Source organism: Erwinia plantamica (assembly GCF_043420595.1).
Taxonomy (GTDB): domain Bacteria; phylum Pseudomonadota; class Gammaproteobacteria; order Enterobacterales; family Enterobacteriaceae; genus Erwinia; species Erwinia aeris.
Genome location: NZ_JBGCUC010000004.1, coordinates 57334 through 288019 on the forward strand (window position 1 = coordinate 57334; position 230686 = coordinate 288019).

The 230686-nt window shown below is 55.2% G+C and carries 200 protein-coding genes, 3 pseudogenes and 1 riboswitch (2 of these 204 running past the window's edge); of the genes and pseudogenes, 97 read left to right on the forward strand and 106 right to left on the reverse strand.

Annotated features, from left to right (window positions below; all coding sequences use genetic code 11):
• The 5 genes from eptB to AB3U87_RS05010 all read left to right on the forward strand — a co-directional run.
• Positions 1-763: the 3' end of a kdo(2)-lipid A phosphoethanolamine 7''-transferase gene (eptB, locus tag AB3U87_RS04990; RefSeq protein WP_394148607.1), read on the forward strand. Its footprint begins 893 nt before the window's first position; 763 of the gene's 1656 nt are visible here — the last part of the coding sequence; the start codon falls outside the window, past its left edge; its stop codon occupies positions 761-763.
• 363 nt (positions 764-1126) lie between these two features.
• Positions 1127-2323: an enoyl-ACP reductase FabV gene (fabV, locus tag AB3U87_RS04995; protein WP_253454325.1), complete on the forward strand. Its 1197-nt coding sequence runs from the start codon at positions 1127-1129 to the stop codon at positions 2321-2323.
• 755 nt (positions 2324-3078) lie between these two features.
• Complete coding sequence (locus tag AB3U87_RS05000) at positions 3079-3774, forward strand: hypothetical protein (protein ID WP_253454324.1); 696 nt, start codon at positions 3079-3081, stop codon at positions 3772-3774.
• Positions 3775-3987: 213 nt separating this feature from the next.
• Entirely contained in the window at positions 3988-5079 is a 1092-nt protein-coding gene (locus AB3U87_RS05005; RefSeq protein WP_253454323.1) for a glycoside hydrolase family 19 protein, read from the forward strand.
• 190 nt (positions 5080-5269) lie between these two features.
• Positions 5270-5641 (forward strand): hypothetical protein, encoded by a 372-nt coding sequence (locus tag AB3U87_RS05010; RefSeq protein WP_253454322.1) that lies wholly within the window; start codon positions 5270-5272, stop codon positions 5639-5641.
• A 68-nt stretch (positions 5642-5709) separates the two neighbouring features.
• On the opposite strand, the gene AB3U87_RS05015 is transcribed toward AB3U87_RS05010, so the two are convergent.
• Together AB3U87_RS05015 and AB3U87_RS05020 are read right to left on the reverse strand one after the other, a co-directional pair.
• On the reverse strand, positions 5710-7167 hold the full coding sequence (locus AB3U87_RS05015) for a pyridoxal phosphate-dependent decarboxylase family protein (RefSeq protein WP_253454321.1): 1458 nt from the start codon (positions 7165-7167) through the stop codon (positions 5710-5712).
• 5 nt (positions 7168-7172) lie between these two features.
• Positions 7173-8564 (reverse strand): diaminobutyrate--2-oxoglutarate transaminase, encoded by a 1392-nt coding sequence (locus AB3U87_RS05020; RefSeq protein ID WP_253454320.1) that lies wholly within the window; start codon positions 8562-8564, stop codon positions 7173-7175.
• A 589-nt stretch (positions 8565-9153) separates the two neighbouring features.
• Here AB3U87_RS05020 and AB3U87_RS05025 point away from each other — a divergent pair.
• Together AB3U87_RS05025 and AB3U87_RS05030 are read left to right on the forward strand one after the other, a co-directional pair.
• On the forward strand, positions 9154-9618 hold the full coding sequence (locus AB3U87_RS05025; RefSeq protein ID WP_394148611.1) for a hypothetical protein: 465 nt from the start codon (positions 9154-9156) through the stop codon (positions 9616-9618).
• A gap of 147 nt (positions 9619-9765) precedes the next feature.
• The gene (locus AB3U87_RS05030; RefSeq protein WP_253454318.1) at positions 9766-10653 is read left to right on the forward strand and encodes a glycosyltransferase family 17 protein; all 888 of its coding nucleotides are present in this window, start codon (positions 9766-9768) and stop codon (positions 10651-10653) included.
• 27 nt (positions 10654-10680) lie between these two features.
• On the opposite strand, the gene AB3U87_RS05035 is transcribed toward AB3U87_RS05030, so the two are convergent.
• From AB3U87_RS05035 to AB3U87_RS05045, 3 genes are all read right to left on the reverse strand, one after another.
• Positions 10681-11085 (reverse strand): (R)-mandelonitrile lyase, encoded by a 405-nt coding sequence (locus AB3U87_RS05035; protein WP_253454317.1) that lies wholly within the window; start codon positions 11083-11085, stop codon positions 10681-10683.
• A gap of 630 nt (positions 11086-11715) precedes the next feature.
• Positions 11716-12123 (reverse strand): DUF2000 family protein, encoded by a 408-nt coding sequence (locus AB3U87_RS05040; RefSeq protein WP_125290061.1) that lies wholly within the window; start codon positions 12121-12123, stop codon positions 11716-11718.
• 33 nt (positions 12124-12156) lie between these two features.
• Positions 12157-13011, reverse strand: coding sequence for an AraC family transcriptional regulator (locus tag AB3U87_RS05045; protein ID WP_125290060.1), 855 nt, complete (start codon positions 13009-13011; stop codon positions 12157-12159).
• 350 nt (positions 13012-13361) lie between these two features.
• Here AB3U87_RS05045 and AB3U87_RS05050 point away from each other — a divergent pair, with 350 nt between their 5' ends.
• Entirely contained in the window at positions 13362-15428 is a 2067-nt protein-coding gene (locus tag AB3U87_RS05050) for an FUSC family protein (RefSeq protein ID WP_394148613.1), read from the forward strand.
• On the opposite strand, the gene AB3U87_RS05055 is transcribed toward AB3U87_RS05050, so the two are convergent.
• Together AB3U87_RS05055 and AB3U87_RS05060 are read right to left on the reverse strand one after the other, a co-directional pair.
• On the reverse strand, positions 15415-16737 hold the full coding sequence (locus tag AB3U87_RS05055) for a D-serine ammonia-lyase (RefSeq protein ID WP_369894783.1): 1323 nt from the start codon (positions 16735-16737) through the stop codon (positions 15415-15417). The genes AB3U87_RS05050 and AB3U87_RS05055 overlap by 14 nt on opposite strands.
• A gap of 109 nt (positions 16738-16846) precedes the next feature.
• Positions 16847-17935 carry an NADH:flavin oxidoreductase gene (locus AB3U87_RS05060; RefSeq protein WP_253454314.1) on the reverse strand — a complete coding sequence of 363 codons (1089 nt, stop codon included), beginning with the start codon at positions 17933-17935 and terminating at the stop codon, positions 16847-16849.
• Between the two features lie 102 nt (positions 17936-18037).
• Between AB3U87_RS05060 and AB3U87_RS05065 the strand changes: the two genes are divergently transcribed.
• The 3 genes from AB3U87_RS05065 to yajD all read left to right on the forward strand — a co-directional run bounded on the left by AB3U87_RS05065 (position 18038) and on the right by yajD (position 20050).
• Complete coding sequence (locus AB3U87_RS05065) at positions 18038-18910, forward strand: LysR family transcriptional regulator (RefSeq protein ID WP_370734006.1); 873 nt, start codon at positions 18038-18040, stop codon at positions 18908-18910.
• A gap of 96 nt (positions 18911-19006) precedes the next feature.
• A complete protein-coding gene (locus tag AB3U87_RS05070; RefSeq protein ID WP_253454312.1) occupies positions 19007-19567 on the forward strand; it encodes a YtfJ family protein in 561 nt (186 codons plus the stop codon).
• A gap of 135 nt (positions 19568-19702) precedes the next feature.
• The gene (gene yajD / locus AB3U87_RS05075) at positions 19703-20050 is read left to right on the forward strand and encodes an HNH nuclease YajD (RefSeq protein WP_253454311.1); all 348 of its coding nucleotides are present in this window, start codon (positions 19703-19705) and stop codon (positions 20048-20050) included.
• 191 nt (positions 20051-20241) lie between these two features.
• Here the strand turns inward: yajD and AB3U87_RS05080 are convergent, their stop codons facing one another.
• Positions 20242-20736, reverse strand: a complete 495-nt coding sequence (locus AB3U87_RS05080) for a GlcG/HbpS family heme-binding protein (RefSeq protein ID WP_253454310.1) — start codon at positions 20734-20736, stop codon at positions 20242-20244.
• A gap of 453 nt (positions 20737-21189) precedes the next feature.
• Here AB3U87_RS05080 and AB3U87_RS05085 point away from each other — a divergent pair, with 453 nt between their 5' ends.
• Positions 21190-21585 (forward strand): YgiW/YdeI family stress tolerance OB fold protein, encoded by a 396-nt coding sequence (locus AB3U87_RS05085; RefSeq protein WP_301250928.1) that lies wholly within the window; start codon positions 21190-21192, stop codon positions 21583-21585.
• Positions 21586-21846: 261 nt separating this feature from the next.
• Here the strand turns inward: AB3U87_RS05085 and AB3U87_RS05090 are convergent, their stop codons facing one another.
• The gene (locus AB3U87_RS05090; protein ID WP_394148617.1) at positions 21847-22743 is read right to left on the reverse strand and encodes a polysaccharide lyase family 7 protein; all 897 of its coding nucleotides are present in this window, start codon (positions 22741-22743) and stop codon (positions 21847-21849) included.
• 324 nt (positions 22744-23067) lie between these two features.
• Here AB3U87_RS05090 and eco point away from each other — a divergent pair, with 324 nt between their 5' ends.
• Entirely contained in the window at positions 23068-23580 is a 513-nt protein-coding gene (gene eco, locus AB3U87_RS05095; protein WP_394148619.1) for a serine protease inhibitor ecotin, read from the forward strand.
• A gap of 413 nt (positions 23581-23993) precedes the next feature.
• Here eco and AB3U87_RS05100 read toward each other — a convergent pair whose 3' ends face one another.
• Positions 23994-24920: an MBL fold metallo-hydrolase gene (locus tag AB3U87_RS05100; RefSeq protein ID WP_301250923.1), complete on the reverse strand. Its 927-nt coding sequence runs from the start codon at positions 24918-24920 to the stop codon at positions 23994-23996.
• Between the two features lie 571 nt (positions 24921-25491).
• Positions 25492-26469 carry an LLM class oxidoreductase gene (locus tag AB3U87_RS05105; RefSeq protein ID WP_394148621.1) on the reverse strand — a complete coding sequence of 326 codons (978 nt, stop codon included), beginning with the start codon at positions 26467-26469 and terminating at the stop codon, positions 25492-25494.
• A gap of 326 nt (positions 26470-26795) precedes the next feature.
• On the opposite strand from AB3U87_RS05105, the gene AB3U87_RS05110 reads away from it, so the two are divergent.
• The 3 genes from AB3U87_RS05110 to AB3U87_RS05120 all read left to right on the forward strand — a co-directional run bounded on the left by AB3U87_RS05110 (position 26796) and on the right by AB3U87_RS05120 (position 29382).
• Positions 26796-27716 carry a LysR family transcriptional regulator gene (locus AB3U87_RS05110; protein WP_301250972.1) on the forward strand — a complete coding sequence of 307 codons (921 nt, stop codon included), beginning with the start codon at positions 26796-26798 and terminating at the stop codon, positions 27714-27716.
• Between the two features lie 127 nt (positions 27717-27843).
• On the forward strand, positions 27844-28836 hold the full coding sequence (locus AB3U87_RS05115) for a zinc-dependent alcohol dehydrogenase family protein (protein WP_301250919.1): 993 nt from the start codon (positions 27844-27846) through the stop codon (positions 28834-28836).
• A gap of 306 nt (positions 28837-29142) precedes the next feature.
• Entirely contained in the window at positions 29143-29382 is a 240-nt protein-coding gene (locus tag AB3U87_RS05120; RefSeq protein WP_301729592.1) for a YdgH/BhsA/McbA-like domain containing protein, read from the forward strand.
• Between the two features lie 396 nt (positions 29383-29778).
• Here the strand turns inward: AB3U87_RS05120 and AB3U87_RS05125 are convergent, their stop codons facing one another.
• From AB3U87_RS05125 to AB3U87_RS05140, 4 genes are all read right to left on the reverse strand, one after another.
• Positions 29779-30315, reverse strand: a complete 537-nt coding sequence (locus tag AB3U87_RS05125) for a helix-turn-helix domain-containing protein (protein ID WP_394148623.1) — start codon at positions 30313-30315, stop codon at positions 29779-29781.
• A gap of 194 nt (positions 30316-30509) precedes the next feature.
• Positions 30510-31442 carry a nucleoside recognition domain-containing protein gene (locus AB3U87_RS05130; protein ID WP_394148624.1) on the reverse strand — a complete coding sequence of 311 codons (933 nt, stop codon included), beginning with the start codon at positions 31440-31442 and terminating at the stop codon, positions 30510-30512.
• 457 nt (positions 31443-31899) lie between these two features.
• A complete protein-coding gene (locus AB3U87_RS05135) occupies positions 31900-32790 on the reverse strand; it encodes an oxidoreductase (RefSeq protein WP_301729591.1) in 891 nt (296 codons plus the stop codon).
• A gap of 358 nt (positions 32791-33148) precedes the next feature.
• On the reverse strand, positions 33149-34075 hold the full coding sequence (locus AB3U87_RS05140) for a LysR family transcriptional regulator (protein ID WP_394148625.1): 927 nt from the start codon (positions 34073-34075) through the stop codon (positions 33149-33151).
• 190 nt (positions 34076-34265) lie between these two features.
• Here AB3U87_RS05140 and AB3U87_RS05145 point away from each other — a divergent pair, with 190 nt between their 5' ends.
• The 3 genes and pseudogenes from AB3U87_RS05145 to AB3U87_RS05155 form a co-directional block, all read left to right on the forward strand.
• Complete coding sequence (locus tag AB3U87_RS05145; RefSeq protein WP_394148627.1) at positions 34266-34856, forward strand: hypothetical protein; 591 nt, start codon at positions 34266-34268, stop codon at positions 34854-34856.
• On the forward strand, positions 34853-35266 hold the full coding sequence (locus AB3U87_RS05150; RefSeq protein ID WP_253454298.1) for a carboxymuconolactone decarboxylase family protein: 414 nt from the start codon (positions 34853-34855) through the stop codon (positions 35264-35266). Before AB3U87_RS05145 ends, AB3U87_RS05150 begins: the two co-directional genes overlap by 4 nt.
• A pseudogene (locus tag AB3U87_RS05155) lies at positions 35263-35520 on the forward strand (thiolase family protein); the annotation flags it as partial. The gene AB3U87_RS05150 and the pseudogene AB3U87_RS05155, both read left to right, overlap by 4 nt.
• 209 nt (positions 35521-35729) lie before the next feature.
• On the opposite strand, the gene AB3U87_RS05160 reads toward AB3U87_RS05155, so the two are convergent.
• The 3 genes from AB3U87_RS05160 to AB3U87_RS05170 all read right to left on the reverse strand — a co-directional run bounded on the left by AB3U87_RS05160 (position 35730) and on the right by AB3U87_RS05170 (position 41356).
• A complete protein-coding gene (locus tag AB3U87_RS05160; RefSeq protein ID WP_253454296.1) occupies positions 35730-36728 on the reverse strand; it encodes an aldo/keto reductase in 999 nt (332 codons plus the stop codon).
• Positions 36729-36928: 200 nt separating this feature from the next.
• Complete coding sequence (locus tag AB3U87_RS05165) at positions 36929-38194, reverse strand: MFS transporter (RefSeq protein WP_253454295.1); 1266 nt, start codon at positions 38192-38194, stop codon at positions 36929-36931.
• A gap of 54 nt (positions 38195-38248) precedes the next feature.
• Positions 38249-41356, reverse strand: a complete 3108-nt coding sequence (locus AB3U87_RS05170) for a beta-galactosidase (RefSeq protein WP_394148629.1) — start codon at positions 41354-41356, stop codon at positions 38249-38251.
• A 204-nt stretch (positions 41357-41560) separates the two neighbouring features.
• Between AB3U87_RS05170 and AB3U87_RS05175 the strand changes: the two genes are divergently transcribed.
• On the forward strand, positions 41561-42631 hold the full coding sequence (locus AB3U87_RS05175; protein ID WP_394148630.1) for a LacI family DNA-binding transcriptional regulator: 1071 nt from the start codon (positions 41561-41563) through the stop codon (positions 42629-42631).
• Between the two features lie 204 nt (positions 42632-42835).
• Here AB3U87_RS05175 and AB3U87_RS05180 read toward each other — a convergent pair whose 3' ends face one another.
• Together AB3U87_RS05180 and AB3U87_RS05185 are read right to left on the reverse strand one after the other, a co-directional pair.
• The gene (locus tag AB3U87_RS05180; protein ID WP_394148631.1) at positions 42836-43300 is read right to left on the reverse strand and encodes a hypothetical protein; all 465 of its coding nucleotides are present in this window, start codon (positions 43298-43300) and stop codon (positions 42836-42838) included.
• A 334-nt stretch (positions 43301-43634) separates the two neighbouring features.
• Positions 43635-44114, reverse strand: a complete 480-nt coding sequence (locus AB3U87_RS05185) for a glutathione peroxidase (RefSeq protein ID WP_253454291.1) — start codon at positions 44112-44114, stop codon at positions 43635-43637.
• A 422-nt stretch (positions 44115-44536) separates the two neighbouring features.
• Between AB3U87_RS05185 and AB3U87_RS05190 the strand changes: the two genes are divergently transcribed.
• Positions 44537-45796, forward strand: a complete 1260-nt coding sequence (locus AB3U87_RS05190) for a sensor domain-containing diguanylate cyclase (protein ID WP_301729586.1) — start codon at positions 44537-44539, stop codon at positions 45794-45796.
• Positions 45797-45956: 160 nt separating this feature from the next.
• Here AB3U87_RS05190 and AB3U87_RS05195 read toward each other — a convergent pair whose 3' ends face one another.
• The 3 genes from AB3U87_RS05195 to AB3U87_RS05205 all read right to left on the reverse strand — a co-directional run bounded on the left by AB3U87_RS05195 (position 45957) and on the right by AB3U87_RS05205 (position 48742).
• Positions 45957-47039 (reverse strand): mechanosensitive ion channel family protein, encoded by a 1083-nt coding sequence (locus tag AB3U87_RS05195; protein WP_253454289.1) that lies wholly within the window; start codon positions 47037-47039, stop codon positions 45957-45959.
• A 440-nt stretch (positions 47040-47479) separates the two neighbouring features.
• Complete coding sequence (locus AB3U87_RS05200) at positions 47480-47854, reverse strand: helix-turn-helix domain-containing protein (protein WP_394148632.1); 375 nt, start codon at positions 47852-47854, stop codon at positions 47480-47482.
• A 105-nt stretch (positions 47855-47959) separates the two neighbouring features.
• A complete protein-coding gene (locus AB3U87_RS05205; RefSeq protein WP_394148633.1) occupies positions 47960-48742 on the reverse strand; it encodes a MipA/OmpV family protein in 783 nt (260 codons plus the stop codon).
• A 120-nt stretch (positions 48743-48862) separates the two neighbouring features.
• Between AB3U87_RS05205 and AB3U87_RS05210 the strand changes: the two genes are divergently transcribed.
• The 4 genes from AB3U87_RS05210 (at position 48863) to AB3U87_RS05225 (ending at position 55047) form a co-directional block, all read left to right on the forward strand.
• A complete protein-coding gene (locus tag AB3U87_RS05210) occupies positions 48863-49558 on the forward strand; it encodes a response regulator (RefSeq protein WP_125290025.1) in 696 nt (231 codons plus the stop codon).
• Positions 49555-50727, forward strand: a complete 1173-nt coding sequence (locus AB3U87_RS05215) for a sensor histidine kinase (RefSeq protein WP_253454287.1) — start codon at positions 49555-49557, stop codon at positions 50725-50727. Before AB3U87_RS05210 ends, AB3U87_RS05215 begins: the two co-directional genes overlap by 4 nt.
• A 98-nt stretch (positions 50728-50825) precedes the next feature.
• Positions 50826-51989 carry an efflux RND transporter periplasmic adaptor subunit gene (locus AB3U87_RS05220; RefSeq protein WP_301729584.1) on the forward strand — a complete coding sequence of 388 codons (1164 nt, stop codon included), beginning with the start codon at positions 50826-50828 and terminating at the stop codon, positions 51987-51989.
• Positions 51973-55047 carry an efflux RND transporter permease subunit gene (locus AB3U87_RS05225; RefSeq protein WP_394148634.1) on the forward strand — a complete coding sequence of 1025 codons (3075 nt, stop codon included), beginning with the start codon at positions 51973-51975 and terminating at the stop codon, positions 55045-55047. The genes AB3U87_RS05220 and AB3U87_RS05225 overlap by 17 nt, the downstream gene beginning before the upstream one ends.
• A gap of 170 nt (positions 55048-55217) precedes the next feature.
• Here AB3U87_RS05225 and AB3U87_RS05230 read toward each other — a convergent pair whose 3' ends face one another.
• Genes AB3U87_RS05230 through AB3U87_RS05240 form a run of 3 tightly spaced genes read right to left on the reverse strand, consistent with a single transcriptional unit; the run spans position 55218 to position 58142 of the window.
• The gene (locus tag AB3U87_RS05230) at positions 55218-56687 is read right to left on the reverse strand and encodes a heavy metal sensor histidine kinase (RefSeq protein ID WP_394148635.1); all 1470 of its coding nucleotides are present in this window, start codon (positions 56685-56687) and stop codon (positions 55218-55220) included.
• Positions 56684-57358 carry a heavy metal response regulator transcription factor gene (locus AB3U87_RS05235; RefSeq protein ID WP_394148637.1) on the reverse strand — a complete coding sequence of 225 codons (675 nt, stop codon included), beginning with the start codon at positions 57356-57358 and terminating at the stop codon, positions 56684-56686. The genes AB3U87_RS05230 and AB3U87_RS05235 overlap by 4 nt, the downstream gene beginning before the upstream one ends.
• A gap of 22 nt (positions 57359-57380) precedes the next feature.
• Positions 57381-58142 (reverse strand): alpha/beta fold hydrolase, encoded by a 762-nt coding sequence (locus AB3U87_RS05240; RefSeq protein ID WP_394148639.1) that lies wholly within the window; start codon positions 58140-58142, stop codon positions 57381-57383.
• A 490-nt stretch (positions 58143-58632) separates the two neighbouring features.
• Between AB3U87_RS05240 and AB3U87_RS05245 the strand changes: the two genes are divergently transcribed.
• The 7 genes from AB3U87_RS05245 (at position 58633) to crtB (ending at position 66750) form a co-directional block, all read left to right on the forward strand.
• Complete coding sequence (locus AB3U87_RS05245) at positions 58633-59322, forward strand: hypothetical protein (protein ID WP_301250886.1); 690 nt, start codon at positions 58633-58635, stop codon at positions 59320-59322.
• Positions 59323-59914: 592 nt separating this feature from the next.
• The gene (locus AB3U87_RS05250; protein ID WP_253454280.1) at positions 59915-60826 is read left to right on the forward strand and encodes a polyprenyl synthetase family protein; all 912 of its coding nucleotides are present in this window, start codon (positions 59915-59917) and stop codon (positions 60824-60826) included.
• Positions 60827-60847: 21 nt separating this feature from the next.
• Positions 60848-61891 carry a type 2 isopentenyl-diphosphate Delta-isomerase gene (fni, locus tag AB3U87_RS05255; protein ID WP_301250884.1) on the forward strand — a complete coding sequence of 348 codons (1044 nt, stop codon included), beginning with the start codon at positions 60848-60850 and terminating at the stop codon, positions 61889-61891.
• Positions 61888-63159 carry a glycosyltransferase gene (locus AB3U87_RS05260; RefSeq protein WP_394148640.1) on the forward strand — a complete coding sequence of 424 codons (1272 nt, stop codon included), beginning with the start codon at positions 61888-61890 and terminating at the stop codon, positions 63157-63159. The genes fni and AB3U87_RS05260 overlap by 4 nt, the downstream gene beginning before the upstream one ends.
• A complete protein-coding gene (crtY, locus tag AB3U87_RS05265) occupies positions 63156-64316 on the forward strand; it encodes a lycopene beta-cyclase CrtY (protein ID WP_394148641.1) in 1161 nt (386 codons plus the stop codon). Before AB3U87_RS05260 ends, crtY begins: the two co-directional genes overlap by 4 nt.
• Positions 64316-65797: a phytoene desaturase gene (locus AB3U87_RS05270; RefSeq protein ID WP_125290013.1), complete on the forward strand. Its 1482-nt coding sequence runs from the start codon at positions 64316-64318 to the stop codon at positions 65795-65797. The genes crtY and AB3U87_RS05270 overlap by 1 nt, the downstream gene beginning before the upstream one ends.
• Complete coding sequence (crtB, locus tag AB3U87_RS05275; RefSeq protein ID WP_301729578.1) at positions 65794-66750, forward strand: 15-cis-phytoene synthase CrtB; 957 nt, start codon at positions 65794-65796, stop codon at positions 66748-66750. Before AB3U87_RS05270 ends, crtB begins: the two co-directional genes overlap by 4 nt.
• Here the strand turns inward: crtB and AB3U87_RS05280 are convergent.
• Together AB3U87_RS05280 and ptrR are read right to left on the reverse strand one after the other, a co-directional pair.
• Positions 66647-67192, reverse strand: coding sequence for a sterol desaturase family protein (locus AB3U87_RS05280; RefSeq protein ID WP_253454274.1), 546 nt, complete (start codon positions 67190-67192; stop codon positions 66647-66649). The two genes, crtB and AB3U87_RS05280, sit on opposite strands and share 104 nt — an antisense overlap.
• Before the next feature lie 47 nt (positions 67193-67239).
• On the reverse strand, positions 67240-68103 hold the full coding sequence (gene ptrR, locus AB3U87_RS05285; RefSeq protein ID WP_253454273.1) for a putrescine utilization regulator PtrR: 864 nt from the start codon (positions 68101-68103) through the stop codon (positions 67240-67242).
• 116 nt (positions 68104-68219) lie between these two features.
• On the opposite strand from ptrR, the gene AB3U87_RS05290 reads away from it, so the two are divergent.
• Positions 68220-69611 (forward strand): NAD-dependent succinate-semialdehyde dehydrogenase, encoded by a 1392-nt coding sequence (locus AB3U87_RS05290; RefSeq protein ID WP_394148645.1) that lies wholly within the window; start codon positions 68220-68222, stop codon positions 69609-69611.
• A gap of 101 nt (positions 69612-69712) precedes the next feature.
• On the opposite strand, the gene AB3U87_RS05295 is transcribed toward AB3U87_RS05290, so the two are convergent.
• Positions 69713-71482 (reverse strand): sensor domain-containing diguanylate cyclase, encoded by a 1770-nt coding sequence (locus AB3U87_RS05295; RefSeq protein ID WP_253454271.1) that lies wholly within the window; start codon positions 71480-71482, stop codon positions 69713-69715.
• Positions 71483-71592: 110 nt separating this feature from the next.
• Between AB3U87_RS05295 and AB3U87_RS05300 the strand changes: the two genes are divergently transcribed.
• The 7 genes from AB3U87_RS05300 (at position 71593) to AB3U87_RS05330 (ending at position 78066) form a co-directional block, all read left to right on the forward strand.
• Positions 71593-72021 carry a thiol-disulfide oxidoreductase DCC family protein gene (locus tag AB3U87_RS05300; protein WP_253454270.1) on the forward strand — a complete coding sequence of 143 codons (429 nt, stop codon included), beginning with the start codon at positions 71593-71595 and terminating at the stop codon, positions 72019-72021.
• Positions 72022-72093: 72 nt separating this feature from the next.
• On the forward strand, positions 72094-72807 hold the full coding sequence (locus tag AB3U87_RS05305) for a GNAT family N-acetyltransferase (RefSeq protein ID WP_301729575.1): 714 nt from the start codon (positions 72094-72096) through the stop codon (positions 72805-72807).
• Between the two features lie 117 nt (positions 72808-72924).
• Positions 72925-73350: a DUF2231 domain-containing protein gene (locus tag AB3U87_RS05310; RefSeq protein WP_253454268.1), complete on the forward strand. Its 426-nt coding sequence runs from the start codon at positions 72925-72927 to the stop codon at positions 73348-73350.
• 9 nt (positions 73351-73359) lie between these two features.
• Positions 73360-74676, forward strand: coding sequence for a PQQ-dependent sugar dehydrogenase (locus AB3U87_RS05315; RefSeq protein ID WP_394148646.1), 1317 nt, complete (start codon positions 73360-73362; stop codon positions 74674-74676).
• A 257-nt stretch (positions 74677-74933) separates the two neighbouring features.
• Complete coding sequence (locus AB3U87_RS05320) at positions 74934-75716, forward strand: siderophore-interacting protein (protein WP_253460984.1); 783 nt, start codon at positions 74934-74936, stop codon at positions 75714-75716.
• Between the two features lie 64 nt (positions 75717-75780).
• Positions 75781-76311 (forward strand): PadR family transcriptional regulator, encoded by a 531-nt coding sequence (locus AB3U87_RS05325; protein WP_253454266.1) that lies wholly within the window; start codon positions 75781-75783, stop codon positions 76309-76311.
• Positions 76312-76416: 105 nt separating this feature from the next.
• Positions 76417-78066, forward strand: a complete 1650-nt coding sequence (locus AB3U87_RS05330) for a methyl-accepting chemotaxis protein (protein WP_253454265.1) — start codon at positions 76417-76419, stop codon at positions 78064-78066.
• Between the two features lie 60 nt (positions 78067-78126).
• Here AB3U87_RS05330 and AB3U87_RS05335 read toward each other — a convergent pair whose 3' ends face one another.
• Positions 78127-79023 carry a LysR family transcriptional regulator gene (locus AB3U87_RS05335; protein WP_394148649.1) on the reverse strand — a complete coding sequence of 299 codons (897 nt, stop codon included), beginning with the start codon at positions 79021-79023 and terminating at the stop codon, positions 78127-78129.
• A gap of 999 nt (positions 79024-80022) precedes the next feature.
• Between AB3U87_RS05335 and AB3U87_RS05340 the strand changes: the two genes are divergently transcribed.
• Together AB3U87_RS05340 and AB3U87_RS05345 are read left to right on the forward strand one after the other, a co-directional pair.
• Positions 80023-81174 (forward strand): glycosyltransferase family 4 protein, encoded by a 1152-nt coding sequence (locus tag AB3U87_RS05340; protein WP_394148650.1) that lies wholly within the window; start codon positions 80023-80025, stop codon positions 81172-81174.
• 506 nt (positions 81175-81680) lie between these two features.
• Positions 81681-84053, forward strand: a complete 2373-nt coding sequence (locus AB3U87_RS05345; protein WP_301250871.1) for a membrane-bound PQQ-dependent dehydrogenase, glucose/quinate/shikimate family — start codon at positions 81681-81683, stop codon at positions 84051-84053.
• A gap of 143 nt (positions 84054-84196) precedes the next feature.
• Here the strand turns inward: AB3U87_RS05345 and AB3U87_RS05350 are convergent, their stop codons facing one another.
• From AB3U87_RS05350 to AB3U87_RS05385, 8 genes are all read right to left on the reverse strand, one after another.
• Complete coding sequence (locus tag AB3U87_RS05350; protein WP_394148651.1) at positions 84197-84907, reverse strand: hypothetical protein; 711 nt, start codon at positions 84905-84907, stop codon at positions 84197-84199.
• 354 nt (positions 84908-85261) lie between these two features.
• A complete protein-coding gene (locus AB3U87_RS05355; protein WP_301729572.1) occupies positions 85262-86896 on the reverse strand; it encodes a GMC family oxidoreductase in 1635 nt (544 codons plus the stop codon).
• Positions 86893-87402: a sugar dehydrogenase complex small subunit gene (locus tag AB3U87_RS05360; RefSeq protein WP_394148652.1), complete on the reverse strand. Its 510-nt coding sequence runs from the start codon at positions 87400-87402 to the stop codon at positions 86893-86895. The genes AB3U87_RS05355 and AB3U87_RS05360 overlap by 4 nt, the downstream gene beginning before the upstream one ends.
• A complete protein-coding gene (locus tag AB3U87_RS05365) occupies positions 87389-88747 on the reverse strand; it encodes a c-type cytochrome (RefSeq protein WP_394148695.1) in 1359 nt (452 codons plus the stop codon). Before AB3U87_RS05365 ends, AB3U87_RS05360 begins: the two co-directional genes overlap by 14 nt.
• Before the next feature lie 128 nt (positions 88748-88875).
• Positions 88876-89583 (reverse strand): hypothetical protein, encoded by a 708-nt coding sequence (locus AB3U87_RS05370; protein WP_253454255.1) that lies wholly within the window; start codon positions 89581-89583, stop codon positions 88876-88878.
• Positions 89584-89632: 49 nt separating this feature from the next.
• Positions 89633-90778 carry a lactonase family protein gene (locus AB3U87_RS05375; RefSeq protein ID WP_253454253.1) on the reverse strand — a complete coding sequence of 382 codons (1146 nt, stop codon included), beginning with the start codon at positions 90776-90778 and terminating at the stop codon, positions 89633-89635.
• 27 nt (positions 90779-90805) lie between these two features.
• A complete protein-coding gene (gene otnC / locus AB3U87_RS05380; protein ID WP_253454251.1) occupies positions 90806-91444 on the reverse strand; it encodes a 3-oxo-tetronate 4-phosphate decarboxylase in 639 nt (212 codons plus the stop codon).
• A 20-nt stretch (positions 91445-91464) separates the two neighbouring features.
• Positions 91465-92778, reverse strand: a complete 1314-nt coding sequence (locus AB3U87_RS05385; protein ID WP_301729569.1) for an MFS transporter — start codon at positions 92776-92778, stop codon at positions 91465-91467.
• 214 nt (positions 92779-92992) lie between these two features.
• On the opposite strand from AB3U87_RS05385, the gene AB3U87_RS05390 reads away from it, so the two are divergent.
• Positions 92993-94030, forward strand: a complete 1038-nt coding sequence (locus tag AB3U87_RS05390; RefSeq protein ID WP_370734030.1) for a LacI family DNA-binding transcriptional regulator — start codon at positions 92993-92995, stop codon at positions 94028-94030.
• A 112-nt stretch (positions 94031-94142) separates the two neighbouring features.
• Here the strand turns inward: AB3U87_RS05390 and AB3U87_RS05395 are convergent, their stop codons facing one another.
• A complete protein-coding gene (locus tag AB3U87_RS05395; RefSeq protein WP_301250862.1) occupies positions 94143-94838 on the reverse strand; it encodes a molybdate ABC transporter substrate-binding protein in 696 nt (231 codons plus the stop codon).
• 10 nt (positions 94839-94848) lie between these two features.
• Positions 94849-96087: an alpha-hydroxy acid oxidase gene (locus AB3U87_RS05400; RefSeq protein WP_394148653.1), complete on the reverse strand. Its 1239-nt coding sequence runs from the start codon at positions 96085-96087 to the stop codon at positions 94849-94851.
• Positions 96088-96311: 224 nt separating this feature from the next.
• Here AB3U87_RS05400 and AB3U87_RS05405 point away from each other — a divergent pair, with 224 nt between their 5' ends.
• Both AB3U87_RS05405 and otnK (AB3U87_RS05410) read left to right on the forward strand, forming a co-directional pair.
• On the forward strand, positions 96312-96977 hold the full coding sequence (locus AB3U87_RS05405) for an aspartate/glutamate racemase family protein (RefSeq protein ID WP_394148654.1): 666 nt from the start codon (positions 96312-96314) through the stop codon (positions 96975-96977).
• A gap of 3 nt (positions 96978-96980) precedes the next feature.
• Positions 96981-98249 (forward strand): 3-oxo-tetronate kinase, encoded by a 1269-nt coding sequence (otnK, locus tag AB3U87_RS05410; protein WP_253454239.1) that lies wholly within the window; start codon positions 96981-96983, stop codon positions 98247-98249.
• 152 nt (positions 98250-98401) lie between these two features.
• On the opposite strand, the gene AB3U87_RS05415 is transcribed toward otnK (AB3U87_RS05410), so the two are convergent.
• The 11 genes from AB3U87_RS05415 to AB3U87_RS05465 all read right to left on the reverse strand — a co-directional run bounded on the left by AB3U87_RS05415 (position 98402) and on the right by AB3U87_RS05465 (position 112923).
• Complete coding sequence (locus tag AB3U87_RS05415; RefSeq protein ID WP_253454237.1) at positions 98402-99295, reverse strand: SDR family oxidoreductase; 894 nt, start codon at positions 99293-99295, stop codon at positions 98402-98404.
• A 1092-nt stretch (positions 99296-100387) separates the two neighbouring features.
• Positions 100388-100621 (reverse strand): hypothetical protein, encoded by a 234-nt coding sequence (locus tag AB3U87_RS05420; RefSeq protein WP_253454235.1) that lies wholly within the window; start codon positions 100619-100621, stop codon positions 100388-100390.
• 20 nt (positions 100622-100641) lie between these two features.
• The gene (locus tag AB3U87_RS05425; RefSeq protein ID WP_394148655.1) at positions 100642-101325 is read right to left on the reverse strand and encodes an ATP-dependent Clp protease proteolytic subunit; all 684 of its coding nucleotides are present in this window, start codon (positions 101323-101325) and stop codon (positions 100642-100644) included.
• Positions 101326-101456: 131 nt separating this feature from the next.
• Positions 101457-102134: a two-component system response regulator KdpE gene (gene kdpE / locus AB3U87_RS05430; protein WP_253454232.1), complete on the reverse strand. Its 678-nt coding sequence runs from the start codon at positions 102132-102134 to the stop codon at positions 101457-101459.
• Complete coding sequence (kdpD, locus tag AB3U87_RS05435; RefSeq protein ID WP_394148656.1) at positions 102131-104794, reverse strand: two-component system sensor histidine kinase KdpD; 2664 nt, start codon at positions 104792-104794, stop codon at positions 102131-102133. Before kdpD ends, kdpE begins: the two co-directional genes overlap by 4 nt.
• 9 nt (positions 104795-104803) lie before the next feature.
• Positions 104804-105379 carry a potassium-transporting ATPase subunit KdpC gene (gene kdpC / locus AB3U87_RS05440; RefSeq protein ID WP_394148657.1) on the reverse strand — a complete coding sequence of 192 codons (576 nt, stop codon included), beginning with the start codon at positions 105377-105379 and terminating at the stop codon, positions 104804-104806.
• 10 nt (positions 105380-105389) lie between these two features.
• Positions 105390-107423: a potassium-transporting ATPase subunit KdpB gene (kdpB, locus tag AB3U87_RS05445; protein WP_253454226.1), complete on the reverse strand. Its 2034-nt coding sequence runs from the start codon at positions 107421-107423 to the stop codon at positions 105390-105392.
• Positions 107420-109102 carry a potassium-transporting ATPase subunit KdpA gene (gene kdpA, locus AB3U87_RS05450; RefSeq protein ID WP_301729563.1) on the reverse strand — a complete coding sequence of 561 codons (1683 nt, stop codon included), beginning with the start codon at positions 109100-109102 and terminating at the stop codon, positions 107420-107422. Before kdpA ends, kdpB begins: the two co-directional genes overlap by 4 nt.
• Complete coding sequence (gene kdpF / locus AB3U87_RS05455) at positions 109102-109191, reverse strand: K(+)-transporting ATPase subunit F (RefSeq protein WP_394148658.1); 90 nt, start codon at positions 109189-109191, stop codon at positions 109102-109104. The genes kdpA and kdpF overlap by 1 nt, the downstream gene beginning before the upstream one ends.
• Before the next feature lie 133 nt (positions 109192-109324).
• A complete protein-coding gene (locus AB3U87_RS05460; RefSeq protein ID WP_369894735.1) occupies positions 109325-111286 on the reverse strand; it encodes a methyl-accepting chemotaxis protein in 1962 nt (653 codons plus the stop codon).
• An 89-nt stretch (positions 111287-111375) separates the two neighbouring features.
• The gene (locus tag AB3U87_RS05465) at positions 111376-112923 is read right to left on the reverse strand and encodes a methyl-accepting chemotaxis protein (RefSeq protein WP_253454222.1); all 1548 of its coding nucleotides are present in this window, start codon (positions 112921-112923) and stop codon (positions 111376-111378) included.
• Positions 112924-113556: 633 nt separating this feature from the next.
• On the opposite strand from AB3U87_RS05465, the gene AB3U87_RS05470 reads away from it, so the two are divergent.
• The 3 genes from AB3U87_RS05470 (at position 113557) to AB3U87_RS05480 (ending at position 115717) form a co-directional block, all read left to right on the forward strand.
• On the forward strand, positions 113557-114870 hold the full coding sequence (locus AB3U87_RS05470) for a CitMHS family transporter (RefSeq protein ID WP_253454220.1): 1314 nt from the start codon (positions 113557-113559) through the stop codon (positions 114868-114870).
• 141 nt (positions 114871-115011) lie between these two features.
• Positions 115012-115221: a DUF2767 family protein gene (locus AB3U87_RS05475; RefSeq protein ID WP_125287527.1), complete on the forward strand. Its 210-nt coding sequence runs from the start codon at positions 115012-115014 to the stop codon at positions 115219-115221.
• A 100-nt stretch (positions 115222-115321) separates the two neighbouring features.
• Entirely contained in the window at positions 115322-115717 is a 396-nt protein-coding gene (locus AB3U87_RS05480; protein WP_253454219.1) for a YgiW/YdeI family stress tolerance OB fold protein, read from the forward strand.
• A 38-nt stretch (positions 115718-115755) separates the two neighbouring features.
• Here AB3U87_RS05480 and AB3U87_RS05485 read toward each other — a convergent pair whose 3' ends face one another.
• From AB3U87_RS05485 to AB3U87_RS05495, 3 genes are all read right to left on the reverse strand, one after another.
• The gene (locus AB3U87_RS05485) at positions 115756-116250 is read right to left on the reverse strand and encodes a CinA family protein (RefSeq protein WP_253454217.1); all 495 of its coding nucleotides are present in this window, start codon (positions 116248-116250) and stop codon (positions 115756-115758) included.
• Between the two features lie 50 nt (positions 116251-116300).
• Positions 116301-117515 (reverse strand): zinc-dependent alcohol dehydrogenase, encoded by a 1215-nt coding sequence (locus AB3U87_RS05490; RefSeq protein WP_394148659.1) that lies wholly within the window; start codon positions 117513-117515, stop codon positions 116301-116303.
• A gap of 93 nt (positions 117516-117608) precedes the next feature.
• Positions 117609-117953: a hypothetical protein gene (locus tag AB3U87_RS05495; protein WP_253454213.1), complete on the reverse strand. Its 345-nt coding sequence runs from the start codon at positions 117951-117953 to the stop codon at positions 117609-117611.
• A gap of 618 nt (positions 117954-118571) precedes the next feature.
• On the opposite strand from AB3U87_RS05495, the gene AB3U87_RS05500 reads away from it, so the two are divergent.
• Together AB3U87_RS05500 and AB3U87_RS05505 are read left to right on the forward strand one after the other, a co-directional pair.
• The gene (locus AB3U87_RS05500) at positions 118572-118748 is read left to right on the forward strand and encodes a con-10 family general stress protein (protein WP_125287532.1); all 177 of its coding nucleotides are present in this window, start codon (positions 118572-118574) and stop codon (positions 118746-118748) included.
• Between the two features lie 219 nt (positions 118749-118967).
• A pseudogene (locus AB3U87_RS05505) lies at positions 118968-119156 on the forward strand (hypothetical protein); the annotation flags it as partial.
• Between the two features lie 148 nt (positions 119157-119304).
• Here the strand turns inward: AB3U87_RS05505 and AB3U87_RS05510 are convergent.
• Positions 119305-121701 carry a membrane-bound PQQ-dependent dehydrogenase, glucose/quinate/shikimate family gene (locus AB3U87_RS05510; RefSeq protein WP_394148660.1) on the reverse strand — a complete coding sequence of 799 codons (2397 nt, stop codon included), beginning with the start codon at positions 121699-121701 and terminating at the stop codon, positions 119305-119307.
• Positions 121702-122251: 550 nt separating this feature from the next.
• Here AB3U87_RS05510 and AB3U87_RS05515 point away from each other — a divergent pair.
• From AB3U87_RS05515 to AB3U87_RS05525, 3 genes are read left to right on the forward strand one after another with little or no spacing between them, the layout of a single operon-like run.
• On the forward strand, positions 122252-123274 hold the full coding sequence (locus tag AB3U87_RS05515; RefSeq protein ID WP_394148661.1) for a methionine ABC transporter ATP-binding protein: 1023 nt from the start codon (positions 122252-122254) through the stop codon (positions 123272-123274).
• Positions 123267-123935, forward strand: coding sequence for a methionine ABC transporter permease (locus AB3U87_RS05520; RefSeq protein ID WP_370734038.1), 669 nt, complete (start codon positions 123267-123269; stop codon positions 123933-123935). The genes AB3U87_RS05515 and AB3U87_RS05520 overlap by 8 nt, the downstream gene beginning before the upstream one ends.
• Before the next feature lie 18 nt (positions 123936-123953).
• Complete coding sequence (locus tag AB3U87_RS05525) at positions 123954-124766, forward strand: MetQ/NlpA family ABC transporter substrate-binding protein (protein WP_253454205.1); 813 nt, start codon at positions 123954-123956, stop codon at positions 124764-124766.
• 539 nt (positions 124767-125305) lie between these two features.
• Here AB3U87_RS05525 and AB3U87_RS05530 read toward each other — a convergent pair.
• The 3 genes from AB3U87_RS05530 to AB3U87_RS05540 all read right to left on the reverse strand — a co-directional run bounded on the left by AB3U87_RS05530 (position 125306) and on the right by AB3U87_RS05540 (position 127821).
• The gene (locus tag AB3U87_RS05530) at positions 125306-125533 is read right to left on the reverse strand and encodes a hypothetical protein (RefSeq protein ID WP_394148662.1); all 228 of its coding nucleotides are present in this window, start codon (positions 125531-125533) and stop codon (positions 125306-125308) included.
• Positions 125534-125882: 349 nt separating this feature from the next.
• Complete coding sequence (locus AB3U87_RS05535) at positions 125883-126650, reverse strand: hypothetical protein (RefSeq protein ID WP_394148663.1); 768 nt, start codon at positions 126648-126650, stop codon at positions 125883-125885.
• Between the two features lie 463 nt (positions 126651-127113).
• Positions 127114-127821, reverse strand: a complete 708-nt coding sequence (locus AB3U87_RS05540) for a B3/B4 domain-containing protein (protein ID WP_394148664.1) — start codon at positions 127819-127821, stop codon at positions 127114-127116.
• 43 nt (positions 127822-127864) lie between these two features.
• On the opposite strand from AB3U87_RS05540, the gene AB3U87_RS05545 reads away from it, so the two are divergent.
• On the forward strand, positions 127865-128470 hold the full coding sequence (locus AB3U87_RS05545; RefSeq protein WP_301729554.1) for a helix-turn-helix domain-containing protein: 606 nt from the start codon (positions 127865-127867) through the stop codon (positions 128468-128470).
• 25 nt (positions 128471-128495) lie between these two features.
• Here the strand turns inward: AB3U87_RS05545 and AB3U87_RS05550 are convergent, their stop codons facing one another.
• The 4 genes from AB3U87_RS05550 to AB3U87_RS05565 are packed head-to-tail and all read right to left on the reverse strand — an operon-like array spanning position 128496 to position 131718.
• Positions 128496-129323 (reverse strand): amino acid ABC transporter ATP-binding protein, encoded by an 828-nt coding sequence (locus AB3U87_RS05550; RefSeq protein ID WP_253454190.1) that lies wholly within the window; start codon positions 129321-129323, stop codon positions 128496-128498.
• Complete coding sequence (locus AB3U87_RS05555) at positions 129307-130260, reverse strand: amino acid ABC transporter permease (protein ID WP_394148665.1); 954 nt, start codon at positions 130258-130260, stop codon at positions 129307-129309. Before AB3U87_RS05555 ends, AB3U87_RS05550 begins: the two co-directional genes overlap by 17 nt.
• A 9-nt stretch (positions 130261-130269) precedes the next feature.
• Complete coding sequence (locus AB3U87_RS05560; RefSeq protein ID WP_394148666.1) at positions 130270-130779, reverse strand: GNAT family N-acetyltransferase; 510 nt, start codon at positions 130777-130779, stop codon at positions 130270-130272.
• A gap of 15 nt (positions 130780-130794) precedes the next feature.
• Positions 130795-131718 carry an ABC transporter substrate-binding protein gene (locus tag AB3U87_RS05565; RefSeq protein ID WP_301250832.1) on the reverse strand — a complete coding sequence of 308 codons (924 nt, stop codon included), beginning with the start codon at positions 131716-131718 and terminating at the stop codon, positions 130795-130797.
• Between the two features lie 205 nt (positions 131719-131923).
• Between AB3U87_RS05565 and AB3U87_RS05570 the strand changes: the two genes are divergently transcribed.
• Positions 131924-132901: an MsnO8 family LLM class oxidoreductase gene (locus AB3U87_RS05570; protein WP_394148667.1), complete on the forward strand. Its 978-nt coding sequence runs from the start codon at positions 131924-131926 to the stop codon at positions 132899-132901.
• Positions 132902-132910: 9 nt separating this feature from the next.
• Complete coding sequence (locus AB3U87_RS05575; RefSeq protein WP_394148668.1) at positions 132911-134236, forward strand: LLM class flavin-dependent oxidoreductase; 1326 nt, start codon at positions 132911-132913, stop codon at positions 134234-134236.
• A 39-nt stretch (positions 134237-134275) separates the two neighbouring features.
• Here AB3U87_RS05575 and AB3U87_RS05580 read toward each other — a convergent pair whose 3' ends face one another.
• Complete coding sequence (locus AB3U87_RS05580) at positions 134276-135229, reverse strand: aliphatic sulfonate ABC transporter substrate-binding protein (RefSeq protein WP_253454179.1); 954 nt, start codon at positions 135227-135229, stop codon at positions 134276-134278.
• A 237-nt stretch (positions 135230-135466) separates the two neighbouring features.
• On the opposite strand from AB3U87_RS05580, the gene AB3U87_RS05585 reads away from it, so the two are divergent.
• Positions 135467-135862: an Exc2 family lipoprotein gene (locus AB3U87_RS05585; protein WP_394148669.1), complete on the forward strand. Its 396-nt coding sequence runs from the start codon at positions 135467-135469 to the stop codon at positions 135860-135862.
• A gap of 76 nt (positions 135863-135938) precedes the next feature.
• Here the strand turns inward: AB3U87_RS05585 and AB3U87_RS05590 are convergent, their stop codons facing one another.
• The 3 genes from AB3U87_RS05590 to AB3U87_RS05600 all read right to left on the reverse strand — a co-directional run bounded on the left by AB3U87_RS05590 (position 135939) and on the right by AB3U87_RS05600 (position 138644).
• A complete protein-coding gene (locus tag AB3U87_RS05590) occupies positions 135939-137759 on the reverse strand; it encodes a glycoside hydrolase family 15 protein (RefSeq protein WP_253454175.1) in 1821 nt (606 codons plus the stop codon).
• A gap of 210 nt (positions 137760-137969) precedes the next feature.
• Positions 137970-138197 (reverse strand): helix-turn-helix domain-containing protein, encoded by a 228-nt coding sequence (locus tag AB3U87_RS05595; RefSeq protein WP_253454173.1) that lies wholly within the window; start codon positions 138195-138197, stop codon positions 137970-137972.
• A 219-nt stretch (positions 138198-138416) separates the two neighbouring features.
• Positions 138417-138644 carry a hypothetical protein gene (locus tag AB3U87_RS05600; RefSeq protein ID WP_301729728.1) on the reverse strand — a complete coding sequence of 76 codons (228 nt, stop codon included), beginning with the start codon at positions 138642-138644 and terminating at the stop codon, positions 138417-138419.
• On the opposite strand from AB3U87_RS05600, the gene AB3U87_RS05605 reads away from it, so the two are divergent.
• Entirely contained in the window at positions 138577-139545 is a 969-nt protein-coding gene (locus AB3U87_RS05605) for an apurinic/apyrimidinic endonuclease family protein (protein WP_253454171.1), read from the forward strand. The genes AB3U87_RS05600 and AB3U87_RS05605 overlap by 68 nt on opposite strands.
• A gap of 49 nt (positions 139546-139594) precedes the next feature.
• Here the strand turns inward: AB3U87_RS05605 and AB3U87_RS05610 are convergent, their stop codons facing one another.
• Positions 139595-140380 (reverse strand): OBAP family protein, encoded by a 786-nt coding sequence (locus AB3U87_RS05610; protein ID WP_301250824.1) that lies wholly within the window; start codon positions 140378-140380, stop codon positions 139595-139597.
• Between the two features lie 249 nt (positions 140381-140629).
• Between AB3U87_RS05610 and AB3U87_RS05615 the strand changes: the two genes are divergently transcribed.
• Both AB3U87_RS05615 and AB3U87_RS05620 read left to right on the forward strand, forming a co-directional pair.
• A complete protein-coding gene (locus tag AB3U87_RS05615) occupies positions 140630-141022 on the forward strand; it encodes a cupin domain-containing protein (protein WP_394148670.1) in 393 nt (130 codons plus the stop codon).
• A gap of 86 nt (positions 141023-141108) precedes the next feature.
• Positions 141109-142131, forward strand: a complete 1023-nt coding sequence (locus tag AB3U87_RS05620; RefSeq protein ID WP_301250823.1) for an LLM class flavin-dependent oxidoreductase — start codon at positions 141109-141111, stop codon at positions 142129-142131.
• A 1276-nt stretch (positions 142132-143407) separates the two neighbouring features.
• Here the strand turns inward: AB3U87_RS05620 and AB3U87_RS05625 are convergent.
• Entirely contained in the window at positions 143408-143542 is a 135-nt protein-coding gene (locus tag AB3U87_RS05625) for a hypothetical protein (protein ID WP_301250822.1), read from the reverse strand.
• 566 nt (positions 143543-144108) lie between these two features.
• Here AB3U87_RS05625 and AB3U87_RS05630 point away from each other — a divergent pair.
• Both AB3U87_RS05630 and AB3U87_RS05635 read left to right on the forward strand, forming a co-directional pair.
• Positions 144109-145047, forward strand: a complete 939-nt coding sequence (locus AB3U87_RS05630) for an ABC transporter substrate-binding protein (RefSeq protein ID WP_253454164.1) — start codon at positions 144109-144111, stop codon at positions 145045-145047.
• A gap of 318 nt (positions 145048-145365) precedes the next feature.
• Complete coding sequence (locus AB3U87_RS05635; RefSeq protein WP_301250821.1) at positions 145366-145725, forward strand: DUF6404 family protein; 360 nt, start codon at positions 145366-145368, stop codon at positions 145723-145725.
• A gap of 677 nt (positions 145726-146402) precedes the next feature.
• Here the strand turns inward: AB3U87_RS05635 and AB3U87_RS05640 are convergent.
• The 7 genes from AB3U87_RS05640 to AB3U87_RS05670 all read right to left on the reverse strand — a co-directional run bounded on the left by AB3U87_RS05640 (position 146403) and on the right by AB3U87_RS05670 (position 155793).
• Positions 146403-147635 (reverse strand): MFS transporter, encoded by a 1233-nt coding sequence (locus AB3U87_RS05640; RefSeq protein ID WP_253454161.1) that lies wholly within the window; start codon positions 147633-147635, stop codon positions 146403-146405.
• 90 nt (positions 147636-147725) lie between these two features.
• Complete coding sequence (locus AB3U87_RS05645) at positions 147726-150083, reverse strand: GNAT family N-acetyltransferase (RefSeq protein WP_394148671.1); 2358 nt, start codon at positions 150081-150083, stop codon at positions 147726-147728.
• Between the two features lies 1 nt (position 150084).
• Entirely contained in the window at positions 150085-151377 is a 1293-nt protein-coding gene (locus AB3U87_RS05650; RefSeq protein WP_394148672.1) for a lysine N(6)-hydroxylase/L-ornithine N(5)-oxygenase family protein, read from the reverse strand.
• Positions 151378-151387: 10 nt separating this feature from the next.
• Positions 151388-152938 carry a pyridoxal phosphate-dependent decarboxylase family protein gene (locus tag AB3U87_RS05655; protein WP_253454155.1) on the reverse strand — a complete coding sequence of 517 codons (1551 nt, stop codon included), beginning with the start codon at positions 152936-152938 and terminating at the stop codon, positions 151388-151390.
• 538 nt (positions 152939-153476) lie between these two features.
• Positions 153477-153653, reverse strand: a complete 177-nt coding sequence (locus AB3U87_RS05660; RefSeq protein WP_253454153.1) for a DUF2256 domain-containing protein — start codon at positions 153651-153653, stop codon at positions 153477-153479.
• A 21-nt stretch (positions 153654-153674) separates the two neighbouring features.
• Entirely contained in the window at positions 153675-155456 is a 1782-nt protein-coding gene (locus AB3U87_RS05665) for an EAL domain-containing protein (RefSeq protein WP_301250818.1), read from the reverse strand.
• A 169-nt stretch (positions 155457-155625) separates the two neighbouring features.
• Complete coding sequence (locus tag AB3U87_RS05670; RefSeq protein ID WP_301250817.1) at positions 155626-155793, reverse strand: hypothetical protein; 168 nt, start codon at positions 155791-155793, stop codon at positions 155626-155628.
• 334 nt (positions 155794-156127) lie between these two features.
• On the opposite strand from AB3U87_RS05670, the gene AB3U87_RS05675 reads away from it, so the two are divergent.
• Positions 156128-156868, forward strand: coding sequence for an HPP family protein (locus AB3U87_RS05675; RefSeq protein WP_253454148.1), 741 nt, complete (start codon positions 156128-156130; stop codon positions 156866-156868).
• Between the two features lie 41 nt (positions 156869-156909).
• On the opposite strand, the gene AB3U87_RS05680 is transcribed toward AB3U87_RS05675, so the two are convergent.
• From AB3U87_RS05680 to AB3U87_RS05690, 3 genes are all read right to left on the reverse strand, one after another.
• Positions 156910-158064 carry an amidohydrolase gene (locus AB3U87_RS05680; RefSeq protein WP_253454146.1) on the reverse strand — a complete coding sequence of 385 codons (1155 nt, stop codon included), beginning with the start codon at positions 158062-158064 and terminating at the stop codon, positions 156910-156912.
• A 238-nt stretch (positions 158065-158302) separates the two neighbouring features.
• On the reverse strand, positions 158303-158620 hold the full coding sequence (locus tag AB3U87_RS05685; protein WP_253454144.1) for a YdgH/BhsA/McbA family protein: 318 nt from the start codon (positions 158618-158620) through the stop codon (positions 158303-158305).
• Positions 158621-158863: 243 nt separating this feature from the next.
• On the reverse strand, positions 158864-159787 hold the full coding sequence (locus AB3U87_RS05690) for a LysR family transcriptional regulator (protein ID WP_253454142.1): 924 nt from the start codon (positions 159785-159787) through the stop codon (positions 158864-158866).
• 299 nt (positions 159788-160086) lie between these two features.
• On the opposite strand from AB3U87_RS05690, the gene AB3U87_RS05695 reads away from it, so the two are divergent.
• Positions 160087-161052 carry an alpha/beta hydrolase gene (locus AB3U87_RS05695; RefSeq protein WP_394148673.1) on the forward strand — a complete coding sequence of 322 codons (966 nt, stop codon included), beginning with the start codon at positions 160087-160089 and terminating at the stop codon, positions 161050-161052.
• A 186-nt stretch (positions 161053-161238) separates the two neighbouring features.
• Complete coding sequence (locus AB3U87_RS05700) at positions 161239-162174, forward strand: Rpn family recombination-promoting nuclease/putative transposase (RefSeq protein ID WP_369894716.1); 936 nt, start codon at positions 161239-161241, stop codon at positions 162172-162174.
• A gap of 52 nt (positions 162175-162226) precedes the next feature.
• Here AB3U87_RS05700 and AB3U87_RS05705 read toward each other — a convergent pair whose 3' ends face one another.
• Together AB3U87_RS05705 and AB3U87_RS05710 are read right to left on the reverse strand one after the other, a co-directional pair.
• Positions 162227-162865: a LysE family transporter gene (locus AB3U87_RS05705; protein ID WP_253454136.1), complete on the reverse strand. Its 639-nt coding sequence runs from the start codon at positions 162863-162865 to the stop codon at positions 162227-162229.
• Positions 162866-162993: 128 nt separating this feature from the next.
• Positions 162994-164379 (reverse strand): aminotransferase-like domain-containing protein, encoded by a 1386-nt coding sequence (locus AB3U87_RS05710; protein ID WP_394148674.1) that lies wholly within the window; start codon positions 164377-164379, stop codon positions 162994-162996.
• Positions 164380-164500: 121 nt separating this feature from the next.
• On the opposite strand from AB3U87_RS05710, the gene AB3U87_RS05715 reads away from it, so the two are divergent.
• The gene (locus AB3U87_RS05715) at positions 164501-165361 is read left to right on the forward strand and encodes a DMT family transporter (RefSeq protein WP_253454132.1); all 861 of its coding nucleotides are present in this window, start codon (positions 164501-164503) and stop codon (positions 165359-165361) included.
• 46 nt (positions 165362-165407) lie between these two features.
• On the opposite strand, the gene AB3U87_RS05720 is transcribed toward AB3U87_RS05715, so the two are convergent.
• The 5 genes and pseudogenes from AB3U87_RS05720 to AB3U87_RS05740 all read right to left on the reverse strand — a co-directional run bounded on the left by AB3U87_RS05720 (position 165408) and on the right by AB3U87_RS05740 (position 169839).
• Positions 165408-166628 carry a diguanylate phosphodiesterase gene (locus AB3U87_RS05720; RefSeq protein WP_253454130.1) on the reverse strand — a complete coding sequence of 407 codons (1221 nt, stop codon included), beginning with the start codon at positions 166626-166628 and terminating at the stop codon, positions 165408-165410.
• Between the two features lie 114 nt (positions 166629-166742).
• Positions 166743-167674: pseudogene (locus AB3U87_RS05725) on the reverse strand (ABC transporter substrate-binding protein).
• Positions 167675-167693: 19 nt separating this feature from the next.
• Positions 167694-168440 (reverse strand): ABC transporter permease, encoded by a 747-nt coding sequence (locus tag AB3U87_RS05730; RefSeq protein WP_253454127.1) that lies wholly within the window; start codon positions 168438-168440, stop codon positions 167694-167696.
• A complete protein-coding gene (locus AB3U87_RS05735) occupies positions 168437-169156 on the reverse strand; it encodes an ABC transporter ATP-binding protein (protein WP_301250808.1) in 720 nt (239 codons plus the stop codon). The genes AB3U87_RS05730 and AB3U87_RS05735 overlap by 4 nt, the downstream gene beginning before the upstream one ends.
• The gene (locus tag AB3U87_RS05740; RefSeq protein WP_301729544.1) at positions 169153-169839 is read right to left on the reverse strand and encodes a TenA family protein; all 687 of its coding nucleotides are present in this window, start codon (positions 169837-169839) and stop codon (positions 169153-169155) included. The genes AB3U87_RS05735 and AB3U87_RS05740 overlap by 4 nt, the downstream gene beginning before the upstream one ends.
• A 45-nt stretch (positions 169840-169884) precedes the next feature.
• A riboswitch (TPP riboswitch) is annotated at positions 169885-169987 on the reverse strand.
• Positions 169988-170168: 181 nt separating this feature from the next.
• Between AB3U87_RS05740 and AB3U87_RS05745 the strand changes: the two genes are divergently transcribed.
• The 3 genes from AB3U87_RS05745 (at position 170169) to AB3U87_RS05755 (ending at position 173707) form a co-directional block, all read left to right on the forward strand.
• The gene (locus AB3U87_RS05745) at positions 170169-172490 is read left to right on the forward strand and encodes an FdhF/YdeP family oxidoreductase (protein WP_301250807.1); all 2322 of its coding nucleotides are present in this window, start codon (positions 170169-170171) and stop codon (positions 172488-172490) included.
• 321 nt (positions 172491-172811) lie between these two features.
• Complete coding sequence (gene nudI, locus AB3U87_RS05750; RefSeq protein WP_253454119.1) at positions 172812-173237, forward strand: nucleoside triphosphatase NudI; 426 nt, start codon at positions 172812-172814, stop codon at positions 173235-173237.
• A gap of 269 nt (positions 173238-173506) precedes the next feature.
• Positions 173507-173707 carry a hypothetical protein gene (locus AB3U87_RS05755; RefSeq protein WP_253454117.1) on the forward strand — a complete coding sequence of 67 codons (201 nt, stop codon included), beginning with the start codon at positions 173507-173509 and terminating at the stop codon, positions 173705-173707.
• Positions 173708-173863: 156 nt separating this feature from the next.
• Here the strand turns inward: AB3U87_RS05755 and mqo are convergent, their stop codons facing one another.
• From mqo to ygbI, 5 genes are all read right to left on the reverse strand, one after another.
• Positions 173864-175516: a malate dehydrogenase (quinone) gene (mqo, locus tag AB3U87_RS05760; protein WP_253454115.1), complete on the reverse strand. Its 1653-nt coding sequence runs from the start codon at positions 175514-175516 to the stop codon at positions 173864-173866.
• 285 nt (positions 175517-175801) lie between these two features.
• Positions 175802-178315 carry a malto-oligosyltrehalose synthase gene (treY, locus tag AB3U87_RS05765; RefSeq protein ID WP_301729542.1) on the reverse strand — a complete coding sequence of 838 codons (2514 nt, stop codon included), beginning with the start codon at positions 178313-178315 and terminating at the stop codon, positions 175802-175804.
• Positions 178312-180096 (reverse strand): malto-oligosyltrehalose trehalohydrolase, encoded by a 1785-nt coding sequence (gene treZ, locus AB3U87_RS05770; protein ID WP_394148675.1) that lies wholly within the window; start codon positions 180094-180096, stop codon positions 178312-178314. The genes treY and treZ overlap by 4 nt, the downstream gene beginning before the upstream one ends.
• Before the next feature lie 193 nt (positions 180097-180289).
• Positions 180290-180667 carry an Rpn family recombination-promoting nuclease/putative transposase gene (locus AB3U87_RS05775; RefSeq protein ID WP_394148676.1) on the reverse strand — a complete coding sequence of 126 codons (378 nt, stop codon included), beginning with the start codon at positions 180665-180667 and terminating at the stop codon, positions 180290-180292.
• A 10-nt stretch (positions 180668-180677) separates the two neighbouring features.
• A complete protein-coding gene (gene ygbI / locus AB3U87_RS05780; RefSeq protein WP_301250800.1) occupies positions 180678-181439 on the reverse strand; it encodes a DNA-binding transcriptional repressor YgbI in 762 nt (253 codons plus the stop codon).
• A 255-nt stretch (positions 181440-181694) separates the two neighbouring features.
• Between ygbI and ltnD the strand changes: the two genes are divergently transcribed.
• From ltnD to AB3U87_RS05805, 5 genes are all read left to right on the forward strand, one after another.
• Entirely contained in the window at positions 181695-182600 is a 906-nt protein-coding gene (gene ltnD, locus AB3U87_RS05785; RefSeq protein ID WP_394148677.1) for an L-threonate dehydrogenase, read from the forward strand.
• Positions 182597-183862, forward strand: coding sequence for a 3-oxo-tetronate kinase (otnK, locus tag AB3U87_RS05790; RefSeq protein WP_253454103.1), 1266 nt, complete (start codon positions 182597-182599; stop codon positions 183860-183862). Before ltnD ends, otnK (AB3U87_RS05790) begins: the two co-directional genes overlap by 4 nt.
• Positions 183859-184485: a 3-oxo-tetronate 4-phosphate decarboxylase gene (otnC, locus tag AB3U87_RS05795; RefSeq protein ID WP_253454101.1), complete on the forward strand. Its 627-nt coding sequence runs from the start codon at positions 183859-183861 to the stop codon at positions 184483-184485. The genes otnK (AB3U87_RS05790) and otnC (AB3U87_RS05795) overlap by 4 nt, the downstream gene beginning before the upstream one ends.
• Positions 184485-185270, forward strand: coding sequence for an HPr family phosphocarrier protein (locus AB3U87_RS05800; RefSeq protein ID WP_253454099.1), 786 nt, complete (start codon positions 184485-184487; stop codon positions 185268-185270). The genes otnC (AB3U87_RS05795) and AB3U87_RS05800 overlap by 1 nt, the downstream gene beginning before the upstream one ends.
• An 88-nt stretch (positions 185271-185358) precedes the next feature.
• Entirely contained in the window at positions 185359-186708 is a 1350-nt protein-coding gene (locus AB3U87_RS05805; protein WP_253454097.1) for a GntP family transporter, read from the forward strand.
• 47 nt (positions 186709-186755) lie between these two features.
• On the opposite strand, the gene AB3U87_RS05810 is transcribed toward AB3U87_RS05805, so the two are convergent.
• Complete coding sequence (locus AB3U87_RS05810; RefSeq protein WP_301729538.1) at positions 186756-189290, reverse strand: excinuclease ABC subunit UvrA; 2535 nt, start codon at positions 189288-189290, stop codon at positions 186756-186758.
• 225 nt (positions 189291-189515) lie between these two features.
• Here AB3U87_RS05810 and AB3U87_RS05815 point away from each other — a divergent pair, with 225 nt between their 5' ends.
• The 5 genes from AB3U87_RS05815 (at position 189516) to AB3U87_RS05835 (ending at position 194092) form a co-directional block, all read left to right on the forward strand.
• The gene (locus AB3U87_RS05815) at positions 189516-190079 is read left to right on the forward strand and encodes a peroxiredoxin (protein WP_253460979.1); all 564 of its coding nucleotides are present in this window, start codon (positions 189516-189518) and stop codon (positions 190077-190079) included.
• A 15-nt stretch (positions 190080-190094) separates the two neighbouring features.
• Positions 190095-191333, forward strand: coding sequence for a protein-disulfide reductase DsbD family protein (locus tag AB3U87_RS05820; protein ID WP_253454093.1), 1239 nt, complete (start codon positions 190095-190097; stop codon positions 191331-191333).
• 49 nt (positions 191334-191382) lie between these two features.
• A complete protein-coding gene (locus tag AB3U87_RS05825) occupies positions 191383-191931 on the forward strand; it encodes a sigma-70 family RNA polymerase sigma factor (RefSeq protein WP_125287580.1) in 549 nt (182 codons plus the stop codon).
• Entirely contained in the window at positions 191918-192562 is a 645-nt protein-coding gene (locus AB3U87_RS05830; protein ID WP_394148678.1) for a DUF1109 domain-containing protein, read from the forward strand. Before AB3U87_RS05825 ends, AB3U87_RS05830 begins: the two co-directional genes overlap by 14 nt.
• A 447-nt stretch (positions 192563-193009) precedes the next feature.
• Positions 193010-194092: a type I restriction endonuclease gene (locus tag AB3U87_RS05835; RefSeq protein WP_125287582.1), complete on the forward strand. Its 1083-nt coding sequence runs from the start codon at positions 193010-193012 to the stop codon at positions 194090-194092.
• A gap of 50 nt (positions 194093-194142) precedes the next feature.
• Here AB3U87_RS05835 and AB3U87_RS05840 read toward each other — a convergent pair whose 3' ends face one another.
• A complete protein-coding gene (locus AB3U87_RS05840; protein WP_369894707.1) occupies positions 194143-195330 on the reverse strand; it encodes a pyridoxal phosphate-dependent aminotransferase in 1188 nt (395 codons plus the stop codon).
• Between the two features lie 292 nt (positions 195331-195622).
• Complete coding sequence (locus AB3U87_RS05845) at positions 195623-196909, reverse strand: methyl-accepting chemotaxis protein (RefSeq protein ID WP_301250786.1); 1287 nt, start codon at positions 196907-196909, stop codon at positions 195623-195625.
• Between the two features lie 403 nt (positions 196910-197312).
• Here AB3U87_RS05845 and AB3U87_RS05850 point away from each other — a divergent pair, with 403 nt between their 5' ends.
• The 5 genes from AB3U87_RS05850 (at position 197313) to AB3U87_RS05870 (ending at position 201075) form a co-directional block, all read left to right on the forward strand.
• Positions 197313-197597: a VF530 family protein gene (locus tag AB3U87_RS05850; RefSeq protein ID WP_253454085.1), complete on the forward strand. Its 285-nt coding sequence runs from the start codon at positions 197313-197315 to the stop codon at positions 197595-197597.
• Positions 197598-197739: 142 nt separating this feature from the next.
• Positions 197740-199119, forward strand: coding sequence for a sugar porter family MFS transporter (locus tag AB3U87_RS05855; RefSeq protein WP_394148679.1), 1380 nt, complete (start codon positions 197740-197742; stop codon positions 199117-199119).
• A 109-nt stretch (positions 199120-199228) separates the two neighbouring features.
• Entirely contained in the window at positions 199229-199780 is a 552-nt protein-coding gene (locus AB3U87_RS05860) for a hypothetical protein (RefSeq protein WP_253454081.1), read from the forward strand.
• A gap of 16 nt (positions 199781-199796) precedes the next feature.
• The gene (locus AB3U87_RS05865) at positions 199797-200279 is read left to right on the forward strand and encodes a hypothetical protein (RefSeq protein ID WP_253460976.1); all 483 of its coding nucleotides are present in this window, start codon (positions 199797-199799) and stop codon (positions 200277-200279) included.
• A 442-nt stretch (positions 200280-200721) separates the two neighbouring features.
• Complete coding sequence (locus tag AB3U87_RS05870) at positions 200722-201075, forward strand: hypothetical protein (protein WP_394148680.1); 354 nt, start codon at positions 200722-200724, stop codon at positions 201073-201075.
• Positions 201076-201192: 117 nt separating this feature from the next.
• On the opposite strand, the gene AB3U87_RS05875 is transcribed toward AB3U87_RS05870, so the two are convergent.
• The 6 genes from AB3U87_RS05875 to AB3U87_RS05900 form a co-directional block, all read right to left on the reverse strand.
• A complete protein-coding gene (locus AB3U87_RS05875) occupies positions 201193-202359 on the reverse strand; it encodes a zinc-dependent alcohol dehydrogenase (protein ID WP_253454077.1) in 1167 nt (388 codons plus the stop codon).
• Positions 202360-202890 carry an SRPBCC family protein gene (locus AB3U87_RS05880; protein ID WP_394148681.1) on the reverse strand — a complete coding sequence of 177 codons (531 nt, stop codon included), beginning with the start codon at positions 202888-202890 and terminating at the stop codon, positions 202360-202362.
• A 125-nt stretch (positions 202891-203015) separates the two neighbouring features.
• The gene (locus AB3U87_RS05885; RefSeq protein WP_394148682.1) at positions 203016-203312 is read right to left on the reverse strand and encodes a hypothetical protein; all 297 of its coding nucleotides are present in this window, start codon (positions 203310-203312) and stop codon (positions 203016-203018) included.
• Between the two features lie 54 nt (positions 203313-203366).
• Positions 203367-203813 (reverse strand): NUDIX hydrolase, encoded by a 447-nt coding sequence (locus AB3U87_RS05890; RefSeq protein ID WP_301729530.1) that lies wholly within the window; start codon positions 203811-203813, stop codon positions 203367-203369.
• A gap of 2 nt (positions 203814-203815) precedes the next feature.
• The gene (locus tag AB3U87_RS05895; RefSeq protein WP_394148696.1) at positions 203816-204184 is read right to left on the reverse strand and encodes an MmcQ/YjbR family DNA-binding protein; all 369 of its coding nucleotides are present in this window, start codon (positions 204182-204184) and stop codon (positions 203816-203818) included.
• A gap of 111 nt (positions 204185-204295) precedes the next feature.
• Positions 204296-204910 carry a YbfB/YjiJ family MFS transporter gene (locus tag AB3U87_RS05900; protein ID WP_420883677.1) on the reverse strand — a complete coding sequence of 205 codons (615 nt, stop codon included), beginning with the start codon at positions 204908-204910 and terminating at the stop codon, positions 204296-204298.
• A 179-nt stretch (positions 204911-205089) separates the two neighbouring features.
• On the opposite strand from AB3U87_RS05900, the gene AB3U87_RS05905 reads away from it, so the two are divergent.
• From AB3U87_RS05905 to zinT, 5 genes are all read left to right on the forward strand, one after another.
• Positions 205090-207300 (forward strand): M23 family metallopeptidase, encoded by a 2211-nt coding sequence (locus AB3U87_RS05905; RefSeq protein ID WP_394148684.1) that lies wholly within the window; start codon positions 205090-205092, stop codon positions 207298-207300.
• Complete coding sequence (locus AB3U87_RS05910) at positions 207300-208397, forward strand: hypothetical protein (protein ID WP_394148685.1); 1098 nt, start codon at positions 207300-207302, stop codon at positions 208395-208397. The genes AB3U87_RS05905 and AB3U87_RS05910 overlap by 1 nt, the downstream gene beginning before the upstream one ends.
• Positions 208398-208680: 283 nt before the next feature.
• Complete coding sequence (locus tag AB3U87_RS05915; protein WP_253454062.1) at positions 208681-209094, forward strand: MmyB family transcriptional regulator; 414 nt, start codon at positions 208681-208683, stop codon at positions 209092-209094.
• Between the two features lie 156 nt (positions 209095-209250).
• Positions 209251-209466 (forward strand): YdgH/BhsA/McbA family protein, encoded by a 216-nt coding sequence (locus tag AB3U87_RS05920; protein WP_253454060.1) that lies wholly within the window; start codon positions 209251-209253, stop codon positions 209464-209466.
• 97 nt (positions 209467-209563) lie between these two features.
• Complete coding sequence (zinT, locus tag AB3U87_RS05925; protein WP_394148686.1) at positions 209564-210217, forward strand: metal-binding protein ZinT; 654 nt, start codon at positions 209564-209566, stop codon at positions 210215-210217.
• Positions 210218-210253: 36 nt separating this feature from the next.
• Here zinT and AB3U87_RS05930 read toward each other — a convergent pair whose 3' ends face one another.
• Complete coding sequence (locus AB3U87_RS05930; RefSeq protein WP_394148687.1) at positions 210254-211501, reverse strand: aromatic amino acid transporter; 1248 nt, start codon at positions 211499-211501, stop codon at positions 210254-210256.
• Positions 211502-211695: 194 nt separating this feature from the next.
• On the opposite strand from AB3U87_RS05930, the gene AB3U87_RS05935 reads away from it, so the two are divergent.
• Positions 211696-211950 carry a DUF2534 family protein gene (locus AB3U87_RS05935; protein ID WP_394148688.1) on the forward strand — a complete coding sequence of 85 codons (255 nt, stop codon included), beginning with the start codon at positions 211696-211698 and terminating at the stop codon, positions 211948-211950.
• A 155-nt stretch (positions 211951-212105) separates the two neighbouring features.
• Positions 212106-212897 (forward strand): SDR family NAD(P)-dependent oxidoreductase, encoded by a 792-nt coding sequence (locus tag AB3U87_RS05940; protein ID WP_301729527.1) that lies wholly within the window; start codon positions 212106-212108, stop codon positions 212895-212897.
• A 152-nt stretch (positions 212898-213049) separates the two neighbouring features.
• Here AB3U87_RS05940 and AB3U87_RS05945 read toward each other — a convergent pair whose 3' ends face one another.
• Positions 213050-213964 carry a LysR family transcriptional regulator gene (locus tag AB3U87_RS05945; RefSeq protein WP_394148689.1) on the reverse strand — a complete coding sequence of 305 codons (915 nt, stop codon included), beginning with the start codon at positions 213962-213964 and terminating at the stop codon, positions 213050-213052.
• 134 nt (positions 213965-214098) lie between these two features.
• On the opposite strand from AB3U87_RS05945, the gene AB3U87_RS05950 reads away from it, so the two are divergent.
• Positions 214099-214845 (forward strand): SDR family oxidoreductase, encoded by a 747-nt coding sequence (locus tag AB3U87_RS05950; RefSeq protein ID WP_301250767.1) that lies wholly within the window; start codon positions 214099-214101, stop codon positions 214843-214845.
• A 30-nt stretch (positions 214846-214875) separates the two neighbouring features.
• Here AB3U87_RS05950 and AB3U87_RS05955 read toward each other — a convergent pair whose 3' ends face one another.
• On the reverse strand, positions 214876-215952 hold the full coding sequence (locus tag AB3U87_RS05955) for a YncE family protein (RefSeq protein WP_394148690.1): 1077 nt from the start codon (positions 215950-215952) through the stop codon (positions 214876-214878).
• Between the two features lie 306 nt (positions 215953-216258).
• Here AB3U87_RS05955 and fhuE (AB3U87_RS05960) point away from each other — a divergent pair, with 306 nt between their 5' ends.
• On the forward strand, positions 216259-218400 hold the full coding sequence (gene fhuE / locus AB3U87_RS05960; RefSeq protein ID WP_394148691.1) for a ferric-rhodotorulic acid/ferric-coprogen receptor FhuE: 2142 nt from the start codon (positions 216259-216261) through the stop codon (positions 218398-218400).
• A gap of 72 nt (positions 218401-218472) precedes the next feature.
• Here fhuE (AB3U87_RS05960) and AB3U87_RS05965 read toward each other — a convergent pair whose 3' ends face one another.
• Together AB3U87_RS05965 and fhuE (AB3U87_RS05970) are read right to left on the reverse strand one after the other, a co-directional pair.
• On the reverse strand, positions 218473-218829 hold the full coding sequence (locus AB3U87_RS05965; RefSeq protein ID WP_301250765.1) for a cyclophilin-like fold protein: 357 nt from the start codon (positions 218827-218829) through the stop codon (positions 218473-218475).
• 244 nt (positions 218830-219073) lie between these two features.
• Positions 219074-221266: a ferric-rhodotorulic acid/ferric-coprogen receptor FhuE gene (fhuE, locus tag AB3U87_RS05970; RefSeq protein ID WP_394148697.1), complete on the reverse strand. Its 2193-nt coding sequence runs from the start codon at positions 221264-221266 to the stop codon at positions 219074-219076.
• A gap of 360 nt (positions 221267-221626) precedes the next feature.
• On the opposite strand from fhuE (AB3U87_RS05970), the gene AB3U87_RS05975 reads away from it, so the two are divergent.
• Positions 221627-222814 carry a CynX/NimT family MFS transporter gene (locus tag AB3U87_RS05975; protein WP_253454042.1) on the forward strand — a complete coding sequence of 396 codons (1188 nt, stop codon included), beginning with the start codon at positions 221627-221629 and terminating at the stop codon, positions 222812-222814.
• Positions 222815-223189: 375 nt separating this feature from the next.
• Positions 223190-223645: a hypothetical protein gene (locus AB3U87_RS05980; protein WP_253454040.1), complete on the forward strand. Its 456-nt coding sequence runs from the start codon at positions 223190-223192 to the stop codon at positions 223643-223645.
• 92 nt (positions 223646-223737) lie between these two features.
• Here AB3U87_RS05980 and ahr read toward each other — a convergent pair whose 3' ends face one another.
• A complete protein-coding gene (gene ahr, locus AB3U87_RS05985; protein WP_253454038.1) occupies positions 223738-224754 on the reverse strand; it encodes an NADPH-dependent aldehyde reductase Ahr in 1017 nt (338 codons plus the stop codon).
• A gap of 165 nt (positions 224755-224919) precedes the next feature.
• On the reverse strand, positions 224920-226236 hold the full coding sequence (locus AB3U87_RS05990; RefSeq protein WP_370734449.1) for a methyl-accepting chemotaxis protein: 1317 nt from the start codon (positions 226234-226236) through the stop codon (positions 224920-224922).
• A 278-nt stretch (positions 226237-226514) separates the two neighbouring features.
• Here AB3U87_RS05990 and AB3U87_RS05995 point away from each other — a divergent pair, with 278 nt between their 5' ends.
• Positions 226515-228017, forward strand: a complete 1503-nt coding sequence (locus AB3U87_RS05995) for an SrfA family protein (RefSeq protein ID WP_394148692.1) — start codon at positions 226515-226517, stop codon at positions 228015-228017.
• 2 nt (positions 228018-228019) lie between these two features.
• Positions 228020-230686, forward strand: partial view of a virulence factor SrfB gene (locus AB3U87_RS06000; RefSeq protein ID WP_253460964.1) — the 5' portion only. The gene runs 315 nt beyond the window's last position; the window shows 2667 of its 2982 coding nt (coding positions 1-2667); it begins with the start codon at positions 228020-228022; its stop codon lies off the right edge, out of view.

The window sequence follows — 230686 nt, forward strand, 5'->3', positions numbered from 1 at the left end:
TGTGCGCGAGGGCGGCGCGTCGGAAGCGCCAGAGCGCACATTGAAAGAGATGAACGTGTTTTCCGTGCTGAAAAAGCAGGGCTTCTCCTCCGAGCTGTTCGCCATGCAGAGCGAGGCCTGGTTTTATAACAAAGCGCTGGCGGACGACTATGCGCTGCGGGAAACCATTCAGTCCGAAAAGCGCAACGTCGGCAAGCCTATCGACGATATGGCGCTGGTCAGCGAGCTGAAGGATTCTGTCGAGCGTCATCCGCAGGGCAAACACCTGGTTATTCTGCATACCAAAGGGTCGCACTATCTTTATACCGAGCGTTATCCGCGTAGCTTTGCGCGCTATCAGCCGGAATGCCTGGGCATTGACGACGACTGCACCACGCAGCAGATGGTTAACTCTTACGATAACAGCCTGCTTTATACCGATTACGTGCTGGAGCAGGTCTTTAACCAGCTGCGCGATCGTAACGCTATTGTGTTTTATGCTTCCGATCACGGCGAGTCGATTTCGCAAAATATGCATTTCCACGGCACGCCGCGCAATCAGGCACCGATGGCGCAGCGCAGCGTGCCGATCATGGTCTGGGCATCCGACAAATTTTTACAGCACCCCGATCACGCGGCGGCCTTTAATCAGCTGAAAAAAATGGCGCAGAATAAGACGCCGGTATTCCACGAAAAGCTGTACGACAGCCTGTTAGGCTGCGCGGGCTTTACCTCGCCGGACGGCGGTATTAATCAGTTGCGTAACTGGTGTCACGTGCCCTGAGTCAGACTGTTAACAGGCAGACTCAGGACTGCCGTAAGATTGATGACAAACGCAATGGCCTGGCGGTGCACTGCCGTTTTTGGCAGCAATACCACCGCTTCATTACGGCAAAGGGCGAGCGGAAAGCAAACGCGCATGGACGCGCGCAACGAGCCGCCACGGATGGGTTCACGGCGTTTTCGTATTCCGCTGCCGCTTTTCACCCGCTCAGGCGCGAGCGGTTGTATAAAGACTGAATAAATAATATGCAAAGCGCTCGTGTTAAAAGCGTCTGTAGACGATAAGCTACTGTCAACTTTGCCTGAAACGCCACAAGCAGGTATTCTACGGGCCATATTTACTGAGACGGTTATTGAGGTCGACATGATTATTAAACCACGCATTCGTGGCTTCATCTGTGTTACCGCCCATCCGGCGGGTTGCAAAGCTAACGTTGAAAAACAAATTGATTACGTGACCCGCCAGGGCAAAATTGCCAACGGCCCTAAAAAGGTGCTGGTGATTGGCGCTTCTACGGGTTACGGCCTTGCTGCCCGCATCTCTGCCGCCTTTGGCTGCGAAGCCGATACGCTGGGCGTGTTCTTCGAGCGTCCGGGCGAAGAAAACAAACCGGCTACCGCTGGCTGGTATAACTCTGCGGCTTTTGAAGAGCTGGCGGAAGCGAAGGGCCTGTATGCAAAAAGCATCAACGGCGACGCTTACTCAGACGAAGTAAAGCAAAAGACCATTGAGCTGATTAAACAGGATCTGGGTCAGGTCGATCTGGTGGTATACAGCCTGGCTGCGCCGCGTCGTACCCATCCAAAAACCGGCGAAGTCTTTAACTCTACGCTGAAACCGGTTGGCAAAACGCTGCACACGCGCGGCTTGAACACCGATAAAGAAACCATTACCGATATCACGCTGGAACCCGCTTCTCAGGAAGAGATCGACGGCACCGTAGCGGTGATGGGCGGCGAAGACTGGCAGATGTGGATTGACGATCTGAACGCGGCCGGCGTGCTGGCTGAAGGCGCGAAAACCACCGCCTTTACCTATCTTGGCGAGCAGATCACCCACGATATCTACTGGAACGGTTCTATCGGCGAAGCCAAGAAAGACCTGGACAAGCGCGTCCTGACTATTCGCGACACGCTGGCGGAAAAGGGCGGCGACGCGCGTGTTTCCGTACTGAAAGCCGTGGTTACCCAGGCCAGCTCTGCTATTCCGGTGATGCCGCTTTACCTGTCGCTGCTGTTTAAAGTGATGAAGGAAAAGGGCACTCACGAAGGCTGCATCGAGCAGGTTTACGGCCTGTTCAAAGACAGCCTGTATAACGCCTCACCAATTCTTGACGATGTTGGCCGCCTGCGTGCCGACTACAAAGAGCTGCAGCCAGAAGTGCAGGATGAAGTGGTGAAGCTGTGGCCGACCGTCACTAACGAAAACCTGAACGAGCTGACCGACTTCGTTGGCTACAAAACAGAGTTTATGCACCTGTTCGGCTTTGGCCTGGACGGCGTTGATTACGACGCCGACGTCAACCCGGATGTGAAAATCAAAAATCTGGTGCAGATGTAAGCGTAAAGGCGTCCTGCGGGACGCCTTTTTCTTGTTTATCGCTTTTTCAAAAAACAGACTCAGCTTCGCCAGGCCTTTATCCCGTACTGTTTACGGCTTCTGTCTCACGTATTGTTTCCCCGCCCACCTCAATGTAGTGAATAAAATGCATTAATTACGCTGGTAATTAACACGTTCGTCTTATCACTTTTGCTATTAAAAAATCATCAACCCCCTGTAAATAATATGTATTTAATCCTCTGAAAAAATCATCCATCATAACTTACTAATTTATAAGGCAATAAACATAGGTGATCTTGCCGAACACGATAATTCGGCAGAAATAAAAAACATTTTTTCGCAGAAAAATTAGCAGCGAAGCGGCAAGTAACCACTAAAACTTAAAAATAACTAATGAAAGATCCCGGAAGATCAGCGTCTTATTGCAAATAATCGGCGAGATTTTTGGTTAAATTATGCTCACTGGCTAAATAATGAGCAGAATCGATCGTCAGGATCGAAAAAGCTACGTGTACAAAATTTAACCGTGATGGGTAATGTGTCATGGCAGGAGGAAAATAATTTAATAAGCGGTTATTTTCTTCTGCGCTTTTCAGATGAGCCTGAACCCGATCAGAAAAGTTTATTTTTCTGGACGTGATTTTGCGAAGTAAATAAGCGTTTATAACGATTTTACTTTCATTTAAATTAATGGAAGGAACGTTAATCTCTGTTCGACCAGAACAGATAACTCAATGATAATTTTCGGAGGATTTATGTCTGAACTCATTACTATTACCCTAATCAATAATTCCGGTACACCCAGAGACTTTTATTTTTTTCAGGAACCGGCAAAATACACTGGCGGGGCGGAAATTTATTCTAATAGTCTGCTGCACTGTCAAATAGCATCTTATTCATCTCAGGGCACAAGCTATCAGTTTCAGCTTGAATTACAATATCATGCTGGCGTGCAGTCTTTTAAAAATACGCCGGAAGTAGGTAAGCCTTCTGGATACTACTCGGCTATTCAACAAATTGATTTAACGCCAGCAGATGGGGTTGCTGCCAGCGTTGCCACCATGACCGCACAACCGCTGGGGCTGTCACTCCCGGTCATACCGGATGCCAGTCAAAATGTTCAGCCGGGGGCTTTCAGGATTGTCGTGCCTCAGTTTGATTCTTCACTGGAAACTTATTACGGTGGTTCCGCTGTCTCGTTAAGTGACGGTACCGTGGTGCTTTCTAACTTTTCAACGCTAACGCCTAACAGCTATCTTGATTGCCAGCCCGTACTGACTTTTTATGTGGCTCTGGGTAGTTATGAGTCTGGTCAGGTAATGAATTTCACCACCTCATCTTCTGCGGCCAGCGTCGGCGTTTGCGATGCTACAAAAGGCGATACTGATTTTTATATTGAATATACATCTTCCGGCAATTTTGTCAGCAGCATTAAACGACGCCCTCATTAAAAATGACGGGCGATAAAATCTTTTGTGGTTTTATATTCCTTAATTTTCATCAATACAATGCCGGCACCCGGACAACTGGGAAGAACACTGAATGATGGTTTTTTTAATAAACAGCCTCAACGTGAGGCTGTTTGCCGCTCCGCCTGCCAATAGATTATTTCCCTGTAGTGCAAAATTACCAGATCGATATTATTCAGGCTAATAAGAGGCGTTATGAACGAACTGACTGCAATCAATGTTCTCCCGGCCCTGGTTCTTTGCGGCGTGGCTGGCATGGTCGGACAGGGCATAAGGGCCGTCGTTGGGCTAAACAAGGCTGGCGATTTTCAGGCAGATAAATTTGAACATTTTCATTTTAACGCCCCATACCTTCTGGTTACATTAATGATTGGTTTTATTGCAGGCTGTATGAGCGGATTGATCATCGGTATTGAGGACTTTATCCATCAGCTGCAGATAGATAAATTATTTGCTGTCATTTCAGCAGGCTATGCAGGGGTGGATTTTATCGAAGGTAGCCTCAACCTGCTGATAAATAAAGTAGCTCCTGACAGGCAGTCCTCGTCCGTGAATGCCGGGAAAGAAGCCGAAACCAATCCGGCAATTCCTCCCTCAACAGGAAGCGCAGGCTCGTTATCTAATGAGCAGATACCTGCAAAAAAAGCTAAAGATAATGCAGACATCGATAAGTTAAGCCATGCACTTCATCAACTCAATAGCGGTATCGACGTCCAACTCTGGGCACCCATCCTGGTGCAATATTTTGCCGAGTATGATTTTACTACCAGTCGCCGTAAGGCGGCGGCGATCGGGCAGTTTATGGTTGAGGCGGGATGCGACCTCAGTCAGCTGGAAGAAAATCTGGATTACGCTTCCGCTCAACATATTATGCTGATATACGGCAAGCATTTTAAAAACGAGCAGGAAGCAAAACTCTTTTGCCACCAGCCGGAAAAGCTGGCAAACCGCGTTTACGCCAACCGGATGGGAAATGGATCAGAAGCTTCCGGAGAGGGATATCGTTATCGTGGCCGCGGATTGATTCAACTAACAGGCAAAAACCTGTATCAAAAATTCGCGCAGGAAAAAAATATCACGCTTGATAGCGTCACGACATATTGTTCCACTCAGCAGGGCGCAGCAGACTCAGCCTGCTGGTATCTGAAAAACAATGACTGTTTGTCGCTGGCGGATCGCTGGGATTTGATCGGCATTACGAGGCGGGTAAACGGTTGGGAAGCGACAGGCGAAGATAAAAGATTTGAACTAACCGAAAAGCTGTTAAATATCCTTAATGCGGACTGAGAACGGCCCTGATTTAATAACAGATTTATCAATCATACTGTAACAGGAGGTGAAAAATTTAGCCTGCGTTTGAAACGCTGGTACTTTTATTATTTACCCTTTAGCTATTTATTCTGAATACCGATATGCGGAAATAACCGCTTTATCGGCCAGACACAGAACCCCTGTCTTCTTATTGGAGAATTGCATCATGAAATTATTTAACGGTAAAAATAGCTTTGGTTTGCTTATGCTTATAAGCTTACTGGTCGTCAATAATTCCGCCTTTGCTGCCGAAACGCTTTCTTTAACTAATGGTTGTCATGAGGTTATGCCAGGTAAAAGTGATACGGGTGTGCTCTTTAAAAAATCACCAGACAATGAAAAAACAAAAATATTAAGCGCGGTAATAAAAGATGATACCAGTAAAAAACAAATTACAATTTCCAGTGCAAAATCTTCCTGCTTTTATGCAGTAAAAACAAAGCATTCCTACTGCTTAACAAGTACCGGTGACCCGAACGTTTTATCAATGGTAACCGCTGAGCCGTCAAGTAGTTCTTCTGTCAGTGCTTGTAAATAACATGATCAGATAGCTATAAAAAAGCCGGTAACGGGCGTTACCGGCTTTGATCCGTACAGAACGGATAACTATGCGAGAGAAGCCGCCGTGCGCTCTACCAGCGCCAGCAGAAGCTTGATGTCTTCCAGCGTCACGGTTGGGTTCAGCAGCGTCATCTTCAGGCAGGTTACGCCGTTGTGTTCGGTCACGCCTACGTTGGCGCGCCCGGAATCCAGCAGCGCATCGCCGATCTTCTGGTTAAGCAGGGCGATTGCCGCATCGTCGCCCTGTTGCGGACGGAAGCGGAACAGCACGCTTGCCAGCTGTGGCTCCATCACCAGCTCCAGCGCAGGCTGTTCGGCAACCCAGGCCGCAACCTGCTGCGCCAGCGTTACACCGTGATCGATGATTTCGGCATACTGCTTCTGGCCCAGCGCTTCCAGACCCATCCACATTTTCAGCGCGTCGAAACGGCGCGTGGTTTGCAGGGATTTGGAAACCAGGTTCGGCACGCCCTGAGCTTCATCGAACTCAGAGTTCAGGTAGGCCGCCTGGTAACGCATCAGCTCGTAGTGACGCGCTTCTTTCAGCAGAAACGCGCCGCAGCTGATGGTCTGGAAGAACTGCTTGTGGAAGTCCAGGGTGATGGAATCCACCAGCTCAATGCCGTCCAGATAATGACGATACTTATCAGAAAGCAGCAGCGCGCCGCCCCATGCCGCATCAACGTGCAGCCAGGTCTCGTTTTCTGCTGCGATCTGCGCGATTTCACGCAAAGGATCGATAGCGCCCGCGTCGGTAGTGCCCGCCGTTGCGACGATAGCCAGCACCTTTTCGCCGTTGGCTTTTGCCAGCGCCAGTTTGTCAGCCAAATCCGCCGTATCCATACGCGCAAAGCGATCGGTTTTCACCAGCGTCACGGAGCGGTAGCCCAGACCCATCAGCGCCATATTCTTCTGCACGGAGAAGTGGGCGTTTTCAGAGCAGAACACTTTAATCTTGCTGAGATCGCCCGGCAGACCATCCTGCTGGACAGAGTGGCCCTGACGCGCAAAGAACGCATCGCGCGCCAGCATCAGCCCCATCAGATTGCTCTGGGTGCCGCCGCTGGTAAAGACGCCCGCGTCGCCGGCCTGATAGCCGACCTGAGCGCGCAGCCATTCAATCAGCTTCATCTCAATGATGGTGGCTGAAGGGCTTTGATCCCAGGAGTCCATGCTCTGGTTGGTGGCGTTGATCAGCACTTCCGCCGCCTGGCTAATCACCAGGCTAGGGCAGTGCAGGTGCGCCACGCACTGCGGATGATGCACAGACAGACTGTCTTTCAGGAAGTACTCGATCGCACGCTCAATGGCGGCCTGGTTGCCCAGGCCCTCCGTGGTGAAATCCAGCGCGATACGCTCACGCAGCTCGGCTACGCTTTTGCCCTGATACATCTCAGGCTGTTGCAGCCACTGCACGACGGCCTGGCTGGTCTGGGCAATAGCCTGCTGGTAGGCTTCGGTGCTCTGCGCCGAAGCTGCCAGAATAGGGTTGGACCGGGACATCAACTTCACTCCGCAGAAACAGGTTTAACGCCGGCAGCAACCAGGGCGACTTCAAATTTATCCAGGAAAATACCCAGCTCTTCATTGCTGATCAGCAGCGAAGGCAGCAGGCGCAGCACGCAGCCGTGACGGCCGCCGCGCTCCAGGATCAGGCCAGCTTCAAAGCATTTCTTCTGCAACAGCGCGGAAAGCTCGCCGTCGGCTGGGTAGCAACCCATATGATCCTGCGGCTCGTTCGGCTTGACGATCTCAATACCCAGCATCAGGCCCAGGCCGCGCACGTGGCCGATGACCGGATAGCGCTTCTGCATCTCTGCCAGTTTCGCTTTCAGCCATTCGCCCTGTTCGGCAACTTTATCGGCGATATTGTTGTCTTTCAGGTGACGCAGGGTGGTCAGGCCGGTTGCCATCGCCAGCTGGTTGCCGCGGAAGGTGCCGGTGTGGTGGCCAGGTGCCCAGGCGTCGAACTGCTTTTTGATGCCCAGCACGGCCAGCGGCAGACCGCCGCCAACGGCTTTGGACATGACAATGATGTCCGGCTCGATGCCCGCGTGCTCGAAGGCGAAGAACTTACCGGTACGCGCGAAGCCAGCCTGCACTTCGTCCAGGATCAGCAGAATGCCGTGTTCCTGGGTCACTTTACGGATGCGCTGCAGCCACTCGACCGGAGCCGGGTTCACGCCGCCTTCGCCCTGAACCGCTTCCAGGATCACCGCCGCAGGTTTGCGCACGCCGCTTTCCACGTCGTTGATCAGGTTTTCAAAGTAGTAAGCCAGCGCCTGCTCGCCCGCCTTGCCGCCGATACCCAGCGGGCAGCGGTACAGATGCGGATAAGGCATAAACTGCACTTCCGGCATCATGCCGTTAACGGCTTCTTTCGGTGACAGGTTGCCCGTTACCGCCAGCGCGCCGTGGGTCATGCCGTGGTAGCCGCCGGAAAAGCTGATCACGCCGGTACGGCCGGTGTATTTTTTCGCCAGCTTCAGCGCGGCTTCAACGGCGTCAGCGCCGGAAGGGCCGGTAAACTGCAGGCAGTATTCTTTGCCCTGGCCCGGCAGTAAAGAGAGCAGGTAGGCAGAAAATTCATCTTTCAACGGCGTCGTCAAATCGAGCGTATGTAACGGCAAGCCACTGGTAATGACATTTTGGATGCTCTGCAGCATATCAGGATGGTTGTGGCCAAGCGCCAGCGTACCTGCACCGGCAAGACAATCAAGATATTGATTATTCTCAACATCTGTAATCCAGACTCCCTGTGCTTTAGCAATGGCGAACGGCAGCTTGCGCGGATAGCTCCGCACGTTCGATTCATATTCAGCCTGACGGGCTAAAAACGCTTCATTGTTTCCTGATGAATTCGCACCAAAATTATCAATACGGACTTTATCCGTCATCATATCTCTCCTACAACCAGGGTTATAAATAACGCCGTAGTTGAAAAATAAATTAAAAGTGTGAGCGCTGTAAAAAAGCGCGGCCAATATAGGACTTTTCAGCCCCCGACTCAATCATTAATTTTGTTAAGATTACTTTAAGTTTTTCCTATAGTAATCAATATGTTGTTGGTTTTCTGACCCATTATCAGCCCGATGCTTTATTAACATCTCTACAACAAAGCACAAAAAAGGCCTTTTTGAACGCTTTGTGGCGTGCAAAAGGCGAGCAAGGCGATGCTCTACCGGGGCAAAAACCGCTTTAACGGCCAACGAGCTGACATTTACCCGCGTGCTTAATAAGCGCAGCGGCAATAAAACCCGCTTACCCCTGGGCTTATTAAGCGCAGCGGCCGTAACGCGCCGCTTCGTTTATAAATGCCCTGAGGAAAGTCTTAAACAAAATAGAAGCAGACGACTTAACCTGCTGTTTTTAATTATAGAGCAAGCAAAGCCTGCGCGATAATGAAACAATTTTCTCGCTCTGAGCTAAATCATAGGCTGTACTCAAATTAAATAACGCGGGCTTACAATTTGAAACGGGAGTGCGGAAATGAGCAATCTGTTAAATATCAACGCTGAGGAGATCCTTACCCTTTTCCGCAAACATTTTCCGGATCTGCCGGAGGATATGGAGAGCAGCGTTAACGCAATTTTAGTTACCGAGCCGCCTCAGGAGGTCAATGCCGAAGTCACGCTTTCAGGGCAGGGTGAAGAGCATCTTATTCACTGTCAGATCATTGAAGGCTATAGCAACACCTGCACCGGCAAGGCCGCTCCGGCTATTTTCCCCTTGCAGCTTGCCAGCACCGGCACGCTCAGCAGCGCGGACTATGCCTTGCTGTTTCGGGATACGGCCCATTTTTACCTGGCCGCCAGCCTGGCGCTCACCGGAATTTTGTTTTATGACGCCGAAAAACAGCAGCTGCTGGGACTTTATACGGGATCGGCCATCGCTTCTGACGACAGCGTATCGTTTCTGCTGGCAGGCGGCTGGCACTCGAAAACGATGGACTGACGAACGGGGCCGTGACGGCCGGATTGTGGAAGGAGACTGTCGTACATCTGCTTACAGGTAATTACGCAAATCTGACAAAATGCTGTAGCGCCGTGTCAATTTCTGTTAATTTGTGGCACTGCTTTTTACGATACAGGCATTATTACCGTGATTTACGACTGCTTTTTATACTATGACGAAGATATGCTGCTGGAAATCCGGCTTAATACGCTCCATAAACACGTAGATAAGTTTGTCGTCGTTGAGTCGCTTTATACGTTTACGGGCAAGAAACGTGAACGTCTGCATTTTGATATCGAAAAATTTGCGGCCTTCAGGGATCAAATTATTTATGTTGTTAACGATCGCGTGCCGGTTATTTATCAGCAGGCTTTTTATTCCAACAGTTCTCTGGTCAACGCAGGGGAGACCGATCCCTGGCAAAACGAAAGCCATGCGCGTAACGCAATTATGCAAGGCCTGACGGACGCGCGGGATGACGATATCATTATCATATCCGATGTGGATGAGATCCCCCATCCTCAGGCGCTGGCGCAGTTCAGCCACAGGCACCTTTGCACCACGCTCTATCAGCATTTCTATAATTTTAAATTTAATTTGCAGGTCATGAACGAAGACGGGACGCCGCGCCTGTGCAAGCTGCCTAAAATGGTGACCTATAAAAACCTGAAAGGCTTTTTTCACGGCCAGCCCGAGCTGCTGCGCAACGTGAAGCGTAAAGGTACGCCGATTAGGGACAGCTGGCTACGCTGGAACCTGCTGAAATTTCGCACCAAAATCGTTCAGCGGGGTGGCTGGCATTTCTCCTGGGTGATGACGGATGAACGCATCAGCGAAAAGATGTCGACTATTTCTCATATTGAGCACGATCGGCCGGAATTTAATAATCCCGACCATATTCGCCGCTGCGTCGAGAACAATATCGACATCTGGAACCGCCCGCGCAAAATGAAGATAGTGCCGGTCGATAACGAGCATTTGCCGGGCTGGCTGGTGGCTAACAAAGCGCGCTTTCAGGCGTTTTTGAAAGAGTAGCGCGCTCCGTGACCACCGGCGCTCTGCCTATGCTTCGCCGCCATATTGCTCATCGGTGACTTTTTCGAGCCACTCCACAACTTTGCCATCCTGCGCTTCCTGGATCGCGATATGGGTCAGCGCGGTTTTGGCGCTGGCGCCATGCCAGTGCTTCTCAAACGGTGGGATCCATACCACGTCGCCGGGACGGATTTCACGCGCCGGTTCGCCCCAGGTCTGCACATAGCCAAAGCCTGCGGTTACGATCAGCGTCTGGCCCAGCGGGTGCGTATGCCAGGCGGTACGGGCGCCTGGTTCAAAGGTGACGCTGCCGCCGCTGGCGCGTGCGGGTTCGTTGGCAGGAAAAAGCGGATCGACGCGCACGGTGCCGGTAAACCAATCTTCAGGGCCTGCATAAGAAGCCTGAGAACCGCATTGATAGATATCAGTCATTATTTTTTCCTTGCAGATGAAAGGCCGACTGCGCCGCAGAACAAGCGAAGAGGGCGGACGAAATGAGATTAACGATAAGCGTAGCGCAAAACGAAGGCGAGAATAAGCTGACTGAACCGAATAAGCTAATGAGTGGCGCTCATGAATAGAATTAATTAATTAATTATTAAGGCTTTATTCTTGTCCTGATCTTTATCGTAAAGCCAGATGCTGATTTTTGCAGTTATTTGCCACGAGAAGTTAAAGGTAACTATGGTTTCCAACCTCAATATTATTTTTTAAAAACGCTGACGGGTGGGATAAATAAATGCTCTGAATAATCAAAATCGTTGGGCAAAGTGTTCAGCGCTACGCAGAAAATAACCTGCTACAGCGCAAGAAATGTTCCATCAGCTGAACCATTAAGAGGCTTTTTTAGTACGTTACAGCGATCTGGCCTATAGCGTTTTGTCATTACTATAGTCTGTAGGGTAAAACGTAAATTGGGATGCCATATAATCCTTTATTATGAGAGGTTTATAAGGTAACAATACCTCGCTTAAAATAAGCCAAAGCAGAAAGGCTCTTCTTAAAACAGGGCAGCATCAAGGGCGGAACAGCCTGCCCGTGCCGCCCAACAAGAAACGCCGTTTAGCTATGCATCGCAAGGCCTTTAATCGCTTTATCGACCGCTTTCTTAGGGCCGCGGATCGCCAGCCCCACTAAATTAAGATTGTCCGGGTCTTCTGCCTGAAAAGCCTGTCGGTTGGCCTCGTCGTGACCGGTCGAAAACATCGCCTGGACGTAAGGGATCAGCGTCAGCTCGCGCGCCAGTCCTTTGCAATGCGCAGCCTGTAAACCGGCGAGATCGGCGGCAAACACCAGCATCGGCTGCCCGGCCATACAACCGTAGCGCTGGCCTTTAGCGTCTATATAAGGTTCGCCCCGAATTTCCGGCGCGGCGTAAGCGATACCGCTGGCTAAAAAGGCCGTTACGTTCAGTCGCTGCCAGATGGCAAGATCCTCGCGCACAATCAGTGCGATTTTACTGTCAAACATGCTGCTCTCCGCTGAGTAAGTCAGCTTTTATCTTCAGCGGAGAGAGGACTGGCGGTATAGAACATTTGTGCACTGCTGCTGGTAAGCCGCAGGCGTAATGCGGTAAGCGCGACGGAACCAGCGGCCAAGATGACTTTGATCGGCGAAGCCCACCTGCGCGGCCGCCTGCGCCGGGTGGCATCCCTGCGCCAGCAGCGCGCGTGCGGTTTTCAGCCGTAGCCTGACCAGATAAGCGTGCGGCGACTGGCCGAACGCCTGCTTAAACTGGCGCGTCAGGCGAAAACGATCCAGGCCAACGGCAAGCGCTACATCGTCCAGTCCAATATCGCTGGTCATTGACTCATGCAGAAAATCCCTGACGCGCAGCATGCCGCACAGATCCTGCGCCGCAGAAGGGCGGCCGTGCAGATGACGCGACAGAAGATCCACCAGCCGATCGAGATTTTGATCGCGGGCGAGCCTGCCTTCGGCGCCATGAATAGTGCTGAAAGCCTGCTGGATCGTCAGGTTGAGCCGATCGTCCTGCATCAGGGTTGAGCGAAAAGCCGCTTCCAGCGCGGAAATCTCGCCCAGGCCGCGCCGCTGGAGCTGAGTATTCAGCCAGCTTTGCGGCAGATAAAGCATGCTGTAGGTAAAGCCTTCCGGATTTGGGGCGTGGCCGTCATGTACCGCGCCCGGCTCAATCAGCATAATCTGTCCCGGCGTGCTGGTATGCAGCCTGCGGTGACAGTTAAAACGCTGTACGCCCATATGCGTTACGCCGACCAGCATCTCGTCATGATCGTGCGGATCGTAGGCGTGCCCGCAAAAATGGGCGTGAACGCTTTCGATGCCGGTTTCATTATCCCGGCGCAAAGTCAGCCAGTCGCCGGTAAGAGAGTTTGACATGGATGCTTTTTCGCCTGTACACCGCTCAGCGGCTAAATAATTCAGGCGAGTAAACTAGCATCCACGCCAGCCGCGGCGCAAGGTGGCCTCAATAAGACGCAATCCTTATCGAAGCCGTTGCCGGGTGGCCGCAGAAAAAGTAAAACCGCACAAAAGGCGATAATTGATCTGGCGTAAATTTCGCCATTTCCCCGTTTTTTTCAGGTGATTTAAGCCGTTTTTGAACAGGTTTACCTGCTAAATCATTCAGTTAAGTCATTAATAATTTGTAGTACTAATTGACGGGCAGCGGCATTCGCCTTCTGGCAGGATACGCATCCACGCAATGTGCATCCGGTTCAATAATTTCCATGAAGTGGTTTACCCAAAACGCGGTACTCTTCTCCGCTAAAACCTGTCTGGCCGCCTTTCTGGCACTTTATATTTCGCTTGAACTTAATTTTGAAAAACCAGCCTGGTCGTTAACGACGGTCTTTGTGGCTTCACAGCTCTATTCCGCTGCCACCATCTCCAAGTCGATCTTTCGCCTGTTGGGCACGCTGCTGGGCGGGCTGTTTATTTTCCTGATTTACCCGGAAACCGTGCAGTATCCGCTGCTGTTCAGCCTGTGCGTCTCGCTGTGGGTCGCCGTCTGCCTCTATCTCTCGCTGCACGACCGCACGCCAAAAAGCTATATCTTTATGCTGGCAGGCTACAGCGCCGCCATTATGGGATTTCCCGGCGTGGTGTCGCCGCTCTCCATCAGCGATATCGTTATTTCGCGCATTGAGGAGATTACGCTGGCGATTATCTGTAGCAGCCTGGTGCACCAGCTGATCCTTCCGGTTTCCATGCGCAGCCTGCTGGAGCAGAGCGTCAGCGTCTGGTATCTGAACGCGCAGAAGCTGTGCCACGAGCTGATTACGGTCAGGCCAAAAGATAAGTCGCTGGAGCGGGAGGATATTCTGATCCAGATGGCAAACTATCCGACCAATGTGGAAACGCTGATTGTACATTGCGTCTATGAAGGCGATGCGGCACGCAAACTAATCCGGCTGGTCAGCGTGCAGTACCAGCACCTGTCGTACCTGATCCCTACGCTGACCGCTATCGAAGCGCGGCTGAGCATTCTGGCCGAACAGCAAATCCGCTTTCCGCAGGAGGTCAAGGACGTCTTTGCCGATTTTGTCGGCTGGCTTAATCGTGGCGAGATTGCAGAGACGGCGCAAATGCAGCAGCAGCTTGCCGCGACCCAGACGGCGCTGAAACAGCAGTGGCGGAGCGGGGCGCTCGCCACGGAGGAGAGCATTTTGCTGATGGGCCTGCTGGAACGGCTGGCGGATTTTGTACGCATCGCAGGCGCCTATCAGAGCGTCAGCGTGCTGGTCAGCGATCTCTCCGGCGACACCAGCCTGGCGAAGGAGACGCGAGCGGAGCGCCATATTGATAACGGCCTGCTGCTGCTTTCGGCCGCCACGGCTTTTCTGGCGACCTTTATTTCCAGCCTGTTCTGGATCGGCAGCGGCTGGGCCGACGGCGCGACGGCGCCGATGATGGCGGCGATTGTGGCGTCGTTCTTCGCCAGCATGGATACGCCGCTGGTGCCGATGAAAAGGTTTATCAAAGGCGTGTTTATCGCGCTGGCGATCAGCCTGTTCTACGTGGCCTTTTTGATCCCGCAGGCAACCACCTTCGAGGCGCTGCTGCTGATCCTGACGCCAGGGCTGCTGCTGCTGGGGCTGGTTATTGCCCGTCCCTCGACCAATCTGATCGGCATCAGCGTGGCGACGCAGATCCCGGCGTTTTTAGGCATGACTCACCACTTCACGCCAAATCTCACCGGCCTGATCAATACGGCCATCTCCTCGATGGTCGGCATTATCGTGGCGGTGACCATTACGGCGCTGATCCGCAACAAGCGGCCTTCATGGACCGCCAAACGCACGCTGCGCAAAGGGCTGAGCGATTTGCTGCGGCTGGTGAAAGAGATTGAGCGCAACGGATCTTCGCTGCTGGCGCGGCAGCACTTTGTGGTGCGGATGCTGGATCGGGTCAATATTATCCTGCCGCGTATGCGTCTGGATCCGCATCCCGATCTGCTTTCTGGCGGCAATCTGCTGACGGAAGCCTGGCTGGGCGCTAACTGCTATGACTACTATGCCCGCCATCGCGAGCTGCTGGAAAGCTATCGCATTGACAGCGGCCAGATGTTTCACGAGCTGGCGCTGTTTTTAAAGCGGCGCATGAAATCGTTACAGACGCAGCCGCATCAGCATTTGCTGGAGGAGCTGGATCTGCTGTTGCTGAAGCTGGAAGCGTTGGCGGGCAAAGACGAGGCCGTGTTTGCGCCGCTGTTTTATCTGTTTAACGTTCGCCTGTCGCTTTTTCCGGGTCAGCGCTGGCCCGATATCGCCTTATTGAAAACTATCCGGCGCTGAGCGCGCGTTGGCCCGCCGCCAGATAAGCCTGCATCTCTTCTTCCGGCACCATGCCGCCGCCCGTGGCCCAGACCAGATGCGTGGCGCGGGCCATCGTCTCTGCATTAAGGCGATGCTGTGCCAGATAGTGGGCGCTCAGGCGTTGCGGCCCGGCCATTCCGGCCAGCGCGGAAGGTTCAAGGCGTAGATTTTCCGTGGCGGCCAGCGCGGCCAGCAGCTGGTACATCCTCTTATCGCTGAGCGTATAGCAGCCGTCGATCAGCTGCGCCATCGCTCGGCCGACAAAACCAGAAGGACGGCCGACCGCCAGGCCATCCGCCGCCGTTTTATTATCAAGCCCGATATCCGCGACGGCGACGGCCTCGTGCAGCCCGGTGCTCATCCCCAGCAGCATGCAGGGCGAATGCGTCGGTTCGGCAAAGAAGCAGTGCACGTCATCGCCAAAGGCAAGCTTCAGGCCAAAGGCCACGCCGCCCGGCCCGCCGCCCACGCCGCAGGGCAGATAAACAAACAGCGGGTGCGCGGCATCCACCGTTCTGCCTGCTGCCTCAAGCTGCGCGCGCAGGCGCAACCCCGCCACGGCGTAGCCCAGAAACAGCGTGCGGGAATTTTCATCATCGATAAAAAAACAGTGCGGATCCTGTTCCGCCTCGCGACGTCCCTGCGCCACGGCCACGCCGTAGTCTTCCGCGTATTCCACCACTTTTACGCCGTGCGAGCGCAACTTCTCTTTTTTCCACGCGCGGGCGTCGGCAGACATATGCACCGTGACGTCAAAACCCAGCGCGGCGCTGATAATGCCGATAGAAAGTCCGAGGTTGCCGGTTGAGCCTACGGCAATACGCTGCTGGCTGAAGAATGCCCGCAGGCGCGGCGACAGCAGGATGCGGTAATCCGCCTCGGTCGTCAGCAGGCCTGCGGTTATCGCCAGCCGTTCCGCGTGGGCAAGCACTTCATAAATACCGCCGCGTGCCTTAATAGAGCCGGAAACGGGCAGGTGGCTGTCTTTTTTCAGCCACAGTGCGCCAGGGATAGCGCCGTTTTCGGCCGCCAGCCATTGCTGCATGGCGGGGATAGCGATGACCGGCGATTCGATAATGCCGCCCGCCGTAGCGGTTTCCGGAAAGGCCTGCGCTAAAAGCGGCGCAAAGCGCTGGAGCCTGGCTTCGGCCTCTTGCGCATCCTGCCTGCTCAGGCCGACCTGCTTCAGGCCTTCTTCCACGCGGGCAAGATGGGGATTAAACCAGGTGGTGGCTTCCAGCGTCTGCAGCTGGCGGACAACGGGGTGTTGCAGAAGGCTATCTGACATGGCGGCTTGTCGCTCGGCAAAAAAAGAGGGCGCGCGACAGGCCGGACTCACCGACGCGCAGGGTGTCGGTGAGTGTAGCTTTCTCTTTCCTGATGGGAAAGGGCGGCCGTTAGTATTCGTCTTCCTTGATATTGGCGACGGGCGCCAGAACCGTTTCCGCCAGCGGGCGCAGCGCCTGGCCCTGCTGGACGCGCTGCGGCCAGTCGTGGTTAGCCAGCGCGGCCTTGCCAATGGCGACAAAATCCGCATTAGCGAGCAGCTGCTCTTCAGCCCGTTCGCCGTCGTCCAGCCCGCCGTTGGCGATAATGACCGTATCCGGTGCGCCGACGCGTGCCAGCTCAACCAGCGAGCGATCGTTATTTTCAAATGCCGGCAGCCAGGCTTTGTATTCGGTGATATGGATATAATCGACGCCAGCTTCCTGCAACAGGGCAAATACTTTTAGCGCGCCCGCTTCGCCTTCCTGCCATTTGTGCTGGAAGTCGTTGACCTTACCCTGAGAAATACGCACGCCCAGCATCGCCTCGCGGCCAATTTTGTTGCGTACCGCGCGGATAACTTCCAGCGTCAGGCGCAGGCGATTTTCGATCGAACCGCCCCAGGCATCTTCACGCTGATTCTGATAGTCGGTAAAAAACTGATCGAGCAGGTAGCCGTTAGCGGCATGAATTTCCACGCCGTCGAAGCCGGCCCGCGTGATGGCACGTTCCGCGCTGTTGGCAAAGCTGGCGATGACCTCCTCAATTTGCTGGGCGGTCATCGCTTCCGGTACGGCGTAATCGCCTTTGCCGTGATAAAAAGCCAGCTGCTGGCCGCGCGGTTTGATAGCGGACGGGCCGATGGTGGTGGTGCGGTGAATATTCGCCTGGGAAAGCGCACCGCCGTGGATCAGCTGAGCGATAACCACCGAACCCGCTGCTTTTACCGCATCCGTAACCTTGCGCCATCCGGCTACCTGCTCGTCGCTGACGATGCCGGGCTGGTAAGCATAGGTCTGCGACCAGGCGCTATCGATATAGAGGCCTTCGGTGATGACGCCGCCGAAGCCGCCCTGCGCGAAGCTGGCGTAGTAGCGCTGTACAATCTCGCCGGGCACGCCCGTTTCAGAAGCGGAGATACGCGTCATCGGCGCGACGAGCGCCCGGTTTTTAAAAGCGATGCGGGCGATCTGACCCGCTTTAAACAGTAAAGGATGCATAATAGTTCCTGAAGATAAATGAATACAGGATCCAGTATAATGAACGCGATGCAACGGCAGAACCGCCGCAAACTGACTAGATGAATAACGGAAACCGTTATAATGAACCTGAAAGACGTTGAGGTTTTCTGCGCGATCGTAGCCGTGGGCAACCTGACCAGGGCCGCCCGAACGCTGGGATCGACCGCCATGACCGTTTCCCGCCGTCTGGCGCTGCTGGAAAGCGAGCTGGGCGTCAGGCTGCTGCAACGCACCACGCGCGCCGTCTCGTTGACCAGCGAGGGCGAAGAGTTTTTGCCCTATGCGCGGGCAATGGTTGAAGCAGAGCAGACGGCGAAAAATATGTTCAGCGCCGGGGCGACGGGCGCTTTCGGGCTGCTGCGCGTGACCGCGCCGTCCGGCTTTGGCAGGCGCAACGTCTTGCCACTGCTGCCTGAACTGATGGCCGCTAATCCGCAAATGAAGGTCGAGCTGAATTTAAGCGAAGATGCCGTCGATATCGTGGCGCAGGGCTATGACATCGCCATCCGCATCGCGCCGCTGCGGGATTCCCGGCTGGTGGCGCACAGGCTGGCGGATAACCCCAGAGTCCTTTGCGCCTCTCCGGCCTATTTGCAGCGTAACGGTACGCCAAAGCTGCTGGCGGATCTGAAAAACCACGCCTGCCTGCGGCTGTCCGCGCTGCCGTGGTGGCTGTTTGAAAATCAGGGCGGCGCGGTCAGCTACACGCCGGATGCCCGTTTCAGCTGTAGCAGCGTGGAAGGCGTGAGGGAAATGTGCGTGGCCGGGGCGGGCATTGCGCAGCTGACCGCGCTGGACATTCGGGAAGAAGCGGCGCGAGGCGAGCTGGTACCGCTGATGCTTGAGGATATGGCGATGCCCGCGCTGGCCGTCTGGGCGCTGCTGCCGACGCGGCGCTATACGCCGCGCAGAGTGACCGCCTTTCTGGCGGTGTTAAAACAATCGCTTGGCTGAGAACGGACTATGGTTAAGGTTCCGGATCGCAGGTCACAGAACGCAGGTGCAGGCCGTGCCGATCTGTCCCTTTATACGCTTTTTTGCGGAGAAAAAATGAAGCCAGTTCTGTTTGCTCTTTTGACGATCGTCACCGCCAGCGCATCGGCCAGCAACATAGTGATCAATCAGCGCGTTCCCGCTGCCGGCGTGGCCGTACAGGGTGAGCTAATCTGGCAGCAGCAGCAAATTTCTGCACGGCCCTGGAACAGTGCCCAGCTTGGTGGCAAAGTACGGGTGCTGCTGCATATGGCCGGAAGAATTTCGGCTAAAGATCAGAACGCCGCATTGATTGACGCGCTCAGCAAGGCGAACCTGCCGCACGATCGCTACCAGACCACCACCATTGTTAACACCGACGACGCCATTCCGGGCAGCGCGGTATTTGTCCGTGCCAGCCTGAAATCCGCAAAGGAGGCGTCGCCCTGGTCGCAGTTTATTATTGATGCTAACGGCGCGGTCAGGCGAGCCTGGCAGCTGAAAGCGGGCGGCTCGGCAGTCATGGTGCTGGACAGCGAAGGGCGGGTGCGTTTTGCCCGCGAGGGCGCACTGACGCCCGCCGAAAATCAGCAGGTGTTAGCGCTGCTGAAAAGTTTGCTGGAGCCGCAGACTTCCTGAGCCTTCTTGCCCGCTTTTGAGAGCGTTCGCGCAGAGTGAAAAACGGCCGCAACAGACAGCTTGAAGTAGCCTGTTAAGCGCGGTAGCCTGCCTGCATCGAATATAAACCTCTTTTTATGACAGGTAACATCGGCAATGGCTTTGATCCCCAAAAACTACGCGCGGCTGGAAAGCGGCTACCGCGAGAAAGCATTAAAAATCTACCCGTGGGTATGTGGACGCTGCTCGCGAGAGTTTGTTTACTCAAACCTGCGTGAACTCACCGTCCATCATATCGATCATGACCATACCAATAATCCGGCAGACGGCAGCAACTGGGAATTATTGTGCCTGTATTGTCACGATCACGAACACTCAAAATACACTGAGGCTGACCAGTACGGTACCAGCGTTGTGGCGGGGGAAGACGCGCAAGACGATGTGGGCGCCGCCACCTATAGCCCTTTCGCCGATTTAAAATCGCTGCTTAACAAGAAGAAATAGCGCCAGAAATAGCCGCTTCCTGCTCAGGGCAGCCGCTATGCGAGACGCCGGTCTGCTTTGCGCAATAAACGGATGTTGCAGTGCAGTTAAGCAGGGCAGGCCCGGCGCGCGGCCACCCGCAAGTCATCATAGCCAGCAACCACGGAAGACAGCACTTTTCCCCCGCCGTTGCTGGCTGCTCGCGCTTTACTTTATTTTTGCTGTTCGCTTTCGCCAATGACTTTGTTAATGGCTTCGGTTCCACACCGATCGTCGGACTCGGCGCCGCCGGTTCCCGCCATGCCGATAGCGCCAATCCACTGACCGCGATATTTAATCGGTACGCCGCCGCCCAGCAGCAATAGCTCGTTAACAGTATTCAGGTTAACGGTATCCGGCGAGGATTGAGCTTTACGGGTAAACTCTTTCGTTGGCGTTTTGGTAGACAGCGCCGTGAAGGCTTTGCGCCAGGCGGCCTGCGTATTATGCGGCCCCACATTATCATCTCTCATCAGCGAAACCAGGTTTCCGCCACGATCCACGACGGCCACCACGCCCTGGCGATTCATACCGTGACATACGGACAGCGCTTCTGTGGCCAGCTTACTGCTGAGTTCCTGCGTCATGTCATAGACGGCTGCTGGCCCGGTAGCCAGAGCCATGCCTGGCGTCGTAGCGAGCGCAAGGGCAATCATAAAATGTTTCATTTGTGCTCAGCTCCCCCGATACCGCTTAACGGTTTTTTACTGGCAGCGAGAGGCAGGGCAGCGACAGACCTTTTCATGTTAATTCTCCTGTATTAATCACCCTGCTGTTATACCCGCGTGGCTGTCGTCATTACCTGTCAGAAAGATGACCATATTGTCATCTGGCGCGCCGCGGCCGCCTGGTGCTGGCGCAGGCGTAAGCCCCGGCAGAAGAGAGCGCAGGGTACGCGGACACCGGCAACGCCCGCAGTTTGCCGTTAACTGAAGACGCCGTTTTAACCATTAAAAATGGGTTTGCGCATAATGCGTATATAAGTCAATCAGTTGCAGAATAAAATATCCGCGCTACAGTTGATCTTTCCCGGTTTTGCCCTTATCGCACGCTGAGCGGTGCTGATAAGCCAGATGAACTCACGTTTAAGATGAAACCATCCACCTGAATGGAGAGAACAGATGAAGAAAAAATTGATGCTCACGGCTTTGCTTGCCGCACTAAGCAGCGGCGTCGCGGCCGCTGAAGGCGGATTTAAGGCGGGAGAAAAGGCTCCGCCGCCTGAAAAGGAAGATGCGGCACAGAAAGGCACAGAGGACACGCGCGCCACAAAAGCAAACCTGATCCGTGATTTCAGACAGGGCGGCTATACAACGCTTGAGGGATATATTGTCAAGGAGCAAAGACCGGGCAGCTATCTTTTTCGTGATGCCAGCGACGAGGTTCGGCTACAGGCTTCTGCCGATGCTTTTCTCGGCAAAACCTATCAGGCTGATGACAAGGTTCGCGTCAGCGGTCGCGTTTATGGCAGAGCGGATAACGCCTTTATGAAAGTGACCCGGATCGAAAAACCCTGAACGGCGCAACAGAGCCGGCGACCCTGTTTCTTTATAGCCTCGGCATCATTTTCCTTTATAAAAGCGGGAATGTATCAAGCCAGTTATGACGCCTGCTTTTTGAGCAGGGCGCAGTCATAACGTACGAGGAGCTGCATAACCGGCAGGCACAGGGCATAACGCGCTTTTTCAGGGCTGATCGCCACGCAAGCCTGCTACGCCCTGACGCGGGCGTCTGCTTCTGGCGCAAAACAGAAGCAGCGCGCGGCCGCAGGCGGCTTTCTACTTAAGTTGGGCTTTAACGGCGGCCGTCTTGACGTTTAAGGCATAGCGGGCGTCGGCGTCTTCTACCGCTTTGATGCGGGTAGAGATATCGTTCAGCACGATCCTGGCAGCACTCAGAGCGATCGCGCCGCTCCGGTAGTCCTGCAACAGCTTGTCCAGCTCGACGTCAAGCTGTTGAGCCAGGTCAGGCTGCGCCGCATCAGGCGCTTCGCCTACATAGAACTCATAGATGCGCAGTGCGGAGCGGTCGCCGGCAGGTTCTGTGTCAGCGCCCTGGTCGATCTGATTGTACACGCCAACATGCGGAACGTGCGGGCGAGCTAATCGTCCGGCAGTGAGCGTAAACTCTTTACGGCTGGCAGATTCGCCATGTCCACAAACCACGGTGAGCTTGTTCCCTCTGATGCGGTATTCCAGCTCCAGAAGCGCCGGGGTTGTGCCGACGTTGACGAGTTTGACTTTGTCGGGGTCTTTGGTTTCGTCATAGTCCCGCACGCCTACCTTGATCTCGCCATTGTCGTAGAAGCCCTTAATGGTAGGGTCATTGCCGTCGTCACAGTGCAGTTGCAGCACTACCACGTCACCGTCGTAGTTTACGGCCAGCAGCTCGCCCTTCAGGCGGATGAGCAGTTCGGTGTAGTCCTTCAGGAAGATCGGCGCCGGGAACTTGAACTCGGTGCGAGTGCGCTTCACGGAACCGGTAGTGGCGCCAGTTGTAGGTGCGATCACGTCGAAGTAATCCGCACCGCGTCGGATCAGACCTTTGGCTTCCAGATCGGCCAGCACCGATTCGACAAGCTCAGCGGACTTGAAAGTCCGGGCGGTACTGGCGCCGGGCTTTTTCAAAGGGGTAGTCAGATCCAGTTTGAGCAGGGTATCCAGTGGTTCAGTCATGCTTACTCCGTGTTAACAAAATGCGTGAGGGATAAAAACGCTGTTTCTTATTTGGATAAATGAAATAGGTTAATTAAGCGCTTATCGGAATATAGCACCCTTTCTTCTTTTGCTCTGAGGGCAGGGATGTTTTGAGCGCAATCACCCATCGCTCGCGCCTGGGATCACGCCGTGTAAATTATTTTTTACGGGGGTTAAGCGTCTATCATTCGTCAGGAGGTGACAGTAAAGACTGGTCTTTAATAGAATGGCAGTAGTTAATGCTATTAAATTAATTTATGGTAATGAATTAATCTGGATTAAATACTACTAAGGACTTATAGAATGATCAGAACCCCTACGCTGGCTGTATGTTTGCTGATAACCGCCGGTTGCCTTTCAGCCAGCACTTTTGCTCAGCAACAGTCTTCAGATAATCTTGCCCCTTATCCCAAACCGGAAAAAGGCATCAGCCGACAAATAATACAGCTGCCAGAACGTAAACATGAAGAGTTATATAAAGTGGAACTGATGATTGGTCAGACACTGGAAGTTGACTGTAACCAGCATCTTCTCCTCGGCCAGCTGCACAGCAAGACAGTTGATGGTTGGGGCTATGATTATTATGTCTATGAGGCAGCGAAATTGCCAGACTCCGGCGCAATGCACATCTCGACCAGAATGGCCTGCCCGGCAGGTAAAAAGGAAAAGAAATTTGTGCCCGCCAACCTCGGGGCGAATGGCATGTTGAGGTATAACAGTAAACTTCCCGTCGTGGTTTATACGCCAGAGAATATTGAGGTTAAATATCGTATCTGGAAAGCCGATGATAAAATCAACGCTGCCGAAGTGAGATAATTGATTTACGGGTAAACTCTCTTGCTTGTATCTGACATTATGTGGTGATTAGCTACCACCACCGAAGCAGAGTGAGCCCGTCCTCGTCCTTCAGTTCATTACAACACTGAACCTTGATTTGCAGCACATGACCCTCCGCTTCACCTTCCACGCCAGCACATCAGGTGAGAGCTGGCAACCCGGCCGCGCAAGGGAACCGGAGGGCGCCTTGAGGATGTTGGCGTCTTTGATCTTCAGGAAGAGTAAAACAGTGTTGCACCAGCCGGATAGCTGAAGGAAACAGAGAGGATGTAAATCGCCATTTTACTGCTGCTTACTACTGTATTAACAATGAAAATTACCCTATGCAAAAAAGGGCCTCATCTCCACACAGACGGGCCCTTTGCTTAATCATCGTTGGGGCTGATAATTACTTAGCCGCGTGCGGTCAGCCAGGCATATTCACTGCCAATCCAGGTGTAACCCTCTGCGTCCTGGCGCAGACGACCGATTCCCGGAAATGCCTGGTGCGCCGCGCCGATCCAGATACCCGTTGACGACGTTTCTTTCAGAGCCCACTCTCGTGAACTCACTGCTTTTTCCGGAATAATGTCCAGATTAATCGTCGCTTCAGCATGAGACAACTGCACTGCTGGTAAGTGAGTGATGTCACCCCAGAACAAAATAGTTTCACCAGCAGATTCAATACGGAAGCCGGAATGCCCTGGCGTGTGACCCGGCAGGCCAATCACTTTCACCAGACCATTTAGCAGGTCGTCCCCATTTTCAAAAGTCTGGAAACGGCCAGCTTTGATATAGGGCGCGGTAGCGTTTTGTGCAACATCGATGAACCAGTGCTGCATTTCCGGAATTTTTGCAGTCGTTGCTGAATCCAGCCAAAATTCAGCATCAGCTTCAGGCACCCAGACAGTTGCGTTCGGATAGGTTGCATTACCATTATCATCAGAAATGCCGCCAACGTGATCCGGATGCAGATGGGTAATCAGAACCGCATCAATGTCTTCAGGAGAATAACCAGAGGCTCTGATGCTACTTTCAAGACGGCCCATGGTCGGCCCGAATTTATTACCTGAGCCCGCGTCAATCAGAACGATTTTTGAACCGGTATCAACGATAAATGCATTAACCGAAGTATCAATTTCACCGGTTACAGGGTGCAACTGACGCTGCAGGGCGGCCTGGCGTTTATCATCAGTAACGCCTGCGAATGCTTCAGGATTAATTGCTACAATGCCGTCATAAACTGCGGTAATAGTGTAATCACCCAGAATACGACGCTGAAATCCAGCCGACTGCTCAAGGGAAGAAAAATCACGCGCAGGTTTTTTAATGATACTCATAATGTCTCTCTTATTTAGGGTCGGAATGATTTCCGTGGTGAGAAATATATCCGCTTGTCCTGAATGTCAGAAGACAGGATTTTGATTATACTAAGTTATTAAATTTAATACCAATCAACCTCTGAATGGGTTTGTGCGTATCTTTTTGATTTAATTTGATTTTTTTCAGATAGGTTGGTTGGTTCCTGCCTGAAGTAAAGCTTAAAAAGCATTAGTGCTCTACGAATATTTGTCAAATAAAGGGAAGGGCCGATAAATAATAATGTTTAAGTGGTGATATTACTTTCATATCCCTTACCACATGTCATGTCGTTTATTAACTGGCGTAAATTTTTTATTTTCCTCTTGTATGATTTTTGAAGCGATTTTTCCCACAAGTGCTGAAAGAAGTTAAAAACCTGTAGAATCGTTATGTTTTCATACTCTGAGGTTCCCTGTTAAATAATGGCTTTTCAAGCGTTGCTTTGGGGCTGCAATCAGTCATAATTTTACAGTCAGGAATTTGCAGGATCTCTGTCATCTGAGAGTATGCGGCGTCAGCCCGAAAAGAGAGTTAATCAGCATGCTGTTATTAGTCATTTTTAAAGTGAGGCAGCACATATTCAGCCAGTTCCTGAAGCACTTCTTCTGCTGGCCGCTGTAATGTTTTTAGGTTAAGTGCAACGTGGTTAACACCCGCTGACTCATGCTTTTTCCACATGGCAATTAACGCATTTCTGCCCGCACGGATCCCACCCCAGTTCTGGCGAACCGGCTCATTTGCATCTTCGGACAGATCAAAAAAAGTACCATATCCATAGGGCCGGAAATATTCATCCGGACGGTTCTGATGCCATGTATTTACGATTTCAGGTAACTGGTTAAAGCTTCCGCGATGCCTTATCCATCCATCGCTATTCGCCGCCAGCCAGTCTATATCCTGCTGTGCACGACCAACAATCAGTGTAGGAATTCTTCCTGCCCGTGGGGAGGGAACAAGATTAAGCATGCCCTTTAATTTGCCGTAATGCTTCGTATCGATATGAGGGAAGCTTTCAGTCGTGACCCGATGTATGAGATTAACAGCCTCTCTGAACCTTTCAGCTCTGTTGTCAAAATCAGCGCCGAACGCCGGATATTCAGCGGGACGATCGCCGCTGGATAGCCCCAGGATTAGCCTGCCATGGCTCAATTGGTCTAATGACACTGCCTGCTTCGCTACAATCAGAGGCTCGCGCAACGGAAGGACTATGCCAGCAGTTCCTAACGCAATATTACGTGTGACAGCGGCAAGAAATCCAAGGTATACCATTGGGTCAAAAACCTGCCCGGTATCGCCGAAAGACGGATCATAGAAAGGAATATCTCGCATCCATAGCGCTGAAAATCCCAGTTTATCTGCCAGTTGAGCCATTTTCTGATGATCTTCCAGCAGCGGAAAGGGTGAGTCAGGATATCCCACAAGAGGCATGATAAAACCAAACGTGAGCTTGTCTGGCTGAAAGACCCGGCTAAACCCGGGATGTGTCTGGAGCTCAGGTTTCAATTTAAGACCGGAGACGTAATGCATTTTCATTTCCTTATCTGACAGGCTTTAAACGGAAGGTTTCCGGAGGCCAGCACCTGTTTCAGGTTTTTGAGTACCGCAGCATGGCGGCAGGAATGGCATTTTAATTCAGCAAATGAAGAGGAAAAATTACTCAAAGAGTACTTCACTTTTTCCTTAAAAATAACAATGCTGACTATGTTAAGGCCTGACAGCTTGTCGTATTAAAGCACAGGAGATCATGCCGTCTCTGACGCATGCCTTACACTACGCTCATGGAATAATCAGGTTTAAAATTCCGTGGATCAGTGAATATGACTGACGCAAGAACAACAATTTCAGGCGGTAATATGCGTTCAAAGATGATTGAATATATTAATATTTTTATGCAAGTCGTTGAGCAAGGGAGCTTCACCAAAGCGGCTGAATTTCTACAATTACATCGCCCTGCGGTGAGCAAAGCCATTCAACATCTTGAAGACGATCTTGGTGTTAAGTTAATCCACCGCACCACTCGAAAACTCAGCGTTACCGCAGAAGGCGAAGAATTCTACCATCGTTCAAAAACTATCCTTTCTGAAGTGAATGACATGATGGCCAGTTTTTCAACGACACTGCCTCCTCGTGGGCGTCTGAGGCTGGACGTGCCACTTTCATTAGCGCATGCCATCCTGATTCCGCATCTGATAAAGTTCAAAGAAAAATACCCGGATATTGAAGTCGTTTTGCTTTCCTCCGACAAGAAAACGGACCTCATTACCGAAGGGGTGGATTGTGTGGTACGGCTGGGCGAGTTACAGGATTCGAGCTTTATCTCGAAACGACTCGGAGAGATCCGCATGGTGACCTGTGCTTCTCCGGCTTACCTTGAGGCCCATGGCAACCCTGAGTCATTAGACGATCTGCAAAACCATAAGGCAGTAAATTTCTTCAGTGACCATAGCCGTGAGGTTATGGAGTGGAAATTCATCGATAAAAATATCGTCGTTTCGCAACGTTCTGCCAGCAGTATGCTTGTAGACAACTCAGACATATTACTGAGCTGTGGCCTGTCCGGCCTGGGTATCATTCAGGCGACTTATCCTGCGCTTAAACCTCATATCGATGCGGGTGAGTTGGTCGAAATACTGACTCAGTATCCACCCGTCTCCAAGCCTGTCTCAGTCATGTATCCGGACAGGGAATATCTCTCTCCGAAGGTCAGGGTCTTCATCGATTGGTTCAGCGAACTGTTTTCTCAACAGGCCAGGTCAATGGTTGATTGTTACTGATTGGATAATACTGAAGTTCCTGAATACCTATTTTTATACGTTTTATGAGCGCGTAAATTATCGGCAGATGAAACGGGCGTGCTTTACCACACATTCCTGAAGCCGCCCCCCACTCACGAGGCTGATTATGTCAAAAGTAGTAACGTTTAACCGTACAGGTGGACCGGAAGTTCTGGAAGTTGTCGATGTTCAGGTTCCGGCTCCTTCAGCCAATGAAGTCCAGATCCGCGTTAAGGCTATTGGCCTGAACCGGGCTGAGATCATGTATCGCAATGGTCAGTATGTTATCGAACCCGTGTTTCCAGCACGACTCGGTTATGAAGCAGCTGGTACCGTTGAGGCCGTAGGTGAAAATGTGAAAGACTTTGCCAAAGGCGATCCTGTCAGCGTGATCCCATCCTTTATGTTTAACGAATACGGTATGTATGGCGAGATCGTGAATGCGCCTGTTCATGCGGTTGTTAAGCACCCAGAAAATTTGTCATTTGAACAAGCCGCTGCAAGCTGGATGATGTATGTCACAGCGTTTGGCGCGCTGGTAGAATATGGCAACCTTCAGGCTGGTCAAAACGTGATCATTCGTGCTGCTTCCAGCAGCGTTGGCCTTGCAGCCATTCAGATTGCCAATATGTTGGGCGCTAAACCCATTGCACTGACCCGCACCAGCGAAAAACGCGATCTGCTTCTTAAGGCGGGCGCTGCTGCCGTCATTGCGACGGCTGAACAGGATATGGTCGCTGAGATTAATCGTGAGACAAATAACGTTGGTGCTCACATCGTCTTCGACCCCGTTGGTGGCCCGGACGTCGCTAAGCTGACCCAGGTGATGGCACCATTGGGGATGTTCTTCCAGTATGGCGCACTTGATAGCCGTGACATGCTTGTACCTGTTTTCGATATTCTGGGCAAACATCTCACCCTCCGTGGTTACGAACTCTTTGAGATCACCACAAACCCTGAAAAAATGGCTCGTGCTAAAGCATTTGTCACTGAAGGTTTGCGCTCAGGCAAACTTAAACCTGTCATCGATAAAACTTTTACTCTTGAAGATATTGCCGATGCACAGCGTTATATGGAAGCAAATGGTCAGGTAGGCAAAATTGTAGTAACTGTTAATTAACTTCCTCCATCCTGCATAAAAAAGAAGCGTATTATAACAAGTAAAGCAAGCGATAAATTGCCCGGAGACAGAAGGTCTCACGGGCTTTTTTTTAATATTAAAATCGATCAAAATTCGCGCCAGAAATCATTCAAATCAACACCAGGATATAAATAACACAATCCGTAAGAATTTTAAAATCCTATAAATGCCGTTATCCTCATTCATTGTTTCTGAAACCCATAACTATGAATTTCTTTTTTACTTGTTTATCTCATATGCATTACCTCATAAAATTATAACAACAAAAATAATTGAGGTAATACCATGAAACTCCGTAATTCAGTACTTGTATCACTGCTGGTCTCATCTGCATTTGCTACTGCTAATGCAGCAGAAAACATTAAAACTTCACCTGCTGGTCATGTATCTGCGTGGGGTACCACCCTTGATGAAATGACTGGCGCCCTTGAAACGGCAGCGACGAAAGCAGGCGCTAAGGGTCTTAAAGTCACTTCTGCATACGGCGGAAATCGTTATTATGGAACGGCGATAATTTACAAATAGCATCTCCGGCCCGGCACAACTGCCGGGCTTTTTAATAATGTAAGCGCTTTACATAATTCCGCTATATTTAGCTGGGCGAAAGTTAATGCTCCTTAACCTGCTCTTGGCAGAGTACGGGTATTTTATTAAAGTTTTATTTTATTAATCCCTCAGTAAACCACCGCAATGACTTTTTGGCAGGGCTGGTTTCCCCTGGCACGGACTTTCTGAATATCTGATGATTTATCCGCAGGATAAAAGGCTGGTAAGGGAATACCCTCAGTTGTCAATCAAAAGCAACTGACATTGCCAGGTAAAAATTAACAGGCAAAGGGACGAGTAATGGATATAAAGTCGCGCGCAGAGGGATCAGGACTGAGTAGTACAGAGGGAGTCTTTGCGACTCCCTGTTAAAATTTATTGTAAGCCCCGGAGCTTCAGTACATCCAGGTCGCTTTTGATTTCTTCAGTACAGTGATGTGCATTAGCGCGGTTCCTCAGCTCTGTTGGCGTCATACCAAATGCCGAACGTATAACACGAGACATAGCCTGCTGACTGGTATATCCATAGTCACAGGCAATATCCATTAAGCGCCCAGCGGTATACATAATAGCCTCAGCGGCCCGGACCAAACGACGGATCCTGACATGCTCTGATATAGAGCGTCCTGTTATCTCTTTAAACTGACGCTGAAAATGCCAGCGGGTGTAGCCCGAGCGATCGGCCAGCTGAACTATATGAAGGTCATTATCAAGATTGGCTTCAATCCAGTTCAGCGTATCGCAGACAACACCGCGCATTATGGCAGAGGAACGAAGGGAGTGAGAATTGGCGGTGGGCTTTAAGCCCTCTCTACCACCCGTGGTACAAAATGCGTCAGGGTCACAATACAGAAGGTCAGAACCTATGCAGGATGAGTAGTTAACAGAATGAGCTGCAGTATGTAAGGACATTTAATCACCGTCTGAAATTAGCAGTAAATCAGGTTTACCTGCCACTGTGCCTTTCTGAGCAACGGGCAGTTTGATTTTTATTCTATTGATTCAGGCGGGACAGAAATATGCCTTTAAAGGAACCACTTTATTATCATTCTGGTACCAATAAACGCCAGGGCAGGCGTACAGGTTTTCCGCCCCGGCAACAGACTTTAACTGATGCTTACATGGATCACACCACGGATCATGATGCCAATCAGTGCGCCTGGCAAGGCGTAGCGGAATAACCGCACAAACCGGCTGGCAATCCCCAGGAAAATACCGATACCCGGTAAATCAAACGTCTGGATAAGAAATCCGGCAGAAGCATTAATTTGCTGTGTGGTCATCAGCCCCTTATGGATAATGTCAGTCATTACACCGTAATACGCCGTTCCGCCAGCAAGGAATTTCGTTAGCACAGGCATAACATAAATGTCAGATATGTTGAAAAGTGCCAGTACCGGCGCTACCAGCGTAGTTAACCCTTCAATAGCACCACTTGCTTTCAGTATGCCGACGACAGTCAAAGAAAGAATAAGCATAGGTACAGAGCCCAGTGCCAATCTGATAGCATCTGATCCTGCGCTGTTAATCACGCCAATCAAACCCTGAGATGATTTTCTATGCTGAGTTTCAGCATCTTCACCTTTCACCTCCTTATCTGATAGCCTGCGGGCAGTCAGATGCCAGGTAAAGGCAGCAGCAGCAAGGCCCCCGACTACCGAAATAATCAGTGCTTGACCCCAGTGTAATCCTGCCGGGATAAGAGGATAAAATACGTTGCCCTGTCCCATAGCAAAAAGCATAGCCAGCGTGGCAGCAAGATGCCTGTCGGAAGTACCGCGTTTTTCCATGATAGCCAGGGCGGCCAGAGGGGCAGCGAAACTCACAAAGTTAAGCTGAATAAGCGCAAAGATTGCCAGCCCTGTTACACCAAATGGCTTAAGTATGGGAGTCATCAGGCGAACAATTGCGTCCAGTACTCCCTTCTGCTCCAGATACTTCATGATGATAAGCATCACCACCATGACAGGTATTAACGTATATAAAGCGACGTCAACGGAAGTTCTTCCCGCTGACATGATGATTCCGATGATGTCCATAACTGGCTCCGATAAAATAATAAAGGAACCTTACCTCAACTTACAGTGATGCATATTTCATAGTGTGCTGCGCTTTTAAAAACACCTCGATATTTTTACGTAAAATAATTATCTGGTGATTTTTATTATTAAAGGCAGGGGACTTGTCTTTTATTCATTTGTTAATAATCCCCTGAACCGATCAATGAGTAAAGAGATGAGCATTCAGAGCCATTGTCCGGTTAATAACGCTATTAAACGCGGATGGTTCAAAAGGAGGTTGTTCTGCGTGAAGTGAATGCCCTCAGGCATGCTCCAGGCCTCCCCGTATGGAAACCAACGATAGCCTGCTTTTCGAAAGCATAATTTCAGCTTGTCATAATACTGGTTCCGGGCTCCACCTCGTGCAGGAAGCACTTTAGCTCACGTCAAAGACTACCTGATATCAACAGGCGTGAAACTTGCGCTTGTTCCTGAATCAACCCGGCCCCTCACTTCCCGCTGCCAATAGCGGCACCAGCACGTCGCTGATGGGCGTAGGAATACCATGGGTGCGGCCATAGCGCATTATCACGCCGTTGCGGATTTCCCATTCCAGCGGGCGGTTAGCCTGTCGGTCCGCAAGGATTGAGGTGCCTAAATCCGCAGGAGCATGATGAAAACCGTCCACAATTTCCTGGGGAACGCTGTCGTTCAGAATAGCTCCTTCCGCGCGAGCTACCTTCAGACATTCACGCAGATAAGCCAGCGCCAGTTCGGTGATATCTTTGCGCGAGAACATCCCGGCACGACGATTAGCAAGCACCATCAGACCGGCTACCGCGTTCTGTAGCAGCTTACGCCAGGCGATGGAAATAAAATCGCTCGACAGATCAACGACGCAGCGGGTTGCGCTCAGGCTGGCCGCTACTCTTTTTGCCTGTGGGCTATCCGGCAGCGTCAGGCGCGGTTTGGCTCGCAGCCAGACGGAGAAATCCGGCTCTCGCTGGGCCGGGAACCATACTACCGCAGGCACTACGGTGGCACCGTTGACCCAGGGCTCCAGAAGGGTTTTCTGTTCCACGCCGTTTTGCAATGCGCACACCACCGTGTTTTCATCACAGAGTGCGGCCAGCCAGTCCGCACAGTCGGCTACCTGGGTAGTTTTTACCGCCACGAACACCAAATCGAACGGCTGATGGACGGAGGCGCTATCAGTTAATACCGGCCCCGGTACGACAGTTTCTCTTTCATCATCACGAAGAATTAATTGCGCATGCGCGCTGCGCCCGCAAAGTACTGGCGTGCGGTTTGCCTCATGTAGTACCGCTGCGAGGGTCGTACCGATAGCGCCAGGGCCAAGCAGGGCAATGCCAGGACGGTCAGCCATTTTATATTCTCCCTTGTTCGTCAACGATCGGCGCGCCGATTACCATCGCTACGCACGCCAGGGTTTTCTCAGCATACGCGCTTTGTCGGAAAATGGATCGCCCGAGCCAGCGCCAAACCAATAAAAGCCCGTTAAACAACACGGGCGCTTATTATCAGGCGGCGCTGTTATAGCTGGTGGAGGGGGGCAGGGTTTTACTTCCTTTTAGCGTAAACAGGGAAAGGACGGTAAAGCTTAAGGTGATTAACCCATGACTTAACCGTTATTGTTGAGTACGCAATATGAGCAGTCGCGATAAACTAAGCTTTATTTGAAATAACTTACCTGTAACTTCAATTCGGGGTGGCTGAATATTATTTCAGTCGGCAAGATTATTATCACATAGTATATCCTGGGCATTTAGTACGGTCTCCCGCTTATCGTTTAGCCGGGTTGCAGCATAAATATCGATGTTCAATTTCTGCGATTCATAGTCTGTTAGCGCGCGGTAGCAAAGCCCTTCCTGATTAAAGGTGCATTTGGACTGCGGCATCAGAGCAAACCCTTTTCCTCTTGCGATGTGAGTGAGCATAACGAGTGAATCGTCCGGCTCTTTCACTCTTTTTAATGGAGTTTTCAGTAGATCAAAATAACTTTCACATTTGTCGTAAAATGATGGGTTCGCGCTTCTTGCAAACCAGAAGAGCGGTAAATCACTGACGTCTTCGAGTGATACTTTTTGTTTCATACTGGCTGAGTGCATGGCTGGCATAGCCATCAGTAGGGGTTCACGGCAAACCCAGCGATACTGGACGGTATCTTCATGACCGATACCTTTTTCGCCCGTAAGCACGAGGTCAAGCGTATTTTTCGACAGGCACTGAAGCAGCTGCGCAGATGTCAGATTAGGCGTTTCAACGTCGTCTTTAGCATGCAGTTTAATAAGCTGCTTGCTGACGGGATCAATTAATTCAAAATTGAGCGTTCGGGTAAGGCCAATGCGCAGGCTCTCCTTCGTAGAAGGGGAATGTGTTTTCAGTTCATTAAGTTCCTGAAGGATCTTTTCTGCTTTTATTACCAATGCACGGCCAGCTTCCGTCAGGCTGACATCATGTGTACTGCGGCTGAATAGCTGCCTGTCCAGTACAGCTTCAAGGCGCTTAATCTGTCGGGTTAACGGCGGCTGGGTCATTCTGAGCCGTTCGGCAGCCCTGCGAAAGTTCAGCTCATGAGCAACAGCAAGAAAGCACTGGAGCTGTTTAACGCTGGGGAGGTTGTTGTTGATTAGGTGTCCTGCAGTGGCCATAGATTCCATCCTGTCAGTCAAAAAATTATTCTACACCCTTTTTATACAGCCAGATATAACCCGAAACTCATATCACAAAAACGCGCCTTATAGCAATACAAAAACTATATTACACATTTAACAATTCCATTTGTGTCAAAGGCTGTTAGATTCCCCTCTAAATTAATCAAACATCATCAGGGAGATAAGAATGTCATCTAACTATGTGCTGGTGTCGCGCTTTCCGTTAAAAAATAATATTTATGATGATTTTTTCTCATCATTAAAAAGCACTAAAATTACGCGCTATTTTCTTTGTGAAGAGCAGGGTGTGAATGAACTACTGGAACTCCGTTCGTTTAACGATATTAAAGAAATCTCATGGGCAGAAGAAGAAATGGAGTCAATGTTTTATCGCTTTGCTGACGTTCTTTCTGCAGATATTCGTAGGGAGCTTCTCAAGTTTGTTGAATCTCCTTTCGATAATAAAAAAGACCTCCCCGAAACAAAATATATTCAGCTGCGCCATGTTGAAGTTCCTGCGCATAATTATCAAAAATATCGGCAGTGGCGTGATGAAACCATTTTTAATGTCGTAAGGGATAATAAAGATAATTTACGGATCATTTTTCAATATCGCCATTGGTGTCGGAGCGTCTGCCGGTGCCTGGATGATATCCGCTTTTTCAATCCAGCTACTTTATATCGTAGCAGGTGCAGCTATCGGGCTTTCTGTTTTGCTCGTAGCCGCAATCCCAACGCGCGCTACGTCAGCACTAACCATCATGGAGAAACCTTATGAGTCAAATAAGTAATCTGACACATTATGGCAGAGATATTATGAACCGCCTTGAGCCCGGTCTTGCCGATAAAGTCACCGGACGACTGAATGAACTTGACGCCACCTTACCGGCTTTGATCACCGATTACGCTTTTGGCGCTGTGGTTGGCCGCCCCGGTCTGGAACTTAGAACAAGGGAAATGCTGACCGTTGCATCGCTTGTGACGCTGGGTAACGCTATGCCGCAGCTTGAGTTACACATGAGAGCCGCGCTTAACACTGGCGTCAGCCCTGAAGAGCTACTTGAAATTGTGATACAGATGGCCGTCTATGCCGGCGTACCGGCCTGTATGAACGGTTTGACGGCCTACCGCGCTGCTATGGCGGCGACAGGCCATACTTTGCCCGGCCTGAAAGAGGAAAACTCATAAGCGAAGTAGTCATTGTTTCTGCAAAACGCACGGCAACGGGCACGTTCCTGGGCTCCCTGTCGGATCATTCCGCCGCCGAGCCTGGAAGCCGCATCATTCGTGCGCTTCTTGAAGACCTGGACGTGAAAATTGGTGAAATTTCTCAGGTCATTATGGGGCAGGCCCTGACGGCTGGCTGCGGCCAGAATCCAGCACGTCAGGCCGCACTGAATGCCGGACTGCCTGTTACAACGCAATGCCTGACCATTAACAAAGAAGGTCTGTGGATCTACTGCTACGGCAAGAGGACTGCCGGTTCTGGCCTCACAGGGCGTGTTTGCTAACTCAGAAATTAAAACGGCATTTATGGTGGTGAAGGCGTAGCGCTGAGCGTTTATCGCTAAAAATATCAGCTCTACAGCAGCTGCGCTGGTTAAGAACAAAAAACCGGGATGATCCGGTTTTTTGATTATAAGGGCTGATTTCAGGCGTTAACGCCTTTCATGCCTTCCTCTGAATACCGTTCGCCTTTGATCTCAATACGCTGGTGAATATTGTTCAGCAAGGCAATATCTGAGTTGTCCAGAACGATGTCGGCCGCGAGCGCATTTTCGGTCAGATAATTGATGTGCCTGGTGCCGGGAATCGGTACCAGCTTATCGTACTGCGCGAGCAGCCAGGCTAGCGCAATCTGACCTGTGGTGCAGCTGTATTTTTCAGCAAGCGGCTGCATAACGTCAAGAAGCTGGGCGTTATGATCGAGGCTGGACTGAATAAATCGCGCATTATTTTTACGGAAATCACCTTCCGCAAAATCGCTGTTTTTACGGTATTTCCCGGTCAGAAAGCCTCTGCCCAGCGGAGAATAAGGAACCAGACCAATACCCAGCTCTTTCACTGCCGGGAGAATTTCATCTTCAATATCGCGTGTCCACAATGAATATTCCGTCTGCAGGGCTGTGAGAGGATGTACAGCATGGGCGCGGCGCAGGGTTAAAGCGGAAACCTCGCAGAGTCCAATATGGTTAATCTTACCTTCTTTGACGAGACGGCTCAGGCATTCCATGCTCTCTTCAACAGGTGTAGCCTGACTGACCCTGTGAAGATAAAACAGATCGATCCGCTCAATGCCAAGTCTTTTAAGGGATTCATTACAGCAGCGGGTAATATAATTGGGTTGATTGTTAATGGTGCGGGCATAAGATTCGTCAGGGGAGCGATCGATCCCGCACTTTGTGGCAATTTTAAACTGCTGGCGTGTGGCCTTATCGAGCCCGGCAAGAAAGTGACCAATAAGTCGTTCATTGTGGCCTCGCCCGTACAGGTTAGCGGTATCAATTAACGTAATATTCAGGTCAATAAGGTTATAGAGCAGCTGTAGAGAAGCCTTGTCATCTGTCTGACCATAAAATTCGCTCAGGCCCATGGCCCCATAGCCGACAGCGCTGACTGTAAAATCCTGGGATAAATTTCGGGTATACATAATCTCTCCTTTTTCTGAATTTTTTAATTGTTCCACCTTGATTGCGGTTAATGAATTGTTATTTTGGTTATACAAAAAAAGTATCAGGTCAGAAGAACCACATGGCGGGTTAGCCACTGCAGTTAAATTCTCATAATCTGATTCTGTCTTTATTCGGATCGACAAGTTAAAAGCCCGTTAAACAACACGGGCGTTTATTATCAGGCGGCGCTGTTATAGCTGGTGGAGGGGAGCAGGGTTTTACTTCCTTTCAGCGTAAACAGGGAAAGGACGGTAAAGCTTAAGGTGAGACAGCCCAGCACAAGGTAAGCCTGATGGAAACCAACGGTGTCATACATCCGGCCTACCCATGCCGACAGCACCACGCCCGAGAGCTGTTTCGATAAATTAAAGCCTATCAGGAACAACGTTGCCGAAAGCTTTGGGTTAAATGCGGAGGAAATATATTTAAAAGTGCCCACCAGCAGGAACGGCAGTTCAAACATATGCAGCATTTTTAAGATAACAACTTCCACGGCCGATGAAGCAAAAGACGACCCCAGAATACGTGCCGACATAATAACGCCTGCGATCAGCAGGGCATTCTTCGCGCCAATGCGGTTCACAATGGCGGGGGCGAAGAACATAATCAAGGCGTTGAGCAATTCTCCACCGGTAGTCACGAAGCCAAACACTTCGGTGCCGCGTTGTGGGCTGGAGAAAAAGCCTTTGAAAAAATTGGCGAACTGCTGGTCGAAAACGTCATAGACGCTGGCGACGCCAACCACGTAAACAATAAAACCCCAGAAGCGCGGCATCCGCAGCAGCTCGGCGGCGGTGCGCAGCGAGAAGGCCTGGCGGTTGGCGCCCAGTGCCTCGATAACCCGCTCGCTGTTACTGCCTTCCGGGCGTGACACCCAGAGCAGTACGCCAAGCACCAGGGCAAAACCGGAGGCGATCCAGAAAGTAATATTAGGATCTATGCCAAAAAGAATGCCGGTGATGGAGGCACACAGCGCCCAGCCGATACAGCCGGAAACGCGAACTTTGCCATACTCGAAACGGTTAGCGCGGCTGACGCGTTCAATATAGGCTTCTACCGCTCCGGAGCCACTGGAGAAAACGGCCCCCAAATAGATACCGCCAGCCAGCGCGCCGACGAAAATATTCATTTGCAGCAGAGGCGACAAAACAAAAATAAAGAAGGGCGCAAACAACACCAGTAAGACCGTGATTGTCCACAACAGGTGTTTACGTAACCCCAGCTTATCGGAAATCAGCCCAAATACCGGTTGGAAGACAATCGAAAACAGTGAAATAGAGGAAAAAACAATCCCCGTTTCTGTTTTGGTCAGATGGTTAACTTCCGCCAGCCAGACCGGGAAAAACGGGAAATACGCGGACATAATGAAATAGTAAAAGAAAAAGAACAGCATAAAGTAAATAAAATTATGACGTTCTCTTGGAGCGAGTGCAGAGAGTTTCATGGCGACTTTTCCATCTGGTTATACCGATAAGCCGGGGGCCTGCGCCCCCGATTATTATTGGAAATGCATCGTTAACTGGTAGTGCCATTTCGTTTCAAGCAACAGCCACTGCTGCAATACGCTGGGCGTCCAGGAGTCATCGCCGCCAACGCCCATATGCCGGCCGTCAAGGGTTATCCAGACGCCGTTTTCCGGCTGCATCCGGTGCCAGTGATCGGTCTTCATTAATTGCGCGGTGCTGTAGGGCTGTACGGAGAAGTGAAAATCGCCCGCCACATGCCAGCGCCCCCAGTCCAGGGCTTGGGTGTCGCAGCGCAGTCCGTTTTCGGTCGGGAAAATGTACGGCGTGCTCATCTCCTCCAGCGGCAGTTCCCAGCGAGAGAAGCAGGCGCTGGTACGCCGATCCGGGTAGTTCTCATGCGGGCCGAATCCCAGCCATGAAACCGGTTTATTCTGATCCGGCACCTGAAAAGTCAGCCCGACGCGCGGCAGCGGCGGCAGGGTGGCGGCACGTTCGCCGTCAATGGCCAGATGCAGCTTGCCCTGCGCATCAAAAGTCATCCGCCAATGGCTGATAATCACCACCTCGTCCCCGCTCAGGTAGTGCCAGCAGCTGTCGATCACCACCTCATGGGCCAGACGCTGCGCGTCACACTGTATGCAGCGAGCGGTGAGGTCGTACAGGCCAGCGCTCTTCCAGCGTTCAACCCAGGCGTTGGGATCGATACGCTCCACTTCGCTTACGCCAATATCGTTATCCAACGGCGCGCGCACGAACTGGTCACGCAGCGGGGTCAATAGCTGCTCCACGCCATCCATCTGCCAGTGCGTCAACAGTCCGCTTTGACGGTCAATCACCCACTGCTGTAAGCCGCTGCGCACCGTCCAGGCGCTGTCGCTGCGTTCAAGCTCTGGCGCATCGCCTGCTGGCTGAGGCGCATGCAACACCAATGGGGCGGCGAGCGCAAACTGCTGCCAGGCAACGCGATGCCCGGCAGCGGACCAGGCGGTGGCCTGCGGCTGGATAACCTCCAGCGTCAGCCAGACCTCTTCGGCCCCGGCGGGCAATGTCAGTTCCTCCTGCAGCGTCAGCTCGCTCTGGCCTTCAGGCCGCAGCGCAAGCGTTGTGCTGCCTTTGCTAATGGTTTCACCGGCTGCCTGAACCTGCCAGTGCAGCTCCTCGTTATCCGTCGGACGGAACAGATACTCGCTGACAATGCTGATGCGCAGCGGATGTTGCGACAGCAGGGCAAACTGGAAGTATTGCTGCGCGTGTTTGGCCTCAATTAATGACGGGTGAGGGCGGCGGTCAGGGAACACCAGCCCGTTCATGCAGAACTGGCGATCGTTGGGCTTATCGCCAAAATCACCGCCGTAGGCCCAGCCGATGCTGCCGTCGTCAAAGGTTTTGCTAATCGCCTGATCGGCCCAGTCCCAGACAAAGCCGCCCTGCAGGCGTGGGTAATCACGAAACGCCTGCCAGTAGTCGGCATAGTTGCCCAGGCTGTTGCCCATGGCATGAGCGTATTCACAAAGGATTAGCGGGCGCTGCTCGCCTGGCAGACCGATCCACTTTTTAATGCCCCATTTCGGCACCGCTGGAATGAGCTGATCGTTTTCCACGCGGGCGTACATCGGGCAGATAATATCGGTGGTCGTGCTGTCCGCGCCGCCGCCTTCATACTGCACCGGGCGTGACGGATCGTTACGCTTGAGCCAGTGATACATGGCTTCGTGATTGCTGCCGCCGCCGGATTCATTGCCCAGCGACCAGATAACGATCGACGGGTGGTGGCGATTGCTTTGCACCATCCGCGTGACGCGGGCGCTCCAGGCCGGCAGCCAGGCCGGATCGTCGGAAAGACGATTCATCGGCACCATGCCGTGGGTTTCGATATTGGCCTCGTCGACCACATACAGGCCATAGCGATTACAGAGTTCATACCAGCGCGGCGCGTTGGGATAGTGCGAGCAGCGAACGGCGTTAAAATTGTTCTGCTTCATCAGCAGAATGTCCTGCACCATATCCTCTTCTGTAACGACCTGGCCGCGCTGAGGGTGATGCTCGTGACGGTTAACGCCACGGATCAACAGCGGTTTACCGTTCAGCTTCAGCAGGCCATTGTCGATTTCAACCCGGCGAAAACCAATATCCCAGGCCTCGGCCTCGATCAGCTCATCGCCGTGCCACAGCGAGACGACGGCCCGATAGCAGTTCGGCGTTTCCGCGCTCCACAGGGCCGGACGCTCCACGGGAACGCGCATCATGGCGCGTTCCGCATAGTTGCCTCGCTCGTCAATGGCTGGCGAGCCGGGCTGCTGCTGCTGGCTGGCGACCCGCTGCGCGTCATGCCACAGCTCCACGTTGACCGTCAGTTTTTCAAGCAGCCGTTCCGGAGCAGCAACGGTGACATTCACCTCCAGCTCAGCGTCGCGATAAAGCGCATCAAGCTGCGGCGTAAGCTGAACATCGCTCAGGTGCAGCGACGGCTTATTCAGCAACCATACTGAACGGAAGATGCCGCTCATCCGCCACATATCCTGATCTTCAAGCCAGGTGCCCGCGCTCCAGCGCATCACCATAACGCAAAGGCGGTTCTCGCCCGGCTGAAGCGCGGCGCTGAGATCGAAGGCCGCAGGCAGGCGACTGTCTTGCGAGTAACCGATCCATTTGCCATTGCACCAAAGATGGAAGGCAGAATTTACACCGTCGAAGATAATCTGCGTTTCACCTTCGTCCCGCCAGCTCTCCTCCACTATAAACGTCAGCGAGTAGCAGCCGGTCGGGTTCTCTTCCGGCACGCGCGGCGGCGTGGTGTCGATGGGATAGCGCACGTTGGTATAGATTGGCGCGTCGTAACCCTCCATTTGCCAGTTCGAAGGCACGGGCGTAGGACGGCTCTCCGCCAGATCGCTTTCCAGCCAGCCGGCGTCCACCTCAAACGGGCTGCGCGCATAAGTGAATTGCCACTGGCCATCCAGCTGACGGCGGTGTGATGAGGTCTGATTTTCCCTTGCCGCGCGAAGATCGCGCCAGCTGGAGAAAGGCGCATGGGCCGGTAAACGGTTCAGGTGCGTAATGGTCTGGTTTTGCCAGTCTTCACGTGCAAGCACGTCATGAAACGAAACGCTGTGGGGGGCATGGCCGTCGTGATTGCGCATAGGTCTACCTGATAGCTAAAAGTAAATGTCATTCGCCAGACAAGATGGAGTGTGTTATCAGATATTTTGTTAGTAGCCGCAATATTGCTGAGATTGGAACTCATTGGCGATCACGAAACAGGATAGAAACAGCCATTTTTTGTCGTATTTTAGACAGTAAATGTTAGCGTAAGACATTCAGGGCAGAGGACAGAGGAAAAGAAGATGCAGCGGCGTATGGCAACTCTGGAAGATGTGGCTCGTGAGGCCGGTGTATCACAACAGACGGTTTCGCGCGTGCTGAACAGGCCTGATGTGGTTTCTGAACGAACCCGTGACAAAGTCATCCACGCCATGCAGGCGTTGCACTACGTGCCTAACCGTTCGGCACAGTTGCTGGCGGGGAAATCGGCGCCGTCGATCGGGTTGATTACCGCGTCGTTAACGCTGCATGCTCCTTCGCAAATCGCCGCCGCGATAAAGAGTCACGCGGGCGCGCATCAGCTGGAGGTTGCTATCGCGATGCCGGTAACGGCCGATTACGCTTCTCTTCAGGCACGGTTGCATGAGTTTCGCGCGCAGAATATCCGTGGCGCCATCATCAATCTTCCCCTGGAAAGCAGCCTGGCGGAAAAGTTGGTCAGTGAGAACCCGGATATTAGCTGTCTCTTTTTAGATATCTCGCCGGAAACCGATGTCTGCTCGGTGCGGTTTAATCATCTGGACGGCTGCGGCGCCTGCGTCAACCATCTCTGGACGCTGGGGCATCGGGAGTTCGGTCTGCTTGCCGGGCCAGAGAGTTCCGTCTCGGCGCGGATGCGGTTGAGCAGCTGGCGCGAAGCCTTGCACCGGCTTGGGGTGAGCAACGCGGTAACGGTTTTTGGCGACTGGAGTGCGGCCAGCGGCTGGCACAAAGCCTTTGAGCTGTTGCATCAGCAGCCGCGCATTAGCGCGATCGTCGTTGCGAACGATCAAATGGCGCTCGGGGTGCTGAGCGCGCTGGCACAGCTTAATCGCACCGGCAGCAAGGCGGTTTCCGTTACCGGCTATGACGATACGGCGGACAGCCTCTATTTCCAGCCGCCGTTAACAACCGTTGCGCAGGATTTCGATAAGTTAGGGAAAAAAGCCGTTGAGCTGTTAGTTCAGAAGATGGCCGCACCGCAGATGCGCATCCGTGAGCTGCTGCCGACGCGTTTGATTGTCCGGCAGTCAACCTGGCCCTGCGGCGGAGAAAACGAGGATGAGAAGGGGGCAGTGATTGCCCAATTAAAAACGCTGGTGGAAAGGTTGTGAATTTTCCGCGTCTATTCACCGTGCAGCAGGAGGCCAGGCGTATTGGCCGGTTGCGGCAGTAACAAGCGCCTGCTCAGGTTACTACCTCATATAGCGTCGTGAGTAATGTCGTGATTTTATAGATTAACGTTGCACGGCGATGCCCGCAGCCAGGCATTATTGCATAATGCTTAGTGCGCGAGGAGAGGACGTTGAAGTGATCAACTACACGGTGAATTTACGAGTCGATTTTAACTCTCGCACAACAGAATGCGGCAAGCAACGCCCATAAATTAGGGATTCGTAATCATGACCAGTATCATCAGTTATCTGACAGGTGCATTGGAAAAGTTCGCCTGAGGTGGTGTATTCATATAACTTTGCCTGTTCGGCATTAGCTATAAAGTCGATCTTTATGATAGCCTTACTTATCCAAAAGCCAGGTATTTTCTGTTTGGTTAGTAGGTTTTTGAGCATGTTGGCGTAGCGATGCACAATGTAACTTTGCAGATTATATGTGGGGGTAGTTTTAGACAGAATAAGAGGAAAAATCATTGAGGAAAGGCAATTATCCAGAGCTAACGATTTAAGCTGGCCTATAGACCAGTATCCTTTAAAGTCGTTGTTTCTGCTAACAAAGCTCCCATTAAGCGCATTCACTATACCTTTTAATTCACTTCGACGTGCCATAAGTTAATTCCTGGTTGCTGCCCATAAACATTATGTGCAACTTTAACTTTCATTAATATCTGTGCGCAAATTCTTAGGCTGATATCTCCGGGCTCCGGGGGGCTATCAGTCATTATTACCCAACGGATTTTTGTATATCCGCTTCTGCCACAAAGTGCACATCCATCATCAAACGTACAGTCAACAGTCAATTAATCCAGTCTGTTGGCACCTGCCCAAACCTTCCCATCAAGCGCAGCACACAAGTCAATAACGCAGTGCTCTCATCATTTCTATTATCGCTACGCTACCTTATAAAGGCTGCCGCACAGCCTTTATAATTTAACTGAAGCGCTTATTCCAGTGCAGCAAGGATCGCGGCTTCCATTTTCTCTGGGGTAGAGATCGGTGCAAAACGCTTAAGTGGTTTGCCGTCGCGTCCGATCAGGAACTTAGTAAAGTTCCATTTGATTCGCCCACCCAGCACGCCGGGCAATTCGGCTTTCAGGTAACGAAACACCGGGTGCGCCAGGGCGCCGTTGACCGCCACTTTCTCAAACATCGGAAAGCTCACGCCATAGTTGATGTGACAGGTCTGCGCGATGTCGTCAGCACTGCCGGGTTCCTGCTTACCAAACTGATTGCAGGGAAAACCCAGCACCACCAGCCCTTGGGCGGCGTACCGCTTATAGAGCGATTCAAGGCCCGCGTACTGTGGCGTAAAGCCACAATGGCTGGCGGTATTGACCACGAGCACCAGCTTGCCAGCGTAGTCGGCCATAGGGATCGGCTGGCCACTCAGGCTGGTGGCGGTAAGTTGGTAAAACGTGGTCATGTCGACATCCTCAGAATACTCATATTGCAGATGGCTTGTGTAAGACAGGATAGTTGCCCGTCGAGCAGAATGGCATATTTTTCACATCAGCTGCTGACGCAAAGCTGCCTGTGTCAGCAGCAAGGGCAGCGATGAGCGAGACGCGGGCATAGCTGCTCTACGTCAAGGCTGCCTTACATAACGTAACGATGCCGGGAAAAGTCGAAAATCCCTACGCATTGTATAATTCAGGCATAACGCGACAGTTGCAGGCTGTACAGCCGTTTAATCAAGCAATATTCATTAAAGGTTATGGGCGAATTAGCCGATAAACGCAGTCTACTGCTTCTGACCTTGAGTTTTGCCATAGATAATTTCCCGCTCCGGCAGGTGAAATGGCACCGTAGAAACTGCGGCATCAGCCAACAACGGACCCGACCACCATGAACACTGTGATCAAACCTACTCTTTCCGCCGTTTGGTCCACAGACGCCCAGGGCATTTGCATCACCAGTCAGGAAAGCCCTGCTGGCCTTATACCCACACTGGAAGGCGTAACGCTAAGTGCATGGCTGAGGCTCGCACAGGCTGATGATGATGCGCAGATCGCGCTGCAACTGACTGCGGCGTTGGAATGCGTCACGCCTTTTCATATCGAAGTGCCAATCCGTTGTCTGGATGGCACGACACGCTGTGTGATTGTTTCAGGCCTGCCTGACTGTCCACCCAATGTTCCTTGCCTGCAATATAGCGGCTTCATTTTTGATATAACCGGGCAGCGCAAAGCCCTGGAGGAAGCGCTGCGCACGGCGGCGGAATACCGTCTGTTAATTGAAAACAGCACTGACCTGATCGCCCATTGCGACGCAGACGGCAGGTACGTTTCAATCTCGCCTTCTTATAGCAAAATGATCGGTTGGTCAGCCGATGAGATGAAAGGTCAACCGGTGGTGGATTTCCTGCACCCCGATGACCGGGCATCCGCTACGGATGCACTGGTATTCCTTTTCAACGGTGGTGTGCGGTCGGATGTGGTCGAGGTGCGTAAGCGGCATCGCGACGGTCACTACATTACGCTTGGCACCAAGGCCTGCGGCGTCAGCGACCCTTCCACCGGCAAGAACATCGGTGCCGTGCTGGTTTCGCGGGATATTACTCATGATAAAGAGCGGATCCGCAAGCTCGAAAAACTGGCCACCCGCGACACGTTAACCGGGTTGCCTAATCGGGCCTGGATCAACGACCGGGTGAGCCACATGCTTGCGCAGGAAAAAGATCTGGCCTATACCACCGTCCTGTTTATCGATTTGAACGGGTTCAAGGCGGTCAATGATTCGATGGGGCATGCAGTAGGGGATGTTTTGCTACAGCTGGTAAGCGAGCGGCTACGACGCTGTATGCGCCCTGGCGATGCGGTGGCGCGTCTGGGCGGGGATGAGTTTGTGGTAGCCGCGAAGTGTACCAACCGCAAGGCGGCATCTGCCATCGCCCGGCGCATTATTAACAGCCTGAAAGAGCCATTTGCTATCAATAGCACAGAAGTACGCATTGGGGCGTCTGTTGGCATTAGCCTCGCACGATTCGGGGCGGCATCGGCCAACATGCTGTTTGAAAATGCCGATAAAGCGATGTACCAGGCGAAAGCACGACAGGATGGGTCATATCAGTTTTTCGAGCCTGCGGCGCAGCCGTTACGTCATTAGCATAGCGTTGGCTCTGTTCTGCGATCTCTTGTGGTGTCTGCCTGGCATAAAGCCGGCGCCTGAAAGCGAGAAGCGGAAGCACAGCTGCCCGAATGCTTGTGCCGCGCCCTGACGGGCACTGTACGTCCCACTCTCTGTTTTCAGAAAAAAACGCGATTAGTTATCGACTTCCCGGGCCGTCAAGCAGCGGATCGGCCAGTGTAGCCCTGGTTTTAGGCAGGCACTGCGGATAGTTTTGCTGAATAAACTCAATCATCTTTTCCCGCACGTGGCAGCGTAAATCAAAGGCCATGGGGGAGTTTTGTGCCGTCATCAATAATCTGATGGTCATGGTTCTGTCATCAGTATCCGTTACCTGCAGCACCTGAGTTTCCTGATCCCAGAGCTTTGTTTCACTGAGGATTTTTTCGAAATGCTGACGCAGAGGTTCTAACGGCATGGAGTAGTCAAGGTAAAGGAAAACGGTGCCTAATATTTGGGCGTTATTACGCGTCCAGTTCTGGAAGGCGTTTTCTGTAAAGTAGGTGATGGGCAGAACCAGCCGGCGCAGATCCCAGATACGCACCACCACATACGTCAGGTTTATCTCCTCAATCCAGCCCCATTCTTTTTCAACCACTACAGCATCATCAATTTTAATCGGTTGGGTGAAGGCTATCTGAATACCGGCAAACAGGTTAACGAGCGACTTTTGCAGGGCAAAGCCAATTATTATTCCGGCCACCCCGGCACCGGCCAGAATTGTGGTGCCGAATTTTCGCACGCCGGGGAAGCTGAGCAGGATCAGTGAAACACACAGCGTCACGAGCAGGACGATAGCGACCTTTTTTACATATATTATCTGCGTACGGATTTTACGGGCACGAAGATTATTAGAAAGATTAATGTCATAGCGGATAAAAAGCATATCCTGCACGACATTAGTCAAACGAATCAGGATAGAACAAAGCGAAAGTATAATGAAGGTATTAATAATCGTTGTAATAAGATCAAGATAGTGCGGGTGAATATTAATATAATTAAGCCCAACGTTGATTAACATCAGCGGGATGAAAAGAAAAATTGATCCGCGAAGATGCTTTTCAAGGGATTTAAATAATTTCCTGTCACGATTCTGCCAGTAGCGGATGAACCTGAGAATGATAAATCGCGCAACGGCCCCCGCAGCGAAAGAGAGCGTGACGAGCAATAAAGCAGGCACCCACGATGGCGCGCCAGATAACTCATCGAATAGTAATGGCATTCTTTTCCCTTATATCCAGCAACAACCACAGGCTGTCAGCGAAGTCATAAACATCCAGTAACCGCTGTCTTCACGGTTATCTGCAGCGTAAATGGTTTACGCAGATGAGTTTATGAAAAATTCTGTTAACTGACGCAGTAAACGTAAAAAAATCGGACAAAACCGATAATTCAGATGAGTTTTTTATTTAATTAATTGAAATTTATAATAATTTCTATTTATCAGCCAGTAAGCCGGGCGACCATGCCTGTATCGTATAGATCTTGAGCGGTGGCCTGACGGAAGGAGGCTCACCAGAAGCATAGCGTCAGATCGCCGCCGGATTCGATAAGCAAAACCAGCCTTCGCGATAATTCAGACGAGCGTGGCAGCCGTAGAGAAGGAAGAGCAGGTATGTCCGGGCAATACTGAAAGCGATGAAAGGGAATGATAATCAGCCGCTAGCATGTTCGGGCGTGAGCGTTCTCTGAATGTTCAGGCTTCGCTTTGCGCATAACCTGCCTGAACGCGCCGGGCGGCATACCGTACTGTCGGCTGAATGCCCGCGTAAACGTCTGCTGCGACTCAAAATCATAGCGCAGGGCGATAGTTATAATTCGCTGGCCGCCGCTGATAAGCTCATCAGCGGCGGCCTTCATCCTTTCCAGACGAATAAAAGCACCCAGGCTGATACCGGCGTAGCGCACAAAGCACCGGTTCAGATACCACTTTGAATAACCGTAGCGGGCCGCCACCTCCTGAACGGTGACTTTTCTGGTTAAGTTTTCTCTTATCCAACATACCAGCCCCGTAAAAAATACGTCGTCCGACAGCATATTGTTATTCCCGCTGGCTGCCCAGGTTTGATAAATATCGATACGAGCCTGCACGGGCAGGTACGCAATGAGGCACGGCCTGGAAACGCTTATGCGCAGAAAGCATCAGAATGTATAGGTAAAGCCGACCGTGCCCGTTGCTTCATTGCGCCGGGAAACAACAGGGCTGTCGGCTACGCGATCGCCAAGCCAGGTATAGCCCGCGCTGATAAGCGTTCCCCAGTGAGGATCAAATTGGTGGCTCCAGATCAGAGAGGTTGCAATACCGTAAAAACCGCCCGGCGCGCGGTAGCGCGTAAACCTGCTGCGCTGGCTCTGCGCCTGACTGACGCCGTACCAGGTATTCATATAGCGGGCATCGCCAAATAATGCCGCGGTTTGCAGCGCGACGGTATCGCTTTCACTCTGCACCGGCAGAAGGGTCAGGGATGCCTGATAATTGACGCCCTGATCGTCACTGAACGGCAGAACCGCTTTGCCCTCGGCGCTGAGCCATGGCGTGACCTGCCAGCCGATGGCCAGCGCTGTATTGACCGTGGGATCGATTTTGCCCATGCCCTTCAGCCTATTACCGCCGTCACGCCAGTCTGAATTTTTGTCATCTCGTCCGAGGTTGTAGCCCAGCGTATGTTCCAGGTAGAGTCCACTGTTGCTTTGTAAATCGTAGCCAATGCCTTTTTGAGCATCCGCAAAGAAGGCACCGTGTCGGGCCTGGAAAACCGGAACCGGCTGAAGGCGGGTTTGATCCGAGCCGCTGTAGCGGGGCGCAGACTGTGCGCCGACGCCGACGGTCACGCTATTTTGGGCATCACCGCTGTCCGCGCGGGCCGTCGCTGAAGTTGTCAGGGCCAGACCGGCCATATACAGCAGTGCTTTTCTGGTTATCATCACCTTACCTCTTATGGGTTCGTTCCACTTTGCCGATACACCCGTATCGACAACCCGGAGTATCCTGTGGGTGTGTCAATAAACGGCCAGGGAATTGTGAAGAAAGTGTCAAGGTGAACCATGCAAAACAAAAAAATTCTTATTATTGAGGACGACGCAGATGCGGTTGAGGTGCTTGAAGCCTATTTACGCCGCGAAAACTACGAAGTTCGCGCGGCCGGGGACGGGGTGTCGGGCCTGGAAATAGCCGGGCGCTGGCACCCTGATCTGATCCTGCTGGACGTGATGCTGCCGGGTCTTAACGGTACGGAGGTATTGGCAAAAATCAGGCGCAGCAGTGACGTTCCTGTGATTATGGTAACGGCCATTGGCGACATGCCCGATCGCATCGGCGCGCTGCGCTACGGTGCCGACGACTACGTGGTCAAGCCCTACCATCCCGGAGAGGTCGTGGCGCGCGTGCAGGCCGTGCTGCGGCGAAGTCAGCCAGCCGTTCAGCAAGAGGAGGTGCTGCGCTGGCAGGCGCTGGAGGTTCATACTTCGGCCATGACCGTAACCGTTACGCGCGGTATTGATGATCTAATCAACGTGGACGTGACCCCAACCGAGTTTTTATTACTGGTGACGATGATGCGCGCCCCGGTTCGTGCGCTCAGCCGTCAGTTTTTACTGGAGCGGTGCCTGCCTGAAAGCGACGCGCTTGAACGCGTGGTCGATACACATATCTACAACTTGCGCAAAAAACTTGAGGCGGCCGGCATGAAAGAGGTTCTTCTTAACGTACGCGGCGTCGGCTACAGGTTCCGGCAGCCATGAAAAATCCACAGCTGCAAACCCTGTGGCGTTGGATCTGCGTTCGCATTCTGACGCTTGCCATCGGTACCGTTGTCCTGATAGCGCTGTGCATGTGGCTGCGCTTTACGCTTCAGTATCTCTGGATCACCTGGCATATGCCTCACGCGATACTGCAGGAATTCCTGGTTCTGCGTGAAAACCCTAATCTTAATCCGGCGCGTTTTCATCAGATCATTGATAGCTGGTGGGGTATCGGCTATTCCGATCCCTCCATCGCCTCTTCGGACTGGATCACCGTCGGCGTCCTGGTGCTGGTGACGATTCCATTCATTGCCTGGTTCGGGCTGCGCCATGCCCGCCCGTTGTCGGCTCAGTTCAGCCAGCTCAGAGGCGCAGCTGAACAGGTAACGGAAGGTGACTTCGGTGCGCAGGCTGCGCTGACGCCGTCGGCACCAGCAGAACTGGTGCAGTTCGCACAAAACTTCAACGCCATGACGCGCCAGCTTGCGCGTTATGAAAAAGAGCTTCGCGCCTCACATGTCGCTATGGCGCATGAGCTGCGCTCCCCGCTGACCGCAGCCATGGTTCGGCTACAGGCGCTGCTTGACGGCGTGTTCAGCGCGGATGGGCGACAGCTTGCCATGATCATGGGCCAGCTGAACTGCCTGCGTAGGCTGATTGATGAACTGCAGCTGCTTTCACTGGCGGACGCCGGGCAGCTTAGCCTGGAAAGGGTTCGCTGCTGTCCGTCCGAGATCCTGCGCTATCGCCTGCAGTGGATAAAATCCCAGCTTGATGAAGCAGGCATTTATCCGGTTGCCGAACTGGCTGAAAAAACGCTGCTTAACGTCGATCCGTTTCGTCTGGGGCAGGTTTTTACCGTCCTGCTGGAAAATGCGCTGCGCTATGCGGGTTCCGGCACCAGCCTGTATCTGAGCAGCCGCAGCACAGACGGGCATTATGAGATTATTTTTCAGGACAAAGGGCCCGGCGTGCCGCCGGCGTTTCTTGAAGTCATGTTTGAGCGCTTTACGCGCGGAGAGGCCTCACGGGCACGGCATTCTGGCGGGAGCGGGCTGGGCCTTTCAATTGCACGCGCTATCTGTCAGGCGCACGGCGGAACGCTGGACGCCACGCTGCCGCCTGAGGGCGGATTAAGAATGCGGATCGTGCTGCCTCACGATGCATAACGGTTGCTGAGGGTCTTGACACTCCCTTGATGGAATGTGGCCGGGTTCTTGATAATGGCGAGGTTTAATGGCGCAAAACTCAATTGAGGAACTGCGCCATGTCAGACAACCTTCCAGGCCTGATAAAACAGGGGGCCTGGCAACTGCTGGATCTGCGACATCATAGTGTCTTACTGCTGCTCGGCCTTGTGCTGATGGCTGTTATGCTGACCGGCTGCGATCGGCAAAAACAACAAAATCCACCCGCACCGCGTCCGGTTGAATGGATGACGATCGGCCCGCGCACGGCGCCTGCTCAGCAGACGCTGACCGGTGAAGTCCGCGCGCATGATGAAACCTCCCTGAGTTTCAGGCTGGAGGGCCGCATACTGACGCGCAGTGCCGACGTCGGGAGCCGGTTCAGCCAGGGCGACACGCTGGCCGTGCTGGACAGTCCGGCGGCGCTGAACCAGGTTATCAGCGCGCAGGCTGATGTCAGCAGCAGCCGGGCCGCAGAAAAAGTGGCGCTGCTTAATCTGCATCGAATGCGTCTTCTGATGCCGTCCGGTGCTATCGCTCGTGCTCAGCTGGATACGGCCACGGCTGACTGGCAGGCGGCGCTTTCGCGCACGCAAAGCAGCGAGGCGGCGCTGAAAAATGCGAAGGAAAACCTGCGCTGGACGGCCCTTACCGCGCCTGCCAGCGGCGTGGTAACGGGCGTCAGCGCATCAGCAGGGCAGGTTGTCAGCGCCGGGGAAACGGTATTTACCGTTGCCGCTGGCAATGGCCGCGACGTCGTGTTTGACGTTGCCAGTCCTGCAATGGTATCCCGCCAGCCCGGTGCCGTTTTTCACCTTGCACTGCTGCGGGATCCGACCGTAAGCGCGCTGGGACATCTGCGCGATATCAGTCCGCAGGCCGATCCGCAAACGCGAAGCTGGCGAGTGCGGGTCACGCTGGATAATCCACCGCCCGATATGGCGATGGGCGCCAGCGTCACGGTCACGCTGCCGGCCGCAGAAACGGCAGCTGAGGCGGTTATGGTGCTTCCGGCGTCGGCCCTGACGCGCCAGGCAGGCGATCCCGCCGTATTTGTACTGGATGCGGTTAACAACCGGGTCCGTCGGAGAGCCGTGCATATCGCAGGCTATTCGGCAGATTCCGTATTTATACGCGCCGGGATCGCGCCCGGGGAGCGGGTCGTTACGGCGGGCGTCAGAAGCCTGCGTGACGGCGAGCGCGTGGCCTGGAGCAAGGAGGATCAGGATGAAGCAGAGCTTTAACCTTTCCGCCTGGGCGCTGAAGCAGCAGCAGTTAATTGCCTTCCTGATGCTGCTCATTATGGCTGCGGGCATCATAAGCTATGAGCAGCTTTCGCGGACTGAAGATCCCGCATTTACCATCAAAACGGCGGTGGTTTCTGCCCAATGGCCGGGCGCGAACCTCAGCGATACGGTCAGGCTGGTGACCGACACGCTGGAGAAAAAACTGCAGGAGATCCCCCGGCTTGACTACGTCCAGAGCGAGACGCACGCCGGGCGCAGCGTTATCTTTATAAACCTTCGCGATGATACGCCCCCTGCGCAGGTTGCCGACATCTGGTATCAGGTACGTAAAAAAATGCAGGATGCCGCCCCTTCTTTACCGCAGGGCGTGCAGGGGCCTGCCGTCAACGATGATTTTGAAGACACCTTCGGCACTATTTACGGGTTTACCGCAGAGGGTTTTTCCATGCGGGAATTAAGAGATCGGGTGGACAACATTCGCCGGGATCTGATGAGCCTGCCGGACGTGGGTAAAATTCAGCTGCTGGGCGAGCAGGAAGAGCAGCTGGTGGTGGCCTTTTCACCGCGTAAGCTGTCATCGATGGGGCTGGATTTACAGCAGGTCGCTGAGGCGCTTCGCGCGCAGAACGTGGTAGAGCCAGCGGGTACCGTGCGTACGGCCGATGACACTATAGCGCTGCGAGTCAGCGGGGCTTTCAAAAACGAAGAGAGCCTGCGCACGGTGACGCTGCGGGTAAACGGACGCTATATCCCTCTTACAGCGATTGCCGCCGTCGTGCGCAGACCTACAGAGCCGCCTGCGCCGCTTTATCGCGTCAACGGACAGCCTGCGATCGGGCTCGCCGTCTCGATGGCGCAGACCGGGAATATGCTTGCTTTCGGCCAGGCGCTGCGCGCGCGCATGGCAGGCGAGGCCGAACGGCTGCCGCACGGTATTGAGATGACGCGTATTGCCGATCAGTCCGCCGTGGTGGATGAGGCCGTCAGCGGATTTATGCACGTGCTCGTAGAGGCAGTGATCATCGTGCTGGCCGTGTCTTTTGTTTCACTGGGCCTGCGTGCCGGCCTGGTGGTGGCGGCAGCAATCCCGCTGGTGCTGGCTATGACATTTATCTGTATGCACCTTGCCGGTATTGGGCTACAGCGGATCTCGCTCGGCGCGCTGATTATCGCCCTGGGGCTGCTGGTTGACGATGCAATGATAACGGTGGAAACCATGGTGGCCAGGCTTGAAGCCGGCGATTCACGCGCCAGCGCGGCAACCTATGCGTTCACCTCTACGGCGTTTCCGATGCTGACCGGTACGCTGGTCATGATTGCCGGTTTTATTCCGGTCGGCTTTGCCGCCTCAAGCGCGGGAGAATACTGCTATACCCTGTTTGCCGTGGTACTGATTGCGCTTATCAGCTCATGGATAGTGGCCGTGCTGTTTTCACCGTTGACCGGCAGCTGGCTGCTGCCGGGCACCCTGCAGAAACACGCCGCCGGTCCTGGTCGCCTCGGCGGGCTTTATCGCCGCCTGCTCGCCCGCGTTCTGCGATACCGGCTTCTGACGCTTGGCCTCGCGCTACTGGCGCTGCTGCTGGCAGGTGCGGGTATGACCCGGATGCAGGGCGAGTTTTTCCCGGCCTCGGATCGGCCCGAGCTTCTGGTCAGCCTGTCTTTGCCAGCGAATGCCTCTCAGGAGGCGACCCTACGTCAGACAGAGCGGCTGGAACAAGCCGTATCAGCCAGCCGCGACGTTGACCACTACTCGTCTTACGTCGGCACCGGAGCAGTGCGCTTTTATCTGCCGATGGACGTTTTACTTGATGATGAAAATACCGCTCAGCTGGTGGTGGTGGCCAAAAGCCTGGCGGCCAGAGAAAGACTGCGGCGCTATCTTGATGGCGTGCTTGCGCGGGATTTTAGCGACATCACCACGCGGGTTGCTCCTCTTGAGCTGGGGCCGCCCGTAGGCTGGCCCGTTCGCTACCGCGTCAGCGGGCCTGACTACCAGCAGGTCAGGGCGCAGGCAGAGCGACTGGCAGCAACGCTTGGCGCCTCTCCGCTGACGCGTGAGGTCAACCAGACGGTGGGCGAGCCTGAACGGGTTGTCACGCTGAAGGTGGATCAGTCGGCCGCGCGGGCAGCGGGCCTCTCTTCCGAGTTGATTGCCCGTTATCTGAACACGCTGTGGTCGGGAATGCTGATTACCACCGTGCGTGACGGGAACAGGCTGGTTGATGTCGTTCTCAAGGGCAACGATGAAGGGCGCCGTCTTGACAGCCTGTCCGGGCTGCTTCTGACAGCGCAAACGGGCGAGAAAATCCCGCTGGCGCAGGTGGCCACGCCGCAGTGGGGGCTTGAGGATCCCGTAATCTGGCGGCGTCAGCGCCTGCCGTTTATCACCGTGCAGACGGATCTTGCACCTGGCCTGCGCGCCGAAAGGGTATCGGCCGGGCTGAAGCCCGTTATTGACCGCTTCAGGGCCGGACTGCCGCTGGGTTACAGCCTCAGCGAGGACGGAGCCGTAGCCGAGTCCGACAAGGGCAACAGCTCTGTATTTGCTATTCTGCCAGTCACGCTGCTCTGTATGCTGGTGCTGCTGATGGTTCAGCTACAGCGCGTTTCCCGTATGCTTCTGGCGCTGCTGATGGCACCTTTTGGCCTGCCCGGAATCGTGCTGGCTATGCTGCCGACAGGCACGCCGATGGGCTTTGTGGCGCTGCTGGGCATCATTGCGCTTGCGGGCATGATTATCCGCAATGCGGTCATACTCATCACTGAGGCGGACAATAACCGGCGCTCAGGTATGCACTATAACGCCGCCATTCAGGCCGCTGCCTCTCACCGCGCCCGCCCAATCCTTCTGACGGCCAGCGCAGCCATCCTGGGCATGATCCCCATTTCCCGCCAGATTTTTTGGGGGCCAATGGCGCTGGCGATTATCGGCGGGCTGATCGTGGCGACGCTGGTGACGCTCACCGTTTTGCCGGCGGCCCTGAGTCTGGTGATGCAGACGGAAGCGCGCCGGGCCAGCCGGAAAAAATCTTCTGGCGCTGAAGCAGGATAGATAAAAGCTGGCCCTGTCCGGGCTTCTCTTTACGGACGGAGGCCAGCTTTCAGAACGGCGCTTTCCGGGAAACAGCGCTCTTCAGGGTCTGCAACTGACATCGGGTAATGCCCGAAACCCGATGGCGAATTTGGCTTATCGCAGCCTGTGCATGACGTACGCGCCACCGTTCAGGATCCTGATGCAGCTGAAGCCGGGCTTTTTGCCCGTTCGCTGTTCTTACCACTATGGCCGGGAGAAACGTCGACGACGGCATTCGCAGCGTTAGCGGGAAAGCGCAGCGTAAACCGATTGACGCCGTGCTCGCTGTTTACCTCACAGCTTCCCTGATGTAATCGCATAATGCTGCGCACGATAGACAATCCCAGCCCGCTGCTGCCCTGATGACGTGAGGTGTCAGCGCGCCAGAAACGGTCAAAAATGCGCGACTGGTACTCGGCACTCAGCACCGGGCCATTGTTTTCCACTACCAGTTCGATGGCGTGCGGCTGCGCCTTGCTATAGACGTGGATTGTGGTGTTACGCTCGCCATAGCTCAGCGCATTCGCTATCAGATTCGCCAGCGCGCGCTGCACCAGCAGCGGGTCGGCAGACAGTTCGCCATCCAGCCTTATCTCAAGCCGCATCGCCTTTTCTTCCGCCATATTGTCAAAATAGCTCTGCAATTTCTCACCAGGCTGCGCCAGATCGATGCGCTGAATAGCTATCGACTGGCTGGCATCCTCCGCCCTGGCAAGAAACAGCATGTTGTCGATCATCCTGGCGAGACGCTCCAGCTCTTCATAATTGGAGCCTAATAACGCCTGATAATCGCTGAGGCTGCGCGTCTGGCTCAGCGCCACTTCGGTCTGGCCGATCAGCGTACCGATCGGCGTGCGCAGCTCGTGCGCCATATCCGCAGCAACCTGGCTCAGCTGTTGGTAGCCGCCTTCAAGGCGACCGAGCATTTGGTTAAAAGCAGCGATAAGCGGCTGCAGTTCAGCCTGAGCCTGATCGGGCATGCGGCGTGATAAATGACGCACATCGATCGCGTTCGCCTCGGTTGTCAGGCGGCGGAGTGGGGATAAACCGCGCCGCACCAGCCAGACGCTTATGGCTGCCACCAGTAAGGCAGCCAGGGAAGTCGCCAGGATAATTTGATTACGGTAGCCGTGCAGCGTTTGCGTGCGATTGCTCATCAGGCGACCGGTGACGATCTCAATCTGTCCGCTGCCGTCGCGCGTGGGCGTGAGTGCCGACGCCGCGATAAAAGGCGTGCCGTCGTCGCTGGCAAAGTGATGAACGGACGACAGCGTCAGCGGCTGGTCAGCGGCGACAGGCGTAATAACGGGAAGAGGGCACCGGCCGGGATTGACCGCAATCAGCGGTGGCTGGCCGGGAAAACGCAGCACCAGTAAAGACTCGGTGTTACCCAGCATATTGGCAAACAAACGCGGCTTCTGCTGGATAAGCGTAATGGCATCTTCATCGCGTAACAGCGTGCGGATCTGATCGATACGCGTCAGCAATGCGCCATCGTCGCGTAGCCCAATTTGTATGGCCAGCGAGTGATAAAGCGCAAGGCCGATGAACGCAAAAATGACTATCACCGTGGCGCTTAACATAAGCGACAGACGCGTCGCGAGAGAATATTTTTTCACGGATCGGCTTCGCAGCGGTAGCCCACGCCGTGCACGGTGTGGATTAAAGGTGTGGAAAACGGACCGTCAATTTTCTGCCGGAGGCGTTTAACCGCCACGTCCACCACGTTGGTGTCGCTGTCAAAATTCATATCCCACACGCGGGAAGCAATCAGGGTGCGGGTCAGCACTTCGCCAGGATGCAGCAGAAACAGATGCAGCAGGTTGAACTCTTTGTTGGTCAGGTCGATTCGCTGACCGTCGCGCTCGACGCGGCGTTTAACAATATCGAGCTGCAAATCGGCCAGCGTCAGCACATCCGGCAGCTTTTGCAGGCTGCCGCGTCGCAGCTGCGTGCGGACGCGCGCCAGCAGCTCGGCGAACGAAAAGGGCTTGACCAGATAATCATCCGCGCCCAGCTCCAGTCCTTTAATACGGTCTTCCAACGTGCCTTTGGCCGTCAGGAAGATCACCGGCGTGTGGATCTGTTTATCGAGCGCCGTCATCACCTGCCAGCCATCCATACAGGGCATCATTACGTCGAGTAAAATCAAATCGTAATGATGCTCCTGCGCGTAAAACAGGCCGTCCTGGCCGTTTTCCGCCACGTCGACGATAAACCCCGCTTCCGTCAATCCTTTGCGCATGTATTCGCGTGCCTTGACTTCATCTTCAATCACTAAAATTTTCATGCGCTTCTCCCTGTGAACCCTGTTAAGGCAGTGCGTGCTGCGCGGCTTGCTCGATCAACCGCGCAACCTCATCAGGATGCGACTGATACACCGAGTGGCTGGCACCGGCAATTTCCACCGTATGGCTGTGTGCGCGTTTGGCGTACAGACGTTCCAGATCGGGGCTGATAATTTTGTCAGCTTTCGCCACCATGTACCAGCTGGGTCGCGTTTTCCATGCCGGATGGGGAATGTTGGCGGTGAACACTGCCGCGTTGGTCGGCATCTGCGCATGGGCTTCGAAATCGGCCTGGGCGGCAGGCAGGTCGGCAGCGAAATCGGCATGATAATATTCCGGGGCAATAGAGAGGTAGCCATCGCTCGATTTTACAAACGGATGCGCGCTATTGGGGATTTTTTTGCCGTTATCGGCTTCGGTTTCGCCATTTTCCGGCACGTGCGCGGCAATATACACAAGACCAGCCACTTTATTGTCGTTGCCCACTTCACTGATAATCGCGCCGCCGTAGCTGTGGCCCACTAAAATCACCGGGCCGTTTTGCCGATCGAGAACGCGACGCGTCGCCGCCACGTCTTGCGCAAAGCTGGTCAGCGGTTCCTGCACCAGCGTCACGTTATAACCATCATGCGTCAGCCGATCGTACACCGCACGCCAGCCCGCGCCGCCGACGAAAGCGCCGTGAACCAGCACAATATTCTTGACCGGCTGCGCCTGAGCCTGCGCCGTGCCGCCTGCGATTGCCACCAGCATACTCACTGCAAGAACAACTTTTTTCAGTTTCATGGCCGTGCTCCTGATTAGGAAAGTTCGTCTACAGGATAGGAAACCGGCGCTGACACCAGGGTGAGGGAGTGATGACAAAAAAATGACGCCGGAGGGAAGGGGATGTAGGTGATCTGGTACTGATTAACGGCGGAGGCAGATTCGCGCAAGGCTGAAATAGCGGTGACTTCTGACAGGCGTATGTTGCCGAAAGTTGTTGCGCTTATATAGCCTCGCGGGAAGCCGCATTTGCGGTGCGGCTCCCGTTAGCCTGCGGATAAAGACATAACGAGGTTTCTTTGTCTGCCTCCATGCGACCCTTGGCCAGGTGAGGACGACTATCACTCAAAGCGGCCCCTTGACTTGCACACCAACGACCATCCTATAGAATTATTAATGATTCCTTTTAAAGTACATCCGTCTGATTAATTTTCATTGAAATTTTTTCCGTATAACAATTACTTAGTTAATACGTATCAATTGTTTACATCTCATTAGAGGATAGCCAGCCATGACTGAGCCAACCGCATCCGATCAATTGAAAAATCAGGACTTTGATACTTTCAGGGCAACCGTATTACCCCATCTCGATCAACTTCTTGCAGATAATCCGCCTCCCCCAGGGCAGACTTTTGACAGGGATAAAGCGGTGCATGACATGTACGATCTGGTAAATGGCCGCTATGACATTGAATCAGCAGAACCCGCCGCCGCCGCAGAGTTGGAACTTGACTCTGCACCAAATAAGACGGGCGTTAGTGAATGCACTATGTGGGAAATTACCGTCATCTGTGACGTCCTGTCTGTTGGGCTACAGTATTGCGGCATAGCGGGAGCACCGGCTCAACGGGCGGCGGCACAGATTGCCAGTCAGTTGAATGCAGCGCAGCTAAATGGCTTGCAGCTGTTACTTCAGGCGTTCCGTAATGCGCAGGGCGCGCGCGCGACAGGTCAGGCGGTTTTCAACCTGCTCAGCGCTATCTGGAAATTGACGGGTATTCGACAATTTCTCGGCGCGCTTGAAACAAATTTCGCCTGGTATAACTGGGTCATTATGGGCACTGTTATTTCAGCGCAGCTGGCCGCGCTTTTCTTAAGCGATGGGTTAGCATTTGTGGCAGAAATAGTCATCATGGGGGCATTTCTTACGCAGCTGGGACTGGATGTGGATCATATGTGTGAAGCTTGCGCCTGGGATTGATATAAAGCTGACGATGACATGCGCGCTTTAATCAGGTGGTGATGACCACTAAAGCGGCTTATACAGCCAATAAAACGACCGCCAGTATTAACCGGCGGTTCATCCCATTTATAGCCCGCAGGTTCAAGCCCACGATCCATACCGCTATGCACTTAACAGAACTTTACGGCTCGGCCGCCGCTAAACCTGTACGTACAGCACATATAACAAGCTCCGTGCCGATGGATTTTCCGCCAGCCCTGAGCACGGGGTTCCAATTTTTACCCATAAAGAACAATAGCCTTCGCTATCTTGTTAATTGAACTACACTAAAAAAGCCCGCCAGGCGGGTTTTTTTATGTCAACAGGCAGTAAAGAAGCTGTCTGTTTAGCTATTTTGTAGACATAAAAGCCAAAAATAGCGGGCCTTGCTGATTAATTACTTGTTTTTAAAAGTATTAATGCAATGTTTTTGTTTTTTCGCTAAGCATCATCCAGGCTTAACGGAAATAGCGTTAGCTCTTATGAGCATGACCGTCGTCGCCCCGACGACGAAAAAAGGGCGAGCGGGCCACGACGGTCTCTTAATTCACTCGTTATGACGGGAAAACCAGTGACGGCAACTATAACCAACGCGAAAGAATCACTGAGTCAGGAAAGCGAGCTGCGGGCGCTGCGCGACGCGCTGCATCAGCGTCTTGACCAGCTCCTGCCCGCGGGTGGCGAACGCGACCGGGTTGGCGCGGCGATGCGTGAAGGCGCACTGGCGCCAGGCAAACGTATTCGTCCTTTGCTGCTGCTGTTGGCGGCATACGACCTGGGCTGCGACAAAAATCATCCGGGACTGCTCGATCTCGCCTGTGCGGTGGAGATGGTTCATGCCGCTTCGCTGATGCTGGACGATATTCCCTGTATGGATAACGCGGCGCTGCGGCGCGGACGGCCCACTATCCATCGTCAGTTCGGCCAGGACGTGGCGATCCTCGCGGCAGTTGCGCTGCTCAGCAACGCTTTTGGCGTGGTGGCTGGCGCCGAAGGGCTGTCGGATGCCTGTCGTGCCCAGGCCGTGGCGGAGCTTTCCGCCGCCGTGGGTCTGCAAGGGCTGGTGCAGGGACAGTTCCGCGATCTTAACGAAGGCGCGACGGCGCGCAGCGAAGAAGCAATAGCCGATACCAACGACCTGAAAACCAGCATGCTATTTAGCGCCACACTGCAAATAGCGGCGCTGGCGGCGGATGCAACGCCAGCCGTGCGCCAGAAGCTGGGCTGTTTCGCACGCGATCTGGGCCAGGCTTTTCAGCTGCTCGACGATCTGGCGGACGGCTGTAGCGGCACGGGAAAAGATATTAACAAGGACGCCGGAAAATCGACGCTGGTGGCGCTGCTGGGCGCCGAGGCGGTGCGCTCACGCCTGCACGAGCATCTGCACAGCGCCGATCAGCATCTCTCCGTCTGCCAGCACGGTCTGGCGACGCGGCGTTTTATGCATAGCTGGTTCAGCCAGCAGCTGGCGACCTTTAGCTAAGTATTCACAAACGGAGCGTGAATGAAGGACGCGAACCTTATACAGCGTAAGAACGATCATCTTGATATCGTACTCAACCCGGCTGCCGACGCCCGTAAAAGCCGCACCGGATTTGAACACTGGCACTTTGAGCACTGCGCGCTGCCCGAGCTGGATCTGGACAACATCGATCTCAGCACTACGCTGTTTGGCCGTCAGCTGCGCGCGCCGCTGCTGATCAGCTCGATGACCGGCGGCGCGGCCCGCGCCCGCGACATCAATCTTAATCTGGCTCGTACCGCGCAGACGCTGGGCCTGGCGATGGGCGTCGGCTCGCAGCGCGTGGCGCTGGAAAGCGACGTCAGCTTTGGCCTGACCAGCGAGCTGCGTGCGATAGCGCCGGATGTGCCGCTGTTGGCTAATCTTGGCGCGGCGCAGATCCACGGCCAGCGCGGGCTGGACTATGCCCGTCGCGCGGTGGATATGATCCAGGCGGATGCGCTGATCGTGCATCTTAACCCCTTGCAGGAAGCCCTACAGGAAGGCGGCGACCGCGACTGGCGCGGCGTGCTGGACGCCATCGCGCTGCTGGTAAAGCAGCTTGAGGTGCCGGTCGTGGTGAAAGAGGTCGGTGCAGGTATTTCACCCGCGGTGGCGCGCCGTCTGAGCGAGGCGGGCGTCGCGATGATTGACGTCGCGGGCGCTGGCGGCACCAGCTGGGCAGCGGTAGAGGCGGAAAGAGCGTCGCGCCCTGAAATGCGCGCCATGGCGATGGCGTTTGCCGACTGGGGCATTCCAACGGCCGACGCGCTGTGCAGCGTTCACGCCGCGCTGCCGACCCTGCCGCTGATCGCCTCCGGCGGTATCGCCAACGGTATCGACGTCGCAAAAGCGCTGGCGCTGGGCGCCGATCTGGTGGGGCAGGCAGCGGCGGTGCTCGCCAGCGCCAATGCCTCTTATGAGGCGACCGTCACGCACTTCCAGACCGTTATCGCCCAGCTCAGGATCGCCTGCTTCTGTACCGGCAGCGCCAGCCTGAGCGAACTGCGCCAGGCAAAGCTTTCCCGCAACAGGAGCGAAGCATGAGTCATTACGCCGTGGTTGCGCCGCCGCTGTACAGCCACTGGCAGGCTTTACAGGCGCTGGCGCAGGCGCTGATTGACCGGGGTCATCAGGTTACGTTTATTCATCAGGCGGAGGCGGGCGCGCTGCTCAACGATCCGCGCATCGCTTTTCAGCCCGTCGGTGAAGATTCCCATCCGCCCGGCAGCCTGGCCCGCACGCTCAGGCTGGCCGCTTCGCCTGCCGGCATGTCGCTGTTCGCGCTGATTAAAGATATGTCCCGCGCCACGGATATGCTGTGCCGCGAGCTGCCGCGCGTATTAAAGCAGCTGCGGGTCGACGGGCTGATCGTCGATCAGATGGAGGCGGCTGGCGGACTGGTAGCGGAAGGCATGGCGCTGCCTTTTGTTTCCGTCGCCTGCGCGCTGCCGGTCAACCGCGAGCCGGGCATTCCGCTGCCGGTAATGTCGTTTGGCTACGGCACCGACCAGCGGGCGCAAAAGCTGTTTCGCACCAGCCAGCGCATCTATGACTGGATGATGCGCAGCCACGGCCGCGTGATTGCGCGCCACGCCGAGCGCTTTGGCCTGGCGCCGCGCACGGGGCTGCATGAATGTCTGTCGCCGCTGGCGCAGATCAGCCAGACCGTGCCCGCGCTGGATTTTCCGCGCCACGCGCTGCCGGCGCATTTTTACCAGGTCGGGCCGCTGCGTCCGACCACCACGGAACGGCGCTTCTGGCCGTTGCTCTCTTCGCGCCCCTTTGTTTTCGCCTCGCTGGGCACGTTACAGGGGCACCGCTTCCGCCTGTTCAGGACCATCGCTCGCGCCTGCCGTCGTCTGCATGTCCAGCTGCTGATCGCCCACTGCGGCGGCCTGACGCCCGGCCAGGAGGCGGAGCTGGAAGCCTGCGGCGCCTACTGGGTAACGGATTTTGCCGATCAGCTGAGCGTGTTGCAGCAGGCGCAGGCGGTGATCACTCACGGCGGCCTGAATACCGTGGCGGACGCCGTCAGCAGCTCGACGCCGATCCTGGCGGTGCCTGTCGCTTTCGATCAGCCCGGCGTTGCGTCTCGCGTTGTCTGGAATGGTCTGGGCCGTCGCGTTTCCCGCTTCGCCAGCAGCAAAACGATGGCGAAACAGCTGGCCGCGCTGCTTCAGGACAAAGGCTGTCACAGCAGGATGAAAGAGGCGCAGCGCCAGCTAAGTCAGGCAGGCGGCGCGCAAAGGGCGGCGGATATCGTAGAACAGGCGCTGGGTTCGCGTTCGGAAAGGATTAAGGCGACAGGATGACGAAATGGGATGTAATTCTGGTGGGCGGCGGGCTGGCCAACGGGCTGATAGCCTTGCGGCTGCGCCAGCGGCAGCCAGGGCTGAAGGTGCTGATGCTGGAGGCGGACGAGCGCGCGGGCGGCAATCACACCTGGTCTTTTCATGAAGATGACTTAACGCCCGCGCAGCATGAATGGCTGCGTCCGCTGGTGGCGCACCGCTGGCAGGGCTACGAGGTGCGTTTTCCTCGCTACACGCGCACGCTGCCGGGCGACTACCTTAGCGTGACGGCGGAAAGCTTTGCGCAGGCGCTGGAAACGGCGCTGGGCGAAAATCTCTTAACGTCGTGCGAGGTAAGCGACATCACGCCGCACGGCGTCACGCTGGCGGACGGCAGCACGCTGCACGCCGCTGCGGTGATTGACGGGCGCGGCTATCAGCCCAGCCCCTGGCTGACGGTAGGGCTACAGGCCTTTCTGGGACAGGAATGGCGGCTGGCGGCGCCGCACGGGCTGACGCGGCCTGTGCTGATGGATGCCACCGTGGATCAGCAGCAGAGCTACCGTTTCGTCTATACGCTGCCGCTGTCGGCAGACACGCTGCTGATCGAGGACACACACTATCAGGACAGTACGGCGCTGGACGCCAACGAGGCGCGGCAGCGGATCGCCGACTATGCGCAGGATCAGGGCTGGACGCTGCAACATCTCCAGCGCGAAGAGCAGGGCGTGCTGCCGATCACGCTCCAGGGGCAGCCACGGGCTTTCCGTCAGGAACGGGAACAGCTTTGCAGCGGTCTGCGCGCGGGCCTCTTTCACGCCACTACCGGCTACTCGCTGCCGCTGGCGGCGACGCTGGCCGACCTGATTGCCGACAACGGCAGGCCGACGCACGAGCGGCTGCACCCGCTAATCGGGCAGTTTATGGCCCGGCAGTGGCGGCGTCAGCGCTTTTTTCGCATCCTCAACCGGATGCTGTTTCTGGCCGGACGGCCGGAGCGGCGTTGGCAGGTTATGCAGCGCTTCTATCAGTTAGACGATGGGCTGATCGCCAGATTTTACGCCGGTCGTCTCAAACCTTTAGATATGGCACGGATCCTTACAGGCAAGCCCCCGGTACCGGTCGGCGAGGCGTTGCTGGCCGTGTTAAAAAAATCTCCCCGGCTGCGAGCTTTCTGATGAAAAAAACACTTGTAATTGGCGCCGGTATTGGCGGCTTGGCTTTGGCTATCCGTTTACAGGCGGCGGGCGTGCCCGTGCTGCTGCTGGAAGCGCGTGATAAGCCCGGCGGCCGCGCTTATGTTTACGAAGATCAAGGATTTACTTTTGACGCCGGGCCAACGGTAATCACCGATCCTTCGGCGATTGAAGAGCTGTTTACGCTGGCCGGACGGCGCACCGCAGACTTTATCGATATGCTGCCGGTCAAGCCTTTTTACCGCCTCTGCTGGGAGTCGGGCGAGGTGATGGATTACGACAACGATCAGCAGCAGCTGGAAGAGGCGATCGCACGGTTCAATCCGGATGACGTAGAAGGCTATCGCCGCTTTCATGCCTACTCGCGCGAGGTCTTCAAAGAAGGCTACCTTAAGCTCGGCAGCGTGCCTTTTCTCTCGGTCGGCGACATGGTTAAAGTCTCGCCGCAGCTAATCCGCTTACAGGCGTGGCGCAGCGTTTACAGCATGGTGTCGAAGTTTATTAAAAACGAACATCTGCGCCAGGCGTTCTCTTTTCACTCGCTGCTGGTGGGCGGCAATCCTTTTGCGGCCTCGTCCATTTATACGCTGATCCACGCGCTGGAGCGCGAATGGGGCGTCTGGTTTGCGCGCGGCGGCACCGGCGCGATGATCCAGGGCCTGACCCGACTTTTTTGCGAGCTGGGCGGTCAACTTGAACTGAACACGCCGGTTAAAAAGCTGGAAACGGAAGGCGACCATATTACGGCGGCGATCACCGCCGACGGTCGACGGATTGAAGTCGCGGCCGTCGCTTCCAATGCCGATGTGGTGCAAACCTACGCCAAACTGCTTGGTCATCATCCTCATGGCGCTGCGCAGGCCGCCGCGCTGAAGAAAAAAAGTATGAGCAACTCGCTGTTTGTGATCTATTTTGGCCTGAACAATCCGCACAGCCAGCTGGCGCACCATACGGTCTGCTTCGGGCCGCGCTACAAAGAGCTGATTGAGGAGATTTTCCATCATGACAGGCTGGCGGATGACTTCTCTCTTTACCTGCACTCGCCGTGCGTAACCGATCCCTCGCTGGCGCCGCCGGGCTGCGGCAGCTTCTATGTGCTGGCGCCGGTGCCTAACTTAGGAACGGCGAACCTGGACTGGGACGTGGAGGGGCCGCGCCTGCGCGATCGCATCTTCGCCTATCTGGAGGAGCACTACATGCCGGGCCTGCGCGAGCAGCTGGTGACGCAGCGCATCTTCACACCGTTTGATTTCCGCGACCAGCTGGACGCGCATCTGGGCTCCGCCTTCTCCGTAGAGCCGCTGCTGACGCAGAGCGCCTGGTTCCGGCCGCACAATCGCGACAGCAAAATCGATAACCTCTATGTGGTCGGCGCGGGCACCCATCCCGGCGCGGGCATTCCCGGCGTGATCGCTTCTGCGAAAGTGACCGCCAGCCTGATGCTGGAGGACAGGGCACGATGAATGAGGCGCTGCTCAGCCATGCCACGGAAACCATGGCGGCGGGATCGAAAAGCTTCGACACCGCCGCCAAACTGTTCGATCCGGCCACCCGGCGTAGCGCGCTGATGCTTTACGCGTGGTGCCGCCACTGCGACGACGTGATCGACGATCAGCAGCTGGGCTTTCAGGCCACCGCCGCGCAAAGCACGCCGCTGCAAAGGCTGGAAACGCTGAAGGCGTTAACGCTGCGCGCCTGCGCGGGCGAGCCGATGAGCGATCCCGCTTTCGCCGCGTTTCAGGAGGTGGCGCTGGCCCATGCCATTCCGCAGCAGCAGGCGTTCGATCATCTGGAAGGCTACGCCATGGACGTGCGTGGCGATCTTTACCCCACGCTGGACGATACGCTGCGCTACTGCTATCACGTAGCGGGCGTGGTCGGCCTGATGATGGCGCGAGTGATGGGCGTGCGTGATGAAGCGGTGCTGGATCGGGCCTGCGATCTGGGGCTGGCTTTTCAGCTGACCAATATCGCCCGCGATATCGTTGAGGACGCCGGAAACGGCCGCTGCTATCTGCCAATTAACTGGCTGGCTGAAGAAGGACTCACGCTGGAAAACTATGCGCAACCGGCCAGTCGCGACCGGCTGGCGAAAGTGGCGCAGCGGCTGGTGGCGGCGGCTGAACCTTACTATGCGTCGGCCGAGGCGGGCCTGGCCGGTTTGCCGCTGCGCTCCGCCTGGGCTATCGCCACCGCGCGCGGCGTCTATCGGGAAATTGGCGTGAAGGTCGATCGCGCCGGCAGCAAAGCCTGGGATCGCCGCCAGGGCACCAGCAAGGCGGAAAAGCTGGGCCTGCTGGCGGGCGGGGCGGTCAGGGCGCTGGCTTCTCGCGGGAAGCAGGCTGCGCCGCCTCGTTCTGCGGCCCTGTGGCAGCGTCCCGGCGGCGGCGGCGACCGTGCCGCTGGCGCAGCGTAGCCTGAAGTTTATCTACCGGCGGCGCATAGAGAAAACCGAAAGAGACGCAGCCTTCCCGGCCGCGCACCGCGTGATGCAGACGATGCGCCATATACAGGCGTTTCAGATAGCCACGGCGGGGCACGTAGCGGAAAGGCCAGCGCTGGTGCACCAGACCGTCGTGCACCATAAAATAGAGCAGGCCATAGGCGGTCATGCCTGCGCCGATCCATTGCAGCGGCCAGTAGCCGATGCTGCCCAGATAGATCAGCACGATAGAGAGCACGGCGAACACCACGGCGTACAGATCGTTTACTTCAAACCAGCCCTTGCGCGGCTCGTGGTGGGAAAGGTGCCAGCCCCAGCCCCAGCCGTGCATAATATATTTGTGCGCCAGCGCCGCGATAATCTCCATCGCGGCGATAGTCGCCAGCACAATCAATGTGTTGTACAGCCACAACATAGTTTTTTCCATCCGGTATCAGGTGGGTTAAGCGTAGTTCAGCGCTATTACTCCTGCACGGCTTCTAACATCTTCACCATCGCCCGCAGATTGGCGGAGCCGCTGCCTTTGCGCCACACCAGCCAGATCGCCAGCTCGCCCATGCTGTCGCTCAGCGGCCAGGCGCTGACGCTGTCTCTGCCGGGCATACTCTCCAGCATACTTTTCGGGATCAGCGCCAGCCCGGCGCCCGCGCTGACGCAGGCCAGAATGCCGTGATAGGACTCCATCTCGAAAATCTTGCCGGGCGACGCGTTTTCACGGGCGAACCAGTTCTCGAACAGACGGCGATAGGAGCAGTTGGCGCGGAAAGCGTAAATAGTGGCGCCTGAAATTTCCCTGGCGCAGGTGACCGGCGGATGGTTCAGCGAAGAGATCAGCACCATCTCCTCGTTAAAAACCGGGATGCCTTCCAGCTGCGGATGCTTCGGCGGCCCGTCGATAAATACCGCGCTGAACTCGCCCGCCAGCAGCCCGTCGGTCATCGCGCCGGACGGCCCGGTAGAGAGATCCAGCTCTACCTCCGGCCAGGCCTGATGATAGCGGGCAATCAGCGGCGGCAGCCGCACCGCGGCGGTGCTCTCAATCGCGCCAAGGGTAAAGACGCCGGCAGGATGCTGGCTGGAAACCTGAAGGCGCGCCTCCTCAGTCAGTGCCAGGATGCGGTTGGCGTAATCCAGCAGCGTGCGGCCCGCGTCGGTAATATGCAGGCGCAGTTTTTCGCGGCTGAACAGCGCCGTGCCCAGCTCGTCCTCCAGCTGGCGCAGGCGGGTAGAAATATTAGAAGGAACGCGGTGCAGTTTACCCGCTGCCGCCGTCACGCTGCCTTCTTCCGCGATGGCGCGGAACACTTCCAGCTGGGTCAGATCCATAAACATTCTCATTTTGAGCAGGATATTTTCATTATTATTCATTTTTCAGGAAGGATGCGCAAGGCTAAGATAGCGTCACTATCACCAACCGGCCTGAGAGGCCGACGGAGGATCTTATGACGACTTCATCAGCAGTTCAGGCGGGCGCCGTATCCCGTAACCCTTTTACCGGCGACATCATTCGCCAGACGCCTTTCGCTACCGCCGCCGAGGTGGAAACCGCGCTGGCGCAGGCCCACGGCGCGTTTCAGCACTGGCGTCACAGCGAGGTGGCGGAACGCAGCCAGCTGTTGCTGAACATGGCGGCCAGCCTGCGTAAACATGCCCGCGCGCTGGCGGAAATGATGACCGACGAAATGGGCAAGCCGATTACCCAGAGCCTGGCCGAAGTGGAAAAATGCGCGCGCCTGTGCGAATGGTATGCGGAACAGGGGCCAACAATCCTGGCGCCGGAAGCCACGCTGGTTGAAAACGAAAAAGCGCACGTCAACTATCTGCCGATTGGCCCGATCCTGGCCGTGATGCCGTGGAACTTCCCGGTATGGCAGGTGCTGCGCGGCGCGGTGCCGATTATTATGGCAGGCAACAGCTACCTGCTGAAACCGGCCCCAAGCATTATGGGCAGCGCGCTGCTGCTGCAATCCGTGCTGGCGGAAGCGGGCGTGCAGCAGGGACTGTTTAGCGTCCTGAATGCCGATAACGACGCCGTCGCTACTATTATCAAAGACTCACGCATCGCGGCCGTGACCCTGACCGGCAGCGTGCGCGCAGGCGCGGCTATTGCGGCGCTGGCGGGCGCGGCGGTGAAGAAAAGCGTGCTGGAGCTGGGCGGTTCCGATGCCTTTATCGTGCTGGCCGACGCCGATATCGATGCGGCGGTGAAAGGCGCGGTGGCGGGTCGCTTTATGAACGGCGGCCAGGTCTGTATGGCTGCTAAGCGGATTATCGTGGAGGAGGCCGTTTTTGCCGAGTTCCGCGAAAAATTCGTGGCGGCGGTAAAAGAGCTGGTGGTGGGCGATCCGCGTGACGAGGCGACCTATATCGGCCCGATGGCCCGTTTCGATCTGCGCGACGAGCTGGATTCTCAGGTTCAGGCTACCATCGCCGAAGGCGCGGAGTGCCTGCTGGGTGGCCACGTGATGCAGGGCAAGGCGAACTTCTATGCGCCTACCGTGCTGAGCAACGTCAAACCCGGCATGACCAGCTTTAAGCAGGAGCTGTTTGGCCCGGTTGCTTCGCTGATTGTGGCGAAGGACGCGGACGACGCGATTGCGCTGGCTAACGACTCCGAGTTCGGCCTGGGCGGCAGCCTGTGGAGCCGCGACGTGGCGAAAGCCCGCAGGCTGGCCGCGAAGGTGGAAACCGGCGGCATGTTTATCAATACGCCGAGCTTCTCCGACCCGCGCGTGCCGATTGGCGGCGTTAAGCACAGCGGCTACGGTCGCGAGCTGTCCCACTTTGGTATTCGGGAATTTACCAACGCGCAGACCGTCTGGGCAGAATCCTGATTGGATCCTTTGGGCAGGACGCTGAGCTGTCCGTCTGCGCAGGCGCCTGATTTGACCCTTTGGGCTGCATCCTGAGCCGATCGTCTGCGCAGGCGCCTGATCTAAGGCGTTTTCCCGCTCTTAAGCCATTGCTCAACCCCTTCCGCCGGAAGGGGTTTACTGCAAAAGTAGCCCTGAATTTCATCACAGCCGAATCCGCGCAGCATCAGCAGCGTTTCCTCATCCTCCACGCCCTCCGCCAGCACAATATAGTTCAGCTCCTTAAGCATGGTTATCACGTGGCGCGCCACAATCTGGCTGCCGCCGTCGGCAGCAAGCGGCGCGATCAGCGAACGATCCAGCTTGATGACGTCCATTGGAATGCGCTTCAGATAGTTAATATTGCTGTAGCCGCTGCCGAAATCGTCCAGTGCCAGCGTGAAGCCGCGCAGCTTGAGCTGATTCAGGCCGCGCATCGCATCCGGGCTTTCCAGCAGCTTTTCCGTTTCCAGGCACTCGATACTCAGCAAATCGCTGGAGAGGCCCGCCCGCAGCAGCATCCTTTCCAGCCAGTCGGCAAAGCCTTCACGGGCCAGATCGCTGACGCTGACGTTGACCGACACGGGCAGGTTAATGCCTTTTGCCCGCCAGAGCTTAAGCTGCGCCAGCACGCTGACGATCACCCAGTCGGTGACGCCAGCCATCAGGTTGGTTTGCTCCGCCAGCGGCAGAAACTGTAACGGCGGCAGGTTGCCGAGGCGGGGATGCTGCCAGCGCAGCAGCGCCTCCATGCCTACCGGCAGGCCGCTGTGCAACGAGATCTGCGGCTGATAAACCAGATAAAGCCCGCCTTCGCTGCGCAGCGCTTCCGCCAGATCGTGCAGCAGCAGAAAATCCAGCTTGCGGCGGTTATCGCTCTCCAGATCGAAAGCGGCGTAGGGCAGGCCCTGGCCGATAGCCTCATGCAGCGCGCTGACGCCGCGCCGCAGCGCTTCAACCGGCGGGCAGAGCGCAGGCGCAAAAGAGACTTCGCCCAGGTGAAGAGTCAGATCGATAGCAATCTCTTCGCCTATACGCGCGCGTACCTGACCCAGCTTTTCGCTCAGCTGTTTTGGCCAGCCGGACGTTTTACCGGCGGAAAGCAGCGCAAACCGGCCTTTCGACACGGTATAAAGCCGGTCATCGTCTCTGAGCTGCAGGCGCGTACGCAGCAGGGCGGCGATGTTTTGCAGCAGAGCTTCCAGCGCATACATCCCCAGCGCGCGGGCGATGTCGTAGGCGCGTGCCATATCAATGCAGTCAATCAGTACCAGGCTGTAGGGCTGAATAATGCCGCCATCCTCCAGCTGCTCCAAATCACGCAGCAGGCTCTGACGATTGGGCAAAAGAGTGACAACGTCACGCAGGCTGGTGTGATACCAGGCGTCCAGCCAGGCGGTCATGATCTCCGCCAGCAGCTCCAGCAGCTTCACCTGTTCCTCAGTGAAAATATGCGGCAGCACGTCCGTAACACACAGGGTGCCGACAATGGCGCCGTCGCGCATTTTCAGCGGCGCGCCCGCGTAAAAACGGATATAGGGCGAGTCCTTGATCAGCGGGTGCGCCTTAAACCGTTCGTCCAGATGGGTGTCGGGACAGACCATGACTTCGCCGCTGGCGAGCGTGTGCCGACAGAGCGCGTCTTCCAGCGAGCTTTGCTGTAGCGAGAAATTCCGCGCCGCCTTAATGTATTGCTGGTGCTCGTTCATAATCGACACGAAGCTACCGGGAATATTCAGCAGCTCGCTGGTGAGCCGGGTGAACTTGCTGAGAATTTCATCCCGTCCCGCGTCGTCTGCTGTCAGCATCTCTAACGCCAGCTGGTAGCGGGTTTCGCCTTGAGGAGTCGGCATTCTGGTGTTCCTGAAACGATTCAAAATGGATGTATGCCGCTTTTCAGGCCAGGCTTAAGGTCTGGTCGCATACAAGCGGCTTTTTATTTTTATCTGACTTTGGTGATGCTATGTCCGATACTGCTGAAACTCTGCCGTCGCAGGAGCGCATTGTGCTCTATGACGGCGTGTGCAAACTCTGTAACGGCTGGGTCAATTTTCTGCTGCGCTATGACAGGCGCCGCACCGTACGCCTGGCCGCGGTTCAGACTGAAAAAGGCAAATCCCTGCTGAAAGCCGCCGGTATGTCGCCTGACGAAATCAATACCATTGTGCTGCTTGAACGGGGGCAGGTTTATCTGCGCGCCGACGCTATTTTCCGCGTTATGCTTGGGCTGCCGTGGCCGTGGCGAGCGCTTTCGGTACTGCGCTTCTGTCCAAAGTTCATCAGCGACCGCTGCTACAATCTGATCGCACAAAACCGTTATCGGCTGTTTGGCCGATTTAATGAGCGACAAAAACCGCCGGCGGACTATCCGGGCCGGTTTATCGACAGGTAACAAACACTACTGGCTTTCGTTGTGCGGCAGGTTATGCTGGAAAATCAACGTAGTTATTGCCTGAGGTGAAAATTGTCCGTGCGATTAAATGAATTTCAACAGCCGGTTGGTGAACCGCTTCCCGAATGGACGCCGCGCCCTTTGCCTGAACGTATGGCGCTGGCGGGGCGCTTCTGCGTGCTGGAGCCGCTGGAAAGCGCCCGTCACTATGAGGATCTGCTGGCCGCGTGGCGCAGCGCCGAAGACGATCGGGACTGGACTTATTTGCCTGCCGGCCCTTTTAACGCGGAGGAGCTTCGCGACTATCTTGCCCGGGCCGAAGCCAGCCGCGATCCGCTGCATTTCGCCGTAATCGATCGACAAAGCGGCCGCGCGGTCGGCACGCTGGCGCTGATGAGAATTGAGCCAGCGCACGGCGTGATGGAGGTGGGATACGTGACCTTTTCGCCCGCGTTGAAGCGCACGCCGCTCTCTACCGAAAGCCATTTTCTGTTGATGCGTTACGCCTTCGATCGGCTGGGCTATCGTCGATACGAATGGAAGTGCGACAGCCTCAACGCGCCTTCGCGGCGGGCAGCGGAGCGCCTCGGCTTTCGCTATGAAGGGCTGTTCCGTCAGGCCATCGTCTATAAGGGTCGCAGCCGCGATACCGCCTGGTTTTCCATTATTGATAAAGAATGGCCCGCGCTGCGCGAAGCCTTTGAGCGTTGGCTGGACGTCAGCAATTTTGACGCGGCAGGCGTGCAGCGGCATTCGCTGGCCGATTTACGCCAGCAGCGGGCATAATCCTAATTTTCTTCATATTATTAAACAAGAAGTCATTAACTTTACTAACCTTTTACAGTCTGCGCTGCCGCATTGCTTTCGGGCCGCGCGCATTTTCCCTGTTTAAGGAGCCGGTAAATGACTTCCCAGGTAACATCCCGCCATTCGACTTTTGCGGTGGCCGTTTATTCGCTGTTTCATCCTGTCCCGCTCGGCTTTTTTGTGGCGGGCTGGATCTTCGACATTATTTATCTCTACAGTACCGAAATCTTCTGGACGCAGGCGGCGAGCTGGCTGATCGCTATCGGGTTGATAATCGCGATTATTCCTCGCCTGATTAACCTTGTGCAGGTTTGGGTAGGCGTCTCTTATCCGCAGGGATCGGCGATAAAAGTGCATTTTTGGGCTTATCTGCTGGCTATTATCCTGGAAATCTTTAACGCGTTTATACACAGCCGCGACGCGTGGGCCGTAGTGCCTGCCGGCGTTATTCTCTCCACCCTGGCGGTGGTTCTGATGTTGTTCGCCAACGTGCAGCTCGCCGTGCGCGATCGCACCGCTTAAGGAGGAGTTATGAAAACGTCAACCACACTCTCACTGCTGGCCGTATCGGTTTCGCTGCTGCTCGCCGGCTGTGACGACGGCGCTAAAATCGATCCTGCAAAGCAAACCGGTGCAAATCCGGAGCTGCCGACGGCAAAAAACTTCCTTGTCCCGCCCATGAAGGTCCCGAACGGTACGTCATGGAAGGAGGGTGAAAAGCCCAAAGTCGCGGATGGCCTGAAGATAGAGAAAGTTGCGGACGGTTTTCAGCATCCGCGCCAGCTCTACACGTTGCCAAACGGCGATATCCTGGTGGTGGAAGGCAGCGCTCCGGCAGCGCCGACCAGCCAGCCGAAGCAGCTGGTGACCGGTCTGGTTCAAAAGGCCTCCGGCAAGGGCGGCGCCGGCGGCAATCGCATTACGCTGCTGCGCAGCAGCGACGGCAAAAGCTGGCAAAAATATCCTTTCCTGGAAAACCTGCGTTCGCCGTTTGGCGTGCAGCTGATCGGCGACACGCTGTATGTGGCGAATGCCGACTCGCTGATGAAATATCGGTATGAGAGCGGCGCGACGAAGATTACCGATCCCGGCACCGAGCTGACCGAGCTGCCGGGCGGGCCTATTAACCATCACTGGACCAAGTCGCTGCTGGCCAGCCCGGACGGCAGCAAACTCTATGTTGGCGTCGGCTCCAACAGTAATATCACTGAAAACGGCATCGGCGCGGAGTATCGTCGGGCCGACATCCTGGAAGTCGATGCGGCTAGCGGCGCCAGCCGGATCTACGCCAGCGGGCTGCGCAACCCCACCGGGATGCAGTGGGAGCCGCAAACCGGCAAGCTGTGGGCCATCGTTAACGAGCGCGATGAAATCGGTGCCGATCTGGTGCCGGACTACCTGACTTCGGTACAGGAAGGTGGCTTTTACGGCTGGCCTTACAGCTATTTCGGCCAGCACGTGGACGAACGCGTGCAGCCGCCGCGCCCGGATCTGGTGAAAAAAGCGATTAAGCCTGACTATGCGCTCAGCTCGCACGTGGCGCCGCTGGGACTGTGGTTCTATACCGGCACCAACCTGCCGGAGAAATACCGTGGCGGCGCTTTTGTCAGCGAGCACGGCAGCTGGAACCGCAAGCCGCTGAACGGCTATCAGGTGGTGTGGGTCGCCTTCCGCAACGGTATGCCGCAGGGTCAGCCAGAGCCGGTGGTCACCGGCTTCCTCACTGACGATCAAAAATCGGTTCGCGGCCTGCCGGTAGGCCTGACCATGGATAAACAGGGCGGCCTGATGATTGCCGACGATGCCGGAAACGTGGTCTGGCGCGTCACCGGCGCGACTGCGCCTTAACTTTATTATCAACCTCTGCCGCCGTGGTGGCGCTGTAAAAACGGCGGCGCGTCCTTTTAAATTTGTCATCACTATCAAGCCGCCCGGCATTCTGCCCGGCGGCTTTTTTTGCGCGGTTTTCCAGGGACTATTTGTGCGGGTGGTCAGACGCTGAGCAAATATCCGCTTGCGGTTAAGATATATCATAGATATATTTTCCTCCGCTATTGAGAATAATTACGGTTTACTATTACGGGCCAGCCCCCGTCAGGAGAATTATTTTGACCGAAAAAACAGGTCGCGCTCCCCGTCGCGTAAGAAATGAACTGCGTTTTCGTCCGGTAGAAGTGATTGCGAAAACTTTCGTCGCCAACAGCTTCTACCGCATTGAGTTCGGCGGCGAAGCGCTGGCCGGTTTTAATTCGGCGGGCTTCGACGATCACGTTAAGGTCTTTTTCCCGGATCCCGCCACCGGCGAGCTTTATCTGCCCCAGGTCACGGAAGAGGGCATCGTCTGGAAAGACGGCATTCGTCCGCTGGCGCGCGACTACACGCCGCTGTACTTTAACGCGCAGAAAAACAGGCTGACGCTGGATTTTTATCTGCACGAGTCGGGCGTAGCCAGCGACTGGGCCGTTACGGCGCACCCTGGCGACAGGCTGGCTATCGGCGGCCCGCGCGGCTCGCTGATCGTGCCGGAGGATTACGCTTTCCAGCTTTACGTCTGCGATGAAACGGGGCTGCCCGCGTTCAAACGACGGCTGACCTCGCTTGGCGACAGGCCGGTAAGGCTTTATGCCTTTGTCGACGCAGCGCAGGGCAAAGCCTATCTTGGCGATCCGCCAAACGTGGAAATCGTCTGGCTGGGTAGCGGCAAAATGCAGGCTGGCGTCGGATCGCTTATCGCCGACCTGGATAAGGTTGCCTTACCGACGGACGACTACTTTATCTGGCTGACGGGCGAAGGCGCGGCGGTGAAGCAGCTCAGCGACTACTTTATCGGCAAGCGCGAGCGCGACGCCGATTTCGTCCGTGCAGTGGCTTACTGGCACGATAAGTAGGGTTGTTGTATTTTTCAGGGGGCTAACTTACTATCAATCCCCTTCAAACAGGCTCGGGCAGGCGATGAAATCACAGCGCAGTTCTCAATATGACTTATCCGGCGGCCCGGCCAGCGCCGCGCGGAGAAAACGGCGCGAAAAGATGCTGGACGCCAGCGACGTACGCCTGCTGCTGCTGCACTTTATCGCGCAGGGCGCCGCACACGGCTACGAGCTAATCAAGACGATTGAAGAGCTATCCAAAGGCGAATACAGCCCCAGCCCCGGCATTATTTATCCCAACCTGACGCTGCTGGAGGAAATGGAATGCATTGAATCCCGCGATCCGCAGGCGGCGCGCAAGGCCTATAGCCTGACCCGGGAAGGAGAGCGCCAGCTGGCAGAAGGGCAGGAAATGCTGCATGACATCATTAACCGACTCAGCTCGATGGCGATCCTCGTCAATAACCGCAGCATTCCGGAAGTGGAGCGGGCCATCAACAATATGCGTATGGCGCTGAATATGCGCCTTTCCCAGTCGGCGCTGCCGCAGCAGACGCTGCACGACATCATTGATGCGCTGGATGAAGCCGCGCGTAAAATCGAGCGCAGCTGATACAGGGCCGTTTGGCTATCAACATAAATAATCACGTTTTTTTTCTAATGTTACCGGTAACTTTGCCGATATAAGTCGCTTCTGAAACAATAATCAGGTGTGGCTATGTCCGTTTTTTCCCGAATCAAAACCTCCTCGTTCTTGCTCAGCACGATCATTGCCTTCGGCACCCTACAGCTTGTCGCTGGCATCCTCTTCCTCAGCGCGCTGGATCACAATAAAGAGAGCTTCGAAACCGCCTCGACGGCCAGCGATCAGGTGACCGCGCTGACCAATGCCTGGTATGAACTTAACGCGGCGCGTGCGGACGTTAACCGCGTGGTGATCTGGCTGCAAAAAGAGGGGCCGACCAGCAGCGTAGTGGGCGGTATGGTCGCGCACGGCAAAGCGCAGCTGGCGCTGGCCGATCGCGATTTTAAAAACTACCAGAACGGGCCGGTTATTCCCGGACTTGATGCCACGCTTAACAGCAGGCTGGCGCAAAGCTACCAGGCGTACGCCGGACAGCTTAATCAGCTGATGGAAATCGCTTCACGCCGCGATTTAACCGGCCTGTTCAGCATTAACGTTGCGGGCAACCAGAAGATTATGCAGGGCGATTACGATCGCTGGCGCGCCGCCGTTGGCCAGCTGTCAAAGACCACCTCCGCTGAAAGCAAGCAGGTATTCACGCAGATGCTGTGGCTGATGGGCGCTATTTTGCTGGTGGTGCTGAGCGCTGTGATCGTGAGCTGGTCGGTGATCAAACGCGTGCTGATCCAGCCGCTGGCGCGCGCGCTGGGGCATATCAACGCTATTGAACAGGGCGATCTGACGGAGCAGATAGCGGTCGATCCGCGCGCCCGTAACGAGATGGGCCATCTGCTTTCCGGCCTGGCGGTAATGCAACAGTCGCTGGTGAAAACCGTGGGTAACGTGCGCAACGGCGCAGATACGATTTTAACCGGCGTCAGCGAAATTGCGGCGGGCAACAACGATCTCTCATCCCGTACGGAAGAGCAGGCAGCCTCGCTGGAGCAAACCGCCGCCAGCATGGAACAGATCACCGCCACGGTGAAGCAGAACGCGGACAATTCGCATCAGGCGGCGAAGCTGGCGCTTTCTGCCGCGCAAACGGCGGAGAAGGGCGGCGCTATCGTGGACGGCGTGATAAAAAGCATCTTTGGGCTGCAGGAAAGCTCTAAAAAAATCGCGGAAATCACCGGCGTAATTGAAAGCATCGCTTTCCAGACCAATATTCTGGCGCTGAACGCGGCGGTAGAAGCCGCCCGCGCTGGCGAAAACGGCCGTGGCTTTGCGGTGGTGGCGGGAGAAGTGCGCAACCTGGCGCAGCGCAGCGCCGTAGCGGCGAAAGATATCAACGCGCTGATCGCTGAATCCTCGGCCCGCGTTGACAACGGTTCCCGGCTGGCCGGACAGGCGGAAGAGTCAATGAGCGGTATCCTTAGCTCGGTACAGCAGGTACGCGATATCATGGATGAGATCTCCTCTGCCTCTGAGGAGCAGAGCCGGGGCATCAGTCAGGTCGGCATCGCGGTGTCGGAACTCGATCAGGTGACGCAGCAGAACGCCGCACTGGTGGAGCAATCTTCTTCAGCCGCCGCCTCGCTGGAAGAGCAGGCCGCTCGCCTGAACGAAGCGGTAGCCGTGTTTCGCCTGGCCGGCAGGAAAGAGGTAGCCCGTCGTTCTGGCGTGACAGCGCTGAAATCGCCGGTGCTGGCGACCGCCTCAACGGATAACTGGGAAGCCTTCTGACCGGCGTTTAAACGTTATTAATCTAAGGCCCGATCTGTCTTCGGGCCTTTGCGTTTGCCGTCAGATCTCGCTGTAGCGAACCGCCTCAACAAACTTCGCAAAGGCGGAGGTATGCTGGCGGCGGCTGGGGTAGTACAGGTAATAGCCCGGAAAAGGCGCGCACCACTCTTCCAGCACCTTTTCCAGCTGGCCTGCCTTAACCGCTTCCTCAACGGTATCCTCAGGCACCATCGCCAGGCCAATCCCTGCCACGGCAGCTTTAATTCGGGTTTGCAGATTATTCAGCGTCAGCTGGCCGTCCACCTTCACGCGGATTTCGCGCTGCGCTTTGGCAAACTCCCAGGCATAGATACTGCCCATGGTCGGCAGGCGCATATTGATGCAGTTGTGCTGCTGCAGATCCTGTGGCGTAGCGGGCCTGCCGTAGCGAGCGAAATAAGCGGGCGAGCCCACTACAACCATCCGCCAGTCCGGCCCGATCCTGACGGCAATCATATCCTTTGCAACCTGTTCGCCCAGCCGTACGCCCGCGTCAAAACGGCCGCTGACGATATCCGTCAGGGAATTATCGGACATAATTTCGATATTCACTTCCGGCCACGCCTGTAAAAACTGTTCTACTGCGGGCCACAGGGCGAAGGTAAGGGCGTGCTCGCCCACGTTAAGGCGAATATTGCCTGACGGCCTGTCGCGCAGTTCATGCAGGGCAGCCAGCTCGTTTTCAATCTCTTCAAGGTGCGGGCCAATGGTTTTTATCAGGCGTTCGCCCGCTTCGGTAGGGGCGACGCTGCGCGTGGTTCGGGTTAACAGACGCAGCTGCAGCCGCTCCTCCAGCCCGCGTATGGCATGGCTTAAAGCGGACTGGGAAACGCCCAGCCTGGCCGCCGCGCGGGTAAAGCTTCTCTCGTGAGCGATCACCATCAGCGAGATAAGGTCGTTAAAATTTTCTTTCAGCATGGCTATCTCAGAGGTGAACAAGGCAGGGAACCAAGTGTAACCTGGCTGGGGCCGGGGTGCGACGGCTTCCTGCCATTCACCTGAGTAATTCTAAATTAAATCAAAGCACTGCAAAAAAGGCAGGCTTATCTTTACGGCAAAAGCGGGCCAGGTTTTTGAATCCGTCGCGCGTGCGGCATTTTCGCTTTATTCTGGTCATTATTGGTACTTTTTAAGCGCTTTTTTCCGCTAATCTGAATGTTGCCCCGGCGTTTTTTTAATCAGAAATTTCTTATTCAGTTACCCTGTTTTTTACCTCTCTTTTTGCCCGGGAAATTCGGCGCAATCCAGAAAGTGCTCTCGATGAAAACAGAACTATCTTAATTACAAAATCGCTACAAGCTATCTCAGGTGAGCAAATAAAAGCGGCAGTGGCGCAGATATTAACCGGACATCATTTTTACAAATACTAATACTTTAAATGTAGGGCAGAAGAAAAGTCCTGGTCCGGTTCGGGTCGACCAAATCTTATATAAGCGGCTGTTATATTTTTATTGATCTCACTCAATTTTGTTAACCTTTTGTTTACTTTTTTCTGATTAAGGCTGGCCTCTATTTTACGTGTCGGATAGAGTTGTTGTGTCAGAGAAGGAGGCCGCAATGCGCCAACAGGCCCGTGATGCCTGGCTTCTTACTTTTCAGAAAAAAATATGAGACGGTAAATGTAATATTTTATTTCATCTGGTGTCTTTCTGTGTATATTGTTGCAGCCAGTATTAACCGGGGTGCTTCGCCAGATTGACGACAAATTTTAACTAAATATTAACTATTGCCTGCGTAAGCATCACCGCTTTTAGCAGCAACTATTTTGCCAGTTTTGATATTAAGAATATGCCTGTATTTACTTGCGACGGCCGATGTGATGGAGTACCGGGGCGTCATGGAATGAATACCAGGGCAAATTTGAATTCTAATAACATTACTCAGTGCGGTTAGCATTATTTTCTATGAGGTGGCGGTATGAGAGTCGGCGTATCTAACGATAACTACCCGGAGAAACGGACGATAATTGTTGATGCTGACGTGGAATATGTGAACTTCAAAAACAAGAATATTTATTCTTATATAAATCTTCTGAACATGAAGTTTCTTAAAAAAGACAAAATTTTCCTGTTTCGGCCGCTGGTCGGTTCGCAGAAAAAAAACATTGATGTCTTTCACGTTTTCAACGAGATAGCAATAACCGACCGTAAATGGGTGGCGACGTTTGAAACCGAGCTGCCACGCATCCTGCCGCCTAAAAACGGCAGCAAAGAGGACAATCGCGCAAAGCTGCAACGGCTCTCTTCAGCGCTGACAGCCAATAATTGTTTAGCGCTGATCGCGCTTTCCGGCGCGGCCTATAAGATGGAAATGAAGCTGTTCAACGACAGCCCGGAGCTGTCGCGCGTGCTGCGCGACAAGATGGTGGTTATGCATCCGCCGCAAAAGCTCTATATGACCGAGCGACCGGCGCGTAATGCCGCCGACCCGGTTCATTTTGTTTTTATTGGCAAAGACTTTTATCGCAAAGGCGGCGGCGAAATCGTGCAGGCCTTCGGCGAACTGCTGGCCGCCAACGCTATCCAGCCGGAACAAATCAAAGTTACGCTGATAGGCGATCTTGAGAAAACGAACAACTACGCGTTCGGCCCTTATCAGGACGATCCGGCGTTTGCCCGTGAGACGGAAGCGACCATTGCCCGCTACGATCTTTTCGAGCATCACAGCGCCATGCCGAATGATAAAGTGATGCAGCTGCTGCAAAAAGCGGATGTCGGCCTGCTGCCAACCTGGGCTGAAACCTATGGGTTTTCCGTGCTGGAGATGCAGTCCTGCGGCTGTCCGGTGATCACCACTAACGTGCGTGCGCTGCCGGAAATCAATCCGCAAGAGGCGGGCTGGTTGATTAGCCATCCGCTGAACGACGATTGCGACTATGCCATTACTTCTCTGCAAGAGCGCGATGCTCTGCGTCGTAAAACGGTCGACCGCATGAAAAACATTATTGAGGATATTATTCGCCATCCTGAACAGATCCACGATAAAGCCAATGCGGCTATCGCCAGGATCCAGTCTGAGCATAACGTAGAAGCGTATCAGGCCAGGCTGAAGAAGCTTTACAGCAAATAACCTCACCACGCTTAAACAACGCCGGGAGCATGCTCAGTCTCCCGGTCTGTACAACGCCGCCTTATCCCTTTTCAGCATGCGCAATAAACAAACGCTGACGATTTCCGCGCTTTAAATGCCTGCTTTATGCACTCAGTAATGCGTATCCGGAATGCCTGCTTTATGCACTCAGTGATGCGTACCCGGAATGCCTGCTTTATGCACTCAGTTATGCCTACCTTAAATGCCTGCTTTATGCACTCAGCAACGCATACCTGAAATGCCTGCTTTATGCACTGAGTAATGCGTACCCGTTATGCCCGCTTTATGCACTCAACAACGCATAACTGAACTACCCGCTTTATGCAGACAGCAATGCGTACGCGACATAATCCTTCCGCTCCTGAATTATCACCTAAAATACATTAATTAAATGGTATTTTCTTTTTGACTGAATTTGGTTAATTTTACGTTGCGTAATTGTAATTTGAAATCAACTATCCCTGTGGTTAATTCGAGAGACGAAAATGATAAAGCTAACGAGTATTGTTATAGCAATCGTCGGTATTGCTATGCTTTACATGGGTGGGAAATTGCTGCTGTTGGGCGGGTCGCCATTCTATGTGGTGATAGCGATTGGCCTGTTGCTGACGGCTATTGCGCTGTTCAAAAATAAAAAAATTGCGCTGTCGATTTATGCAATTTTAATGTGGCTGGTGGTCGCCTGGACCATTTATGAGGTTGGTTTTGATAAGTGGCAGTGGATCCCGCGCGGCGACATTATTGGCCTGCTCGGCGTCTGGCTGGCTTTACCCTGGATTGTACGCCCGTTGTCAAAAGCGCAGGGCGCAGCTAAACCTGCCGGCTTCCATCCTTTTCTCGGCACGACAGTTATCGTTATTATCGCTCTCGTTATCGGTCTGGCTTTCTATGACCCTTATCCGCAGGCAGGCAAGCTGACCAACAAACGCACCCCGGTTGATACCGCCGTGGCGAGCAATGACTGGACGGCCTACGGCGGCACCAGCAACGGCCTGCGCTTCTCCGATCTGAAGCAGATCACTAAGGATAACGTCAGTAATCTGGAAGTGGCCTGGACCTATCACACCGGCGATCTGCGCACCGAAAAGGATGCGACGGAGTACACTTTTGAAGCCACGCCGCTGAAGGTGAACAACACCGTTTATTTCTGTACGCCGCATAATGAAGTTCACGCGCTGAATCCGGAAACCGGCGAGCTGAAGTGGAAATATCAGCCTGCGAAAGATCGTTCTTATCTGCAGCAGCACCAGACCTGTCGCGGCGTCAGCTATTATGCGCCAGAAGCGCAGCCAGCGTCAGCAGCAGAAGCGCCGGCCATGTGCCGCAAGCGCATTTTTAACGCGACGACCGACGCTAAGCTGATCGCGCTGGATGCGGACAGCGGCAAGCCATGCGCTGACTTTGGCGAAAACGGCATCGTTGATTTGCGTGCGAATATGGGCAACATTCGTCCACACGCGCTGATGCAGACCGCTGCACCGCTGGTTGCAGGTAACCTGGTGATCGTTGGTGGCTCGGTGATGGATAACGGCTTTAACAGCGGTAACCCATCCGGCGTTATTCGTGCTTATGACGTCACCAGTGGTCGCCTGGTCTGGAACTTCGATCCGGCTAATCCGCAGCAGACGCAGCCGCTGCCGGCAGGCCAGACCTATCCTCAGGACACGCCGGTTGCGTGGGCTACGCTGAGCGCCGATTTGAAAAATGGCCTGGTGTACGTGCCGTTCGGCAACGCATCGCCAGACGAGCTGGGCAATCGCCGCGACGCTAACAGCAATACAGAGAAGTTCCGCGATACCCTGGTAGCGCTGGATTTAAAAACCGGTGCCTTTAAATGGCGCTTCCAGTCATCCAAAAACGACCTGTGGGATCGTGATAATCCTTCCCAGCCTTCGCTGCTGGATATCGACTATCAGGGCAGCCGTCAGCCAGTGGTGATCCTGCCAACCAAAACCGGCAACCTGTTTGTACTGAACCGGTTGACCGGTCAGGCCGTCTATCCTGTTAATCAGGTAGATGTTTCTACTACAGGCGGCGTGCAGGGCGAGAAGTTTTCGCCGACTCAGCCCGTTTCGGCGCTGAACTTTATCCCGGATCCGCTGAAAGAGAAGTCGATGTGGGGGCTGACGCCGTTCGATCAGATGGCCTGCCGCATCGAATTTAAATCTATGCGCTATGACGGCAACCCGTGGACGCCTTCTACCGAAGCGGGCACCATTGTCTTCCCCGGCAATATCGGCGTATTTAACTGGGGCTCGGTGGCCATCGATCCGGAACGTCAAATTCTGATCGCTTCGCCGGTACGTCTGGCTTACAAGTACAACCTGATCAAGCGTACCCCGGAAACGGAAAACAAACGTCTGTTTACTAAAGACGGCACGCCATACTGGAACGAGAACTTTGAAGGGGATTACGCGATCCATATTCAGCAGTTCGCCTCCAGCCTGGGGATCCCGTGCATTGCTCCGCCTTGGGGCCGTATGGTCGGTGTCGATCTGACTACCGGTAAAACCGAATGGCTGCGCCGCGTGGGCACTACCAAAAACCTGAAAACCACCTTCCTGCCGGGCCGCTTCCCGATTGGCTTCCCTATGGGCATGGTGGCGCACGGCGGGCCGCTGACTACGGCGGGCGATCTGGTGTTCCATGGCGCAACGGCGGATAACTTCTTCCGCGCTTACGACATCAATACGGGCGAGCTGCTGTGGCAAACCGAGCTGCCGGCAGGTGGTCAGGCGACGCCAGCCACCTATATGGGCGCGGATAACAAGCAGTATGTGATTATCGCCGCAGGCGGTCACGGTTCGCTGGGCACCAAAGCAGGGGACAGCGTTGTCGCCTGGCGCCTGAAGCAATAGTGGCGTAATAAAAACACGGACGGCAGGATGCCGTCCGTTATTCATTTGTTCATAACGATGTCGACATCACCGTCACACCAGCAAAAAACCGCAGCTTTACGTCCGCTATGCCAGCAAAAAACCGCAGCTTTACGTCCGCTCCGTCAGACAAAAATCAGCTTTGCAGCAGTCAGGCTAAGGATCGCTACCATAAACATGCAGGCCGTCAGCCACTTAGTCTGTCCGGTTAGCGCTTTATACATCTCGACCCGCAACAGGTTCAGATCGTTCCTGACCTCAGCCAGCTCTTCACGCGTAGCCAGTCCGAGGATATCGCTTTTGGTGGCAAAGGTCTCCATACGTTCAGCCATCACCTGCAGAGCGCTTTTGGTGGCGAAGGTGTCGGCGCGTTCAGCCAGCACCTGCAGATCGCTTTTAGTGGCAAAGGTGTCGGCGCGTTCAGTCAGCACCTGCAGATCGCTTTTAGTGGCGAAGGTGTCGGCGCGTTCAGCCAGCACCTGCAGATCGCTCTTGGTAGCAAAGGTGTCGGCGCGTTTAGCCAGTACCTGCAGATCGCTTTTGACAGCGTGCATTTCGGCTCGCGTAGCCAGCTCGCGAATATCGCTTTTAGTCGCAAAGGTGTCGGCACGCGCAATCAGCGTCTGTAGGTCGCTTTTAATCGTATTCGTTTCGGCTTGCGAAGCCAGCTCGTGAATATCGCTTTTAGTGGCGAAGTTATCGGCACGCGAGGCCAGCGCGTTAAAATCGTTTTTAGTAACGAAAGTTTCGGCCCGCTCGGTTAATATCGCTAAATTGAGCTTTATCTGATGCGTATCCTGTTCCAGCCGGTCAAAACGGTTAACCTGCCTGCTCATCGGCTCTCCTCCCTGTGATTTTGCCCTTGCGCGCGCTCGTTTTTCCTTCCCGGACACGAGCGGCGATTTCCTTAACGCAACGCGATCGTAAAACATAGCAGAACTCCTTTTTCTGTCCCGCCGCTATATTATTGCGGCGAGAGAAGAATGAAAAAGGAATTTACTGCTGCCAGGGAGTTTAACACTGGATATTCGAGATGGCTTCAGCTTTTTGCAACACTGCCATGAGATTTACATTTTTTCTGAAGCAGCTTCATATTAATGCCCAAATGCCCAAACGCCCAAATGGGCCGCACAGGAAATAACGGGCAGCCGGTATTAATGCTGCCCGTATAATAACGCTAACCCGTTAATTTAAACCTTAACGGTATTCAGCATATAGTCGGCCAGGCGCAGACTCAGCGCGGCGCCGGTCAGCGTCGGGTTCATGCAGGAGGCAGAAGGCATCACGCTGGTGCCGGCGATAAACAGGTTAGGGTGGTCGTGGCTCTGGCACTGTCTGTTAACCACGGAGTCAGCCGGATTATCGCCCATAATTGTGGTGCCCATAATATGCTGGCGATCCTGATAACCCGTATCAATTTTTGATATATCCGCATTTAGTAGCTGAGCAAATTTATCAAAATCCTTCAGGCCCTGTTCTTTTCCTGCGTGCCAGTAGTCGGTGACGCTGTAATATATTTCTGGTACAGGTATCCCTATTGCGTCCTTTTTGGTTTTGCTGGGGACGATACGATTTTCCGCCAGCGGCAGCGTCTCAAAGTCGATAGCGAAATTAAGCGAACGCGCCGACATCCTTTTTAATTCCTCATCCAGCTTTGAGCCGAGCACGCCTTTCTTAATCAGCGAGGCCGCATAGTCCGCCGTTGGCACCGTATTACGTACTTTTATTTTATAGCTGGGGAAATCCTTGCGAAAATCACCGTCGCGATTGTTGAGGTAAACCAGCAGTTCCGTTGGCCCCTGGCCTGGCCAGACATCCTCATTCATCATTACGTTCATGCTGATGCCGGTATGGCCCATCAGATTGCGACCCACCTGGTCGGAGCTGTTGGCAATGCCGTGCGGATAGCGTTCGGAAGCGGACATCAGCAGCAGCTTGGGCGACTCAATCCCGTAGGCGGCCAGCACAAAGTAGTTAGCGGTCAGGTGATGGTTGCTGCCATCGGGACGGCGATACCAGATGCCGCTGATGTTACCTTGCTCATCGGCTTCTATTTTATAAACCACCGAGTTATCCAGCAGCTTCGCGCCGTGACGCTCCGCCTCATCAATATGCATTGAGCCGTCATATTTTGCCGCGATTGGGCAAACCGGATTGCAGTTATTGTTGCCCGCGCAGGCCGGGCGCTGACCATAAGGCCGCGTGGCGCGACCGTTCGGCTCCATCACCGGATGATAGCCGCCTTTGCCCAGCAGGACGGAAAGCCGTTTAAAAAGATAGCTGGGCTCCAGCCCCTTCATCGGAAAAGGCGTGGAGCGCGGCGGCCAGGCTTCGCCGCCGTGTCCGCTCTCATCCTGGCCGTCCATGCCCGACACGCCCAGCTCTCGTTCGGCCTCGCCGTACCAGGGCTCCAGATCCTGATAGGCGATGGGCCAGTCGCGGCCCCGGCCATACAGGCTTTGCAGTTTGAAATCGTTCGGGATCATGCGCCACAGCGCGGAGCCAAAATGCCAGGTGGTGCCGCCAACCACGCGCAGGTATTTGGTCGGGTATTTTACCGGGCCGGCCTGCTGTAAGTAGTCGCCATAGGTTGAAGGGACGTGGGGCAAATCGGGATAGGGTGAGCCCACGCCCTGGAGTTTCATATTGGTGAGGGACATCTTAAAAGGCGAATTGCGAAAGCGCTCGACGATTTCCTGACGCTTAACGCGCGGGCCGGCTTCGACGATAATCACCGATTTTCCCGCCTTTGCCAGTTGGGTCGCGACCAGACCGCCCATGACGCCGGAGCCAATGACGATCACATCGGCATCGATATTTTTCATTGCTGACCTTCCATTTTAACCGTTTCGGGATTGCTGCCCCAGGAATCCGGGCCGCTGCCATAGGTCGGCACCACCAGAATGCCCTGCGTTGGCTGATACATCATGGCGTCGGCGTAGGCGATAAGTTCGCTTTTCGCACCTTCGCCGACCACGCCGGTGTACCAGCTGCCAATAATCAGCGAGGCGGTGCGGAAAAGCGGCGTATCGCTGGCCGTGGCCTGCAAAAAGTCATCGACGTGGGCAAAGCGCCGTTCGGCGAGATAATCCGCCAGCGCGGCGAAGCGGGACGGGAAATCCACATAGTGACGCTCCAACGCGGCATAATAACGCTGGCTGAGAATGGCGCTGACCGGGCGGCTGACCAGAAAAGCGGACAGCGCGTTAAAATCGGCGGCAGCGGGCTGCGCGGCAAGCTGACGCGGAAAAAGAGTGGCGCAGCAGGCGCTGAGGGAGAGCGCGGCCATGCCTTTCAGCAGCCGGCGGCGGCCGGGATTAGTGGGCTGCATGTTGCCTCCTGTTTCGACGGCGTAATACAAGGCCCGCGACGATAAGTACCACCACAAGCAGTAACCCCAGTAGCGCGGCGGGACGGGTTAATTTGACCAGTAAAGGCGTATCGCCGCCTTCACGCAGCTGCTTCACCCGTTCAGGCGTAACGACTACCGCCGGATTGCCGAAGTTTTTCAGTACGTAGTTGCTGACGTCAGCAATCTGCCGATCGCTGAGGCGATTGGTAAATTCGGCATCAGGGCCGAAAGCGGGCATAGCGATATCATCCCGCCGAACGCCAAACAGGATGGCGGAAACCAGATTATCGGGCTGAGGCGCGCCGGTGGCCGTGTTGTGAAACAGGGAAGGGTAGCGATCGTTACCCTGACCCTGGGCCTGATGACAGTTGGCACAGCTGCCGCTGAAAACCTGCCAGCCGGGATCGTTTTGCCCGCTCTGGCCGCGCAGCCGCTGTTCGGCATCCGAAGCCTGACCATAGCTGTCGCGCGCGCGGCCGGTGCCGCTGTTGACCGCCGGAACCTGGCGCAACCAGGCGGTAATCGCCTGGATGTCCCCATCGCTAAGATGCGCCAGACCGTGCTCAACCGCTTCCGCCATTGGCCCGGCGGCCTGGGCTTTGGCGATATGCCCGGTTTTCAGGTAGCGCGCCAGCTCGTCGTGGCTCCAGCTGCCGATGCCGGACTGCGCATCAGGCGTGATATTGGGCGCATACCAGCTACCCAGGCTGCTGCCGGAAAAGGCGCGATCGTTGTCCTGCGCCAGCAAAAAATTACGCGGCGTATGGCAGGTATCGCAGTGGGCCAGCGCGTTGACCAGATAGTCGCCGCGATTGATCTCCGGCGACTTATCCGGCTGCGGCACAAAGCGCTGGTTCTCCGCAAACAGCCAGTTCCAGACCAGCATTGACGCGCGGATGCTGAAGGGAAAAGGCAGGTGCGTCTGCGGCGCGGCGCGATCCACCGGCGCAACGCCGTGCATAAAATAGTGATACAGGGCGTGAATATCCTCGTCGCTGATTTTGTTGTAGGCGGTATAAGGCATAGCGGGATAGAGATGGCGCCCCTGTTTATCGATGCCTTCACGCACTGCCCGCGCAAACTCCGCCTCGCTGTATTCGCCGATGCCGTAACGGGTTGAGGGCGTAATATTACTGGCATAGATATCACCCAGCGGTGAGTGGATCGCATAGCCGCCCGCCATCGGCGCGCCCTGCTGTGGCGACGTGTGGCAGGCGCCGCAGTCGGCGGCCAGCGCAAGATATTTTCCCTTAGCGATAAGATCTTGATCACCCGAAGGCTGCACGGCGGCAGACGTTATCCCGGTGAAAAGGATCAGGCTCATCGCCAAAGGCAGACTTAATCGTCTCACCTGACATGCTCCTGTAAAAAGAAAAATGCTGCCGCCCTGTAGCCGGGCGGTTCGTCATCATGGACAGGGGCAAACGGCCGTGCCGCATGCCCTCAATCGGGTTAAAGCAGCTCGTAATCGTTAAAGATCAGCGGCGTTTCTCCGCCGTTGATCAGTTCTACCTGGCCTGGCTGGGTCAGGATGGCGTCGCCGCGATGCAGCCAGACTTCTTTATTGTGGTTAGGCTGACCGGGCACCGACTCCAGCAGGCGGCCTTCGGTAAAAAAGACGCGGACGCCCGGCCCGTGTTGGCTATAGAGCGTGGTGCTTTCGCCCGGTTGCAGAGTGACTTTCCAGCCCTTGACCGTTTTTTTATCCAGCACCTGCTGGAATTCGGGCAGCTCAGGCCGGGTCGCGCCGCCAAAGTTTTGCGGGCCGTTCTGTTTAATCTCAAAAGCCACCTGATGGTTCAGCGTGGTGCCGGTGTTGGTGACCTTATCGGTATCGGATTTGCCCTGATGCGCGCCGAACTTCACATTGCCGGTTTTCATCTCGGTATCTTTAGCCGGCTCGTTGGGATAGGAAATATGCACCAGGCTGCCGTTGATATGGGTGTTCACATAATCCAGGTGCTGTTCATGAAACAGCGTGGACTGGCCGGGGCGGATCATGACGCGCATCACGGTGACGTACTGATTTTCCAGGATCACGTGATGCAGCGGCTCCAGATCGGTGGCGACCACTTTTTCCGCGGCGTGTCCGGCTGGTACCGTCAGGGCGAACAGGCCCGTAGCGCACAGGGCGGAAAGGAAGGGATGTCTGCGTTTCATACTCTCTCCTGTTATGACTGCCATTCAGGCCCGTCCGGGCCCGTAGTAATTACTCTTCGACCAGCGATACCCAGTTGGCGCCTTTGCCCGTGGCATAACGGCCGTTCAGCGTCAGCGCGCCGGAGGTCGGATCGATAGAGTAGAGCGAAAGCTGGGTCGATTTTTGTCCGGACTCGATCAGAAAGCGCCCGCTGCTGTCGATAGCGAAGCCGCGCGGCTGCTGCTCGGTTTTAATGCTGGTGAGGTAAGTCAGATGCCCGTCATGGGGATCGACGGAAAAAGAGGACAGGGTGCTGCTGGTGCGCTCGGTGGAATAAAGAAAGCGACCGTCCGGCGTGATATGGATATCCGCCTGCCAGATGCGTGGCTTATGCGAAGGCGGCAGATCGTCGTCACCCGTTAGCGGTCGCGCTTCACCGCGCTGCATATCTTCTTTGGGCGAGACGGAATTTACCGTTGCAACCGGCGTCGTGGTGCCGTCGGCGTTCAGCGTCAGCTGGCTGATATTGCCCGCCATTTCGGTCAGCACGTAGAGGCTGCGCTTGCCCTGTTTGTCCACGTTGGGCGCAATAACAAAATGCCTTGGGCCGGTTGCCGCCTCGCTCTGAATATTGACGAAGGGCGGATCGTTGGGCGTTACCTTGCCGCTGGCGGCGTCAAAGCGGTATTGCAACAGCTGATCGGCACCCAGCAGCGTGACGAACAGGAAATGGTTGCCGGGATCGACCTGAATAGCGTGCGCGCGCTTGCCGGTGTGCACGACCTGTACCGGCTGCGCCTGCACCTGACCGTTGCTGTCGATGCGATTAATGCTGAACAAGTCGCCGCCGTAAGAGGCGCTCAGCAAAAAGCGCCCCTGCTTATCCAGCGAGATATAGGCCATGCTCTCCGGCAGCGGCGACTGGCTGGCCTTAACCAGCTGGCCATCGGGCTGGATATGATAAGCCACCACGCTGTAAGGCTTGCTGCGTACCGAGACATAAAGCATTTTCTTATCGGGTGAGACAACGGAAGACATCGCCTTTGCGCCCGCCGGGAAACTGCCGATCGGTACCAGCGCTTTTTTCGCTTTATCCAGCTGGTAGCCGGTAACGGTGCCGCTTTCGGCATTGGAAACATACACCAGGCTTTGCGCCTGAGCCGCGCCCGTCAGGGCTGCCAGAGAAAGCAGCACGCCTGCGTAAATTTTTTTCATTATTATTTCCTTGTAGGGTAAAAAGCCTTACCAGCGCGCGGCGAAAACTTCGCACAGTTCCGCGACGTCGCTGTCGCCGAGCGGCTGGGGTTTCACCGCTGCCTGCCGCCACAGGCGGGCGGTTTCTTCCAGCTCTTCCAGCGCGAAACAGGCGGAGAGCACCGAACGGCCCCAGACGACCGGGCCAAGCCGTTCCAGCATCACGCCGCGCACTTCGCAGGCGAGTTGAGCCACCTGTTCCGCCACCTGCGGCGCGCCGGGACGGCAGTAGCGGATCAGCGGAATGCGGCCGACCTTCATCACCTGGTAAGGCGTGATCGGCGGCAGAATGCATTCCGGCTGCCAGACCCCTTCCAGCGTCAGCCCGACCAGGTTAGTGGAATGCGTATGCACCACGCCCTGAACCTCCGGGTTACGGTCGTAAACCTGACGGTGCAGCAGCAGCGTTTTCGAAGGCTTATCGCCCGACAGCCATTCGCCTTCACGACTGACCTTAGCGATCTGCTGCGGCACCAGGCGACCCAGGCAGGCATCGGTAGGGGTGATCAGCCAGCCATCTTCCAGACGAGCGCTGATATTTCCTGCGGTGCCGACGGTATAGCCGCGCTCGTAAAGGCTTCTGCCTGCCTGGCAGATCTCTTCGCGCAGCTGCTGTTCAGTAGTCATTGCTTCTCTCCGCATCCGGGTTAAATTTTGTGATCGGCCGTCATTACCTTACCGGCCGTTTCGTCTTTTTTTATCGCCAGCGGCTCCACTTTGCCCATGATAAACATAAAGTTAAGCGCGCCGAACAGGCAGATACCGCCCGCCACCAGCAGCGGCACCACGAAAGAGCCGTGGCTGAGGGTCAGCATCAGTCCGGTAAAGGAGGCGGTGACGATCCCGGCCAGATTGCCGGCAAAGTTTTGAATGCCGCCCAGGGTGCCGACATAGCCCGCGCTGGGCGCGACGTCGGCGGGCAGGGTCCAGATATTGGCGGCGGTAAAGGCCAGGCCTGCGTAGGTCAGTGAGAACAGCGTCAGGATCACCGGGATACTGTTGGTGAAAGCGGCGAAGGCGATCACCGAAGAAAGCAGCATGCCGCCAATCAGGCAGGATTTACGGGCGGTGGTCAGCGAAAAGCCCCGGCGATAGAGCCAGTCGGAGGTCAGGCCGCCCAGCAGGCTGCCGGGAATGCCCATCAGCGCCGGGATCGCGCCCAGCGTGCCCAGCTCCTTCAGCGAAAAGCCGTGCGCCATGGTCAGGTAGGTCGGAAACCAGGTGACGAAGAAGTAGGTAGCAAAGTTCATGCAGAAGAAACCGATCATCATTCCCCAGACGGTGCGGTAGCGGAACAGACCGGCGATATGCACTTTTTCGTTTTTCCCCAGCGTCTGTACGCTGCGGTCGGCCAGCAGATTCTGGCGCTCCTGCTCCTTCAGGCCTTTCATCTCCTCCGGTTCACGGTAGAAAACCAGCCAGATAGCTACCCAGATCAGCCCCAGCGCGCCGGTGACGATAAACGAGGTTTCCCAGTCCCAGGTGCTGATCAGCCAGGCGACCAGCGGCAGGGCGATGGCGCTGCCCGCGCGCGGGCCAGCATCGAAGATACCGCTGGCGGTGGCGCGCTCCTTTTTGGCGAACCAGGAGTAAACCACCTTGGCGCAGCCCGGATAGCCGCCCGATTCGCCCAGGCCCAGCATCAGACGCGAGGCGAAAATGGAGGTAAAGCCGCGGCCAAAAGCGGTAAACACGGTAAACAGCGACCACCAGCCTACGGCGATAGCCAGGCCGGTGCGCGCGCCCAGGCGGTCAATCAGTCGACCAGCCGGGATCTGCATCAGCGCATAGGTCCAGAAAAAAGCGCCAAGGATCAGCCCCATGCTGGTGTCGTCCAGCCCGAGATCTTTTTTGATATGTGGGGCGGCGATGGCTAAATTAATACGATCTATGTAGTTGATGGCGATGGCGAAAAAGCAGAACGCGATCATCAGCCAGCGGATCCGCGGGTATCTACGCATGGTGAATTCCTTTATGATTTCGGGGCCGTAATGAACGAGCGCGCCCGCCTGAATGTTATGGTTAAGTAAAGTTCTTTCAGTATTTGATAATATGATGTTAAAAGTAAGCGATTACAAAATTCAGTCAAGCAAAAAGTAAGCGCTTTCAAATAGAGGTATTGGTTGTCTGTAAATTTTGTGGGCAACGTCACTAATTTCGCTCTGGAGTCTGAAGATGTCCGATAAGCCATCGCCATCCGCCCGCGTTTCGCTGGACGATGTCGCCCTGCGTGCGGGGGTATCCACCGCTACCGTTTCACGAGTGCTGAACGGCAGCGCCTCCGTCCGTCCGTCGCGCCGGGAGGCGGTTGAGCGCGCCTGCGAAGAGCTGGGCTATGTCATTAACCGCGCCGCCCGCACGCTGGCTTCTCGCCGCAGCATGACCATTGGTGCGGTAGTGCCGACGCTGGCGACGGAAACCTTTTCCCGGCCGCTGGCGGCTTTCCAGCAGCAGATCCACCAGTCCGGCTATACCATGTTGCTGGCCAGCTCCGATTTCGATCCCGATACCGAGCTGAAAGAGGTCAATAAGCTGGTGGAATACGGCATCGATGCGCTGATGCTGGTGGGCAACAGCCACCACCCGCGCCTGTGGGAGCGCATCACTCAACAGAATATTCCCTGTATCCAGACCTTTTCCGTGGACGCGCGCTATCCCAGCGTGGGCTACGACAACGAGCTGGCGGCAGGCGAGCTGACCGCGCACCTGCTGGCGCTGGGGCATAAAGTCTTTGCCGTGATCGTCGGGACGCCGCCGTCCAACGATCGCGTTTCCGATCGTATTACCGGCACGCGGCAGGCGCTGGCAGCGGCGGGGCTGACGCTGGACGAGGCCAATCTGATCAACAGTGCCTTTACCATGAACGAAGCGCGCGAGGCGATGTTCCGCCTGCTGGACGGGCCAAATCCGCCGACGGCGGTGATCTGCGGTAACGATCTGCTGGCCTTTGGCGCGATGCGGGCGGCCAGCGAGCGCTATCTGCGCATCCCGAACGATATTTCGATTACCGGCTTCAATGACTATGAATATGCCGAGCATCTGGAGCATCCGCTGACCACCATGCGCGTGGAGCTGGATCGCATCGGTGAGGTCGCGGCAGACTATCTGCTCGCCACGCTGAATGGCGAAACCGCGCCCGTGCAGACTCTGCTTAAACCCGAGCTGATCGTGCGCGGCAGCACCGGCTCCGCACCGCGCGCCGCCAAAGGCTAAACCGTGCGCCGCTTAGTTCCGCGCCGTCGGTGCGCAGGCCGAAAAAGTCTGCCAGGCGCCGCTCAGCCTCGTGCCGTTAGTGCGTAGACCGCTAAAGACTGCCAGGTGCCGCTTAGTTCCGCGCCGTCAGCCCATAGTCCGCAAAGGCCTGCATTGCCTCTTTTTCTCGTAAAAAATTGAGCAGGGCGGCGGCGGCCTCTGGCCTGGCCGCCCGGTTAAAAACGCCGCCGGAAAAGGAGAGCACCTTCTGCGCGCCCGGCGGTAGCGGGCCAATGACCTTGATCCCTTTCACCATCAGCAGCTCACTGATTTGCTGAACGGCGATATCCGCCGTGCCCTCCAGCAGCTGCGCGGCGGTAAAACCTTCTGCGATAGTGGTGGCGCGCGCGTTGATCGCCTCTTCAATCCCTAATTGTTTTAACAGCGCCTGAAAATAGATGCCGCTTGCGCCGCCCAGCGAATAAGCCACCGATTTCGCCGCCAGCAGCGCCCGGGTAAACGACGCCACGCTGCTGATATCGGGCGCAACGGCATCGGGCAGCATCGCCAGGCCAAGCGGCGAATCCACCAGCTCCACCCGGCTGTCGGCCGCCACCACGCCCTGGTCGATAAGCCTGTCCATCGCCTCTTTGGTCACGATGACCGCGTCCGCCGTTGCGCCGTCGGCAATATTTTTTTCAATAACCGAGGTTGGCTTCCAGTCAATAGTCAGCGGGTCGCCGTGGCTACGCAGCCAGGCCTGTTCCACGGCGGCGAAGGGCGCGCGAATAGCCAGCACGCTGAAAAGACGAAGTGTTCCGTTGCTCATAACCTGTTCCTTAGCCTGTTTTACGCAGATAGCTGCTGTCCAGCTCGCCGGGCGTGCGAACGCCGATCAGCGCCAGATCGCGATCAATTTCATCACGCAGAATATGCATGGCGTGCTCCACGCCCGCCTGGCCGCCGATGACGGCGCCGTAAAGGAACGGTCTGCCCAGGAAGACAAAATCCGCGCCCAGCGCCATCGCTTTCATTACGTCGGTGCCGCGCCGGATACCGCTGTCGATAATGACCTTCATCGCGCCTTTCTTCGCCGCGATCTCCGGCAGGGTCAGCAGCGGCGGCACGGTATGATCCAGCTGGCGGCCGCCATGATTGGACAGGATCACCGCATCCGCGCCCAGATCCCGGGCGATAAAGGCGTCTTCCGGCGACATCAGGCCTTTGATTACCAGGTTGCCGCGCCATTTTTTGCGTATTGCCTCGACGTTTTTCCAGTTGAGTTTGTCGCGGGCGTGGGTATTGCGTACCTTGCTGGACATCATCGGCGGCCCGCGCTCGGCATCGGTATTTTCAAAATGCGGCGCGCCGTGGCGCAGAAAGGTTTGCGCAACCGTGCCCAGCAGCCAGCGTGGCTTCATGGCGCTTTGCAGCGCGACCTTCGGCGTAATTTTAATCGGCATACTGAAGCCGCTGCGCGTGTTGTGCTCGCGATTGCCCAGCATCGGCGTATCGCCGGTGACCACCAGTGTCTGGTAGCCCGCCGCGGCGACGCGATCCAGCAGCCTGTCGATACGTGGCTGATCGCCCGCCAGATAGGCCTGAAACCAGGCGTCTGGGTTGGCAGCGTGGACATCCTCCAGCTTGATTAGCGACGAGGCGCTAAGGATCATCGGCACGTTCATCGCCCTGGCCGCTTTCGCCAGCGCGATATCCGCCTGGTAAGCGACAAAAGAGGCGCCGCCAAGAGGCGCAACGCCGAAAGGATGGTGGTAGGTGTGGCCAAACAGGGTGGTGCGCTGATCGCGGCCGGAGACATCACGGAACATGCGCGGCACAAAAGTGTATTGACGGTAGGCCTCGAAATTACCGGCAATTCCACGGCCCGTTTCGACACCGCCCGCCACGTATTGATAAATCATATCCGGCAGGCGCCGCCGGGCGTGTCGTTCAAAATCATCCAGCGCCAGCAAATCGCGAAAATGGCGGGGCACCTTCTTCAGCGCCGGATTGCCGACGGTAGGCGCCGCACCTGGCGGGACGACGGCGGCAGAAGGAGTATTAGCAGATGAAGTCATAAGCGTTCTCGGATCCAGGGGTTAGACGCACAGCGTCATAAACGGATAAAGGCAATTTATTTTGTAAGCGCTTTCAATTCTGGCTAATCATCTCTAACATTTCAATAACAGTCTGGCTGCATCATCGCCTATTTATGTGACGGAGTTCACTTTACAGCGACATTTGTAAGCCCTTACATTAGGTCATCGCCGTGCGCTCGGCCGACGCCTTCCAGGAGAAGCTCATGAACAGAATTGTTTTACTGCACGCCACGCCGGTAGCGATGGCGCCTATTCATACTGCATTCAGCGAGGTCTGGCCGGAGGCGAAAACGGTCAACCTGCTTGATGACGGGCTTTCTCTCGATCGCGCCAGAGAAAGCGAGCTTTCCGCCGGGATGATCGACCGCTTTGTGCAGCTGGGAAAATATGGCTTTGCCCAGCAGGCGCAGGGCATTTTAATTACCTGTTCCGCGTTTGGCCCGGCCATCGACCGCTTAAGCGAAGAACTGCCGGTGCCGGTGCATAAACCTAATGAAGCAATGTTTATGGAGGCGGTGGCGCAGGGTAACCATATCGGCATGCTGGCGACTTTTGGCCCGGCGGTGAAAACCATGACCGATGAATTTACCGACTACGTGGCGCAGCAGGGCTCGAAAGCGAAGTTGACCACGGTGCTGGTGGAGGACGCCATCGACCTGCTGAAAAGAGGCGATGCGGAGAGTCATAACCGCCTGGTGGCGGCGCGGGCGAAAGAGCTGGCGCACTGCGACGTGATTATACTGGCGCATTTTTCCACTTCCCGCGCGGCCGAGAGCGTGCGTCAGCAGGTCACGATCCCGGTGCTGACCGCACCGCACGCCGCCGTTAAACGCATGAAGGCCAGCGTACTTGCTGCGGCTAAGGGGTAAAGGATGCTAATTGGCGTAATTGCAGATGATTTTACCGGCGCCAGCGATATCGCGGTGACGCTGGCGAAAGGCCTGGTCGGCGAGGGCGGACTTAACACCACGCAGTATTCCGGCGTACCGACGATGCCCGCCGACGCGGATGTAGAAGCGGGCGTGGTGGCGTTAAAAAGCCGCTCCGTTGCCGCCAGCGAGGCCGTGGAGCAGTCGCTGGCGGCCTGCCGCTGGCTGCTGGATCAGGGCTGCGAACAGATCGTTTTCAAATATTGCTCTACTTTCGATTCTACGGATAGCGGCAACATCGGGCCGGTAACGGACGCGCTGGCGGCGCTGCTGGAAGTCCGCAGCGTGGTAATGTGCCCGGCTTTCCCGGCGCTGGGACGTACGGTTTATCAGGGGCATCTTTTTGTACAGGATAAGCTGCTGAACGAGTCCGGCATGGAGCATCATCCGCTGACGCCGATGACGGATGCGGATCTGCGGCGCGTGCTGCGGCGGCAAAGCGCCAACCCGGTTGCACATATTGCGTGGCAGACCGTAGTGCAGGGCAGCCAGGTTTTACAGCAGGCTATCAACGAGCCGCAGACGCGCACCCTACTGATTGTGGACGCGATTAGCGAGCACGATCTGACTACCCTCGGCCGCGCCTGCCAGGGCGCGAAACTCGTTACGGGCGGATCGGGGATTGCGCTGGCCTTGCCGCATAATTTCATCGCTCAGGGGCGGGCAAAAGGGAAACAGGCGCAGGCTCCCCTTATCGACGGGCCGGAAGCTATCCTGGTCGGCAGCTGTTCCGGCGCGACGCGTTTACAGATAGCCGAACATCAGAAAAACCATCCTGTAATGATGATTGAGGTCAAAGACGTGCTGAGCGGCGAAACGGGACCGGCGCAGCTGGTGGCCTTTATCACCGAGCATCAGGGCCGCGCGCCGTTGGTCTATTCCTCCGGCGATCCCGAGGCCGTAAAACGCGTGCAGGAGCAGTATGGTCGCGAGCGGGTAGCGGCCGCGCTGGACAGCCTGTTCGGCGAAACCGCGCAGCAGCTGGTGGCGGCCGGCACGCGACGGATTGTGGTCGGCGGCGGCGAGACGTCCGGGGCGGTGGTCAGTGCATTAGGGCTGGGCGCGCTGACTATCGGCGCAGAAATAGATACCGGCGTTCCGTCGATGGTGTCGCGCGGCAGGCAGCCTGTAGCGCTGGCGCTGAAGTCGGGTAATTTTGGCGGCAGAGACTTCTTTGCCCGAGCCGTCGATGCGCTGCGGGGCGATGATTAGAGACAGATTTGCTATGTAAATATTGGCAGATGATTCTGGCGCTGGCGAAGAGGCCGATGGCGATATCTGTACGGGGGCCGTAGCTGGCCTAATCAGCGGTCGCCACGCACAAAAAAGCCGCCCGCAGGCGGCCATTATATCAGCTGTGACTATTACAGCGTGCCGGTACCGCCGTCGGAGCACCAGACCTGGCCGGACGTATAGCTGGTTTCCGTTGAGGCCAGCGTCACGTAAAGCGGGGCGATCTCCGCAGGCTGTCCCGGACGGCCCAGCGGCGCGCTGCCGCCAAACTGCTTCACTTTTTCCTGCGGCTGACCGCCGCTGGACTGCAACGGCGTCCAGTATGGACCAGGCGCAACCGCATTAACGCGGATGCCTTCTTCGCCCAGCTGCTGCGCCAGCGCTTTGGTAAAGGCGGCGATAGAGGCTTTGGTCTGCGCATAGTCCAGCAGGATAGCGCTTGGGCTATAGGCCTGCACGGAAGAGGTGTTAATAATGGCGCCACCGCGTGGAATATGATCCACCGCCGCTTTGGTGATCCAGAACATGGCGTAGACGTTGGTTTTGAACGTCGCATCAAAATCTTCGGTGCTCAGCGTGCGGATAGACTCGTTATACTGCTGTCGTCCGGCATTGTTCACCAGAATATCCAGGCCGCCCAGCTGGCTTACCGCGTCGCTGACCAGCTTTTTACAAAACTCTTCGGAACGAATATCGCCCGGCAGTGCAACCGCTTTACGGCCTTCCGCCTCGATAAGCTTAATCACTTCCGCCGCGTCGGATTCTTCTTCCGGCAGGTAACCGATGGCCACGTCTGCGCCTTCACGGGCATAGGCAATAGCAACGGCACGACCGATACCGGAATCACCGCCGGTAATAAGCGCTTTACGTCCCTGCAAACGGCCAGAGCCGCGATAGGTTTTTTCACCGTGATCGGGTTGTGGGATCATTTTGCTGGCAAGGCCTGGCGCCTGCTGAGGCTGTTCCGGGAATGGCGGGGTCGGATAGTCAACGGTCAGCAAGGACTTTTTAGTTTGTTCGCTCATGATGTACTCCTTCATCGGTGTTGATTCGAAAACATAAGCCTGGCACAAACGTGATGGTTGTCACGTTCAGCTGCAAAAATAATGGTAAAGGCGCGCGATTTTCGGGTTTGATTAAGAGGGTTTACGACAGTAAGTCATCTTTTTTGGTAAGGCATGATGTTGTATGAATTAAAAACAAAATTTTATTTTTAATTGCATTGAAATCTGCGGGGATGGGTTGTCAGGCCCGTTGTCAGAGGTACGCCTGCTGTCAAATGAGAGGATTATCCTTTAATAAAATTTATCATTGTATGTTTAATTTTACTTCAGCTCCTCAGCTGAATATCGGAGTGAAGTAGGTGAATTCAGGTGCGTTTATTTTTCCTTTGATTTTTACAAATATCGCAGGGAAACCGAATGCTTTATCCTGCCATTTGTCATCATTAAGATTACGGTCGCTGTTGCGCTAATGCGGCTGGTATTTTTTCTGACCAATCTACAGCGGCCGGTAAAGCTATGGGGGATTATCCTTGCAGCTACGCCTTCCGTGCTGGTAGTTACTATTTTTATTTTATTACACGCCAGGGGTCAATCTAATAATATATTTTACTGAACAATGTTAGCTGTGCGGGTGAGTTTTTTTGTAGGATGGTAATTTTTTAATTTGATGTGCATATATATTATTTCATCGTGCTGAATATAAAATTACCGATAGCGTCGCTGGATATTCGGAATCATTGGCTATAGTTGCGCTGAGTTTTCAAAATTAAAGTATTTACATGCAGGCAAGAGCAGGGTGCAATATGTAACGCCAACGGTGAATGGCCCGTCCAACGCCAGCCATCGGGCCAGCGTCAATAACCCGTGCAACGAAAACGAATAAGCCACTGGCAGCAGTCTGGCCAATAAAAACGCACTGGCCAATGAAAATACTCCGCTCAGCGTCAGCCTGTTCAATGGTAACAGGCAAGCCAGCGACGCTGCGGCCAGTGTCCCTGAAATGCTCTGACGACCTGTGGCGCAGCGTAAGCTGATGACCTGCCCAAAAATGAAATTGCCGATATAAGCGTCAAAAAGCGAGCAAAACCAGCACGACCTGTGCTTCTTTTGCTGCTAAAAACCATGCCTGTTTTTTTGACTACGGGGTACAACCGGGCCGGGTGCTTCACGCCAGTCCGGGTTTTCACCCGACATAATCGCGCCACGCTGTTGTTTAGTCGGTTTCGCCAGTGGTGAAGGCATAGTCGGTGCAGACGAGGGGTTTACCCCGTCAGGATTTAAGTTTTCGATGGCGCAGCCAGAAATAAAAAGAGTAACCAGCGTCAACGATATTAATAGCTTTCTCATTTACCATTCCCTGTTTAATTTTACGCTTTGTCATCAGTGACGATTACAGAAATATCGGCCTGAGCCAGTCCTTCGCTTATGCCTTCCGCCATTTTGCGCTCGATCGCCTGGCCGGCATTCAGTAGCAGCCTTGTAGATTCACTGGCCAGCAAAGAAGCGATTTCATCGTCGTTTAAATTGGTACATTGACGATAAATTTGCTCAAAAATAACATTGCCCTTGTTGCTTAACTGTTTTAACGATGCCAGCTCGTCAGGCTTGATATACTGGCGATTCAGGTTTTCTACCGCAGCCGGATGTAACAGGAAAGTCGCTAAAGGCATAGCCAGCCTTTTTTTTGCTGCGCAATACATCAGCGTAGCCGAAGAAGCGGTCATCGAAATATTAACGGCCGCAATGGGAATGGCCGCATTTTTTATCGCCTGATAAAGCAGGTAGCCGCTGTCCATATCACCGCCATAGCTGTTGATATATAGTGTAATCTCTTTCAGCCCTGGCGAGGCGTAATGCAGCTTGTCCAACGCGTCGATAAACTCCAGCGATTTATTTGCCGTAATATCGCCGTTAAAAATAATGCGGGCGGATTTAAATTTTGCGGGCCTGATATCGGTGCGCTGGGTCACAGAAAGTGCCGCGTCGGCCGGAAGCATAAAAGCAGCCAGCCATCCGGCGAGGGTAACCGCCGTAGTAAATATCTTTTTCATCATTATCCTTAACAATGCATAACATCATTTAAGCGAATTGCTTTTGCAGGCTAACCTTCCTACGGATAATAAACTGTGAGGCAGGACGGATATTAATTTTCCGCCGCATAAAGGAATGTAACAAATTATGCTCAGAGCATAAATCGGTAGCCGACGCCGGTTTCCGTGCGCAGATGGCGAGGCCGGGCCGGATCTTCTTCCAGCTTCTGCCGAAGGTGGCCCATATAGATGCGCAGATAGTGACTGTGCTCCGAGGCGTTAGGCCCCCAAACCTGTACCAGCAGCTGCCGCTGCGTCATCACCTTGCCGTGATTGTTAAGCAGTACGGCAAGTAGCCTGAATTCGGTTGGCGTCAGATGGAGTTCCTCGCCCGCACGCGTAATGCGCCTTGCTGCCAGGTCGACCTGCACATCGGAAAAGGCGAAAACCGGATCGCTTTGCGTATCGTGCGTCGTGCGTCGCAGCGCTACCCGCAGGCGCGCCTCCAGCTCGCCGATGCCGAAAGGCTTGGTAAGATAGTCATCGGCTCCCGCATCCAGCGCGGCAATTTTATCTTCCTCTTCGCTGCGGGCGGAGAGCACAATTACCGGCTTCTGACTCCACTGGCGGAACTCTTTAAGAAAGGTCAGGCCGTCGCCGTCCGGCAGCCCTAAATCCAGGATCACCAGATCCGGTTTGCGGGTAGCGGCCTCCAGCAGGCCGCGCTGTAGCGTGCCGGCATCGAAGACGCGCAGGGCGCTGCCTTCCAGCGCGATGCGCAGAAAGCGGCTTATCTCTTTTTCATCTTCAATAATCAATACGGTTGTCACAGCGCTTCACCTGTTTCTGCTATGTCCGGCAGCGGCGCCTGCGGCAGGCTAATCCTGAAGCTCGCGCCGCCCTGCGGACGTTGATGGGCGGTAATCACGCCGTTATGCACCTCGACGATCGCCTGACAGATTGCCAGACCCAGCCCCACGCCGGGAATGGCCGATTCCCGATCGCCACGAGTGAATTTAGCAAAAAGCGCCTGCTCCTGACCAGCGGGCAAGCCGGGGCCGCTGTCCCAGACTTCGATCGTCAGCTCGCCCGGACGCGTCTGCGCCCTGATGCCGATTTGCGCCGCTGCGCCTGCATATTTCATGGCGTTTTCCAGCAGGTTGATCAGCACCCGTTCAAACAGCGGGCCGTCAACGTGAACCAGTGCCAGCGGATCGGCCATCTCCAGCGTAACGGGCTGCCTGCCGCCCGGATCCAGCGTCGCCAGCGCGCTGCCGATTACCTCTTCCAGCGTCAGCCATTCACGCTTCAGATGAAAGCCGCCGGTCTGTAGACGGGCCATATCCAGCAGATTATTCACCAGCCGCGTCAGCCGCAGCACATGCTGGCGGATTTCGCTTGCCTGGCGAGCCTGAGGCAGCCTGGCCGAGGCCAGATCCAGCGTCAGGATCTCCACCTGGCCGAAAAGCACGGTAAGCGGCGTGCGCAGATCGTGAGAAAGGGCGGCCAGCAGCGAATGGCGCAGCTGCTCACGCTCGCCGATTACGCGCGCCTGCTCTTCGCTGGCCGTCAGCTGTAAACGCTCCAGCGCGCTGGCGGTCAGTAGCAGCACCGTTTCCAGCAGCTGCTGCTGTTCAGGCAGCGCGGGCGGCGTTTGCTGCGCGATTACCATCACGCCAAGACTTTTCTCTGCGGCGCGCAGCGGCAGGATCTGATAAGGCACGCCGGGCAGCGTATCGGTTCCGGCGCCCGCCGGTTCACGCTGCACGAAACTCCAGCGGGCAATGCCTTCGTCCCAGCTCATTACGTTTGGTGCGGGCAGCTGCCGCACCAGCCTGTCGTTTTCGTCAGGCAGCAGCAGCGCGCTGTCGGCATGAAAAATAGTATAAACGGCGTGCTGGCTTGCCGCCGCTACTTCCTGCGCGCTGCGGGCCTTCGCCAGCGTGCTGGAAAGGGCGTAAAGCTGGCCGGTGCGTCTTTCACGATAGCGAGCAATGCGCGCCTGATAGCGCACGCCCGCCGTCAGGTTGCCAACCAGCAGCCCGACACTGAGCATCACGCCAAAGGTTAACAGATATTGCGCGTCAGAAACCGCCAGCGTACCGCGCGGCGCGACAAAAAAGAGATCGAAGCTGACAACGTTGATTATTGTGGCGAACACCGAGGGCCAGCGTCCGGCCTGGAGCGCCACTACCACTACGCCCAGCAGATAGAGCATCACCAGGTTGGCGGGATCGAAAGCCAGCAGCCAGTGGCTGGCGATAAAGGTAATCAGCGCGCAGAGCGCCGTGGCGAGCAGACAGCCGCGTATGCCCTGACGCCAGCGTCGAGCCTGTCTTTGCGGCGGCGCGGCGGCGGCTGGCCTGTCGCCGGGCGCAACGATCACCAGGTCGAGTTCTGGCGCGCGGGCGGCAAGGCGATCGGCCAGCGAAGACGAGCGGAACAGATGACGACCCCTGCCGCGTCCCAGCACCACTTTGCCCAGATCGTGATCGCGAGCGTAGCGCGCAATCGCCTTATCCGCAGAGGCGTCGGCCAATACGGCGCTTTCCGCACCGAGCTGACGCGCCAGCCGCAGCGAAGCCAGCGCGGTGCGGCGCTGCTGCTGCGTCAGCCGCAGCCAGCCAGGCGTTTCCACGCAGACCGCGTGCCATTCGCTGCCCAGCCTGGCCGCCAGCCGCGCGGCGGTGCGCACCAGCTTTTCGCTGCCTTCGTCGTAGCCCACGCAAAGCAGCACCGCATCCCGCGTGTGCCACACTTTGTCCCGCCCGCGCCCGTCCCGCCAGGCCTGCATCTGGTTATCTACCCGATCGGCGGTGCGCCGCAGCGCCAGCTCGCGTAAAGCAATCAGGTTGCCCTTGCGGAAAAAGTGCTCGGCCGCCCGGTCAGCGCGGTCGCCGGTATACACCTTGCCCTGTTTAAGGCGCAGCAGCAGATCGTCCGGCGGCAAATCCACCAGGATTATCTCATCGGCGGCGTCGAAAAACGGGTCGGGCAGCGTCTCGCGCACCTGAATGCCGGTAACGCCGTTGACCACGTCGTTCAGGCTTTCCAGATGCTGCACGTTGACGGTGGTCAGCACGTCGATCCCGGCCGCCAGCAGCTCTTTCACATCCTGCCAGCGTTTGGGATGACGGGAGCCGGGCGCGTTACTGTGCGCCAGCTCGTCAATCAAAATCACGGCGGGATGACGCGCAAGCGCGGCGTCCAGATCGAACTCCTCAACCTGACGGCCCCGATGCTGGCGCTGCTGCGGCGGCAGGCGCGGCAGGCCCTGCAGCAGCGCCGCCGTCTCCTGCCTGCCGTGCGTTTCCACCACGCCTATCAGCACGTCCAGCTGGCGCGCATGCAGCCGCCGCGCCTCCTGAAGCATCGCCCAGGTTTTGCCGACGCCCGCGCAGGCGCCGAAGAAAATTTTCAGTTTCCCGCGCGGCCGCTCGCGGGTCTGTTGCAGTAAGCGATCGGGATCGGGGCGAAGCATATCGGCCATGCCGGTTCCTTATTTTGTGCGGAGCGCATCCAGAGCAAGATTCAGTTCGGGCACGTTAACATACGGCTGGCCGCTGAAACTGAACAGCGGATAGCGGGTGTGCGCGGCGATAAGGCCGCTAATCGTTTCGGGCGACAGCTGGCGCGCTTTCGCCACGCGCGGCGTCTGCCAGCGCGCCGCCTCCGGTGAGATGCCGTTATCCAGTCCGCTGGCGGAGGCGGTCAGCAGATCGACCGGCACCCGACCGCTGGCGTCCGGGTTTTCTGCGCGGGCGGCCGCCAGCCGATCGGCAAACAGCTTATCCAGCGCGGGATTGCCGGGCGCGAGGTTGCTGCCGCCGCTCGCCAGCGGATTATAAGGGGTTTCCGCCGTCGCCGACGGTCGTCCCTGAAAATATTTTGCCTGGCTGAACGCCTGGCCCAGCAGCCGTGAGCCGCGAACCTCGCCGTCAAGCAACAGCAGCGAGCCGCCCGCCTGCTGCGGAAAGAGCCACTGGCCCAGCAGGGTGGTGACCATCGGGTAAACGCCGCCGGTCAGCAGCAGTAAAAAAGCCATCATAAAAAGCGCGGGACGCAGTTGCGACACGGTAAACCTCCTACAGCTGAAGAAGCAGATCGATAAGTTTGATGCCGATAAACGGCAGAGCCAGCCCGCCCAGGCCATACAGCCCCAGGTTGCGGCGCAGCAGCGCGGCGGCGCTGAGCGGCTTATAGCTGACGCCGCGCAGGGCCAGCGGGATCAGGAAGATAATGATCAGTGCGTTAAAGATCACCGCGCTTAAAATGGCCGACGAAGGCGAATGCAGATGCATCACGTTCAGCGCGCCGAACTGCGGGTAGCTGGCCGCAAACGCCGCCGGGATAATGGCAAAGTATTTCGCCACGTCGTTGGCGAGGCTGAAGGTAGTCAGCGAGCCGCGCGTCATCAGCATCTGTTTGCCGATATGCACGACCTCAATCAGCTTGGTCGGGCTGGAATCCAGATCCACCATGTTGCCCGCCTCTTTCGCCGCCTGGGTGCCGGAGTTCATCGCCACCGCCACGTCGGCCTGCGCCAGCGCGGGCGCGTCGTTGGTGCCGTCGCCGGTCATCGCCACCAGTCTGCCCTCGGCCTGATACTGGCGGATCAGCGCCAGCTTCGCTTCCGGCGTCGCTTCGGCAAGAAAGTCGTCCACGCCCGCCTCAGCGGCGATAGCGGCGGCGGTCAGCGGGTTATCGCCGGTGATCATCACGGTGCGGATGCCCATTTTGCGTAACTCGCCGAAGCGCTCTTTGATGCCGCCTTTAACGATATCCCGCAGCGCGATCACGCCCAGCACCTCAAGGTTTTCCGCCACTACCAGCGGCGTGCCGCCCTGGCGCGCGACTTCGTTGACCTTTTCATCCATCTCCGCCGGGAACTGACCGCCGCTGGCGACCACATGGCGACGGATCGCGTCGGCCGAGCCTTTGCGAATGCTGCGTTCCGGCAGGTTAATACCGCTCATTCGCGTCTGGGCGGTAAAGGGGATAAACGTCGCCTGTAGCTGCTGCAAATCGCGTTCACGCAGGTTAAAGCGCTGCTTGGCGAGCACCACGATGCTGCGGCCTTCCGGCGTTTCATCGGCCAGCGAAGCCAGCTGCGCCGCATCCGCCAGCCGCTGCTCCGCAATGCCGCTGGCGGGCAGAAAGTCGGAAGCCTGACGGTTGCCGAGCGTAATGGTGCCGGTTTTGTCCAGCAGCAGGATATCGACGTCGCCCGCTGCCTCTACGGCGCGGCCGCTGGTGGCGATCACGTTGGCCGCCAGCATTCGGCTCATCCCGGCAACGCCAATGGCGGAGAGCAGGCCGCCGATGGTGGTGGGGATCAGGCAGACCAGCAGCGCAATCAGCACGGTCACGCTGACCGGCGTGCCGCTCCAGGCCGAGAAGGGCCAAAGGGTAGCGGTCGCCAGCAGAAAGACCAGCGTCAGCGCAATCAGCAGAATGGTCAGCGCGACCTCGTTAGGCGTTTTGCGGCGGCTGGCACCTTCGACCATGGCGATCATGCTGTCGAGAAAGGTTTCGCCGGGATTGGCGGTACAGCGGATCACCAGCCAGTCGGAAAGCAGACGGGTGCCGCCGGTGACCGAAGCGAAATCGCCGCCCGACTCACGGATAACCGGCGCCGACTCGCCGGTAATGGCGCTTTCATCCACCGACGCGCCGCCCTCGATAACTTCGCCATCGCAGGGGATGATATCGCCTGCGCTGGCCAGCACGATGTCGCCTTTGCGCAGTTCGCTGGCGGCGATTTTTTCCGTTGGCGCATCGTGGCGGGCCTCTTTCAGCCGCAGAGCAAAAGCGGTTTTCTGCACGCTTTTCAGGCTGCTGGCCTGCGCCTTGCTGCGGCCTTCCGCCAGCGCCTCGGCAAAACAGGCGAACAGCACGGTAAACCAGAGCCACAGGCTGACGGCGGCGGTAAATCTGGCGTCGCCCGCCAGGCCGCAGGCCATCGCTATCGCCAGCAGCGTGGTCAGCACGCTGCCGATCCAGACCACAAACATCACCGGATTGCGCCACTGAGCCTGCGGCGACAGTTTTTTCACCGCGTCAACCAGCGCCTGGCGCAGCAGCGAAGGCTCAAACAGAGCCAATTGTTTACGGTTCATCGGGTACGCTCCATGTGCATCAGGTGGTCCGCTATCGGGCCGGAAGCCAGAGCGGGGATAAAGGTAAGCGCGCCGGTCAGCAGCACGGTGCCGATCAGCAGGCCGACAAACAGCGGGCCGTGCGTGGGCAGGGTGCCGCTGCTGACCGGCTGGATTTTTTTAGCTACCAGCGATCCGGCAATGGCCATGACCGGCACAATCACCAGAAAGCGGCCCGCCAACATGCAGAAGGCCAGCAGCAGGTTCCAGAACGGCGTATTGGCTGACAGACCGGCAAAGGCGCTGCCGTTGTTGTTGGCGGCGGACGAAAGGGCGTAAAGCACTTCGCTGAAGCCGTGCGCGCCGGGGTTCAGCATCGCCGCGCGTCCGGCGTCGCTCATCATCGCCAGCGCGCTGCCGAGCAGTACCAGCGCGGGCGTTACCAGGATCGCCAGCGCCGTCATTTTCATTTCGCGCACGTCGATCTTTTTGCCCAGGTATTCCGGCGTGCGGCCAATCATCAGCCCGGCGATAAACACCGCCAGCAGCACGAACAGCAGCATGCCGTAAAGCCCCGAACCCACGCCGCCGAAGATTACTTCGCCAATCTGCATCAGCCACATCGGGATCATGCCGCCCAGCGCGGTGAAAGAGTCGTGCATGGCGTTGACCGCGCCGCATGAGGCTGCCGTGGTGACCACCGCATACAGGCCGCTTGCCAACACGCCGAAACGGCTCTCTTTACCTTCCAGGTTGGTTCCGTCAACGCCCAGCGCCCGCAGCGTCGGGTTGCCCTGTAGCTCCGCCCAGAACATCGCGCTGGCGCAGAGCACAAAAATCAGCGTCATCGCCGCCAGGATCACCCGTCCCTGACGGGCGTCGCCGACCGCTTCGCCAAAGGCGAAACAGAGCGCCGCCGGGATCAGGAAAATAGCCAGCATCTGCGCAAAATTGCTGATATCGGTAGGGTTTTCAAACGGATGTGCCGAGTTGGCGTTAAAGAAACCGCCGCCGTTGGTGCCCAGCAGCTTGATCGCTTCCTGCGAGGCGACCGGTCCCATCGGCAGCAGCTGCTTCGCGCCTTCAAGGCTGGTGAAAGGCAGATAGGCGGAGAAGCTTTGCACCACGCCCTGTTGGATCAGCAGCAGCGCAAACAGCAGCGAAAGCGGCAGCAGCAGCCAGAGGACGATACGGCCGAGATCCTGCCAGGCGTTGCCCAACGTGGCCGAGGAGCGACGTGCAAACGCACGGATTAGAGCGAAAGCGACGGCCAGGCCGCTGGCGGCCGAGAGAAAGTTTTGCACCGTCAGCCCGGCCATCTGGCTGAAATAGCTCAGCGACGATTCGCCAGCGTAAGCCTGCCAGTCGGTATTGGTGACAAAAGAGACGGCGGTGTTTAACGCCAAATCCCAGCTCAGGCCGGGAAAATGCTGCGGATTTAAAGGCAGCGAGCCTTGTAACAGCAGGATCGCCAGCAGCAGGGCAAAGCCCATCGCATTAAACAGCAATATAGCCAGCAGATAGGTTTGCCAGCGCATTTCACCGCGCAGACCGGCCAGGCGCCAGAGGGCGGTTTCAACACCGCCGACAAAAGGTAAGGGACGGGGATCGATCAGGCGGGCTATCAGCCGACCCAGCGGCCAGGCCAGCAGCAGCAGCGCCGCCAGATAGCTCGCTATTAACAATGCGGAAGCCGCCATCAGAAGGCCTCCGCGTTAATCAGGGCATAAATCAGATAGCCCAGCAACAACGCTACCAGCAGCACGCCGGTTATTACTACAACACTCACGGTTCACCTCATTAAGAGAGTCATTTCGCCATGAGTGTAAAAAGTGGGCCGCAAAGATTTTGCAAAAATGCGGCGGGAAAATATAAAAAAAGTATAAAAATGCGTGAGGCCGCAGCGGGCCTCGCGCACAGGATCAGGAACGCACCAGTTCCTGGAGCACCGTCAGCTGCGCCACCGCTTTATGCATGGCGTCCAGGCCGTCGGCAGCGTTTTTCAGTCGGTCGATATTTTCGACCATCCCGCTGCGCTCGGCGCTGTTTTGCTCGCTGAGGCTGGCGATCTGCCCGCGTGCTGCGTGGCTTTTTTGCGCCATATCTTCCGTGGTGGCAACGGTTTTAGAAGCCGTCTTTTTAATCCGCGCGATGGTCGCTACTGTCTCGTTGATGCTTTCACGCGTGGCGTCGGCCTGTTCTTTAGAAGAGCGGGCCAGGCGGCGTACCTCTTCTGCTACCACGGCAAAGCCGCGACCGGCCGATCCGGCGCGGGCGGCTTCCACCGCGGCATTCAGCGCCAGCAGGTTGGTCTGGTCGGCAATGGTGCTGATGCCGCTGGTGATTTGCGTAATGCCCTGCGAAATTCTTTCCAGCTCGCCGATTTCAAGGCCCAGCTCATCCTGCGCCTGCAGCGTGACGGTTGCCGCCTCGCCGATCTCGCCGATATTCACGCCAGCCACATCCAGCGCTGCGCTCTGGCGGCTGGTGGCTTTTTCCAGCAGCGGGAAAGTTTGTACTACCGGCCCGATCTGCTGCTGATAGTCGATCACTTTATCAATAACGTCCGTTTGCAGCGTGTGCAGCGCTTCCCAACGACGCAGCGAGCGCTGGGCATAGTGACCGGCGTAGTCGGCGTATTCAATCGGGAAGCGGCTCATGGCTTTGACGTCGCGATCGAAAAAGGCGAGGGCGGACAGCGTCTGGTTGATCGGCACGCCGAATATTTCGCCAAAGCTGGAGAAGCCAGCGGCCGGCACGCCGTCGAACAGCTCCGCCGCAGGCAGGCTTTCCGGGTTGTTAAGGCGGCGCAGCAGGCAGTCGTTCAGCAGCAGTCCGGCCGGTTTGCCATGCGTGGCGACGAATCTGTCCCAGTCCTTACGCGTGGCGGAAACGAAATCGCCCGCCTCCAGCAGATAAAGACGGTCGCCAAACTCCAGATCGCAGAAGAACGTCAGGCTTTCCGCGTCGATTTTCGCTACGGAGCGAATAAAGTACTCATCCGCCACCTTCACGCCGAACGTTTTGCCCTTCAGCTTTTGCTCCAGCTGCTCAGGCTTACAGTGCAGCGCGTCGGCCAGCACTTTTACCGCAGGCTGCTGGCGACCCGTTGCGTCAAACAGCGAACTTACGGTGCGCGCGACGGGATCGGCTTCCGCCACCAGCCAGCTTTGCTGCGTGGGCTGGAAGTTCTGGCTTTTAAACGGCGCAAAGGATTTCCCTTTCGCCATGCGGCAGAACACGATCACCGCTTTGTTTTGCAGCAGCTGGCCGCTGGTGGCCATCCAGGTGTTCTGAAAATCGGTGCGGCCGCCCGCCGAGCCGCCGATAGCCAGGCAGGGGAAGCGTCCGCTGTCATACCAGGCCTGCATCATAAAGCCTTCGGCAGAGGAGAGGCCGTCGCAGTAGATCATCGCGAAGGTTTCTTCGGCAGAGAGCGACATATTGACCTGAAGGCGATCAAGCTGGGCGCGAATGCTGTCGATACGATCGGCAACGGTAGCGCCGCGTGGCACCTGCAGATCGATAGTGTGCACCTCATGACGGGCGACCGTCTGCTCGGGCAGCCACAGCCAGCTGCCCTGAGGGCCGTTGGTGGCACAGTAGGCGGAGCGGCCTTTCTGCGCGCACAGCGCGCCGGTAGAGGAGATAGCGAAGACGGTACGGCCCGGCGCGCTCATCTTTTGCCACGCGTCGTTCACGCGGGCGAAATCAGCTTCCGGCGGGACAAAGACCATCAGCAGGCCTTTGCCGCCGCCGGTACCCAGGCTGCCGAAAGCGGTCGGCAGGGCGCGACAGTCATAAGTGTTGCTGACCGGACGACCGGCCAGCGGATTAAGTTTTTTTGGAATCAGTGCGTTCCAGAATGCAGATAATTTTGCCATGGTGTTCTCATAAAAGTAGAGCGCCTGCGTGGGCGCATTAATGCTTATTGTTATAGTGAAACCCCGGCGGGATGCCGGGGGTAAGAAAATTACGCGTCGGACAGGCGGAAGGTAGAAACGGAGTGGTTAAGGAAGTGCACCTGCTCTTCCAGCGAGGCGGAAGCCGCTGCCGACTCCTGCACCAGCGCGGAGTTCTGCTGGGTCACGCTGTCCATCTCGGTTACCGCCTGTTCAATTTGGCTGATGCCGCGGCTCTGCTCGTCAGACGCGGTCGATATATGATCCATCAGTACATCGACCTGGCTGACCGAGGCAATAATCGCGCCGATAGCGTCGCCGGTACGGCTGACCTGATCGGAACCGGCTTTGATATTGGCGACCGATTCGGCAATCAGACTTTCAATCTCTTTTGCCGCTACCGCGCTGCGCTGCGCCAGGTTGCGAACTTCGCCCGCCACGACCGCGAAGCCGCGCCCCTGTTCACCCGCGCGCGCCGCTTCCACCGCGGCGTTCAGCGCCAGGATATTGGTCTGGAAAGCGATGCTGTTAATCACGCCGGTAATGTCTTCAATCTTCTTCGAGCTGCTGTTGATTTTGCCCATGGTGACGATGACTTCCTGCGAGACTTTTTCGCCGGTTTTCGCGTTCTTCACCGCTTCGCTGGTCAGACGGCTGGCTTCAAAGACGTTTTCGGTATTCTGTTTCACCGTGGCGCCCAGCTCTTCCATGCTGGCGGCGGTCTGCGTCAGCGCGGCGGCCTGCTGCTCGGTACGCGAAGCCAGGTCGACGTTACCGGCGGCGATTTCCTGCGAGGCGTGCGACACGGTTTGCGTGGAGTTACGCACCTGGCTGATGATATCGGTCAGCGAGCGGCGCATCTGCTCCATGGTGCCCATCAGATCCTGTATTTCGCTGCGGGAAGAGGCCACCACCGGCACCGGCGTATCCAGGATACCCTGAGCAATCTGGCTGCAATGCGCTTTGGCGCTGTCCAGCGGGCTAAGCACGTAGCGCTTCAGGAACATCAACACGCCTGCGATAACAACCAGGAACAGCACGCCGAAGGCGACAATCAGGCCGATACCAAAGGTGAAGTGATCCTGCGCATCGCTGTTCAGGCGCTTCGCGTACTGCTCGTGCAGCGCAAGCACTTTGTCCAGCACCACTTCGTACTGGTGATCCAGGCTGATGACGGTTGGCAGCTGCGCCTTAAAGCGCGCCTGGTCATTGGTTTTAGCCGCGTCCAGCAGCGGGTCGATACCCTGACGGCGGTAGGTTTCATAGGTGGTGCGATACTCATCGGCCAGGCTGGCTTCGCCATCCAGCTTCGGCGCGGCCAGGTAGGCCTGGAAAGCCTTGTCCGCTTTGCCCAGCACTTCATTCAGCCCGCTAATCGTCTGCTCAGACTGCAGGCTGCCGCTGTTTTCCATCGTTTTCATATATTCCATCAGGCGCACGCGCAGGGTACGGCTGTGGTTAATAGGATCGATAATAGACAGCACTACACGGATCTCTCTATTCACCGCATCCAGCGACGTATTGCTGCGGGTCAGCAGCCAGACGTTAGCGATCATGCTGGTGAAAAAAATAATAAACAGGAACAGCAGAACCAAAAGCGACGATCTTTTCAGGGACATCTGATTAGCCTTAAAGGAAATAGGATGCTTTCTGTATCGGCAAATTGCGGTAAAGATTTAGTTTTATGGCCGGTAGGGTAGAGGAATATGTCGGCTATTATGCAAATCAAGGATTTATCTATGCGTGACGCTGTAACGCGAGGCTTTCGTATCCGTAGGGGGGCATCCAGAGCCTTCAAAAAGTAGGGTTATTACAGGACAACATTAAAAAGTAGTGCTAATGCTGTTCGTTACGTTGTCACCTTTCAGGTTTGGAGGAAATGATATATTCACAGCCATTTGTTACGTTGTCACAAAAAAGGAACAGGCATCCAGGCGCTACGCAACACCAACGGTTTACCCTTTCTTCTCTTCCACTCTTTCAGGGCCACGGTTAGTTTGATCGCAATCACAATAACCCGTTTTCACGGCCGGTAAAGCCGATCGCCGTCACTCTTCTTTGTTAAAAAAATGATGATTTTTTATTACATATTATTATCAATATTCGGGTGGTACAGCCATAAAACAATAGCTTAACGCGACAGGTGGAAACGCCCGTCTTACTTTTTATACCCGCCCGGACCTGAACGATAACTTTTGCTGATGGCCGTCGTGCCGCAGCCTGCGATATGCATCCGAAAGAGGGGAAGTAATGTGCTGACCATACTGGGTTTTTCGATGGTGACCTGTTTCATGTACCTGATTATGACCAAAAGGATGTCGGCGCTGATCGCGCTGATTATCGTGCCGACGGTCTTTGCACTGGCGGCGGGTTATTATCATGGGCTTGGCGAAATGATGTTGAATGGCGTAAAAGCGCTGGCGCCGACGGGCGTAATGCTGACCTTTTCCATTCTCTATTTTGGCCTGATGATCGACGCCGGGCTGTTTGACCCGCTGGTACGCTTTATCCTGAAAATCGTGCGCGGCGACCCGCTTAAGGTGCTGGTAGGCACGGCGGTACTGACGCTGCTGGTTTCACTGGACGGCGACAGCTCCACCACCTATATGATTGCCGTGGCGGCGTTTTTGCCGCTCTACCGCAAGCTGGGCATGAACGTGCTGGCAATGACCTGTCTGGTCAACCTTGCCAGCGGTATTATGAATCTGTCGCCGTGGGGCGGCCCAACGGCGCGCGCGGCGGCGGCCTTACATATCGATGCGCTGGACATCTTTATTCCTATGCTGCCCGCCATGTTTCTGGGTTGCGTCACGCTCGTTGGTATGGCGGTGCTGTTCGGCATCCGCGAGCGCAGAAGGCTGGGCGTGATGAAGCTCGATAACGATCATCTGGATAATATCGAGCTGGGTCTGGGCGACGCGCAGGAGTGCGCAGCGAACCGGCGGCCAAAAATGTTCTGGCCTAACTTTATTCTGACCACCGTGCTGCTGGTGCTGCTGGTGACCGGGCTGATGCCTATCCAGATCCTGTTTATGCTGGCTTTTGCCATTGCGGTAATGCTGAATTACCCTTCGCTGGAACAGCAAAAAGCGCGTATCAATACCCATGCAGGCAACGTGCTGGCGGTCACCTCGCTGATTTTCGCCGCCGGGGTGTTTACCGGCATTCTGTCCGGCACCGGCATGGTCGATGCAATGGCGAAAAGCCTGCTGGCGGTGATCCCGCATAGCTTTGGGCCTTATCTGGCGATCTTCACCGCGCTGGTCAGCCTGCCATTCACTTTCTTTATGTCTAACGATGCGTTCTATTTCGGCATCCTGCCGGTGATTGCCCAGACGGCGCTGAACTATGGTATCAGCGCAGAAGAAATCGCCAGGGCGTCAATCATCGGCCAGCCTTTCCATCTGCTCAGCCCGTTGGTGCCTTCGGTGTATCTGCTGGTTGGACTGGCAAAAGTAGATATCGGCGACCATCAGCGCTTTGCCATTAAGTGGGGGATCCTGGTCAGTATGGCGCTGCTGGTAGGCGGCCTGCTGTTTGGCGCCTTCCCGTTCTACAGCCGCTAACCCTCCGGGCACGTCGGCGATTTATTGTGATCGGCATCACAATAAGTCGCCCGCGCCAGGCGGCCCAATGGCGATACAACGTTTCAGGATTAATACTTTTGGTCGGCTTTTCCTTCAAGCCGGTTTAAAAAGTGAGGTCTTATGAAACGTGATGTATTGAGCGAAGAATATTATGACGAAGTCTGTCGGGTGATTGGCGACGCGGCCATTGTGCTGGCTGAAAGCGGACACAATACCAGCCGGGATATCCTGGCAAACCTGCTGGTCAGAACGCGCCATGAGCGAACGGATGCGGATCGGGACGAGCAGAAGGTGCTGGAACACGCGATTCGTCTGATAAAACCTGATTAATTCAGGTTTTTTTACACTTTGTACCTGAAAAGTAGCGGCTTTCTGCCAGGCTTAAGTTATGCAGAATCAAGATCGGACTTTTTAAACGAAAGGAGTGTTTATGAAAAAAGTGCTTACGCTGGCCGCGCTGCTTGCCCTTAGCCTGAACGTGATGGCCGAGGACAAAGGGGGATTTAAAGCGGGAGAAACGCCGCCACCGCCGCACAAGCAGGATGCAGGCTACAAAGGCTCGGAAGATACCAACGAGAGCCAGGTGAAGTCGGTCCGTACGCTGAAGGAAGGTTCCTGGGTGACGATGGAAGGGAATATCATCAAAAAGGTTTCTGGCAATATTTATACCTTCCAGGATAAATCAGGCAATATTAATCTGGTTATTCCCGAATCTGCCTGGGGCGGAGAGAAGTACGATGCCAAAGATCTGGTACGGGTGAGCGGTTTTGTAAAACATAAAAATAAGCAAACGGAAATCGCAGTAAAACAGATTGGCGATCCGTAACACTCTAAGGGCGAACGCTAAGGTTCGCCCAATGCCGTTCAGCGTTGGCTTTGCAGCAGTTCAGTAAGGTGTTGCAGAGCAAACAGGGCGGCTTTTCTTACTACCTCTTCGCAATCCCCTGAAAAATGCTGCTTCAGCGCGCGTACCTCGCCATCTGGCAGGCCCCAGCCAAACCACACCGTACCCGCAGGCGTGCCATCTTCGCCGCCGTCCGGCCCGGCATAGCCGGTAACCGCAATGCTGGCTTTTTCGCCCGATACTTCTTTCGCGCCGGCTGCCATTTCGCGCGCGGTCGCCTCGCTTACCGCCGTGTGTTCCTGGAGCGTTTTTTCACTGACGTGCAGAATGCGGTGTTTGGCGCTGTCGGTATAGGTTACAAACCCGCTGGTGAAATAGCTGCTGCTGTCGCTTGCCGCGCCCAGTGCAGAGCTGACCAGACCTGACGTGCAGGATTCGGCGGCAGCCACTTTGGCCCCGGCCTGTAGTAAAACTTTGCCGAGTCTTTCGGCGGTATTAAGTAATTCCTTATCCATTGTGAGACTCCAGTTGCTGGTGGCCCCGCCGCGATGACGGGGCAGAGTTGTCAGCTTTGTGGCACGAGTTCGGTTTTAATCCAGCCTGGCTGGCGCTTGTCGAAGGCTTTATAAGCGTCAAGTACGTCGCTAAGCGGCTCTACTTTCGTTAATACCTTGACCGGATCGATGGCGCCGGTGCGTACCAGTTCCAGCAAGCCCGGAATAATAGTGTGATGGTTGCAGTTGCCCATCTTAAGGGTCAGATTCTTATTCATCGCCTTGCCGATAGGGAAAGTTTCCGCTTCCGGCGGATAAACGCCGATAATGCTTAAACGACCGGCCTTTTTCAGCGTGGCGATAGCCCATTCCAGCGCCTGAGTGGGCGCGTCGCCCGGCACCCAGTTGCCTGCCTGCGGGTGCGTTTCCGGTGCCACCTGATCCACTTCCGCCGCAAATTTTTCTGCTTTTTGCTGCGCCTCTTCCGCTGCCGGGCCGTGGTGCGCATGTTGGCTGTCTACGCCGACTGCATCAATAGCGCAGTCCGCGCCGACGCCGCCCGTCAGGCGATTAAGGGTTTCTACCGGATCTTCTTCTTCAAAATTTACCGTGAATGCACCCTGACGACGCGCCATAGCCAGGCGATCGACATGGCCGTCCACCGCAATCACGCGGGCGGCGCCCTTGAGGAAAGCGCTGGCGATAGCGAACTGGCCGACCGGCCCGCAGCCGAAGACCGCCACAACGTCGCCTTTTTTGATTTCGCCCGCTTCCGCGCCAAACCAGGCGGTGGGGAAAATATCGCTAACCATCAGCGCCTGCTCGTCGCTGACGTTATCGGGAATTTTTACCAGCGTATTGGCGGCATAGGGAATGCGCGCTTTTTCCGCCTGAAGCCCGTTTACCGGGCCGGTTGCGGCCGGGCCGCCGAAAAAGCAGGTGCCGGCGGCAGGCCCGTTGGGGTTGGCGTTGTCGCACTGGGCGGTATTGCCTTCCCGACAGGGCGGACAGGTGCCGCAGGAAACGGTCGAGCAAACCACCACGCGGTCGCCGACAGCGAAATTGCGAACATCGTCGCCGAGCGCTTCAATCACGCCGACGCCTTCGTGTCCCAGAATGGTGCCGGGCTGCATTTTACTGAAGGTGCCGCGAACAAAATGCAGATCGGTGCCGCAGATAGCGGAAGCCGTCAGGCGGATCACCGCATCGGTTGGTTTTTCTATCGCTGGCTCCGGGACGTCATCAAGACGAATGTCGCCGACAGCATGCCAGACTAGTGCTTTCATAGGCTCTCCCTTTTTTATCTACCGGGCCTGAGCGTCAGGCGTCCGCTGAAAAGTATAGATAAATTTTTACGGGAAGAAGGCGGCCACAGGCGTTTAACGTTCGGCGATAAGCGATGGCCGTAATGCAGCGCTATGCGGCGCGTCCGAAATTTCCGCTGGCAGCTCGTTCTCAAAAGCCCTGTCAAAGGGCGGCGGCAAACAGAAATCGGTACCACGCTGTTGATGAAATTCCGCCAGCCATTGGCTGTAAATGGTCAGTAAGCCGTCATGGTTCTCGCTGCCGCCAAGGCGGCGGATAAACAGCCAGCGTGGTGGATCGGCGCGGTCACGCACGTAGAGTTCAGGCTGGATGCTGCCGCCGCAGGCGGTGATACACACTTCGGAAAACTGGATCTTCGGCCATTGTCCCAAACGGGTCAGAAAATGTTGTTTTTCCATGCTCCACCGTACTATGCACAGTTAAGGGGCTGATTGTGCGGCAGTCGTGCTGCGCGCTGAACCAGAATCGCTATTCCCTGAAGCCGTCCGGCCGTGGCCGAAGAAAAAAATGGTGTCCGCTCTTTACTGGCGCGGAGCCACTGGCGGTTCAACCGATTTTGTAAAAATTCGTTAATTAAGTCCAGCTCTTTGTGTGGTTATTGGCATTATCAGGAATGCGCCTGGTCAGTATCCAGGCAGAAGCATCAGCAAAGCTGTTACGCAGAAGAAAGTAAAAAAAGAACGAAGCGGCAGTGGCTTATAACGAAGCGGCAGAAATTGATGAACGATTAATATTTATTTATTTGCTCAGTGGGTAAGCTAATAATTCCTGAAGCGGGATAAGTATTTTTTAAATATAAAATTAAAATTGATTAAGATTTTTCCTGATTGTTGTTATTAATCAATGAGATAACTAGCCATAATTTTTACTTATTTTTATGTCGCCGTTTCCTTGCAATTATAAGCGTGGCTGCTAGATTTAACTACGTAGCACCTTCACTGATTTTTAATTCCCCCCGGGATTAAATAATTGAGAAAAAACCATTGAGTATTATTTAACACGAAGAGGACATTTGTATGACTCAGCATCGTGGTAATTCAAATTCGGGTAATTTCGCAGAAGATCGTGAAAAGGCGTCAGAAGCAGGCAAAAAAGGCGGACAGAGCAGTAGCGGCAGCGGCAGCTTTAAAAACGACCGTGAAAAAGCCTCTGAAGCCGGTAAAAAAGGTGGCGAGAAGAGCCGCCGCAGCTAAAAAGTAATGCGCCTGCCGCGCGCAGGCTCGCCGCCATCGGCCCTCCGGGCGGTGGCGGTTGTGCTTCCCCTCTGTTTCACTCCCTCTGATACTTCCGTCTCCTGATAACTCAGCCCTGAATATTCCTCTATACTGGTTTAAGAAGAAGAATAACCGCTATCGGCAGTAAAGCTTGCAATAAGCGCTATCTGCAGATGCCCGCTCAGAAAAGGAGAGCCCGTGTTAAAAATGATCGCCAGCGTATTTACCAGCCCGGAAAGGTTGCTTAACGCCATGTCCCGCAATGATATGCAGGAAGCTAAAGATGACGGCGAACGTATTTTGATCGATGAAGACGGTGCGGCGTCGGTGAATTTACAAAGCAAAGAGGTTCATGAGGATTTCGCCCGCCACGTTGCCATGCTCAAACACACGCGCAAAACGCCGCCGGACGAGGAAGAACGCAAGAAAAAGCAAAGACATGTGCTGCTTCCGGAAGAGATATCCTGACCGCTAAAACGCCTGGATGCAGGGACGAACTGAACGAAACCCCACGATGCCGTGGGGTTTTTTATGCTTACTCTTTCGGTAGCGCGTACGCGACCAGCGCATCGCCGGAAGTGGTACCCAGCCCGCCGTGCCCGCCTGCCGCAATCACCACATACTGACGACCGTCCTTACCGGTATAGGTCATCGGCGTCGCCTGGCCGCCCGCTGGCAGTTTGGCTTTCCACAGCTCGTGGCCCGTGGCTTCGTCAAAAGCGCGCAGGTAGTTATCCGCCGTAGCGCCCATAAATATCAGCCCGCTGCGGGTAATGATGTTGCCGCCCATCATAAAAATGCCGGTTGGCAACGGCGCGTTGGTATGAGTGCCGAAAATATTCATATTACGCGTGGTGCCCGCCGGTCTTTCCCAGGCGATTTTACGGGTGTTAAGATCGATGGCGATCAGCTTGCCCCACGGCGGCGCGCTACAAGGTGCGCCCAGCGCCGTCAGCCAGGGTTTCACCACGGCCGCCCAGCCGGTGCCATACTGCGGCCCTACGGCGAACTCTTTCGGTTTCGGATAGGATTGCCCGCTGGCCCAGCCTGCCCACGGCTTCATCAGGCCCTGTTTGATCGCCTCGTCATGCTTCATCAGCTCCATGGTGAAAGGGATGTAGCTGGTGTTGGCAATCAGTAAATGCCGCTGCGGATCCACCGAAGCGCCGTACCAGTCCATCACGCCGTCAAACGCAGGATAGGCGATAGAGGTGCCTTCCGCAGGCGGCGTATATTGGCCCTGATAGCGATAGCGGTGGAACTGAATGCGGCAGATCAGCTGATCGATCGGCGTCGCGCCCCACATATCGGTTTCTTCCAGATTTGGCGGTGCAAGGCTCGGCATGCCGACCGGATCCGGCTGCGTAGGTGACAAATGCTCGCCCGGCAGCGAGGGCGAGGTCGGCACCGGCTTCTCATCCACCTGCGCCAGCGGTTTGCCGTTGCGGCGATCCAGCAGGAACAGCTTGCCCATTTTAGTGGTCTGCACCAGCGCAGGCACGGTTTCGCCATTTTTGCCCGGCAGGTCAACCAGCGTTGGGCCAACCGGCACGTCGAAATCCCAGACGTCATGATGCACGGTCTGGAAATGCCAGCGCTCTTCACCCGTATGAATATCCAGTGCCACCAGCGCGCTGGAATACTTCTCGTCAAAAGGTCGCCGTTTGCCGCCGTAATAATCCGGCGTCGCGTTGCCCAGCGGAATATAAATCAGGCCCAGCTTTTCGTCCGCCGTATAGGTTCCCCAGCCGTTAGGCGTGCCGTGCGTATACTCTTCGCCAGGCTTCAGCGGCGCGTTCTGCGGCGTTCTGCCCAGGTCCCAGGCCCAGGAGAGCTGGCCGGTTTTTACGTCATAAGCGCGTACCACGCCGGAAGGTTCGCCGGTGGTCTGGTTATCGTATATCCAGCCGCCCAGCACGATGCGGCCTTCCATCACCATCGGCTGCGAGGTAATAAAATGGAAGCCCGGCGGCACCTGGCCCATATGGTCGGTCAGGCTGACATAGCCCTTGTTGCCAAACGAGGCGCAAGGTTCGCCGGTTTGCGCATTCAGCGCCACCATGCGGGCATCGCTGGTGGTGGTGATGATTTTTTCCGGGCAGGTGCTGTCATCCACCGCCTTGCTGTAAGCCACGCCGCGGCAGGCCAGATATTCATTGGCCGAGGTGTCTACTTTGGGATCAAACTTCCAGCGCTGTTTGCCGCTGGTGGCGTCAAGCGCAATCACCTGGCGATGCGGCGTACAGATAAAGAGCGTGTTGCCAACCTTAATCGGCGTCACTTCAAAGCTGAACTCGCGTCCCGCTTTATCTTCCCCTTTACGCAGGGTATCGCCGGTATGGAACTGCCAGGCGGGCTGCAGCTGGCTGACATTGGCGGGCGTAATCTGCGTCAGTGGCGAAAAGCGCTGGCCATCGCGCGTACGGCCATAATGCTGCCAGTCATTATCGTTATCGGTTGCGATCGCGGCCTGAGCTGCCGGCACGGGCTGATGATGCACAAAGCGCGTTGCCGTTACGTGCCAGCCTGACCAGAAGACCAGCACGATAGCGGCCAGATAGACCACGCCAGCCAGCGTGCCCGCGCGGCGCTGCGTGTGCATCACCGGTCGGACGATCCACGGCAGGCTGCACCAGACGCCCAGTACGGCCAGCGCGAAAAGGCGCGGCATCAGCTTCCAGCCGTCCAGACCGACTTCATACAGCGACCAGGCTACGCAAATCAGAAAGGAGAGCAGGTAAAGCCAAAGACCGGCCGGACGGCGTTTAACGATAAAAATGCCGCTAAGGAAGAAACCGGCGCCGAAAATCAGGTACCAGGGCGTGCCGCCCAGCGTTGCCAGCCAGCCGCCGAGCACCAGGAAAGCCAGGCCGAACAGGCTAACGACGATCCCAGTGATGGTAGGTAGGGTGAACCAAAATTTTTTCTGCATAAGGTCTTGATAAGTGAGTAACAGGTAAGGCAAGCATAGAGGATGCAAAGTTTTGCAAAGATAGCGGGTGGAGAGAGCGGTGTGCTTGTCTTTAATAGTTCTATTTTTCAATTGATTAGCATGTAAAGATTATTGTCTCAAAATCTTACCGTTGGCTATTGGCAGCCAGGGAGGCTGCTTTTTGATCTGCGTTTCCCTTAAGAGGCGGTTGTTTATTGCGCGGTTGATAGCCATCCAGACGGCAATACCGGCAAATTGCATTAATAGCTGGTAACATTACGCTCCAGTTAATACTGTTAATAACCGGCTCGTTTGTTGAATAAAACCGCTGGAAAACGCCCTGACGGTAAAGTAGCTGTAACAATGATGATGAAACGGGCAGGCCGCCACGTTATGCCTTTTGGCTATATATCATGGTATTTGGGTCTTTGCTGACCCGCGACCGGCCTGACGCTATCCCGTATCATAAGCATCACCAATAACATATTAAAAATAGTCAGTTTATTGACCAGCCTGCGGGCTGCACAACACGGGATAAAACAGGCGACAAATGATAGTTTTGCGTAATGTTTCCAAAACCTTTTACGCCGCGGCTGGCCCGGTGACGGCGGTTGATGATGTGAATCTCAACGTCGAACAGGGGCAGATTTACGGCATTATTGGCTACAGCGGCGCGGGGAAAAGTACGCTGATCCGCCTGCTGAACGGACTGGAAAAACCGACTTCCGGCAGCGTCACTATTGCAGGTAAAGATATCGCGCAGGCGAAGGGCGAGGCGCTGCGTCAGGCGCGTCTGAAAATCAGCATGGTGTTTCAGCACTTCAACCTGCTCTGGTCGCGTACCGTCAGCGAAAATATTGCCTTTTCGCTGCAAATCGCCGGCGCGCCCAAAGCCGCCATCAAAACGCGCGTGCAGGAGCTGATCGAACTGGTCGGCCTGAAGGGTAAAGAGCACGCCTATCCTGCTCAGCTGAGCGGCGGGCAGAAGCAGCGCGTAGGTATCGCTCGCGCACTGGCCAATAATCCGGAAGTGTTGCTGTGCGATGAGGCGACTTCGGCGCTGGATCCACAGACAACCGACGCCATTCTCGATCTGCTGCTGGATATCAACCGCAAGCTAAAGCTGACTATCGTGCTGATTACGCATGAAATGCACGTAGTGCGTAAAATCTGTCACCGCGTGGCGGTGATGGAAGCGGGCAGAATCGTGGAAGAAGGCGAAGTGCTGTCGGTATTTACTCATCCGCAGCAGCCGATTACCCGACAGTTCGTCAAGCAAACGGCAGAGTACAGCAGCGCCGAGACGCCGTTTAACCCTGAACTGATTGACCGCACGGCGGGCAGCGTGCTGAAGCTGACCTTTGTCGGCCAGAACACGCAGCAGCCGATCGTAGGCGAACTGACGCTGAAATACGGCACGCCTTTTAATATTTTGCACGGCAAGATGACGCAAACCACCAACGGCACTTTCGGCGAGCTGTGGTTACAGGTTGCCGCCACCGGCAGCGCGCTGGAAAACATCCTGGCCGATTTACACGCCCACGCCATTACGACCGAGGTGGTTCATGACTGAGACTCTTTTCCCCCATCTGAAGCTTGATCAGCTTTGGGCGGCAACCTGTGAAACCCTGTATATGACCTCGCTGTCCGGCGTGGCGACCTTTGTGCTGGGCATTTTGTTCGGTCTGGCGCTGTTTCTGACCGCGCGCGGCGGCCTGTTTCAGAACCGCGCCGTTTATTCGGTGATTTCGGTACTGGTTAACGTCTTCCGCTCCATTCCTTTTATTATCCTGATTGTTTTGCTGATCCCGTTCACCAAAACGTTAATCGGCACCATTCTGGGCGCGGATGCGGCTTTGCCCGCGCTGATTGTTGGGGCGGCACCGTTCTATGCCCGACTGGTCGAAATTGGCCTGCGCGAAGTGGATAAAGGCGTGATTGAGGCTTCCCGCTCAATGGGCGCGCGGCTGAGCACGCTGATCTTTCGCGTACTGCTGCCGGAATCTTCACCGGCGCTGGTTTCCGGTATGACGGTAACGCTGATTGCGCTGGTCAGCTACAGCGCGATGGCCGGGGTGATCGGCGCGGGCGGTTTGGGTAACCTGGCCTATCTGGAGGGCTTCCAGCGCAACCACAGCGATGTCACGCTGGTGGCGACGGTTATGATCCTGATTATCGTTTTTATTATTCAGTTTATTGGCGATTTCATCACAACACGGCTCGACAAACGCTAACTCACGAAGGAAGTAATAATGAAAAAGACACTGACGCTGCTGGCTGCGGCAACCCTGGGGGCGCTGAGCCTGAGCGCATGGGCAGACACCCTGACCATCGGCGCATCCAACGTGCCGCACGCGGAAATCCTGGAGCAGGCTAAGCCGATTCTGGCGAAGCAGGGCATCGATCTGGAAATCAAACCTTTCCAGGACTACATCCTGCCGAACACCGCGCTGGCCAGCCGCGATATCGATGCGAACTATTTCCAGCACGTACCTTATCTGAACAGCGTGCTGAAAGATCATGCCGACGACAAGAGCTATGATTTTGTCAGCGCGGGCGCAATCCATATCGAGCCAATCGGCATCTACTCTAAAAAGTACAAATCGCTGAAAGACCTGCCGCAGAACGGCAAAGTAATTATGCGCGACGCGGTATCGGAAGAAGGGCGTATCCTTTCTATCTTTGAGAAAGAAGGCGTCATCAAACTGAAGCCGGGCGTGAGCAAAGTTGACGCGCGCATCAGCGATATCGTGGAAAACCCGAAACATCTGAAGTTCCTGGCTAACGTGGAAGGCGCACTGCTGCCGCAAATGTATAATAACGACGAAGGCGATGCGGTAGTAATTAACGCCAACTACGCTATCGACGCAGGCCTGGATCCGGTAAAAGATCCGATTGCAGTTGAGAGCGGCGAAAATAACCCTTACGCCAATATTATCACCGTGCATCGCGGCGACGAAAACAAGCCGGATATTAAAGCGCTGGTGACGGTGCTGCATTCTAAGCAAATCCAGGACTGGATCCGCACCAAATATAAAGGCGCGGTTATTCCTGTTAATAACTGATTGCTGTTTAATAAAAAAGGCCGGGAAACCGGCCTTTTTTTGGCGCTCGCACACTTACATAACCTCCATCAGTCAGCACAGAAAACGGGCAGTGCCTTTGTTGTATATGGCTAAAGGAACGACGATATTATAAATCAGGCTGCCGGATCTCCTGCAGCATAAAATTGCCTGCTTTATCTTTTTGCAGTCGGATAGTCTTGCTTAACCTGTATCTTTCAGCATCGTTATTTGTGGATATTCCCATAAGTATGGCGTAATCGCCCTCCTGCCAGTTAATGTCAGGATAAGAAACGCATTCGCCTGCCGGAATAACAGGCAAGGTTGACTGAGGTTCAGATTGCCAGAAGATTTGCCCTTTTTTTCCGGTGATTTTTGTTACGGATACGCCTCTGTTTTGGAGCAGGCGGCTTTTTTTTGAATATTATAAGGCGCGGAAAAGCAAGGCATGTTTTCTTTCAGCACGACATCCAGCGGGTAAAAGTAAGGCTTTTCAAGGTGACAGCCGCTTACCAGCAGCACGCAGGCTAGCGTTATTTTTATCATGGTAAATTCCTTTTAGCTGAAGGATCGCTCAGAAATCCCCGCATTACCCATTCATACTTAGCAAGAAGATCGGGCCCGATAAGACCCTTGAAGTTAGCTACCGCTTCAAAATTCGATCGGCCAAATGTTATTAGCCAGAAATAGTCGGCAATGATGCAGGCCTGAGCTTCTAACCTGAACTCAAAAGTATTGGCGGTGGCGAGGCAAGAATAAAGGAACAGCATAAAAACACCGTTTCAGGCAAAATACTCGCAACCTGGGGCGAGCAGTTTTGTGGTCTGTATTGATTTTTTTGATCTCACTGCTTTTTCTTTTATCTCCTTTTTTCTGATGGGGTTATAGCGTTTGCGACTACACCAGACCCGGAAAACGACGGGATTTATTTTATGATTTTATTAAAAAATATATCACATATTATATTTGAGGTGATGAAGAAAATAATTATTTTAATTAGTTCATAACCATCCCAAAAATTAAAAACGATAAATGAAAATATAAAAGTCAAAAGTAACGGTAAGCGAAAACAGAAAATATCCCATAAAATATCCTTCCATAGGAATTTAAATGCCTTTTTCATTTTATGAGCCTCACTATATCCGATGCGATTTGTTCGTCAGTTAATGCGTGCCGAAATTTATGATCTATTTTTGTGACAACGGGCTCTATCAGAAAATAGAGCATTTCTACTTCAGTATTATAAAATTTTGTGTACAGGATAGGGTTGATTAATTTTAGCCGGTCTGCAGCGTCAATAGCAATTTTTACGTAACCATAACCACCTAAAACAGTGGTGCTTTTCCTGGATATACTGGTCAATGTGCTTTCCAGCGTTGCCCTTAGTCCTGCGCTCATATAAATTGCAGACGCAATAGAGTAAGCAATAGAGCGATTTGTGAAATTCACAGTTGCATAATCGGCGCTAAGCTTTGTCAGGATTCTGTTTAAATTTAATCTCCTCTCATAATGAATCTCGCTAAATACGTCTTCAGTAAATATTTTTAGCATGTATTTTATAACATTATCTTTGACCTGTACGTCGGAGTAATTATTTTTCTTTTCTCCGAATTCAAAGCCAATATGCGGTAATTTAAAATGAAAGGTCGGAATAATTTTCAAGATGGACCTAATAAACCTTACATCTTCTTTTCTGATTTTCTCACAAACATCCTGATAATTTTCTGTTAAACATGATGAATACCAACTTAGACGTTCGACTCCGTTGTATATCAATTCGCCTTGTTTTAACGCTTCTCTACCTACTTCCTTGACTCCTTTTTCCAGAACTAAAGCCAGATAGTTCTCGGCTTCCAGTTTCTTTATTATTGCTGCGTTATAACTCATGCTCACTCCTGTGCGTTATCTCCTTTGAATGCCTCAGTTACTATGTGGTTTTTTGGTCATTATGTAAACATGGAACTCAGCGGCATTACTGTTTTGCTTGTCAGATTGCGATGGCAAAACTGCTGTGTATAAAAACAGTTCTTACAAGGGTGCAGCGTGGGCGGCAAAGAGAGCAATTAAGAAACCGGTGGCGGGTTCTGGCTCGGCCGAACTCGGACGGCTTCTGGCTGGAGTTTGATGCGCCAGTGTCACTGTCAATGGGGATCTAGTATCTGATATAAGCTGAAGAACTCTATCATTCCCTGCTTTTACAGCAAAAGCAGAATCTTTCTTTTCGGGAGGGCGATCTCTCTTTTTTATGCACTGGTTTACGACTTATTTTTTGATAATTATGAAAAGTATCGTCGGCGGCTTTTATATGAAAGCGCAGCGCCATAATAATCTGGCGCTGCCGGCAACAAAATCAGATGCCGCTATTCAAACAGCCCGACCCAATCGTTTTTACCTCCGTCTGCACGCCCGGCATCATCAGCGTCAGGCCGCGGATCAGCTCATCACCCGCTTCCAGCAGCGCCTCATACGGCATTGACGGCAGGCTTTCCAGTACAAACCACATTTGCGTGGCCTGGGCATCCAGCCGGGTACGCACGCCCTGACGCCAGTTCCAGCGGCGACAGGTCACGCCCTGGTCGTCACGCCAGATAACTTCACCGACCTCCGGTGATTCCACGGCCGCGCTGCCTTCTTTAACCGTATCAAACAGCTCGCTGCCGTCGGCTATTACCAGGCGCGGCTGGCCCACATAGGCGGCAATATTCTCGCCGCCGACCGGAATGGCGTAGCGAAGGCTGATAGCGTTATACAGATCGACCACTGGATCGATGCCCGGCAGCGTGCCGTCGCGCTGCACGCGTTTCCTCAGCGCTTCCGCCGAACAGGGTGTGCGCTTGGGTTTGGCACCGAACTTTTTAAACGTTTCCGCCCAGTCGGCCAGGTGCGCTGCCGCCCAGGCAGGCGAATCGGCAAGCACCGCCTCGCAGGCCTGGGTAAGAAACGCTTGTGCGATCGAGGGATCGGCCAGCGGCGCGGCTTTTACGGTGATACTCAGGGCGCGAAAGCCCGGTGCAAGGTCGGCAATAGCCGGGGCGATTGACGGGGTGACTGAAATCATTCCATAATCCTTCGGTGACTAATTTATCCTATAGTAATGACCGATGACCAAAAAAGTCAATAAAACGACCGAGGCAGGGGCCGATATCGACAGCGTCAGCGCTGCCGTCTCGCGCAGTATTAAAACCCATCGCAAGGCGCAAAAGCTTTCGCTGGACGAGCTCGCCCGCCGCGCGGGGGTCAGTAAAGGGATGCTGGTGGAAACCGAAAAGGGCACGGCGAACCCCAGTATCGGTATTTTATGTAAAATCGCCGCCGCGCTTGGCTTGTCGGTGGCGGATATCGTCAACGTTACCGATTCGCCTTCTGCATGGCTTATCACTCGCGAGGAGATCCCTACGCTATGGCAAGGTGAAAAGGGCGGTTCCGCGCGACTGCTGGCCGGCACGCGTGGGCCGGATATGATTGAGCTGTGGCGCTGGGAAATGCATCCGGGCGAAAGCTTTTCCTCTACGGGGCATCCGGCGGGCACGCTGGAGCTGCTGCATGTCGAAGAAGGCACGCTAAACCTGCAAACCGAAAGCGCCGCGCTGACGGTTAACGCGGGCTGCTCGGCCGTCGCCAGAACGGATATGGCGCACCGCTATGCCAACGAGACTCAGAACCTGCTGATCTTTACGATGACCGTGGCCGAGCTGCATCGGGGCTAAAAGAAAAAGGATATTTGCCTTTCGCCTACAGTACTTTTTCCAGAAAGCGGCGGGTACGCTGATGAACAGGGCGATTCAGCACCCGCTCGGCGCTGCCGCTTTCGACAATTTTGCCGTCCACCATAAACACCACGCGATCGGCGACCTGCCGCGCAAAGCCTATCTCATGCGTTACCACTACCAGGGTAACGCCCGAGCGTGCCAGCCTGTTAATCACTTCCAGCACTTCGCCCACCAGCTCAGGATCCAGCGCGGAGGTCGGCTCGTCAAACAGCATCACCTTTGGGTTCAGCGCCAGCGCGCGGGCAATGGCGATGCGCTGCTGCTGGCCGCCGGAAAGCTGTCGGGGCCAGGCGTGCGCCTTTTCGCGCAGGCCGACCGTATCCAGCAGCTCGTAAGCCCGCTCAATTGCCTCGCGGCGCTTCAGCAAACCATGCACGATGGGCGCTTCAATAATGTTGTCCAGCACGGTCATATGCGGAAACAGGTTAAAGTTCTGGAATACGTAACCGACCTGAATGCGTTGTTTCAGAATCGCTTTTTCCTTCAGCTCGTACAGCTTATCGCCCCTGCGGCGATAGCCTACGTAGTCGCCGTCGATCTGAATAAAGCCTTTATCGACGCGTTCCAGATGGTTAATGGTGCGCAAAAGCGTCGACTTGCCGGAGCCGGATGGCCCGAGGATCACGGTGACGGTGCCGGGTTCGATAGTCAGGCTGACATCATCCAACGCTTTAAAGGCGCCGTAGCTTTTACTGATATTGGCGATCTCAATTTTTCCGGCCTGGGTTTGCGGGCGATCGCGCCAGCTGGCGGCGTTCTCGTCGCGATTTAGTTCAAGCGCTTCTGACATCAGAACTCTCCTTAAGCGTTGCCGAACGACGGAACAGCGTTAAGCGGGCGGGGCGCCTCTGCCGCACCACGCCGCGCGCAAAATAGTTTTCGACAAAGTGTTGCAGCACCGACAGGACGGTGGTGATGCACAGATACCAGACGCTAGCCACCATCAGCAGCGGGATGACCTGCTGCGTGCGGTTATAAATAACCTGCACGGTATAAAACAGTTCCGGCATCGACAGCACGTAAACGATAGAGGTGCCTTTCGCCAGGCTAATCACCTCGTTGAAGCCGGTTGGCAGAATAGCGCGCAGCGCCTGTGGCAAAATAATACGAAAGGTGCGGCGATACGGCGGCAGGCCCAGCGCGGCGGCGGCTTCGTGCTGGCCCTGATCGACGCCGACGATGCCGCCGCGAATGATCTCGGCGGTATAGGCGGCCTGCACCAGCGACAGCCCCAGCACCGCTACCGAAAACTGATCCAGCAGATCGGTGGTGGCGTGGGTAAAGAAGGTGATGGAGGTGAAAGGCACGCCCAGCGACAGGCTGTCATACAAATAAGCGAAGTTATAAAGAATAATCAGCACCAGCAGCAGGGGCAGCGAGCGGAACAGCCAGATATAGCTCCACGCCAGCGCGTTCAGCAGCCAGGACCTGGCGAGCCGCGCCAGCGCCAGGCCGGTGCCGAGAATCGAGCCGAACAGCGTGCCCAGCAGGGTCAGCAGCAGCGTTTTCCCCAGCCCGTTTAAAATGGCCGGCTCGAAAAACCACTGCGCAAAGACTCCCCACTCCCAGCGCGGATTGGTGGCAATGGACTGCACCACGCCGGTAATAATAAAGAGCGCGAACGCTGCGCCCGCCATGCGCCACGGGTAGCGGGCAGGCACAACTTTCAGGACGACATCGTTCGGCGCGTCGGCGTTGTCACGCCAGCCAGCATCCGGGTTTTTCATGGTAACTCCTCAGGCGCTGCGTCGGACAGGCTGGCTGAGCAGCGTTTTGGTAAAGGGCAGGCGGCCGTCAAAGGGCGGCAGCGCATAGCGTTCGGGATCGACCGCCGGATCGAACTGCGGCTGATAACCCTGCGACAGATAGAGCCTGACCGCTTCCGGCTGGCGAAAGCCGGTGGTCAGATACAGCGCGTCATATCCCTGCAGCGCCGCCAGCCGCTCCAGCTCGAGCAGAACCTTCTGCGCCAGGCCCTGACGCCGCATACTGCTGTGCGTCCAGATACGCTTCAGCTCCGCAGTCGTGACGTTGTAACGCTTGAAGGCCCCCATCGCTATCGGCGTTTCATGGCGCAGCAGTACGATAAACGCCCCGTCGGGCGGCGCATAAATTCCCGGCGGCTCTTCTTCCTGCTCGCCAAAATAGTCGCCGTAGCGGGCGCGGTATTCGGCGAACAGCCCGTCGATAATCGGCTCAATCCGCGGATCGCCCGGCGTGGTATGGATAAAGGTTTCTTCAATCATGGCGCGCTCCCGTACTCAGTCGCCTAAACCCGGCGGGTTAATCTCGGAATGGTCGATTTTTTCGATGCTCTCGCCCCAGCGATCCAGCACCTGTAAATAGCTGCCGCTGGCGATGGCGCCGTTGAGTGAAGCCTGTACGGCTTCCACCAGCCCGCTGCCTTTTTTCAGCGTCACGGCGATATTGGCGGTTTTAGGCCAGCCGCCGGCCACCACGCCGACCAGCCTGGTGGTGCCGGTCAGTTTGGCTTTATAGGCGCCGGTAACGTTAGGGCCGAAAGTGGCGTCGGCGCGGCCGGACTGGATCGCCAGCGTGGCGGCGGCATCGTCGGTCACGTAAAGCGGCTGCATAGCGGGCAAGCCTTTCGCCTGATTTTCTTTATCCCACTGCAGCAGGATGGCTTCCTGATTGGTGCCGGAGCCCACGATAATACGTTTGCCGGCAATATCCGGCGCGGCGTCAATTTTGCTGATTTTACTGCTGCTTTTGACGTAGAAGCCCAGCGTGTCCTGACGATAGGTCGCGAAGTCAAACCGCGCTTTGCGTTCTTTAGTTACGGTTATATTGTAAATCGCCGCGTCATATTTCCCGGAGGCGACGCCCAGCGGCCAGTCTTCCCAGGAAGCCGGAACGATTTTTAATTTTAATCCCAGCCCATCGGCAACCAGACGTGCTATATCCGCTTCGCTGCCGATAACCGTTTTATTATCGCGGGCAAACAGGCCGAACGGCGGCGCGCTGCCCAACACTGCCGTAGCCACCGTCAATGTGCCGGGCGTAACAAATTTATAATTAGCCGGGATCAGCGAAGCCGCCTGAGGGTTTAACGGCGTATGCACCGGCTTTTCATTAGCGATTAAATCTATTCCCGGCGCGGCCTGGGCGCTCAGGCTCAGGCCCAGCAGCAGCGCCAGCGCGCTTAAGCGGTTGCTATTCATCATTTTATCCCTGCGTTTTGTTTTTCTGCACTATTCAGGATGCGGCAGGGCAAGTAAAACAACAAAAACAAATAAAGATAGCGGGAAATAATCTTTTCCCGTGAGCCGTAATAATTTCATTGTTATGCAAAAGCTAAGCTGTAATTAATATTTAGCGTCGCCGTTTTTATATGGAATTCTCGCTGAAAGTATTCAGAGAGAATAAATTATGTCTTATCAGTTAAGTCTTTTAGATCAAAGCCCGGTGGACGAAGGGCAAACGCCGCAGGCCGCGCTGGCGGCGACGCTTGCCTTTGCCCGCACGGCGGAGCGGCTGGGCTACCACCGGCTGTGGGTGTCTGAACATCACGACAACGAGCGCCTGGCGGGCAGCTCGCCGGAAGTGCTGATAGCCTGGCTGCTGGCCCACACCAGCCGGTTACGCATCGGCTCCGGCGGCGTGATGCTGCAACACTACAGTCCTTACAAGGTGGCGGAAAATTTTCATTTGCTGGCTTCGCTGGCAACCGGGCGCGTCGATTTAGGCGTTGGCAAAGCGCCGGGCGGGTTGCCGCTTTCCACCAAAGCTTTGCAGGGTGAACTGGCAGGGCAAAAGGATTTTCCTGCGCTGCTGGCGCAGTTAACCCGCTATCTTGACGCCGTGACCGAACCGGCCAGCGGTGAAGCCGCCAGAGCGCTGCCGGCGCCATCACACTCGCCGTCGCGCTTTCTGCTGGGTGCCAGTGCGGAAAGCGCCCGGCTGGCCGCGCATCTGGGATGGAACTTTGTCTATGCCGGTTTTATTAACGCCTCTGAGCAGGCGATGCGGGAAGCGGTGCTGACCTTTCACGAGTACGCGCAGCAGGGTAAGGCGCTGATCAGCCTGGCGGCGCTGGCGGCCGACACCACTGAGGAAGCGGCTTCGCTACTGGCCGAACAGCATAACTATCGCGTCACGCTTGGCAAACGGCACGTGACCGTCGGCAGCGAAGCGCAGGCGCTGGCTTTTGTCCAGCAGGCGGGCGCGGCGGACTACCGTATTGAAAAGCAGGCGCTGAACGTGCTGCACGGCACCGCCGACGTTATCCACCAGCGGCTGGCCGCGTTACAGCAAAGCCTTAAGGTCGACGAATTTATTCTGCATACGCCGCTAAGCAATCCCGCGCGGCGTCTGCGTTCCATTACTCTGCTGGCGGGCCAGCATTAAGGAGATTGTATGAGCACCCACATCAAATTCGGCCTGATGCTGCACGGCGCGGGCGGCCATATGAATGCATGGCGTCATGCCAGCGCGCCGGCCGATGCCAGCGTAAACTTCCGCTACTTTACCGATCTGGCACAGCAGGCGGAGGTGGCAGGGTTCGATTTCCTTTTCGTCGCCGACGGGCTGCACATCAACGAGAAGTCGCTGCCGCATTTCCTTAATCGCTTCGAGCCCGTGGCGCTGCTGTCGGCGCTGGCCGCGGTCACGCAGCGAATTGGGCTGGCGGGCACGATTTCTACTTCGTACAGCGATCCTTTCACCGTTGCCCGTCAGCTGGCGACGCTGGATAATATCAGCGGCGGCCGGGCCGGCTGGAACGTGGTGACCTCGCCGCTGGAAGGCTCGGCGCAGAACTTCGGTAAAGCGCATCCGGCGCACTCGCTGCGCTACGAGATTGCCGAGGAATATATTAACGTGGTGCAGGGATTATGGGATTCCTGGGAGGACGACGCCTTCGTGCGCGATCGCGACAGCGGCGTTTTTTTTGACGCGGCCAAACTGCACAGGCTGAATCACCAGGGCAAATTTTTCTCGGTAGCCGGGCCGCTGAATATTCAGCGTTCGCCGCAGGGGCAGCCGGTGATTTTCCAGGCGGGCGCGTCCGATACCGGCATCGGCCTGGCCGGAAAATCCGCCGATGCGGTATTCACCAACGCGCGCACGCTTGCGGAAGCGCAGAGCTATTCGCGGAAGCTACAGGCCAGCGTTGCCGCCAACGGGCGCGATCCGGTAGCTATCTTTCCCGGCATCAGCCCCATTATTGGCAAAACGCCGGAAGAGGCCGAAGCGAAATATCAGCATTTGCTGTCGCTGCTTTCCCTTGACGATGCGCTGGCCTATCTGGGTCGCTTCTTCGAGCATCATGATTTCAGCCAGTACGATCCGGACGGACCTTTCCCGGACGTTGGCGAGCTGGGGCAGAACAGCTTCCGTTCCACTACCGACAGCATCAAGCATCGGGCGCGGGAAGAGCAACTGACGCTGCGTCAGGTAGCTTATGAAACCACGCTGCCGCGCGGCGAATTCTTCGGTACGCCGCAGCAGGTGGCCGACGCGCTGATTGCATGGGTAGAAAAGGGCGGCGCGAGCGGTTTTATCCTCAGCGGCCCGGTGCTGGTGGAGTCGCTACGCGATATCACGCGTGATGTGCTGCCGATACTGGCGGCGCGCGGCTACTGGCAGCCTTCTGACGAAACCACGCTGCGAGGCAGGCTGGGGCTGCCGTTTAAAGTCAATCGTTACGCTGAGCCGGTGCCGGAGCTGGTTGAAAACCAATAAGATTGATGACGGGCGGCGTCGTGCCGCCCGTGTCCGGGCCTACTGTGGTTTCTTATCCAGCGTCCAGGTGGCGCTGCTGACTTCCACCTTCACCGGCAGCAGGCCAATCTGCGTGAATTTATCGGCCAGCGCCTGCTGCTGACTGAACACTTCCGGCGTCATCCTTTGCGCGCCAAAAGGCATTCTGGCGAGGGCTTTTTGCCAGATCGGCTGCGGCAGGCCGGTTGAGGACGAGAGGATCTTCGCCGTTTCTTCGGGATGGCCGTTAGCCCAGTCGCTGAGCTTGCCCAATTCGCCCAGCACTTTTTCCGCCGTTTGCGGGTGTGCTTCCGCAAATTTACGGCTGGCCAGATAGAAGGTGTAATGCGGCACCAGTCCTTCCGCGTTTTGCACTATTCTGGCGCTGGCGTTAGTCTCTACTTCCGCCAGGTAAGGATCCCAGATAACCCAGGCGTCCACTGCGCCACGCTGGAAGGCGGCGCGGGCATCGGCAGGCGGCAGGTAAACCGGCTTGATATCCTTATAGCTCAGCCCGGCTTTTTCCAGCGCGGTAATCAGCAGATAGTTAACGTCCGAGCCCTTGTTCAGCGCCACGCGTTTGCCTTTCAGATCGGCGACATTTTTAATGGAAGAAGCCTGCGGCACCACGATGGCTTCGGTTTTAGGGTTAGCGAGCGAGTGGCCCAGATAGACCAGTTCGGCCTGTGCGGCCTGAGCAAAGGCGGGCGGCGCGTCGCCCGTTGCGGCCAGATCGATGCTGCCGACGTTCAGTCCTTCCAGCATTTGCGGCCCGGCCGGAAATTCCACCCAGCGTACCTGAATGCCCTGTTTTTTAAATTCGTCGTCCAGCGTGCCGCGATATTTCAGCAGCGCGAAAATATTCGCTTTCTGATAGCCGATATTGACCGTTTCCGGCTGGCTTGCCGCCAGCGCCTGCTGTGAAGTGGCCGCCAGAACCAGCGCGGCAAGGCTGCTAACAAGATAATTTTTCATGGTTTTCCCCGTAAAAGTCATCAGCGCACCATAGCAAATTGGTTACGCAGCGCTTAGCGAGTAAATCTGCTGTCCTTAGCATGAAAAAACATATTGGCATTGAAGGCGGCTGGGGTAAAAAAATGGAAACAGGTCACAGCTTTCGATCGTGATGGCTTGCATGCCAGACAAGGTTGTGCAAAATTTACCCGGCAATATCCAGGGAAATAGCAATCAGTTAAAACAGGGATGAAAAAGATGAAAAGATTAGTCAGCGCGCTGGCGCTGCTGCTTTGTGCCTGCGCGCCTCAGGGCAGCGTAGAATGTCATACCACCCATGCCGTCCATCAAATTGCGGACGCCAATTTCGATCCTAATACGCGTATGCTGCTGGCCGACTCCATCCGCGTGATGCGGCCCGGCTTTCAGGCTGTTTATCAGGCAGGCGTAAAGGACAGGGCTGCCGGCTTAAGTAAAGCGCAAATGGAAGAAAAAGCCGCCTGTCTGCTTAAGCCTGAAAACCTGCCGGATGAGGCCGTTACCCATACTTTTCTGGGTCAGACGTACCTGGCCGATCGGCCAGAAAAAGAGCGTAAGATCCTGGCCGATGCGCTGGCAGCAACCTATCGGGATGGCTATGAAGGGAGGCCTTAGCGCTGCGTCAATCAGGTAAGCCAGCGCATGGCGGCAAGGATGGCCACGGGCGAGCCATCCTTGCCTTAACCTTTTTTTATTCGCCTTTGGCTTCGGTTAATGCCTGGGCCGCGCAGACCAGCGCCAGATGGCTCAGCCCCTGCGGCAGGTTGCCGCGCCAGCTGGCGGTTCTGACGTCAAACATCTCGTTAAAGATTTCTACGTTGCCTCTGTCGCACAGGCTTTCCAGAATTTCATGCATGGAAGCCTCCGCGCGTTTTGTATCCCCCATTGAAGCGCAGGCTTCCACCAGCCAGAAAGAGCAGGCCACAAAGGTGCTTTCTTCCTGCTCCACGCCGCTGTAGCGATACAGCATGGCGCTGTTGTGGCCCAGCTCACGGCGGATGGCGTCATAAGTTTTCAGCATGCGTTCGGGATTGACGCTGTTGCCATAATGGTGCATCAGCGCCAGCGAGGCGTCCAGCCTGTCTTCGCAGCCGACATAGAACAGATAGGCCTGGCGGCTCTCCGACCAGCAGTGCTCTTCGATCCAGTCGCGAATACGATCGCGCTCGCGCTCCCAGCGGCCGACCCAGGTAGGTTCGATATGTTTGCCTTCGGCCATCGCGACGGCCTGATCCAGCGCCAGCCAGCAGGCCATTTTGGAGTGGGTGTAGTGCTGTTCGTCGGGCAGCTCCCAGATCCCCGAATCCTTTTGCCGCCAGCTGTCGGCACAGCAGTTGGCCAGTTCGCCAAGCATTCGTGAGGTAGCAATATCCAGCACGTGGCCCGCCTGGATAAACAGCCGGGCGGTAGAGAGCATATCGCCATACATGCTGAGCTGTACCTGATCGCGGGCATTATTACCCACGCGCACGGGTTGTGAATCTTCATAGCCCCTGAGCGGCAGGTAACGCTCTTCCGGCACCAGACTACCGTCCAGGGTATAGCAGGCGCGCAGCTTAACGCCGTGGCGAATAATGGTGTGCGTCAGCCAGGAGAAAGCGGCCTTACAATCTTCCAGCGCCCCCAGGTAGACGAAGGATTTAATGATCAGGCAGGCGTCGCGCACCCAGGCGTAGCGATAGTCGTAGTTCTTCTCGCCGCCAAAGCCTTCGGGTAAGGATGACGTCGCCGCAGCCGCCAGCGCGCCAGTTGGCGAGTACCAGAGAAATTTTAGCGACAGCGCGGAACGCTTAACGTGCGGTGAGAACAGCCCCTGATAAGAAAGGTGGTTGACCCAGTCGCGCCAGGCGGTATGACTGGTTTCAATCCTGTCGTCGATCGCCGCGAGATCCGGCACGGCTAACGGCTCTTTTTCACTCGCCAGCAGCGCTATCAGCGAATGCGAACCGGGAGAGGTGACCAGGCGTCCTTCGACCGCTTCATCGCACAACCAGCTAATCGTTACGTCTTCGCTGGTGCGCAGCATGGTCATCAGATCGCCGATATGAAAAACCGCGCCGTGATGGGTATCCGCTACCCACGGCGAGCGGCTTTCCGCCATCGTGCCCAGCTTAAGGCGCAGGTTCAGCACGACTTCGCCTTCAACGCCTTCCACACGTCGCGCCAGCTCGCTCCACGGCAGACGGCCCGCCAGCGAGCTGTTCAGCGATTCGGTAAGGCGAACCGAGCCGCTTTCTGTGCTGTATAGCGTTTCAAGGACGTTGCTCTCCTCGCGATAGCGCCGCTCGACGCGGTAGCTGCCTTCAGGCTCCAGCTGGAAAAAACCGCCGATACCGGGATCGAGGATGCGATCGAACAGCGGCGGCGAGTCCAGATTGGGCGCGCACCACCAGTCGATGGCGCCATCGGGCGCGATCAGCGCCACGGAGCGCCCCTCGCCGATAGCCGCATAGTCGCCGAGACCGGCAAAACCCTCTTTACGCACGGGAGAGCGGTAGGTTTTATTTTTCACTCGACGTCCCTTGTTCAGAATATATAGACGGCCTGAGCCATAAAACGATGATGGCTCACCGAATGACATCAGGCTCTGGATTGAAAAGTATAGATAAGTTTTCAGCTTGCGCAGGCAAAGCGCCCGGCATGACGGCGCCCGGGCGGCAACATTGGGGAAAATAGCGTAATAAGCGCGGCCGCAAATAGCATGGCGCAGGCGTGTTGGTTATTAAAGCGTCACTGGCGGGCGAGAAACCAGCATTTCAATCGGCACATCGAGCGCCAGAGCCAGGTTATTCAGGGTAAGCAAACTGATATTACGCTTGCCGTTTTCAATATCGCTAAGATAAGTACGATCGATGCCGCTACGCTCGCTCAGGGCAATCTGACTTAGCTGCTTGCGTTTGCGGAACAGACGTACCCGTTCGCCGACGCTAATTAACAGACCGTCATGCAAAGTGTTTTCTCCGGCAAATTCAGGCTGGGATCCATCCTGAATCTATATAACAACATTCTGATTTAACAGCATTAAATTTCATTTAAGACTATTCCTGGTGTTCGCCATCTGCCTGGCCGGGCCGCTACTATTGCCTGTTCTCAGCCGTGATATTTTTTAATGCTGCTTGCCATTGCGGTCGAGATCCGGCTGAAAGTCGGTTTCAGAATGCCGTAACAGTTAATCAGACGGCAGGTTGGGCAGCGACTTGCTTATTAATGCTCCTTCTGGCGTTTCTGCTTTCCCAATATTGTTGAAAAACCGCGCGGCTGGCAGCCTGCCGCCCCACAATTCTTCCTGAGTTGTTACACTCAGTTCTGGTGTCTCAACAGGAGTAATCATGAAACTGGGCTTTGCTTGTAAATATTTTAATGCTGAGGCAAAACAGCCTTTTCCATTAAGAGCCACCACGCGCACCCGATTTTTGAGCCTGGATAAAGCAGCGCGGCTGGCGCTAATCAGCGAAATATCGCAGCATAATCTCAGCAATCTTTACCTGACGCTGGAAGCGCTGGCGAAAGAGCCGGAAGCGCTACGTATGATGCGGCTGGGAAGCGATCTGCTGCCTCTGTTTACGGTGCCGGAAGCGAACGAGCTGTATCAGGACTATTTACCGGAACTGCATTCGGCGCTGGCGAAATGCGGCGATTTCGCCCGGGCCCATCATATCCGCCTCTCTTTTCATCCGGGACAATATTCCGTGCTGGCGTCAGATAATCCACTGGTGGTGGAACGCGCCATTGAAGACGTGGAATATCACACGCTGTGCGCGAAGCTGATGGGCTATGGCAAAACCTTCCAGGATTTTAAAATCAATATCCATATGAACGGCAAGGGCGGTTTTGAGGGATTTCAAACCGCGTTTCACCGCCTCAGCCCGGAAGCGAAAAACATGCTGACGGTGGAAAACGATGAGATTTCCTGTTCGCTGGATGACGTGCTTCAGGCGAAAGAGCTCTGTCCCATCGTGCTGGATATTCATCACCATTGGGTAAAAGAGAACGAATTTATCCAGCCCGACGATCCGCGTATCGCGCAGATTAAAGCCTCCTGGCGCGGCGTCAGGCCGGTGCTGCACTATTCGATTTCGCAGGAAGGTATCATTCCGCCACACGGCTGGCCAAATCAGGAAGAGTTAGGCGTGGCAAGAACTAAGCTGCGGGCGCACTCCGACTATTATTTTAACGATACGCTGAACGACTGGGCTTTATCGTTCAAAGAGTTCGATATCATGTGCGAAGTAAAAATGAAGAACCTGGCGAGGGATCGGCTGTTTAACTACGCAGGGCAGGACAAAGAACAGGATTAGCGAGCGCGGAACATGCGCGATGGCGCACATGTTCCGTTTCCCGCCTTGCCTAGAGCTTGCCGCTGCGGGTCTGCTCTGAGGTGGTAAAATGGGTTTCGCCATGAGCAATATCGCCGCCGCCCTTGACGCTTTTCAGCTGGACGGTATCGCCATGTTCCCAGGCGTTGGCGCCTGCCGCTGCCGGATGCGCAATGATATCTTTGCGTGACTCTCTGATTTTCTTCGTGTCCACGTCGAATCTTTTGTCGCGATCGATCAGCAAACGCGGATCCATCTGGCCGTCGGCGGTAAAGCCCATCATCAGCGCCGGAATGCCCAACGGCAGCGTTTTATCACGATCGGTATGCCAGGTATGCCAGGTTTTGCCGTAGGTGTTAACGATACGCGACATCAGCGCTTTTTCCGCCAGCGGCGGCAGGCCAGGCGCGATCAGCGTGCCGGATTTCACCTCATACTGATGGCTGTGCCAATACTTTTTCTCTTCCGGCGGCAGCGTTTTAAACAGTCTTTCGCTGATAATATATTCCACGCCCATCAGCTTGGCGTCGCGCGTGTTGCCGTCGTAAATTACCGCCTGCATCACGTCGTCGTTGAGAATGGTGACGTAATGGTGCGCCTCCATCTGTCCATTGTGGTCGCCGTTATAGAAATGAAAGCCGTCCAGATAAGCGTTAATAGCGTCAATGGGCGGGCGGGACTGCATCGCTGCCGCGCCGGTATCCAGCAGCTTTTTTTCCGTCGAGGTCGGGGCGCCAGGGCTGGTAACTTGCGAGGGCGAATTGTGCGCGCCGCAGCCGCACAGCAGTAGGGCGATCAGAGGCAGGGTTCCTTTCATTTTGTCTCCGTAACTTGAAAGTGTCTGAAATTGTTTAATGCTGATACAAAATGTCAGTAAAAGCCTGGCAGGTAACGGTCATTTCGCAACGTCGTTGTTCCGGCAATGTTTCTTCACCAGCTTGAGGCCCGGCGTCCTTTACCCGCCACTTTTCTGCCTGAAATCAGCGCGCGGCATCTCCTTTGTGACACGGCGGCCGATCTTCTACTAAGTTAAACAGGAGGACGCTATTTTATAAAGGAGGCCACCTTGACTGACCAAAAGAATGATTCAGCAACGATCCAGACGACCGAACTGCTTCAAACCAGCGAAGCCTGGAACGGTACGCCCTATACCGCTTATCCCGCCGGTAAACCCCAGCTTACGGTAATGAAGATGACTATTCCGCCGCATACGTCGCTGCCCTGGCATTCGCATCCGATGCCAAATATGGCTTATTTGCTCTCTGGCCAGCTGACCATTGAAGATAAAGAGAGCGGCAGAACGCATCAGGTAAAGGCTGGCGAAGCGCTGAATGAGGCAACGGGCGATATTCATCGCGGCTATACCACCGACGAAGCCGCTGAGCTGGTGATCTTCTACGCGGGCGCAGAGGGACAGACGCTGTCGGAGCCGTTGCCCGGCGAGCCTGCGGAGTTTTAACCGGTTGACGGCAGACAAGCCCAGGCTTCAGCGTTAGTATGACGGTTTCAACGCGCCAGATGCGCGCCGCTAAAGGTCATTATGCTATGAAAAAAATTGGGTTTCTCTCTTTCGGTCACTGGACGCCCTCTGCACAGTCGGCCACCCGATCGGCAGCAGATGCGCTGCTGCAATCTATCGATCTGGCGGTAGCCGCAGAAGAGCTGGGCGCCGACGGCGCCTATTTTCGCGTGCACCACTTTGCCCGCCAGCTTAGCGCGCCGTTTCCGCTGCTGGCGGCCGTTGCGGCCCGTACCAATAAAATTGAAATTGGTACCGGCGTTATTGATATGCGCTACGAGAACCCGCTTTATATGGCGGAAGACGCCGGCGTGGCCGATTTAATCAGCGGCGGGCGTTTGCAGTTGGGCCTCAGCCGCGGCTCACCGGAACAGGTCATTGAAGGCTGGCGCTACTTTGGCTATGGCCCGCAGGAGGGCGAAAGCGATGCTGATATGGGGCGGCGCCATACCGAGGCGCTGCTGGAAGTGTTGAAGGGCGAAGGGTTTGCAAAACCTAATCCGCAGCCGATGTTTCCTAATCCGCCGGGACTGCTGCGGCCTGAACCTTTTTCCTCCGGGCTGCGTGAACGGATCTGGTGGGGGTCGGGTTCGGACGCCACGGCGGTTTGGGCCGCGAAGCTGGGGATGAACCTGCAAAGCTCGACGCTAAAAGATGACGAAACCGGCGAGCCTTTCCATATTCAGCAGGCAAAACAGATCCGTGCCTATCGCGCCGCCTGGCGGGAAGCGGGTCATCAGCGCGAGCCGCGCGTTTCGGTCAGCCGCAGTATTTTTGCGTTGGTCAGCGAACAGGATCGTGCCTGGTTTGGCAGCAGCGGGCAGGGTGGCGATCAGATTGGCTACCTGGATGAAAAAACGCGTGCCATCTTCGGGCGCAGCTATGCCGCCGAACCGGAGAAGCTGATTGCCCAGCTGGCGAAGGATGAAGCGATTGCCGAGGCGGATACGTTGCTGCTGACCATCCCTAATCAGCTTGGCGTGGCATATTGCACGCACGTGCTGGAAGCAATCCTTAAATATGTTGCCCCGGAGCTGGGTTGGCGGTAGCACTGAGCCAGGGCAACCTGGCCGGTTAAAGGCAGCGCTGTTAGCGACGGAAAAGTAATCCTTTTAAGCGCAGAAAAGGTGCTGGCTGTGGCGACGGTCAGCACCTCCATTTAAACGTATTTCAGCTATGCCAATGGCTGTATCACAAAAATTTTTCGCTTAAACCTGGCAGGGAAGGTAATAGTTAAAGCCAGATATCCAAAGAATAATAAATAGCCGGTGGCACATGAGCCGGGCAAAATAAAATCAACCCAATGCCGAACTTTCTCAGTAAACGATGGGCCATAACGTTTTCCCTTTTGTCTCGCCTGTATGGCACTTCTCTACCTTATTACGCGCAATACAACCTTGTTGCTAAGTGCTGTGCCGCATCCTTTTCGCTCTCATCCTTGCAAAGGCACGCTTTTTTCCATCGAAAACTGGCAATCCCGTCGTACGGCTTTTAGCCGCTACAGAGCGTGCCTTTCTGCTTTGCCGGTTCATCTTATGGTTTGTAAGCTGGCTGAGTTACCTAAAATAGTTACAACATACATTTATTTTCAATATCAATAACCCCAAATAGACACCGAGCAGCTGGCGCTTAGCAGAGGCTTAATGCGCTTCTTTTGCTTACCCATAAGCCTTCCTGGCAGACAAGCCTGAAGGATCCTTAAGGACAGGGCAGGGGAGAGAACGCGCGCGACAGCGAGATGTTAACCATGTTTAGGTAGGTGATCGGAGGGGATGCCATCCAGCAAAAGAGGCTGTCTGACAGGGGATCGTAAATCATCGGAAAAATCATTTAGCGTCATTCACGGGAAATAATTTCTATAAGAAAGAGAGCGGCTACCGTAAAAGAAAACTATCTTAGCGGAGTATTTTAATTATGAGAAAAATTTTCGTAGTGAAAAACATATCACCTCATGCATAAACCATGCTGATTGATAAAGCGGTGGAATTTAAAGACGCTGCAATGAAGATCGCCACGTAGGTGGTAAATAAGAAACAGCGTTGCATTTGATTAAAATCAAAAGAATTTTCCTGCTGAGCTTATTTTATCTGGGTTTGTAAGAGACTTTTCAAATTTTATTTTCATTAGCCTTTCTCAGTAAAATAAAATATTAACACCTTTTATTTAAAGATAATTCTTGCTGTAACATAGTCCGTAAAAAAACGGAATGATCATTTATTGGTAAGTAATGGTAGTTTTACAGCCTGCGGCCGGTTGGCTAATAAAACAAAGGGGGCCATTTTTAGCCGTATGCTGCGTTTTTATCAGGCTGAGCCAGGGACAACTTCAAGACGAACTACTGGATGGCCGCTGGCTACAGCGTTTTTTATTGCTGTAGATAAATCGCCCGAGTGTCAGGCACAGCGCCTGCATGGCCGCTTTCTCTTTCTCCCTGAACTTTTGCTGCCTGGCGATGCTCATTTTTTACGCCTGAGGCGGCGTTTCGCAAAAATTATCAACAGAATTAGGGCGTTTCACCGCAACGGTAGCGCTTTTCAGAGCGATTTATACTTTTTTATGCACAGGTAATCCCCATTTTCTGTGGATAACAGTGGCCAGCAAGCGTATGGTGTGGTCGAAAATTCGACCAGTTGATAAGTATGGCATTGTTTATGGTATCTTTTTGAATTTAATGGCTAAATACGCTTAAAGCCTTCTTGAGAAAGCTTTACTACTCCAAAACACCCCGTATATGGATAAAATAGCTATGGCTGACTTTTTACGATTTGTGCATACGCCCAGGATAAGCCTGGGGAGCGGCACCTTATCGTAGGTAAATTTTGATAAAAGTTATTATTCAGTAATGTAATGGAAGTATTGTTATAAGTTTCGGTCGGATTTATCAGGCAAAAAACAATAAGATGCTTTCATCTGAATCTGGCAGTGAGAATAAGATTTTTTGCGCGGCGTATCGGTACTCTGCGGGATTAATCTTATTTTGGCTTAGGTAAATACTTAGAACGATTTCTGACAGGGAAAAAGATGAGATGAAAAATTTAATAGTATTGCTGGCATTGGCCGTAAGCGGGTCGGTTTATGCTGATGGCGTGACTACATTAAGAATTGCCGATCAGAAAGGCAATATGCGCGCGCAGCTTGAGGCCTCCGGCTTGCTTAAAAACCTGCCTTTCCATATTGAATGGGCGGAATTCCCGGCCGCCGCGCCGCTGGCGGAAGCGCTTAATGCCGGCGCGGTAGATGCAGGTATTATCGGCGACGCGCCGCTGTTATTTTCCATAGCGGCTGGCTCGCAGGTAAAGGCTATCGCCGTAGATAAATCTGACCCAATTGGAACAGCTATCGTGGTTAATAAGGATTCTACGCTGCACAGCGCGGCCGATCTTAAAGGAAAAAGTATCGGAACGGGGCGAGGCTCTATTGGCCATTTCGTGGCGTTGAAAGCGCTGGCACAGGCAGGGATTAAGGCAGAAGACGTGCGCTTTCGTTATCTTACGCCTGGCGACGCGAAAATCGCCCTGGCCAGCGGCGCGATAGATGCCTGGGCAACGTGGGATCCTTATACCGCGCTGGCGGAAACCTCCGGCATCGGCCGCGTACTGGTTAATGGCCAGGGATTGATCGCAGGTAACAGTTTTCTGGCTGCTACCGACAGCGCGCTCGGCAATGCGGAAAAACGCCAGGCATTACAGCAGTATGTGAATCTTCTGGCCCATGCTGAGCAGCTGGCCTACAACAATATTGACGGCTATTCGGCAACGCTGGCCCATATTATCGGTTTTCCTCAGCAGGCGGTAAAACTCTCATTCAGCCGCAGGAAAGCACACTGGCAGGCTATCGATCCCCAAACGGTGGCTCAGCAGCAGGCAACGGCCGATTTTTATCAGCAGCAGGGGCTGATCGCCAGGCCGCTACGGGTTGAGCCGACCTTTTATCGGGGCATAACCGTAGAGGCCGGTCAGCGTTAAGCTTGGCGATATTTTTCGGCCGGTGCTTACTTCTGCCGTGGCATGGTGCGGAGCAGTAAACAGCGTAATAATCATAGTGCCTGAACGGGCGCTTTAATGGTTTCACGCTTATACTGATAAATTCCTGTCATCCGCGGTAAATCATCCTCCCTGATGCACATTGTGTCGGCTGCCAGCCCGCTGAGTACGCGATATTCTCCGGCGTTATGCCTTTTGACATGGTTTAACTGTCTGTTTCAGTAAAACGATGCTAATAAGAAATCATTCCTTTCGGAAACTGTTACACTCAAATAACAACAAAAATTCCAGGGATTTATTATGAAAAGCTCCCCGATTTTCGATGGAAAAAAAAGGCGTGCCTTTGCAATGATGAGGGCGAAAGGGATGTGGCACAGCACTTACGCTCCGCCGTGCCATCGTCTTTTGTGGAACCTTGGCTTCAAGGTGGCGCCGCCGCCTTTATCGCCTTTCATGACTAATTTATTCAGCTTTACGATTGTCTATACGCCATTCTGGGGGATCGTGATGTGGTTTGTGTTCTGGAAAGCACAGTATGTGGATTTACTCTCTGCTTCCATAACCATACTGAGCGCAGGCCTGTTGTTTAGCCTTGTGATGTCCGTTTTTCAGCTGTGGCGAAAGAAAGCTAACCACCTGCCTGAATGGGAACAGATATAGCGGCGTGGGTGAGGGAAGCGTGATTGCGCCTTTCCGCCAAATCCAGGCGGCAGGGCGCATCGAGTTCCCCCAGCATTTTTGCCCGACTGAGCCTCATTTATTTTCCTCTGTCAGGCCGTACTCGCGAACGGCTCATCAAAAATCGCCTTCCTGAAAATCCTTTCCCAGCCGTCCTGTTCAAACGACACCGGCGGGGAAGCTTTGTTGCCCTGATTAAATTATTGGCGTTTCGATGGCGGATCTGTCCTGAACCGTACATTTTTCCGGCAATTCTGGTCTGGTTGCGCTACGTGAATTCTGTGGGACGTGCAGGGGTAATATGCTGCAGAATTTACATAGCGCGATCGTTTTTATCGATCCTGATGCTTATAAAATAGCCCGATCCCGATCGCCCTGGATCCCATTATTCTTCTTCAGGCGGATCACCTGCTTTTTCTGGATTCATATAATGCCCATTATATGAATTTAGTAAGAAAGGATCGCAGCTGTATGTGTTCAGAATGACGCCGTTAACGAATATCGCAACGCTTTGGCTACACGTGAAAAGCGATTTTATTTTATGCGGCGATGCCCAGGCGATCGGCACTTTGCTCTGGTCGATCCCGAACAAAGCGCCGATCGATTCGTCCTGGCAACCGGCGGGAAGGTTGAGAAAGCCGCGCCGTTGCCGGTATTTATTACGGGCGAACCACCGACTGTCGACGCTGATTTTCGCGGAGAAATGCCAGTACCAGCCCCAGCCACAGCAGGCCGCAGGTAAGGTTTACCAGACTGAATCCTCGGCTGCCGACGCTGAAGTAAGAGGCCTTTGCGGCTTCAATTCCCAGAGCAAAAACCAGGATAGTGACCATGCCAACCATTGCCGCCACGCTCCCTTTTCCGGCGCTGCTGGAAAACAGCGTCATGCGGTAAAGCCCGGCGCTGACCAGACCAGTCCCGAAACCGTAAATGCTTAGCCCGGCCGTCAGCCACAGGTAGCTGTGCTCGTTAAGGGTGGTGGCGACCGCCGCCATGGCTAACCCGCTGACGACAGGCCAGGCACCCAGGCGCAGCGGCTGCGCAATAGATACACGGCTGGCAAGTCGGCTTAGCGTGAAATTGCCGGCAATCATGGCCATAAAGACCGGCAGTTGCAGCAGCGCATACCCCATGCGGCTAAGCCCGCTATCATGAATAAGGATCACTGGTGATAAAGCCACCCACGAAAGACAAGGGATAGTCACTAACCCTATTGCCAGGGATCCGCTCATCACCTGACGATCTTGCAGAAGCGCAAAATAGCCTTTACCAATCGACTTCAGCGAGAGCGGTGTTCCTTTGTCGCCAGCGGTTTCAGGCATAGCCTGCCACAGTCCGACCAGCGCAATCGCCGACAGGCCGCCAAACAGCCAGAACATAGTGCGCCAGTCGCCCACCGAGAGAAAAGCAGCGCCTGCCAGCGGCCCGGCTAACGGCGCCAGTAAAGCGACGTTTGCCATCAATGCCATTATCTTCACGCTGAGTGATTCATTAAACGCTTCCTGTACGGCGGCGTAGCCGACCGAGCCGATAAAACACAGGCTAATTCCCTGCAGAAAGCGCAGTAACACAAATTGTTCAATGCTTTGTACCCAATGCGTAGCCACACAGGTGAGCATAAAAAAAGCCACGCCGGAGAGTAATACCGGACGGCGCCCAACCCGATCGGAAAGCGGCCCGAGCAGCCATTGCAGCATCAGGCCTCCGATAAGATAGGCAGTCAGTGAGGTGGAGACCCACTCAGGGCCGACGGCAAATTCTTGGGTGACCAGCAGCATGCCGGGCTGGATCATGTCGTGGGCTATATAGGTTGCAAACTCAAATAACACCAGCGACAGCGGGAAAATCAGGTGTCGGCGAGTCAACTGCGATAGGGGGTGATAAAGAGCCATCTGTATACTGTCCCGGAATAAAAAAAGGAAAACGCGGCCGCCAGAGCGGTCGCGTCAGTAAAGCTTTTGTTAAGGCAAACAATGGGGTCGTTAACGCCAGCGCGCTATCGGGTTGATCAGCGTTCCGGCAAATTTAAGATTTTCAGCCGGATCGGAGAGATTGATCATCTGTTGATTATTTGCCAACTGCAGACGATTCAGACAGGAGCGGGTAAACTCCGGCGCAAACATGTCGTAGCGAGAAAATTTCTCTGCGAATTGAGGATGTGCCTGTTGATAGTCTTTAACGCACTGTGCCACTGCCTGCCAGAATTCTTCCTCCGGCAAGGTGCCCGATTCATGCAGGATCGCACTGATAAAGCGGAAGATGCAGTCAAAAACATCCGTAAAGATCGATAACAGTTTGAGGTTTTCCGGCACGTCCACCGCCAGTCGCTGTACCTTGTCAGGGAGAACCGCATCGGGATCCATTACGGCAATTTCTTCGCCGATATCTTTCATACAGGCGCTAACCGGAACATTGTTTTCTAACAGCATAATCAGGTTTTCGCCGTGCGGCATAAATACCAAATCGTACTGATAAAAGCAGTGCAGAAGGGGGCTGAGATAGCAGGTCAGATAGCGTGATACCCACTCTTTAGCCGGTAAACCGGAATCGGCTATCAGTGCCGGCAGCAGGGCTTGCTGATGATGGTCTCTGTGCAGGAAAGACGCCATAGTCATCAGACGCTGGCCGGGCTTCAGGCTGGCGGCCGGGTTATCCCTCCACAGCGCGGCAAACATCTTTTTATAAGCGGAATCGCCCTTGATAGCCTGCTCGTAATAGCGGTTGTGATAACCCACTGCCGCCACTTCACGCAGGATGCGAAAATCGCAGCGTTGCAGCCATGCATCACCGACAACCAGCTTTTCCAGCCACTCGTTAATCGCTGGCGTGGTAGCCATATAGTAAGGCGACAGGCCGCGCATAAAACCCATATTAAGCACGGACAAAGCCGTTTTAACATAACGTTTGCCGGGCTGGCTGCGATTAAAGAAAGTGCGAATAGACTGCTGGGCCTGATAGCTATCGTCGCCGCTGCCCAGATAGACAATATCGTTATTCGCAATATCTGCCGCAAAAACGGTCAGCAACTTGTTTTGCCACTGCCATGGATGAACGGGCATGAAAATGTATTCATCAGCCGACAGCCCTTTTTTAATCAGTTGCTGGGTAAAGTGCTCCACGGTTTTTTCCCCCAGCTCATCGCGCATCAGCTGCTCGTAGCTCAGGTTGCTCAGGCTGGAGAAATGGGCATTGCGTTGGTGAACCGCTACCCAGATAAGCCTGACAGGCGTCGCGGCCTCTGGCGCAAAAGCAAGATAGTCACGGGCATCAAAGCCAATACGGCCATTGTTGGCAACAAAGCAGGGATGACCTTCGGTCATGGAGGCTTCAACAGTCTGGAAATCCGCTTTTACCAGCGCCTGACTGTCAGGCTGGTTTTTTTGTAGCTTGAAAACGCTGCTGCACAGCGTGCTGCTAATCTCTTCCATATATGTTGCCAGCAGCGCCTGTGGGATGCCAATCTGTTGGTTAAACTCAACGATAAATTGCAGCGCATCCAGCGGCAGAGCACGACCATTCTCCTGTTTGCTCAGCGACTCAACCTCAATTTCCCAATGATCCAGCGCAAGGCGCATCGCTCGAAAATGATAAGTTAACTCGCTTCCCGGTACGGACAACATATAGCGGCAATCACCCGTCTCAACAGGCGTTACGATTTTTTCGTGAGCAAATTCGGCAATAGCTTTGCGGATCAGCAAACGGTTAGCCCGGGTCCAGTTGTCGCCCGTCAGATGAGCGCCGTTCAGCAGTGAGGTCGTTTCAGTGGTCATATTCAGCTGTTCCTGCAGTAGAGCGTGTTGGTAATCTTCCCGCTGGCAAAAGGCCAGCCAGGCCGTTTTGTTTCCCATATCAATGGTTTGCTGATAACGAAAACCCGCACGCTTGTTTAGCACATGAATTTTGTCGTTACGTACGTCTGGCTCAACCACTACGCGGTTCACTTCCGGTCGGCTGAACATGTAATCCATCACCAGGGTGAAAACCTGCCAGCTGAAATCTCTGACCGGCTGGCTGGCAGGGGCGATCAAAATGTGCATGCCATAGTCGTCCGGCGCGGCAGGATAAAACTTACCGACCTCATCGTCGCTGGCGCGGTAGCATTCGATCAGGAACACAGGCCGATCGTCGCAACAGCCGATCAGCGCTGCGTGCGGATCGGAGGACGTTAAATCCTGGTAAAAAGCGGCAACCTGCTCAGGGCTATGTGTCTGCATCCCCCAGAAGCGCGCATATTCACGCGTAACCCAGCTGTGGATCAACGCAGCGTCTTCTGCGCGCATAGGCCGGAGGCTGAACGTGCCGGCCAGACGGTCGGCGCTAAAAATTGTAGGCGATGACATGTTATCGCTCCGTTTGTGCAGGAAAGGTCTGGAAGGCAATTTGCCGTTCGATCGGATAGACTTCTCGCCCGGTCAGCTCACGCAGCAAAACCGAGTTGCGATAGCAGGCCATACCCAGATCGGGCGTTACGAACCCATGGGTATGAAGCTCGGCGTTCTGCACAAAGATCTGGTTATGCTTATCGATACTGTAGTTGCGCTGAACATCATAACGACCCTTTTCATCCCAGCGCAGACGCTGAGTCACGCCTTCAAGAAACGCTGGCGGACGATACTGATAGCCGGTAGCCACAACCAACCCTTCGGTGCGCCGGGTAAATGTGCAATCCTGCTCCTGCTGATGCAGCGATAGTTCGAATTCTCCCTGCGGCAGCCAGCGCATATCCGTCAGCGCCGAGTGGGTAAACAGATTCACGTCCAGTTCGCCGTCAAGCTGCTTGATGTACAGCAGATCGTAAATGTCGTTGATAAGACTGCTGTTGATACCTTTATAGAGGTTCTTATGGCGGGTATTCAGTTCGTCGCGCTTGCCCGGCGGCAAATCATGGAAATAGTCCACCCATTCAGGCGAGGTCATCTCCAGCGTCAGTTTGGTATATTCCAGCGGATAAAAACGCGGCGCGCGGGTGATCCAGTTGAGCTGGTAACCAAAGCGATCGATTTCAGTGAGCAGATCGTAATAAATTTCTGCGGCGCTCTGTCCGCTGCCCAACACGGTTATCGAACGTTTTTTCTGCAGCTCTGCTTTGTTCAGCAGATATTCACTGGAATGCGTAAGGCGCTGGCGGTGCGGAATACTACATTCGGGTAACCAGGCGGTAGGGCCCGTGCCAAGGATCAGACGGCGCGCGAACCATTCATGCCGTGTGCCGCTGCGGGTATCGGTGGCGGAAATACGGTAGGCGCCCGTTTCTTCGTCGTAGCTGACATAATCAACATGCGTATTCCAGCGCAGATTGCTGAGTCGCGAACAGGCCCACTGGCAGTACTGATTATACTCTTTGCGCATCAGGAAGAAGTCTTCCCGAATATAGAATGAGTATATCTTTCCTTTTTCCTTCATGTAGTTAAGCAAACTGTAAGGGCTGGTAGGATCGGCCAGGGTCACCAGATCGGCCATAAAGGGCGTTTGCAAATGCGCGTTTTCCAGCATCATGCCGGTGTGCCAGTCAAATCCCGGATTCCGATCGAGGAAGAAGCCGTTCAGGCCTTCAACCGGTTCACTAAGACAGGCCAGCCCCAGGTTGAAAGGGCCAATACCAATACCGATAAAATCGTAAACAGTCTTATTCATTTTAACGCTCTCACTGGTTTGCCGGGGTCAATAGAGAAAGCCGCATCTGCTCCCGCCCGTAATACGCAATCAGGCTGACCACGTCTTCGAGGTCAGCAGGGGTGGTGGTGGGATTTAACAGGGTAAATTTCAGATACTGACGTCCTTCTACTTTGGTACCGGCAACGACGGCATTTCCGGAACGGAACAGCGCCTTACGAATCGCTACATTAATGTCATCAATTTGTGCCTCGCTCATCGCTGACTCGGGAACGTAGCGGAAAATCTGCGTGGTCAACTCGGGCGCATGGAGCACCTCGATAGCGGGATGTTGGTTCAGCAGCTGATGGGCGATTTGCGTCAGGTTGATAATGCTGTCGAAAGCTTCGCCCAGCATGCGCGGCCCCATGATGCGCAGCGTCAGCCACATCTTCAGGGCATCGAAACGACGCGTAGTCTGAATGCTTTTATTGACCAGGTTTGGCGTGCCTTCCTGCTGGGCGCTTAACGGATTAAGGTAGTCAGCATGGTGGGTAACGTGCTTCAGATGTTTGCGGTTACGCACGAAGAAAGCGCCGCAGCTGACGCTTTGAAAGAACGATTTGTGATAGTCGACGGTCACCGAGTCGGCCTGTTCAATACCGTTCAGGCGGTGGCGATGATTTTCTGATACCAGCAGGCCGCAGCCATAGGCAGCGTCAACATGCATCCATAAGCCGTGATGTTGGCAAAGGTCCGCTATCTGCTGAAGCGGATCGATACTGCCAAAATCGGTGGTGCCGCTGGTTGCAACAACGGCAATCGGGATTAATCCCTGTTCATGGCAGCGCAGGATCTCCTGTTCAAGCTGTTTCGCGTCCATGCGGTAATGTGCATCGTAATCAACGGGGATAACGGCGTCATAACCCAATCCAAGGATCGCCATCGACTTTTGAATGCTGAAATGGCTGAGTTTTGAAGTGAATACACGCCACTTAGCAGCATCTTCAGGCAGCCCCCGCTGTTTAATAAGGTGGCCGGGATGATGGGCTTCACACCAGCTGTCTCGTGCCAGAAGCATGGCCATCAAATTAGACTGGGTACCGCCGCTGGTAAAAATCCCATCCGATTCAGCAGGCAGGCCAATACGGTCCAGGGTCCAGTCAATAACTTTTTGCTCAATCAGCGTGCCGCCTGCGCTTTGATCCCAGGTATCTACCGAGCTGTTTACGGCGGCCATGATCTGCTCAGCCATAAGAGAAGGCATGACCAGCGGACAGTTGAGATGCGCCAGGTATTTAGGATGATGGAACCAGACAGCGTCACGGAGGTAGAGCTGGCTAAGCTCTGCCAGCGCCTCTTCGTTACTGCCCAGCGGGCGATCCAAATCGACCTCGCTGAACGCTGTGGCCAGCTCATGGGGAAGGATACCGCTAAATGGCTTCTCAACGGCCTCCAGTGTTCTGGACATTAGCGCCAGCACGTCCTGGGTTTGCTGATTCCAGGCAGGCAGCTGCTGGTTATTGAAAATGTAGTTTTCAGGGCTGCTAACATCACCGACAGCAGAAGAGGGGACTGATTGAGCGAATGAGCGTAAGACCATATTTAGTTCCTGTACTTTAAGACGCAAAGACTCTGCCTACGTTAACCAGGCAGGATTACCAGCTCGAAAATTCCAATAAAAATCAAGAGATGCAAAAAGGAGAAACACCTTAAAAAACAGGGAGTCATGCTTACTCGTTGTAAAGACAATATCCCGCGTGCAACCCATAGGTTAAATTACTGTTAACAGCTTTTGTTTGAATGCGATTATAAATAACAATCATTATCATTCAACATTTTTGGTGGTACAAATCACCCGTCTCACTATCTGATGCTAAAAGTGTGATGCAAATCACATTAAGCGGCGGTAAAAGACGGTTTTTCTTAGGAATAATCTGAAGGAGAAGGGCCGGAAGGACGGTGAGGGATAAGGCCGTTTTGAACAATTCGGGCATAAGTGCACAGAGCATGCGACAAACGCGGCCTGGTACTGTCGAAATACACCAGGCAAAACGGCGTGTTAAACGATCGGGCGAAAACGGAAAAAACCAGCGGGTGATACGAAGTCGGTCAGCGCGTTCGCAGCCGCTGAGCTGAGTTCAGGAATGTTCATCTTTGCGGGAGAGGGGGCGCTTCGCGTGTTGGCGGCAGCGTTCAGAACAATATTGCACCTCGTCCCAGCACTTCTCCCATTTTTTACGCCATGTCATTGGCTTATTACAATATTTGCAGAAACGCACCGGCAACGTTTTTTTATTGCCTTTAAATACTTTCATTTTTTCATCCGCTTTTACCGGTTAAGACGACTTGCCCAGATCGCGTAGCCGCCATTCCAGCCACTGATCCAGCTCTGCCTCTGGCAACGGCCTGGCATAAAAATAGTCCTGTTCCTGGTTACTGCCATATTCTGTTAACGCCGTATCCGCCTCCCCATTCTCCACCAGTACGGTGTAATCCAGCTCCTTCAGCATGGTTACAATACTGCGGGAAATGATCCGTGAAGAGGTATCCGAGGAAATATTTCGGATCAAAGATCGATCGATTTTTATTGCATCACGTGGCATACGTCGCAGATAGCTGATATTGCGGTAGCCTGTGACAAAATCATCCAGTGAAATACCAAACCCCCTGAGTTTTAACATTTCCATCCCACTCAGTGCCGCCGGGTTCTCAAGCATACGTTCGGTTTCGAGGCATTCAATGCCGAGCAGGGCATTAGGCAGTTTCTCTTTCAGCATTTTATTTTCCAGCATGGTAGCAAAGCCTTTATGCGAGAAGTCGCGTGCGCTGACATTAATGATTATCGGTAACTGAATATGGCTGTTTTTCAGTCTTGCCAGCCGGCTAATCACGCGATCTGTCATCCAGTTCGTCAGGACGGATAATAACTGACCCTGTTCAGCCTGTGGGACAAAAAAAGCAGGAGAGAGCTCGCCCCGAGTGGGGTGGCGCCAGCGGATAAGCGCCTCCAGCCCGACAGGCTTACCGCTGTGCAGACAAATTCTGGGCTGCCAGGCCAGCCATAGCCCCTGGCCTTCCCGCAGCGCAGAAGCCAGATCGCTGATCAGCGCAGGATCCTGCGTATGCCGTTCATTGACCACCTCAACAAAATGGAGCGATGACAAACCGCGTGCGATAGCTTCATGCAGCGCGCTGACTGCGCGGCGGAGTATCTCCTGGGCAGCGACCTCCCCTGGAATAAAGTCCGTCTCGCCCGTAAAAATTGTTAGCGCGATAGCAAGACCGTCGCCCAGATCGACGCTAATTCCCTCCAGCTTTTCGACGACCCGCTCAGCGCTGAGGTGGCTGCCCTGACGTGTCAACAGGGCAATACGGCCGGTGGCAACCGTATAAAGCCTGTCACCCGCTGCCAGCCTCAGACGGAGTGGCAGCAGCGTCGCCACATCTTTAAGCAGATTTTCTACCGGCCCCATGCCCATTGAGCGTGCAAGTTCGCAGGCGCGAGGCATATCAATACAGTCAATAATGATTAACCGACGCGACGTCTGATTCTCTGCTGCGGTCAGGTTTTGCAGATCCTGGATAAGGCGCTGACGATTAGGCAGAGCGGTAACGGGATCGGTAAAACTGGCGGAATTTAATGCTTCAAGGAAAGAGATCACCAGGGCAGCCAGCATTCTGAGCGTGGTAATTTGGCTGGCGCTAAAAGGATGGGGCTTCGTGTCGGTTACGCACAGCGTGCCGACCACAATCCCTTCGCTATTTTTTAGCGGCACGCCAGCGTAAAAGCGGATATACGGCGCCCCGATGACCAGAGAATGAGTGGCAAACCGAATATCGAGCAGGGTATCAGGCACCACAACCGGATTATCGCTGTCTACCACGTGACGACACAGCGACTCTTCGCGAGAAGAGTGTGACAGGGAAAAATTGTGGGAAGCGCGAACGTACTGAGTATCATCATCCAGTACGGAGATAAAGCTACCCGGAATGCCCAGCGTCTGGCTGGAAAGCTGAACAAATTTCCTGAGCACCTCATCCCTGCTTTCATCAGCGCTAAGGAGAGCCTGTAATGCACGGAGACGAGGGCCGTTATTGCTGTCACTGTTTATAATCATTGGGGCCTCAGCGCCAGCCTGACTCTGGTGCAAATTAAGCATTAAAATAAAGCGGGGAAAATATAACGACTTAGAAGTATATTGCCGCAAAAAAATAGATCTACTTTAAATCATAGCCCTGACAGGGGGGGTGTGTCACTTTTAATTTCTTTAATGAAAAAATCACGCCTTATCGATATAACAATTGAATCACAGGTGTCTTTTCCTTTTTTTCTCGGGCAATTGAAAAAAAAGAGATGCCGTTTGATTTAAAATCTGAGGCAGGCGCTTTTGCTCTGGGAAATGCCAGAATTACCGTGGTTTTAACATTACCGGCAATAAAATTCATTTTTAACACCGCGACTCCGGCTGGGTAATTTTTCTATTTTTTGTGGGTACATCCGGCAGGCCTTAGGGCACGCTAAGTCAGGCATAGCAGATGCGTACAATAACCAAGGAAAAAGGGAATTTTATCAATCAGGCTAATCAATAACCGGCCAGGCTGGGAGTATAAGGCCAAATTCTGATTACATCGTTATCGTTTTGGGACCAGTGTCGATCCCAGCGACGCCTACGCTGCGGCCAGCAAGGGCCCTGAACGCCAGAGGATTGGCAAAAGATCGGGCATTGTGTTTCGCCGTAAATTCAGAGACTATTCGCGCGCCGTTTTTATCAGATAAGATATCGCCTGCATGATAACTATTTCTCAAATAAAGCATTTTATAAAAAGATTCTGGCCGCGCCCGGTGGTAGTGGCACCCCGCCAGATAATCCTTTCCAGCCTGGGGGCTTTCACCGGTTTGCTGTTCGCCAGCCTGTTCAGCCACTGGACGCTGGGCGAAGTTAACGTCTGGTTTATTGCGCCAATGGGTGCCTCCGCCGTTCTGCTGTTTGCTGCATCTAACAGCCCGCTGGCTCAGCCATGGTCAGTAATAGGTGGTAATTTTGTATCAGCATTAACCGGCCTGACCGTCGCGCACTATATTGAACAGCCCGTGATTGGGGCTGCACTCGCTGCTGGCCTGTCCGTGGTGCTGATGTTTAAGCTGCGCTGTCTTCATCCCCCGGGCGGCGCAATAGCGTTGACTGCAGTGATGGGCAGCCACGCGGCAGGAATGAGTGGCTACCATTTCGCTTTTGTCCCGGTGCTGCTTAATTCAGTCTCGCTGACGTTTGTGGCCATCCTTTTCAATAATCTGATCGGTCGTCGTTACCCGCATACGCTTTCTGCCGCTGAAACCTTGCCAAAACCCGTACAGATGGATGTGGCCATTTCACGGCAGGATCTGCACGAAGCGTTAATGAAAGGGGAGTTCCTTGATATAGATGAAGAGGATCTACAGCAGGTGTTACAACAGGCCGAAAACATTGCGTTAGCTCGCCAGGCAGGAAAAATGGTGATCCACCAGGCTGCTTCAGAAAGAAAAAGCTAAGCATCGGCCATCCTCTTTGTTTGACAGGCTGAGCTGAATTCTCAGGCTGTCACTCCCGCTTCTGCCGCCAGCGTTTTGCCGGCCGTAAACGCCAGCCTGGCCAGATAACGAGCCGCCGGAAAGAGGGCGTTATCATCAACGCGAAATTCAGGATGATGCAGTGGCCAGGGGCCGCCGGAGCCGACCATCACAAAGGCGCCAGGGATCCGCTGCTGATAGAAAGCAAAATCTTCGCCTATCGGGCTGGCCGCAACGGTACGCGCTTCCAGCCCGCTGGCGCTGGCCTGTTCAAGCGCGAAAGCCGCCCAGCGCGCGTCGTTGCTAACCGAAGGCGGCCCCGGCTGCCAGTCCAGGCTGAGTTCTGCATTAAACGAGACGGCCAGGCCGCTAAGCAGCTGGCGCAAGCGGCGTTCGAGCAGGGCGCGGCTTTCGGCGTTAAAGGTGCGCACCGTGCCCTCCAGCCATGCCTCTGCCGGGATCACGTTCCAGGTCGTGCCGCTGTGGATCTGCGTTACGGAAACCACGGCGTTTTGCTCGGAGGGGAGATTGCGGGCGATCAGCGTTTGCAGAGCGGTAATCAGCTGGCCGGCAATCACGATCGGATCGTTGCCTTCATGCGGACGCGCGGCGTGGCTGCCCGTGCCGGTAATGCGGATGGCGAAACGGTCAACGCCTGCGGTCAGCGCGCCCGCTTTGCAACCCACCACGCCGACCGGCAGGCCTGGGTCGTTGTGCAGGCCGAAAATGACGCTGGCTTTATCCAGCGCGCCGCTCGCCAGTACGGCTGGCGCGCCCTGGCCGGTTTCCTCGGCGGGCTGAAACAGAATACGCACGCTTCCTGCCAGCTGGTCGCACTGTTGCTGCAGCAGGATCGCCGCGCCCAGCACTGCCGAAGCGTGGAAATCATGGCCGCAGGCATGCATCACGCCCGGCGTTTGCGAGCGGAAAGCCAGGTCGGTCTGTTCCTCAATCGGCAAAGCATCGATATCGCCGCGTACCACCACCAGCGGGCCTGGCCGATCGCCGCGAATTTCCGCAACCAGGCCTGTCGCCAGCGGCAGATCCAGCACGGTAATATCGTGGTTAGCCAGCTGCTCGCGCAGATAAGCCGTGGTGGCGACTTCCTGACCCGAAAGTTCAGGGAATCGATGCAGATGGTGGCGTACCTGGTGCAGATAATTTACAAGTTGCGTCATAATGCTCTCCCGGTTAGCCAGCGACTCTGTAGGACGGGACTTCATTTATGGCGTTGCCCCTGGCGCGCCAGGCTGCGGCGCCGCTTATTTAGCGGCTAAAAATGCGCCGCGCCGGCTGAGATAACAGCCGCCCCGTCAGGCTGGCCAGAAAGCCTACCAGCCTTCAGGAGATTGCCATAGTTGGATTCCGGTAAAGCACACTCGCTATTCAGAAAATGCAGACCTCGGCACGATCCGTTTAAAGCGCCGCGTTATCAACGATCTGTCTGTCGCTGATGTTATACAGCGTGGCGGTGGCAGCCAGCACCGACTGCGTCTCCTGGCCCGGCTTATGGGATTCCACATGGGTAATATGGTAACCGACCGCGCCTGCGGCCAGCGCCTTTTGCACCAGCGCGTCGTGGAGATCTTCCAGCGAGGTTGCCCAGCTGACTTCCGTTACGCCGAAAGGCGCGATCGAGGCTTTTTCCCGCTGAGACAGGCCTGAGCGAACCAGCACCGGCTCGATCGATTTCGCTGAAAAAATAGAGAGCACATCCTGAACTAACGCTTTCATAACTTCACTCCTCATTAAGGTCGCCCGTGGCGCACAGTGTTACGCATTTGGATTTATTGTTAATAAAAAGTAAACCTCAGGAGCTATACAACGCCTTTCCGCCACGTTGTATTTAGCTATTGCTGCTAATCAGGCGTGGAGAAATCTTCGTTCACATTTAAAGGCGATCCGCAGGAAGTTATTTGCATTCCATTACATGTGCCAGGGCGGAGAAGGGCTGACGCTGCCGGGGAAGGGGCTGCGCTAACCCTGAGGCGACCCGCTGGCAGGTCTACGCTTTCGGCTTACCCGAAGTGCATCGACTACCAGAGAGAAGGCGGGTGAAGGCTGTTTCCGGCTGGGATAATAGAGGTAGTAGCCGGGAAAAGGCCTGCACCACTGCTCCAGCACACGGATCAACCGTCCCTCTTCAATATGATTGCCGAACTCTTCTTCGGGTAAAAAAGCGATGCCAAGTCCTGCCAGCGCTGCGGCAACAATGTGTTCAGAAGTATTGAAAATAAGCTGGCCGCTGACGCGTACGTTCAAATCGCCGCCGTCCTGATCGAAGTCCCAGACGTATAGCCCGCCAGAGCGAACCATACGCTGGTTAATGCAGGCGTGCTGCGTGAGATCATGAGGCGTTTCGGGAAGAGGGTAACGTGTAAAATACTCCGGCGTTGCCACTGCGGCCATGCGTAGCTCAGGGCCGATGGGTACCGCGATCATATCTTTATCTATGGTATCGCCAAGCCGCACGCCCGCATCGAACCGATCTGTGACAATGTCACGAAATCCGTGATTGGCATCAAATTCGAGGGTGATGTCAGGGTACTGGCGCAGCAGCGGCGTCAGCTTTGGCAGTAGCGTACTGTGCAAAACGTTGGGGCCGCAGGTAATGCGAACCGTGCCTGCTGGCTTATCGCGCATCTCGGTAAGCATATCCAGTTCGGCTTCGATTTCATCGATACGGTTACCTATGGTCAGCAGTAAACGCTCGCCGGCCACCGTTGGCGAGACGCTACGGGTCGTACGCGTCAGCAGGCGAATTTGCATACGCTCCTCAAGTGCGGAAATCGCCTGGCTGAGAGCAGGTTGAGTCACGCCCAGCCGCGCGGCGGCGCGTGTAAAGCTCTTTTCACGCGCGACGGTAACAAAATAGAGCAGGTCGTTCAGGTTGCGTTTCATCAGGTGCAGATCTCAATCATTGATAAGCTGTAGTTATAAACCTATTAAGCATTCATTAGCTAGTAATGCTGTGCGCCACCTGTAAAATTTCCTCAGGCCAACATTGAGAATGAATCAACGCCGCGTTTTTCTGTGCTATGTCCGCGAGTCGTTTTTAATCCTGATGGCTATAAAGCGTTTTGGCGATAGCGGCTTGCTTCATGTAAATATTAATAAAAGCTATTGAGGACTCTCCAGTGAGAATATTAACCTTGTTATTAGGGCTGGCAATCAGCTCGTTTGCTGCAACCGGAGCCGATATGTCTGACGGCGCAGATAACTTTTATAAAAGCGATAAGGTTACCCGTCAAAAGGTGATTTTTAAAAATCAGTATCAGATGAACGTGGTCGGTAATTTATTTATGCCGAAAGGGATGAAGCAGGCAAGTAAAAATCCGGCTATCGTTATTGGTCATCCTATGGGCGCGGTAAAAGAACAAAGCTCAACTCTTTACGCCCAAAAACTGGCGGAGCAGGGATTCGTCACGCTGGCGATAGACCTCTCTTTTTGGGGCGAAAGCGAGGGGAAACCCGGCCATCTGATTTCTCCGGAAATCTATTCGGATGATTTTAGCGCCGCCGTCGATTATTTAAGTACGCAACCCTATATTAATGCAGAAAAAATTGGCGTGCTGGGGATTTGCGGCAGCGGCAGCTTTGTTATCAACGCGGCCAAAATAGACCCGCGTATGAAGGCCATCGCGACGGTCAGCATGTATGACATGGGGGCCGCTTTCCGTAATGGATTGCAGCATGCCGTAACGCCTGAACAGCGCCAGGCATTTATCAAAACGGCAACGGAACAGCGTCTTGCTGAATTTAAAGGCGGAGAAACGGTCTATATTCCAGGTACGGTGAACAAGCTTGACGATACAACGTCTGCTATTCAACGGGAATTCTTCGATTTCTACCGCACATCACGCGGTGGTTATACGCCGGAGGGCGAGAAAGAAGCGCTGACGACAAAACCGATGCTGAGCAGCATCGGAAAGTTTATGAACTTCTATCCGTTCAATGATATTGACACCATTTCGCCACGTCCGATGCTGTTTATTACCGGCGATAAAGCGCATTCCAAAGAATTTAGCGAAGATGCCTACCAGCGTGCCGGACAACCGAAAGAATTATATATCGTACCGGGCGCGGGCCATGTCGATCTGTATGACCGTACCGATCTTATCCCATTTGCTAAGCTGACCTCATTCTTTAAAAATGCCTTAAAATAATATCTGAAGCCGCATCCTGAAGGGTGCGGCCAGGCATCCCGCTAAGGTTAACCGCTAATTCAGCGCTAAAATCCGTAACACGCTATCGTAACGCATTGAAAATTATAATAAAAATATCTTTATTTTGTTTTTATCCTGTGCCAGCATTTGCCTGAATTTTCATCATAACGGCACAGGATGGCCCCAATGCAAAACAGTACGCCTACACCGCACGACGCAATCTTTAAAACGTTTCTGTCCAACACGCTCCACGCTCAGGATTTTCTGGAGCTGCATCTGCCTGAGGAACTGCGTGAAATCTGCGATCTGGACACGCTCAGGCTGGAGTCGGGCAGCTTTGTTGAAGACGATCTGCGAGCCTGCTACAGCGATATCCTTTACTCACTTAAAACCACCCGTGGCGACGGCTACGCCTATATATTAATCGAACATCAAAGCTCGCCAGACAGAATGATGCCTTTTCGTCTGCTTCGCTACGCTATTGCGGCCATGCAGCGGCATATGGACGCCGGTCATAAAATGTTGCCGCTGGTAATACCGGTGCTGTTTTACCAGGGCGGCCGCTCGCCTTATCCTTACAGCATGAGCTGGCTGGATCTCTTTAGTGAACCCAGGCTGGCAGCAAAACTCTACGGCGGCCGTTTTCCGCTGGTGGATATTACCGTTATCCCGGATGATGAAATTTTAAAGCACCGCCGGGTGGCGCTGCTGACGCTGCTGCAAAAACATATTCGCATTCGCGACCTGCATGATTTGTTTAATGAAATAACCCAGCTGATGCAGAGCGACGAACTGAGCGGACAACAGCAGGCCGCACTGATAAACTATATGATTCAGGCAGGAGAGACGCCCGATGTAAAAGGATTTCTCCACGAACTGGCACAGGCACTGCCGCAGCATAAGGATGAACTGATGACCATAGCAAAAAGACTTGAAGAGATGGGCAGGGAACAGGGATTACAGGTGGGACTCGAACAGGGCCGCAGTCTGGGACATCAGGACGGCGAGCGCGAAGCCAGCCTGAAAATCGCCCGCACCATGCTGGAAAAAGGATTCGATCGCGCAGCCGTGATGGAAGTGACCGGACTGTCAGAGGACGATCTTCGGCAAATTAAGCACTAACTTTCCTGCTTCCAGCTCCGCCGCCGGCAGCTTACCGGCGGCGTTGTACTGTTCAGACAATAATAAACTCGCGATAGCCCGAAATAATCACGTAAACCGCGAAATAGCTGAAGATTATGGCAGAGGCCATATAGGAATATTTCAGCAGACGAGCACCCAGCAGCCTGCCGCCGAAGCTGCCTACCAGACATAAAACGCAGGTCCAGAAGACGCCCGCCAGGAAAAAACCGCTCAGAAACCAGCCCGAATCCGTTGTGCTGTGCTGCCCCATACGAGAAATCAGCGCGCCGCCGACGGTTGCGAACCACAGGATTGCCGTGGGGGAGGACATAGCCAGCAGCACGCCGCGGCCAAACTCGTTGCGTAGCGGCCTGGCCTGCTGCGGCTCGTCAGTACGCAGTTCACCCTGACGACGAAACGCGGCCAGCGCCATTTTCAGCGCGAACCACAGCAGCATCGCGCCGCCTCCAATCCACAGTACCCAGCGCACCGCGGCAAACTGTAACAGCACCGTCATACCGGCCAGCGCCAGCAGCGCGTACGCCAGGTCGCCCACACAGGTGCCGATCCCAAGCCAGAAGCCATGAAAATAGCCGCGCTGCATGGCCAGCGTGATCATAGCGATATTGGCGATGCCGATATCCAGGCAGAGCGACAGGCTGAGAAAAAAACCGCTGGAAAATTGCATCACGAAAGCGTTCCTTATAGCCGATCCGCGGCCGTCATCAGACGGTGTAAAGCATGATTGCTCAACAGAAACAAAGTATCCTGGTTATTCATAGCGTTAAAAGGAAAAGTTGCGCCGCGAAGGAAAGTCAATCAACCCTGCTTAAGCGCACGTTTCAGCGCGGAGAAGATGGCAGGATCATTACACTGTGAGACATTAAAGCGCAAAAAATCCGCTGCCGAACCGGATTGACTGAACGCGTTACCGGGCGCCAGCACGACGCCTTCTTTTAAGCAGGCGCGTGACGCCCGTGCGGCATCGGCACCTTCAGGTAGACGGCACCAGAGGAACATACCGGCCTGTGGCGTATGCCAGGGCAGGATATCCAGCGCCGCCAGCTTTTCCAGCGTGGTTTGCATCGCTACCGCCAGCCGTAACCGTACCGATTCCATATGGCGTCGATAGCCGCTGCCTGTCAGCGCGCTGTGCAGCAGCATTGAGGCAAGCTGACCGCCGCCGAAGCTGGTAGCAATTTTCAAATCGACAAGGCTGTCCGTCCAGTCTCGCCGGGCGACAATATAGCCGCAGCGCACCGCCGCCGAAACCGTTTTGGAAAAGCTGCCGATTTGAATAACGTTATGTAAACCGTCATACGCCGCCAGTCTTGGCGCGGGATGGGTTTCAAAATCGGCAAAGATATCATCTTCCACAATAATCAGCCCGGCCGCTTCCGCAAGCTTAAGCATCTGATGGGCAACCACTGGCGTAAGCGATACGCCAGTAGGATTATGGATACCTGCATTAGTGATATAAAGCCGGGGAGCGTGGTTTTGCAGGATTTGGGCAAACGCCGTCAGATCTGGCCCCTGCGGCGTGAACGGCACGCCGACGATCATTACCGGGTGAGCGCGAAGCAGCGCGTGAAAATTGAAATAGCAGGGATCGTCAACCAGCACGCAGTCTCCCGGCTGGAGTAAAAAACGGCAGATCAAATCTACGGCCTGGGTGCCTGATTCGGTCAGCATGATCTGATCTGCCGTCGCGGTAATCCCCGTTTTCGCCAGCTTGCGGCCTAAAAACTGGCGTAGCTCTGCGTGCCCATAGGGCGAGGCGTAGTCGGTCAGTAGCGCGCTCTGCGCTCGTGCCGCCATGCGCATCGCTTTGCGTACGCCTTCTTCGTACAGCCATGAGGGTGGCAGCCAGCCGCAGCCGGGCTTAAGCAGCTGTGGATCCGCCTCCAGCGCCTGGCGCGATATCCATAAAGGATCGATATCGCGCTCTTTATCGGCCGTCAGCTGCGTTAAATCAAGCGGAGCCGCCGGGCCTGATACAAAAAAACCGGCGCCGGGCCGGGCCGCAATGAGGTTTTCAGCGGCCAGCCGTTCATAAGCTTCCACTACGGTAGAAACCGACACGCCAGAAAGGCGCGCCTGCTGGCGCACGGAGGGCAAGCGCGCGCCGGGAAGATAAGCGCGGGCGGCTATCTGTTTGCGCACCTGCTCCATTACCGAAGCGATACGTGTCTGGCTACGCGGCATGGCGTTCCTCACGCCTGTACTGCATTCACAGCCAGTACAGTTCAGATTAATTGTACTGGATTGTATCTGGCGTAAGCGATCCTGCCAATGCTTAACTGAGCGAAGTCCAACGGGAGAAAGCATGAAAAATAAAGCGAACGGCTGGCTTAGCGGGCTGGCGGGTGTGGTGATTTTTGCCGGATCGCTACCGGCAACGCGGCTGGCGGTGGCGGACTTCACGCCGCTGTTTTTAACTTCTGCGCGCGCCAGCCTTGCGGCGGTGGCGGCACTGCTGCTGCTGGCGCTCGGTCGTCAACGAATGCCGCAGCGTGCGGATCTGTTTTCGCTTATGGTGGTTGCTATGGGCGTAGTGATAGGTTTTCCGCTGCTGACGGCTTTTGCGCTGCAGGACGTTTCCGCCGCTCATTCGCTTATGTACCTTGGGCTGTTGCCGCTCTGTACTGCCGCCTTTGGCGTGGTTCGCGGCGAGCGCAGGCCGCAGCCCGCTTTCTGGCTATTTTCGCTGGCTGGCGGCGCTGTTGTGGCGAGCTACGCGCTGGCCGCTAAAGAAAGTCATGCTTCATGGCAGGATTTACTGACCATAGCGGCCGTGATCGTCTGCGGCGCGGGCTATGCGGAAGGCGCTCGTGTGGCGCGCGGACTGGGCGGTTGGCAAACTATTGCCTGGGCGTTAGCACTGGCTCTTCCGGTAGCGCTGCCCATTGCTGCGCTAACCTGGCCAGCTTCGTTCCAGGCGGTGACGTTTTCCGCATGGATGGGATTAGGCTACGTCTCGCTGTTCAGCATGCTGATCGGCTTTATTTTTTGGTATCACGGCCTGGCGAAGGGCGGCACGGCGGCGATAGGGCAGCTGCAGCTGCTGCAACCTTTTATCGGCTTTGGTTTTGCGGCACTGTTTCTGCACGAAAGCATCAGCGGCGTAATGCTGGCATGCGCTTTGGCCGCGCTGGGCTGCGTGGCGGGCGCAAAAAAATTTGCCTGAGGGTGAACGAACCGGCGGCATGGGCTGCCGGTTCGCAGGCCGAAGGTTAATCGTTTTCGAGTTTTTCCGGCCAGGCCACGACAGGGAAAGCGTTCAGCGTGGACGGCGCGAACAGCGCGCCCTGGAAGTTGCAAATGCCTGCCGACTCCAACCACATCCACTCTTCGGGCTTGTTAACGCCTTCGGCAATCACGGCGATCTGCAAAGAGGAGCAAAATTTCAAAATCGCCTGCACGATAGCCTGTTTCGGGCCGCTTTTATGCACGTCGGCAATGATGTTGCGATCGATTTTGATTTTGTCAGGCTGAAACTGGGTCAGCAGCACCAGCCCGGCAGAACCGGCGCCAAAGCCATCAATCGCCAGGCTGATACCGGAAGCCTTGAGTTTTTTAATCGCCGCCTCGAATTCGTCCGCGCGGAATACCGTGCCGTTCTCCGTGACCTCAACAACGATTTGCTCAGGCACCAGCCCGTTAGCATGGATCGCCTCCAGCAGGAAATCGACCGCATCCGGCACAATCGCCAGCGACATCGGCAGCAGGTTGATCGACAGCGTCAGGCCATTAATGCCCAGCTGCTTCGCCATCGCAAAAACGTGCTGTTTGGATTTAAGATCGACGCTATACCTTTCACTGCGCGGCAGCCCGGCGAGATAATCGGCCGCCGACATGCCCGACGTTGGGCGCATAACGGCCTCAAGCGACACGATCTGGCGGGAAAGCGGATCGATAATCGGCTGAAAAGCGAAGCTGTAGTCGGCCGTGGCCGAGGGAACGGCCTCGCGGGGCAGCGCTTCCTCGCGATCGACAACGAACTCCCAGGAGTCGCCCGGCGGGATCTCAAAATAGTTTTCCCGTTCGGTGGCGTCGACAAACACGCGCAGGAACTGCAATGCGCGATCGTCGTAAGTCAGCTGATACTTAGAGGTGCCTTTATCGAGCACGGCCTGCAGCACGTTTTCCGGGTCGTATTCACGCAGGTCGAACAGTTCCATGCCGACATTGCCAAAACGTCTGGCGGGCGCGTAATCGCGCATCAGTTCTACCAGATTATGGTGCCGGGGATCGTTGCAGATCTCCTCATAGATAGCGGTCACAGCGTCCTCCGGGCCCTCCAGCACCTGGAAAAAGTGGGTGCCGTTGAACAATAAAATGCCCGTCACGCTGTGTGATTCGTTGACCTGATTGGCTTGTTCGGCCAGTTTCCCCAACGTCTTATACGCGACGTCATCGGAAATATGGCTACGATAGATGATGGTTGACAGCATGGGGGCTTCCAGATTTTTCGCTATTTTATGCATACCTTACCAGATGCCTTTGCGGTGTTGTCCAGCGCAATTTGAAATCGATTAAAATTCAGCTTGTGGCGTCAGCCCGCGAGCTTACTGGATTTCGACGACGTAGTCGTTAACCGGCGTAATTTTTTTAATCAGTCCATGGTTAAAAAGAAAAGTTTCGTACTGCCGGTAGCGCTGGCGATCCAGGCGGGCCGGGTCGCGGGCAAACAGCGGCAGCGTTTTTACCCATGCCTGTCTGTTCAGCCCGGTGTTCAGCTCAGAATGCAATTTAGCGAATGCCCGCCAGCTTTCTTCAGGATGGGCCTGCAAGTAGTCGTTGCCCTGCTTGAGGCTATCAGGAACTTTTTGATAGCGGGTTTGTTCAGGCTATCGCGATTCGCCACCAGAATTAGCTCATCATAGGCCGGCACGCCGTAGTCCTCGACGTTGAACACCACGGGATCTTTGCCCTGAAGCTTCACTTCCAGCGCTTCAATATTACGGTAGCCGCCGATGACCACATCAACTTTGCCGGTCAGCAACGCGCTGGTCAGCTGAAAATTGACGTTAACCAGCTTAACGTCGCTGAGTTGCCGCTGGTCGTGCTGCAGCATAGCGGCGAGCGTGGCCTGTTCGATGCCGCTGACGGAATACCCCACCGTTTTCCCTTGCAGGTCTGCCGGAGAATGCACGCTTTTATCAAGCGTAATCAGCGTGTTGAGCGGGGAATCAATCAGCGTGCCGACGCGTACCAGCGGTAAGCCCTGGTCGGCAAAAAAGTGCAGCTGTGGCTGATAGGTCACCGCCAGATCCACCTTACCGGCCGCGACCAGACGTGGCGGCAACGCCGGATCGGAAGGCGGAATAATCGTCACATCCAGCCCCTGAGCCTTAAACGCGCCAGTCTGCTGCGCCACCATAATCGGCGCGTGATCGGGATTAACATACCAGTCCAGCATCAGCGTCAGCTTTTGCGCCGCGCTGGTGAAAGGAGATAACGTTGCTACCACCAGCCCACAAACTAAAGCTTTTTTCATTATCTTGTCCTTACGGTGATTAACGCTCCGGCGACCAGCGGATCAGGCGGCGCAGCAGGATATCGGTACTCAGCCAGAGCGCAATCGTCATGGCTACCAGCACAAACAGGGCGGCGAAGCAGAGATCGCTCTGCATTCGCGCGTTAGCATTCAGCATTACAAACCCCAATCCTTCGGCGGAGCCCACCCATTCGCCGACAATCGCACCAATGGGCGCGACGGCGACCGCCATCCGCAGCCCTGAGCCAAAGGCCGGCAGCGCCGCCATCAGCCGCACATGCCGCAGCTGCGAAGCGGAAGAGGCACCCATCGTGCGCGCCAGATCCAGATAGTCCTGTTCGACCCGCCGTAAGCCATCAAAAAAAGCGGAGGCAACCGGGAAAAAAATCACCAGGATCGCCATCACAATTTTGGCGCTGATGCCGAAGCCAAACCAGAGCACCAGCAGCGGCGCCAGCGCAAACACGGGGATCGCCTGGCTGGTCAATACCAGCGGCATCAGCCAGCGTTGCAGGCCGGGCGAAAAGGTCATCAGCAGCGCCAGCAGGGCGCCGAGCAGCACGCCCGCGATAAGCCCGCCGGCGATTTCAGTAGCGGTAATAAGCGTGTGGTAAGCGAGATAGCCAGCGTTATCCCGCATAGCCGCAGCCACGGCGATGGGCGAGGGCAACAGAAAAGCCGGGATGCTGCCAGGCGTGGCCAGCTGCCACAGCGCCATCAGCCCGACAAATACCGTGACGCCACGGCGTATCGTTGCTGCATTCATGCCATGTCCTCTGTCAGCTGGCGCATAAGCTGCGCCTGGCTACGCAATAAATTGGGATCGTCGGGCGCTCGCGGCGGCTGACCAGCCAGCTCAGGAAGCTCGCTAAGCCCGGCAGCAGAAAGGATCAGCAGGCGATGACTGAGGCGACAGGCTTCTACTGGATCGTGCGTAATCAGCAGCACGGTGCAGTCGGCCAGCAGCTCTGCGGCCAGCGCCTGAATTTGGGCGCGGGTAATGGCATCAAGAGCGGAAAAGGGTTCATCCATTAGCACAATGGGCCGTCGCTCGTACAAGGTCCGGGCGAGCGCGACACGCTGACGCATCCCGCCCGACAGCGTGGCGGGCAGCGCGCCGGCATTGCCAGCCAGGCCCACGCGTTCAAGCAGATGTTCTGCCCATTGTCTGTCAGCTTTCTCGCCGCGTAAACGCGCACCCAGCGCGACATTGTCGATCGCGCTAAGCCACGGATAGAGCAGATCCCGCTGTCCCATCCAGGCGATGCGTCCGGCAACCGGCAGCCCATCGCTACCCAGCACCGATCCTGTCGAGGGTGCAAGCAGCCCCGCAATGATCTTCAGCAGGCTGCTTTTACCGACGCCGCTGGGGCCAAGCAGAGAAGTAAAGCGGCCACCTGCCAGCGTAAAGCTCAGCTGCTTAAATAACGTACGATCGCTAAAATGCAGGCTGACCGCCTTCACCTCTATACCCGGCGTCATCGCGCTTCCGGCGTAGCGCAGGCAGCATCAAGCCCCATCTGCCAGAATGCCGTTTCCAGCCGTGTCGCGGTGGCGAATATTCCCGCCAGCGCCTCAAAGCGGCTCGCGCCGCCGCGCTGGGCGGCCAGGTTTTCAAACAGCGTCAGCGAAGCCTGCACGCCGCTCAGGTAAAGCGGAGCGCCATAGTTTTCAATCCACGGCGCGTAGGGATTGCCGGTCAATACGGTTTGCGTATCGTTCAGCAAGCCGACGCCGATCTCGGCATAGCCAGCCACGCAGGGCATCAGGGCGGTCAACAGATCGAGCGCGTCGCCCGCGTGACCAATATCCAGCACATAGCGGGTATAATTTAGCGTTTCTGGCGCCTCGGTTTCCGTCGCCATCGCCTTCCCGGTCAGGCCCCACTGCGCGCAGTAGCGCACGTGGAGCGGCAGTTCGTCGACGATGGCGTTCAGCGAGCGGATTGCCGCACGCATCTCCGGCAGCGTTTGAAATTTGCTGACCAGCAGCGCGTAGGCGCGGGCAAAATGGATAAGGAACAGATAGTCCTGGATAAGGTAACGGCGAAAAGCCGACGCAGGCAGGGTGCCGTCAGCCAGCTGGCGAACAAAAGGGTGATGGATATAGTGCAGCCAGCGATCGCCGGTCTGTTGACGCAGCCGTCCGTAGAAACCGTCAAACACGGAACCTCCTCAATACTTGAGATCCGGTCAGGCGCGGGAACGTGCGTTATCTGGCTCAGCCGTCCCTTCGCTGGCATGACCCAGATCAGGTTCAAAGGGTTCGGCTTGCGCCATCTCAGCCCGTAACAGGACACCCCTCGGTGCGTATTGTTATACGGTATTTACTTTCTGTTTACAATGCGCAGGCTCAGCACCATTGTGGATTCAGGTCGCTGGCCGCTATGGGTTATTAATAGCGCCATTCGGTAACATTCTGAAAGCAAAAAACCGGTCGGAAGCCGCATGCTGTTCTAAGCTAAAAACTGGTTTGTAATGTGATGCGGAGTCGTATGAAACAACAAAATAAGACTATTGGAATAGCGCCTTACGGTGGTTCAGCGGGGGGTTGGGGAGCGTTAAAGGCCGTTGCCGACGCGATCCGCGGCCAGATGTCGGTCAAACAGGACGTGATCGCGTTGTTTAAAGTCAACCAGCCGCAGGGCTTCGATTGTCCCGGCTGCGCGTGGCCCGATCCTCAGCACGGTTCCTCCTTTGAATTTTGCGAAAATGGCGCCAAGGCCGTTTCCTGGGAAGCCACCAGCAAGCGCACCACGCCGGAATTTTTCTCTGCCCATACCGTCAGTGAGCTTTGGCAACGCAACGCTTTTGAGCTGGAAGGCGAAGGCCGTCTGACTCACCCGATGAAATACGATGCGGCCACCGATACCTGGCAGCCTATAGAATGGGAAACCGCCTTCCGTGAAATCGGCGAAAAGCTGCAAAGCTACGAAGATCCGGATAGCGTGGAGTTCTATACCTCAGGCCGCGCTTCTAACGAAGCAGCGTTTCTCTGGCAGCTGTTCGCGCGCGAATACGGCACTAATAATTTCCCGGATTGCTCCAATATGTGCCATGAGCCGACCAGCGTCGGCCTGCCGCAGTCCATCGGCATAGGCAAAGGCACCATCGAACTGGAAGATTTCGATCACTGCGATCTGGTGCTGTGTATCGGCCATAACCCCGGCACTAATCATCCACGCATGCTGGGTACGCTACGTGAAGTCTCCAAACGCGGCGCAACCATCGTGGCGATCAATCCGCTGCGGGAAAGAGGGCTTGAACGCTTTACCTCTCCGCAAAGCCCGGTAGAAATGCTGTCGCTCAGCTCCACCACGCTCGCTTCTACCTATTACAAAGTGCGCGTTGGCGGCGATGCCGCCATGCTGAAAGGCGTGATGAAGTGTCTGCTGGTGATGCACGAGCGGGCGCTGGCGGCCGGAGAGCCCGGCGTGCTGGACGAAAGCTTTATCAGCGAACATACCGAAGGTTTTGACGCCCTGAAGGCGGACCTGGATGCCACCGACTGGCCGCATATTCTGAAAGTCTCCGGTATGACGTTTGAAGAGATCCAGAATATTGCCCACCTGTATGCCAAAGCAGAAAGAACCATTATCTGTTACGGCATGGGTATCACCCAGCACCAGTACGGCACGCAAAATGTACAGCAAATCGCTAACCTGCTGTTGATGCGTGGCAATATCGGCAAGAAAGGCGCGGGCATCTGCCCACTGCGCGGCCACTCTAACGTACAGGGCGATCGTACCGTCGGCATTACTGAAATCCCGCCGCAGTCGCTACTGGACAACCTGGAAAAAGTGTTTGGCTTTAAGCCGCCGCAGAAACATGGACACGGTGCGGTGCAGGCTATTCAGGCGATCCGCGACGGCCACTCCAAAGCACTGCTTTGCCTGGGCGGCAACCTGGCGGAGGCGATCTCCGATCCGCAGCAAACCTTCGAGGCGATGCGCAAGCTGGATCTGGTGGTGCATATGGCGACCAAGCTGAACCGCTCGCATCTGCTGTTGGGCAAACATAACTATCTGCTGCCGGTGCTTGGCCGAACCGAAATCGACAGGCAGGCATCGGGCGAGCAGAGCGTGACCGTGGAAGATTCCATGTCGATGGTGCACGCCTCGCGCGGCTCGCTGAAGCCCGCTTCGGAATGGCTGAAGTCGGAGCCGGCCATCGTAGCGGGTCTGGCGAAAGCCACGCTGCCCAACACTAAGGTGAACTGGGACAGAATGATCGGCGACTACAGCTTTATCCGCCAGGCTATCGAAGCCGTTTTCCCGGCCTTTGAGGATTTTAACCGCAAGATCCTACAGCCGGGCGGCTTCCGTCTTTACAACGCCGCGTCGGAACGCAAATGGCTGACGCCGTCGGGTAAAGCGCAGTTTAAGATCATGCAGGGCATTAACGAGGATCCGCGTTCGCTGAAGTGCCACGATTTGGTGCTGACGACGCTGCGCAGTCACGATCAGTACAACACCACGCTGTACGGGCTGAACGATCGCTATCGCGGCGTGACGGGAAGGCGGGACGTGCTGTTTATCTCGGCAGATGAGGCAGAAAAACGCCGCCTGCGGGTCGGCGACAAGGTGCATATGGTGGCGCTCGATCCGGACGGCAAGCAGACCTCGCGACGCCTGGATAATCTGACGATAGTGGTTTACGACATGGCGCCTGGCTCGGTCGCGGCCTACTATCCGGAAGCCAACGTGCTGGTGCCGCTGGACAGCTTCGATACCGAAAGCGGTATTCCGGCTTATAAAAGCATTCCTGTCGCGCTGGAGCACGCAGAAGCGACCGAAACGTCGGGCACGCTGCGCTAAAAATGGGAAGGAGGGGGCGACCTCTCCTTTTCTTCCTGACCCCGCAAAAATAAACGTAATGGCTTTAAAATTGCTTCAGCTGAGCGTACCCTGAGCACGCAATCCTTTCTCCTGCGAGGTTACTGAGCTTCCCGAATATCCGCAGTAATAAAACGAGTAATCAGCACAGAGTAATAAAGAACATAACTCGGATAAAATCGCATAGATATCAAAACGGGAAATTACGGATAGCCTTTCGGAAAACTGACCTAAGTTGAGGTCAATAACATGTTAAAACCTCCTGATACTTTAATGGATAAATAGCGATATTAAGGAAATAAAATGCGACAGAGGATAATCGTATGTCCTGTGATTCAAAACGAAGGTGAGTATTTGCTTTGTAAAATGGCTGCGGATCGTGGTGTTTTTCCGGGGCAGTGGGCCTTGCCTGGTGGAGGGATGGAGGCGGGCGAAACACTGGAAGAAGCCCTGAGGCGCGAAATAAATGAAGAGTTAGGCGAGGAGCTATGCATCACAGATATTCAGCCCTGGACTTTTCGTGATGACATCCGAACCAAAACGTACCCGGATGGCAAAACTGAAGAAATTTATATGATTTATCTTATATTTGACTGCATCAGTACTAATCGAAATATTACTTTTAACGAGGAGTTTCAGGAAATCGCATGGGTCCCCCCTGAAACCTTAAAAGCTATGGATCTGAATGAAGCGACTCGTATCACATTTGCCCACAAGGGGCTTATTTAGCGGCCTGCCCGGCCGCTAGCCCGGTTTATTAGGATGTGAGCCCCCTTATTTTTGATTAAAATCAAAATTATCTGTTAAATATTTCCTTAACTAAAATTTTTACTTTCGCTTGCTTCACAAACTGATTTTTCACCACTACTTTTTCTTTCAACAGGCTTTCTTAATTTCCCGATAGCCTGTGCTACAGGCGCTTTTGCGCGCAGACGCAGGGATAGTGTCTCTTTCGAACATTATACCTGCTGGTTGCCATCAGCCTGAAGGATACTTCTATGAGAGAACTTGATGCTTCAGAGTTAATTTACGTAAACGGAGGAAGCGATAGCATTACCAGTGGCCTGACTGAAACCGAAACAACGCTAACAACCCGCGGCGGAATTAAAGATTATGATGGCTGGCAAAGCGGTGCGATAGGCGCAGCGTTAGGAAACGCGCTGTACGTTTTGGGAAAATCATTAGGCTGGTGGAGTTAAAAGAGAAAATCCAGGTGTTTAATCGATACTATTGAAAATGGGATTCAGGGACGTTCGGCAAAATAATCAGAATAGTTTAAGGAGGCGATCAATCAGCATTTTTTCTAAACACATCATTGAAAAGATCCCCGCGCCATCCGGCGCGGGAAACAGGATTTACAGCGCCATATCGTGCTGGGCTGGCGTTTTCTCAGCCTGGCCAGTAATGGTGGACTGCGCAGGCTCCTGAGCAGGCATCTTGATAACCGGTGGCTTGGTCAGCTGCAGCGTGGCCGCGGTGTCATCCCAGACATGCTGCGTCAGCTCGGTGTTACCGTTCAGCGTCTGGCCGTAGGTTGGCACCACTTTATGGATCTTTTCCTGCCATTCCGGCGAGTTGAACTGCTCCGGGAACAGCTTCTTCATCACGTTGATAGCGATAGGTGCCGCAGTCGAAGCGCCTGGCGATGCGCCCAGCAGGGCCGCCACGGTTTTCTGCTGATCGGTCACAATTTCTGTACCCAGCTTCAGCACGCCGCCTTTATCCGCATCTTTCTTGATGATCTGCACGCGTTGACCCGCCTGGATCAGTTTCCAGTCTTCTTTCTTCGCGTCCGGATAGTACTCTTTCAGCGCGGCAAAACGGTCGTCGTCGCTCAGCATGACCTGACCAATCAGGTATTTCACCAGGTCAAAGTTATCCATGCCCACGTGGGTCATCGGCATAAAGTTGCTGGTGGTGGTGGTGCTCAGCAGATCGAACAGCGAACCGTTTTTCAGGAACTTGGTAGAGAAGGTCGCGAACGGCCCAAACAGTACCACACGCTTACCGTCCAGGTTACGCGCATCGATATGCGGAACGGACATTGGCGGTGCGCCTACGGAAGCCTGACCGTACACTTTTTGCAGGTGACGGCTGGTAATGGCCGGATTCTCGGTGACCAGGAAAGAGCCGCCAACCGGGAAGCCTGCATAGTTGTCCGCTTCCGGAATGCCGGTTTTTTGCAGCAGCTTCAGCGCGCCGCCGCCAGCACCGATAAAGACATATTTCGCGTCAATCGCGCGTTCGCCGCCGTTTTTCACGTCTTTGATGGTCACGTGCCAGGAGTTGTCGCTGTTACGCTTAAAGTCGGTCACTTCTGAAGAGGTTTCCAGCTTAAAGTTGCTGTTTTTCTTCAGGCTGGCGGTCAGCTGACGAGTGATCTCACCGTAGTTAACGTCGGTGCCTACCGGCGTCCAGGTGGCCGCGACTTTCTGCTTAGGATCGCGGCCTTCAATAACCAGCGGCGCCCACTGTTTGATCTGATCCTGATCGGTAGAGAACTTCATGCCCTGGAACAGGGTGGTTTTCTGCAGCGCAGCATAGCGCTTGCTCAGGAACTCAACGTTGTCGTCGCCCCAGACAAAGCTCATGTGCGGCGTAGAGTTGATAAAGGAGTGCGGGTTGTTCAGCACGCCGTTTTTCACCTGAGAAGTCCAGAACTGGCGAGAGATCATAAAGGCTTCGTTGATCTCCAGCGCCTTGCTGACGTCGATGGTGCCGTCGGCACGCTCAGGCGTATAGTTCAGCTCCATATTGGCGGAGTGGCCGGTACCGGCGTTGTTCCAGCCGTTGGAAGACTCAAGGGCGACGCCGTCGAGCTTCTCAACCATAATCTGTTTCCAGTCTGGCTGAACGTCTTCCAGCATCGTGCCCAGCGAGGCGCTCATGATGCCGCCGCCGATCAGCAGAACGTCGGTTTTCTCTGGTGCAGTTTCAGCATGGATCGCTGTAGAAATCAGTAACGCAGACAGCGAAACTGAGGTAATCAGTTTTTTTGATTTAATCATGGCAGGTGTCGATAGTCGGGATTTGACATTAGTTAAAAAGTGTCCATAAATATTAAAATATTGTTATGGCAGATTGTATGTGTTTTTAGTTACAAAACTAAAAAATGTCATATTTTAGTTAATTTAGTTACAAATGGGCAGGAAAAAGCGGAGCATCTGTTACGAGATGGTTCAGACATGCCGCTTTCGGCAAGCGTTAATGCAAATTAGCGGCAGCTTCCGTAATACCAGCGTTAACTATAGGGATAAGTTACAGCAGCACGTCCTTGTGCTGTAGAGTCAGCTTTACCGGCTAAGCAGAATAACCGGCATCCGCCGATCGCCTCCCGCCAGGCTAAAGCTTGTCTCCAGCGCAGATTCTGCGCCACTGATCAGATTGATATAGCGTCGGCCAGCCAGCGCCTCCGGCAGGGCGATTTCCGCCGGCGCCCAGTGCGCCTCCTGCAATCGGTTAAACACAAGGCGGGGCAGGATCACAATCAGCGCCGCCTCGTCGTTGGCTCGACCAAAAGCCAGCACGTTCTCCGCCTGCTGACCCGTGGCGCTCAGCGGCAGATAGTCGCCTTTACGAAACAGATCCGGCAGCTGCTGACGCAGGGGCAGCACTTTAGCAATCAGCTGCTGCTTCAGGCGACCGTCCAGCCAGTGCGCTTCATTAGCGGGATCGACCTGCTCAACCTGATTTAACAGCTGCTCCAGCGCGGCGAAATCCGGCTCGCGACGGTTGTCGGGATCCACCAGGCTCAGATCCAGCGTTTCGCTGCCCTGATAAATATCCGGCACGCCCGGTGCGGTCAGCTTGATGGCCGTCTGGGTCAGGCTGTTAACAAGGCCTGCGTGGATAAAGGGCTGGAGCGACGCGGTGAAGTCCTGCAAAAAAGCCTGATTATCGGGCGACAGCAGATGACGCACATAGTCGAGCACGGCATTTTCATAGGTTTCGTTGCTGTCGGCCCAGTCGGTGCGCAGCTTCGCCTCACGCAGCGCTTTTTCTACAAAGCCGGTAAAGCGCTCCTCCAGCGCCTTGAGGCCTTCAGCATCATCAGGCGCCAGATCGGTGGGCCATGCGCCCGCCAGCGACTGGTACAGCATCCACTCCACGGCGGGTTTTGGCGCAGGGCCGTCCTTAAGCTGCACCACCTGAGACTGGTTGCCTTGCCGCCAGCGAGAGACGCACTCCGCCCAGCGCTCCGGCGCTTCGCTCAGCGTATAGAGGCGCGCTCGCGCATCTTCGCCACGCTTGGTGTCGTGGGTAGAGGTGCCGGAAAGGGCGTCCGGCTGACGGGCCAGCCGCTCCTGCATCTCCTGATGGAAACGTTCCGGCGAGAAGTCATCCGGCATCGGCTCCGCGCCGACCTCATTCAGCGCCAGCGCCATATGCAGGCGGAAAAACAGCGTGTCCTCGACCGATTTTGCCATCAGCGGCCCGGTCAGCTGCTGGAAGCGGGTGCGGAAGCTGGCGGCGTCGTCACTGGCGGCAGCGGAAACTTCGCCCGCCATAATCCGCGTTAAAAAGCCCAGCGCCTCGGGATCCGGTGCCTTAACGCCCTGGCGCACCTCGTCCGCTACTTTCAGCAGCAGGTCGGCATCTTCGGGCGGCAGCCCCTCTGTTGTGCCGTAAGTGCGGTAAACGGGGAAGGCGACCAGCAGCTCCCGCAGCGCCGTCAACAGTGCTTTCTCTTCCAGCGGCTCGTTATCGGCGGCGGCGATAGTGGTGGCAAGCTGCAAAAGCCTGGTCGCTTCACCGGCGAAGTTGCGGGTCGCCATCAGCATTTTGGCCGCGCGCAGCTCCGCCTGCACGTCAACCGGCTTGCCCAGCAGCGTTTCATAGGCCTGCCGCAGCTGACGAATGTGCTTGCCATCCACCAGCGCTTCGGACAGGGAAGCAATAAATTCATACCCAGTGGTGCCGGAGACAGGCCAGTCGGCAGGCAGATGCTCGCCCTTAGCCAGGATCTTTTCTACCGTGATATAGCAATCCGGTCCGGCTTCCTGACGCAGCCGTTCCAGATAGCTTTTAGGATCGGCCAGACCGTCGACGTGGTCAACGCGCAGGCCCTGCACCGCGCCGCTGCGCACCAGCTCGAGGATCAGCTGGTGCGCATCATCGAACACCGCCTTATCCTCCACCCGCACGCCGGCCAGCCCCGTGATTTCAAAAAAGCGGCGGAAGGAGAGGTCGCGCGGCGCGTCCCGCCAGGACATCAGCCTGTAGGGCTGGCTGTCGTGCAGCGCAGCGATATCGGCTTTGTCGGTGAGTTGCAGCACCGCCTCCGCCCGATCCTGCCAGCTTGCAGGCGTCAGCGGATAGAAATGTTCGTAGTAAGCCAGCGCCGGTTTCCCGGTTTGCGGATCGGGTTTAACCGCGATAGCGCCGTTTTCAAGCTCCACCTCAAAATCATCGCCAAGGAAAGGCAGCGTCAGACGACGTGACCAGTCGATATCAAAATGGTGGGCGTAGCGGCTGTTTTCGCCGTGCTCTACCACGTCGCGCCACCAGGCGTTTTCCAGCGATGAGGCCATATGGTTCGGCACGATATCGATGATCAGCCCCAGGCCAGCCTGTTGCAGCGTTTTCACCAGACGATCGAAGCCCTCACGGCCGCCAATCGCCGGATCGATTTCATTGGCGTTGATAACATCGTAACCGTGGGTAGAGCCGGAAAGCGCGGTAAAAATGGGCGACGCGTAGAGATGACTAATGCCCAGCTGTTTCAGATAGGGAACAAGCGCGGCGGCCCGATCGAAAGTCATGCCGCTGCGGAACTGGATACGGTAGGTCGAGGCTGGAATAGTCACGCGGTTTCTCCCGGAGCAAGGCGAACAAGGATGGCATGCTGGGGCAGCTCGGTGATGGCCTGCGGCCAGCTAAAAATCGTCTCGCCCGGCATGTCCGGCACGGGCTGGGTTTTCTCGCCGATATTCAGCGCGATCGACAGCGTGCCCTGAGGGAACGTCCAGCTGACAGCGACGAAACCGGCGGCGGTTTGCAGCACTTTGCCGCTGTTGCCGCCTGCAGTGGTGAGCAGCGGCACGATATAGCGCTGCCGCATGGCCAGCAGTTCTTTGGTCAATGCCAGCCACGCCTGTCCCTGCGGGCTTTGCGTTTTTTGCCAGTCCAGCTTTGAAGCGTCAAACGTGCTTTTGGCATTAGGATCGGGCACGCTTTCGTCTTCATGTCCGGCATGGCCCTGGAATTCACGCGCGCGCCCTTCGCGCACCGCTTTAGCCAGATCGCCGTGGAAATCGGTAAAGAACAGGAAAGGCCGGGTTTCGCCGTACTCTTCGCCCATAAACAGCAGGGGAATATGCGGCGAGCAGAGCAGCGTGGCCAGCAGCACTTTGGTGCGATCGGCGCCCGCCAGCTGGATCAGCCTGTCGCCCTGGGCGCGGTTGCCCGTCTGGTCATGGTTCTGAATAAAATCGACAAAAGCGACCGGCGGCTGACCTGAACTTTTCACGCCGCGTTTTTCACCCGACTGCGCCGAGACTTCGCCCTGATAAGCGAAGCCTTCCGTCAGAATGCGCGCAATAAGCTTTTCCGGCTCGTTAGCGAAGTCGCGATAGTAGGCGTGGGTTTCGCCGGTGGCGAAAACGTGAATGGCGTTATGGAAATCATCGTTCCACTCGCCGGTAAACAGCGGCACGCTGCCGTCCTCTTCACGCGGGTGCAGGAAAATGACGTTACGGCTGTCCTCGGTGGTGAGGTGAACCGGCCGGTCGGTGATTTCTGCACGAATACGTTCGGCGATAGCGATCAGCGCATGTTTTTCCGAGGTGTCTTCAATCTGATCGATGGCGTCAAAACGCAGCCCGTCCAGATTGTACTCCTGTAGCCAGTACAGCGGCGCTTCCACCATATAGTCGCGAGCCGCCGCGACGTCATAAGCGATTCCGGCTCCCCAGGGAGTCATGCGCTCTTTATGAAAGAAGTCAGGCGCCAGCAGCGGCAGGTAGTTGCCTTCCGGGCCAAAATGGTTCAGGACGATATCAAGCACCACCGACAGGCCATGACCGTGCGCGGCGTCGATAAAGGCTTTGAAATCGTCCGGCGTGCCGTAAGCGGAGTGCGGCGCGTAAAGCAGCACGCCGTCGTAGCCCCAGCCGCGATTGCCGCCAAACTGCGAAACGGGCAGCACTTCCAGCATGGTGATACCCAGCTCCGCCAGGTGAGGCAGTTTCTCTATGGCGGCCCGAAAGGTGCCTTCCGGGGTAAAGGTGCCGATATGCATTTCGTACACCACCGTTTCAATCCACGGACGACCGCGCCATTCATGCTGCCAGCTATAGCTTGCGGGATCGATAACCACAGAGGGGCCGTTAACGTCCGCCTTTTGCGCACGCGATGCCGGATCCGGCACCACCATGCCGTCGGCAAGCACAAAGTTGTATTCCGCGCCGGGCGCTACCTCGCTAACCTCCGCCTCAAACCAGCCGTCGCCGCTGGCGGACATGGCCATATCTTTTCCGGCCAGCCTGAGCGTGACGCTTTTTTGCCCGGTAGCCCAAAGGCGAAAACGAATCTTACCGTCGGCCACATACTCGGCCCCCCAGCTCTTACTAAATGTTCCGGATCCCATTCAATAGCCTCTTTAAGCACAGCGGTGAGCGATAGACGACATCGCAACGAGTGCGATGTAAGCTTTGAAGAAATCATAGACTATTGCGTAGAAAGTGAAGGGTATGCGGCAGGGCGCAAAAAGCAGGATGAGGTTGGGTTTTGCCGGGCCTGGCGACGGCCCGGACGTGCTTATTACAGGCCTGGTGGAAAAATCACGGGTAAAGCTGCGCCAGTTCAACCTTGCTCAGCCCGGTTAGCGTTGCCACGGCCTGAAGGTCAAATCCCTGCCGCAGCATCGCCCGGGCGATATTGCGCGCCTCCGCTTTTCGACCGAGCCGCATTCCTTTACGCATTCCTTTTTCGACGCCCATTTTCATCCCTTCCTGAACGCCTGTTTGCTTGAGCTGCTGTGCGATAGTCATCAGTTTCTCCTCGTGTTGCGGCACGCGCTGTGCCAGCTGCTGTACAAATACCTTTGCGTCTGAAGCTTCACCTGCAAGCAATAAATAGTTTACCTGTGAAATCAAATGCTGTTCTGTGAGATCTCCCGCTAAAATCAACGCGGTCAGCCTGTCCAACAGGTCCGTCATATCGCGCTGGTTAATCCGCGAGAGCCAGCTTCCAGTTTCCTTCGCCCAGCGCTTCGCGCGCCTGAGCACTCAGGCGGCTATCGGTGACGATGGTGTCGAAGATCTCCAGCGGCAGCGCCATAAACGTGGCGATTTTATTGTATTTGGAGCTGTCGCTGAGCAGTACGCGCTTGCTGCTGACGTCGCACACCGCCTGCTTTACCGTGACCTTGTCCTCGTCCGGGGTAAAGAGGCCTCGCGGCCCCCAGCAGGATGCAGAGATAAAAGCGATATCAATAGCGAGATGGCGCAGGCTGCGCGCCGCGCTTTCCCCGACGCAGGAACGATTTTCGCGGCATACCGTGCCGCCGGTGTGGATCAGCCGACAGCGGCTTTTCTCCATCAGCAAGGCCGCCACCATAAAGTCGTTGGTCACCACCAGCAGGTCGTCGCGATCCAGCAGCTCGCCGGCCAGCGCCAGCGTGGTGGTGCCCGCATCAATATAAATACAGCTGTTGCGGGGAATATGCTGCGCGGCGCGGCGGCCAATCGCATTTTTCTCCGCGTTATAGAGCGAGGTTTTGGTCTGGTGCGACGGTTCCGCCGCCAGCCGTTCGGCCGAACGCACGCCGCCGGATACCGCCAGCAGCGCGCCTTGTTCCTCCAGCTTCTGCACGTCGCGTCGAATGGTCATATGCGATACGCCCAGCCGTTCGCTCAGTTCCGAAAAGCTCACCACGCCGCGTTCGGCCACCATCGCCAGGATCTGCTGATGTCGTTCAACCGGGATCACGTCTGCTCCTGTGAAATTATCAATTTTTCACATTGTAATGGAAAGGGATGGCCGCGCGAATAGAAAATTTGCCGGTTCTGCGGTGTGGTTCCGCCTTTTCGCCTCAGGATTCAGGGCTGACAGCGCTTGTGAAGAAATGTTCTTTTTTGTTCGCCGCCTTCAATTTGTGATGCGCGGCACATTTATTCATCCGATAAGCTGGCACGATTAACAACATTGAACAAATAATCACTTAATTTAACAACGGAGGCCACGGTGCCAATTCAAAACGTTTGCGTAATCGGTTTAGGGTCGATGGGGATGGGCGCAGCCGCCTCCTGCATTCGTGCGGGGCTGAACACCTGGGGCGTCGATCTTAATCCAGCGGCGCTGGAAACGCTGCGCCAGACGGGCGCCCGCGATGCGCAAACCGCCGCCGACGGGTTCGTCGATCAGCTTGAGGCCGTGCTGCTGCTGGTGGTCAACGCTAAACAGGTTAACGCTATTTTATTCGGCGATAACGGCCTGGCCGCCAGGCTGAAGCCGGGCACGGTGGTGATGGTGTCGTCCACTATCTCTGCGCAGGACGCGCAGCAGATTGAACAGCGGCTGGCGAAGCATCAGCTGCTGATGCTGGACGCGCCCGTTTCCGGCGGCGCGGCCAAAGCGGCAACCGGTGAGATGACGGTGATGGCCTCCGGCAGCGATGCCGCGTTTGAACGTTTGCAGCCGGTGCTGGAGGCGGTGGCGGCAAAAGTCTACCGCGTCGGCAGCGAAATTGGCCTGGGATCCACCGTAAAAATTATTCATCAGCTGCTGGCTGGCGTGCATATCGCGGTGGGAGCGGAAGCGATGGCGATGGCCGCCCGCGCCGGTATCCCACTGGATACCATGTATGAGGTCGTCACCAATGCGGCGGGCAACTCATGGATGTTTGAGAACCGGATGCGCCACGTGGTCGACGGCGACTACAGCCCGAAATCCGCAGTCGATATCTTTGTGAAAGATCTCAACCTGGTGGCCGAGACGGCAAAAGCGCTGCAGTTTCCGCTGCCGCTGGCCTCTACCGCGCTGAACATGTTTACCGAAGCCAGCAACGCCGGCTATGGCCGTGAAGACGACAGCGCGGTGATCAAGATTTTCAGCGGTATCACGCTGCCTCAGGGCAAGGAGCAGGCATGACGCGTTTAGGAGTGATTGCCGACGACTTTACCGGCGCGACCGATATCGCCAGCTTTCTGACGCAGAACGGCCTGGCCACCATCCAGTTTAACGGCGTGCCTGAACAGCAGGAAAGCCTTGCCGCACAGGCGATCGTTATCAGCCTGAAGTCGCGTTCCTGCCCGGTTGAGCAGGCGGTTGACCAGTCGCTGGCCGCGCTGCGCTGGCTCCGGGAGCAGGGCTGCGATCGTTTCTATTTTAAATACTGCTCCACCTTCGACAGTACGGAGAAAGGCAATATCGGCCCGGTCACCGACGCGCTGCTATATGAGCTTGGCGAAACGCAGACGGCTATCTGTCCGGCGCTGCCGGTGAACGGCCGCACCGTCTATCAGGGCCATCTGTTTGTCGGCGAACAGCTGCTGTCGGAGTCGGGGATGCGTCATCATCCGGTCACGCCGATGACGGACAGCAATCTGCTGCGCCTGATGGCGCGTCAGGCTAAGGGCAAAGCGGGCCTGATTGCCGCCGCCACGCTGGACCTCGGTGCCGAAGCGGTGCGCGAAAAACTAAGCGAGCTGAAGGCCGCCGGGGTGAATTATGTGGTGCTGGATGCGCTCAGCGAACAGCATTTACTGACCCAGGGCGAGGCGCTGCGCGAGATGCGCCTGGTCACCGGCGGCTCCGGCCTGGCTATCGGGCTGGCGCGCCAGTGGGCTACTACGCAAAACCTTGGTAACGAGGCCGAAACGGCAGGGCGTCCACGCGGCGAGCGCGCGGTGGTGATTTCCGGCTCCTGCTCGCAGATGACCAACCGGCAGGTCAACGCCTATCGTCAGCAGGCGCCCGCGCGTGAAGTAGAGGTCAGCCGCTGTCTGGACAATGTAGACGACTATGCCCGCGAGCTTGCCGACTGGGTTGCCGATCAAAACGCCCGGCCGCTGGCGCCGATGCTTTACGCCACGGCGGATGCGCAACAGCTACAGCTTATTCAGCAGCAATACGGTGCACAGCGCAGCAGCGAGGCGGTAGAAACCCTGTTCGCCGCCGTGACCCGCAACCTGAAGGCGCGCGGCTGGCAACGCTTTATCGTAGCGGGCGGCGAAACTTCCGGCGTGGTGGCGCAGAGCCTGGACGTGACCGCTTTCCATATCGGCCCGACCATTTCCCCCGGCGTGCCCTGGGTAAGGGATATTCATCAGCCGCTGTCGCTGGCGTTGAAGTCAGGCAATTTTGGCGACGAGCAGTTTTTCCGCCGCGCGCAAACGGAGTTTTCATCATGACAGAACAACAGGCCCGCCAGGAGATGGTGAAGCTGGGCGCCTCTTTTTTCCAGCGCGGCTACGCTACCGGCTCTGCCGGCAACCTTTCTGTGCTGCTGGAGGACGGTAATCTGCTGGCGACGCCGACCGGCTCCTGTCTGGGCGAACTGGACGGCGATCGCCTGTCTAAAGTGACGCCGCAGGGCGAATGGATCGCCGGCGACAAGCCCTCCAAAGAGATCGCCTTTCACCGGGCGCTTTATCTGAACGATCCCGACTGCAAAGCGGTGGTGCACCTGCACAGCCACTATCTGACCGCGCTCTCCTGTCTGGAAGATCTGGATCGGCAGAACTGTATCCGACCGTTTACGCCTTATGTGGTGATGCGCGTCGGCGATGTGCCTGTCGTGCCTTATTACCGGCCGGGCGATACGCGGCTGGCAGACGATCTCGCCGCGCTGGCGGGGCGCTATCGCGGCTTTCTGCTGGCGAACCACGGCTCGGTAGTGGTAGGCAGCTCGCTGCGCGAGGCGGCGGATAATACGGAAGAGCTGGAAGAGACGGCGCGCCTGATTTTCACGCTGGGCGACCGCGCGATCCGCTACCTCAGCGAGGCCGAAGTTGACGAGTTAAGGAGCCGATAATGCCGAAGTTTGCAGCCAATATTTCCACCCAGTTTACCGAAGTGCCTTTCCTGGATCGCTTTGCCGCGGCGGCCGACGCCGGTTTCGAGGCCGTGGAATTTCTGTTTCCCTATGACTACCCGGCGCAACAGCTAAAAGCGCGGCTGGATGAACATAACCTTAAGCTGGTGCTGTTTAACACCGCGCCGCGCGACGTGCAGTCAGGAGAATGGGGCGTAACGGCGATCCCGGGGCGCGAAGCCGATGCCCGCGCCGATATCGACAGCGCGCTGGAGTATGCGCTGGCGCTGAACGTCTCGCAGGTGCATATCATGGCTGGCGTGGTGCAGGAAGGCATGGATCGCGCGGCCTGCGAGCAGACGTTTATCAGCAATATTCACTATGCGGCCGACCGTTTTGCGCCGCACGGCATCACCATCCTGCTGGAGGCGCTCGGCCCCAAAATCAAGCCCAACTATCTCTATGCCAGCCAGTATCAGACGCTGGCGATGATGGCGCGTATCGATCGGCCAAACGTCTTCACCCAGCTCGACCTGTTTCACGCGCAGATGGTGGACGGCAACCTGAGCCACCTGATCCGGGAAAACGCTGGGCGCTATCGTCACGTGCAGATCGCCTCTGCACCGGATCGCCACGAGCCGGACGAGGGCGAAATCAACTACCCGTGGCTGTTTACCCTGCTGGATGACGTGGGCTACGACGGCTGGGTAGGCTGCGAATATATTCCACGCAACGGCACGCTCGCCGGGCTTGGCTGGTTTAAACCCTGGGCGAAAAAACGCTAAGCCTGTGTTACCCGGCGCCTTCGCGCCGGTTTACCTCACCCTTTACCTGCACCGGGTCTGTTAAAACGATAAGAATAGAAGGATTACCATGTCCACCGCTATGCTGTTAGCCATCGCGACCGCCAGCGTCGTTGTTCTGCTGCTGCTGGTCATTAAAGCCAAAGTCCATCCCTTCGTTGCGCTGTTGATTGTGAGCCTGCTGGTCGCTATCGCCACCGGCATTCCGTCTGAAAAAATCATGGAAATCATTATGAGCGGCATGGGCGGGCTGCTCGGTCATATCGCTATTATCATCGTACTGGGCGCGATGCTCGGCGCGATTATTGAGGCATCGGGCGGCGCAGAGTCGCTTGCGCAGCGTTTCAGCAAGACGCTGGGCATCCGGCGCACCGTAGCGGCGCTGACCATGGCGGCGTTTATCCTGGGGATCCCGGTGTTTTTTGAAGTCGGCTTTATTATCGTGATCCCGCTGATCTACGGCTTCAGCAAAGTTGCGCGCGTCTCACCGATCAAGTTCGGTTTGCCGATGGCGGGCGTCATGCTGACGGTGCACGTGGCGCTGCCTACGCATCCTGGCCCGGCGGCGGCGGCCGGGATCCTGCACACTGATATGGGCTGGCTGATGCTGCTGGGCCTGGTAATTTCGATCCCGGTGGGCATTGTCGGCTACCTGGTGGCGAAGGCGATGAATCGCCAGCGCTTCCAGCTGTCGGTGGAGGTACTGGAAAGCCTGCAAATGGCGAAGCCGGAAGGCGCAGAGAAAAAGAGCGAGACGCCGGGCGCGCTGATGATTTCCGGCCTGATCGTGGTGCCTATAGCGCTGATCGTGCTGGGTACGCTGGCGCATTCGCTGCTGGCGGAAGAGAGCCTGCTGCGTAAGGTGATGACGGTGATCGGCACGCCGCCGATAGCGTTACTTATCGCGCTGGCGCTGGCCGCGTGGCTGCTGGGATTGCGTCGCGGCTGGAGCAAAGACAAACTGGAAGATCTGACCGGCCGCGCCATTCCGGGATCGGCCAGCGTGATCCTGGTGGCGGGCGCGGGCGGCGCATTTGGCAAAGTGCTGGTAGAGTCGGGCGTAGGTAAAGCGCTGGCGTTAACACTGGAAACGCTGCATCTGCCGCTGGTGCCGGCGGCGTTTATCCTGTCGCTGGCGCTGCGCGCCTCGCAGGGATCGGCCACGGTAGCGATCCTGACCACCAGCGGCTTGCTGACGTCGGCGGTGGGCGGCGCAAACGAGATGGACAGGGTGCTGGTGACGCTGGCCGCCTGCTTTGGCGGGCTGGGCCTGTCGCACGTGAACGATGCGGGCTTCTGGGTGGTAACGCGCTATCTGGGGCTGTCCGTGGTCGACGGTCTGAAAACCTGGACGGTGTTAACCACGGTGATGGGCCTGAGCGGCTTTGCGCTGACGTGGCTGGTGTGGGCGCTGGTCTGACCGGAGTGATAAAGGAGGAAGGGGTACTTTCCTTCCTCCTTTAAGGCTTACTGCGGATCGGCGGTTCTTTTTTCCAGCTTGCTGGCCAGATAAGGCGCGGTCAGGCTCTCAGCCGCCTGGCTGACCGTTTCAGGTGTTCCAGCCGCCACGACGCGGCCGCCGTTACTCCCGGAACCCGGCCCTAAATCGATCACCCAGTCCGCCTCGGCGGCGATGCGCATATCATGTTCGGCCATGATAACGGTATCGCCACGCTGCACCAGCCGATCCAGCACGCCCAGCAGTTTATCCGTATCGGAAGGATGGAGGCCCGAAGATGGCTCGTCCAGCAGATAAAGCGTTTTCCCCCGCTGCGCGCGCTGAAGCTCCCAGGCCAGCTTGATGCGCTGGCATTCGCCGCCGGATAATTCCGTGGCCGGCTGGCCTAATTTCAGGTATCCCAGCCCCAGGGCGGTAAGCGCCGTTAAAGAACGCTGAATGGTGTCATTGCCTTCAAAAACGGTAACGGCCTCATCCACGGTCAGATCGAGGACGTCAGCAACTGTTCGGTTTTGCCACCGTATCTTCAGCGTTTCCTCGTTGTAGCGGGCGCCGCCGCAGGCGGAACAGGGCGCGCTTACGCCCGGCATAAACATCAGTTCAATGGTGATTTGCCCCTGGCCTTCGCAGACCGGACAGCGCCCCTCGGGCAGATTGAAAGAGAACCGGCTCGCGGTAAAGCCTCGCCGTTTTGCCTCGTCGGTTTCTGCAAACAGCTTACGCACAGTGTCAAAAAAGCCGGTGTACGTTGCCAGGTTGGAACGAGGCGTGCGTCCGATAGGGCGCTGATCGATGCGGATCAGCCTTTTAAGGCTGTCGCCTCCGGCAACAATGTTCCCCTGCACATCTGACGTCTCGTCTTCTTCCCCGGCCTCTTCATCCCCCGGCGTGTTATCCAGCCGTGCCAGCAAGCCCGGCAGGACGCGGGTCAGCAACGTTGATTTCCCCGAACCCGATACGCCGGTGATCACGGTCATGCTTTCAAGGGGAATGGCCACATCAAGCGCGGAAATATTGTTGCAGCTAACCTGTTCCAGCCTGAGCCAGCTGGCCGGGGTGTTACGCTGGCGTAAACCCGGCTGCTGCTCGCTGAACAAATAAGGCGCCGTACGTGACGCTGTCACTTTCTCCAGCCCGTCCGGCACACCGTTATAGACGATTTCGCCTCCCTGGCGGCCCGGCCCTGGCCCCACCTCAATCAGCCAGTCGGCTTCGGCAATCACATCAAGATTGTGTTCTACAATCGCCAGCGAGTTGCCGGCCTCCAGCAGCGAACGCAGGGAATGCAGCAGCGCCTGCACATCGTCCGGATGCAGCCCGGCGGAAGGCTCATCCAGCACGTACAGCACCCCGAAAAGCTGTGAAATAAGCTGGGTCGCCAGCCGTATCCGCTGAAGCTCTCCGGAAGAGAGCATGGTGGTCTGCCGTCCCAGAGCAAGGTGGCCCAGCCCCAGCTTCTCAAGCTGATCAAGACGGCCGCAGATGTCCGACGCCATTCTTGTGGTGGCTTCCCGCAGCGCCGTTTCCTTTGGCAAAGAAGCAGCCTCGCCCTCGGCAAACGGCAGCAACAGCGTTTTCAGCTGTGTCAGGGTCAGCTCGCCCATCCCGGCGATATCGTAGCCGGCAAAGGTGACGGCCAGGGCGTTTGGGTTAAGCTTTTTCCCCTGACAGGCGGGACAAGGCGCCGTGGCGATAAAGGGGGAAAGCCGCTTTTTAACGGACTCTTTTCCACCGGCATAGCTTTGCAACAGATATCTTTTGGCGCTGGTGTAGGTGCCGGTATAGTCAGGTTTCATCCCGGCCGCGATCGCCGCTTTTTGCTGCTTAGCATTCATATCCGGAAACACGGGCACGGAGGGTTGCTCATCGGTAAACAGTATCCACTGCCGGTCCTTTGCCGATAAGGTTTTCCACGGCGCATCCACGTCGTAGTCGAGCATTTCAAGAATGGTGCGCAGGTTTTTTGCTCCCCAGCCGTTTGGCCACGCGGCTATCGCGCCTTCGCGAATACTTAACGACTCATCAGGCACCAGCGCATCGGCTTTCACTTCATGCGTCCTGCCCGTGCCCTGACACAGCGTACAGGCACCCTGCGGATTATTGGGCGAGAACGCCTCGGCAGGCATAAACGGGATCCCCTCAGGGTAATGCCCGGCACGGGAAAAAAGCAGGCGGAGCGTGACCGAAATACGGGTCAGGCTGCCTACCGTGGAGCGCTCCTGAGCGCCTGCGCGACTCTGCTGGAGCGCGACGGCCGGCGGCAACCCGTCGATGTTGTCCACGTCCGGCACCGGAGCCTGCTCAATCAGGTGGCGCACGTGTGGCGCGACGGATTCCAGATACCTTCGCTGCGCTTCCGCATAGAGCGTATCGAAAGCCAGTGAGGATTTGCCCGAGCCGGAGACGCCAGTAAAGATGACGATGGCATCGCGAGGGAAAGAGAGTGAGACATCTTTCAGATTGTGTGTTCTCGCTCCGTGTACGCTTACGTCAGTGCTGTCGACTTTCTGTTGAGCGGCGCGTTCAGTTCTGGTCGGCGTCATAGTATCCCTGTAAAAATTGATGTGGCTGACAGTATCGGGGCGTTCAAAGCAGGCCCGATCCTGAATGGCGTGCAGGAAAGGGTAGTTCTGTTAAGGCGATCACACAATTCGCCTCAGTCAGGCGAATTGCTAAAATTTTTTTTATCTCAGCGAAACTTTTCCCTGTTGTTCGACGAACCTCTGGTTAAGGAGATGGTTTCCTTTCACCTGTCGAATAATGGAGAGATGTTTATGCGTATGAACCTGAAAGCCCTGACCGCCGCCACGCTGCTGGCGCTTACCTTACCCATGACCAGCGCCTTTGCCGCCCTGCAGGTCGGTGAAAAAGCGCCGGACTTTAAGCTTGATGCCGCGCTGGCCGGTAAATCGACCACGTTCTCGCTGCAGCAGGCGCTGCAAAAAGGCCCGGTGGTGCTCTATTTCTTCCCGGCCGCGTTTAGCGCAGGCTGTACCCTGGAAGCGCATGACTTTGCCGAAGCGACCGATGAGTTTAACAAGCAGGGCGCGACGGTGATTGGCGTGACGGCAGGCAATACCGATCAGATTGCTAAATTTTCCCAGCTGGAATGCCGCGATAAATTTACCGTAGCCGCCGATCCGGGTGCGAAAGTCGCGACGGAATATAAAAATACGCTGGAGATGAAAGGGAAAACCTATTCCGACCGCACTTCCTATGTGATTGCGCCGGACGGCAAGATCCTGCTCAGCTATACCGACAAAAATCCGGACGCGCATATTCAAAAAGCGATGGACGCGGTGAAAAAATATCGCCAGGCCAACCCGGCATAACGGAGTAGGTTTATCATGCTGACTGCTATCGCTGCCGCCTTCCTGGGCGGCCTTATCCTGAATTTAATGCCGTGCGTGTTTCCGGTGATTTCGCTGAAGGCGCTGAGCCTGCTGCGCCATCATGACAGGCCTGCACAGGCTCGTGCCGAAGGCCTGGCGTTTCTGCTCGGCGTGGTGGTGACCATGGTGGCGCTGGTGGGCGTGCTGCTGCTGGCGCGGGCGGGCGGATCGTCGGTCGGCTGGGGATTTCAGCTTCAGTCGCCGCTGGTGATCGCGCTGCTGATCCTGGTGATGCTTGGCTCGGCCCTCAATCTTTTTGGGCTTTTTGAGGTCGGGCTTTCGGTGCAGCGGGTAGGGGGAATAGGCGGCGATCGCGGCGGTCTGACCGGCTCTGCGCTGACCGGCGCGCTGGCAATTATTGTGGCGACGCCCTGTAGCGCGCCCTTTATGGCCAGCGCGGTCGGCTATGCGCTGACTCAGCCGCCGGTGGTCAGCCTGATTATCTTTATCTCGCTGGCGCTGGGATTTGCTGCACCTTTTACGCTGATTTCTTTTTTTCCAGTGCTGGCGAAAGTGCTGCCTGCGCCCGGCGCCTGGATGTCGACGCTGAAACAGGGGCTGGCGTTTCCGATGCTGGGCGCGGTCGGCTGGCTGATTTGGGTGCTGGAGCGGCAGGCCGGCTCGGCGGCGCTGGCGGCTATCCTGGCCTGCTGTCTGCTGCTGAGCTTTGCCGCCTGGCTGTATGGCATGGCGCAAAAACGTCAGATGATGGGCAGGCGTCACTGGGCGCTGCATAGCGCAACCGTGGTATTTCTGCTGCTGGTGGCGGTGCCGCTGCTTAACCTTAACGCCACCGCCACGCCGCAAAACAGCGCCGAAACCGCACAGGCTGCGGCAGCCGTTGCCTGGACGCCGCAGAATGTCGAGGCGATTAAAGGGCAGGGCAAACCGATTCTGGTAAACTTTACGGCGTCCTGGTGTATTACCTGCCAGGTAAACGATCGCACGTCGCTTTCTACCCAGGCTGTTAAAGCAGCAATGGCGCGTACCGATACCATCTATATGGTTGCGGATTCCACTAAGTACAATCCGGATGTGGAACAGGCGCTGAGCGATTTCGGTCGGGGCGGACTGCCGCTTTATGTGGTTTATCCGGCAGACGGTGGCAAACCGGTCGTGCTGCCGCAGGTGCTGACGCCCAATATTGTTATCTCGGCGCTGGATCGCGCCACTGAACACGGGAAAAAATCGTGAGCAAGCGTAGTGACTACAAGCCCGGCAGATAACGTTTTGCAGGCGGGCAATGCCCATCACTGAGACGCAGCACTGGCCTGCGCTGATGGCGCGCGCGCAGGCCGGCGACCGCGAAGCCTATAACCGGCTGCTGAAAGCGATGGTACCTGCCATCCGCGCCTTTGCGCGTCAAAAAATCAGTGATGAAGCGCTGCTTGAAGATGTTATTCAGGAAACGCTGCTGGCGATCCATCGCGTCCGCCATACCTACGATCCGCAGCGTCCCGTTCTGCCCTGGGTAGCGGCGATTACCTCGGCCAGGGCGATTGACGCTCTGCGGCAGCGCGGCAGAAGTCAGGAAGTTCAGGACGAGGAGGCGGTAAACCGCCAGGCTGCTGTCCTGCCGGAAACGGATACCGATGGTCATGAACTGAATGGCTATCTGGACAGCCTGCCGGTAAGGCAGCGGGAAATTGTGGAATCCGTTCATCTGCGCGAACAGAGCCTTGCTCAGGCCGCGGCGGAAAGCAATCTGTCGATAGCCGCCGTAAAGTCGCTTTTGCATCGCGCAATGCTTAACCTTCGCAAATCAGGAAAAAGCAATCATGAGAAATCATGATCGGTTTATCGATCAACTTAGCGACTCGGCGCGGCCGGTTAAACGCCTCTGTCCTACGGGCTGGCGCGTGGCTGCCTGGATAGCGCTGGCCTTGCCCTGCGGCATGGTAAGCAGCTGGGCGCTGCACAGCAGATTCACCGACTGGTCACGGCCCGATGCGCTGCCTGCGCTGCCTGCGCTGCTAAGCCTGCTGCTGTCTTTTATTCTTGGCAGCGGCGCTATGGCGGGCGCGTTTACGCTCAGCCTGGCCGGGCGACCACCTGTTCGTCTGAAATGGCTGGGCCTGCTGGCGCTCATCTGGCTGGCGCTTAATTTAGGTAATATGACGGCCACCTTACCGCCGGGCGGCAGACAGTTTGGCGAGGGCGTACACTGTTATCTGTTTATGCTGTCGGCCAGCCTGCCGATGATGGTGATTGCCGTAGCGGCGCTGCATCGTTCCCGCTCGCTTTATCCGGGCAAAAGTCTGGCGCTGGCGGGCGGCGGCATCGCCTTTATGTCATCCATGCTGCTGTCGCTGTGCCATCAAACGCATCTGCATATGCTGGATTTCATTATGCACCTGGCCGCGGGCATCACGATTATCGCCGTGACCGTGCTGGCGGGAAGGCGCTGGATCCGGCTGGATTAATGACAGGACACCATAGAGACAGGGAATGGATTCAATTTATATAGATAATTTTTTCCTGTACTCACTGAAGCTGCATTTATAAAATATTTGGTAACCAGCGGTATCTGTTAAATATGACGGCTTTACATAAATCATCAGCCCAGTGCACGGTTCCTGATCGGGGCCGGCACTCCCCTTAGTGTAAAAAAATTGAGTAATGATCTTCGGCCAAACTCTTAACGTCATGCGCAATAAGTGGTAATCGTCTCGCTTATATCTGTTGACAAAGATTGCGCCATCGCTTATATCATAAGCAATATTCAGCTTTATGTTTCTGCTGAAGATAAAATCTAGCATTTTTAAAATTTTTTAGTCAAAAACGCCATTTATATTTAATTAACATCAAACCATATCTCAATACAGTATCAGCCGGGGCTGGGTCCAGGCTTAAAACGCTAATGGTGATGAATGGAAATTTTAGATGAATTGAACGCACTCGCAGCAAAAATAAAGCAGCAATCACTTTTAATCCAAACAGAAGAGGCAACCAAAAGTGCATTAGTTATGCCCTTTATAAGCAAGATATTAGGGTATGACGTGTTTAATCCAACAGAGGTCATTCCAGAATTTATTTGCGATGTAGGCACAAAAAAAGGGGAGAAAATTGACTATGCAATTGTCAGGGATGATGAAATTCAGATGCTTGTTGAGTGTAAGAAAATAGGCGACTCGCTTAACATTAAACATGCTTCCCAACTTTTTAGATATTTCCATGTTACTACTGCAAGGATATCCATCCTCACCAATGGGCAAGTCTACAAGTTTTTTACTGACCTGGATGCGCCTAATAAGATGGATGAGAAACCTTTCCTTGAGTTGGATCTCCTTAACATTGACGAACATGTTGTTCCCGAGCTATTAAAGCTAACCAGAAGCGCTTTCGATGTCGAATCTATAGTGAATGCCGCTGGGGAACTTAAGTATGTAAGCCAAATCAAAAAGATAATCTCAGCCCAGTTTCAAAATCCTGAAGACGATTTTGTTAAACTTGTAGGATCTCGCGTGTACGAGGGCGTTTTTACGCAAAAGGTTAAAGAACTTTTCTTTGTCTTGACAAAAAAAGCGGCAAGCCAATGGCTGAATGACCAGGTTAATGAGAGACTTAAATCTGCCATTAGCGGTAGTGTAACAACGAAGTCTGAAAAGGATTCTAATGGTCTACTTAATGAAGGCGATACTCCTCAGCCTGAAGATGATGACGGTATTATCACAACAGCGGAGGAAATTGAGGGGTTCCATATAGTTAAATCTATTATCAGAAAACATATCTCTTCAGAAAGGATATCTTACAGGGATACACGAAGCTATTTTGGCATTCTGATAGATGATAATAACAGAAAGCCGATATGTCGTTTGCACCTGAATCGCAGCCAAAAATATCTTAGCCTGTTTGACGCAAACAAAGTTGAAACCCGACATCCGATTACTACGCTTGATGAAATTTATGATTTTACTGAAACGCTTGTTGAAACTGCGTTGCGATATAAATAGCACAGGGGGAGCCTCATCGCTCCCCTGAACTATACAAGAATAGCCAAAAACTATACCCAGTCCTTCTTACGGAATTCACGCAGCTTATCGGCGACCCACTGCATTTCTTCCGGTGTGCCAAGCGAAATCCGGCACCAGCTGTCGGCTGGTGGAAAAGCGCGGCCGACCAGTACGCCAGACTCTGCCATCCGCTTTTGATACGTTTGCAGCGGCGTTCTGAGCTGGTGGAAAACAAAGTTTCCCTCAGACGGCAGGTAAGGGAGCTGTAGCTCGTCCAGCGCTTTCACTAAAATCTGACGGGAAAGATCGTTGCTCTTTTTGCTGTATGCGATAAACGCATGGTCATCCATAGAAGCCAACGCCGCATCAACGCCGCAGAAATTTATCTTTTCTCCGGCAACATGCTTTTCGAGCCGCGCAATTGCATCCGGGTGCGCCACCGCATAGCCGACGCGCATTCCGGCCATAGCGTGAATTTTAGAAAAGGTCTTCAGCAGGATAATATTATCCATGCCTTGCGCAATCAGCGGCGAGACGGAGCGGAAACGTTGGTCGTTAACAAACTCGGCGTAGGCTTCATCAACAATAAACATCGTATCGGCAGGCTTGCTGGTTATCCATGGTTCAATCAAGTCGGCTGGGGTAATAGTCGCCGTCGGATTATTAGGGTTTACCAGATAAACCAGCGACGGGCCACGATGATTGGCTACGACCGCCTTCATTGCCGCAATATCAAATGCCCAGTTATCAAGCATCTTAACTTTAGCGATCTTCATACCGGCAATCTTTGCGAAATGTTCGCCATCGCCATAGGTCAATTCCGGGATAACCAGCTGCGATCCCTGTGGTGACCAGGCTTCCACCGCCGCCCGAATCCCTTCTGATGAGCCGGCGGTAAGCAATATGGCTGACGGGGAAACCTGGTGATGTTCAGCAACTTTTTGACGCAGCCCGATAATTTCCGCTTTAGCGTAGCGATTTGCTTTTAAGACGGCATCACGTGCGGCAGCCTGCGCTTTGGGCGACATGCCAAGCGGGTTTTCGTTGAAATTAATGCGGACAGGACGATCCGGCGTGGGCGGGGTAAAGGCTGATTTGCTGAGCGGTGCGGCGGCAAAGGTCGCAGCATTAAATCCGGCGGTTAGCGCCGCGCCGCCCGCCATGATGCCGGAAAGCTTCAGTAAGGATCTGCGTTTTGCATCCACGGCCTCGTGATCATTCACCATTACATTCATCATACATTCTCCTTTTTAATCGATGACGAAAAGGAGAATGCAGTAATTATGCCAGTTTCCGCGGCAGATGACCGAGCGCCGTTTGTTAACATCATGTAATAGCTACGGAAGCTTGTTTTCCGGCGCAGGAGGAAGCTTGCTAAGCCCGAAGCCTAAAGATTGCAATCATAAGGCAGGTTTATTTATCACGCCCGTTAGCGCTTTAATGGTGCGCTTACGCACCAAAGGTTATCACTGCCCGTGAAAGCAGCAGAATAAGAAGAGCAGGGAGCCGCCTTGCTCCCTTTTCCTGTGCCTACACATCCAGCCGATGAATAACGCTGACAAACTGGTGCACGCCGCTGTTGATCTCCCGCAGGCTGCGCGAAAGCTCGCTGATTTTATCCTGCTCGGTGACCATAAACTGTTTGACTGAATCCAGCTCCTGGTACATCTGCTTAATCAGCTGCGTATTAACGTCCACCACGGCGGTAATTTTTTGCGTGGCGCTGGCGGTTGAAGCGGCAAGACGGCGAACTTCCGCCGCTACCACGCTAAACCCGCGGCCAGCTTCACCGGCACGAGCGGATTCTATCGCGGCGTTCAGCGCGAGGATATTGGTCTGCGAGGCGATAACGTTAATCGTATCGACCACTTCGCTGATGCTTTTTGCCGATGCGTTCAGCTGGGTGCCAATTTCCGTGGCGGCGCTTACCTGCAACGCGACCTGGCCGGAGTTCCGCACGGTTTCGTCCAGCACTTCATTAGCGTTATGGGTGATTTGCGAGGTTTGTTCCGACGTGGTGACCGCTATATCTGCCACGCGCTTCGCCGCCTCAACGCGGGCCGTAATATCTGAAGCCAGCTTGATAACCTTGCAGACTTTGCCGTCGGCGTCATAGATGGGGTTGTAGCTTGCCTCAAGCCAGATACGTTCGCCGCTGGCGGTTTTACGCTCAAAGCGGCCGACAAAATGCTGGCCTTTGCTGATTTTTTGCCAGAAATCGGGGTTTTCCCGGTAAAAGCTGTCATAACAAAAAATACGATGGTGCTGGTCAACGATGTCCGACAGCGCATAGCCCATATGGGTAAGGAAATTGCTGTTAGCGGTGATTATCTTGCCGTCAGTGGTAAATTCTATCACCGCCATAGAACGATCCAGCGCGGTGATCACCGCTTCTTTCTGCTCCAGCTCCTGATGGCGAGCGGTAATATCAGAGGCTATCTTGATGACCTTATAAACCTCACCCTTATCATCACAAACGGGGAAATAGGTGGCGCTAAGGTAAAAGCGCTGATGCTGTTTACTGAAACGTTCAAAGATACCCGTGACCGACTCGCCTGATGCCAGCGTTTGCCAGAAATGATGATATTCCGATGAGCGGACATAGTCCGTATCGCAAAAAATACGGTGATGCTTGCCCTGGATTTCGCTTAGCGAATAGCCGGTCATCTCCAGAAACTGCTGATTGGCGCTGAGAATTTCTCCATCGGGCAAAAACTCAATCCACGCCACATGCTGCTTAATCGCGTTAATGTCCTTAACAACGGCGCTGCCTTTAGATAAAGACAGGGAAAAACTCGATTTTTTTACACCAAACATAGACAACCCCAGGAAGTTTTCATGATCTCAATGATCCATTGCGGGCCTTTTATCCTCGCCAATGAATACTGTGCGCCGACCGCCAGCGCGGTGACGCATGATTTTCCCGGGTGGAACGTTTTATCCTTTGACTCTACAGAGCAAAGAACCGTGTCTCTTCTCGCACTTCGATGCGGAGGCCGGGATTCTGTCTTGGTAAATTTCCTGATGTGTAGTAACGGGCCAATAAGCCTGTCTATAAACCACTATCGGCAGGCTGGAGAAAAATTTGAGTAAGATGTTTCAAAATGTGCGCTTTGAGCAAGGTTTTGCATAAAGCAGCGCCGCGTAATAAACACGCCCGGTTTGCACCTGACTATGACAGTCAGTATGGTAGCGGCATTATTTTCGCTGAGAGAACGCTATGACTAACCACACTTCAAAAGATCCGCTGCATGGCATGACGTTGGAAGCCATTATCAATGCGCTTGTCGCACGCTACGGTTGGGACGAAATGGGCAAACGCGTTAATATCAACTGCTTTAAAAGCGACCCCAGCGTTAAATCCAGCCTGAAGTTTCTGCGTCGTACGCCGTGGGCGCGGGCAGAGGTTGAGGCGTTATATATTGAATCGCTAAGCGATTCTGCCGAACCTGAACCGCCTGCCGACAGCCCGTGGGCCAACTGGAAAAGCAAAAAAGAAGAGTAGGCAGCGGCTGCCTTGTTTTGCCTTCCGCATTATCCTGCCGCCGGTCGTATCTGAAAATGTGACCGGTAACGCATCGACACCCCGCTTATTTACATAAAGTTAACATTCTTGATGTAAATTGACTTAAGCGAGGGGGTACGGCATGAAGGCCAGTAAAGTTTCAGGGAATCCGTTTACCTGGTTTGTCTGCATGATGGCGGCGCTATCGGGCCTGCTGTTCGGGCTTGATATCGGCGTTATTGCAGGCGCGCTGCCTTTTTTAGCGAAAGATCTGCATATCAGCAATCACGAGCAGGAATGGGTGGTCAGCTCGATGATGTTTGGCGCAGCCATTGGCGCGCTGGCCGCCGGCTGGATGTCCTCGAAGCTGGGACGCAAAAAAAGCATGCTGGCCGGGGCCACGCTGTTTATTATCGGCTCGCTATGGTCGGCGCTTTCGCCGGATGTGGAATCGCTGATATTTTCCCGCGTTCTGCTTGGGCTGGCAGTGGGCGTGGCATCTTATACCGCGCCTCTGTATCTTGCTGAAATTGCGCCGGAACGCATTCGCGGCTCTATGATCTCCATGTATCAACTAATGCTGACCACCGGCATCGTGGTGGCTTATCTTTCCGATACCGCCTTTAGCTATAGCGGCAGCTGGCGCTGGATGCTGGGCGTTATCGCTATCCCGGCGGTGATCCTGTTTATCGGTGTGCTGTTTCTGCCTAACAGCCCACGCTGGCTGGCTTCGCACGGGCGTTTTAACGAGGCGCAGCGCGTGCTGGATCGTCTGCGTAATACCAGCGAGCAGGCGAAGCAGGAGCTGGACGACATCCGGGAAAGCCTGAAGGTTAAACAGCACGGCTGGTCGTTGTTCAGAAACAACGGCAATTTTCGCCGTGCAGTATGGCTGGGGATGCTGTTGCAGCTGATGCAGCAATTTACCGGCATGAACGTGGTGATGTACTACGCGCCGAAAATTTTCGGCATCGCCGGTTTTTCCAGTACCGGCGAGCAAATGTGGGGAACGGTGATCGTCGGCATGGTCAACGTGCTGGCAACCTTAATCGCTATTGGTCTGGTCGACCGTTGGGGACGCAAGCCGATGCTTACGACCAGCTTCCTGGTGATGGCCATCGGTATGGGCGTGCTGGGCACGCTGCTGCATCTGGGCGTTGAAACCGATTTTCGTAAGTACTTTGCAATTGCGATGCTGCTGATCTTTATCGTCGGCTTTGCGATGGCAGCCGGCCCGGTGGTGTGGCTGCTGTGTTCGGAAATCCAGCCGCTGAAAGGCCGCGACTTTGGCATTACCGCCTCCACGACCACTAACTGGGTAGGTAATATGATCGTCGGCGCGACGTTTCTGACCATGCTGGAGAAGTTTGGTAATGCCAATACGTTCTGGTTCTACGCCGCGCTTAACCTGGCGTTTATCCTGCTGACGATATGGCTGGTGCCGGAAACCAAACACGTTACGCTGGAGCATATTGAACGTAACCTGATGAAAGGCAAAGCGCTGCGGGATATCGGCGCCTGAAAAAGACGGTATCAAAGCCAGCTACGTGAATTCTGCAAGGCTCTGGCCCTGTAGATTTTACGTAGCGCGAGCGATTCAATGGGCAAATAAGCGTTTTTATGGATAAATAATGAGATATCAAGCCCGCTTTATGGAGCAAGCGATAACGGCCGGTGAAGTTAACATAGTTCATATCAATCCGTTTGCCGGACAGGGAAAAAAAGACAGAAGGGTGCTTATTAGTGATAATGGCGTGCCAGTCCTGGTTTTACAGCTTTATATCCGCGCTGATGAAGAAGGATTTTTGGTTTCCAGCGCGTTCTGCGACTTTCTGTGTAATGACCACTCTATAGCGATAATCTGCGGCGACCATCTACACATTATCCCAGGCCATTTCCGTAGTTTCCCGCTTGATGACTACGTTGGACACATTTATGCTGTTCCTGATATTAATTCTGTCAGGCTGCATGAGCATTTCCTTGTCGCTACCTACAGCTATGTTTTTCTGGTTCACCTGACTGAAGGCATTCTCTGGCAATCCGCACGATGCGCAATTGATGGCGTGACGCTGTCAGCAATTGAAAATGATGTGATTGAAGGCGAGGGCGACTGGGATCCGCCGGGAGGCTGGCAGCCGTTCCGGCTTTCACTTAAAACCGGTGAGCCGGTTTGCATGGACTAATAGCAAGGAGCGCACATTGAGAATTCATCACGACAATAAAGCCCAAAGACTTTACCGCCGGGTCAACACGACCACGCGGCATCGCTCGAACCACCCGGGCGCCGAGTATCGCCACGAAAGGAATAAAAAAAAGCTGCCTGCTGAAATGCTGCCGCAGCGCGAATCTATGCACGGCAGGCATCAGCGCGGGCTGGATTATTCCCCGTTGTTTTACTTTCTGCTCAGCAAGCTTGGGCAATGCTGGGATGAGGTGTACAGCGAGGCAAAAAGCCGGTTAGATAAACCCGAGCCCATATTCTGGATGGTGGCGCAGCATGAGCACCAGCAGCGCGAGTATGTTTGCTGCGGCGAGTTTAGCTTTTTCCCTGGCTTGTTTATTGATGAACAGGGAATGCTCCAACAGGTTAATCCGCAAATTTCAGCAGAGGATATCCCGGTAACGTGCCGTTGCTGCACGCATACTTTTCTTGGGGAAGTCGTGCCGTGGCGAGAAGAGTGAGCATTGAATTAAAACGGGTCAGCGTGAAGCGCCTTGCCCGGTAACGTAGCCCGTGTTGCCCCATGATGAAACGCTGCATACGGGCGGCGGATTTGCTCAAAGCCGCGCGGGAACGTCAACTGGGGAACAGGGTACAAAGAGCCGCCTTACGGCGACGATCCACATGACCAGTTTTGGATAAAAGCAGGGAATTGATTACGCGAGGAAAGGTAGCCGGACTGTCTGGTACGTCGTTAATTTAACATAATATACATTATGCGCACCGGGATAACGCTACGTGAAAACTATGACTTACCGGCGGTTCATCAATACGTTTTGGAAAAATACGATGAAAACCAGCTTGTCGCAAAGCTTAGCTCGCTGCATCAGCCCTGGCGGCTGAAGTCTATCAAATCGTTGCCGATAACCTCTACAGTGCTGTTTAACCCTTGATGGTGTTTGCATGAATAAAATTCTTCCACTGTTCGCTTTAGGCTTTTCCTTTTGCAGTTCCGCTGCTGTAGATCCCGGACCGGGAACATATGTGTGTGATATCCGCATAACCAGTTCCCGAACTGAAACGCTGGTATTGCCGGAAGCGGCGCTTGTTCAGGATCATGGCAGTGACTATCAGGTGAAAATGCTTGGTAACGAAGTGGCGTCGCCAGAACTGGCAAGCGTGATGGGCGGAGTCAAACAGCAGGCCACCGTTAACGGGGTGACATTTTTCAGGCGAGCTAAATATGACGATCGCTTTATCATTGAAAACACCAACACGGGCTTCTTTTATCGCCTGAGGCACTGCAAAAAAATGTAGGGCGCCGCCAAAAACAGATAGCGGCGCCCTTTTCTTTCATTAATATCACCACGTTCATGCCGGTATATTGCTACATCAGCCGCAACAACATTCCCGGCCATACCGCACGGCGAATGTTCAGGGAGCGAAAATCGCTCTGACGCAGCCGTCTTCCTTGTGCTTGAACATTTCATAGCCGCGCGGCGCGTCTTCCAGCGAGAAACGGTGCGTCGCCATAAACGCCGGATTCAGCTCGTTTTTTGCCACGTGATCCAGCAGCCGATGCATATAACGCTGCCCATGCTGCTGCGCGGTACGGATGGTCAGGCTTTTATTGATCATCAGCCCCAGCGGAAATTTATCCATCACGCCATATACGCCAAGAATGGCGATATTGCCGCCTTTGCGACAGGCATAGAGCGCCTGACGCAGCGCCGCGCCGACGTCCGTTTCCAGATGCAGCAGCTGTTTGGTTTTGTCGTATACCTGGCTTAAACCTTCACCTCGCGCCTCCATACCGACCGCATCGATGCAGCTGTCCGGGCCGCGTCCGCCGGTAAGTTCCAGCAGCGCCTCGTTGATATCCACCTGGGTATAATCCAGCGTGATGCTGCCGGCATAGTCGCGCGCCATCGCCAGCCGCTCCGGATAGCGATCGATGCCGATAACCTGATGCGCACCCATCAGCCATGCGCTCTGCTGCGCCATCAGGCCAACGCCGCCACAGCCCCAGACCACCACGGTGTCGCCAGGATGGATATTACAAAAATCCGCGCCCATATAGCCCGTGGGCGCGGCGTCGGACAGAAACAGCGCCTGCTCATCGGTTACGCCATCCGGGATCACAAAGCAGTCGTTATCGGCAAAAGGTACGCGGACGTATTCGGCATGGGAACCTGCGTAGCCGCCAAAAGCGTGGCTGTAGGCATAAATGCCGCCGGTCGGATGGCCCAGCACCGTCTCGCCTTTTTCCCATTGGGGATGGGTGTTATCGCAGCAGGAAGGCAGCTCATGCTGGCAATACCAGCAGGAACCGCAGGAAATAAAGGAAGGAACCACCACCCGATCGCCACGGCGGATATTTTTCACCGCGCTGCCTACTTCAACCACCTCGCCCATAAATTCATGACCAAGGATATCGCCCTCGCGCATGCTGGGGATCAGCCCGTCGATAACATGCAAATCGGAGCCGCAGGTGGTGGTCAGGATAACGCGAATAATGGCATCGTGAGGATTAAGCAGACCGGGATCCGCCACTGTTTCAACGCTGAGATCGTTAACGCCATTCCAGCAAAGTGCGCGCATTTATTTCTCCTTATCCTGACGTTCGGCATGGCGGCCAGCGGGCTGACCGTTAATTGTAGGGATCTCTCCGGTTTCGGCGAGGCTTTTAAAGCGATGCAGCGCGATGCTGGCAATCTCTTTAGGCAGCAGATCGAAAAAGGTGGTCACTTTTTTACCCAGGGTGCCGCCAGGCGGCGTGAAAGTCAGGGTTAATGCCAGCTCGGTTCCCCATTCGCCGGGCGCCGGCGTCAGCATCAGCTTGCCCTCGTTAGGGATATCAGCGCCTTCCAGCGACTGCCAGGCAATAATCTCACCCGGCTGCGCCTCTACGATACGGCTTTCCCAGGCATATTTTTTCCCGAGCGGGCCATCGATCTGCCAGTGCGCATCGCTTTTATTGATCGGCGTGACCTTTGCGAAATGGCTCATAATGCGCGGTAAGGTATCCGGCGCCAGCCAGAGAGCAAAAAGATCGGTGGCGGGAAGTCCTATGGATATCCAGCGGCGGAGCGTCAGTTCTTTAGCGGATTCAGGTAGCGGTTTTCTGGCCAAATGTTCCCCCTGTAAGGTACAAAAAGCGGTGTTCGATGTAGTTGAGTTAAGTTCAGAAAGGCGAATGCTGCGAGCGAAATTGCGCTGTGCAGACGCAACAGGCGCCGGGCTATCCCCGGCAGGATTTATTGCTGGCTATTTTGCCAGTGCTGCTCGCAGTGCTCCCTGGCTTCGGCAGGCAGATCGCGCAGGTCCGGCAGGCTGTCGCCAGAGCCGTAACCCATCGCTTCGGTGGCTTCTTTCTGTTCATCCTCTGCGGCAAAGCTGAGCGTCTCATCCAGCTTTTGCCAGCCAGCGTCGTCTTTGCGGTAAATTACCGCATGGGTTGGCATGCTCTCGTCATCGCCATAAATTTCATATTTCTGCACCGGCGCGTCTTCCGGGCCAAACTGTAGCGTGTCGATCAGAACTGAATCAGCCATCTTGCTTCTCCTCTGTAATTGAAAAGTAAGGGTAGTCTAAAGATTCAGGTGCTGTCAGGCGGATAGCGAAGCGAGGATGGTGGCCAGGCCCTGAGGATAGATAATCTCAGCGGTGGTCTGTAACTCAGCCATGTGCCACCAGCGGTGGTCGCTGATAACACGCTTTTCATTACGACTCCAGCCGTGAGTGCTGATAGCGTGGCTTTGTACCCACACCACGTAAAATTTTTCCAGCGCCCTGACCTTCTCGCCATCCGGCAGCGTCATGACAAAACTTTGTTGCGCGATGCTACTGCCAATATCGGCACAAACAATCCCGGTTTCTTCCCTCAGTTCTCTGATAGCGGCCTGAGCAAATGATTCGCCCTGCTCAACGCCGCCGCCGGGCGTTGCCCAATAGGTCTGTCCCGCCAGCGCATCCGTTGTATGGCGATATCTGAACAGCAATATCCGTTGGCCTTCATCAAGGATCAAAAGCCGGGCTGCCGGACGAACACGCATTTTTATTTCCTTTCAGATTGGTAAGTCAGGCCGTGGCTGTCCGCAAGTAATTCAAAGACTTCTGATGATGATAAAGGGCCGGCAAGGATCACGCTGATCCAGTGTCCTTTATTCATATGATAAGCGGGCAGAATGCCCTCTTTCAGACGCAGCGAACCGATGTGCTCCGGCCTGACTTTTACATTAAGGATATCTACCCTCTCTTCATGCTCCAGCCCCAGTTTTGTACCGGGCACATTCATAACGATAGCGAACAATTTCTTGCCATTGGCATGACGAAGTACGGCATAACCCGGCTGGTTGCGCCAAAGGTATTCCGGTTCTGACTGAAAGTTTTCCCGAACGTAGCTGAATAATGTCTCTCTTTCCATGACGTCTCCTGCCGCAAGAAAAATCGCCTTTGGATTATGCCCCTGCTGCGGCGGAATGGCGAAGAACTTTGCCATACAAAAGGCCGCTTTCGACAAGACCTTGTCACTGATTTATGCAGTATTTTTAATGCCGAGCAGCACCAGGATGCCACCGGCAACAAGCCCTGCCGCAGCCAGCAACAGCGCCGGTTCCAGCGAATGAAACAGCGTCACGCTTAACGACGAAATCAGCGGGCCAATCAGCTGCCCCGTTGCGTAACCGGAAGTCAGTACCGCTACCGTCCGCGCCACGGCACCCTGCGTAACTTCACGCGCCAGCCGCATCGAAAGCTGCATGATGGAAAGAAAACCCAGCCCGGTTAACAGCGTGGCGATAAGCAGCCCTTTCGCGTCGTGGAAAAAAACCACGCTGGCGACGCCCGCGCCCTGCACTATCATGGCCGTAGCCAGCGCAGGCTGCGTACGGATACGCGCGGCAAAGGCAATAACCAGCAGCACGCCCGCTACCGCCGCCAGCCCAAACAGTGGCCAGAAAAAGGCGGCCTGGTTGCAGGTAGCGGCGGAGAGCAGCGTAACCAGCACCGTCGCCATCAGGCCCGTTTTTAAATAAAAGGTATGATGGCGTTTTAATTTACTGACGTGGATGGCGCCCAGCAAATAGCCGATGTAGTTCATCGCCGCCAGGATCCCCGCGCTGGAAAGCGTAAGAAAGCCATCCTCAATCATTAAAGGGATTTGTGGCGTTAAAGAAAAACGGCCAATGCCCATCACGGCGACAAGGGTAATGATCCCCTTAAGGAGGCGTAAGTATTCCGTATTTTCTTTGCCAGTGGACAATGCTTATTTAAATAAAATTGCGCTATTCTGCGCTTTTATGAATTATACAAATCAGACAGGGAGTCAGCATGATAATCAGTCCACCGTTTGTCCGTCCCCGGAACGCCGGAGAAAGCGATCCGTCATGGGTCAACAGAATGATGCCCGTGGATATAAACCGGGATTTCCCGCTCAACCGGCATGCGTCATGGCACGGTGGTGTGCATGTTCTCCACACCGACCGCCGCGAGGAAGGCTACGACCGCATTGAGTTCGTCCGCGCCATTGCGGACGGGGAGGTTGTTTCTTTTCGTTCTCCGTCTTCCACAGACAAACGCGATGCATTCCCGCTGAATTATGATGGCAGAACCAATGACGGGTACGTGCTGCTGAAGCATCAGACCGATATCGGTGAAAACTGTAGCGTCGTGTATTACTCCCTGTACATGCATCTCATGGACCGGCTGGACCCGTCAATCAGGGCCGGCGCAAGAGTCTGGCGCAAGGACCGCATCGGGCAGAGCGGTACGGTGGATAACGTGAATGCTTTTCACTTTGAGGTGTTCTGTGACAACGAAAACATGCTGAAACTGACCGGGCGCACCATGCCTGAACTCGATATCACCCGTGACGACAGAACCGATACCCTATACGGCGATATCCATTTTTATCTGCCACCCGGTACACACTTTTATGAATCGGTGTCTGACGCGGCCTCACCGGACACGAACCGCCTGAATACAGTTCATACCACCACGGAACCACTCTTCGTCAGCATGACTTTCGGAAAAGGCGACTGCTCGATGATTACCCGCAGGCAGAACACCACCACCGAGGCACGTTTCGACATGGTGGGGGAGCCGCTGATGAATGCCGATGCTGACCAGCTTGATAATGGCCAGGTTACTGTGCTGAAGTATGAGTACAACCTGTACAATACGGCTAAACGTCTGTACCCCCAGAACCCATCAGCTGGGTTTGAATTGCTTCGTTTCGGGCGGGTCATCAGTACTGAACATGAAACCCTGACGCCCGCTGATGCCCCGCTGTGGCGTACCGTCAGCTTCCCCGGCGGAACGGGCATAGTCAATCTGGCCTCCCCTGACATCAAAAAATTCAGCGATGCCGACTTCCCGCACTGGATGGGGTGGCGGATGGTGGACGATGACACGGACAACAACAGCCAGTGTAATTCTCCCCTTATCGCCGGATTACAGGACAGCGGGCATTTCAGTGACCTGAGTAGCCATCTGGTCTGCCGTTTTCCGCTGGAGTGGAATGCCGCCACCTTTGACCCGCGCTATGTTTGGTTGAAAATGGGGGCTGACGATACCCCTGCCATGTCAGAAGAAGACTTTGACCGGCTGAAAAGTCATGCTTCGGCGCTGTGTTTTGACACGGGCGAACTCGGTACAAGCAGGATGTGGCATTTTCATCCGACGGCTTTTATTGCCCATTTCCGCAAGTGCTGTTGGATAAGTAAGCAGGAGCTAAAACAACTTATCCCCCTGAACGTGATAAGAATGGCTCGTCGTAATAGTTATCTCTGGGAACCAATAGTCTATAGAGATGCGACTGGAAGTATGGCTGATAGTATTCGTATTCACCTGAATAAGGGAATGCAAAAATATCTGATCAATACACCTCTGCGTATTGCCTGCTTCCTTGGGAATGCTATACAGGAAACGCAGTGGTTAACCCAAAGAGAAGAGGCTGGAAGCCGACAAATTTGGTATTATCCATGGCATGGGCGAGGGTTATTGCAACTAACAAGCCCAAGTAACTACTTTGACTACTTTAGTTTTCGTGGCCTCATATACACTAATGATATAAAAAGTAGATTATCTACAGAATACAATCGTCTGTATACAAACAGAAATATCAGACAAACAGACAATCATCTGTCAGATACAGAAAATGATATTCCTCATAATGTTATTACGTGGAGAAATAACGTCAGTAGTAACGATTATGACGTCGTTGGCAGTGCTGGTTTTTATTGGGTTTCGGCTTATATGGCTTATCATTCAGATGCAGAGCATGAGCTTGAAAGATGTAGCTTAAATACAAACTCCAGACTAAAAATATACTACCGTAGTCCTGCCTTCTGGAAGGCCAGTGCTTCAGTTAATCTACCTGGAAGAATAAACACTCTATACTCAACAGCCCTCAATGGATTCAATGATCGCTGCTGCGTATACGGCAGTGCTATTTCAGTACTCACTGAGCAAAAATTCCCAGACAACAATGGCAATGCAATAGTCGAAAAACCTGAATCAAACCAGTTAAGGAGAGGGTGATGAACAGAGTTCTATTATTTCCAATTTTAATTTTCTTTATCGCATCTCCACTTTTCGCTGCTCAACTACGCAGCCAGCATGATGTAGAGCCTGACAATTCTGCATTAACATTACTTCATAATACCATGGCAGAGATGCTTCAAAACGAACCAAGACAAGGGCTGGAAAAAATAGCAGATAAATTTCCATTAACAAACTACACTGAATTTACAATCAACACTGAAGCATCAATAAAAACAATCAAAAAGCCCTCCACTAAGATTAGTAATGATGAATGGCAGGCTTTTATCAACACAACTTTCAGTGCTGACTCGGAAAATGGAGAGGTTAATTGCAAACTTGTTGATCTTGATGGTGATGGAGAGCGAGATCTCATTATTAGTAACTACTCAGGAGGGACTGGGTTATTTAGTTACACAGGGGTTCTAAAACGGGTTGGTAATAAATTCGTCGATATAAATAACAATGCTGAAAATGACACTCAGGTTATAACAGGTGCTCTATATTCAGAAAATGGGCGCGGAGCCAATCAGTGGGGGCAGTGGGTTCGCATTAATGAACGAGTCTATGCACTTTGGTTTAATGGTGAATATGATGAAGACACCTTTTATTTATTGCGGCCATTTAATACAAACAATAAAATTCCAGGTATAACCATTTATTATCAGTACGAATACGATAACTCCTCGATTGAACCGCAAGACGAAGGAGAGCAGTTAAATCCAGCATTAAACGATCACGACAAAAATCAGTTAATTAAATCACTCAATACTAAGAAGTATTATTTCAATAAGCAAAAAGAAGAACAAGAGACTATTTGCCCAATCCCAGCAGGTACATCATCTGAAGATGCAGCGAATTATAGGACTGAAATTGCTGGAAGTTATGTCACTCAACCTGTCGCAGTTATCCCTGTTTGGTTGAACGGGACGTGTTTCATCGGTTCTGTTGAAAGCTATTTTGGTCGTGGTGAGCTAATGACTATTAGTTCACCGAAAGATTTGAATATCATTGGCACTTACTCGATTACGGGGTTACGCCATATAAAATCAATAAAAAGTGGATGGAAATCCAGAGAGGAAAACATTCCCTTATAATCGGAACTTTTGAAGATTCAGAGGAACCGGCTGAGCATAACATTCTCTGTCAGCGACAGTAGTAAGATACTGCGGCGTTGATGGAGGCCCGCTGGCCAAATTTAAAATAAATATAAACAATGAATTATCGTCTTACCGTACATTTCCTTTCCATTGGACCTCAAATCCCTAAACAGCTAAGGTTCTCGCAAGCAAAAGGATCTAATAAGGATCTTTTTGCTTGCCTTGGCTTACCATAATCTCTTAGCGTGAGTTTTCGTTCCACTGAGCGTCAGACCCCAATATAGATATTCTCTACTGGAACGAAGCGGCCAGAAGCCAGATTTTTGACTGGTCGACTATCCCCGAAGACGATCGTAACTCGCTGAAGCTGATGTTTATCAGCGACGACTATAAGCAAAAAATCCATCACTGGGAGCTGGCCGCGCAGCATACTATTGCCGCCTTTCGCACCTATTACGCTGCCAGCAACTATGCAGAAGATTTCGGGCGGGTGATTGACGATCTTACCGCCCGCAGCGAGGCGTTCCGGGAGATGTGGCATCGTCAGGACGTCAGCAAGTTCGGCACGGGCAACAAGGCTATTATCGATAGCCAGGGAAAAATCAGTCATTACACCTATAGCGCGCTGGAAGTGGAAAGCGCGCCGGGTATCTTTCTTATCTTTTATCTTTGCCGCGCTTCAGAACAGCCATAACCCTTATTTACAGGGCGTACGCGCCCTCTTCTTTTTCAGTTTTATTGATTAAGAATGGCAAAACTATCGGCTTTCAAACCCGCACCAACGCGCTTATCATTCCTTACATCAAGGCGACATGCCTTTAAATCTGATAATTAAAGTAAGGAACCTTCCATGAAAGCCATCAAAAAATTAGTTGTTTTTACCGCCCTTTCACTGATCTCTTCCGTGAGCTTCGCCCAAAGCGTCACCGCCTGTGCTTCCACCCTGGACGCCGCCGAAGCGCAGATTTCAGCTCAGGCAAAAGCGGCCAACGCCTCTTACCGCATTACCGAAGCCAATTATAACAACGGCGTTCATATGACCGCGGTTCTTTCTGCTAAAGAGTAATAGCCAGCTATGGCCTCCGTTACTGGCGGCGCAACTTCATTGCTGCCCGCCCAAATGTTATGTTATAACATTTAAAAATTACGGGACGGAGGATGGTATGTTGGCGGCAAAAGTAAAAAACGTGGGCCTGGCGCTGGGCGCCCTGCTGATGTGCGGACAGGTTTTTGCACATGGTGCCCACTCGCACGGTAAGCCATTGAGCGAAACCGAACAGAAAGCGGCGGAAGGCGTTTTTAATAACCAGGACGTTAAGGAAAGAAGCCTGACGGACTGGGACGGCGTCTGGCAGTCGGTCTACCCTCTGCTGGACAGCGGCGAGCTTGATCCCGTGCTGCAAAAGAAAGCCGAAAAAGATAAAAGCAAAACCGTTGAGCAACTTAAAGCGTATTACCGCAAGGGCTATGCCACCGATATCGATACGCTGGCGATTGAAAACGATGTTATCGAGTTTCGTCGCGGCGACCAGGCCAGCAGCTGTCACTATCACTACAAGGGTCATCAGATCCTGACGTATGCTTCGGGAAAAAAAGGCGTTCGCTATCTGTTTGAATGCCGCGACGCCAACAGCAAGGCACCAAAATACGTGCAGTTCAGCGATCACACCATTGCGCCCCGCAAATCGGCTCACTTCCATATTTTTATGGGCAACACCTCTCAGGAAGCGTTGCTAAAGGAAATGGACAACTGGCCTACTTTTTATCCGTGGCAGCTGACCAACGCTCAGGTGGTTGATGAGATGCTGCATCACTAAAAAAACGGCCCGGTTAATACCGGGCCGGATAAATAGTTAGCCGCGAAAAACAGGCAGCCAGCCAAGCCAGCTCAGTGTCCACGCCAGCACGTTCAGCCCGCCAAACAGCATTACAACGACAATGGCTACATTTTGCCTGCCGGCGAGCGTGGTCGCTTCCGGAAACTTCTGCTGCGCTTTTCGCGCCAGCAGCGCAGGCACAATCACCGCCCACAGCGTGGCGAACAGACCGGCAAAGCCAATCGCGGCGATAAAGCCGTTCGGAAACCACAGGGAAGCGCACAGCGCCGGTAAAAACGTCAGACAGGCCGTTTTTAATCGGCCCAGCCGCGTATCCGCCATCTGCAATCGGTCGGCAATAAAATCAAACAGCCCTGCCGTCACGCCAAGAAACGAGCAGATCACCGCGAAGTGCGAGAAGACATCCATCAGCAGCGCCAGCGCGCTGACGTGCAGATAGCGCCGTAAGGCCGCCATCAGCGCCTCGATATCCCCGCCCGCATCGATAATGGCAGGGAAAGAGGCGCGCGGAAGATTGCCCATCGTGCCGGTCAGCCAGAACAGATAGATCACCAGCGACATAAAAGTCCCCAGCATCAGCGCTCGATTTACCTGTTTTTTATCGCCCGCATAGTAGCCGATCAGGCCGCTGATATTGCCGTGATAGCCGAAGGAGGCAAGGCAGAACGGCAGCACCGCCAGCGTATAAGGCCAGTAGGCCTGCCCGGAGGCGCCGCTGTTAGCCAGCGTGGCAATATCCAGCTGCGTCAACAGCCCGCCAAACAGCGTCACCAGCAGCAGGATTTTCGCCAGCACGCAGAAGGTCATCAGTCGGCTGACGCCTTTGGTGCCCAGCCAGACCACTGCCGCCACGCACAGCGTGAGCATGATTTTGGCGTCCGCCACGGAAAGATGCAGACCCGCGCGATTTAAAGAGCTCTGGTAGACCGGCCCGCTGGCGGAGATATAGGCATAGGTAAGAATGCCCAGCACAAACAGAATGCTCAGCCCGTTTACGGCCGCCCAGCCGCGTCCGAGCAAATCGCGCGTGATGGTATCAAAACCGGCGCCCAGCGGAAAATGCTGGCTGGCCTGCACAAACAGTAATCCTGTCAACAACATGCAGACCCAGCTGACCATCAGGATCAGCAATGACCAGCCGTACCAGGCGCCGGCCATGACCACGGGAAGCGTAAACATACCGGCGCCAACCACGGTTCCGCAGATGATCATCGCGCCCCACCATACCGAAGGCCGATGGCGGGCTAACGAACTCTCCCTCATAAGTTTCCTGCTAAATAAATGACGTTAAGCCCGCAATTCTACTGCAAATGCCCCGCTATAACTGTACATAATTCCGCCCGACGGCGAAAAACCGCACGCGGCTGAATTGAGGGGACGGTTTTGCCGAGTTTCAGGAACGTTTTGCAAAGGGAGTTGTTATACTGCGGCGCACTATTTGCTTGTGGAAACGGGTTATGAAACGGAAAGAAACAAAGCGGTTTATCGCCGCGCTGGCTGTTGTGCTGGTTATCGCACTTACCGTGATGTCGAAAGTAATGATCGGCGGCGCGATTGACGAATACCATATTCCTTTACACGACTGGTCAGCGGGCATGCTGGCGCCACAGCTGTTTATGATCGCCGTCTATTCGCTGGTCTTTACCGGCCTGCTGGCTATTCCGCTCTGGTACTGGTTTTTGGGCGAAAATGTTGACTCAAAGCGTCATTGAATCGCATTCAACCAAAATAAGATGTTGATTTAAAATATTTTATTTGAGAAGCCAGCGACAACGCGCCATTGAACGTGCGCAGGCTGCCCGCGTCCCGCTTTTTTGCTGCTACGGTTAAAAGACCGCTAACGCAGAATATAAAAAGAGGATCGGGCATGAATAAAATTGCATTGATTACCGGGGCTTCCAACGGGATCGGGCTGGAACTGGCCAGAATTTTTGCGAAAAATGGTTATGACATTGTGGCCGTAGCGCGTAATGAGGAAAAACTGCACAAGGCCTGCGAGGATCTGCGCGGCTACGGCACAAAGATCCACGCACTAAGCGTGGATTTAAGCCGCTATGATGAGATCGAAAAGCTGAAGCAGCGCGTCGATAACGACGGGCTGGCGCTGGATGCGCTGGTTATTAATGCCGGTCAGGGGCTGGGCGGCCGCTTTATTGGCGGCACGGCGCTGGAAAAAGAGCTACAGCTAATCCGCCTTAACGTCGATTCTTACGTTCATATGGCTAAAATTTTCCTGCCTGCGATGATCGAACGTCAAAGCGGCCACGTCCTGATGACCTCTTCCATCTCCGGCACCTCGCCCATCCCTTTTGAGGCGATTTATGGCGCGAGCAAAGCCTTCGTCAATTCCTTCTTCTGGGCCATTCGCAACGAGCTGAAAGGCTCGGGCCTGAATATGACGCTGCTGATGCCCGGCGCGACGGAAACCAACTTCTTTAAGAACGCAGGCCAGGCCAATACCAAAGTTGGTGCCAGTCAGCCGACCAAACCGGCGGAAGTGGCCGAACGCGCCTGGTATGCACTGATGAGCGGTCATGAATATGTTTACGGCAGCGATGAGGCGGAACATGAGGGCGACGTGCTGAACCGCATTCAGAGCGAATCGCAAAAGGCGCAGCGCCACCGCATTATTTCAGAGCCGGATTCGGCGTCACGCTAATCCTTCTGCCTGCCGGTAAAATCGGCAGGCAATGCTTATTTAATAAGCTATGCCTTTGTCTTTGTTGAATAAAATTAAATTATGCCGTTATATATCCCCGGTAATTTTCTGACCAAGGGCTTTATCGTTTAATCCGTCTCAACATCAGTATTTCATTCACTTCCCACATTGATACGAGCCGGAAACGTCTCTGTTAACCAGTCGATAAAAACGCGCAGGCGGTGCGTGACGTGGCGATTTTGCGGGTAAACTACATGAAAAGGATAAGGCGCTGGCCGCCACGCCTGCAGGATTTCCTGGAGCTGGCCGGTTCTCAACGCTTCGCAGGCCGCGTAGGTAAACGTCTGTACGATACCCAAGCCGGCCAGCGCTGCCGCAAGATGCGCGTTGCTTTCGTTTACGCCGAGCCGGTACGGCGCTTTGATTTCCATTTTTTCTCCCTGCCGTGCGAAGCGAAACGGAAAAGCCCTGCCGCTGTCCGACGAGAGATAGCTAACCAGCCGATGGCCATTGTTCAGCTCCTGCGGGCTGGCAGGCAAGCCGTAGCGCTTCAGATAGCCCGGCGTGGCGCAGGTAATCAGCGTGGCAAAACCAATCTGCCTGGCAACCAGCGATGAATCCGCAAGCGGGCCGCCGCGAATAACGCAGTCCACGCTGTCGCCGATGAGATCGACTGCGCGATCCGACACCCCCAGATCGATACGGATATCCGGATAGCAGGCCATAAATTCAGGCAACGCCGGGATCAGCACGTCACGGGCCGTAGAGCCGCCAATATCAATACGCAACTGCCCGTGCGGCTGGCCGCGAATAGCGGTAAAAGCGCCGTCAATATCTTCCAAATCCTTCAGGATCCGGGCGGTTTTTTCATAATACTCGCGTCCTTCGGGCGTGACGGTAACGCGACGGGTGGTGCGCTGTAACAGCCTGATACCCAGATGCGCCTCCAGCTGCTGCACCAGTTTACTTAGCGTCGCGTTGGGCATCGAAAGCGAATCCGCCGCGCGGGTAAAATTTCCCGTTTCCACTACGCGGGCAAAAGCCCGTATCGCCATAAGCTGATCCATCTCTTTTGTCCTGATTATTTCCGTACAGGGATAGTTATTTTCATTTTACAGGATTTATCAACAAAAGGCGGAAGGCTACAGTGCGTTCTCACCCGGACAAGCCGGGCCATTATCTGTCCACAGCGGAGAAGAAGATGAATGCACTGAATGGCAAGATCGCATTAGTTACCGGCGGCACATCGGGAATTGGCCTGGCGGCCGCGCATGAACTGGCAGCTCAGGGTGCACGCGTGTTTATTACCGGAAGGCGTCAACCCGAGCTGGACGCGGCCGTCGCCGCCATCGGTACGGCGGCAACGGGCATTCGCGCCGATGCCGCCGTGCTGGCCGATCTGGATAGGGTTTACGCCACTATCGCGGAAAAAGCGGGCCGTCTGGATATTCTGTTCGCCAATGCGGGCGGCGGCGATATGCTGCCGCTGGGCGCCATCACCGAGGCGCATTTTGATCGGATATTTGGCACCAACGTGCGCGGCGTGCTGTTTACCGTGCAAAAAGCGCTGCCGCTGCTGAGCGATGGCGCTTCGGTGATCCTGACCGCCTCCACCACTTCCGTTCAGGGGACGGCCGGCTTCAGCGTCTACAGCGCCAGCAAAGCGGCGGTACGCAACTTTGCACGATCCTGGTCGCTGGATCTGAAAGAACGCGGTATTCGGGTTAACGCCATCAGCCCCGGCCCGGTAAAAACGCCTGGCCTGGGTGGATTAGTCAGTGAAGAGGAGCGCCAGGGATTGTTTGATTATCTGGCGGCTCAGGTGCCGCTGGGGCGCCTGGGCGAAGCGGAAGAGATTGCTAAAGCGGTCGCTTTTCTGGCTTCCGATGCGGCCAGCTTTATCAACGCGAGCGAACTGTTTGTCGATGGCGGTATGGCGCAGGTGTGATAATCAGGCGGCCCGCAGGCCGCCTCTTTCTTATTTCAGCGCGATACGCACTACGCTGTCCTTGCCTTTAGTCGAATCATCTTTGTTGAAATCCTGCTTGAGCGTGACGTAAAGCGTCTGCCCGTCCGGCGAAACCAGCAGGCTGTTCGGGCTGCTGTCGAACGACCAGCTGTTTTTCACCGCATAGCTGGTGGCGTCCAGCTGCAACACCTTTCTGGATTCGCGCTGGCTGATATACAGCTCGTTGCGCTTCGCGTTGAACTTGATGCCCAGCGCGTCGCCTTCGATGCGTTTGATCACTTTGCCGCTGCGCTCGTCGAACACCAGCGTGGTATTCGCCTTTGAGTTGTCGGTGACGAACAGGCGGCCGGTGGCCGGATCTTCCGCCAGGTTCAGCAGCAGATAAGCTTTGCCATCGCCCGCCGTCCAGCGTTTTTCAATTTTCTGCGTGCGCGGGTTGATCACCAGCACTTCGCCGCCGCCGTTAGCCGCATAAAGACGATCGGTCACCGGCGAATAAATAATGCCCGTCACCCACTTGCCGGCGTTCCTGATGGTCTTGCTTAGCTTCAGCGTTTTGGCATCCACCACCCAAATGACGCCCGGATCGCCCACGCCGCCCACGTAAAGCTTCCCTTCGTGCCAGAAAATTTCACGCGCACCGTAAGGCGAACCGTCTTTGCCCTTCTCGCTGAATGCCAGACGTTTCAGCACTTTGCCGCTCTCTGCATCCACCTTAGAAATAGTACCGTCGAGCGAGTTAGTGGTGTAGAACACGCTGCCGTCCGGCTCGACCGCCATACCAAAGTTTTTCAGATCGGTGTGGGTTTCACCGGTGGTTGCCAGCGTGGCGGGATCCAGACGATACAGAATGCCGCCGTTAACGTTTTTAAAAGATTGCGCGCTGGCGACGTAAAGCGCTTTCGGCGTCCAGGCCATTTCATACAGTCCATCGCCCAGCGCGCGCTCGGCAGGCTGCGCTTGCGCTTTGGCCGTCGCGGCAGAATTAACGGGCGCTTCTGGTTTTTTTGCCGGGGTCTGACAGGCGGCCAGACTGAATGCAGCAACGACCGCAAGGGCTACTTTACGCGGGCTAAAAGATTTCATGCAGGACTCCATCAATGGATAAACGGCCTGATAGCCGATAAAAAGAATGAGAAGCATACGCATTAGCAAAGGAGATGTAAATCTGCGCCATGCGTCAGACGGGATGAAGCGGCACGGCTAATGAGTTTTCCCTGTAAAAATAACAAGTTGTTACACTTTGCCGACAGGTTGTTTAGAGACTACTTAAAAGCAAATACTTATCATTAACATTCTCACTGCGATCTCCCCGCTGCGTGGCGCAGCCGGAGCGCCGTGAACGCACGTCCCACCGGACAATAAAAAGCAGTGGCCTATTGTGAGAATTTTATGTCTTTAAACCTCAGGGGAAACGGTGCGCGAGCGCCGGTATTTACCGTCTCGTTGCTGGCGCTGGCTATCCACGCCCTGCTCACTCCGGCCCTGGCCGAAGAGTCTGCTATGGTCGTTAACGCGGCTTCTGACGACGGCAGCGCCAGCGAACAGCAGGATTACAGCGTTAAAACCACGCGCGCCGGCACAAAAATGCTGATAACGCCGCGCGACGTGCCGCAGTCGCTCAGCGTGGTAACGAAGCAGCGTATGGCGGATCAAAATTTGCAGTCGGTCGGCGACGTACTGGATAACACCACCGGCATCGCCAGCGAGGTTATCGACAGCGAACGCTCCGCTTATTTTTCACGCGGCTTCCAGATCACTAATTTTACCTACGACGATATTCCGACCTCCGTCAGCGATACCTGGAACTTTGGCGATGCGGCGGAAGATACCGCCATCTATGAGCGTATTGAAGTGGTGCGCGGCGCGACTGGCCTGATGACGGGCGCAGGCAGCCCTGCCGCTTCGGTTAATATGGTGCGCAAACATGCCGACAGCAAAACCTTTACCGGCAACGTGTCGGCCAGCTACGGCAGCTGGAACAAGCAGCGCTACGTGGTTGACGCTTCCGGCCCGCTGAGCGAATCCGGCAACGTGCGTGGCCGCGTGGTGGCGGGCTATCAGGATGGCGACAGCTGGCTGGATCGCTACCATAAAACTAAAAAATTTATCTACGGGGTTATCGATGCCGATGTGACCGACAGCACCACGGTTTCGCTCGGCTATGACTATCAGCAGACCCATACCGGCAATCCAACCTGGGGCGGCCTGCCGACCTGGTATAGCAACGGCACGCGCACGCATTACGATCGCAGCACCAGTACGGCGGCGGACTGGACGCGCTATAGCGTAGACTCGCGCAAAGTGTTCGCTAATCTCAGCCATCAGTTCGACAACGGCTGGATCTTCCGCGCCGACGGCACCCATGCGGAAGAAACCTTTAACGACAAGCTGCTTTATTTGCAGCAGTGGCCGGATGAACAAACGGGCGAAGGCACGACTGGCTTCGGCAGCAAGGACAGAGGCAAGCGCAAGCTGGATGCTTTCGATACCTATGCCAGCGGCCCGTTCAGGCTGTTTGGCCGCCAGCACGAGCTGGTGGTGGGCGGAAGCTACAGCCGTCAGCATAATGCGACCTACAGCGCCGACGGCCCTTACGACGAAGGCCAGATCGGCAGCTTCCACGACGGCTGGAACGGCGATGCGGACGAGCCTGCCTGGGGCGACTGGTATCAGAACGCGGACGATATGGTCAGGCAGAAAGCGCTGTACAGCGCCGCCCGCTTCTCGCTGGCCGATCCGCTGTCGCTGATTGTCGGCGCGCGCTATACCCAGTGGAGCACCACCGGCAGCAGCGGCGATGTGAAAAAGAACAACATCACGCCGTACGGCGGGCTGGTGTATGACATTAATGATACCTGGTCAGCCTATGCCAGCTATACCTCGATCTTCCAGCCGCAAACGTATCGCAGCAAAGACGGCGGCTATCTTTCGCCTGTGACCGGTAAAAATTACGAAGCGGGCCTGAAATCCGCCTGGGACGATGGTCGCCTGACCGCCACTTTTGCCCTGTTCCGTATTGAACAGGAGAACGCTGCCGAAGCGGATGGCGACAATTATGTGAACGGCTCCAGCGAACAGGCTTATGTTGCGACCAAAGGCGCAGTGAGCAGAGGCGCGGAATTCGAGCTGAACGGCGCGGTAACGGATAATCTGCAAATGACGTTCGGCGCGACGCGCTTTGTCGCGACGGACTCCACCGGGCGCTACAGCAGCCAGATGCCGCAAACCCAGCTGAAGCTGTTTACCCGCTACCGTTTGCCGATGCTGCAGCAGCTGACCGTCGGCGGCGGCGTAAACTGGCAGAACCGCACTTTCCAGGACGCAACCGGCCCGGACGGCGAAACCAAACGGCTTTATCAGGGCAGCTATCCGCTGGCTAACCTGTTTGCCCGCTACCAGGTAACGAAGCAGCTGGCCGTGCAGGCCAACGTCAATAATCTGTTTGATCGCACCGAGTATACCTGGCTAAGCGACTCCGCCGTTTACGGCCAGCCGCGCAACTATGAGGTTAATCTCTCTTATACGTTCTGATTTTTTGGCATATACCCGGCGCGAAGCCGGGTTTTCATAATATGCCCCACAAATTGTGGCGCTGTCCGGCCCTCACCCTTTTTCGACCAGCTCAAAGGTGGCCATAAAGGAGGATCTGTTTAGCGGCAGCTTCTCAATGCTGTCCAACTGTCCCAGCGTCACAAGCCCGGCGGCATAGCCAGAATCCTTGTAGAAGATAGCCAGATTGCCCCAGGGCGCATAAAAAGCGATATCGCCTTTTAAGGCACGGGTGCCCTCAGGCGATCCCTCTACTGAGAGTTTTGCAGGAAGATCGCTGATTTTTTCAGTCGCTGCGTAGTCGTTTAATTCCAGCGTTAGCGGCAGCATAGCCGCAAAATCCCTGGCCGCCTCGCTGTCATTCAGCGAGGCCAACAGAATAACGTTATCAATAACCATATTTATTTTCATGTTTTTCTCCCTGAGCGCGCACGCAGCCTCAGATAGCGAAGGATCAGCCGTTCCCGACTAACGTGTAGCGGTTTTTAAAGGGAACTAGTTTTAGCAGAGGCGCCAAGAAGGTTGAATGACTGTTTTAAGCATGCAGTAATGAGGATCGTTCATTAATGACCGCCGAGTATAAAGAGAAAGTTCCCCGCATTGACTTACCGGCAAAAAAATAGCTCCCGCAGGAGCTATCTTTATCTGTGCCGCATCAGAACTTATAGCTGGCCGTTAATGAGAAATTACGCGGTTCGCCGTAAACGATATATTGGTTCACGCTGGTGTCATATTCTTTATCAAACAGGTTATTGATGTTGGCCTGTAGCGTCAGCTGCTTAGTCACCTCATAGCGGCTGAACAGGTTTACCAGCGCATAGCTGCCCTGCTCCGCGTGCCAGGTGCCGTTGCCTTCCGGCGCGGGCACATCCTGCCAGACGTGCGTCTGCCAGTTTACGCCGCCGCCGACCGTCAGCGCCTGGAGCGACGGCAGACGATAGCTGGTGAACAGCTTCAGCGACGTGCGCGGCAGCTGAGGGTTAACCGCTTCGTCTTCGCTGTCTTCCGCTACATAACGGGTACCGCCCACGGTCATTTGCCAGTTATCGGTCAGCGCGCCGTTCACTTCAAATTCAATCCCGCGGCTCACGGTGCCCGATTTGCCTACGTAGGCGGTATCGGTCGATCCGGCAATGATCTGTCCGGTGCTCTGGGCTACGTTGTCCTGTTCGATGCGGAACACCGACAGCGAGGTCGTGAGGCGGCTGTTCATCCAGTCAGACTTCAGGCCTGCCTCGTAGTTTTTACCAACCACCGGCGACAGGTAGCTGCCGTTGATATCACGATAGGTCTGCGGCTGGAATACCGAGGTATAGCTGCCGTAGGCTGACCAGTTTTCGTTGATGTCATACACCAGGCCGCCGTACGGCGTGATGTTGTTTTTCTCCATATCCTGGGTCAGCGTATTGGTGCTCCAGCGCGTATAGCGCGCGCCGAGGATCAAATGCAGCGGATCGGCCAGGGTAATGCGGGTTGCCATATAGGCGGATTTCTGACGCGTCACGTCTTCCTGCGCGAGCGTTCGCTCGCTCCATTCTGTTTCCGGGTATTGGCCGTTATAGCTGTTGAAATCGCCCAGCATCTCTGAGGAAATGTTGTCAAAAGCGCTGTAATAAGTGTTCTTCTGCTTACTGTAGCTGACGCCCGCCATCAGCTCGTGCTGGCGACCAAACAGCTCATAAGGGCCGCTGGCGAAGGTATCGACCGAGTCGACCTTGCGTTTACCGGTGTTATAACCGGTGCCGCCGACGACCGGGTAATCCGCGTAGGAAGAGACGCCCGCGCCGGTGTTCTTATCGAAGAAACCGTCGATATAGAGCTGACGGCTGTCAAGGAAGGTTTCGTTATGGGTGCCGTTTAGCGTCAGCATCCAGCCGTTGTCAAAACGCTGCTTCAGGTTAACAAAAACCTTTTTGCTTTCTTTATCGTTATAGGCCCACTCTGGCGCCGTGTTATAGCCACGACGATAGTCGGTGGACGATCCATCGCTATGCCAGCGAGGCACGCCGCTCCAGGTTGGGCTGTCCGCGTTGGTTTGCTGGTATTCATAGCCAACGGAAAGCGTGGTGTAATCGGTCAGATCGGCATCCACCACGCCGTAGATAAATTTCTTTTCGGCGCCGTAGCGCTCAACGAAGCTGTTGTTGTCCTGATAACCGGCAACTACACGGCCTCGTACGTTGCCGGATTCGCTCAGCGGCGAAGAGAGATCGGCTACGTAACGCTGCTTGTCCCAGCTGCCGTAAGTGGCGGAAAGCTCGCCCGTCGCGGTTTTGCTGTCCGCATGTTTGCGCACCATATTGACCGCGGCGGAAGGGTTGCCCGCGCCGGTCATCAGGCCGGTTGCGCCACGTACGACTTCGATACGCTCGTACAGTGCCGTATCAGACTGGGCGTCGCCCAGATTCCAGCGCCCTTCAAATACGGTCGGGATGCCATCGACCATATAGTTGTCAATCAGGAAGCCACGCGAGTAATAGGTGCGGCGATCCATATCCGCTACGGACTGCATCACGCCCGTTGTATTGTTCAACACATCGCCCAGCGATTGCAGCTGCTGATCTTCCATGCGCTGCTTGCTGATAATACTGACTGACTGGGGAATATCGCGCGCAATCATCGGCATTTTGGTGCCCGAAGAGGTGACGGGAACGCTGTAATCGGTAGCGGAGGTATCGGTGACATTATCTGACGCGGCGCTCACCGTAAGCGTTTGTTCTGCGGTTTCCGCCGCTGCTGCCTGAGGCATCTGTAACGCCACGGCGACCAGCGCGGCGACGATGGAGTAAGAAGTGGCTACGCCGCCGTGCCGGCGGATTTCCCTGTTAATGTGCTGAGCAAAAAACATCACTACCTCGATCTTGTCATTAACGGCCTGAGCCGTTTAGCCACTGTGATTTTTGTTTTATGGAACGCTTTTACCGACGCTGCTACCCCGGCGATCGCCGAATGATACGGCCATCTACAAATGCGAATGAGAACTATAATTTTTTTTATTTCTTATGTAAAAGACTATTAATGAACTTTTCAGGATTTTGTAAGACGTAAGCCATGACGGGTAAACCGGCTACATAAGGGCATTCTGAAAAGGTTTACAACGGCGCTTTTTAGCCGTTAACATAGCGCCCAGACAGCCGGGCCAGCTCGGTTGCGTAAGCGTTAACGTCAACCAACGCATAATCAGCGGGCCGCGCCTGCTCTTTTTGCGATGTCGATAATGTCCCCAATTTTTACCCGTTCCGGTTTTTTCCTTACTGTTTTACTGCTTACCGCAGCCTGTTTGCGCGCCCCCCTGACGTCGATTGGCCCGGTGCTGGAAGATATTCGCCTGACCTTTAGCCTGACGGCTACCGACGCTGGCCTGCTTAATTTTATTCCGCTGATGATGTTTGCCCTGCTCGCGCCACCTGCAGCGTGGTCAGGCAATCGCTTTGGACTGGAGAAAACGCTGTGGCTCGCGGTCTGGCTGATCTTATCCGGTTCCGCTCTGCGCATTGCCGGCAGCAGCGCTGCGCTATGGCTGGGCACGGCGATCCTGAGCGGTGGTATTGCCGCCGCCAACGTGCTGCTGCCGCCGCTGATTAAGCGTGATTTCGCCCGGCATTCCGCCCGCTATATCGGTCTTTATGCCTGTGTCATGTCGATTACCGCCAGCCTGGCTTCCGGTATCGCGGTGCCGCTGGCATCGTTAACGAATGCGGGCTGGTTTTTTTCGCTGGCCGTCTGGCTGATCCCGGCGGCCATCGCGCTGGCGGCCTGGCTACCGCTGCTGAAACGCGCCCGGCAACGACAAACGACGCGCACACCGCTGGCGGTTTCTACGCTGCGCTCGCCGTGGCGTGCCGCATTAGGCTGGCAGGTTTCGCTGTTTATGGGATTGCAGTCGCTGGCCTTTTACACGCTGATTGCGTGGTTTACGCCCTGGGCTGAGGCGCAAGGATTCAGCCAGTTTGCCGCCGGCTGGCTGCTGTTTCTCTATCAGATTGTGGCAATCGTCGCCAATCTTGCCTGTATGCGGGCGCTGAAACGCCTGGCCGATCAGCGCGCTATCGCCCTGCTGGCTTCGCTGGCAATTTTTACCGGGCTGTGCGGCCTTTATCTGTTCCCTGCCCTGGCCGTGTTTTGGTTGATTATTGCCGGACTGGGCGCGGGCGCCTCTTTGGTGATAAGCCTTTCTCTGTTTGGTCTGCGTTCGGGCGATCATCATCAGGCTTCGCGCTTATCAGGCATGGCACAATGCGTAGGTTACGGTCTGGCCGCGCTGGGCCCGCTGGTTTTCGGCGTGCTGCACGAGCATTTTGACAGCTGGTCGGCCCCGCTGCTGTTTATGATTGCGTTAAGCCTGTTACAGGTGGCGATTGCGCCGCTGGCGGGAAGAAATAAGGTGATAGGTTAAGCCATTTGCCGCTTCGTTCCTGATTCGAAGCGGCACTTTACCCGCAAAAAATGCCTTTCTTACTGATAGTTTGTATCTGATTTAGCTGCGTTTTAGCCTGTACGAATGCGTGTTATCTCTGGAGTTTAGGTATGGAATTATTATCAGTACCTTTAGTATGATGTAACTAAAGTGCGATCATGACTCCCGTTAGCCGGTTTTTATCCATCACGATTATCGGAAAACTGAGATCTTGCCTGCTCAGGCGCGTCAGGTCTTTGTCTGCGCCGGTTAAAAAATGCGATAAGGCACATTTTAAGAAGAGACCTGACTGTTTTCAGACGCGGCCAGGCGCTAAAATAGCGCCTTAAAAGCCGTAGAGGATAGTGAGGTATAATGATCTGTCGTTTCACCCTGGCCGTAGCGATGGCCGCCATAACCCTGACCGGCTGCACCAGCCACAAGAAAGATGAACCGGCCACAACATCGATAACGGCATCGGCTAAAGATTTCTTTAAAGGCCCGGCCGTGGTTTCGGCCGAAGATTTCTCCACGGGGCCAACTCAGGTTGACGTTTCCCACGTGACCAGCCGTACCGATGACGGCTCTGCCGTTTATGTCACAGTGGACGGTAAAGATGCCGGCGCGCTGATCCGCGGTCAGAGCCTGCAACTGCATTTGCCCGCAGGCGAGCACCAGGTTGGCGGCTATGTCCCTACCCTGCTCGGCTTTGGGCGTGTCACTATCCCGGCGGTAAAAGTGACCACCACGCCGGAAAAAGTAAAAAAGGTAGCCTACTCCACCGGCCTGAAGACCCCTGCTTTTACTGAAACGGACGCAGGCCAGGGCTAAGTACACATCATGGTTGTATCCGGCCAGAGCAGGCTAAAAAAAACGGCGACCGCAGGGTCGCCGTTCAGCATATCAGCAGCTAAAAGACCGCATCAGAAATCCGCTTTCAGCACCACACGATAGTTCGCCTTACCGGCGCGCACGTGATCCAGCGCTTCATTGATTTTTGACATCGGGAAATACTCCACGCGCGGCGCGATATCGCGGCGTGACGCCAGCTTCAGCAGCGAGCGCAGCTGGCCCGGAGAACCGGTAGACGAGCCGGTCAACGCTTTATCGCCCATAATTAGCTGGAAAGCGGAGACTTCAAACGGTTTCAGCACGGCGCCCACGGTGTGGAATTTGCCCTGCGGCGCCAGCGCGTCGAAGTAAGGTTTCCAGTCCAGATCCACTGCTACAGTGCTGATAATCAGATCGAAACGGCCCGCCTGGCTTTTCAGCGCTTCCGGATCGCGGCTGTTGATGACCTCGTCAGCGCCCATTTCCAGGATGGACTGCTTTTTATCTGGCGTGGAGCTGAACGCCACCACTTCCGCGCCCATCGCGCGCAGGATCTTGATAGCGATATGGCCCAGGCCACCAATGCCGATGACGCCCACGCGGCTGGTCGCCGTGACGTTGCTCATCAGCAGCGGTTTAAAGACGGTGATGCCGCCGCACAGCAGCGGGCCAGCGGTCGCCGCGTCCAGGTTTTCCGGCAGCGGAATAACCCATTGCCAGTCGGCGCGAAGCTTCTCGGCAAAGCCGCCGTTGTTCAGAATGGTAGGGATTGAACCCTGCTCGCAGTTAACCTGCTCGCCATTGATACAGGCGTCGCAGTGCTGACAGCTTTTCGCCGTCCAGCCAATGCCCACGCGCTGGCCAACGGAAAGCCCTTTGGACTTCGCTGCTTCGCCCATGGCGGACACGCGACCAATCACTTCATGGCCGGCAATAGTCGGATAGCGTGAGATGCCCCACTCGTTATCGATCATTGAGAGATCGGAATGGCAGACGCCGCAATATTCCACTTCGACTTCCACTTCCTCGGCGCTCAGCTCCGGCGCATCATACTCATACAGCTCCAGGGCCTTACCGGCTTCCATCGCTGCATAGCTTTTGATTTTCATGCTCTCTTCCTCTGTTTCGTTAACGGACTGAGTTTAGCAAAGCTCGCCGGATGGTCAGGGAGCGAAACGAGTCATTAGCGGCAGGGAGTGTATCAGGATGTAAAAATTGACGATCTGCGCCGCAATATGTCCACTATTGCGGCAGCCCGCCGGAAGATGAAGCCGCTATTTGGTCAGATGCTGCGTCACGTTGCCGATGGCATCCACCACCTGCTCGGAGTTGTTCTGAATATTTACGATAACGTCGCCCGCTTCTTTTACCAGCGCCACGCCGCTGTCGGCCCGCGCCAGGTTTGCGGTAATATTTTTTTGCGCCAGCTGTGCCAGCTGCTGGTTACGATCGACCACGCTCGCGATCTCCTGGCTGGCGCTATTGATATTGGCCGCCAGGCTGCGCACCTCGTTAGCCACGACCGCAAAGCTGCGTCCATGCGTGCCCGCTCTGGCCGCTTCAACGGCGGCGTTTAACGCCAGCAGGTTGGTCTGATTGGCAATAGAACGGATCGTTTCCACTATCTCGCCAATTTGCGCGGACTGGGAGCTAAGGCCGTTGATGTCTCCTGAGACTTTATGCATCTCGCTGGCGACTTCGTTCATGCGCGCCACGCTGTTTTCAATCACGCTGACGCCGAGCCGCGTGTTTTGACTGGTTTCCACCGCCGCTTTATACGCGTGATCGACCGCTTCGCGCTCCTGCTGGTTTTTCTCTACCTGTGCCGTTACGTCGGTAGCGAATTTGACCACCTCATAAAGCTCGTTGTTAGCATCGAAAATCGGGTTATAGGTGGCGCGTAGCCAAATCGTTTCGCCCTTGCTGTTAACGCGGGGGAATTGCCCGGCGACAAAGTCGCCCTTTTGCAGCTTGTGCCAGAACTCGCTGTATTCACGGCTGTTATACACTTCCGGCGCGCAAAACATGCGGTGATGACGCCCGATAATTTGCTCATGGCTATAGCCGGTGGTTTTTAAAAAGTTCTGGTTGGCGCGTAATACTTCACCCTTCAGGTTAAAAGCAATCACCGCCATTGAGCGGCTGATAGCAGTCGTCATCGCCCGCTGCTCCTGCGCATCCTGAATATGGCGAGTAATATCGGAGGCTAGCTTAACGATTTTAATCACCCGGCCGTGGCGATCCTGTACCGGCACATAGTTAGCTTCAAGCCAGATCGGGCGCTGATGTTTTGCCAGCCGCAGGAACTTATCACTGAAGCTTTCGCCACGCGCAAGGCGCTGCCAGAACTGACCATATTCCGGCGAGTGGATCAGCTCGTCGGTACAGAAGAGCCGATGATGCTTGCCAACGATTTCGCTCAGTTTGTAGCCCATTGTCTCTAAAAAAAGCGCATTTGCCGTCAGGATATGACCCTGTGGCGTAAATTCGATCATGGCGATGGCGTTGTTCAGCGAGCTGAGCGTTGCGCGTAAATGGCTGGCGTTGGATTTCAGCCAGGATAATATCCCCGATTTGGTAGAGCCGATCATGTTGTAACCTTTTGTCATATTTATGGTATTCGTCACAAAATCGTTATCGGCACTTTGGGTAAAAAATTAACCTCGGCCGCGCCTGTTATTGCGATAGGCGCTGCTTTTTCCAGCTATTTTCCTTAAAAATTAACCTGTTCCTGACTTTTTTTTGCGTCATGAGCTGAGTAAAACACGCTTTACCCTCTTATTTCTGCATTTGATTTAAGTCCACTCGACTACAGTAAATAGAAATTTGGATTAAAACTTATTGAATCCTGACTAAAAAAGGTCTTTGCGTGGCTAAACTATTTTTACGCAGCGGAAGCCTGGACGCGGTTCTGCCTCTTGGCGAAAACGGTCAGCCCGTTTATTTATCAGCCCTGCAGCTGCGCGAGACGCTGCGCCTGCGGAAACAGCAGCAGATAGCTGACTGCCTGGCTATCCCTCAACCCAACGATGCCGGTGACCGTCTGGACTGGTATTCGCCCATTTCCGGCAAAGTTATCTCCTGGGCTGCGGCCAGCGACAGCGCACGCGCGCACGCGTTAAATCAGCTGGTTGCCTGTCAGCAAACGGTGGCCGACCTGTGCCAGCGTGCGCTGCAGTCGGATAAAAACAGTCAGAAACTTTTTGGCGCGCTGCTGGCTAAAGCGATTCAGTTTCCCGATCAAAACTTTGTCTATCTGGTCGGCGGCAAACCCGTTCTGACCTTCTGGGGATTTGTCAGCCTTGAGAAAAAAGGCCAGCTGGATCCGCTGGATTGTCTGCGCGCCGTCGAAGAAGAAGTGCCGTTGACGCTGTCGAAAATGACGGCGGCCGCGCCGGTGGTTGCCGTCGCGCCTGCGGTAAGCGCGCCGCCTGTCGCTGCCGCCGTCGCGCCTGTCGTTACGCCTGTCGTTACACCTGCCATTGCGGCTTATCAGACCTCCGCCGAGCCGGAAAATGCGCCTGAGCCGCCGCCCGCTGCATCAGCGCCCGTTAAACCCGAGCCTGTGAAAAATACGGCTAAGCAAAACCTGCTGCGCTATGGCTGGATACTGCCTGCTGCCGCGCTGCTGGTTGTGTTTGGCGTGCAGATGAAAAACTATTTTTCCGCCATGCGTCAGGAAGTGACAGCGTCACAAGCCGCGAACGTAAATGAGCCGAAACCTGCGGTTGCGCCCGAGAAAACCGCTGCTGATATCAAGCAATCTGCTGCCGAACCGGCTAAACAAACCGCTGAGACGAAGCCGGCTGCCGATGCGGCTAAACAACCTGCCGAAACGCAGCCTGCTGCTGATGCGGTTAAGCAGTCTGCCGTTGCGCTGCCGGTAGCACCCGCCAGCGTCGCGGCCGTTACGGTGACGCCGACGCAGTCCGCTGCTGAGACCACGCCAGCCCCGGTTGAACAGCCGCCTGCCGTGCCTGCGGGTAAAGATGATTTAGTGCTGCCTGCGGACGCGGTCAAGCTAGGCTCTACCCGTTTCCTTAACGGCAACTGGCGCGTGATTGTCGGCATTAAAACCCCGCTCACCGGCAAGCCGCCCGTGCTGCGCTATCAGCTGCGCAACGGCAAAGGCCAGGCGCAGATGACCCAGGGCGACGGCACGGTTTGTCGCGTGGAGGTCTACGCGGGCGTGATGAAATCCGGCAACCTGGTAATTAATAGCCGCACCCGAGCAAAATGCAGCGACGGTTCGCGCTACCACATGCCCGAGCTGACCTGTGTACAGGGCGCCGAAGGCACCGCCGCCGCCTGTAGCGGCCAATATGATGCCGATACCGTATTACCGATGACGATGAAGCGCGAGAGTAAATAATGATGCTGGCGACCGCAGATTTTAAACCGAACATGACGCTGATTCAGAACAGCGGCATCCAGTTCCTGGATTTTGCCCTGACGCCGGATCCGGAAAACGATTTGCCGGGCAAATTTGTCCGCCAGACGGCCAACGGCCCGCTGCTGCGTCTGAACTTTAACGCGCAGAGCGGCAAATATTTGCTGCCGATCGCGGTGGGCGGCATGCCGGAAGTGGTGAAGCCCGAGTTTAGTTTCCCGCTGGCGCAGTCGCTGGCGCTGCTGGACGGCGTGTGGCTGCCGCTGCCCTTCTTTCGCTTTAATCCGCCCCGCACTTTTATCGGCGGGCCTGATAACTGGGCGCGCGTGCAGATTGTCGCGCTGGATAAGCCCGATCAAAACGGCAAGACGCATCGCATTTGCCTGGCTTTCGAAACCCGCACCTGGCAGGAAGGCGAAGACGAGTCGCTGGCGCTGGTGGAGAGCGACGTCAAAAACGGCGTCAGCTTCGCGCTGGCTTATCGCAGCAACGAGCTGGGCGAGTTTCTGGATCATACCTGGATCGACGGCTGGCTGCGCGAGGTCTTCAGCCAGCAGGCCGCCGCCGTCGAGCAGCGTCCGCAGGTTAATATCCGCACCGCGCTGCGCGAATTCGAATACCAGGCCCATTACCTGAATATTCTGCATATGCTCGGCCACCAGCTGGCGATGCCGGAGCTGAAGATCAGCGCCGCCACGCTACAGGAGCCGGCCATCCCGGTCGATTTGATCCTGGACGTTGGCAACTCGCATACCTGCGGCATTATGGTGGAAGATCACGTTGACGATCATCACGGCCTCAAGCACACCTATGAGCTGCATCTGCGGGATCTGGGCACGCCGCACCGCGTCTATAACGAGCTGTTCGAGAGCCGCGTTGAATTTGCCCAGGCCAGCTTTGGCAAGCAGAACTTCTCGATGGAAAGCGGACGCGATGACGCCTTTATCTGGCCTTCGATTACCCGCGTAGGCCGCGAGGCGAGCAACCTGGCGCTGCAGCGTTTAGGCACGGAAGGCGCAACCGGCATTTCCAGCCCGCGCCGCTATCTTTGGGATGAGGATGCCTACACGCCAGGCTGGCGCTTCAGCCGCACGCCGGGCAACGCCGCGCTGGAGCCGCTGGCAACCGCCGCGCCGCTGACTAATCTGGTTAATGACGAAGGCGAGCCGCTGTTCAGCCAGCCGCTGGAGGAGCGCCTGCCGGTCTTTACGCCGCAGTACAGCCGTAGTTCCGTAATGACGTTTATGCTTGGCGAACTGCTGGCGCAGGCGCTGCTGCAAATGAACAGCGCGCTGCAGCGCCAGAAGATGCTGCACAGCAGCGCGCCGCGCCAGCTGCGTAATATTATCCTGACGCTGCCTTCCGCTATGCCTAAACCGGAGCGCGAGATTTTCCGTCGTCGGATGCAGGAAGCGATCGCGCTGATCTGGAAAGCGATGGGCTGGCATCCGGCGGATGACGACTTTACCAGCGCCAAAGACAAGGCAAAAAGCAGCGTGCCGGTACCGGAAGTCCAGATGGAATGGGACGAAGCGACCTGCGGCCAGATGGTTTATCTCTATAACGAAACGCAGGTGAACTTCGGCGGTCGCGCCGAGGCGTTCTTTGTCAGCATGGCGCGCCCCGATCGCGTTCGCGCGCCCGACGAGCCGGTGGGCAAAACGCTGCGTATCGCCTCCATTGATATCGGCGGCGGCACCACCGATCTGGCGATCACCCAGTATCGCCTGGATGACGGCGTCGGTAACAACGTGAAGATTATGCCGCGCCTGCTGTTCCGCGAAGGCTTTAAGCAGGCCGGCGACGACATTCTGCTGGATGTGATCCAGCTTTACGTGCTGCCCGCCTTGCAGCACGCGTTCAAAGAAGCCGGTATGGTGAACCCGGAAGGCGTAATGACGCGGCTTTTCGGCCATGAAGGTCGTCTGGACGGACATTCCACGCTGCGTCAGCAGGTTACGCTGCAAATTTTCATTCCGGTAGGCCAGGCGATTCTGGAAGCCTATGAAAAATTCGATCCGCTGGAGCTGAACGCCGAGCTGGATGCCCGCTTTGGCGAGCTGCTGGCCCAGGCGCCGACGCAAAAGCTGCTCGACTATATCAACCGCGAGATCCAGCGCGAGCTGCCGAACGAGGCGGAAGCTTTCGATCTGCTGCGTGTCCCGCTGGTGGTCAGGCTGAGCAAGCTTCATGCGGAGTTCCTGTCGCCGCGTATGAATATTACCCAGAGCCTGCGCTCGATGTCGGAAGTGGTCGCCGTGTATGACTGCGATGTGCTGCTGCTGACGGGTCGCCCTTCGCGCTTCCCTGGCGTGCAGGCGCTGTTCCGCCATCTCCAGCCGCTGCCGGTCAGCCGTATTCTGTCGCTGGACGGCTACCACACCAACGACTGGTATCCCTTTAACAAACAGGGCCGGATTGAGAACCCGAAATCCACGGCGGCGGTCGGCGCTATGCTGTGCCTGCTGTCGCTGGATTTAAGGCTGGCGAACTTCTGGTTTAAGGCAGGTGATTTTCAGCCGTACTCCACTATTCGCTATCTGGGCATGCTGGACGGTAACGGCAGCCTGAGCGCCGAGAACGTCTGGTATGCCGATATCGATCTGGATGACGATAATTTCCGGCTCGACCCACGCGAGCGTTTTCAGGTT

Excerpts from the sequence above, each read along its gene's own strand:
- AB3U87_RS05535 (WP_394148663.1), bottom strand. The coding sequence starts at position 126,650 with ATGAGTTATAACGCAGCAATAATAAAGAAACTGGAAGCCGAGAACTAT.
- AB3U87_RS05530 (WP_394148662.1), bottom strand. The coding sequence starts at position 125,533 with ATGCTGTTCCTTTATTCTTGCCTCGCCACCGCCAATACTTTTGAGTTC.
- AB3U87_RS05580 (WP_253454179.1), bottom strand. The coding sequence starts at position 135,229 with ATGAAAAATTATCTTGTTAGCAGCCTTGCCGCGCTGGTTCTGGCGGCC.
- AB3U87_RS05400 (WP_394148653.1), bottom strand. The coding sequence starts at position 96,087 with ATGACTTCATCTGCTAATACTCCTTCTGCCGCCGTCGTCCCGCCAGGT.
- AB3U87_RS05560 (WP_394148666.1), bottom strand. The coding sequence starts at position 130,779 with ATGATTGAAGAAACCTTTATCCATACCACGCCGGGCGATCCGCGGATT.
- nudI (WP_253454119.1), top strand. The coding sequence starts at position 172,812 with ATGCGACAGAGGATAATCGTATGTCCTGTGATTCAAAACGAAGGTGAG.
- AB3U87_RS05300 (WP_253454270.1), top strand. The coding sequence starts at position 71,593 with ATGTCCGATACTGCTGAAACTCTGCCGTCGCAGGAGCGCATTGTGCTC.
- AB3U87_RS05395 (WP_301250862.1), bottom strand. The coding sequence starts at position 94,838 with ATGAGCAACGGAACACTTCGTCTTTTCAGCGTGCTGGCTATTCGCGCG.
- AB3U87_RS05010 (WP_253454322.1), top strand. The coding sequence starts at position 5,270 with ATGAAATTATTTAACGGTAAAAATAGCTTTGGTTTGCTTATGCTTATA.
- AB3U87_RS05335 (WP_394148649.1), bottom strand. The coding sequence starts at position 79,023 with ATGCTGAAAGAAAATTTTAACGACCTTATCTCGCTGATGGTGATCGCT.
- AB3U87_RS05700 (WP_369894716.1), top strand. The coding sequence starts at position 161,239 with ATGCAAAACAGTACGCCTACACCGCACGACGCAATCTTTAAAACGTTT.
- AB3U87_RS05575 (WP_394148668.1), top strand. The coding sequence starts at position 132,911 with ATGAGCACCCACATCAAATTCGGCCTGATGCTGCACGGCGCGGGCGGC.
- AB3U87_RS05715 (WP_253454132.1), top strand. The coding sequence starts at position 164,501 with ATGAAAAATAAAGCGAACGGCTGGCTTAGCGGGCTGGCGGGTGTGGTG.
- otnK (WP_253454103.1), top strand. The coding sequence starts at position 182,597 with ATGACGCGTTTAGGAGTGATTGCCGACGACTTTACCGGCGCGACCGAT.
- AB3U87_RS05205 (WP_394148633.1), bottom strand. The coding sequence starts at position 48,742 with ATGATAACCAGAAAAGCACTGCTGTATATGGCCGGTCTGGCCCTGACA.
- AB3U87_RS05210 (WP_125290025.1), top strand. The coding sequence starts at position 48,863 with ATGCAAAACAAAAAAATTCTTATTATTGAGGACGACGCAGATGCGGTT.
- AB3U87_RS05385 (WP_301729569.1), bottom strand. The coding sequence starts at position 92,778 with ATGCGTAGATACCCGCGGATCCGCTGGCTGATGATCGCGTTCTGCTTT.
- AB3U87_RS05060 (WP_253454314.1), bottom strand. The coding sequence starts at position 17,935 with ATGCATCCTTTACTGTTTAAAGCGGGTCAGATCGCCCGCATCGCTTTT.
- AB3U87_RS05620 (WP_301250823.1), top strand. The coding sequence starts at position 141,109 with ATGAAAAAAATTGGGTTTCTCTCTTTCGGTCACTGGACGCCCTCTGCA.
- otnK (WP_253454239.1), top strand. The coding sequence starts at position 96,981 with ATGCTAATTGGCGTAATTGCAGATGATTTTACCGGCGCCAGCGATATC.
- AB3U87_RS05550 (WP_253454190.1), bottom strand. The coding sequence starts at position 129,323 with ATGTCAGAAGCGCTTGAACTAAATCGCGACGAGAACGCCGCCAGCTGG.
- crtY (WP_394148641.1), top strand. The coding sequence starts at position 63,156 with ATGACGAAATGGGATGTAATTCTGGTGGGCGGCGGGCTGGCCAACGGG.
- AB3U87_RS05070 (WP_253454312.1), top strand. The coding sequence starts at position 19,007 with ATGAAGCCAGTTCTGTTTGCTCTTTTGACGATCGTCACCGCCAGCGCA.
- AB3U87_RS05105 (WP_394148621.1), bottom strand. The coding sequence starts at position 26,469 with ATGCATTACGTCTCCGGTCTTAAATTGAAACCTGAGCTCCAGACACAT.
- AB3U87_RS05110 (WP_301250972.1), top strand. The coding sequence starts at position 26,796 with ATGCGTTCAAAGATGATTGAATATATTAATATTTTTATGCAAGTCGTT.
- AB3U87_RS05835 (WP_125287582.1), top strand. The coding sequence starts at position 193,010 with ATGGAAATTTTAGATGAATTGAACGCACTCGCAGCAAAAATAAAGCAG.
- AB3U87_RS05045 (WP_125290060.1), bottom strand. The coding sequence starts at position 13,011 with ATGTCAAACTCTCTTACCGGCGACTGGCTGACTTTGCGCCGGGATAAT.
- AB3U87_RS05140 (WP_394148625.1), bottom strand. The coding sequence starts at position 34,075 with ATGGCCACTGCAGGACACCTAATCAACAACAACCTCCCCAGCGTTAAA.
- fabV (WP_253454325.1), top strand. The coding sequence starts at position 1,127 with ATGATTATTAAACCACGCATTCGTGGCTTCATCTGTGTTACCGCCCAT.
- AB3U87_RS05170 (WP_394148629.1), bottom strand. The coding sequence starts at position 41,356 with ATGCGCAATCACGACGGCCATGCCCCCCACAGCGTTTCGTTTCATGAC.
- AB3U87_RS05345 (WP_301250871.1), top strand. The coding sequence starts at position 81,681 with ATGATAAAGCTAACGAGTATTGTTATAGCAATCGTCGGTATTGCTATG.
- AB3U87_RS05120 (WP_301729592.1), top strand. The coding sequence starts at position 29,143 with ATGAAACTCCGTAATTCAGTACTTGTATCACTGCTGGTCTCATCTGCA.
- AB3U87_RS05365 (WP_394148695.1), bottom strand. The coding sequence starts at position 88,747 with ATGAGCCTGATCCTTTTCACCGGGATAACGTCTGCCGCCGTGCAGCCT.
- AB3U87_RS05135 (WP_301729591.1), bottom strand. The coding sequence starts at position 32,790 with ATGGCTGACCGTCCTGGCATTGCCCTGCTTGGCCCTGGCGCTATCGGT.
- AB3U87_RS05465 (WP_253454222.1), bottom strand. The coding sequence starts at position 112,923 with ATGTCCCTGAAAAGATCGTCGCTTTTGGTTCTGCTGTTCCTGTTTATT.
- AB3U87_RS05810 (WP_301729538.1), bottom strand. The coding sequence starts at position 189,290 with ATGACGCCGACCAGAACTGAACGCGCCGCTCAACAGAAAGTCGACAGC.
- otnC (WP_253454101.1), top strand. The coding sequence starts at position 183,859 with ATGACAGAACAACAGGCCCGCCAGGAGATGGTGAAGCTGGGCGCCTCT.
- AB3U87_RS05185 (WP_253454291.1), bottom strand. The coding sequence starts at position 44,114 with ATGACCACGTTTTACCAACTTACCGCCACCAGCCTGAGTGGCCAGCCG.
- AB3U87_RS05195 (WP_253454289.1), bottom strand. The coding sequence starts at position 47,039 with ATGCCATTACTATTCGATGAGTTATCTGGCGCGCCATCGTGGGTGCCT.
- AB3U87_RS05820 (WP_253454093.1), top strand. The coding sequence starts at position 190,095 with ATGCTGACTGCTATCGCTGCCGCCTTCCTGGGCGGCCTTATCCTGAAT.
- AB3U87_RS05650 (WP_394148672.1), bottom strand. The coding sequence starts at position 151,377 with ATGAATAAGACTGTTTACGATTTTATCGGTATTGGTATTGGCCCTTTC.
- AB3U87_RS05830 (WP_394148678.1), top strand. The coding sequence starts at position 191,918 with ATGAGAAATCATGATCGGTTTATCGATCAACTTAGCGACTCGGCGCGG.
- AB3U87_RS05605 (WP_253454171.1), top strand. The coding sequence starts at position 138,577 with ATGAAACTGGGCTTTGCTTGTAAATATTTTAATGCTGAGGCAAAACAG.
- AB3U87_RS05545 (WP_301729554.1), top strand. The coding sequence starts at position 127,865 with ATGACCAAAAAAGTCAATAAAACGACCGAGGCAGGGGCCGATATCGAC.
- fhuE (WP_394148691.1), top strand. The coding sequence starts at position 216,259 with ATGTCTTTAAACCTCAGGGGAAACGGTGCGCGAGCGCCGGTATTTACC.
- AB3U87_RS05735 (WP_301250808.1), bottom strand. The coding sequence starts at position 169,156 with ATGACGCCGGGTATAGAGGTGAAGGCGGTCAGCCTGCATTTTAGCGAT.
- AB3U87_RS05040 (WP_125290061.1), bottom strand. The coding sequence starts at position 12,123 with ATGTTTGACAGTAAAATCGCACTGATTGTGCGCGAGGATCTTGCCATC.
- AB3U87_RS05905 (WP_394148684.1), top strand. The coding sequence starts at position 205,090 with ATGATAATCAGTCCACCGTTTGTCCGTCCCCGGAACGCCGGAGAAAGC.
- AB3U87_RS05495 (WP_253454213.1), bottom strand. The coding sequence starts at position 117,953 with ATGGAAAAACAACATTTTCTGACCCGTTTGGGACAATGGCCGAAGATC.
- AB3U87_RS05520 (WP_370734038.1), top strand. The coding sequence starts at position 123,267 with ATGACTGAGACTCTTTTCCCCCATCTGAAGCTTGATCAGCTTTGGGCG.
- fhuE (WP_394148697.1), bottom strand. The coding sequence starts at position 221,266 with ATGTTTTTTGCTCAGCACATTAACAGGGAAATCCGCCGGCACGGCGGC.
- AB3U87_RS05065 (WP_370734006.1), top strand. The coding sequence starts at position 18,038 with ATGAACCTGAAAGACGTTGAGGTTTTCTGCGCGATCGTAGCCGTGGGC.
- AB3U87_RS05500 (WP_125287532.1), top strand. The coding sequence starts at position 118,572 with ATGACTCAGCATCGTGGTAATTCAAATTCGGGTAATTTCGCAGAAGAT.
- AB3U87_RS05405 (WP_394148654.1), top strand. The coding sequence starts at position 96,312 with ATGAACAGAATTGTTTTACTGCACGCCACGCCGGTAGCGATGGCGCCT.
- AB3U87_RS05290 (WP_394148645.1), top strand. The coding sequence starts at position 68,220 with ATGACGACTTCATCAGCAGTTCAGGCGGGCGCCGTATCCCGTAACCCT.
- AB3U87_RS05665 (WP_301250818.1), bottom strand. The coding sequence starts at position 155,456 with ATGATTATAAACAGTGACAGCAATAACGGCCCTCGTCTCCGTGCATTA.
- AB3U87_RS05080 (WP_253454310.1), bottom strand. The coding sequence starts at position 20,736 with ATGAAACATTTTATGATTGCCCTTGCGCTCGCTACGACGCCAGGCATG.
- AB3U87_RS05515 (WP_394148661.1), top strand. The coding sequence starts at position 122,252 with ATGATAGTTTTGCGTAATGTTTCCAAAACCTTTTACGCCGCGGCTGGC.
- AB3U87_RS05815 (WP_253460979.1), top strand. The coding sequence starts at position 189,516 with ATGTTTATGCGTATGAACCTGAAAGCCCTGACCGCCGCCACGCTGCTG.
- kdpB (WP_253454226.1), bottom strand. The coding sequence starts at position 107,423 with ATGAACCGTAAACAATTGGCTCTGTTTGAGCCTTCGCTGCTGCGCCAG.
- AB3U87_RS05630 (WP_253454164.1), top strand. The coding sequence starts at position 144,109 with ATGAAAAATTTAATAGTATTGCTGGCATTGGCCGTAAGCGGGTCGGTT.
- AB3U87_RS05270 (WP_125290013.1), top strand. The coding sequence starts at position 64,316 with ATGAAAAAAACACTTGTAATTGGCGCCGGTATTGGCGGCTTGGCTTTG.
- AB3U87_RS05000 (WP_253454324.1), top strand. The coding sequence starts at position 3,079 with ATGTCTGAACTCATTACTATTACCCTAATCAATAATTCCGGTACACCC.
- AB3U87_RS05115 (WP_301250919.1), top strand. The coding sequence starts at position 27,844 with ATGTCAAAAGTAGTAACGTTTAACCGTACAGGTGGACCGGAAGTTCTG.
- AB3U87_RS05640 (WP_253454161.1), bottom strand. The coding sequence starts at position 147,635 with ATGGCTCTTTATCACCCCCTATCGCAGTTGACTCGCCGACACCTGATT.
- AB3U87_RS05235 (WP_394148637.1), bottom strand. The coding sequence starts at position 57,358 with ATGAAAATTTTAGTGATTGAAGATGAAGTCAAGGCACGCGAATACATG.
- AB3U87_RS05310 (WP_253454268.1), top strand. The coding sequence starts at position 72,925 with ATGACTTCCCAGGTAACATCCCGCCATTCGACTTTTGCGGTGGCCGTT.
- AB3U87_RS05360 (WP_394148652.1), bottom strand. The coding sequence starts at position 87,402 with ATGCAGCCCACTAATCCCGGCCGCCGCCGGCTGCTGAAAGGCATGGCC.
- AB3U87_RS05525 (WP_253454205.1), top strand. The coding sequence starts at position 123,954 with ATGAAAAAGACACTGACGCTGCTGGCTGCGGCAACCCTGGGGGCGCTG.
- AB3U87_RS05330 (WP_253454265.1), top strand. The coding sequence starts at position 76,417 with ATGTCCGTTTTTTCCCGAATCAAAACCTCCTCGTTCTTGCTCAGCACG.
- AB3U87_RS05460 (WP_369894735.1), bottom strand. The coding sequence starts at position 111,286 with ATGGCAAAATTATCTGCATTCTGGAACGCACTGATTCCAAAAAAACTT.
- AB3U87_RS05020 (WP_253454320.1), bottom strand. The coding sequence starts at position 8,564 with ATGATGACGGATAAAGTCCGTATTGATAATTTTGGTGCGAATTCATCA.
- AB3U87_RS05565 (WP_301250832.1), bottom strand. The coding sequence starts at position 131,718 with ATGATGAATAGCAACCGCTTAAGCGCGCTGGCGCTGCTGCTGGGCCTG.
- AB3U87_RS05980 (WP_253454040.1), top strand. The coding sequence starts at position 223,190 with ATGATCTGTCGTTTCACCCTGGCCGTAGCGATGGCCGCCATAACCCTG.
- AB3U87_RS05990 (WP_370734449.1), bottom strand. The coding sequence starts at position 226,236 with ATGATCGGCTCTACCAAATCGGGGATATTATCCTGGCTGAAATCCAAC.
- AB3U87_RS05350 (WP_394148651.1), bottom strand. The coding sequence starts at position 84,907 with ATGAGCAGGCAGGTTAACCGTTTTGACCGGCTGGAACAGGATACGCAT.
- AB3U87_RS05845 (WP_301250786.1), bottom strand. The coding sequence starts at position 196,909 with ATGTTTGGTGTAAAAAAATCGAGTTTTTCCCTGTCTTTATCTAAAGGC.
- AB3U87_RS05710 (WP_394148674.1), bottom strand. The coding sequence starts at position 164,379 with ATGCCGCGTAGCCAGACACGTATCGCTTCGGTAATGGAGCAGGTGCGC.
- AB3U87_RS05940 (WP_301729527.1), top strand. The coding sequence starts at position 212,106 with ATGAATAAAATTGCATTGATTACCGGGGCTTCCAACGGGATCGGGCTG.
- AB3U87_RS05540 (WP_394148664.1), bottom strand. The coding sequence starts at position 127,821 with ATGATTTCAGTCACCCCGTCAATCGCCCCGGCTATTGCCGACCTTGCA.
- kdpA (WP_301729563.1), bottom strand. The coding sequence starts at position 109,102 with ATGGCGGCTTCCGCATTGTTAATAGCGAGCTATCTGGCGGCGCTGCTG.
- AB3U87_RS05510 (WP_394148660.1), bottom strand. The coding sequence starts at position 121,701 with ATGCAGAAAAAATTTTGGTTCACCCTACCTACCATCACTGGGATCGTC.
- AB3U87_RS05730 (WP_253454127.1), bottom strand. The coding sequence starts at position 168,440 with ATGAATGCAGCAACGATACGCCGTGGCGTCACGGTATTTGTCGGGCTG.
- ahr (WP_253454038.1), bottom strand. The coding sequence starts at position 224,754 with ATGAAAATCAAAAGCTATGCAGCGATGGAAGCCGGTAAGGCCCTGGAG.
- AB3U87_RS05855 (WP_394148679.1), top strand. The coding sequence starts at position 197,740 with ATGAAGGCCAGTAAAGTTTCAGGGAATCCGTTTACCTGGTTTGTCTGC.
- AB3U87_RS05035 (WP_253454317.1), bottom strand. The coding sequence starts at position 11,085 with ATGACTGATATCTATCAATGCGGTTCTCAGGCTTCTTATGCAGGCCCT.
- AB3U87_RS05625 (WP_301250822.1), bottom strand. The coding sequence starts at position 143,542 with ATGAGCATCGCCAGGCAGCAAAAGTTCAGGGAGAAAGAGAAAGCGGCC.
- AB3U87_RS05215 (WP_253454287.1), top strand. The coding sequence starts at position 49,555 with ATGAAAAATCCACAGCTGCAAACCCTGTGGCGTTGGATCTGCGTTCGC.
- AB3U87_RS05875 (WP_253454077.1), bottom strand. The coding sequence starts at position 202,359 with ATGCGCGCACTTTGCTGGAATGGCGTTAACGATCTCAGCGTTGAAACA.
- AB3U87_RS05420 (WP_253454235.1), bottom strand. The coding sequence starts at position 100,621 with ATGAGAAAGCTATTAATATCGTTGACGCTGGTTACTCTTTTTATTTCT.
- AB3U87_RS05695 (WP_394148673.1), top strand. The coding sequence starts at position 160,087 with ATGTCTGACGGCGCAGATAACTTTTATAAAAGCGATAAGGTTACCCGT.
- AB3U87_RS05015 (WP_253454321.1), bottom strand. The coding sequence starts at position 7,167 with ATGTCCCGGTCCAACCCTATTCTGGCAGCTTCGGCGCAGAGCACCGAA.
- AB3U87_RS05860 (WP_253454081.1), top strand. The coding sequence starts at position 199,229 with ATGAGATATCAAGCCCGCTTTATGGAGCAAGCGATAACGGCCGGTGAA.
- AB3U87_RS05240 (WP_394148639.1), bottom strand. The coding sequence starts at position 58,142 with ATGAAACTGAAAAAAGTTGTTCTTGCAGTGAGTATGCTGGTGGCAATC.
- AB3U87_RS05635 (WP_301250821.1), top strand. The coding sequence starts at position 145,366 with ATGAAAAGCTCCCCGATTTTCGATGGAAAAAAAAGGCGTGCCTTTGCA.
- kdpD (WP_394148656.1), bottom strand. The coding sequence starts at position 104,794 with ATGGCCGATATGCTTCGCCCCGATCCCGATCGCTTACTGCAACAGACC.
- AB3U87_RS05965 (WP_301250765.1), bottom strand. The coding sequence starts at position 218,829 with ATGAAAATAAATATGGTTATTGATAACGTTATTCTGTTGGCCTCGCTG.
- AB3U87_RS05200 (WP_394148632.1), bottom strand. The coding sequence starts at position 47,854 with ATGCTGTCGGACGACGTATTTTTTACGGGGCTGGTATGTTGGATAAGA.
- AB3U87_RS05755 (WP_253454117.1), top strand. The coding sequence starts at position 173,507 with ATGAGAGAACTTGATGCTTCAGAGTTAATTTACGTAAACGGAGGAAGC.
- AB3U87_RS05610 (WP_301250824.1), bottom strand. The coding sequence starts at position 140,380 with ATGAAAGGAACCCTGCCTCTGATCGCCCTACTGCTGTGCGGCTGCGGC.
- AB3U87_RS05895 (WP_394148696.1), bottom strand. The coding sequence starts at position 204,184 with ATGGAAAGAGAGACATTATTCAGCTACGTTCGGGAAAACTTTCAGTCA.
- zinT (WP_394148686.1), top strand. The coding sequence starts at position 209,564 with ATGTTGGCGGCAAAAGTAAAAAACGTGGGCCTGGCGCTGGGCGCCCTG.
- AB3U87_RS05130 (WP_394148624.1), bottom strand. The coding sequence starts at position 31,442 with ATGGACATCATCGGAATCATCATGTCAGCGGGAAGAACTTCCGTTGAC.
- AB3U87_RS05090 (WP_394148617.1), bottom strand. The coding sequence starts at position 22,743 with ATGACTGAACCACTGGATACCCTGCTCAAACTGGATCTGACTACCCCT.
- AB3U87_RS05870 (WP_394148680.1), top strand. The coding sequence starts at position 200,722 with ATGAATAAAATTCTTCCACTGTTCGCTTTAGGCTTTTCCTTTTGCAGT.
- AB3U87_RS05800 (WP_253454099.1), top strand. The coding sequence starts at position 184,485 with ATGCCGAAGTTTGCAGCCAATATTTCCACCCAGTTTACCGAAGTGCCT.
- eco (WP_394148619.1), top strand. The coding sequence starts at position 23,068 with ATGATCAGAACCCCTACGCTGGCTGTATGTTTGCTGATAACCGCCGGT.
- AB3U87_RS05100 (WP_301250923.1), bottom strand. The coding sequence starts at position 24,920 with ATGAGTATCATTAAAAAACCTGCGCGTGATTTTTCTTCCCTTGAGCAG.
- AB3U87_RS05660 (WP_253454153.1), bottom strand. The coding sequence starts at position 153,653 with ATGAAAGTATTTAAAGGCAATAAAAAAACGTTGCCGGTGCGTTTCTGC.
- AB3U87_RS05220 (WP_301729584.1), top strand. The coding sequence starts at position 50,826 with ATGTCAGACAACCTTCCAGGCCTGATAAAACAGGGGGCCTGGCAACTG.
- AB3U87_RS05280 (WP_253454274.1), bottom strand. The coding sequence starts at position 67,192 with ATGTTGTGGCTGTACAACACATTGATTGTGCTGGCGACTATCGCCGCG.
- AB3U87_RS05885 (WP_394148682.1), bottom strand. The coding sequence starts at position 203,312 with ATGGCTGATTCAGTTCTGATCGACACGCTACAGTTTGGCCCGGAAGAC.
- AB3U87_RS05160 (WP_253454296.1), bottom strand. The coding sequence starts at position 36,728 with ATGTATACCCGAAATTTATCCCAGGATTTTACAGTCAGCGCTGTCGGC.
- AB3U87_RS05920 (WP_253454060.1), top strand. The coding sequence starts at position 209,251 with ATGAAAGCCATCAAAAAATTAGTTGTTTTTACCGCCCTTTCACTGATC.
- AB3U87_RS05085 (WP_301250928.1), top strand. The coding sequence starts at position 21,190 with ATGAAGAAAAAATTGATGCTCACGGCTTTGCTTGCCGCACTAAGCAGC.
- AB3U87_RS05480 (WP_253454219.1), top strand. The coding sequence starts at position 115,322 with ATGAAAAAAGTGCTTACGCTGGCCGCGCTGCTTGCCCTTAGCCTGAAC.
- AB3U87_RS05805 (WP_253454097.1), top strand. The coding sequence starts at position 185,359 with ATGTCCACCGCTATGCTGTTAGCCATCGCGACCGCCAGCGTCGTTGTT.
- AB3U87_RS05890 (WP_301729530.1), bottom strand. The coding sequence starts at position 203,813 with ATGCGTGTTCGTCCGGCAGCCCGGCTTTTGATCCTTGATGAAGGCCAA.
- AB3U87_RS05675 (WP_253454148.1), top strand. The coding sequence starts at position 156,128 with ATGATAACTATTTCTCAAATAAAGCATTTTATAAAAAGATTCTGGCCG.
- AB3U87_RS05145 (WP_394148627.1), top strand. The coding sequence starts at position 34,266 with ATGTCATCTAACTATGTGCTGGTGTCGCGCTTTCCGTTAAAAAATAAT.
- AB3U87_RS05225 (WP_394148634.1), top strand. The coding sequence starts at position 51,973 with ATGAAGCAGAGCTTTAACCTTTCCGCCTGGGCGCTGAAGCAGCAGCAG.
- AB3U87_RS05690 (WP_253454142.1), bottom strand. The coding sequence starts at position 159,787 with ATGAAACGCAACCTGAACGACCTGCTCTATTTTGTTACCGTCGCGCGT.
- AB3U87_RS05475 (WP_125287527.1), top strand. The coding sequence starts at position 115,012 with ATGAAACGTGATGTATTGAGCGAAGAATATTATGACGAAGTCTGTCGG.
- AB3U87_RS05245 (WP_301250886.1), top strand. The coding sequence starts at position 58,633 with ATGACTGAGCCAACCGCATCCGATCAATTGAAAAATCAGGACTTTGAT.
- AB3U87_RS05150 (WP_253454298.1), top strand. The coding sequence starts at position 34,853 with ATGAGTCAAATAAGTAATCTGACACATTATGGCAGAGATATTATGAAC.
- mqo (WP_253454115.1), bottom strand. The coding sequence starts at position 175,516 with ATGATTAAATCAAAAAAACTGATTACCTCAGTTTCGCTGTCTGCGTTA.
- AB3U87_RS05375 (WP_253454253.1), bottom strand. The coding sequence starts at position 90,778 with ATGAAAAAAATTTACGCAGGCGTGCTGCTTTCTCTGGCAGCCCTGACG.
- AB3U87_RS05745 (WP_301250807.1), top strand. The coding sequence starts at position 170,169 with ATGAAACAACAAAATAAGACTATTGGAATAGCGCCTTACGGTGGTTCA.
- AB3U87_RS05825 (WP_125287580.1), top strand. The coding sequence starts at position 191,383 with ATGCCCATCACTGAGACGCAGCACTGGCCTGCGCTGATGGCGCGCGCG.
- AB3U87_RS05180 (WP_394148631.1), bottom strand. The coding sequence starts at position 43,300 with ATGGCACGTCGAAGTGAATTAAAAGGTATAGTGAATGCGCTTAATGGG.
- AB3U87_RS05025 (WP_394148611.1), top strand. The coding sequence starts at position 9,154 with ATGAGCAATCTGTTAAATATCAACGCTGAGGAGATCCTTACCCTTTTC.
- AB3U87_RS05260 (WP_394148640.1), top strand. The coding sequence starts at position 61,888 with ATGAGTCATTACGCCGTGGTTGCGCCGCCGCTGTACAGCCACTGGCAG.
- AB3U87_RS05125 (WP_394148623.1), bottom strand. The coding sequence starts at position 30,315 with ATGTCCTTACATACTGCAGCTCATTCTGTTAACTACTCATCCTGCATA.
- AB3U87_RS05295 (WP_253454271.1), bottom strand. The coding sequence starts at position 71,482 with ATGCCGACTCCTCAAGGCGAAACCCGCTACCAGCTGGCGTTAGAGATG.
- AB3U87_RS05680 (WP_253454146.1), bottom strand. The coding sequence starts at position 158,064 with ATGACGCAACTTGTAAATTATCTGCACCAGGTACGCCACCATCTGCAT.
- AB3U87_RS05720 (WP_253454130.1), bottom strand. The coding sequence starts at position 166,628 with ATGCTGTCAACCATCATCTATCGTAGCCATATTTCCGATGACGTCGCG.
- AB3U87_RS05935 (WP_394148688.1), top strand. The coding sequence starts at position 211,696 with ATGAAACGGAAAGAAACAAAGCGGTTTATCGCCGCGCTGGCTGTTGTG.
- AB3U87_RS05840 (WP_369894707.1), bottom strand. The coding sequence starts at position 195,330 with ATGATGAATGTAATGGTGAATGATCACGAGGCCGTGGATGCAAAACGC.
- AB3U87_RS05165 (WP_253454295.1), bottom strand. The coding sequence starts at position 38,194 with ATGAAACTCTCTGCACTCGCTCCAAGAGAACGTCATAATTTTATTTAC.
- AB3U87_RS05055 (WP_369894783.1), bottom strand. The coding sequence starts at position 16,737 with ATGTCAGATAGCCTTCTGCAACACCCCGTTGTCCGCCAGCTGCAGACG.
- AB3U87_RS05340 (WP_394148650.1), top strand. The coding sequence starts at position 80,023 with ATGAGAGTCGGCGTATCTAACGATAACTACCCGGAGAAACGGACGATA.
- AB3U87_RS05775 (WP_394148676.1), bottom strand. The coding sequence starts at position 180,667 with ATGACGGACCTGTTGGACAGGCTGACCGCGTTGATTTTAGCGGGAGAT.
- AB3U87_RS05325 (WP_253454266.1), top strand. The coding sequence starts at position 75,781 with ATGAAATCACAGCGCAGTTCTCAATATGACTTATCCGGCGGCCCGGCC.
- AB3U87_RS05415 (WP_253454237.1), bottom strand. The coding sequence starts at position 99,295 with ATGAGCGAACAAACTAAAAAGTCCTTGCTGACCGTTGACTATCCGACC.
- AB3U87_RS05975 (WP_253454042.1), top strand. The coding sequence starts at position 221,627 with ATGTCGATAATGTCCCCAATTTTTACCCGTTCCGGTTTTTTCCTTACT.
- AB3U87_RS05425 (WP_394148655.1), bottom strand. The coding sequence starts at position 101,325 with ATGAAAAAGATATTTACTACGGCGGTTACCCTCGCCGGATGGCTGGCT.
- yajD (WP_253454311.1), top strand. The coding sequence starts at position 19,703 with ATGGCTTTGATCCCCAAAAACTACGCGCGGCTGGAAAGCGGCTACCGC.
- AB3U87_RS05555 (WP_394148665.1), bottom strand. The coding sequence starts at position 130,260 with ATGAAAAACCCGGATGCTGGCTGGCGTGACAACGCCGACGCGCCGAAC.
- AB3U87_RS05955 (WP_394148690.1), bottom strand. The coding sequence starts at position 215,952 with ATGAAATCTTTTAGCCCGCGTAAAGTAGCCCTTGCGGTCGTTGCTGCA.
- AB3U87_RS05645 (WP_394148671.1), bottom strand. The coding sequence starts at position 150,083 with ATGTCATCGCCTACAATTTTTAGCGCCGACCGTCTGGCCGGCACGTTC.
- AB3U87_RS05050 (WP_394148613.1), top strand. The coding sequence starts at position 13,362 with ATGAAGTGGTTTACCCAAAACGCGGTACTCTTCTCCGCTAAAACCTGT.
- AB3U87_RS05490 (WP_394148659.1), bottom strand. The coding sequence starts at position 117,515 with ATGAAAGCACTAGTCTGGCATGCTGTCGGCGACATTCGTCTTGATGAC.
- fni (WP_301250884.1), top strand. The coding sequence starts at position 60,848 with ATGAAGGACGCGAACCTTATACAGCGTAAGAACGATCATCTTGATATC.
- AB3U87_RS05930 (WP_394148687.1), bottom strand. The coding sequence starts at position 211,501 with ATGAGGGAGAGTTCGTTAGCCCGCCATCGGCCTTCGGTATGGTGGGGC.
- AB3U87_RS05585 (WP_394148669.1), top strand. The coding sequence starts at position 135,467 with ATGAAAAGATTAGTCAGCGCGCTGGCGCTGCTGCTTTGTGCCTGCGCG.
- otnC (WP_253454251.1), bottom strand. The coding sequence starts at position 91,444 with ATGACTACTGAACAGCAGCTGCGCGAAGAGATCTGCCAGGCAGGCAGA.
- AB3U87_RS05570 (WP_394148667.1), top strand. The coding sequence starts at position 131,924 with ATGTCTTATCAGTTAAGTCTTTTAGATCAAAGCCCGGTGGACGAAGGG.
- AB3U87_RS05685 (WP_253454144.1), bottom strand. The coding sequence starts at position 158,620 with ATGAAAGCGTTAGTTCAGGATGTGCTCTCTATTTTTTCAGCGAAATCG.
- AB3U87_RS05910 (WP_394148685.1), top strand. The coding sequence starts at position 207,300 with ATGAACAGAGTTCTATTATTTCCAATTTTAATTTTCTTTATCGCATCT.
- AB3U87_RS05355 (WP_301729572.1), bottom strand. The coding sequence starts at position 86,896 with ATGAAAAATATCGATGCCGATGTGATCGTCATTGGCTCCGGCGTCATG.
- treZ (WP_394148675.1), bottom strand. The coding sequence starts at position 180,096 with ATGGGATCCGGAACATTTAGTAAGAGCTGGGGGGCCGAGTATGTGGCC.
- AB3U87_RS05370 (WP_253454255.1), bottom strand. The coding sequence starts at position 89,583 with ATGAAACGCAGACATCCCTTCCTTTCCGCCCTGTGCGCTACGGGCCTG.
- AB3U87_RS05945 (WP_394148689.1), bottom strand. The coding sequence starts at position 213,964 with ATGGATCAGCTTATGGCGATACGGGCTTTTGCCCGCGTAGTGGAAACG.
- AB3U87_RS05850 (WP_253454085.1), top strand. The coding sequence starts at position 197,313 with ATGACTAACCACACTTCAAAAGATCCGCTGCATGGCATGACGTTGGAA.
- AB3U87_RS05900 (WP_420883677.1), bottom strand. The coding sequence starts at position 204,910 with ATGATTGAGGATGGCTTTCTTACGCTTTCCAGCGCGGGGATCCTGGCG.
- AB3U87_RS05485 (WP_253454217.1), bottom strand. The coding sequence starts at position 116,250 with ATGGATAAGGAATTACTTAATACCGCCGAAAGACTCGGCAAAGTTTTA.
- ptrR (WP_253454273.1), bottom strand. The coding sequence starts at position 68,103 with ATGGATCTGACCCAGCTGGAAGTGTTCCGCGCCATCGCGGAAGAAGGC.
- AB3U87_RS05175 (WP_394148630.1), top strand. The coding sequence starts at position 41,561 with ATGCAGCGGCGTATGGCAACTCTGGAAGATGTGGCTCGTGAGGCCGGT.
- AB3U87_RS05005 (WP_253454323.1), top strand. The coding sequence starts at position 3,988 with ATGAACGAACTGACTGCAATCAATGTTCTCCCGGCCCTGGTTCTTTGC.
- AB3U87_RS05190 (WP_301729586.1), top strand. The coding sequence starts at position 44,537 with ATGAACACTGTGATCAAACCTACTCTTTCCGCCGTTTGGTCCACAGAC.
- AB3U87_RS05950 (WP_301250767.1), top strand. The coding sequence starts at position 214,099 with ATGAATGCACTGAATGGCAAGATCGCATTAGTTACCGGCGGCACATCG.
- AB3U87_RS05655 (WP_253454155.1), bottom strand. The coding sequence starts at position 152,938 with ATGGTCTTACGCTCATTCGCTCAATCAGTCCCCTCTTCTGCTGTCGGT.
- crtB (WP_301729578.1), top strand. The coding sequence starts at position 65,794 with ATGAATGAGGCGCTGCTCAGCCATGCCACGGAAACCATGGCGGCGGGA.
- AB3U87_RS05390 (WP_370734030.1), top strand. The coding sequence starts at position 92,993 with ATGTCCGATAAGCCATCGCCATCCGCCCGCGTTTCGCTGGACGATGTC.
- AB3U87_RS05315 (WP_394148646.1), top strand. The coding sequence starts at position 73,360 with ATGAAAACGTCAACCACACTCTCACTGCTGGCCGTATCGGTTTCGCTG.